Source organism: Colwellia sp. Bg11-28 (genome assembly GCF_002836245.1).
GTDB classification, from domain to species: Bacteria; Pseudomonadota; Gammaproteobacteria; order Enterobacterales; family Alteromonadaceae; genus Colwellia; species Colwellia psychrerythraea_A.
In genome coordinates, this window is sequence record NZ_PJBA01000006.1 from 1 (window position 1) to 230,686 (window position 230,686).

The 230,686-nt window shown below is 37.9% G+C and carries 180 protein-coding genes, 4 tRNA genes, 2 other RNA genes and 2 pseudogenes; 113 read left to right on the forward strand and 75 right to left on the reverse strand.

Annotated features, from left to right (window positions below; translation table 11 throughout):
• Window positions 1–964 precede the first annotated feature (964 nt).
• Both htpG and adk read left to right on the forward strand, forming a co-directional pair.
• Complete coding sequence (gene htpG / locus CXF79_RS07005) at window positions 965–2,926, forward strand: molecular chaperone HtpG (protein ID WP_101154475.1); 1,962 nt, start codon at window positions 965–967, stop codon at window positions 2,924–2,926.
• A gap of 254 nt (window positions 2,927–3,180) precedes the next feature.
• Window positions 3,181–3,825 carry an adenylate kinase gene (gene adk, locus CXF79_RS07010; RefSeq protein WP_011044648.1) on the forward strand — a complete coding sequence of 215 codons (645 nt, stop codon included), beginning with the start codon at window positions 3,181–3,183 and terminating at the stop codon, window positions 3,823–3,825.
• A 68-nt stretch (window positions 3,826–3,893) separates the two neighbouring features.
• On the opposite strand, the gene CXF79_RS07015 is transcribed toward adk, so the two are convergent.
• From CXF79_RS07015 to hisG, 11 genes are all read right to left on the reverse strand, one after another.
• On the reverse strand, window positions 3,894–4,373 hold the full coding sequence (locus tag CXF79_RS07015; RefSeq protein WP_011044647.1) for a GNAT family N-acetyltransferase: 480 nt from the start codon (window positions 4,371–4,373) through the stop codon (window positions 3,894–3,896).
• A gap of 13 nt (window positions 4,374–4,386) precedes the next feature.
• Entirely contained in the window at window positions 4,387–4,683 is a 297-nt protein-coding gene (locus tag CXF79_RS07020) for a DUF6559 family protein (RefSeq protein ID WP_101154476.1), read from the reverse strand.
• 135 nt (window positions 4,684–4,818) lie between these two features.
• Window positions 4,819–5,709 carry a hypothetical protein gene (locus tag CXF79_RS07025; RefSeq protein WP_011044645.1) on the reverse strand — a complete coding sequence of 297 codons (891 nt, stop codon included), beginning with the start codon at window positions 5,707–5,709 and terminating at the stop codon, window positions 4,819–4,821.
• Between the two features lie 127 nt (window positions 5,710–5,836).
• Window positions 5,837–6,457 (reverse strand): bifunctional phosphoribosyl-AMP cyclohydrolase/phosphoribosyl-ATP diphosphatase HisIE, encoded by a 621-nt coding sequence (gene hisIE, locus CXF79_RS07030; protein WP_101154477.1) that lies wholly within the window; start codon window positions 6,455–6,457, stop codon window positions 5,837–5,839.
• Window positions 6,451–7,227 carry an imidazole glycerol phosphate synthase subunit HisF gene (hisF, locus tag CXF79_RS07035; protein WP_101154478.1) on the reverse strand — a complete coding sequence of 259 codons (777 nt, stop codon included), beginning with the start codon at window positions 7,225–7,227 and terminating at the stop codon, window positions 6,451–6,453. Before hisF ends, hisIE begins: the two co-directional genes overlap by 7 nt.
• Entirely contained in the window at window positions 7,227–8,012 is a 786-nt protein-coding gene (gene hisA / locus CXF79_RS07040; RefSeq protein ID WP_011044642.1) for a 1-(5-phosphoribosyl)-5-[(5-phosphoribosylamino)methylideneamino]imidazole-4-carboxamide isomerase, read from the reverse strand. The genes hisF and hisA overlap by 1 nt, the downstream gene beginning before the upstream one ends.
• Window positions 8,009–8,665, reverse strand: coding sequence for an imidazole glycerol phosphate synthase subunit HisH (gene hisH / locus CXF79_RS07045; RefSeq protein ID WP_101156186.1), 657 nt, complete (start codon window positions 8,663–8,665; stop codon window positions 8,009–8,011). The genes hisA and hisH overlap by 4 nt, the downstream gene beginning before the upstream one ends.
• Before the next feature lie 11 nt (window positions 8,666–8,676).
• The gene (gene hisB, locus CXF79_RS07050; protein ID WP_101154479.1) at window positions 8,677–9,762 is read right to left on the reverse strand and encodes a bifunctional histidinol-phosphatase/imidazoleglycerol-phosphate dehydratase HisB; all 1,086 of its coding nucleotides are present in this window, start codon (window positions 9,760–9,762) and stop codon (window positions 8,677–8,679) included.
• A 55-nt stretch (window positions 9,763–9,817) separates the two neighbouring features.
• Window positions 9,818–10,978, reverse strand: coding sequence for a histidinol-phosphate transaminase (gene hisC / locus CXF79_RS07055; RefSeq protein WP_232769105.1), 1,161 nt, complete (start codon window positions 10,976–10,978; stop codon window positions 9,818–9,820).
• Between the two features lie 2 nt (window positions 10,979–10,980).
• Entirely contained in the window at window positions 10,981–12,285 is a 1,305-nt protein-coding gene (gene hisD, locus CXF79_RS07060; RefSeq protein WP_101154480.1) for a histidinol dehydrogenase, read from the reverse strand.
• A gap of 189 nt (window positions 12,286–12,474) precedes the next feature.
• Entirely contained in the window at window positions 12,475–13,377 is a 903-nt protein-coding gene (hisG, locus tag CXF79_RS07065; RefSeq protein ID WP_101154481.1) for an ATP phosphoribosyltransferase, read from the reverse strand.
• Window positions 13,378–13,990: 613 nt separating this feature from the next.
• Here hisG and CXF79_RS07070 point away from each other — a divergent pair.
• Window positions 13,991–14,338, forward strand: a complete 348-nt coding sequence (locus CXF79_RS07070) for a hypothetical protein (RefSeq protein WP_011044635.1) — start codon at window positions 13,991–13,993, stop codon at window positions 14,336–14,338.
• 55 nt (window positions 14,339–14,393) lie between these two features.
• Window positions 14,394–16,337 (forward strand): ATP-dependent DNA helicase, encoded by a 1,944-nt coding sequence (locus tag CXF79_RS07075; protein WP_011044634.1) that lies wholly within the window; start codon window positions 14,394–14,396, stop codon window positions 16,335–16,337.
• 170 nt (window positions 16,338–16,507) lie between these two features.
• Here CXF79_RS07075 and CXF79_RS07080 read toward each other — a convergent pair whose 3' ends face one another.
• From CXF79_RS07080 to ettA, 3 genes are all read right to left on the reverse strand, one after another.
• Window positions 16,508–17,005: a glycine cleavage system protein R gene (locus CXF79_RS07080; protein ID WP_011044633.1), complete on the reverse strand. Its 498-nt coding sequence runs from the start codon at window positions 17,003–17,005 to the stop codon at window positions 16,508–16,510.
• A gap of 90 nt (window positions 17,006–17,095) precedes the next feature.
• Window positions 17,096–17,458 carry a PilZ domain-containing protein gene (locus tag CXF79_RS07085; protein WP_101154482.1) on the reverse strand — a complete coding sequence of 121 codons (363 nt, stop codon included), beginning with the start codon at window positions 17,456–17,458 and terminating at the stop codon, window positions 17,096–17,098.
• Between the two features lie 195 nt (window positions 17,459–17,653).
• Entirely contained in the window at window positions 17,654–19,333 is a 1,680-nt protein-coding gene (gene ettA, locus CXF79_RS07090) for an energy-dependent translational throttle protein EttA (protein ID WP_011044631.1), read from the reverse strand.
• A gap of 286 nt (window positions 19,334–19,619) precedes the next feature.
• Here ettA and CXF79_RS07095 point away from each other — a divergent pair, with 286 nt between their 5' ends.
• Together CXF79_RS07095 and CXF79_RS07100 are read left to right on the forward strand one after the other, a co-directional pair.
• The gene (locus CXF79_RS07095) at window positions 19,620–20,327 is read left to right on the forward strand and encodes a substrate-binding periplasmic protein (RefSeq protein ID WP_101154483.1); all 708 of its coding nucleotides are present in this window, start codon (window positions 19,620–19,622) and stop codon (window positions 20,325–20,327) included.
• Between the two features lie 183 nt (window positions 20,328–20,510).
• Window positions 20,511–21,089, forward strand: coding sequence for a hypothetical protein (locus CXF79_RS07100; protein WP_101154484.1), 579 nt, complete (start codon window positions 20,511–20,513; stop codon window positions 21,087–21,089).
• Between the two features lie 29 nt (window positions 21,090–21,118).
• On the opposite strand, the gene CXF79_RS07105 is transcribed toward CXF79_RS07100, so the two are convergent.
• From CXF79_RS07105 to tkt, 5 genes are all read right to left on the reverse strand, one after another.
• Window positions 21,119–22,003: a DUF481 domain-containing protein gene (locus tag CXF79_RS07105; RefSeq protein WP_101154485.1), complete on the reverse strand. Its 885-nt coding sequence runs from the start codon at window positions 22,001–22,003 to the stop codon at window positions 21,119–21,121.
• 139 nt (window positions 22,004–22,142) lie between these two features.
• On the reverse strand, window positions 22,143–23,207 hold the full coding sequence (gene fba / locus CXF79_RS07110) for a class II fructose-bisphosphate aldolase (protein ID WP_101154486.1): 1,065 nt from the start codon (window positions 23,205–23,207) through the stop codon (window positions 22,143–22,145).
• Between the two features lie 439 nt (window positions 23,208–23,646).
• A complete protein-coding gene (locus tag CXF79_RS07115) occupies window positions 23,647–24,822 on the reverse strand; it encodes a phosphoglycerate kinase (protein WP_011044622.1) in 1,176 nt (391 codons plus the stop codon).
• Window positions 24,823–24,890: 68 nt separating this feature from the next.
• The gene (gene epd, locus CXF79_RS07120; protein WP_011044621.1) at window positions 24,891–25,910 is read right to left on the reverse strand and encodes an erythrose-4-phosphate dehydrogenase; all 1,020 of its coding nucleotides are present in this window, start codon (window positions 25,908–25,910) and stop codon (window positions 24,891–24,893) included.
• A 111-nt stretch (window positions 25,911–26,021) separates the two neighbouring features.
• Complete coding sequence (tkt, locus tag CXF79_RS07125; protein ID WP_101154487.1) at window positions 26,022–28,010, reverse strand: transketolase; 1,989 nt, start codon at window positions 28,008–28,010, stop codon at window positions 26,022–26,024.
• A 201-nt stretch (window positions 28,011–28,211) separates the two neighbouring features.
• On the opposite strand from tkt, the gene CXF79_RS07130 reads away from it, so the two are divergent.
• Entirely contained in the window at window positions 28,212–30,560 is a 2,349-nt protein-coding gene (locus tag CXF79_RS07130; protein WP_101154488.1) for a CHASE domain-containing protein, read from the forward strand.
• 150 nt (window positions 30,561–30,710) lie between these two features.
• Window positions 30,711–30,848, forward strand: a complete 138-nt coding sequence (locus CXF79_RS23355; RefSeq protein WP_157825856.1) for a hypothetical protein — start codon at window positions 30,711–30,713, stop codon at window positions 30,846–30,848.
• A gap of 96 nt (window positions 30,849–30,944) precedes the next feature.
• Here CXF79_RS23355 and CXF79_RS07135 read toward each other — a convergent pair whose 3' ends face one another.
• From CXF79_RS07135 to CXF79_RS07150, 4 genes are all read right to left on the reverse strand, one after another.
• The gene (locus CXF79_RS07135) at window positions 30,945–33,254 is read right to left on the reverse strand and encodes an FdhF/YdeP family oxidoreductase (protein ID WP_101154489.1); all 2,310 of its coding nucleotides are present in this window, start codon (window positions 33,252–33,254) and stop codon (window positions 30,945–30,947) included.
• Between the two features lie 13 nt (window positions 33,255–33,267).
• Window positions 33,268–34,059 carry a formate dehydrogenase accessory sulfurtransferase FdhD gene (gene fdhD / locus CXF79_RS07140; protein ID WP_101154490.1) on the reverse strand — a complete coding sequence of 264 codons (792 nt, stop codon included), beginning with the start codon at window positions 34,057–34,059 and terminating at the stop codon, window positions 33,268–33,270.
• A 338-nt stretch (window positions 34,060–34,397) separates the two neighbouring features.
• Window positions 34,398–35,135 carry a DUF3726 domain-containing protein gene (locus CXF79_RS07145; RefSeq protein WP_041737116.1) on the reverse strand — a complete coding sequence of 246 codons (738 nt, stop codon included), beginning with the start codon at window positions 35,133–35,135 and terminating at the stop codon, window positions 34,398–34,400.
• A gap of 9 nt (window positions 35,136–35,144) precedes the next feature.
• Window positions 35,145–36,854, reverse strand: a complete 1,710-nt coding sequence (locus CXF79_RS07150) for a hypothetical protein (RefSeq protein ID WP_101154491.1) — start codon at window positions 36,852–36,854, stop codon at window positions 35,145–35,147.
• 525 nt (window positions 36,855–37,379) lie between these two features.
• Between CXF79_RS07150 and CXF79_RS07155 the strand changes: the two genes are divergently transcribed.
• Window positions 37,380–37,562, forward strand: coding sequence for a hypothetical protein (locus CXF79_RS07155; RefSeq protein WP_011044614.1), 183 nt, complete (start codon window positions 37,380–37,382; stop codon window positions 37,560–37,562).
• 280 nt (window positions 37,563–37,842) lie between these two features.
• Here the strand turns inward: CXF79_RS07155 and CXF79_RS07160 are convergent, their stop codons facing one another.
• On the reverse strand, window positions 37,843–39,549 hold the full coding sequence (locus CXF79_RS07160; protein ID WP_101154492.1) for a methyl-accepting chemotaxis protein: 1,707 nt from the start codon (window positions 39,547–39,549) through the stop codon (window positions 37,843–37,845).
• Between the two features lie 312 nt (window positions 39,550–39,861).
• Window positions 39,862–40,785 (reverse strand): LysR family transcriptional regulator, encoded by a 924-nt coding sequence (locus tag CXF79_RS07165; protein ID WP_011044611.1) that lies wholly within the window; start codon window positions 40,783–40,785, stop codon window positions 39,862–39,864.
• A 90-nt stretch (window positions 40,786–40,875) separates the two neighbouring features.
• Between CXF79_RS07165 and CXF79_RS07170 the strand changes: the two genes are divergently transcribed.
• The 4 genes from CXF79_RS07170 to CXF79_RS07185 all read left to right on the forward strand — a co-directional run bounded on the left by CXF79_RS07170 (window position 40,876) and on the right by CXF79_RS07185 (window position 45,565).
• Window positions 40,876–42,318, forward strand: a complete 1,443-nt coding sequence (locus CXF79_RS07170) for an aldehyde dehydrogenase family protein (RefSeq protein WP_101154493.1) — start codon at window positions 40,876–40,878, stop codon at window positions 42,316–42,318.
• A 14-nt stretch (window positions 42,319–42,332) separates the two neighbouring features.
• The gene (locus CXF79_RS07175; protein WP_011044609.1) at window positions 42,333–43,331 is read left to right on the forward strand and encodes a dipeptidase; all 999 of its coding nucleotides are present in this window, start codon (window positions 42,333–42,335) and stop codon (window positions 43,329–43,331) included.
• A 142-nt stretch (window positions 43,332–43,473) separates the two neighbouring features.
• Window positions 43,474–45,033, forward strand: coding sequence for a BCCT family transporter (locus CXF79_RS07180; protein WP_101154494.1), 1,560 nt, complete (start codon window positions 43,474–43,476; stop codon window positions 45,031–45,033).
• Window positions 45,034–45,187: 154 nt separating this feature from the next.
• The gene (locus tag CXF79_RS07185) at window positions 45,188–45,565 is read left to right on the forward strand and encodes a RidA family protein (RefSeq protein ID WP_011044606.1); all 378 of its coding nucleotides are present in this window, start codon (window positions 45,188–45,190) and stop codon (window positions 45,563–45,565) included.
• Window positions 45,566–45,898: 333 nt separating this feature from the next.
• On the opposite strand, the gene CXF79_RS07190 is transcribed toward CXF79_RS07185, so the two are convergent.
• The gene (locus tag CXF79_RS07190) at window positions 45,899–46,624 is read right to left on the reverse strand and encodes a sulfite exporter TauE/SafE family protein (protein ID WP_101154495.1); all 726 of its coding nucleotides are present in this window, start codon (window positions 46,622–46,624) and stop codon (window positions 45,899–45,901) included.
• Window positions 46,625–47,253: 629 nt separating this feature from the next.
• Between CXF79_RS07190 and CXF79_RS07195 the strand changes: the two genes are divergently transcribed.
• The 5 genes from CXF79_RS07195 (at window position 47,254) to CXF79_RS07215 (ending at window position 52,673) form a co-directional block, all read left to right on the forward strand.
• Window positions 47,254–48,480 (forward strand): porin, encoded by a 1,227-nt coding sequence (locus CXF79_RS07195; RefSeq protein ID WP_011044602.1) that lies wholly within the window; start codon window positions 47,254–47,256, stop codon window positions 48,478–48,480.
• A 516-nt stretch (window positions 48,481–48,996) separates the two neighbouring features.
• Entirely contained in the window at window positions 48,997–50,007 is a 1,011-nt protein-coding gene (gene adhP / locus CXF79_RS07200) for an alcohol dehydrogenase AdhP (RefSeq protein WP_101154496.1), read from the forward strand.
• Window positions 50,008–50,302: 295 nt separating this feature from the next.
• On the forward strand, window positions 50,303–50,872 hold the full coding sequence (locus CXF79_RS07205; RefSeq protein ID WP_101154497.1) for an RNA polymerase sigma factor: 570 nt from the start codon (window positions 50,303–50,305) through the stop codon (window positions 50,870–50,872).
• The gene (locus CXF79_RS07210) at window positions 50,865–51,575 is read left to right on the forward strand and encodes a hypothetical protein (RefSeq protein ID WP_101154498.1); all 711 of its coding nucleotides are present in this window, start codon (window positions 50,865–50,867) and stop codon (window positions 51,573–51,575) included. The genes CXF79_RS07205 and CXF79_RS07210 overlap by 8 nt, the downstream gene beginning before the upstream one ends.
• A gap of 105 nt (window positions 51,576–51,680) precedes the next feature.
• Window positions 51,681–52,673, forward strand: a complete 993-nt coding sequence (locus CXF79_RS07215) for a hypothetical protein (protein WP_101154499.1) — start codon at window positions 51,681–51,683, stop codon at window positions 52,671–52,673.
• 81 nt (window positions 52,674–52,754) lie between these two features.
• Here CXF79_RS07215 and CXF79_RS07220 read toward each other — a convergent pair whose 3' ends face one another.
• Window positions 52,755–53,102 (reverse strand): hypothetical protein, encoded by a 348-nt coding sequence (locus CXF79_RS07220; protein WP_101154500.1) that lies wholly within the window; start codon window positions 53,100–53,102, stop codon window positions 52,755–52,757.
• A gap of 214 nt (window positions 53,103–53,316) precedes the next feature.
• Here CXF79_RS07220 and CXF79_RS07225 point away from each other — a divergent pair, with 214 nt between their 5' ends.
• The gene (locus CXF79_RS07225; protein WP_011044596.1) at window positions 53,317–53,790 is read left to right on the forward strand and encodes an FKBP-type peptidyl-prolyl cis-trans isomerase; all 474 of its coding nucleotides are present in this window, start codon (window positions 53,317–53,319) and stop codon (window positions 53,788–53,790) included.
• A 207-nt stretch (window positions 53,791–53,997) separates the two neighbouring features.
• Here CXF79_RS07225 and CXF79_RS07230 read toward each other — a convergent pair whose 3' ends face one another.
• The 4 genes from CXF79_RS07230 to CXF79_RS07245 form a co-directional block, all read right to left on the reverse strand.
• Window positions 53,998–55,062, reverse strand: coding sequence for a porin (locus CXF79_RS07230; RefSeq protein WP_101154501.1), 1,065 nt, complete (start codon window positions 55,060–55,062; stop codon window positions 53,998–54,000).
• A gap of 91 nt (window positions 55,063–55,153) precedes the next feature.
• The gene (gene gcvP, locus CXF79_RS07235; RefSeq protein ID WP_101154502.1) at window positions 55,154–58,024 is read right to left on the reverse strand and encodes an aminomethyl-transferring glycine dehydrogenase; all 2,871 of its coding nucleotides are present in this window, start codon (window positions 58,022–58,024) and stop codon (window positions 55,154–55,156) included.
• Window positions 58,025–58,075: 51 nt separating this feature from the next.
• Complete coding sequence (gene gcvH / locus CXF79_RS07240) at window positions 58,076–58,462, reverse strand: glycine cleavage system protein GcvH (protein WP_011044593.1); 387 nt, start codon at window positions 58,460–58,462, stop codon at window positions 58,076–58,078.
• Window positions 58,463–58,513: 51 nt separating this feature from the next.
• Window positions 58,514–59,809 carry a serine hydroxymethyltransferase gene (locus tag CXF79_RS07245; protein WP_011044592.1) on the reverse strand — a complete coding sequence of 432 codons (1,296 nt, stop codon included), beginning with the start codon at window positions 59,807–59,809 and terminating at the stop codon, window positions 58,514–58,516.
• A 452-nt stretch (window positions 59,810–60,261) separates the two neighbouring features.
• Between CXF79_RS07245 and CXF79_RS07250 the strand changes: the two genes are divergently transcribed.
• From CXF79_RS07250 to CXF79_RS07270, 5 genes are all read left to right on the forward strand, one after another.
• Entirely contained in the window at window positions 60,262–60,891 is a 630-nt protein-coding gene (locus CXF79_RS07250; protein ID WP_011044591.1) for a helix-turn-helix domain-containing protein, read from the forward strand.
• A 331-nt stretch (window positions 60,892–61,222) separates the two neighbouring features.
• Window positions 61,223–62,605, forward strand: coding sequence for an alanine/glycine:cation symporter family protein (locus tag CXF79_RS07255; RefSeq protein WP_101154503.1), 1,383 nt, complete (start codon window positions 61,223–61,225; stop codon window positions 62,603–62,605).
• A 60-nt stretch (window positions 62,606–62,665) separates the two neighbouring features.
• Complete coding sequence (gcvT, locus tag CXF79_RS07260; protein WP_011044589.1) at window positions 62,666–63,793, forward strand: glycine cleavage system aminomethyltransferase GcvT; 1,128 nt, start codon at window positions 62,666–62,668, stop codon at window positions 63,791–63,793.
• A 428-nt stretch (window positions 63,794–64,221) separates the two neighbouring features.
• The gene (locus tag CXF79_RS07265) at window positions 64,222–64,989 is read left to right on the forward strand and encodes a substrate-binding periplasmic protein (protein ID WP_101154504.1); all 768 of its coding nucleotides are present in this window, start codon (window positions 64,222–64,224) and stop codon (window positions 64,987–64,989) included.
• Between the two features lie 63 nt (window positions 64,990–65,052).
• Window positions 65,053–66,963, forward strand: coding sequence for a methyl-accepting chemotaxis protein (locus CXF79_RS07270; protein ID WP_101154505.1), 1,911 nt, complete (start codon window positions 65,053–65,055; stop codon window positions 66,961–66,963).
• Window positions 66,964–67,174: 211 nt separating this feature from the next.
• On the opposite strand, the gene cydB is transcribed toward CXF79_RS07270, so the two are convergent.
• The 4 genes from cydB to CXF79_RS07290 form a co-directional block, all read right to left on the reverse strand.
• Window positions 67,175–68,173 carry a cytochrome d ubiquinol oxidase subunit II gene (gene cydB / locus CXF79_RS07275; RefSeq protein WP_011044586.1) on the reverse strand — a complete coding sequence of 333 codons (999 nt, stop codon included), beginning with the start codon at window positions 68,171–68,173 and terminating at the stop codon, window positions 67,175–67,177.
• Window positions 68,166–69,539 (reverse strand): cytochrome ubiquinol oxidase subunit I, encoded by a 1,374-nt coding sequence (locus CXF79_RS07280; RefSeq protein ID WP_011044585.1) that lies wholly within the window; start codon window positions 69,537–69,539, stop codon window positions 68,166–68,168. The genes cydB and CXF79_RS07280 overlap by 8 nt, the downstream gene beginning before the upstream one ends.
• A gap of 96 nt (window positions 69,540–69,635) precedes the next feature.
• Window positions 69,636–70,181 carry a GbsR/MarR family transcriptional regulator gene (locus CXF79_RS07285; protein WP_011044584.1) on the reverse strand — a complete coding sequence of 182 codons (546 nt, stop codon included), beginning with the start codon at window positions 70,179–70,181 and terminating at the stop codon, window positions 69,636–69,638.
• Between the two features lie 315 nt (window positions 70,182–70,496).
• Window positions 70,497–71,054, reverse strand: a complete 558-nt coding sequence (locus CXF79_RS07290; RefSeq protein ID WP_011044582.1) for a phosphoribosyltransferase — start codon at window positions 71,052–71,054, stop codon at window positions 70,497–70,499.
• A gap of 426 nt (window positions 71,055–71,480) precedes the next feature.
• Between CXF79_RS07290 and CXF79_RS07295 the strand changes: the two genes are divergently transcribed.
• Together CXF79_RS07295 and CXF79_RS07305 are read left to right on the forward strand one after the other, a co-directional pair.
• Entirely contained in the window at window positions 71,481–72,161 is a 681-nt protein-coding gene (locus CXF79_RS07295; protein WP_101154506.1) for an NAD(P)H-binding protein, read from the forward strand.
• Between the two features lie 814 nt (window positions 72,162–72,975).
• The gene (locus CXF79_RS07305; RefSeq protein WP_101154508.1) at window positions 72,976–74,100 is read left to right on the forward strand and encodes a DUF3083 family protein; all 1,125 of its coding nucleotides are present in this window, start codon (window positions 72,976–72,978) and stop codon (window positions 74,098–74,100) included.
• 367 nt (window positions 74,101–74,467) lie between these two features.
• On the opposite strand, the gene ssrA is transcribed toward CXF79_RS07305, so the two are convergent.
• Both ssrA and smpB read right to left on the reverse strand, forming a co-directional pair.
• Window positions 74,468–74,817: a transfer-messenger RNA gene (ssrA, locus tag CXF79_RS07310) on the reverse strand.
• A 138-nt stretch (window positions 74,818–74,955) separates the two neighbouring features.
• Window positions 74,956–75,444, reverse strand: a complete 489-nt coding sequence (smpB, locus tag CXF79_RS07315; protein ID WP_011044578.1) for an SsrA-binding protein SmpB — start codon at window positions 75,442–75,444, stop codon at window positions 74,956–74,958.
• A 174-nt stretch (window positions 75,445–75,618) separates the two neighbouring features.
• On the opposite strand from smpB, the gene CXF79_RS07320 reads away from it, so the two are divergent.
• Complete coding sequence (locus CXF79_RS07320) at window positions 75,619–76,059, forward strand: SRPBCC family protein (protein ID WP_011044577.1); 441 nt, start codon at window positions 75,619–75,621, stop codon at window positions 76,057–76,059.
• Between the two features lie 2 nt (window positions 76,060–76,061).
• Window positions 76,062–76,457 (forward strand): RnfH family protein, encoded by a 396-nt coding sequence (locus CXF79_RS07325; protein ID WP_101154509.1) that lies wholly within the window; start codon window positions 76,062–76,064, stop codon window positions 76,455–76,457.
• Between the two features lie 104 nt (window positions 76,458–76,561).
• Here the strand turns inward: CXF79_RS07325 and CXF79_RS07330 are convergent, their stop codons facing one another.
• From CXF79_RS07330 to nadK, 3 genes are all read right to left on the reverse strand, one after another.
• Complete coding sequence (locus tag CXF79_RS07330; protein ID WP_101154510.1) at window positions 76,562–76,996, reverse strand: outer membrane protein assembly factor BamE; 435 nt, start codon at window positions 76,994–76,996, stop codon at window positions 76,562–76,564.
• A gap of 193 nt (window positions 76,997–77,189) precedes the next feature.
• The gene (gene recN, locus CXF79_RS07335) at window positions 77,190–78,875 is read right to left on the reverse strand and encodes a DNA repair protein RecN (protein WP_101154511.1); all 1,686 of its coding nucleotides are present in this window, start codon (window positions 78,873–78,875) and stop codon (window positions 77,190–77,192) included.
• Window positions 78,876–79,023: 148 nt separating this feature from the next.
• Window positions 79,024–79,905 carry an NAD(+) kinase gene (gene nadK, locus CXF79_RS07340; RefSeq protein ID WP_011044573.1) on the reverse strand — a complete coding sequence of 294 codons (882 nt, stop codon included), beginning with the start codon at window positions 79,903–79,905 and terminating at the stop codon, window positions 79,024–79,026.
• A gap of 157 nt (window positions 79,906–80,062) precedes the next feature.
• Between nadK and grpE the strand changes: the two genes are divergently transcribed.
• The 4 genes from grpE (at window position 80,063) to dnaJ (ending at window position 84,847) form a co-directional block, all read left to right on the forward strand.
• Window positions 80,063–80,692: a nucleotide exchange factor GrpE gene (grpE, locus tag CXF79_RS07345; RefSeq protein WP_011044572.1), complete on the forward strand. Its 630-nt coding sequence runs from the start codon at window positions 80,063–80,065 to the stop codon at window positions 80,690–80,692.
• 168 nt (window positions 80,693–80,860) lie between these two features.
• Window positions 80,861–81,355, forward strand: coding sequence for a TlpA disulfide reductase family protein (locus CXF79_RS07350; RefSeq protein ID WP_011044571.1), 495 nt, complete (start codon window positions 80,861–80,863; stop codon window positions 81,353–81,355).
• Between the two features lie 217 nt (window positions 81,356–81,572).
• Window positions 81,573–83,489: a molecular chaperone DnaK gene (gene dnaK / locus CXF79_RS07355; RefSeq protein ID WP_011044570.1), complete on the forward strand. Its 1,917-nt coding sequence runs from the start codon at window positions 81,573–81,575 to the stop codon at window positions 83,487–83,489.
• Window positions 83,490–83,710: 221 nt separating this feature from the next.
• Window positions 83,711–84,847, forward strand: coding sequence for a molecular chaperone DnaJ (gene dnaJ, locus CXF79_RS07360; RefSeq protein ID WP_011044569.1), 1,137 nt, complete (start codon window positions 83,711–83,713; stop codon window positions 84,845–84,847).
• A gap of 100 nt (window positions 84,848–84,947) precedes the next feature.
• Here dnaJ and CXF79_RS07365 read toward each other — a convergent pair whose 3' ends face one another.
• Window positions 84,948–85,415 carry an Lrp/AsnC family transcriptional regulator gene (locus CXF79_RS07365; RefSeq protein WP_011044568.1) on the reverse strand — a complete coding sequence of 156 codons (468 nt, stop codon included), beginning with the start codon at window positions 85,413–85,415 and terminating at the stop codon, window positions 84,948–84,950.
• A gap of 281 nt (window positions 85,416–85,696) precedes the next feature.
• Here CXF79_RS07365 and CXF79_RS07370 point away from each other — a divergent pair, with 281 nt between their 5' ends.
• From CXF79_RS07370 to CXF79_RS07395, 6 genes are read left to right on the forward strand one after another with little or no spacing between them, the layout of a single operon-like run.
• A complete protein-coding gene (locus tag CXF79_RS07370; RefSeq protein WP_101154512.1) occupies window positions 85,697–88,489 on the forward strand; it encodes a monovalent cation/H+ antiporter subunit A in 2,793 nt (930 codons plus the stop codon).
• Window positions 88,489–88,860 (forward strand): Na+/H+ antiporter subunit C, encoded by a 372-nt coding sequence (locus tag CXF79_RS07375; RefSeq protein ID WP_011044566.1) that lies wholly within the window; start codon window positions 88,489–88,491, stop codon window positions 88,858–88,860. The genes CXF79_RS07370 and CXF79_RS07375 overlap by 1 nt, the downstream gene beginning before the upstream one ends.
• Window positions 88,857–90,374, forward strand: coding sequence for a monovalent cation/H+ antiporter subunit D (locus CXF79_RS07380; protein ID WP_101154513.1), 1,518 nt, complete (start codon window positions 88,857–88,859; stop codon window positions 90,372–90,374). The genes CXF79_RS07375 and CXF79_RS07380 overlap by 4 nt, the downstream gene beginning before the upstream one ends.
• Complete coding sequence (locus CXF79_RS07385; RefSeq protein ID WP_101154514.1) at window positions 90,374–90,910, forward strand: Na+/H+ antiporter subunit E; 537 nt, start codon at window positions 90,374–90,376, stop codon at window positions 90,908–90,910. The genes CXF79_RS07380 and CXF79_RS07385 overlap by 1 nt, the downstream gene beginning before the upstream one ends.
• Window positions 90,904–91,173: a K+/H+ antiporter subunit F gene (locus CXF79_RS07390; protein ID WP_011044563.1), complete on the forward strand. Its 270-nt coding sequence runs from the start codon at window positions 90,904–90,906 to the stop codon at window positions 91,171–91,173. Before CXF79_RS07385 ends, CXF79_RS07390 begins: the two co-directional genes overlap by 7 nt.
• Window positions 91,174–91,183: 10 nt before the next feature.
• On the forward strand, window positions 91,184–91,516 hold the full coding sequence (locus CXF79_RS07395; protein WP_101154515.1) for a Na+/H+ antiporter subunit G: 333 nt from the start codon (window positions 91,184–91,186) through the stop codon (window positions 91,514–91,516).
• A 124-nt stretch (window positions 91,517–91,640) separates the two neighbouring features.
• Here CXF79_RS07395 and CXF79_RS07400 read toward each other — a convergent pair whose 3' ends face one another.
• A complete protein-coding gene (locus CXF79_RS07400; protein WP_101154516.1) occupies window positions 91,641–94,136 on the reverse strand; it encodes a S8 family serine peptidase in 2,496 nt (831 codons plus the stop codon).
• Window positions 94,137–94,921: 785 nt separating this feature from the next.
• Here CXF79_RS07400 and CXF79_RS07410 point away from each other — a divergent pair.
• The 4 genes from CXF79_RS07410 (at window position 94,922) to CXF79_RS07425 (ending at window position 98,075) form a co-directional block, all read left to right on the forward strand.
• Window positions 94,922–96,376 carry a curlin repeat-containing protein gene (locus CXF79_RS07410; protein ID WP_101154518.1) on the forward strand — a complete coding sequence of 485 codons (1,455 nt, stop codon included), beginning with the start codon at window positions 94,922–94,924 and terminating at the stop codon, window positions 96,374–96,376.
• Window positions 96,377–96,475: 99 nt separating this feature from the next.
• Window positions 96,476–96,829 (forward strand): CsgE family curli-type amyloid fiber assembly protein, encoded by a 354-nt coding sequence (locus CXF79_RS07415; RefSeq protein ID WP_101154519.1) that lies wholly within the window; start codon window positions 96,476–96,478, stop codon window positions 96,827–96,829.
• Between the two features lie 39 nt (window positions 96,830–96,868).
• Window positions 96,869–97,285 carry a curli assembly protein CsgF gene (locus CXF79_RS07420; RefSeq protein WP_101154520.1) on the forward strand — a complete coding sequence of 139 codons (417 nt, stop codon included), beginning with the start codon at window positions 96,869–96,871 and terminating at the stop codon, window positions 97,283–97,285.
• A 4-nt stretch (window positions 97,286–97,289) separates the two neighbouring features.
• A complete protein-coding gene (locus CXF79_RS07425; RefSeq protein WP_101154521.1) occupies window positions 97,290–98,075 on the forward strand; it encodes a CsgG/HfaB family protein in 786 nt (261 codons plus the stop codon).
• 129 nt (window positions 98,076–98,204) lie between these two features.
• On the opposite strand, the gene CXF79_RS07430 is transcribed toward CXF79_RS07425, so the two are convergent.
• The gene (locus CXF79_RS07430; RefSeq protein ID WP_101154522.1) at window positions 98,205–98,909 is read right to left on the reverse strand and encodes a helix-turn-helix transcriptional regulator; all 705 of its coding nucleotides are present in this window, start codon (window positions 98,907–98,909) and stop codon (window positions 98,205–98,207) included.
• A 353-nt stretch (window positions 98,910–99,262) separates the two neighbouring features.
• Between CXF79_RS07430 and CXF79_RS07435 the strand changes: the two genes are divergently transcribed.
• The 3 genes from CXF79_RS07435 to CXF79_RS07445 are packed head-to-tail and all read left to right on the forward strand — an operon-like array spanning window position 99,263 to window position 101,326.
• The gene (locus CXF79_RS07435; RefSeq protein WP_101154523.1) at window positions 99,263–99,832 is read left to right on the forward strand and encodes an elongation factor P hydroxylase; all 570 of its coding nucleotides are present in this window, start codon (window positions 99,263–99,265) and stop codon (window positions 99,830–99,832) included.
• Window positions 99,819–100,982 (forward strand): ATP-NAD kinase family protein, encoded by a 1,164-nt coding sequence (locus CXF79_RS07440; protein WP_101154524.1) that lies wholly within the window; start codon window positions 99,819–99,821, stop codon window positions 100,980–100,982. Before CXF79_RS07435 ends, CXF79_RS07440 begins: the two co-directional genes overlap by 14 nt.
• A gap of 38 nt (window positions 100,983–101,020) precedes the next feature.
• The gene (locus CXF79_RS07445; protein ID WP_101154525.1) at window positions 101,021–101,326 is read left to right on the forward strand and encodes a YfcL family protein; all 306 of its coding nucleotides are present in this window, start codon (window positions 101,021–101,023) and stop codon (window positions 101,324–101,326) included.
• Window positions 101,327–101,383: 57 nt separating this feature from the next.
• Here CXF79_RS07445 and CXF79_RS07450 read toward each other — a convergent pair whose 3' ends face one another.
• Window positions 101,384–102,211 (reverse strand): type IV pili methyl-accepting chemotaxis transducer N-terminal domain-containing protein, encoded by an 828-nt coding sequence (locus tag CXF79_RS07450; protein ID WP_101154526.1) that lies wholly within the window; start codon window positions 102,209–102,211, stop codon window positions 101,384–101,386.
• Between the two features lie 255 nt (window positions 102,212–102,466).
• Entirely contained in the window at window positions 102,467–104,515 is a 2,049-nt protein-coding gene (gene mnmC, locus CXF79_RS07455; RefSeq protein ID WP_101154527.1) for a bifunctional tRNA (5-methylaminomethyl-2-thiouridine)(34)-methyltransferase MnmD/FAD-dependent 5-carboxymethylaminomethyl-2-thiouridine(34) oxidoreductase MnmC, read from the reverse strand.
• A gap of 257 nt (window positions 104,516–104,772) precedes the next feature.
• On the opposite strand from mnmC, the gene fabB reads away from it, so the two are divergent.
• The 10 genes from fabB (at window position 104,773) to purF (ending at window position 118,768) form a co-directional block, all read left to right on the forward strand.
• Window positions 104,773–105,984 carry a beta-ketoacyl-ACP synthase I gene (gene fabB, locus CXF79_RS07460; protein WP_101154528.1) on the forward strand — a complete coding sequence of 404 codons (1,212 nt, stop codon included), beginning with the start codon at window positions 104,773–104,775 and terminating at the stop codon, window positions 105,982–105,984.
• Window positions 105,985–106,181: 197 nt separating this feature from the next.
• Complete coding sequence (locus CXF79_RS07465) at window positions 106,182–107,363, forward strand: 4-phosphoerythronate dehydrogenase (protein WP_101154529.1); 1,182 nt, start codon at window positions 106,182–106,184, stop codon at window positions 107,361–107,363.
• A 58-nt stretch (window positions 107,364–107,421) separates the two neighbouring features.
• Window positions 107,422–108,441 (forward strand): aspartate-semialdehyde dehydrogenase, encoded by a 1,020-nt coding sequence (locus CXF79_RS07470; protein ID WP_011044554.1) that lies wholly within the window; start codon window positions 107,422–107,424, stop codon window positions 108,439–108,441.
• A 383-nt stretch (window positions 108,442–108,824) separates the two neighbouring features.
• Entirely contained in the window at window positions 108,825–112,334 is a 3,510-nt protein-coding gene (locus tag CXF79_RS07475) for a FimV/HubP family polar landmark protein (protein WP_101154530.1), read from the forward strand.
• A 357-nt stretch (window positions 112,335–112,691) separates the two neighbouring features.
• Entirely contained in the window at window positions 112,692–113,471 is a 780-nt protein-coding gene (gene truA / locus CXF79_RS07480) for a tRNA pseudouridine(38-40) synthase TruA (RefSeq protein WP_101154531.1), read from the forward strand.
• Window positions 113,472–113,634: 163 nt separating this feature from the next.
• Window positions 113,635–114,492 (forward strand): acetyl-CoA carboxylase, carboxyltransferase subunit beta, encoded by an 858-nt coding sequence (gene accD / locus CXF79_RS07485; RefSeq protein ID WP_011044551.1) that lies wholly within the window; start codon window positions 113,635–113,637, stop codon window positions 114,490–114,492.
• Window positions 114,493–114,551: 59 nt separating this feature from the next.
• Window positions 114,552–115,865 (forward strand): bifunctional tetrahydrofolate synthase/dihydrofolate synthase, encoded by a 1,314-nt coding sequence (gene folC / locus CXF79_RS07490; RefSeq protein WP_101154532.1) that lies wholly within the window; start codon window positions 114,552–114,554, stop codon window positions 115,863–115,865.
• Between the two features lie 27 nt (window positions 115,866–115,892).
• Window positions 115,893–116,507, forward strand: a complete 615-nt coding sequence (locus CXF79_RS07495) for an SPOR domain-containing protein (protein ID WP_101154533.1) — start codon at window positions 115,893–115,895, stop codon at window positions 116,505–116,507.
• A gap of 90 nt (window positions 116,508–116,597) precedes the next feature.
• A complete protein-coding gene (locus tag CXF79_RS07500; protein WP_011044548.1) occupies window positions 116,598–117,080 on the forward strand; it encodes a CvpA family protein in 483 nt (160 codons plus the stop codon).
• A gap of 170 nt (window positions 117,081–117,250) precedes the next feature.
• Entirely contained in the window at window positions 117,251–118,768 is a 1,518-nt protein-coding gene (purF, locus tag CXF79_RS07505) for an amidophosphoribosyltransferase (RefSeq protein WP_011044547.1), read from the forward strand.
• A 138-nt stretch (window positions 118,769–118,906) separates the two neighbouring features.
• Here purF and CXF79_RS07510 read toward each other — a convergent pair whose 3' ends face one another.
• Together CXF79_RS07510 and CXF79_RS07515 are read right to left on the reverse strand one after the other, a co-directional pair.
• Window positions 118,907–119,506, reverse strand: coding sequence for a Yip1 family protein (locus tag CXF79_RS07510; protein WP_011044546.1), 600 nt, complete (start codon window positions 119,504–119,506; stop codon window positions 118,907–118,909).
• A 216-nt stretch (window positions 119,507–119,722) separates the two neighbouring features.
• On the reverse strand, window positions 119,723–120,028 hold the full coding sequence (locus tag CXF79_RS07515; RefSeq protein ID WP_101154534.1) for a hypothetical protein: 306 nt from the start codon (window positions 120,026–120,028) through the stop codon (window positions 119,723–119,725).
• A 132-nt stretch (window positions 120,029–120,160) separates the two neighbouring features.
• Here CXF79_RS07515 and miaE point away from each other — a divergent pair, with 132 nt between their 5' ends.
• A complete protein-coding gene (gene miaE / locus CXF79_RS07520) occupies window positions 120,161–120,937 on the forward strand; it encodes a tRNA isopentenyl-2-thiomethyl-A-37 hydroxylase MiaE (protein WP_011044544.1) in 777 nt (258 codons plus the stop codon).
• Window positions 120,938–121,035: 98 nt separating this feature from the next.
• Here miaE and CXF79_RS07525 read toward each other — a convergent pair whose 3' ends face one another.
• Both CXF79_RS07525 and CXF79_RS07530 read right to left on the reverse strand, forming a co-directional pair.
• The gene (locus CXF79_RS07525) at window positions 121,036–121,782 is read right to left on the reverse strand and encodes a UDP-2,3-diacylglucosamine diphosphatase (RefSeq protein ID WP_101154535.1); all 747 of its coding nucleotides are present in this window, start codon (window positions 121,780–121,782) and stop codon (window positions 121,036–121,038) included.
• Window positions 121,783–121,797: 15 nt separating this feature from the next.
• On the reverse strand, window positions 121,798–122,289 hold the full coding sequence (locus CXF79_RS07530; protein ID WP_011044542.1) for a peptidylprolyl isomerase: 492 nt from the start codon (window positions 122,287–122,289) through the stop codon (window positions 121,798–121,800).
• Window positions 122,290–122,454: 165 nt separating this feature from the next.
• On the opposite strand from CXF79_RS07530, the gene cysS reads away from it, so the two are divergent.
• Complete coding sequence (gene cysS / locus CXF79_RS07535; protein ID WP_101154536.1) at window positions 122,455–123,864, forward strand: cysteine--tRNA ligase; 1,410 nt, start codon at window positions 122,455–122,457, stop codon at window positions 123,862–123,864.
• 119 nt (window positions 123,865–123,983) lie between these two features.
• Here the strand turns inward: cysS and folD are convergent, their stop codons facing one another.
• The gene (gene folD / locus CXF79_RS07540) at window positions 123,984–124,838 is read right to left on the reverse strand and encodes a bifunctional methylenetetrahydrofolate dehydrogenase/methenyltetrahydrofolate cyclohydrolase FolD (RefSeq protein WP_101154537.1); all 855 of its coding nucleotides are present in this window, start codon (window positions 124,836–124,838) and stop codon (window positions 123,984–123,986) included.
• A gap of 312 nt (window positions 124,839–125,150) precedes the next feature.
• On the opposite strand from folD, the gene CXF79_RS07545 reads away from it, so the two are divergent.
• The 10 genes from CXF79_RS07545 (at window position 125,151) to CXF79_RS07590 (ending at window position 135,005) form a co-directional block, all read left to right on the forward strand.
• Window positions 125,151–125,227, forward strand: a tRNA-Pro gene (locus CXF79_RS07545).
• Between the two features lie 44 nt (window positions 125,228–125,271).
• A tRNA-Arg gene (locus tag CXF79_RS07550) sits at window positions 125,272–125,348 on the forward strand.
• A gap of 32 nt (window positions 125,349–125,380) precedes the next feature.
• Window positions 125,381–125,456: transfer RNA gene (locus tag CXF79_RS07555), tRNA-His, on the forward strand.
• 49 nt (window positions 125,457–125,505) lie between these two features.
• Window positions 125,506–125,582, forward strand: a tRNA-Pro gene (locus CXF79_RS07560).
• 437 nt (window positions 125,583–126,019) lie between these two features.
• Complete coding sequence (gene tig / locus CXF79_RS07565) at window positions 126,020–127,327, forward strand: trigger factor (protein ID WP_101154538.1); 1,308 nt, start codon at window positions 126,020–126,022, stop codon at window positions 127,325–127,327.
• A 126-nt stretch (window positions 127,328–127,453) separates the two neighbouring features.
• Entirely contained in the window at window positions 127,454–128,101 is a 648-nt protein-coding gene (gene clpP, locus CXF79_RS07570; RefSeq protein ID WP_269801472.1) for an ATP-dependent Clp endopeptidase proteolytic subunit ClpP, read from the forward strand.
• A 75-nt stretch (window positions 128,102–128,176) separates the two neighbouring features.
• The gene (clpX, locus tag CXF79_RS07575; RefSeq protein WP_011044537.1) at window positions 128,177–129,451 is read left to right on the forward strand and encodes an ATP-dependent protease ATP-binding subunit ClpX; all 1,275 of its coding nucleotides are present in this window, start codon (window positions 128,177–128,179) and stop codon (window positions 129,449–129,451) included.
• A 243-nt stretch (window positions 129,452–129,694) separates the two neighbouring features.
• Window positions 129,695–132,043, forward strand: a complete 2,349-nt coding sequence (gene lon, locus CXF79_RS07580; RefSeq protein ID WP_011044536.1) for an endopeptidase La — start codon at window positions 129,695–129,697, stop codon at window positions 132,041–132,043.
• A 294-nt stretch (window positions 132,044–132,337) separates the two neighbouring features.
• Window positions 132,338–132,610, forward strand: a complete 273-nt coding sequence (gene hupB, locus CXF79_RS07585) for a nucleoid-associated protein HU-beta (protein ID WP_011044534.1) — start codon at window positions 132,338–132,340, stop codon at window positions 132,608–132,610.
• A gap of 478 nt (window positions 132,611–133,088) precedes the next feature.
• Entirely contained in the window at window positions 133,089–135,005 is a 1,917-nt protein-coding gene (locus CXF79_RS07590) for a SurA N-terminal domain-containing protein (RefSeq protein ID WP_101154539.1), read from the forward strand.
• Between the two features lie 183 nt (window positions 135,006–135,188).
• On the opposite strand, the gene CXF79_RS07595 is transcribed toward CXF79_RS07590, so the two are convergent.
• The 6 genes from CXF79_RS07595 to pspF all read right to left on the reverse strand — a co-directional run bounded on the left by CXF79_RS07595 (window position 135,189) and on the right by pspF (window position 141,766).
• Complete coding sequence (locus CXF79_RS07595; RefSeq protein WP_101154540.1) at window positions 135,189–135,965, reverse strand: peptide ABC transporter ATP-binding protein; 777 nt, start codon at window positions 135,963–135,965, stop codon at window positions 135,189–135,191.
• Between the two features lies 1 nt (window position 135,966).
• The gene (locus CXF79_RS07600; RefSeq protein WP_101154541.1) at window positions 135,967–136,980 is read right to left on the reverse strand and encodes a peptide ABC transporter ATP-binding protein; all 1,014 of its coding nucleotides are present in this window, start codon (window positions 136,978–136,980) and stop codon (window positions 135,967–135,969) included.
• A gap of 94 nt (window positions 136,981–137,074) precedes the next feature.
• Window positions 137,075–137,968: an ABC transporter permease subunit gene (locus tag CXF79_RS07605; protein WP_041737114.1), complete on the reverse strand. Its 894-nt coding sequence runs from the start codon at window positions 137,966–137,968 to the stop codon at window positions 137,075–137,077.
• Window positions 137,958–138,986 carry an ABC transporter permease gene (locus CXF79_RS07610; protein WP_011044529.1) on the reverse strand — a complete coding sequence of 343 codons (1,029 nt, stop codon included), beginning with the start codon at window positions 138,984–138,986 and terminating at the stop codon, window positions 137,958–137,960. The genes CXF79_RS07605 and CXF79_RS07610 overlap by 11 nt, the downstream gene beginning before the upstream one ends.
• A 1-nt stretch (window position 138,987) precedes the next feature.
• Window positions 138,988–140,658 carry an ABC transporter substrate-binding protein gene (locus tag CXF79_RS07615; protein WP_101154542.1) on the reverse strand — a complete coding sequence of 557 codons (1,671 nt, stop codon included), beginning with the start codon at window positions 140,656–140,658 and terminating at the stop codon, window positions 138,988–138,990.
• Complete coding sequence (gene pspF / locus CXF79_RS07620) at window positions 140,648–141,766, reverse strand: phage shock protein operon transcriptional activator (RefSeq protein WP_101154543.1); 1,119 nt, start codon at window positions 141,764–141,766, stop codon at window positions 140,648–140,650. Before pspF ends, CXF79_RS07615 begins: the two co-directional genes overlap by 11 nt.
• 236 nt (window positions 141,767–142,002) lie before the next feature.
• Between pspF and pspA the strand changes: the two genes are divergently transcribed.
• From pspA to CXF79_RS07690, 13 genes and pseudogenes are all read left to right on the forward strand, one after another.
• Window positions 142,003–142,668 (forward strand): phage shock protein PspA, encoded by a 666-nt coding sequence (gene pspA, locus CXF79_RS07625; protein WP_101154544.1) that lies wholly within the window; start codon window positions 142,003–142,005, stop codon window positions 142,666–142,668.
• A gap of 62 nt (window positions 142,669–142,730) precedes the next feature.
• Entirely contained in the window at window positions 142,731–142,958 is a 228-nt protein-coding gene (pspB, locus tag CXF79_RS07630) for an envelope stress response membrane protein PspB (RefSeq protein WP_011044524.1), read from the forward strand.
• Entirely contained in the window at window positions 142,955–143,407 is a 453-nt protein-coding gene (gene pspC, locus CXF79_RS07635; RefSeq protein WP_011044523.1) for an envelope stress response membrane protein PspC, read from the forward strand. Before pspB ends, pspC begins: the two co-directional genes overlap by 4 nt.
• A 444-nt stretch (window positions 143,408–143,851) precedes the next feature.
• Window positions 143,852–145,327 (forward strand): YcjX family protein, encoded by a 1,476-nt coding sequence (locus tag CXF79_RS07645; protein WP_101154546.1) that lies wholly within the window; start codon window positions 143,852–143,854, stop codon window positions 145,325–145,327.
• A complete protein-coding gene (locus CXF79_RS07650; protein ID WP_101154547.1) occupies window positions 145,324–146,451 on the forward strand; it encodes a YcjF family protein in 1,128 nt (375 codons plus the stop codon). The genes CXF79_RS07645 and CXF79_RS07650 overlap by 4 nt, the downstream gene beginning before the upstream one ends.
• Before the next feature lie 219 nt (window positions 146,452–146,670).
• Window positions 146,671–147,489: pseudogene (gene phhA, locus CXF79_RS07655) on the forward strand (phenylalanine 4-monooxygenase); the annotation flags it as partial.
• A 357-nt stretch (window positions 147,490–147,846) separates the two neighbouring features.
• Window positions 147,847–148,200 carry a 4a-hydroxytetrahydrobiopterin dehydratase gene (locus CXF79_RS07660; protein ID WP_011044518.1) on the forward strand — a complete coding sequence of 118 codons (354 nt, stop codon included), beginning with the start codon at window positions 147,847–147,849 and terminating at the stop codon, window positions 148,198–148,200.
• Window positions 148,201–148,377: 177 nt separating this feature from the next.
• Window positions 148,378–149,928 carry a transcriptional regulator TyrR gene (gene tyrR / locus CXF79_RS07665; RefSeq protein ID WP_011044517.1) on the forward strand — a complete coding sequence of 517 codons (1,551 nt, stop codon included), beginning with the start codon at window positions 148,378–148,380 and terminating at the stop codon, window positions 149,926–149,928.
• Window positions 149,929–150,123: 195 nt separating this feature from the next.
• The gene (locus CXF79_RS07670; protein WP_101154549.1) at window positions 150,124–151,113 is read left to right on the forward strand and encodes a fumarylacetoacetate hydrolase family protein; all 990 of its coding nucleotides are present in this window, start codon (window positions 150,124–150,126) and stop codon (window positions 151,111–151,113) included.
• A 160-nt stretch (window positions 151,114–151,273) separates the two neighbouring features.
• Window positions 151,274–151,912: a maleylacetoacetate isomerase gene (gene maiA / locus CXF79_RS07675; protein WP_101154550.1), complete on the forward strand. Its 639-nt coding sequence runs from the start codon at window positions 151,274–151,276 to the stop codon at window positions 151,910–151,912.
• A gap of 215 nt (window positions 151,913–152,127) precedes the next feature.
• Window positions 152,128–153,039 carry a DUF3014 domain-containing protein gene (locus CXF79_RS07680; RefSeq protein ID WP_232769106.1) on the forward strand — a complete coding sequence of 304 codons (912 nt, stop codon included), beginning with the start codon at window positions 152,128–152,130 and terminating at the stop codon, window positions 153,037–153,039.
• A 131-nt stretch (window positions 153,040–153,170) separates the two neighbouring features.
• An RNA gene (ffs, locus tag CXF79_RS07685) (signal recognition particle sRNA small type) lies at window positions 153,171–153,267 on the forward strand.
• A gap of 1,010 nt (window positions 153,268–154,277) precedes the next feature.
• Entirely contained in the window at window positions 154,278–157,181 is a 2,904-nt protein-coding gene (locus CXF79_RS07690; protein WP_101154552.1) for a TonB-dependent receptor plug domain-containing protein, read from the forward strand.
• A 475-nt stretch (window positions 157,182–157,656) separates the two neighbouring features.
• On the opposite strand, the gene CXF79_RS07695 is transcribed toward CXF79_RS07690, so the two are convergent.
• Together CXF79_RS07695 and priC are read right to left on the reverse strand one after the other, a co-directional pair.
• Window positions 157,657–157,926, reverse strand: a complete 270-nt coding sequence (locus CXF79_RS07695; RefSeq protein ID WP_011044512.1) for a late competence development ComFB family protein — start codon at window positions 157,924–157,926, stop codon at window positions 157,657–157,659.
• A 108-nt stretch (window positions 157,927–158,034) separates the two neighbouring features.
• Complete coding sequence (priC, locus tag CXF79_RS07700) at window positions 158,035–158,718, reverse strand: primosomal replication protein PriC (RefSeq protein WP_101154553.1); 684 nt, start codon at window positions 158,716–158,718, stop codon at window positions 158,035–158,037.
• 663 nt (window positions 158,719–159,381) lie between these two features.
• On the opposite strand from priC, the gene CXF79_RS07705 reads away from it, so the two are divergent.
• The 13 genes from CXF79_RS07705 (at window position 159,382) to CXF79_RS07765 (ending at window position 173,039) form a co-directional block, all read left to right on the forward strand.
• Complete coding sequence (locus CXF79_RS07705) at window positions 159,382–162,126, forward strand: TonB-dependent receptor plug domain-containing protein (protein WP_101154554.1); 2,745 nt, start codon at window positions 159,382–159,384, stop codon at window positions 162,124–162,126.
• A gap of 545 nt (window positions 162,127–162,671) precedes the next feature.
• The gene (locus CXF79_RS07710; RefSeq protein ID WP_011044509.1) at window positions 162,672–163,451 is read left to right on the forward strand and encodes a DUF3450 domain-containing protein; all 780 of its coding nucleotides are present in this window, start codon (window positions 162,672–162,674) and stop codon (window positions 163,449–163,451) included.
• Window positions 163,451–164,800 carry a MotA/TolQ/ExbB proton channel family protein gene (locus CXF79_RS07715; protein WP_101154555.1) on the forward strand — a complete coding sequence of 450 codons (1,350 nt, stop codon included), beginning with the start codon at window positions 163,451–163,453 and terminating at the stop codon, window positions 164,798–164,800. The genes CXF79_RS07710 and CXF79_RS07715 overlap by 1 nt, the downstream gene beginning before the upstream one ends.
• Window positions 164,800–165,324: a MotA/TolQ/ExbB proton channel family protein gene (locus CXF79_RS07720; protein ID WP_011044507.1), complete on the forward strand. Its 525-nt coding sequence runs from the start codon at window positions 164,800–164,802 to the stop codon at window positions 165,322–165,324. Before CXF79_RS07715 ends, CXF79_RS07720 begins: the two co-directional genes overlap by 1 nt.
• A gap of 12 nt (window positions 165,325–165,336) precedes the next feature.
• Window positions 165,337–165,738: an ExbD/TolR family protein gene (locus tag CXF79_RS07725; RefSeq protein WP_011044506.1), complete on the forward strand. Its 402-nt coding sequence runs from the start codon at window positions 165,337–165,339 to the stop codon at window positions 165,736–165,738.
• A gap of 3 nt (window positions 165,739–165,741) precedes the next feature.
• A complete protein-coding gene (locus tag CXF79_RS07730; protein WP_011044505.1) occupies window positions 165,742–166,353 on the forward strand; it encodes an energy transducer TonB in 612 nt (203 codons plus the stop codon).
• A gap of 5 nt (window positions 166,354–166,358) precedes the next feature.
• The gene (locus CXF79_RS07735) at window positions 166,359–167,654 is read left to right on the forward strand and encodes a tetratricopeptide repeat protein (RefSeq protein ID WP_011044504.1); all 1,296 of its coding nucleotides are present in this window, start codon (window positions 166,359–166,361) and stop codon (window positions 167,652–167,654) included.
• A gap of 195 nt (window positions 167,655–167,849) precedes the next feature.
• Window positions 167,850–168,275 carry an HvfA family oxazolone/thioamide-modified RiPP metallophore gene (locus CXF79_RS07740; protein ID WP_041737113.1) on the forward strand — a complete coding sequence of 142 codons (426 nt, stop codon included), beginning with the start codon at window positions 167,850–167,852 and terminating at the stop codon, window positions 168,273–168,275.
• A 211-nt stretch (window positions 168,276–168,486) separates the two neighbouring features.
• Window positions 168,487–169,170 carry a DUF1456 family protein gene (locus CXF79_RS07745; protein ID WP_011044502.1) on the forward strand — a complete coding sequence of 228 codons (684 nt, stop codon included), beginning with the start codon at window positions 168,487–168,489 and terminating at the stop codon, window positions 169,168–169,170.
• 154 nt (window positions 169,171–169,324) lie between these two features.
• Complete coding sequence (locus CXF79_RS07750; protein ID WP_011044500.1) at window positions 169,325–169,720, forward strand: response regulator; 396 nt, start codon at window positions 169,325–169,327, stop codon at window positions 169,718–169,720.
• 116 nt (window positions 169,721–169,836) lie between these two features.
• Window positions 169,837–170,382 carry an adenine phosphoribosyltransferase gene (apt, locus tag CXF79_RS07755; protein ID WP_011044498.1) on the forward strand — a complete coding sequence of 182 codons (546 nt, stop codon included), beginning with the start codon at window positions 169,837–169,839 and terminating at the stop codon, window positions 170,380–170,382.
• 29 nt (window positions 170,383–170,411) lie between these two features.
• Window positions 170,412–172,559 (forward strand): DNA polymerase III subunit gamma/tau, encoded by a 2,148-nt coding sequence (gene dnaX / locus CXF79_RS07760; protein WP_101154556.1) that lies wholly within the window; start codon window positions 170,412–170,414, stop codon window positions 172,557–172,559.
• A gap of 153 nt (window positions 172,560–172,712) precedes the next feature.
• Window positions 172,713–173,039, forward strand: coding sequence for a YbaB/EbfC family nucleoid-associated protein (locus CXF79_RS07765; protein WP_011044496.1), 327 nt, complete (start codon window positions 172,713–172,715; stop codon window positions 173,037–173,039).
• Between the two features lie 301 nt (window positions 173,040–173,340).
• On the opposite strand, the gene CXF79_RS07770 is transcribed toward CXF79_RS07765, so the two are convergent.
• A complete protein-coding gene (locus CXF79_RS07770) occupies window positions 173,341–173,532 on the reverse strand; it encodes a hypothetical protein (RefSeq protein ID WP_101154557.1) in 192 nt (63 codons plus the stop codon).
• A gap of 33 nt (window positions 173,533–173,565) precedes the next feature.
• Between CXF79_RS07770 and CXF79_RS23800 the strand changes: the two genes are divergently transcribed.
• Window positions 173,566–173,688: a hypothetical protein gene (locus tag CXF79_RS23800; protein WP_269801453.1), complete on the forward strand. Its 123-nt coding sequence runs from the start codon at window positions 173,566–173,568 to the stop codon at window positions 173,686–173,688.
• A gap of 105 nt (window positions 173,689–173,793) precedes the next feature.
• Here the strand turns inward: CXF79_RS23800 and CXF79_RS07775 are convergent, their stop codons facing one another.
• Together CXF79_RS07775 and bglX are read right to left on the reverse strand one after the other, a co-directional pair.
• The gene (locus CXF79_RS07775; protein ID WP_232769107.1) at window positions 173,794–175,542 is read right to left on the reverse strand and encodes a glycoside hydrolase family 3 protein; all 1,749 of its coding nucleotides are present in this window, start codon (window positions 175,540–175,542) and stop codon (window positions 173,794–173,796) included.
• A 75-nt stretch (window positions 175,543–175,617) separates the two neighbouring features.
• Window positions 175,618–177,840, reverse strand: coding sequence for a beta-glucosidase BglX (bglX, locus tag CXF79_RS07780; protein WP_101154559.1), 2,223 nt, complete (start codon window positions 177,838–177,840; stop codon window positions 175,618–175,620).
• Between the two features lie 381 nt (window positions 177,841–178,221).
• On the opposite strand from bglX, the gene CXF79_RS07785 reads away from it, so the two are divergent.
• From CXF79_RS07785 to CXF79_RS07810, 6 genes are all read left to right on the forward strand, one after another.
• On the forward strand, window positions 178,222–179,736 hold the full coding sequence (locus tag CXF79_RS07785) for an MFS transporter (protein WP_041737112.1): 1,515 nt from the start codon (window positions 178,222–178,224) through the stop codon (window positions 179,734–179,736).
• Window positions 179,737–180,522: 786 nt separating this feature from the next.
• A complete protein-coding gene (locus CXF79_RS07790) occupies window positions 180,523–183,507 on the forward strand; it encodes a TonB-dependent receptor (protein WP_011044490.1) in 2,985 nt (994 codons plus the stop codon).
• 128 nt (window positions 183,508–183,635) lie between these two features.
• Window positions 183,636–184,367, forward strand: a complete 732-nt coding sequence (locus CXF79_RS07795) for a SapC family protein (RefSeq protein ID WP_011044489.1) — start codon at window positions 183,636–183,638, stop codon at window positions 184,365–184,367.
• A 9-nt stretch (window positions 184,368–184,376) separates the two neighbouring features.
• A complete protein-coding gene (locus tag CXF79_RS07800) occupies window positions 184,377–185,384 on the forward strand; it encodes a cupin-like domain-containing protein (RefSeq protein ID WP_101154560.1) in 1,008 nt (335 codons plus the stop codon).
• 13 nt (window positions 185,385–185,397) lie between these two features.
• Entirely contained in the window at window positions 185,398–186,888 is a 1,491-nt protein-coding gene (locus CXF79_RS07805) for a tryptophan halogenase family protein (protein WP_011044487.1), read from the forward strand.
• Between the two features lie 272 nt (window positions 186,889–187,160).
• Window positions 187,161–188,492: a glycoside-pentoside-hexuronide (GPH):cation symporter gene (locus tag CXF79_RS07810; protein ID WP_101154561.1), complete on the forward strand. Its 1,332-nt coding sequence runs from the start codon at window positions 187,161–187,163 to the stop codon at window positions 188,490–188,492.
• 665 nt (window positions 188,493–189,157) lie between these two features.
• On the opposite strand, the gene CXF79_RS07815 is transcribed toward CXF79_RS07810, so the two are convergent.
• The 5 genes from CXF79_RS07815 to CXF79_RS07835 form a co-directional block, all read right to left on the reverse strand.
• Entirely contained in the window at window positions 189,158–189,937 is a 780-nt protein-coding gene (locus tag CXF79_RS07815; RefSeq protein WP_101154562.1) for a polysaccharide deacetylase family protein, read from the reverse strand.
• Between the two features lie 117 nt (window positions 189,938–190,054).
• Window positions 190,055–190,483, reverse strand: a complete 429-nt coding sequence (locus CXF79_RS07820; RefSeq protein WP_101154563.1) for a VOC family protein — start codon at window positions 190,481–190,483, stop codon at window positions 190,055–190,057.
• Window positions 190,484–190,597: 114 nt separating this feature from the next.
• Window positions 190,598–191,437: an SDR family NAD(P)-dependent oxidoreductase gene (locus tag CXF79_RS07825; protein ID WP_101154564.1), complete on the reverse strand. Its 840-nt coding sequence runs from the start codon at window positions 191,435–191,437 to the stop codon at window positions 190,598–190,600.
• 242 nt (window positions 191,438–191,679) lie between these two features.
• Window positions 191,680–192,498, reverse strand: a complete 819-nt coding sequence (locus tag CXF79_RS07830) for a glycoside hydrolase family 16 protein (protein WP_232769108.1) — start codon at window positions 192,496–192,498, stop codon at window positions 191,680–191,682.
• A gap of 121 nt (window positions 192,499–192,619) precedes the next feature.
• Entirely contained in the window at window positions 192,620–194,437 is a 1,818-nt protein-coding gene (locus CXF79_RS07835) for a glycoside hydrolase family 3 protein (RefSeq protein ID WP_101154565.1), read from the reverse strand.
• Between the two features lie 901 nt (window positions 194,438–195,338).
• Between CXF79_RS07835 and CXF79_RS07840 the strand changes: the two genes are divergently transcribed.
• The 10 genes from CXF79_RS07840 (at window position 195,339) to CXF79_RS07885 (ending at window position 214,184) form a co-directional block, all read left to right on the forward strand.
• The gene (locus CXF79_RS07840; protein ID WP_232769110.1) at window positions 195,339–196,775 is read left to right on the forward strand and encodes a malectin domain-containing carbohydrate-binding protein; all 1,437 of its coding nucleotides are present in this window, start codon (window positions 195,339–195,341) and stop codon (window positions 196,773–196,775) included.
• Between the two features lie 121 nt (window positions 196,776–196,896).
• Window positions 196,897–200,346: a hypothetical protein gene (locus CXF79_RS07845; protein ID WP_101154566.1), complete on the forward strand. Its 3,450-nt coding sequence runs from the start codon at window positions 196,897–196,899 to the stop codon at window positions 200,344–200,346.
• 68 nt (window positions 200,347–200,414) lie between these two features.
• Complete coding sequence (locus tag CXF79_RS07850) at window positions 200,415–201,302, forward strand: glycoside hydrolase family 17 protein (protein ID WP_011044474.1); 888 nt, start codon at window positions 200,415–200,417, stop codon at window positions 201,300–201,302.
• Window positions 201,295–202,305, forward strand: a complete 1,011-nt coding sequence (locus tag CXF79_RS07855) for a glycoside hydrolase family 17 protein (protein ID WP_232769111.1) — start codon at window positions 201,295–201,297, stop codon at window positions 202,303–202,305. Before CXF79_RS07850 ends, CXF79_RS07855 begins: the two co-directional genes overlap by 8 nt.
• A 208-nt stretch (window positions 202,306–202,513) precedes the next feature.
• Window positions 202,514–203,644, forward strand: a complete 1,131-nt coding sequence (locus CXF79_RS07860; RefSeq protein WP_232769112.1) for a sensor histidine kinase — start codon at window positions 202,514–202,516, stop codon at window positions 203,642–203,644.
• Between the two features lie 50 nt (window positions 203,645–203,694).
• Window positions 203,695–204,522: a LytR/AlgR family response regulator transcription factor gene (locus tag CXF79_RS07865; RefSeq protein ID WP_101154567.1), complete on the forward strand. Its 828-nt coding sequence runs from the start codon at window positions 203,695–203,697 to the stop codon at window positions 204,520–204,522.
• Window positions 204,523–205,058: 536 nt separating this feature from the next.
• Window positions 205,059–210,851 carry a carbohydrate binding domain-containing protein gene (locus CXF79_RS07870; protein WP_232769113.1) on the forward strand — a complete coding sequence of 1,931 codons (5,793 nt, stop codon included), beginning with the start codon at window positions 205,059–205,061 and terminating at the stop codon, window positions 210,849–210,851.
• A gap of 224 nt (window positions 210,852–211,075) precedes the next feature.
• Window positions 211,076–211,855, forward strand: a complete 780-nt coding sequence (locus tag CXF79_RS07875) for a sugar-binding protein (protein WP_011044468.1) — start codon at window positions 211,076–211,078, stop codon at window positions 211,853–211,855.
• 134 nt (window positions 211,856–211,989) lie between these two features.
• Window positions 211,990–213,612: a glycoside hydrolase family 30 protein gene (locus tag CXF79_RS07880; protein ID WP_232769114.1), complete on the forward strand. Its 1,623-nt coding sequence runs from the start codon at window positions 211,990–211,992 to the stop codon at window positions 213,610–213,612.
• A 59-nt stretch (window positions 213,613–213,671) separates the two neighbouring features.
• Window positions 213,672–214,184 carry a phosphatase domain-containing protein gene (locus tag CXF79_RS07885; protein ID WP_101154571.1) on the forward strand — a complete coding sequence of 171 codons (513 nt, stop codon included), beginning with the start codon at window positions 213,672–213,674 and terminating at the stop codon, window positions 214,182–214,184.
• A gap of 68 nt (window positions 214,185–214,252) precedes the next feature.
• Here the strand turns inward: CXF79_RS07885 and CXF79_RS07890 are convergent, their stop codons facing one another.
• Entirely contained in the window at window positions 214,253–215,617 is a 1,365-nt protein-coding gene (locus CXF79_RS07890; RefSeq protein ID WP_101154572.1) for an MATE family efflux transporter, read from the reverse strand.
• A gap of 117 nt (window positions 215,618–215,734) precedes the next feature.
• On the opposite strand from CXF79_RS07890, the gene CXF79_RS07895 reads away from it, so the two are divergent.
• The gene (locus CXF79_RS07895; protein WP_101154573.1) at window positions 215,735–216,652 is read left to right on the forward strand and encodes a helix-turn-helix domain-containing protein; all 918 of its coding nucleotides are present in this window, start codon (window positions 215,735–215,737) and stop codon (window positions 216,650–216,652) included.
• A gap of 897 nt (window positions 216,653–217,549) precedes the next feature.
• Here the strand turns inward: CXF79_RS07895 and CXF79_RS07900 are convergent.
• From CXF79_RS07900 to CXF79_RS07920, 5 genes are all read right to left on the reverse strand, one after another.
• Window positions 217,550–218,542: a glucokinase gene (locus CXF79_RS07900; RefSeq protein ID WP_011044463.1), complete on the reverse strand. Its 993-nt coding sequence runs from the start codon at window positions 218,540–218,542 to the stop codon at window positions 217,550–217,552.
• A gap of 57 nt (window positions 218,543–218,599) precedes the next feature.
• A complete protein-coding gene (locus CXF79_RS07905; protein ID WP_011044462.1) occupies window positions 218,600–219,601 on the reverse strand; it encodes a LacI family DNA-binding transcriptional regulator in 1,002 nt (333 codons plus the stop codon).
• Window positions 219,602–219,678: 77 nt separating this feature from the next.
• The gene (locus CXF79_RS07910) at window positions 219,679–221,007 is read right to left on the reverse strand and encodes a glycoside-pentoside-hexuronide (GPH):cation symporter (RefSeq protein WP_101154574.1); all 1,329 of its coding nucleotides are present in this window, start codon (window positions 221,005–221,007) and stop codon (window positions 219,679–219,681) included.
• A gap of 66 nt (window positions 221,008–221,073) precedes the next feature.
• Complete coding sequence (locus tag CXF79_RS07915) at window positions 221,074–222,609, reverse strand: MFS transporter (protein WP_101154575.1); 1,536 nt, start codon at window positions 222,607–222,609, stop codon at window positions 221,074–221,076.
• Between the two features lie 45 nt (window positions 222,610–222,654).
• Window positions 222,655–223,986: a GH1 family beta-glucosidase gene (locus tag CXF79_RS07920; protein WP_101154576.1), complete on the reverse strand. Its 1,332-nt coding sequence runs from the start codon at window positions 223,984–223,986 to the stop codon at window positions 222,655–222,657.
• A 277-nt stretch (window positions 223,987–224,263) separates the two neighbouring features.
• On the opposite strand from CXF79_RS07920, the gene CXF79_RS07925 reads away from it, so the two are divergent.
• A complete protein-coding gene (locus CXF79_RS07925) occupies window positions 224,264–225,532 on the forward strand; it encodes a sugar MFS transporter (RefSeq protein ID WP_101154577.1) in 1,269 nt (422 codons plus the stop codon).
• Window positions 225,533–225,745: 213 nt separating this feature from the next.
• Window positions 225,746–226,611 (forward strand): annotated as a pseudogene (locus CXF79_RS07930) (glycoside hydrolase family 3 N-terminal domain-containing protein); the annotation flags it as partial.
• Window positions 226,612–226,723: 112 nt separating this feature from the next.
• Here CXF79_RS07930 and CXF79_RS07935 read toward each other — a convergent pair.
• The 3 genes from CXF79_RS07935 to CXF79_RS07945 form a co-directional block, all read right to left on the reverse strand.
• On the reverse strand, window positions 226,724–227,503 hold the full coding sequence (locus CXF79_RS07935; protein ID WP_101154578.1) for a sugar phosphate isomerase/epimerase family protein: 780 nt from the start codon (window positions 227,501–227,503) through the stop codon (window positions 226,724–226,726).
• 87 nt (window positions 227,504–227,590) lie between these two features.
• Window positions 227,591–229,075: a tryptophan halogenase family protein gene (locus CXF79_RS07940; RefSeq protein WP_101154579.1), complete on the reverse strand. Its 1,485-nt coding sequence runs from the start codon at window positions 229,073–229,075 to the stop codon at window positions 227,591–227,593.
• A 30-nt stretch (window positions 229,076–229,105) separates the two neighbouring features.
• On the reverse strand, window positions 229,106–230,650 hold the full coding sequence (locus CXF79_RS07945; RefSeq protein ID WP_101154580.1) for a tryptophan halogenase family protein: 1,545 nt from the start codon (window positions 230,648–230,650) through the stop codon (window positions 229,106–229,108).
• Window positions 230,651–230,686 lie beyond the last annotated feature (36 nt).

Consider the following 230,686-nt stretch of genomic DNA (forward strand, 5'->3'; position numbering starts at 1 on the left):
TTACGAAAGTAACGGGCTTTTTGCTGTCTGGGATTTAAAAAACGAAGTCCATATGAGCGTAGTACATTGCTAAGCTTCTCTTTAAAGAAACTTGTAGCTTACGCTACGGATTTTTTGCTTTCTGGCATTTGAACAATCCCACAGATAGTGAAGTGAAACGTAGTTACGCCGAGGGTAGCGTGACTTAGGTTAGTTAAGCCCATGTGAGAGTAGGACATTGTTACATTCTATTTAGAGAAGCCTGATTCGAAAGCGTCGGGCTTTTAGCTGTCTGGGATTTAAAAATGTGGCAATGCGTAGTTTGACTCATACTAAAGAAGACCATGTGAGAGTAGGACATTGCTAAAGATCTATTTAAAGAAGTAGAAAATAATTAAGTTGTTTACTTATTACTACTTAAATAAATATATAATTCATAAAGTTGTTTGTAAATAGTTTTAAGCTTTAAAAGGGTATGTTTTATAATGGGTTAGTGTATAGCTTGATTTTTATTTTAGGAATATATATTCATTTTACTTGCTTAGTTATGCTAAATAGTAATAGTATATGAAAAATAAGCTGTTTGTATTACAGACACTATAAGTTAATGTGAGTCGGTTAATAAATTGTGGTTTACTCCCTAAGCAACAAATTAATAACTGCATACTTATTGGTAAACCTGATCTGTCAATCATTTATCGCGAGTATACATTTCCGGAGTAGGGCAACCTACTCCGGTATTTTCTTTCTATCTTGCGTTTCCCTTCCTATCCCAGATGAATACGATTTTTTACTGCTTAGTGAAATAGAAGAATCAATTAATTAATTTTAGCCATGAAGTTGAATTGTCGTTAGTTTATTGCTTTTCTTATTGTCAATTGATGAGCATTTATAGTTATCCCTTGAATTTTCTTTCCTCAGCCCCACATAGTTTCTAACAACTTTTTAAAAGTACATTAATAATTTTTCACCGGAGATATTTTAGATGTCAGAAACTAATCAAGTACAAAATCATGCGTTTGCATCGGACAATGCCAAAATACTACAATTAATGATCCACTCACTATATTCAAATAAAGAAATATTTTTGCGTGAGTTAGTATCTAATGCCGCTGATGCTGCAGACAAGCTGCGCTTTAAAGCATTATCAGATAATACATTGTACGAAAACGATGGTGACCTTCGTGTTCGTGTTAGCTGTGATAAAGAAAATAATACATTAACAATTTCTGACAATGGCATCGGCATGAACGTTGACGAAGTTATTGAGCATTTAGGTACTATCGCAAAATCGGGTACTGCTGAGTTCTTCTCGCAATTGTCAGGTGATCAAGCATCAGACTCACAACTTATCGGTCAATTTGGTGTTGGTTTTTACTCTGCATTTATTGTTGCTGATAAAGTAACTGTTCGTACCCGCAAAGCTGGTGATAGCGCAACGGATGGTGTCGAGTGGATTAGTGCTGGTGAAGGTGAATTCACTACGGCTAAGATAGAGAAGACTAATCGCGGTACTGATATCATTCTTCATTTAAAAGAAGATGAATCAGAATACGCTGATGACTGGCGTTTAAAGTCTATTGTTACTAAGTACTCAGATCATATTTCTGTGTCAGTTGAAATGTTAACTGCAGAAGTTCCTGCTGTTGAAGCTGTAGCTGAAGTGACAGATGAAAAAGATAATGTAACAAGACCAGCTGCTGATGCAGTTGATGCTATTCCTGCACTTTGGGAACCTGTTAATAAGGCTACTGCTTTATGGACACGTGAAAAAGCTGATATTACAGATGAAGAGTATAAAGAATTCTACAAGCACGTTTCTCATGACTTTGGTGATCCTTTATTGTGGGAACATAATCGAGTAGAAGGTAAAACAGAATATACTTCTCTTTTATATGTACCGACTAAAGCACCATTTGATATGTACAACCGCGAAAAACAACATGGCTTGAAGTTGTTTGTACAGCGTGTATTTATTATGGATGATGCTGAACAATTCATGCCGACTTACTTACGCTTTGTAAAAGGTCTTTTGGATTCTAACGATTTACCTTTGAACGTTTCTCGTGAGATTTTGCAAGATAACAAGGTTACCCAAGCTATTCGTAAAGGCTGTACCAAACGTGTGCTGAAAATGTTAGAAAAACTTGGTAATAAAGATGCTGATAAGTACCAAGGATTTTGGGATGAATTTGGTCAAGTATTAAAAGAAGGTCCTGCTGAGGATCATGCAAATAAAGAACAAGTTGCTGGGTTATTACGTTTTGCCTCTACTCATGAAGATTCTACTACACAAAATGTATCGTTAGCTTCATATATAGAACGTATGAAAGAAGGTCAGGACAAAATTTATTTTGTTGTTGCTGATAGCTTTGAAGCGGCAAAAAATAGCCCTCATTTAGAAGTTTTCCGTAAGAAGGGCATTGAAGTATTATTAATGTCAGATCGAATTGATGAGTGGTTAGTAAGCCATTTAACAGAGTTTGATGGTAAACAACTGCAATCGGTTACTCGCGGTGGACTTGATCTTGGCGATATGGATGATGCAGAAACAAAAGAAGCTCAAGAGAAACTTGAGAAAGAGTATGATTCTGTTGTTAAACGCATTAAAACGAGTTTAGACGGCAAAGTTAAAGAAGTTAAACTTTCTCATCGCTTAACAGATTCTCCTGCATGTATAGTAGCTGATGATGATGATATGAGTAGCCAAATGGCTAAGCTAATGGCATCGGTTGGTCAAGAGGTACCTGATACATTACCTATCTTTGAGATCAATGGTGAGCATGCACTGGTTAAGCATGTAGCTGATGAGCAAGATGATGATATGTTCAACCAATGGGTTGAAGTATTGTTTGAACAAGCGATGTTGGCTGAACGTGGTAGCTTAAAAGATCCAGCGAGCTTTGTTTCACGCTTGAATAAGTTAATGCTAAGTCTTACTAAGTAAAATATGCAATCTAAACGTAATATTTAGCTAGTACTTTAGTCTTAAAAAGGAGGGTTTCATGCATGAAACACCTCCTTTTTTGATCAATCGACCCTTTCACCACTTGTTTGCACATAGCCTAACTTGTATAGTGTCAGCGACTTTATTGTAAAGACAAGAAATATTACCTTTGTTCGATCAAATGAATATTTATGCTATCGAGCAAAGGTAATATTTACTTCCACACTTCAACCATCAATTTAAGGTTACATAATATGCGCATTGTTTTATTGGGTGCTCCAGGCGCTGGTAAAGGCACACAAGCACAGTTCTTAATGGCTAAATTTGGTATTCCACAGATCTCAACAGGCGATATGCTACGTGCTGCTATTAAAGCAGGATCGGAGCTAGGTAACAAAGCCAAAGCCGTAATGGATGCTGGTCAATTAGTTTCTGACGATTTAATCATCGGATTAGTTAAAGAGCGAGTAGCTCAAGAAGATTGTAAAGCTGGTTTTTTACTTGATGGCTTTCCTCGCACAATACCACAAGCAGATGCAATGAAAGAAAGTGGTATTGTTGTTGACCATGTTCTTGAATTTGATGTACCAGATGAAGTCATTGTTGAACGTATGGCTGGCCGTCGTGTACATTCTGGCTCAGGTCGTGTTTATCACCTTGTTTATAACCCACCAAAGGTTGAAGGCAAAGATGATGTAAGTGGTGACGATTTATCCATTCGTCCAGATGATGAAGAAGCGACAGTGCGTAAGCGTTTAGCTATTTACCACGAGCAAACTAAGCCATTGGTAGATTTCTATCAAGCAGAAGCTAAATCAGGTAGCTGTAGTTATTTAACTATTGATGGCACACAAGCCGTTGAAAAAGTTAACCAATTATTATCAGCTCAACTGGCTTAAGTTATAGTCATTTAGTTAATAAAAAAACTCGCGTAAGCGAGTTTTTTTGTTTCTATGATCGCTAGTTATTAGCTAGACAGTCGAATCATAGCAATATGCGGTATGTCGTCTTCTAGGTACATTTCTGATACCTGAGTGAATCCGTGTTGCTGGTAATAGGCTTTTAAATGTTGTTGTGCTGAAATCTTAATATTTTCATTGGGAAAATGTTGCTGACACCGCGTTATAGCTTCTGTCATCAACTGATGACCTAAACCACCCCCCCTTGCTTGAGTTGCCGTTACGACTCGGCCAATACTGACATGATCAGGGTAACTTTGTCCTCTTGGTAAAATACGTAGATATGCCACAAGCTGATCTTCTTGATAACCCAATAGATGTAGTGTTTGAGAATGTCTATCTAGTAAGTCTTTATCACTATCTAAGTCGGGATAAAAACAGGTTTGCTCAACAACAAAAATATCAATACGTAGTTTTAGCACATCATATAATTGGTCAAGAGAGAGCTCTGTGAATTTTTTAGTTTGCCAAGTAGTTTTTATTGTCATAATTATTAAAAGTTTAAATGTTTAGAAGTTTCAGGTAACCATAATACCTACGGTCACTAAGGTAGTCCTTGATTTCTTGTTTGTACTTTCTCATACATAACTCAGGAAATTCAGTAGCAGTAACTTTATTTAATGCACACGAATCAAGAAAGAGTAGGTAACCAAGTGGCAAGTAGTTCGGATTGAAGTTACATTGATAAATAGTCGCTCTGACTTGACTGGCATTATAAAAAGTTTGTTCGCCATAACGTTTTTGCAGCTTAGGTAATAGTTGATTGCCATACTTTTTTATTGCCATCCGCTTTAACATCGCTAGTCCTTAGCTGTTACTTATTATGCTGTAATATGAATACCACTCATTATTCTTGTAAACAATGCTTAGGTTCATTAAATAACTTTATTTGCCAGCATGGTACTACATGTCGAGAATGAATTCGATAAATACTCAGGGGTTAATAATGATGACTTTCTTGGTATCAACAAAAAAGCCTGCTTGTTGATACGCTTTAACAATAGCACCACGTGAGCGGAGTATTTTAAGGCCTTTATTTATAGCAATAAAAGCTTCCTGCCCTTTAGGGTGTATTTTACTAATAACAAAATGACGAGAATCTTTAAGTACAACACCAATATTTTTAACTGGCACTAAATGTACTTTATCCATAATAAAGCTTTGGTCTGGGGTCGAGTTAAATGGCATTAGTATGAAATCGATCCATTCTATATTCACCATACGTACCATAGATAACCAGGAATCATCCCTGGTGAGTTTTTTAAGGGGCAACTGCTCAAGAGTATGCCAGTCAGTGCTCCATTTAGGCGTTGACACAGCGGTAAGATCGTTAAGATCAGTCAGTTTTTTTACCGAGAGTGTTTTTTTATTATGAGGGCTAGTGTATATGCCAGCAACGTACTCACCATTTCTGATAACTTCGTCAGAAATATAAAGCTTGTCGGAGAGAGGGAGTGCATCTTGTTGCCAGTAGGAATCAAAACTAATCAGTAATTGGCCATTTTGTAACATCTTAGTGTTACGAAAGTTAACCTTACCAGGTGCATAAGTGAAACTATGCTTAAAGCCACCAAGCTTGAGGGCTCGCTGAGCAATAATCATGTCGACGACATCACGACGGATGTTTTTGCCGGAGAAGTTATCTATTAAGCTAATATCTCTATCATCTACAAACTTTAGATAGTCAATGTAGACATCGTCTCGAATATAGACAAGAACACTATCTGTTTTAGCATGCACAAATTGTGTGATGAAAAATAGTGCAAAGAGGAGTAGTGCTTTAAGGGGGAACGCTGGATATGAGCGATAAAATGAGTTTTCCATAAGCGAACGCCATCTAATTAAAACCTACTTCACTGGTGTTAGAATAAAAGCATCCCTGTTTTATAAAGATAACAAGGATGCTAGTAATTAGCAAAGTAGCTTAAACGTTCATTAACAGAGTTGGGGACTACTTGTTATGACGTGTTTGCAACACTTCCATAACCTCACTGAGTTCTATTTTTTGATCAGCGAGTAATACCAGGGTGTGATAGAACAAATCTGCACATTCCCCCAGTAAGTCTTCTTTGGTTTCAGCGACAGCAGCAAGTGCTACTTCAACACCTTCTTCACCTACTTTTTGAGCCATTTTAGTAGTACCGCGAGAGAATAAATGAGCAGTGTAACTCTCTTTAGGATCATCATCTTTGCGTTGTTGAATGACTTGCTCAAGTTGGCTAAGAAAGTTTTGTTGAGTAAGCTTTTGCTCAGGGAAACAAGATTCGGTTCCTAGGTGACAACTTGGACCAATGGGTTCACAAGCAATAAGTAAACTATCGTTGTCGCAATCAGTTAACACTTGTTTCACTTCTAGGAAGTTGCCAGAAGTTTCACCTTTAACCCATAGTGCTTGTTTTGAGCGGCTAAAGAACGTTGCCTTTCCCGTTGTTAGGGTTGCTTGTAAAGAGGCTTGGTTCATATAACCTTGCATTAAAATTGCACCTGTAGCGGCATGCTGAATAATTGCAGGAATAAGATTATCCATTTTCTGCCATGCCAAATCATTTATATTATCTTTAGTTACTAACATGGTCTTACCTCAATATTTTGTTCTTTTAAGTAGATTTTTAAATCTTTAATCGGAATGATACCTTTATGGAAAACAGATGCAGCGAGTGCACCATCAACATCGGCTTGTTGATAAACATCACTAAAATGTTCAATAGTTCCAGCACCACCAGAAGCGATTAAAGGCACACTACATTTTGCTCTTGCTTGTTTTAACTGCTCAATATCGTAACCTTGACGAACACCATCTTGGTTCATGCAATTTAGTACAATTTCGCCAGCACCTAAGCTAACCACTTTTTCAATCCAGTCGAATGTGTTCCAACCTGTTTGTTGAGTGCGCTTTTCATCACCAGTAAATTGATAGACCTGATATTCATCAGTCTCTTTGTTATAAAAGCTATCAACGCCGACGATAATGCATTGCTGACCAAACACATCCGCTAAACGTGTGATTAAGTCAGGATCTCGCAATGCAGGGGAGTTGATACTGATTTTATCAGCACCCATCATTAATATTTCTTTGGCGTCGTTTTCGCTTTTTATACCACCAGCAACACAGAAAGGAATATCAATTACTTCTGCGATACGGCTTACCCAGCTTTTATCAACTACACGGCCGTCGCTACTTGCGGTAATATCATAAAAAACTAATTCGTCAGCACCCGCTTCAGCATATTGTTTTGCTAAAGGCACGATATCGCCAATGATTTCATGATTACGAAATTGTACACCTTTCACTACCTTGCCATCACGAACATCAAGACAAGGAATTATTCGTTTGGCTAACATTATTTATCACCTGTATTACTTGAGGTATTACTTTCAGCGTTGTTTGCTGAGGTCTTTGGCCAACAAGCAATTGCTTCTTCAAGCGTGAATTTTCCTTCTAACAATGAACGACCTAAAATAACGCCACTTACGCCAGTTGGTATCAAAGCCTTAATATCAGCTAAGCTACCAATACCGCCTGAAGCTTGCCAATCAATATCAGGATATTTAGCACAAACCTCAGAGTATAAATCAACATTGGTGCCTGTTAACGTACCGTCTTTACTAATGTCAGTACATAGTACGTGCTTGATACCAGCATCTTGGTATTGCGCAAGTAAATCTTCTAGGTTCACACCGCTATCTTCAATCCAGCCATGTGTCGGTAATGTTTTATTGCCCTGTGCGTCAATTTTAATGTCTAGCGCTAATACAATTTTTTCACAGCCGTAGGTTTTTACCCATTGTGTTACGAGTTCAGGTTGCTTGATAGCTAAACTGCCAATAACAACGCGATCTGCACCAAGCGCTAATAATTGTTTTACGTCATCTTCACAACGTACACCACCACCTACTTGAATAATCATAGAAGGGTGGTTAACGACTGTTTTTAAGGTTTTTAGTTGACGTTTAGTGCTGTCTTTAGCACCATCTAAATCAACAAAATGCATAACAGTAGCACCTGATTCAGCATAGGCTTGTTGACGGTCTTGTACCGTATATTGGTAATTCGTTTTTTGAGCGTAATCGCCTTGGTATAAACGAACAACTTCACCACCGATAAGGTCAATTGCTGGGATCATCATAAGTTTACAAGCTCCTGATTAAGTTCTGTAGAGTCTAACTCGAGAAAGTTTTGAATTATTTTACTGCCTAATGCACTAGAGCGTTCAGGGTGAAATTGACAACCGATAAAGTTATCTTTCGCAATAGCAGCAGAAAAAGTACTGCCGTACTCACAACTGGCGATGGTGTATTCACTGATTGGCGCTGCGAAGCTATGCACAAAATAAAAGTAATCGCCTTCAGATATTCCCTTAAAAATAGGATGATTGCTTACTTGAGTGAGCGTATTCCAGCCCATATGTGGCAATCTATTTCCTTGTGCTTTTAATGGTTCAACGTTTGTTGGGATCAAATTTAAGCAAGGGACTATGTGACTAGTATTGTCATCATTATTACCTTCGGTTGAAGACTCAGTCATTAACTGCATGCCTAAACAAAAGCCAAGTACAGGCTGAGTTAACCCTTGCAAAGCAGCCTCTAAATTTTTAGCTTTAATGTTTTTCATGGCATGCTTAGCGCTACCAACACCTGGGAATATAACTTTTTCAGCTTGTTGGATTATCGTTATATCATCAGTGATAGTAACCTCAAAGCCAAGTCTCTCAACGGCAAACTTAACAGATGATAAATTAGCACAGCCGGTATCTACAATGACATTTTTTGCTGAAGTCATTACCTTTGTCATTATAAGGTACCCTTTGAACTTGGCATTGCATCCCCATCAACCTTGATGGCTTGACCTAATGCGCGACCAAAAACTTTAAATAAGCTCTCAACTTGGTGATGACAATTACCTTTACTCGTTGATAAGTGTAATGTTATTAACATTGAATCAGCAAGGGAGCGGAAAAAATGAGGCACCATTTGTGTAGACATGGTACCGACATTGGCACTGGTGAAATCAGCATCAAATTCTAACCATGGACGACCAGAAAGGTCGATAGCACATTCAGCACGACATTCATCCATAGGTATTGTAAAACCAAAACGATTAATACCGCGTTTATTGCCTAATGCTTGTTTAAGAGCTTGCCCTAAAGCTAGTGCAGTATCTTCAACACTGTGGTGTTCATCAATATGATAATCCCCACTAACGTGACACTGTAAGCTAAAGCCGCCGTGAGTAGATATTTGATCTAACATGTGGTCAAAAAAACCTAAACCAGTATCTATACTGCTTTCACCTGCTTTATCTAAGTTAACGGTAACCGTAATATCTGTTTCTTTGGTTGTACGCGTAACAGTGGCTATCCTTGGTTGCTCTAACTGAGTAATTATCTGCTCACTCACTTGCGCCCAATTTAATGTCTCGGGGTCATATTTGATGCCAACGATGCCCATGTTAGCGGCAAGTCCCATATCTGTTTCTCTATCGCCAATAACAAAAGAGTTAGCGAAATCTACACGACCTTGTTGCAGGTACTCACTCACTAAACCAAGTTTAGGTTTACGGCAATTACAATTGTCTTCATCAAAGTGAGGGCAAAGTAATACATCTTGAAAATGTACACCTTGAGAGCTAAAGAAGTCCATCATCTTGTTGTGAGGTAAATCAAAGTCTGCTTGTGGAAAGCTGTTTGTTCCTAGCCCATCTTGATTTGAAACCATCACTAGTTTGAAACCTTTCGCTTGCAACTTTAATAACTCTGCAATGACATTAGGTTCGAATACAAGTTTTTCCAAAGTATCAAGCTGCTTATCGATAGCTGGCTCTTCCACTAAAGTACCGTCACGGTCGATAAATAATATTTTCTCTTGTGTATTACTCATAAAATGCTCTTCATTATGTTTGTTACGCCACACCTATAATGTAGCATTACGTTACTTATAGTGTTTCTAATAGCTGTTTTAGCTGCGCGATTTCGTCTTCACTGCCAATACTTATTCGTAGGCAATTCTCAAGCTGTTGTTGCTTAGACTGATCACGAATTAAGATGTTATGTTCTACTAAGAGGTTAAATACTTTGTTTTTTTCATCGATATTATTACAACGAAACAGTACAAAGTTAGCATTGCTATCAAAAACATCGCTACACCACTTTTGTTGCTTCAGCCATTCACTCAACTGTTCACGTAAACTATTGGCAGAAATTACTCTGGCTTGCATAACGTCTAAATCATTCGTTAATACTTTGCTGGCAATTTCAGCAACAGGTGCTGCGATAGGGTAAGGCGCAATAACCTTACTAAGTAGTGTGATGACTGCTTTACTCGATAAGGTAAAACCACAGCGTAATCCTGCTAAGGCAAAAGCTTTTGATAAGGTTCTTAGTATAATCACGTTATCATATTGGCTAATTAATTTAATATTTACTTGCTCAGCACCCAATTCTTTATTGGTATATTCATAATAGGCTTCATCTACAACAACCATAGCGCTGTCTTTAAAGATCTCAATAGCGGCTTTAATTTGTGCTGATGATAAGGTGTTACCTGTAGGGTTTCCTGGCGAGCATAAAAAGACAACTTTTGCTTTTCCTACTTGTTGCTTCAATCCTTCAAGGTCTAGCTGGCATTTTGCTTCTGGCGTATTCACTAATGGTACGCTAATAATACCAGCACCGTGATTTTCTGCGCTGATAGCATACATACCATAAGTTGGTGGGCAGATAAGGACGCTATCTTGATAAGCACGGCAAAAACTACGAATAATTAATTCAATACCTTCATCTGCGCCGCGAGTTGCCAGTATATTATCAACAGGCAAGTTACAATAATTACTATAAGCTTTTAATAGTGCTTGCGGTTGAAAATCAGGGTAACGATTAATATTCTCGCTGTTTAATTGATACTGACCTTGACCGGGCGCTTCATTAGCATTCAACCAAGTTCTGCTATTGGCTTGCTCATTATCACCGCTGGCAAAAAGACGTCTAGCAGATTGATAAGGAACCATATCGACTAACTCTTCTCTTGCTAACTTATCTATCAAGCTGTCAGTTGTTAAGGTAATACTTTCTGATGCGTCATTTACTGGCGAGGTCATAACTAACTACCTTCTTCTAGACGAATTGTTACCGCGCGCTGGTGTGCATCTAACCCTTCAGCATTCGTTAACTCAATAATGCATTCAGCTAAACTTTGTAAACCCGCTTTTGTTATTTCTTGTACAGTAAAGCGACGAGAGAAGTCCGCTAACGATAAGCTTGAAATAACTTTTGAGTAACCATAGGTTGGTAAAACATGGTTAGTACCACTGGCGTAATCACCCGCAGATTCTGGCGTATAAGCACCGACGAATATCGAACCTGCATTTCGTAATTTACTGAGTAATGTTGGAGCATCTTCTGTTTGAATTATTAAGTGTTCAGGTCCGTATTCATTTGATACTTCAACAGCCTGCGCTAAATCTTTAGTCAGAATTAAGCGAGATTGCTTTAACGCTTGTTCTGCAATTTTACAGCGAGATAATAAGGTAAGTTGCTGCGCTATTTCAGTTGATACTTTTGAGATTAAAGACTCACTATCACTGAGTAGTATTACTTGGCTATCTACACCGTGCTCTGCTTGGGATAATAAGTCAGCCGCGATAAAGGCTGGATTTGCTTGCCCATCAGCGATAACTAATACTTCAGAAGGGCCTGCTGGCATATCAATGGCGAAACCTGCGACTTGCTGTGATAACTGAGTTTTAGCTTCAGTAACATAACGATTTCCAGGTCCAAATACTTTATTTACCGCTGGAATTGTTTCTGTGCCGTAAGCGAGTGCCGCAATGGCTTGTGCACCACCAACGGTATATATTTCTGTAATACCACAAAGATCGGCAGCTACTAATATTTCATCAGCTAATTGGCCATTTTTATCCGGAGGACAAACAAGCACGGTACGTTGACAGCCAGTAAGTTGTGCAGGTACGCCTAACATTAAAACCGTAGAAGGCAATGGAGCAGAGCCAGCAGGAATGTATAAACCAACACTTTCAATAGCTTCCGTTTTTAACGTGCATTTAACGCCAGGCGTTGTTTCAACGGTAATGTCAGAAGCTGTTTGCGCGCTATGAAATGACTTTATCTGCTTGTAAGCGGTGTGAATAGCTTTTAAGCGTTTATCTGTTAATGCTAATTTGGCTTGGGCAACTTGCGCTGAGCTTACGGATAATGTGCTAAGTGCGATACCGTCAAACTGCTCAGTTAACGCAAGAATAGCTTTATCACCTTGATTTTTAACTTGCGATAAGATGTTAGCAACTTGCGTTGATAATAAAGCGCTGTCGGCAATAGCCGGTCGAGCAAGGGCACTATTTTTTTGTTGCGGTGAAAGCTCTTGCCAATTGATAAGTTGATTTATCATAATTATATCTCGGTATTAATATTTTCAATATTCAATGTAATTGTCTGAGAAACTAAGCTAAATAAATGTGACTTCAGCAAAGCTGTCAAGTTGTGAGTTGCCTGAGCTTAGCTTCTTTACTCGGTATTGCTAAGTGATGGCAACGAACAACGCAGACAATGCCGCTGAAGTTTCAAGTATACTGCTTATTTAGCCCATCATCTTCTCAATTGGCATCACTAGGATAGAGTGACAACCTAAAGCTTTTAATTGTTCCATGGTTTCCCAAAAGAATGTCTCTGTTGCGACTACGTGTACAGCGACCATATTGTCACGCTCAGCAAGTGGTAAAATAGTTGGTGTTTCTGTGCCAGGCATTAATTTGCTGACTTCAGCTATCTTATCTTTTGGCGCGTGTAGCATAATGTATTTGCTTTCTTTCGCTTTCATTACGCCATGAACACGTGGCAATAATGTATCTAAAATGGCTTGTTTTTCTTCACACAATGGGTCAGCTCGTTGAATCAGTGATGCTTTTGAACGGAAAACTTCAGCCACTTCTTTTAAGCCATTAGCTTCAAGTGTTGCGCCAGTAGAAACTAAATCACAAATACCGTCAGCTAAGCCAACGCGAGGTGCTACTTCAACTGAGCCTTTTAACAAACAAAACTCTACATTAATGCCGTTAGCTATAGCAAAACGATTTAATAATTGTGGGTAAGTTGTGGCAAAACGTAGGCCGTCTAAACACGCTAAACCTGTGTATTCAAATTCTTCAGGCATTGCAATTGAAAAGCGACATCCGCCAAAATCTAAAGAGGTAGTGCGAATGTACTCAGACTTATTACCTTTCAATTGACGATCTAATTCTTCTTCTTCGAGTGTGTTATCACCAACGATGCCTAAATCACAAACTCCGTCCATAACTAAACCTGGAATATCGCTACTGCGGACACGCATAATATCAATAGGCATATTGCTTACATGAGCTAATAATCTTCTATCACTCAAATTTAGCTTTAATCCACAAAGCTTAAGTAGTTTTTGGGTGTCTTCACTTAGGCGTCCTGATTTTTGCATGGCAATGCGTAAACGTGGCTCTGATGTGCTCATAATGTTAATTCCTATCGTTTTTAATCTTAAAATTCGTCATGTATATACAATTTATTATTCGCCAAAATGCGAAAACCCCCGAGAGAGTCGTGACTCTTTCGGGGGTTTAGCAATTACAATTACTTCTATTAAGAGGATGTATTATGCTTTTTTAAACCACTGAAAGGCCAGTTGCCCTTCAGTAATTTACTTATTAAGTAAACCTGAATGGGCTAGTTGTAGTGATGGTGATGATGTCGGCGATTCAGGTTAATAATCATGGTTAAAAAGTCTCTAATAGTAGGTCATTTGCTGTTAACTTGATGGTAATCTAAAATTAAGTTAGCAGGTAGAAAAATAATTTGTTTTGATGCTGTTTACACTACTGTGTAATTAAGATGCCTGCAAGTAATAAATAAGGGTTTTTTATTATGATTTGTTATATGAATCATACTTAAAGTTATTACTCTAAATTGATTGTGTAGGCCAGTTAAAATATATAGCCTAAAGATTTTAAGCGAATAGTCGATAACATGGTATTGCAATATATACCCAAGCTACCTGAAACACGCATCTTCAAGTAGTTTGGATATAATGATTTATGTGCAACTTTTAAATTGCGGAGGAACTAAGAATGGATATTTTTACTACTCAATTAACGCGTGTAGTCCCTGTACCGATTAAGCCAGCAAACTTGAAGGTTAAGGCATTACTCAAAGAGGCAGCTAACAGTAAGCTTAGCCAAGACCCTGATCATATTGAAAACCATGAGTGTTATTTTACCACGGAAGAAGATCAATACCACTCCAGCCGACAAGGGGGTGAGCAAGAGCAGCATGCTAAGCAAAAGGAAGAACATAAAAATCAAACTGATAGCATCAAGAATGATGTTGCTTCAGAGCAAGACGAAAAAGAGATTAACGTTGAAAAATCTGACAATGGTAATAACGACGATACTAAGCACTTAGATCTTTATGCTTAAGCTGTAGTTAAGTATACTCTCTGCATAAATACTCATTTGTGTCCTCACATTTTACATGACCGAAAACAACGTTAGCCAAGTTAGCCAAGCATTTTCTCCAGAAGGCGCTTTGGCTAAAGCCATCAAAGGCTTCTCGCCACGTCAAGCGCAAACCGATATGGCACTTGATGTTGCCCATGCAATAGACAAACAATCATCGCTTATTGTTGAAGCAGGAACCGGTACCGGAAAAACCTTTGCTTATTTGATCCCTGCCTTTTTATCGTTAAACCCGAAAAATCCTAAAAAAATAGTAGTCTCTACGGGTACTAAGAACTTGCAAGAGCAACTCTTTCATAAAGATATTCCCCTAATTAAAAAGGCGCTAGCGAGTAATGCGCAAGTCGCTTTATTAAAAGGTCGCGCAAACTATTTATGTAACTATCGGTTAGCGCAGTATCAAGATAGTAGAGGTCAACTTGATGCTCAAATGTTGCAAGATCTAGTTAAAGTGAAAACCTGGGCAAATGGCACGCAAAGTGGCGATATTGGCGAATTAGTGAATGTCAGTGAAGACTCCAGTATTTTTCCTTTTGTAACGAGTACCTTGGATAATTGTTTGGCAAGAGATTGCCCAGACTATGAAGCATGCCACTTAGTTCGAGCCCGTCAAAAAGCAAGTGATGCTGATATTATTGTGGTGAATCATCATTTGTTTTTTGCTGATATGGCCTTAAAAGATACTGGTTTTGGTGAGCTTATACCTAAGGCTCAAGTGATGATTTTTGATGAAGCGCATCAAATTGGGGATATCGCGAGTGAATATTTTGGCGAGGCATTTTCTAGCAAGCAACTCGTTGATTTATGTACCGACGTATTACAAGTACACCGTAGTAGTTTAACTGATGTTAAACAGTTAGGTTTAGCAGCCGAAAAACTACAAAAGACTTGCCAAGAGTTTCGCCTGTTATTTAATTATGATCCGGAACGTGGCAATTGGCGGGAAAAGTATAAACAAGTTCAATTTCAGCAAAAATTCGCTAACCTAAAAATTGATTTAGATTTTCTATATCAAGTGATAAAACTGTGTGTTTCAAGAAATGAAGCGATAGATAATTGCTTTGACCGTGCTGTTAATTTACTTGCTCAATACGACGTGATGGCAAATGTTGAGGCATACGGCATGAGCTTTTGGTATGAAACCACTCCGCGGAGCGTGGTATTGCATCAAACCCCTTTAAACGTTAGTGAAAAGTTTAATACCTTTGTGAAAGAGTCGGGTGCCGGTTGGATTTTTACCTCAGCAACATTAGCTGTAGATAATAGCTTTAATCATTTTGCTAAACACTTAGGTTTACAAGATGCTAAACAGTTATTACTTGATAGCCCGTTTGATTACCAAGCGCAATCGCAGCTTGTTGTACCGCGTTATTTACCGCAGGCCAATGATAAAAATCGCGCCTTAAAGTTAGCTGAGTTGGCAGAGCCGTTGATTAAAGCCAGTAAAGGTGCCTGCTTTATGCTTTTTACTAGTTATCGTGTAATGCACCAGGTTGCTGAAGTTCTAGCTGAGAGTATTGATAACCCCTTATTAGTGCAAGGTAAAATGGCTAAGCGAAAACTGCTTGAGCAGTTCGTCGAACAAGATGATGCGGTACTGCTAGCTACGGCAAGTTTTTGGGAAGGTATTGATGTTCGTGGTGATAAGCTCACTTGCGTGATTATTGATAAGTTACCTTTTGCTTCACCGGACGACCCTCTGTTGCAAGCTCGGTGTGAAGATGTAAGACGTCAAGGCGGAGAGCCCTTTAGTCAAATTCAATTACCTCAAGCGGTTATCGCGTTAAAGCAAGGGGTAGGGCGACTTATTCGTGATGTTAGTGATCGTGGTGTGCTAGTGATTTGTGATGATAGGTTAGTGAATAAACCTTATGGTGAAACTTTTTTGAAAAGTTTGCCTGATATGAAACGTAGCCGAGATATTAATAAAGCTGCAAAGTTTTTGGAAACCTTATCCTAGGATAGCGTCTTCAAGGGTGATAATCATAACCCCGTATTTATTAACTATTGGTGAGTGAAATTGATATAAAAAACGAGTGCTCATGGCACTCGTTTTTGATTAGCATACAGTTAAATTAACGTGTTGCTTAATAGTAAAGCAGTCTTACTAAGCACTATTAACTAGATAGACTAGCGGGAAATATCTACCATTAAGTCATCTGCGATTTGCTCTAATGCACTGATAAGGTGATCAACCGATTTATCATCAATAGCAATTTGTACTTTCGCTTTAAAAATATCTTGGCCACTATGGGCCGCGCTATCGTGTGAGCTTACTAGCTTGATTAAGTTACCATTTTGATGATGAATAACAGAGGATACTTCTTGTACAATTCCCGCTCTATCATTAGCAGTAATTTCCAGTACTAAATTACTAATAACGTCGGGCATGTTAGGCTCTGCCACTTCAATTTGGCAACTTAATCCTTTAATAGCTTTTAATGCACTGATTAAGCTTTCACTTTTTTCACTTGCTACGGCAACTTCAATCACGCCGGCGAAAAAGCCTGATAAATGATGCAAACTACTAACTTGCCAGTTGCCTTGATGCTTGGAAATAACTTTAGATAAAGTGTCTACTAGGCCTGTTTGATCTGGGCCAATACAAGAGATGATTAGATGATTCATTAAGACTCCTTAAAGGTTTGGATAGAGATGTTGTAAATTTTTACTAATTTCAATTTAAACTAAAAAACAAGTATAATCAATAGCTTAATCTTAGTTTGTACGTGATAACTGACCCAGTTCTTTATTAAGTTGTTCGTTATTACCTAGATTGAGTTCAACCAAACGACGTAAATGAGTAACACTGTCAATATCAATAGCATTACATTGCAAACCTGTTTCGTTTTTTTCTTCGTGAACAATGGCAATGCTCATGTTCACTTCTGATTCTTTATCTGATAATAAAAAGTGTAAGGTACCGACTTTACCTTTTAACGGTTGTTCACTCTCAATAGCGGTAACTAAAGCACCATTAAGTGATATATCATGAATAGACACATGGTATATATTTTTTTCAATTTTTAGCTCTGCTTTTATTGAAAATAAAATACGAGTAAATTGTCGTCTATCATCCATGTCTATTGTCCAACCTGACTAATGACTTTTGTCATCGATTGGCTTCAGCATAGTCTCATTTTATTGAAAAGTAAAAATTATTGGGCACAAAAAAGCCAGCTAAAATCAAGTTTTAACTGGCTTTTATCGGTAAACTCATTAACAAATCACAGCAAAGTTACTAACGTACTAACAACGGCTGTTTTTATTTAGTGTTTACCCTATTTTTTTGTATTTAATTCTGTGTGGTTCTGTTGCTGCAGGGCCTAAAGTTTTCTTCAACCATGCCTCATAATCAGTAAAATTACCTTCAAAGAAGTTGATTTGACCTTCATCACGGTAATCTAAGATGTGAGTAGCAATGCGATCAAGGAACCAACGGTCATGTGAAATAACCATGGCACAACCAGGGAACTCTAATAATGCTTCTTCAAGCGCACGTAGGGTTTCAACATCTAAATCGTTGGTTGGCTCATCGAGCAGTAATACGTTACCACCCGTTTGTACAAGCTTGGCTAAATGAACTCGGTTACGTTCACCACCGGATAGCTCACCAATGATTTTTTGTTGATCATTACCTTTAAAGTTAAAGCGACTAACATAGGCACGACTCGGAATTTCAAAATTACCAATTTGTAAAATGTCATGACCTTGAGATATTTCTTGATAAACGGTTTTGCTGTTATCCATGTCATCACGGAACTGATCAACACTAGCAAGCTTAACCGTATCACCCAGCACTACATTTCCAGAGTCAGGTTTTTCAGCACCAGACATCATTTTAAAGAGTGTGGATTTACCTGCACCGTTTGGACCAATAATACCGACAATAGCACCTTTAGGAACACTAAAGCTTAAGTCATCAATAAGTACTCTATCGCCAAATGATTTGGTTAAGTTATTAACATCAAGTACCTTATCGCCTAAACGAGGTCCAGGTGGAATGTAAAGCTCGTTAGTCTCGTTACGTTTTTGATGATCTTGGCTATTAAGCTCTTCAAAACGTGCCAAACGGGCTTTGCTTTTTGATTGACGCGCTTTTGGATTTGAACGAACCCATTCAAGTTCTTGCTTAATGGTTTTTTGCAATGCACTTTCGGTTTTACCTTCTCGTTCAAGACGTGCATCTTTTTGCTCTAACCACGATGAGTAATTGCCTTCATAAGGAATACCATGGCCTCTATCAAGCTCTAATATCCAACCAGCAACGTTATCTAAGAAATATCTATCATGGGTGATAGCTACTACAGTACCAGGGTAGTCATGTAGGAAGCGCTCTAACCATGCAACAGATTCAGCATCCAAATGGTTGGTTGGTTCATCGAGTAATAACATGTCTGGTTTTTCAAGTAATAAGCGGCAAAGTGCAACACGACGTCGTTCACCACCACTTAGTACGGCAATTTTTTGATCCCATTCTGGTAAACGTAATGCATCAGCAGCACGTTCTAAAACGTTATCAATATTATGACCATCTTGTGCATTAATGATATCTTCGAGATCGCCTTGTTCTTTTGCTAGGGCGTCAAAGTCAGCATTTTCTTCAGCATATTCGTTATAGACTTGGTCTAAACGTGCCATGGCGTTTTTAACTTCAGAAACGGCTTCTTCAACAGCTTCCCGTACTGTTTGATTTTCATCAAGTTGTGGTTCTTGTGGTAAGTAACCTATTTTAGTTCCCGCTAAAGCAACCGCGTCACCTTCAAATTCAGTATCAACACCCGCCATAATACGAAGCAAGGTAGATTTACCTGAGCCATTTAAACCTAATACACCGATTTTAGCGCCAGGGAAAAATGAAAGAGAAATATCTTTTAAAATAGTGCGCTTGGGTGGAACTACTTTAGAAACTCGATTCATCGACATGATGAACTTATCTGGTAGTGGCTGAGCCATGTAGATACCTTTTTATTTGGAGGAAAATATAATTGCGGTTATTTTAGGGCAAAGCTGGATTGATTAGCAAAGTAAACTTTGTTTTATTGTCCTAAACACTGAAAAAGGAACTCATTAAGTAATAGTTCTTTTAAATAGAGAGATTGAGGTAGTTCTCGTTAGTTATCTAAAATGAAAAAATTAGTTTTTTGTGAACGAAAGTTTAATACTTTTAATGTGGATGACAATTTAAATGATACAATTTATTATATTGATTTAACACATTAAACCTAGATGTAGAGTTGCAATGAAAAATTCTCTGTTAATTATATTTTTACTTCTTTCTTTTACTGCACGGTCCAACGAAGAAGAACTAAAAGTGGTAACAGAAGATTGGCCGCCTTTTATTTTAAAGGGCCAGGAAGTCTCAGGAATAGTTACCAGTAATATAAGGGAAATACTGGCATACACCGATATTAAATATTCGATAGATGTCTATCCATGGGCAAGAAGTTTTCATTTAGCAACAACCAATCCTAATATACTTATTTATTCCATTTATAGAACAAAGCAGCGAGAGTCAAAATTTCATTGGTTTTGTCCCCTCTATAAATCCACCCCAATTCATGTGTATAAACTTGCGTCGAATGAGATCAATATAGATTCTCTAGAGGCATTAAAAACAAGTGTGGTAGGTATCATGCGTGGAGATAACAGCCACAGTTACTTTCTACAACAAGGATTTCAAGAGGGAGTGAATCTAGATATATCTTCTAATGAAGAAACAAACCTGAAAAAATTAATTAAAGGGAGGATAGATGTTGTTATTCAGTCTAAAGAATCACTAAACTATCGCTTAGGTTTACTTGGAGCAGCAGATTTGAATCTTATCTCAGGCTTAGAAATATCAAAAGGTGAAAGTGCTGAGCATTGCATGGCACTGAGCCTTGGAACTAAACCTGAAACAATTAATAAAATAAAAAAAGGATTCGAGCAGTGGCAAAAAACTCAATAATAATGTTTTGATTATTCCACTTTTTTTATTTACTACAGTTCTTTACGCCAAAGTTACGATTTTCAACAGTTACACTATTCTGTGACGCTAAAATGGTAGTCAAAATCAGTACCTAGTTAATGTGAAAAAAAAGTTGTTACATTAACAGTGCTTCAAGACCCAATATCATTTTAAGAAACGACAATGAATTCGTATATTACTATAACTATTACCACTTTATCACTATCGGGTTGCGGCTCTATAGGGGCATACACAGAAAGTCATACGGAAACAAAGGTGAGTTTTTCTGAGTACAGCGCTCACACGAATAATTATCTTAAAAAGCAAACCCGCTTAAAAGTGGCCCAAACTGGTTTGGTTTCTGGCAGTACTTTATTATATTCCGCTCAGGGCAGTAACTCACCAATTAGTACTGATAAAAATAGTTTCAATGTAACTTATCCTCTGTGGATAAATGAGTCAGAAGTTGATGATGTTGAGTATGCTATAGATAAGTACCGCCAATGGCAAAAACAGGAAACTCCTGATAAATACCTATTAACTTTACCAATCAATGAATACGTCTCCCAATGGATGAATGGTGTTACTTTCAAGTTTGGTTTGTATAGCACCAAGCAAGGAAGAGACTTTCTTAGTGTTTGTTATGAATTTAGTGAGTCAGGAACTTGCACTTTTACTTTCATGATTGATGAGCAAAGTGTTGAGCTATTATCTAACGATTTACAGAAATTTAAGTTGCATTCATTTGAGTTAGGCAGCTAATAATATTAGCTGCACAACTCGTTAGGTCATTAAAAACTATAAATAAGTACCGCAGAAGTTTCTGTGTTTAAATTCTCTTTATCATCATCTACTTTGGAGTTGTAATCGATAATAAAACTAAGCTTAAGCTGCAGTGAATCAATTAATTTACTAGTAATTGATGTTTCAGCTTTATAAATACTGTTTTGCCCCTGTTCAATAGCGTGTTTGACCACGAAAAGTTGCTTAAACTCTATATGCTCATTTATTTTTCTTATATACAGGGCTTGTGCTTGTAAAATAAGGGTATCTTGGGTTTTACTCTTCATGCCCGTTTCTATTTCTTCAGGGGTAACTTGGGTAATATCCCTCTTAAAGCCGGGACCTATATCGGCATCAAAACTAGCTTCTTTATTTTCAAACCAACGGCGACCCCAACCGGTTGAGATTGATGCTTGTGAATCAAAACCAGAAAATCTATTTTCTTCATAAAAGACACTGCCATAGATATAGTTTTGTTTTATAGCATCAAGGGTGTAGTTAGTTTGCGAAGTAATACTCCACTTTTGATCGGTCGTTTCAAGGTTTTTTTGAATGACATCGCTACTCACTTCACTCTCAGTTTCAGTTTTTTTCACTAACAAATCAAAAACAAAGAAACTTCGCCAAAGGCCTCTTTCAAAACGTAAGTCTAAGCCTGTTTTAATATCGGCACTGCGGGTATTACCTGTCAAATAAAGTAAACCTAGCTCTGCTGAGGCGGTAAATAAAGTGCCAGATGCAGGTTGTTGGGACTCATCAGCTTTTTCAAGACTAAATAATATGTCTGAAGCATTAGCCGAATTTGTCCCTGCTTTTTGCTCTTGAGCATAAGACAGCGTAGGTAACGCACAATAGATTGAAAAAATGGGTACTAGAATAAAACGAGAAAACATCTTGAAAAAATTACTTAATAGAAATGAAACGTGATTATATTAAGCGATTATACCTAACTACCTTATTTTTTTCGAGCATAAAAAAAGGGCCTAAGCCCTTTTAATTAATAGTTTTTGTAACTACTTTGTATCGATGATGTTACTTGATGAGTGCTTTAAGCTCACCACTTTGGTAACGATCAAACATGTTATCAAGGTTTATCGGCTTGATTTTACTGGCATTACCTACAGTATTAAATGCTTCATAACGCGCTTTACAAATGTCGTACATAGCATTAGTCGATACTTGTAAAAATTTACGTGGATCAAATTCACTTGGATTTTCTGCCAAGAAACGACGAATAGAACCCGTAGCCGCAAGACGTAAATCAGTGTCTATATTGATTTTACGTACGCCATTTTTAATGCCGTGTTGAATTTGCTCAACAGGTACACCGTAAGTTTCAGGGATCTTTCCACCAAACTCATTAATAACAGCCAACCAATCTTGTGGTACAGATGAAGAGCCATGCATTACTAAGTGAGTATGTGGAATACGTTGATGAATTGCTTTAATACGATCAATCGCTAAAATATCGCCTGTAGGTGGACGTGTAAACTTGTAAGCACCATGAGAAGTACCACAAGCAATAGCCAATGCATCTACTTGGGTTTTATTTACAAAGTCAGCAGCTTCTTCAGGGTCTGTTAACATTTGTTCTTTAGTTAATACACCTTCAGCGCCAACGCCGTCTTCTTCACCAGCCATGCCTGTTTCAAGTGAGCCTAAACAACCTAACTCGCCTTCAACAGAAACACCACAAGCGTGTGCCATTTCAACAGTGCGACGTGTTACGTCAACATTGTATTCATAACTACTTGGAGTTTTACCGTCATCCATTAATGAGCCATCCATCATTACTGATGAAAAACCTAATTGGATTGAACGTTGACAAATCGTAGGAGAAGTCCCGTGGTCTTGATGCATAACTACTGGAATATGTGGAAACTCTTCAATAGCAGCTAAAATTAAATGGCGTAAAAAAGGCGCGCCGGCGTATTTTCTGGCACCTGCAGATGCTTGCATGATGACAGGGCTATCAGTATCACTAGCGGCAAGCATGATTGCACGTACTTGCTCTAAGTTATTTACATTAAATGCTGGAATACCGTATTCAAATTCTGCCGCATGATCGAGCATTTGGCGCATTGAAATTAAAGCCATTTACTTACTCCTAGATAAGTTTTTGTTGCTAAGGTTGAAAGTTTTTATTCAGATAACAAAATTATAGCAAATAGCACCTTTATCTGACAGGATAATTTACTTAAAGTTGATTTTAAAACACTAATAGATGGAAAAGCTGAATTTTGTGCGAATATTACAATATACACTTGTTTTACAATCTATATTAGTGGTTTTTCCGAGATTGTGATTGTAAGTTTACTACAATTGCATTGCAAGATGTTTCGATTGTATTTCGATTTTATTTCGTTTTTGTTTCGTTTTGGTCTTACTTGTCAGGTTTGTATTTCGTTTTGCTTTCTTTTTCTTTTAATATAAATATTTTAGCTATTAAAAAACGAGTGCCTTGAAAAGAGACTCGTTTTTTATTTAGTTCCAATAGTCGCTAATTGTTAGCGACCATTAGTCATTAGCAATGTTATTATTTAGCGCGTTGCTCTAATATTTCTACTGCTGGTAATTTCTTTCCTTCTAAGAATTCTAAGAACGCTCCACCACCTGTTGAGATGTAAGAAATTTTATCGGCAATTTCATATTTATCAACAGCGGCTAAAGTATCACCACCACCAGCAATTGAGAAGGCTGAACTATCAGCAATAGCTTGTGCAATCACCTTAGTACCTTCACCGAACTGATCAAATTCAAATACGCCAACAGGGCCATTCCAAACTATGGTACCAGCGTTAGCGATAATTTCAGTTAACGCTTTTGCTGTCTCAGGACCAATGTCAAAAATCATTTCATCAGCAGTGACTTCATTGACCGGTTTTAAGGTTGCAGTTGCAGAAGCTGAAAACTCAGTGGCAACAACAACATCACTAGGTACTGGGATATCACCGTTGTTTGCTTTCGCTTGTTTAGTTAAACGAGTTGCCTCTTCAACTAAATCAGCTTCATATAATGATTTTCCGACGTTATGACCATCTGCTGCAATAAAGGTGTTAGCAATACCACCGCCAACAACAAGTTGATCAACAATGCCTGCTAAAGAATCAAGCACAGTTAATTTAGTTGATACTTTAGAGCCACCAACAATTGCCACAAGTGGTCTTGCAGGATTATCTAAAGCCTTACCTAATGCTTCTAATTCACCAGAAAGCAATGGACCAGCACAAGCAGTCGCGGCAAATTTGGCTACGCCATGAGTACTGGCTTGGGCACGATGAGCAGTACCAAAAGCATCCATAACGAAAACATCACATAATGCAGCTAACTTTTTAGCTAGCGTGTCATCATTTTTCTTTTCACCCAGGTTAAAGCGAATGTTTTCAAATACGACTAATTCACCAGCAGCAACATCTACACCGTCTAGGTAATCAGTGACTAAGCGAACAGGGTAGTTTAATGCTGCACTTAAATAATCAGTTACAGGTTTAAGTGAAAATTTCTCTTCAGGTTGTCCTTCAGTTGGACGACCTAAATGAGACATAACCATAACTTTTGCGCCAGCTTCTAGTGCAAGTTTAAGTGTAGGTAATGCAGCGCGTAAACGAGCATCTGAAGTGATTTTACCATCGGTTACAGGTACATTTAAATCTTCACGAATTAATACGCGTTGGTTGGCTAATGTTAGATCAGCCATTTTGATAATCGACATTGTTGTCTCCTGTTTTCACTGTCGGTGAATTATGTGAAATATTGTCTATAAAATTTAGTAACTTGTTCTTAGTTTTCTGCTTGATGCATTGCCATAGCAGTATCTAACATGCGATTGGCAAAGCCCCATTCATTGTCACACCAAACCAGCATTTTAATTAAACGCTTATGGCTGACTCGTGTTTGATTACCATCGACGATACAAGAATGAGGGTCATGATTAAAATCGACCGAAACCAGTGGCTCTTCGGTATACGATAATACGCCATACAAATCATGGTTACTGGTCGCGGCTTGTATCGCTTGATTGATGTCACAAATGCAAACATCATTATTAACGGTAAGGCTTAAATCCATTGCGGTAACATTGATGGTAGGTACGCGAACGGCAATCGCTTCAAAGCGGCCTTTAAATTTTGGTAATATTCGTTCAATACCCGCAGCGAGTTTAGTATCCACTGGAATGATTGATTGGCTTGCTGCACGAGAGAGACGTAGATCTTTATGATAAGCATCAATGACTTGTTGATCATGCATTGATGAATGTATGGTGGTGATACTACCACTCTCAACGCCGAATGCTTCATCGATGACTTTAATCACGGGCACTATACAATTTGTTGTACAGGAGCCATTTGATACTACCCTATCACTTGACGTTAATGTTTGATGATTTATGCCGTAAATGATGGTTGCATCAATATCTTGGCTGCCCGGGTGAGAGAATAAAACTTTCTTAGCGCCTCGATTAATATGGCTTAAACCATCAGCTTTATTGCCGTACTTACCGGTACAATCAAGGACAATATCAATATTTTGTTGCTGCCAAGGTAGGCTATTTAAGTTACCAATATGCGTTAATGCTATTTCATCACCATTGATAATTAATTGGTTTTCTTTCTCACTAACACTGAAAGGAAATCGACCATGCGTACTATCATACTTTAATAGATGTGCTATGCCAGAAGCAGGTGCTAGTTCATTGATTGAAACTAAGGTGAATAAATCTGTCTTGCCACTTTCATATAGCGCTCTAACTACGCTGCGACCGATACGGCCAAAGCCATTAATGGCAATTCTAATTGTCATGATTTTACTGCATTTATGGATGGTGTTAATCGATAAGCTAGTAATAACTTATGGGATAATGCGAACTAACACTGCTATTTTCAACAGTGGTAGTTCGCTTAACTCATTTGCTTATAGCTTGTTTACAGTATTTACAACATTGTCTACAGTGAAACCAAAGTGCTCAAGTAATACATTACCTGGAGCTGATTCACCAAATGTTGTCATACCAACAACTGCGCCACTAAGACCAACATATTTAGCCCAGAAGTCAACATGTGCTGCTTCAATAGCGACACGTTTAGTTACGCTAAACGGTAATATAGCTTCTTTGTAGTCGCTGCTTTGCTTATCAAAAACATTCGTTGAAGGCATAGAAACCACACGCACTAGTTTACCTTGTTCAGTTAATGCTGTTGCTGCATTAACTGCCAAAGCAACTTCAGAGCCTGTAGCCATTAAGATAACATCAGGTGTGCCAGAACAATCAACTAAAATATAAGCGCCTTTTTCAATATCGCTTACTTGCGTTTGAGTACGACTCATTGCTGGTAAACCTTGACGTGAAAATATTAACGCTGTTGGTGCTTTTTGGCTTTGAACAGCAGCTTTCCATGCAACAGCAGACTCTGTTGCATCACATGGGCGCCAAGTCGTTAAGTTTGGTGTAGTTCTTAAGTTAGTTAACTGCTCAATAGGCTGATGCGTTGGACCATCTTCACCTTGACCAATAGAGTCATGGGTATAAACAAAGATATTTTGAATGCCCATTAATGCCGACATACGAACCGCATTACGTGCATATTCCATAAACATCATGAAAGTCGCACCGTAGTTAACAAAACCACCGTGCAATGAAATACCATTCATTATGCTACTCATACCAAATTCACGTACGCCGTAAAAGATATAGTTACCAGCAGCATCTTCTTGAATACCTTTAGAGCCAGACCATAACGTTAGGTTTGAGCCAGCTAAATCGGCAGAGCCACCTAACATTTCAGGTAAAACGCTACCAAAAGCTTCAATCGCATTTTGTGATGCTTTACGTGAAGCAATGTTTTCACTGCTTTCGTGACACTGTTGAATGAAAGCATTTGCTTTTTCTTCAAATTCAGCAGGTAATTCACCTTTAATCACACGACGTTCATATTCGCTTGCAAGACCAGGGTGTGCTGCTTTATAAGCGGCAAATTTGTCATTCCAGCTCACTTGGCTCGCTTGACCTTTTTCTTTTCTATCCCATTGCTCATATATGTCACTTGGAATATCAAATGGAGCATGTGACCAGTTTAAAAATTCACGTGTTGCGGCAATTTCGTCATCACCTAATGGTGCGCCGTGACAGTCATGAGTACCTGACTTATTTGGTGAGCCAAAACCAATGATAGTTTTACAACAAATCATACTTGGCTTATCAGTGACTGATTTAGCTTCTTCGATAGCGTGAGTAATTGCTTGAGGGTCATGACCATCAACACAAATAACATGCCAGCCGTAAGATTCAAAACGAGCAGGGGTATTGTCAGTAAACCAACCTTCAACTTTACCATCGATTGAAATGCCATTGTCATCCCAAAAAGCGATAAGTTTACCTAGACCTAAAGTTCCGGCTAGTGAACAAGACTCATGAGAGATACCTTCCATTAAACAACCATCGCCCAAGAAGCAATAAGTGAAATGGTCAACAATCGCATGATCTTCACGGTTAAACTGTGCTGCTAACGTTTTTTCAGCAATAGCCATACCCACGGCATTGGCAATACCAGCACCTAATGGACCCGTCGTTGTTTCAACACCTGGTGTGTAACCGTATTCAGGATGACCTGGGGTTTTTGAATGCAATTGACGGAATTCTTTCAAATCTTCAATAGATAAATCATAACCCGATAAATGCAATAGTGAATAGATAAGCATTGAGCCATGGCCGTTTGATAAAATAAAGCGATCACGGTCGGCCCAGTTTGGGTCAGTTGGATTATGCTTTAAAAAATCACGCCATAATACCTCTGCGATATCGGCCATACCCATAGGTGCACCAGGGTGCCCTGATTTTGCTTTTTGTACGGCATCCATACTTAATACACGGATAGCATTTGCTAACTCTTGACGCGATGACATAGTAGCTCCAGATCTTATAGTCTTGAAAGAATAAAAATTGCGCGTATTTTCGCTTACCAGAGCACGTAGCGCAAATTATATTATGGAATTCTTTATATTATTTTGTATAGAGGTTAATTATTCAGATACTATAGTTGAAAGCTAAGATGAATATTTACAATTGATTAACGGACTGACCATGCCGATCTTAAATAATTACTTATGATGCAACTCCACTTACCGCGTATTATTATTTCTGCCATTTTATATCTTGCCGTTTGTTTTGGCGCGATATGGCTAATCAATCCACAATCTCTAGTAAACTTTGTCGGTCCTTCTGCGGCGCTTATTAGTGGTCTACTGCTTATTTGGGGGATCACACCACTTATCGCTGTATTACTGGTGAGCCCTCTATTGGCAGTTGGTCTGGGCTATTACTTTCATCTAGATGCCAATTTATCGGTGATGACTATTGCCGTACTAGCCATCATTTTACAAGGGTGTTGGACTAAACAGCTTGTTTATCGTTTTATTCATTATAAAGAATGGCTAACATCAAGAAAGCAGCTGTTTTTCTTTATATTACGTATAGGCCCAATTGCAAGCTTAGTGTCTGCCAGCTCAGTATTAGTGATTGCTATGCTTGATAATCAAGTAATGACAGGCACTTTCTTCTATACCTTTGTTAATACTTGGTCGACGAGTATGTTAGCTGCGGTATTTTTTATTCCATTATTGTTACTCATTAAAAATGCGGAACGGTTTAAATTGACTAAACGACTCTTTGTCAGTTTTACTTCTATTTTAGGTGGTTTAGCTATTTTATTACTGCTTAAAACCTCCCAGCATGAACAGCAAGACTATAGACAAGCACTTTTTAACCAATCTAAAACAGAGGTAGAACGTTTAGTACTCGCTGAAGTTGATGACGTTGTGAACAACATTAATAGTCTTGCCGCATTATTTAAAGCCAGAGAGAAGGTTTCATTAACAGAATTTAACTTATTTAGTGAAGGTATTCTTGAGCAGGGCTCAAGCGTAAGAGCGTTAGAGTGGGCTCCAATTGTTCCCTTTGCCGATAGAGCCGGCTTTGAACAAGAAAGCAGAAAAGCACTGAAAAAGGACTTTGCTATTATAGAGCTGTTAGCAAATGGCAATACCATACCAGCTCAGTCCCGTACTCAATATGCTCCTTTGTATTACATTTACCCTCAATACAACAACCAGGAAGCTTTAGGTTTAGATGTTTATAGTAATCCTACGCATATTTTGTCTATGCAAGTTGTTGTTAATAGCAAAGCAGTGATTGCTAGTGCACCAATCACTTTAGTACAAGACGAATTAGCTAAGCCCGGTATGTTATTTAGTAAGGCCGTTTTTTTACCGCCTGAGGTTAACGAACTTGCTAGTAACGAAGCTCAGCAGAAGTTATCAATAATTAAGGAAGGTAAATTATTAGGTTTTGTGGTCGCTGTCGCTCAGTTTGATAGTTTTTTTGAGCAACTCGCTCAGCAAAAAGAACAAGAGGTCAGTTTTTTTATTCAAGATGTTTCAGGTAGCCAACCTCTTTCTCTCTTTGGCCAGGCTTTTCCTACGGTAAATCGCCATGTTGATACGATTACGATTGAGGTGTTTTCTCGACTTTGGCAAATTGACATTGCGGAAAAACAACCTTGGTTTAGTCAGGCAAAAAGTTGGCAAGCGTGGGCGGTTCTCATTGGAGGAACATTTGGCGCCGTATTATTTCAAATGCTGGTATTAATGATGGCCGCCTATTCGAGTGAGCTAGGGCAGCAAGTTGATATTAAGACCAGAGCACTTATTTTAGCTAAAGAGAGCTCAGAACAAAAAAGTTTAGCTAAAAGTAATTTCTTACAGAGCCTAAACAAAGAGTTGCGGGTGCCACTATTAGCAGTGAAAGCATTTGTGGAGCAGCTAAAGAAAAAAGGCATCAATAATAAGCAGGTCACAGGAATAAGCCATGCGGGCAGTAATGTTGCACTGTTACTCGATACTATGATGGACTTATCTAATATAGAGTCAGGAAAAATAACAGCTAAAGAAGACTGTTTTGATTTTTATGGTTTTCTACAGCGCACCGAGTCGTTATTAAAAGCAAGCAATGCGTATGAAGGGAAATCCATTTTTTTCTTGATTGATGAGAGTGTGCCTCACTACCTCAATAGTGATGAGTTATATATACAAAAACTGCTCAATGCTCTGATTGAAAGTGCACATCATTTATTGAAAGTCGATTCGCTGCGATTATCGGTTAAGCTTCACAAACATAAATTAGCAGATACTAGCCTGTTTTTTACTTTATCACCGTTAAACCCTGCTTCAACTAATTCAAATGAGCAAACGTTCCATGCTCAAAGTCATGATGATTTGACTGCAGATAGCACCGCATTGGCTATGGCTATTAAATACAGTCAATTACTAGGTGGTGATACCAGTTTAGGCGCTTTAAGTTCTGGCGCAGGAGTTTTAAATGCTTCTATTCGAGTCACCATATCATCAAGTGAACAGCAAGAAATTCAGCAAGGATTAATATTTGATTTAATGAGTTAATTTTATTCTAAAAAATGAGTGAAAAACCTTGTTAACAAAACTTCATGAAAAAACTTGTAAAAAAAAAGTTAATAGTTTAGTGTCATCGTGCCTGTTCATAAATAGTACAACTTAATAATAAATCAAACAGGCAGCGACAAAGGTAAAACAATGAATAATTCGTCTTCGCGAGGTTTCAAATTAACAACCGTGATATTTGCAGTAATTATCATGGCGGTGACCGCAATACTGAGTGGAAACTCAGTCGCTGATGACATGGATGTAGAAATAACACAATCAGAAGAATAGTAATTGAATCGATGTTGATTCCATTGCTATAGAAAATTTAAGCCTCACTACTGATTAAGTAGTGAGGCTTTTTCTTTAAAAACCCTTTGTAAGTTTCTATACTTTCTCGATTGATACCGCAATAGATTTATACGTTGGTGTTCCACAATTCTCAGCAATACTTTCTAATGGCACTAAAGGATTGGTTTCAGGATAATAAGCGGCTACACATCCTGAAGGTATTGAGTACTCGATAATTTTGAAATTAGATAGAGAACGTTCGATACCGTCGTTTGAGATGGTTGTTATTTTTACATAATCACCATTATTTAATGCCTGCTTATTAATATCTTCACTGCTCATAAAGATAATGTTTCGCTCACCATAAACGCCACGGTAACGATCATCCATGCCATAAATGGTGGTGTTGTATTGATCGTGAGAACGCAATGTTTGCAGCGTTAATACTGGTTTATCGGTCAGTGATTGTGCACGTTCATGGGCGAGTTGTTCTGGTAGATTCGCATCAAAAAATGTCGCCTTCTTCGTCGGTGTGCACCATTGACGTTGTGCAGCAGGGTTTTTCAGGTGGAAACCTCTACCTTCTTTTATGCGGGCGTTATAATCTTCAAAGTCAGGAATAACGACACTGATTTCTTGCCGAATGAGTGCATAATCACTCGCTAGTTTATGCCAGTCGACTATTTTATCGCCTACCGATGCCATTGCCATGCCAGCTACAATAGCGGTCTCTGAACGAAGCGTCTCAGAGGCTGGTTCATTTTGCCCCGTTGAGCTATGCACCATACTCATAGAATCTTCTACCGTGATGCATTGCTCACCGCTGACTTGACGATCGACTTCTGTACGGCCAATACACGGAAGGATTAGCGCACGCTTTCCTGTTACCACATGGCTTCTATTTAGCTTAGTACTGATTTGAACGGTTAAATCACATTGCTGTAAGGCTTGATAACTACGTGCTGTATCGGGTGTCGCCGCTGCAAAATTACCACCTAGGGCAATAAATACTTTAGCCTTACCCGCAAGCATTGCATGAATGGAGTCAACGGTATTAAAGCCATGATCACGTGGAACATTAAAAGAGTAGCGTTTTTCTAACGCATCAAGAAAGGGCATAGGCGGTTTTTCATCAATGCCAACGGTACGATTTCCTTGTACATTTGAGTGACCACGAACAGGGCATGCGCCAGCACCAGCCTTACCTATATTGCCTCGTAGCATTAGCACATTAAGCAGTTCTTGTACTGTATCGACAGAATGACGGTGTTGCGTGATCCCCATCGCCCAAGTGAAAATGACTTTATCACTGCTGGCGTATATCGTCGTTATTTGTTCAATTTCTTCTCTACTTAGATTACATTGACCAAGGATTTTATCCCAAGCACTTGATGCTACGCTACGTTGATACGCTTCAAAACCATGGCAATGTTCTTGGATAAAATCAGTATCAAGTACCGATTTGTCCTGCTCAAACCGTTCGAATAAACATTTAGCCACCCCGCGTAATAATGCCATATCGCCGCCTAATCTTGGCGTGAAATAATGTTGACTAATATTTGTACCTGTTAAAAATATCATTTCTTTTGGGCTTTGTGGGTCTGAAAATTTTTGTAATCCACGTTCTTTTAAATTGTTTATTGAAACAATTTTAGCACCTCTTTTACTTGCTTCTCGCAACGTTCCCAGCATGCGGGGGTGGTTGGTACCAGGGTTTTGGCCAAAGACAAAAATGGCGTCAGCTTTAGAAAAATCATCTATGGTTACAGTACCCTTGCCTGTACCTATACTATTTGTCATACCAATACCTGAGGCTTCATGGCACATATTCGAGCAATCAGGGAAGTTGTTAGTTCCCAGCACTCGGCCAAATAACTGATATAAATAAGCGACTTCATTACTTGCTCTACCTGAGGTATATAATAATACCTCATTGGGCGAAGAGAGTTGTTGCAGGCTATTACCAATCACCTTAAAAGCGTCTTCCCAGCTAATGGGTTGGTAGTGATCACTTATCCCGTCGTAAAACATTGGTTCGGTTAAACGACCACTTTTTTCAAGTGAATGACCATCCCATTGTTGCAGTTGAGTTATAGAATATTGTTTAAAAAAATTACTGTCGACTCGCTTACTGGTCGCTTCCCATGCAATAGCTTTAACACCATTCTCACAGAAATCTACTTTGCCGGAGCTTCCTGAATCTCCCCATGCACAGCCAGGGCAGTCAAAACCACCAGGCTGATTTGCTCTAAGTAATGCTTTAACGCTTTTGGCTGCATTTTCACTTTGGATCAAATGTTTAGCTGAGCTTCTTAGTGCGCCCCAACCACCAGCGGGTGAAGAGTAGGCAGGTTTTCTTTTTGAGGAGCAGGCTTTTGATGACTTGTTTTTTGCTGACGTAGACATGTAAGTTCTCTTGTTAAGCGTAGCGTTTTAGTTGCCCGTGTTGGAAGCAAAATAAGGCTAATTGTGTTTTACGGGCCGAACTAACTGCTAAGTCAGTTGGTTGCGCTAGTGTGACTAAGGTTGTTAAAGATAAACGGGCAGCCTTGGCGATTAAATCGTGGCTACAACGACTTGTTATTAAGACAAAGCCCTCATTAGTCGCTTGCTTTTTATTGGATAAACAACCAAGTAATTTATCCAATGCTGAATGTCGACCAACATCTTCTCGAAACGCGACTATATGTGCAGATAAATCAAAAAAGGCTGCGCAGTGATTTCCTCTTGTACCCCCTGAACTTTTCAATAGTCTTGGCAAGGCATCTTTCGCTTGAATGATCACCTGCTCGGACGGTAACTTGAGCGTTTTAGTCGTTTGGTCTTGGGGGAAATTTAATGACATTGCCGCTTCAATGGAGTCAAGTCCACAAAGACCGCAACCACTTGGCCCCGCCATAGTGCGACGTCGCTGTTTAAGTTGGTGCTGAACTCTTGCTAAAACCTGTAGATCAACTTGCCAGCCACATTGATGAGAGTGAACAATGATATCCAACACGTCGTTGCATGAGTTAATCAAGCCTTCACTTAAGCTAAAACCAAGGGCAAAGTCTTTTAAATGCTCTGGAGATGCCATCATTACCGCTTGGCTAATGCCATTGATACTAATCGAAACCGCCACTTCAAACAGTTGTGCTTGGTGTAACTTTTGCTTAGGAGGTTCAGTAATAGGTAAGATACCGCTGAGGGGGGCTATTGCTAGATTATGCAAAATATTGGCACCTTAAAAGGAGGTTTTTATGTCGACAAATACCTTGTATCTGTCGACAGTAGTTAAAGGCCTTTTATACCAAACGATTAATTTATTGGTCACCTTAGAGCTACATTAGCGAGCTTAAAACAAGCAAAATGAGTTAAACATAGTTAGTCTATATTTCATTCATTTTGTGATGTTATCAGTTTGCTAATGAGCTCCCGAAGGGCGAGTTTGAAAGGCTTATAAGTGGCGTTATTGATTTTGACAATAGAATAACTATTCTCTTCAATCAATGCCTTGCCTCTAAGCCTTTTAATTCTCGCTAAGTGATCAATAAATTAGTCCGATTGGTATTAATTACCACCGGCATCTTTTCGTGAACGCTCGGTATTTTCAACTAATACGCCCAAGCCTATTTTATTAATTTCTTCCCAAACACCAGCATCAATTTCAATACCATGTTCAACAGTATGCTCTTTATTGCTTTCAACTTGTTTAGGGCTAATAAAATGACTTTTACTATTTTGCAAAGAAGACGTTAAGTCTACTCGTGAGCTACAAATAATAGTAAGCGCTTGTTTGTCATTTTCACTGCTTGTTAGATTGGTAACCCCCTCACTGTAACTTGGGTAGCGTTGACCTGAGCGGATGGCAGCAGTATGTTCGGTCACGGTATCACTACCGTTTTGCCAATAAGCTGCGGCACTAATACCGCTACGACCACGATCTGTCAGTGCTTTTAGAATAAAAATTCTGTTGTGGCAATTATGCACTGTGACTGTGGCTATACCACTTTCTAATGCTTTAGCGTGTGCTAGGTCTACCGCTGCAGCAATGCAATTAAGGGCGCTACGATGGTGAGCATCAATAATTGCTGAAGTGCTATCTTCATAAATTACATTACTTAATGGTTTGTTTTTATCTTCACCAATATAAGGCAAGGCTAATTTGAATTCACTCAAGCCATTTAAGCCATGCTTTTCTAACCAAAGCACCATGTTGGCTGCATCTTCATAATTACCGACAAAGTAATCACTTGCTTCAAAGCATCTGCGTAGAGCTGCTTTTAATTCATTCATTGAAATATTCACGGAACTCTCCTATTGCTCTGGTGCTAGTGGCATAAACCAGTCGTCATTAAATGATTGGCCAATTTCTTCTAATAGTGGCGCGCCCTGGAACATGGTATTACGTACCCATAAACGAGAACGAGGATCAAACTTACTTACACCAAAAAAAGCTAACTTGGCGCGCAATAAGTGCATCGGTAATACTTCGCGATCTAATAGATTTGCTTGGATATCACCATAAACACAGCGGTTCATGCCCTGAATGCGTCGTACAATCCCACGTAATTTTGGATGTGAAACCATAAATCGAGCTGTGGTGTCATCGGGGTTTTGCGCGATATAATCAATTAATTGGTTATAACATTTACGTACGGCATAACCGACACCCAGTGCCATTTGTTTCTTCTTACCTTCAATATCTGCAACACTGCCTAGACGAGGTTCCATTTTTTCTTCTGAACGGTACCAATAAGTTTCTCTAGCGCCTTCTGCGTCAAAATCTATTGCTAATGCCCAGTCATAACGTTTTTCGATGATATCTCTAAGTTGTCCAGCAGGCATGAGTGGGTCAAGGTCTAAAAACTCCTCTGCACTGTGAAAATCCTCTAATTCGTCGACAAGTTCGGGGTATATTTCTAACATGCAAGACACCAACATTTCTTGGCCCTGCAACGAGCAATGTTGTTCACTATACTCAACTAGCTCGTTCCATGAGTCAAAGCCACCTTCAATACGACTTTTCAGGCAGGCCATATCTTCAATAACCGCTTTATTATTATTGGTTTGCCATTCATCTTCGGTCTGTGTTTCAAGGGTGTGTTGTGCACTGCGGTCAATTAGTTGACTAATGGTTTCACGTACTTGATCATTAACGCTGCCGAGTGCACGAACGCGTGCTAAAGCCAGTTCACGCATTTCTATCCATTGGTTGATAAGAAGCGGATGATTGACCAAATAGGGCGCCATGCCAAGGCCTGTTGAATTACCGATGCCAAAGTAGCGTTTTATCTCAGGCTTCATTGGATTGAATGTGTCGGGTTTTTTATGACGAGCAATATGTTCGACTTGTAATAAACTAAAGTTACGTAGCATCAGACAAACAAACATTTCACCAGCAAATGGTCGGGCAAAATCTTTATGTTTTTCTCTGACTTTTTCCCAATCAGCCATACCGAGTTTACCACTGCCATAAACTGCTGTGGTGCGATACAAATAACCTACTTCAACAATCTTAGCCACATCAGGTTGTTCACCTGCAGCAAGTTGATTGACCACATAATCAAAGTTACGTGCACTGCGGTTGGCTCGAGATAAAACAAAAACACGGGCATCTACGCGTCCGGCTTCTTGTTTAGGGACGTTTTCACGTAATTGTTCAATATAAGCTTGGTCAACCTTACCTTCAACCAGAGCCATAGTAAGGTCCCATTTGGTGGCAATAACACGGTCATTACGTTCATCTGGTGAAAGGTAATCAGAAAATAAAACAAAGCTGAACAAACCATGTGGGGCTTGGACTTCATAGACAACCGTGCCGTAGCCATCATCATCGAGATTAAAAACGGAAGGTTCAATCTTCCAGCGTTCACGAAATATTCGACGTACCAAAGTACGCATAAAACTTAGGCGACTTTGATGGTAAGCGCCAAGGCGTTCCAATTTCATCACCTGACTTGCAGGGCGAAGAGGTAAAGAATTTTCACCCCAAAGCGATGAGTGGATAGCTGCATTAGTTGTCATTTACTGATCCTCATTTGCTATACAAAATATGTTATCTGAATTGACTTCGATTTTCTTGTTGTTCTTGTTCTGGTATAGAAGCAAATTCAAGCATTAACTCGTTGAAGCTTTAATAAATCAACGCGGATATTAATGAAGTCTAAAAAATGACCTCACTGAATGTGATGTTATTTTTCGCCCATTAAGTCACTTTATACAAGGCAATAAGGTCTATCGTCTGATAAGAAAAACTTATATGCCTTGTCTAGTTAATTGAATAGTATAGTTATTATTTTATTTTACTTAAAGGTAGTCATATTGTTTGTTTGAAGAATGTTAAGTTTAATGAAAAGGCAATAGCAGGAGTAGTTGGTGAATTGGTGGGCTAAAACTTCAATGAAGCTTTTTAACTTTAAATAGAGGTAATAAGTTTTTTTTATCATTGTATATTATTTATTAATTTTTATTATCGAAAAAGGCTTACTATAATCATTGCATATCCAACAGCGGTAAATTTTTAACCGCATAAATTGATTGAGGTGCACAATGAATTCACTAACCCATGACGAAAGTAATTATTTAAACGCTACAGGATTAGAGCATAAAGAAGTGGCTGTTAGCGAGAATAAACACCCGGCTAATACCAATACACAACAGCATGTAAGTAAGCATGAGCAAACATTTTGTAATGATGTTAGTACGGAAAGTTATGTGCGTGGTTACAATTGATTTAGTCATTATAAGTCAAGTGAGTATTGTGCAGTTAATCAACTTTTGACAAGTTTTTGAAAGGGCCACTACCTAATAGGAAGTTAAAGCCTTAACTAAGCAACGTTATTGGTCTCTGCATAGGTGCTACAGGAAGGTAGGCTATTAGGGATGCAGGATAAGTTATCCTCACTAATGCTTGCAGTAAACCTGTTAACTGTCGCTGAGTGGCAAATAGTTTAACAGACTTGATATGTACAATGAGTTGGCTGTCAATTAAAAAATCAACAGCCCTTAGGTATTATTCTGTTTTAAAACGTTCAATTAATAGCTGCATTTGACTGGTAAGTTGAGTGGTATAGTCACTTTTATTGGCTGTTTCTTGAGAGCCTTTAGCTGTGCGTTCTACATGTTGATTGATGTTATCCACAGTACGACGTATTTCCTCTATGCTGGCATTTAACTCTTCAGTCGCTGCGGCTATTTGGCTATTAATATCGGTAATTTCTCCTACAGATGAGGTGATTTTAGATAAAGAGTGACCCGCTTGACCGGTATTTTCTACACAATCAGTCGTACGATTTTTACTTTGTACCATCACCTTAACTGCATCCTTAGCACCAACTTGTAGTTTCTCAATCATTTGTTGAATTTCAGACGTTGAGTCTTGTGTACGCTGAGCTAAAGTCCGAACCTCATCAGCTACCACAGCAAAACCTCGTCCCTGTTCTCCGGCCCGCGCTGCTTCAATTGCAGCATTTAAGGCCAATAAATTGGTTTGGTCGGCTATGCCACGGATAACATCTAATACCGAGCCGATATTGTTAGTATCTTGTGCAAGTTTATTGATTACTCCTGAAGCATTATCAATATCTACTTCTAATAAGTTGATATTATTATTTGCTTGGTCCACCACTTGTAAACCTTCTTTTGCTGCTTCATCAGAAAGTTTTGCCTGTTCAAGTCCTTGCGATGCATTAACGGCAACTTCCTGCACTGCGGGAATCATTTGCTCTATAGCAATAAGTACCTGCTCAATGCCAACTTTCTGTTCGATAACTGATTGCTCGGTTAAATTTGCTGTGGTATTCAATTGTGCTGATGAGCTAGAAATTTCACCAATTGCGCTACGTAGTTCAATCACGACTGTTTGAATATAGCTGGCAAATAGATTAAAACCTTTGCCTAAAGAAGATAATTCATCCTTGCCGTGTTCATGTAAACGTTGACTTAAATCACCATCGCCGCCGCCAATATTGTTCATGGCATTAATGACATGTTCTAAGGGTTTAAATAGGGTGACTTTCATAAAAAACATTAGAGAAAGTAATATTATGGCGACGATTACTTGCACGATTAAACTATTGCTTAACCAAAAGTTTGCATCTTGTTGTGAACGAAGTAAATCATCTGCGGTGCGTTTATCTAACGCATTAAAAAACGCGTTTACAGGCGTCATTATTTTCTTAACATCTTGCTGATACGCATCACTGAAGACTAAACGTAAAGCAAAGTCATTGATGCTTTCATTAGGGGGTTTTTGGAATGGACCTTGCGCTACTTCTCCGTTTTTAATAGTTTGCATTGCTTGCTCTTCTGTAGCAATCAAGGTGTTAGAGTAACTGTTGGCTTTTTCTAATAAAGTGAACTCGTTCGCTGAGAAATTTAACTCTTTCATGATCTTACTTTGCTTAATGCGCTGATCTGGATATAAATTATTATCAACATTATTAGGACGCTCAACCTCGCCATTACGCCAATTAACAATGAGCCAATAAGCATCCCAATATTTTTGTTCTCCAGTAGCAACAAATAATCGGCAAAGACGGGTTAAGTCTATCGAGCTTTGTCTAAATTCATCGGCGATCAAGTAAGAAAGATAACGCGTATCACTACTTAGGGTTTGATGTTTGTTTTTGTTGGTGGCTATTTTTTGTGAGGTTATTGCGGTAGCGAGTAAAATAATCATTACAATTAATATGGCAGTTAGTCTAACTTTAATAGTCATTTGATAGTCCTTTAAATAATACTATTACTCTTAACAGAAGTACTGCTAAAACTATAATGTAGCAGTAATTTTGAGAGTTGCACGTTTGTAAATGTAAAGTTTAGTGAATTGCTATCTGTTTTAACTAAGAGTTAACTGATTGTTGAGTAAGGTGACTTATCCCAAGTTGAGACTATCTAACATACCGATGAGAGTCAGTAAGGTCAAAAGCTATCCTTGCTTTTGATAGTAACGGGTATGATTGTTTCAGCAGGAGTTATTGTGAAATTTTTCCTTGTAGTAAGTCGCTGTCAGAGTGATCGTTTCCAGCACTTATTCAGGGTTAAGGTCACTAGTCTTTTTTTGGTTAGTATTTTTTAAAATGAAGTTTGCTAAGGCTTCTGCTGCTGGGGATAACGATTTGTTTTTGAGTTGAACTATGCCGATATGACGGACAATTTTAGGCGTTGTCAGTGGGATAAAACGAAGTTTGCTATTATTTTTAGGAAAAGCAAACCAGGGTAACGTGGTGATGCCAAGACCTTCTTCAAGCATAGCGATTAATGACAACATATTAGAAATAAGAAATTGCGAGTCGCTCAATAACGGCTCTGCTTCAGTATCTTCGAGCAAGCGAGAAGTCCCATTTCTGATCAGTCGTTGTTTACGTAATTCTTTCCAATGCAGTTCAGTCATTTCCGCAAAAGGGTGATCTTCACGACAAACCACACCAAGCTGATCTTCCCAAATAGGCGTAAAAGTAATATCGGCATGTTCATGTCCATGAGGCAAACTAGCGATACCAATATCTACTTGTTGTTTTTCAACCTTTCTTAAGACCGCCTCGGAGTTATCATCATAAAAACTGATATGAAGCTCGGGCACATCAGCGATAAATTTTGACAATAATTCGGGCAACATCCTACACGCAATAGAAGGTACTGAGGCGAGGCGTAAATGACCTGTTTTATGCTCACTCATCAAGGCCATATCCTGAGCAACGTTGTCATGGTGGGCAATAAGCTCTTTCGCTTTAGGTAGAAAATATTGACCAAAAGGCGTTAGTTCAGTATTTGAGGTTTTCGCATTGCGCTTTTCAAATAATATCGTACTGAGTTTATTTTCTAGATCTCGAATTGATAAAGATATTGCCGGTTGAGTTCGACAAGCTTTTTCTGCTGCCGTATGAAACCCCTTTAATTCTGCTACCCAGACGAAGTGACGTAACTGGGCTATTTTAAATTCAGGTAGTGCCATAAGGAATCCTTATCAATAGATATTTTTTATTAATTTTTATTATTAAAACATACTGCCTATAATAAATTCAATTATTTTATGGAGGTATTTATGTCTGAATCAATTTTTTTCAATTACATCAATGGTGCATGGGTAGAAGGCGAAAGCTCACTTGCTAACATCAGTCCAGCGGACATCAGTGATGTTATTGGTCACTATGCACAAGCTAACCAAGAACAAGCCGAAGCTGCTTTAGATGCAGCAATAAAAGGCCAACTTGAATGGCAAGAAAGTGGCTTAGAACAACGCTATTCAGTATTGATGGCCATCGGTGATGAGCTGATTGCACGTAAAGATGAATTAGGTAAGTTGTTAGCCCGAGAAGAAGGTAAAACGTTACCTGAAGGCGCTGGCGAGATTTATCGTTCTGGTCAGTTTTTTCATTATTATGCCGCTGAAGTATTGCGTCAAATGGGTGAAACAGCTGATTCAGTTCGCCCAGGTATTGAGATTGAAACCCGCAGAGAGCCAGTTGGCGTTGTCGGTATTATTACACCGTGGAATTTCCCTGTAGCAACCGCTGCTTGGAAAATAGCACCAGCATTGGCCTTTGGTAATTCGGTTGTTTTAAAACCAGCGAATCAAGTGCCAGCGAGTGCTTGGGCATTAACTGAAATCATCTCACGTCAAGGTTTGCCTGCAGGTACGTTTAACCTGGTAATGGGCCCTGGTGCAGAAGTAGGTGATTTGTTAATTAACTCTAAAAAGATTAACGCACTAACTTTTACTGGTTCTTTAGAAACAGGTCGTAAAGTTGCAATAGCAACGGCAACAAACTTAGTAAAATGCCAATTAGAAATGGGCAGCAAAAATGCACTAATCGTACTAGATGACGCTGATTTTGATAACGCTGTTGAGTGTGCTGTTGGCGGTGCTTTCTTTGGTACAGGTCAAAAATGTACTGCTTCATCACGTTTAATCGTGACTGAAGGTATTCATGATCGTTTTGTTGACGCGGTTGTTGCAAGAATGAAGCAACTTGTTGTCGGTCATCCATTACGTGAAGGCGTTCATATTGGCGCGGTAGCAGATGCTCGTCAAATGAAGCAAAACCTTAACTACCTTGAAATAGCCAAAAAAGAAGGTGGCAAGTTAGTCAGTGGCGGTGATGTTATCACTGAAGAAACTGAGGGTTATTACTTAACGCCAGCTTTATTCACTGAAACTACCAATGCCATGACGATTAACCGCGACGAAGCTTTTGCGCCTATCGCTTGTGTGATTAAAGTGAAAGATTACGACGAAGCGTTAGCCACACTGAACGACACCAATTATGGTTTGGTTGGCGGTATTTGTACGCAATCTCTTAAATATGCAACGCATTTCAAACGCAATGCTCAAACAGGTTGTGCAATGGTTAACTTGCCAACAGCAGGTACTGATTATCACGTACCTTTTGGTGGCCGTAAAGATTCTAGTTTTGGCTCACGTGAAATGGGTAGCTACGCAAAAGAATTTTACACTATCGTAAAAACCACTTATATCCGTTCATAAATCGAGTAGTCATTATGCATAACGATCTTATTGTCATTGACGGCCTGCAGTACTCAAATTGGAACCGGGCTATTTTTCAGCAGCTTAAAGAAGGTGGTGTAACTATGGTGCATGTCACCGTTGTTTACCACGAACAAATTAGAGAAACATTATTGCGAATAGGTGAATGGAATCGCCAGTTTGAGATCCATCATGATTTGATCATGCCGGTGAAAAGCGCGGCGGATATTCGTCTTGCCAAACAATTAGGTAAGGTCGGCATCATGTTTGGTGCGCAGAACTGTTCACCCATTGAAGATGATATTGGCATGGTTGAGATCATGCGTGAACTCAACTTGATGATTATGCAGCTTACTTATAACAATCAAAGCTTATTGGCTTGTGGTTGTTATGAAGCAGAAGATAGTGGCGTTACTCGCTTTGGTAAACAAGTAATCAAGGAAATGAACCGTGTTGGTATGGTGGTAGATATGAGCCACAGTGCAGAGCGCAGTACTTTAGAGGCGATAGATATATCAGAGCGTCCTATTGTGATCTCACATGCCAACCCGAACAGTTTTCATGAAGCCAAGCGCAATAAGTCGGACACAGTGCTAAAAGCATTGGGAGAATCAGGTGGGTTATTAGGTTTTAGCCTTTACCCGTTTCATCTTAAAAATGGCCCTGATTGTAGCTTGGATGATTTTTGCGACATGGTGGCTAATACCGCAGATTTAATGGGCATTGATCATATTGGAATCGGTACAGATTTGTGTCAAGAACAACCCTTATCTGTACTTGAATGGATGCGTAATGGACGTTGGTCAAAGGAAATGGATTATGGAGAAGGCTCAAAAGCAAATGCTGATTGGCCTCGTCCGTTATCCTGGTTTCGTGATAGCCGTGACTTTCCAAATATTACAAAAGGTTTACAAAACCGAGGCTTTAGGACGGAAGATATCGCCAAAGTCATGGGCATGAACTGGTTGAACTTACTCGATGAGGGTTTAAAACCACAAGTGTTAAAGCGCTAGTTTGTATTGAGCAATACCAAATAGATTGAATGATTGATCATGTAAAGTTGATCAAAAAAGTTAGTTTGTTTGGTATGAAATCAATATAGGGATAGTGACATATAAATTATAACGATAAGAGATCTATCAGGAGACTATAATAATGAATACTTCTAAAGCTATTGTGGAAGAGAGCGAGGTAAAAATGCCTAAAATCAAATTTCTAGAAGGGGTAGATATACCCGTATTTTTGATCAGCGGTGGCGCGCTTGTGCTGTTTTGTATCCTCGCATTGTACGATATCAAAATGGTGTCAAACTGGGTTAATTCAACCTTTGCAGCATCAACTAAAATTTTTGGCGCATACTGGCAAGTACTTCTGCTCCTGACTTTTGTTATTGGGATCTTTATGGCAGTAAGTCGTACTGGTGGCGTTGTCTTAGGGGGACTAAAGTCGCCTGAGATGTCTACTTTTAAATGGATTTCTATCATCATGTGTACGCTACTTGCAGGTGGCGGTGTCTTTTGGGCTGCAGCTGAGCCAATGGCGCATTTTACTTCACCATCTCCTTATTTTGGTGGGGAAACAGGCACAACAGAAGCGGCTTATAATGCGTTAGCACAAAGCTTTATGCATTGGGGGTTTTTAGCTTGGGCCATTCTGGGTAGTTTGACTGGCGTAGTGCTTATGTATTTGCATTATGAAAAGGGCTTACCGTTAAAACCGCGTACTTTGCTTTATCCTGTTTTTGGTGACAAGGTGATGAAAGGTGCTTTTGGTACTATTGTTGATTCTTGTTGTGTACTCGCTGTAGTGGCAGGTACGGTTGGACCCATTGGTTTCCTTGGTTTACAGGTAAGCTTTGGCTTAGAAAAACTGTTTGGTATCCCTGATACCTACGTAACTCAAGTGTCCATATTAGTTGGTCTTATTTGTATCTACACTCTTTCAGCTGTGAGTGGTGTTACAAAAGGAATTCAACTGTTAAGTAGTATCAATATTGTTTTAGCCATTTTCTTAATGGTATTTATTTTAATATTTGGCCCAACTGCTTTTATCTTTGATAGTTACTTACACTCTTTTGGTCTTTACCTAAATAACTTTATTCCAATGGCGACTTATCGTGCAAATACTGCATGGCTTGACTGGTGGACTGTGTTCTTTTGGGGATGGTTTCTAGGTTACGGTCCGTTAATGGCGATGTTTGTTGCGCGTATCTCTCGCGGTCGTACTATCCGTCAGATGATATTAACTATTTCAGTGGTTGCGCCGGTTATCACCTGTTTTTGGTTCACTATTGTAGGTGGCAGTGGTTTAGCGTTTGAGTTAGCGACACCAGGTGTTATTTCAGAACCTTTCACTGGTTTTAATTTACCAGCAGCATTACTGGCTATTACAGAGCAGTTGCCATTTGGTTGGATAATATCATTCTTGTTCTTGATATTAACGACTATCTTTGTAGCGACAACGGGCGATTCAATGACATTCTCAGTATCTATGGTAATGACTGGTACTGATTCTCCACAGAGTTCTTTACGTGTGTTCTGGGGCGTTATGATGGGGGTTATGGCAGCTTTGCTTATCTCTATTGGCTCAGGTGGTATATCGGCATTGCAATCCTTTATTGTAGTAACGGCAGTACCTGTATCCCTGGTCTTATTACCGTCCTTATGGAATGCACCGCAAATTGCTCGCAAGATGGCTGACGAGCAAGGGTTATAAGTCAAATTAATTAATCATGGTAGGTACCTTAATTTAAGGGGGCTTATCATGATGGTTAATCCCCGCATTATGAAGACAAACGCTTCCTACGCTAATAAGCTATTTATTGTTAAAGCGTTACGTTATCGATTAAATTTAATTACAGAGTAAAATTATGAAAACACCAGTAAAAACAGAACTATTTGCTTCGAAAGCACCGTTAGAATGGGCAATTATTGCTAATAACACTTTATCAACCGCTCAGATCCCAATTAATGCAGAAGGGCAGGTAGTTGAAGGTGGTATTGAAGCGCAAGCACGTCAAACAATGGAAAACTTTAAGCACACTATTGAAGCTGCCAATTTGACTATGGACGATGTGACGCAAGTACTTATTTATGTCACTGCGCGCGACCAATTACCGGTGTTTAACAAAGTGTATGCTGAGTACTTTCAAGCACCATATCCTAACCGAGCCGCAATGATTGTTGCCGGTTTGGCACGTGAAGAAATGTTGTGTGAAGTTGTTGCTTATGCGGCAGTACCACAATAAGTATCTTTAAAAAGTGTGATTAATATTTTGAATCGCACTTAGATTAAAATAAAAAGCCGGCACTTGCCGGCTTTTTTGTTATTAAAATCACAAGACTCAAGGAAGATTTTTCTTAGTGTCGAACTTTTTATATCGCTGTTCTGTTAGGTACAGTTTGGTGCAGTTTAGTTTTTATCAGCTTAGCTCTCTGTGTTTCTCAATTGTTTTTCTTGCTACTGTATTTATCCCCTTTGTGGAAACAGTCTATTCAATTCGCCTTTAATTACTTACTTAATAAAAATATTCTTTAGTCCTCCCTTTATTGAAACCTTCGTAAAACCTTTAGTAAATGCTTCAATAAAAGAAGGCTTTCAGCAAAATAATGCCACAGGACGTCAGCGATAGCGTAGCAATTAATGGCTTTAAATAACGCTGCCCTAAGTACTTATCCAAATAAAATGAAGATGCAAACCCTACAAATAATGCAGGAATCAAAGGCAAGGTCAGTTGCAGTTGAGCATAATTTATATTGCCTGATGCGAGTAACATAGCCAGGGATACCAGTGTTCCAATAAGAAAAAATAGTCCAAGTTCTGCTCTTAGCGTACTGAGTTTACTCTTTTGGTAAACCAACGCAATAGGGGGGCCACCGACTGACGTTGTGGTGCCCATGAGTCCTGAAAAAAAGCCTGCTAACACTAAGTTTCTCGGACAATGGTGGATATCTACACGCCGATAAGTCAGTAGCACTGAGAGTATTATAAGGAGGGAGAAACCGACAGAAAAGAATATTGACGGTAATAAAGCTAATAATACAATTCCCAGTAGTGAACCAGGAATTCGCGCCAAAAGCGCTAGTTTTATATTGCTAAAATGTAATTGCTGCCGATAACGAATGCAATTTAACAGTGATAAAATACAACCTAATGCCAGTATAGGCGCAGGTAAGAATTCAGGATTAATGATGACTAAAATAGGTGAGGCGATAACCGCTAATCCAAAGCCTGACATACTTTGAAGAGCAGAACCTGCTATAACGGCAATTAAAGCTACTACTAATAAGGATGGTTCAATGAGCATGGTGGTATTTTAGAGGGTAAGTATTACTGTTAGGCATGATGCAAGTATAAATCCGATAATAAAGGAAGGTATCAAAGGGACCTTCCAATCAAGAACCCTATGGAAAATCTAGTTAGTATTAATTATTGGATCATCGCAGTCTAATGAAAATATATTACTGGTTGATAAGTATTTTAAATTGTCTAATTAATCCACTAGTAGCTTGCCCAATAATCTGAACTGTGAGTATTTTAAAATTAGTGCTAATAGATCATCTTAAGATCCTGCTACAAATAATTCACGGACGAAGTAGGGGTGCTTTAGCGGATGTTTTTGTTTGAATATAATTTATTTTTCTCATTTTTTAATTACTTATGATGTAATGATTTTGTAACTATATTGTTTAATAACAATGTGTTGATCGGTAGTTGAACGTTTGTTTTTTTTCTTGATATAAGATTCTCTTATTAAGTGATTAAGTTAATTGACTACAATGTTAGTTGATATCTCCTTAGTATTATTTTGGAAGTTAACAAGAACATATTGAAGCAGCTTTAACGCTGTTAAGTATTCTGAATATGTTCTAAGAAATAAAAATATAAAAATAATAATATAAAAACAAATGCAAATTATCTTTTGGAGAATAACAAATGAAAACATCCATCCCATTACTTGGTTTATTGTTAGCAAGCTCAACAACGGCTTGGGCGGCAACAGAAAACACTAAAATTGAGCGACTAGAACAACTTGAGAAACAAGTTGCTGAGCTTAAAAAAGAAGTTAATACCAATACAAAAACTACTACAGATTTAACTCCTAAAATCAAAATTGGCGGTGCTGTGCGTTTTCAGTATAGCTATGAAGACTATGATGATGATAATAAAGATCGTGGTGGAGATTTTGATTTTGACGTCTTTCGTCTAGATGTAAACGGCAGTATTGGTGATGTTAAATTGTCAGCTCAATATCGCTGGTATCAATACATGAATGTAATTCACCACGCCGATGTAGGCTACCAATTCAGTGACAACTGGGAAGGAAAAGTAGGTATTACTCAAGTTCCTTTTGGTAACTTAAACTATAACTCTAACAACTTCTTCTTTAGCTCTGGTTATTATGCCGGTTTAGAAGATGACTATGACGCAGGTTTATCATTTACAGGTAAGTATGACAAACATGATATCCGTGTTGCCTATTTTTTAAATGACGAAAAAGGTGGTGTTGACGGTTATTCAGGTGACAAAACTCACCGCTATTCTTATGATGTAGTTGGTATCCGCGACTTTGCTGCTGGTGAAGGTATTTACAGTGCTCCTGCTCAACAAATGGGTGAGAGTAATACGATAAACTTAAGATATACTTATAATTTCTTCTCTAATACTGAAGTGGGTGTCTCATTATTATCAGGTGATCTTGAAGGTGGCTCAGGTGTTGGCTCTGTGGGCGATCACACTGCATACGCTTTTCATGTAAAAAGCAAAATTGAAAACATCGGTATTATGTTCCAAGCTTCAGAGTATGAATATGACCTAGACAACGGCTCTGATGCTGTTGCTGTAGGCGCTTGGGCATTCTATGACACAATTCCAACGGAAGCTACGGCATATAACCTTAACCTATCTTATAGCCAGTCAGTGTCTCTTGGGCCTATCACTAACCTGACTTACTATAACGATTACAACTTAATAACTGATAAATCAGCCGGATTAGACGATACAACAATGAATGCAACGGGCGTTGCAATTAGTGCTGGTGGCGTCTACGCTTATGTTGACTTTGTTATTGCTAAAAACCAGCCATTTCTCGGTGGTACTTTAGTTGGCAATGCTGATGATTGGAATAAGCGATTGAACATTAATATCGGCTATTACTTCTAAGCCGTTTCTAAGCCTAAACTTGGCACCTTCTATATTAAATAAAGTGCTTGAGGCGATGAAGGAGAAGCAGTATATGCAGCATCTGATAAAGTCGCATTAGGTTACAAACTTAATTTCTAAGACAATGTAATGTCAGTACTTTGCTATAAAAGAACTGACGTTACTATGATGACGACATAAAATACTCTGTTATATATTTAAGCCATGGATGGCGATTCTAAATATACTCTTTATGCTTTCCCCCCTCATTATCTTCTTTATTCAATAACCGATAACTGTCATATAAAAGTAATACTCTCCAGCTAACCTGAACGCTATTAAACAGTTAATTAAGGGACGACGTTATTTCATATATCACTATTCCTTAAACGCCTAAACTAAACCCGTTAGATTTCATTGATAATAGACAGTGCTTTTTCAAGCGCTTTTATTGATCTATATCGTGGTCTTATTAAGCAGAGGTTTTACAATGAATTATACGGTAAACCCCCTCATTACTGAAAAAGGAGTTCAACTATGAAAGCAGCAGTTAATCATCAATTTAAGGGTAAACTTGAAATTGAGCAACTCGATAAGCCAACGATTTCAAGCCATGAAGTATTAGTTAAGATCCATGCCTGTGGCGTTTGCCATACCGACTTGCATGCGTGTCACGGAGACTGGCCGGTAAAACCTAAAATGCCATTAGTGCCGGGCCATGAAGGCGTTGGCGAAATAGTTGAAGTAGGAGATCAGGTCAGTCATTGTAAAGTAGGCGATCGTGTAGGCATTCCTTGGCTTTATAGTGCGTGTGGTCATTGTGATTACTGTTTAACGGGTGATGAAAACTTATGTTTATCGCAACAAAATGCTGGTTATTCAGTGGACGGCAGTTATGCCGAATACTGTAAAGCAGATGGCAATTATGTGGTGAAAATTCCAGATGGTATTAGTTATGTTGATGCCGCCCCCTTATTTTGCGCAGGTGTTACTACGTATAAAGCACTTAAAGTTTCTACCGCAAAACCGGGTGAATGGGTCGCTATTTTTGGTATCGGTGGTTTAGGACATTTAGCGGTACAATATGCCGTTGCCATGGGGTTAAATGTTATTGCGGTTGATACAGGTGAGGCCAAGTTAGACCTTGCTAAAAAATTGGGTGCTTCACTTTGTTTAGACTTTAAACGAGATGATGTTGTTGCTAAGGTCCTCGCTGAAACCGGAGGCGTTCATGCCAGTATTTGCACTGCGGTAAGTAAAAGCGGTTTTGAACAAAGCTATAAAGTTATTCGTCGCGGTGGTAAATGTGTGTTAGTTGGCTTACCCCCTGAAGATATGCCATTACCTATTTTTGATACTGTGCTTAATGGCGTTAGTGTTGTTGGCTCTATTGTTGGCACACGTAAAGATTTGATTGAATGTTTAGACTTTGCTGCCCGCGGAAAAGTAAAAGCTATTACTATTGAAAAGTCCCTTGAAGATATTAATGATATTTTTGAAGAGATGATAAATGGTGAAATTACTGGTCGTGTGGTAATGAAGTTCTAATTTCCAAATGTTATGACTGTCAGTGTTAACAGTGAGTTATAAAGCCCTTTATCGATAATGTCGGTAAAGGGCTTTTTTATGTGCAGATTTTCATGCCACAGTCTTTATAGAGAGGTGTTTGATATCTGCAATAAAATGAACAATATAAAAAGCATGATTAAAAAAACATTAAATTTTTTCAAACTATTTTGCTAACCAACACTACTTTATAGTTGAACCCAAGTAGCAATGAAGCTTATGTTGTTAACAATGGCATAATCAAAATATTACTAATAATTATAAAAAAGGAGCCTTTGTGTTTGAAAGAAGCGATGAAACGCTCATAGCGCAAGCGCTAAAAGGTAAAAAATCTGCATGGTTAACGCTGGTAAAGCGTTATGAGAAAAATCTCTATAACTACGCTTTACGCATGGTGAATAATCCAGCAGATGCCATGGATTTGATGCAAGATATTTTCATCGCATTATTTCGAAATTTATCTAAATTTCGCGGTGAATGTCCTTTTAAGAATTGGCTATTTAAAATTGCTCATTATCGTTGTCTCGAATATTACCGACGAAAACGGCCGATGCAATCACTTGATGATGTGCCAGAGCAAGAGGATGAAGAGTCAGTCTGTCTAGAGAAAAACTTACAAATTCAGCAACAAAGTAGTGCTTTGTTAGAGGCTATGCAGCATTTACCCGTTAAACAGAAATTAGTCGTTGAGTTAAAGTTTTTTCAACAATGCACTTTCGAAGATATTAGCCAGCAGTTAGGTATTTCAACCAATACAGCAAAGTCACAACTGTATAGCGCACTCGACAAATTAAAGCTGCACTTAGTCGATAATCAAATTATCAAGGTAGAGGTGGAGTATGTCTAAGCCAAAATCAACGAATGCTCAAATGAGTGAAGATGAACGAGCATTATTTAGTGAAAGTCTTGCCCATCAAGCAAGTGTTGAAGCTGAGCAAGAAGTGCCTGATTGGCATAGAGCACAAGCATTTGAACAGCATTTTGAGACGGAAAATAACAAGACTAAAGGTCACTCCATTAATTGGGGACTGTGGTTAGGTGTTCCCTCGTTATCAATGGGGTGCTCAGCAGTTGCTATCACCATTGTAATGACCTTTATGCAGGATAAAGGCTTTGATCAACAAGCATTTGATCAGCAAGTAACAGCGATGATTGATCAACAAGTTCAGCAAAAAGTAGCTGCCCAGTTAACCAGCACTTTAGCAAACAAAGACAACAGTGACATCGAAAGATTAGTAAATTTAAAATTACGTGAATTTGCGGCGGAGCAACAAGTTATTTTAGCTAATTACCGTACTGATATTAGCGAGCAGCAACAAAGTAATAACCTTGCTTTGGTCGGTTACGTGATTGGCGCGTCTAGAAAAGAACGTAAAGAAGATATGAGTGACTTCATCAGCTTTTTTAATGCACAGCGACAAGATGAACAATTAGCACAGAAAATTAAATTTAAACAACTTGAACGAGAAATTAGTTTTCAAAATATCAGCCTAGAGCAAAACGGAAAAATAGATAGCAGCACAACTCAACCCGTTAACACTAAAGGTTAGGTATAAAGTCTTGGTTTAGAAAATCATCACCAATTAGAACTAAGTTAGCTTTGGCTAACTCAGGCATATAAACAGATATCAGTACTATCTATAAAGAGGAAATTTATGAAAACATCAGCAACATTTTTACCAACGCCAAATTTTCGAAGCAACGTAGCTAACCTAAAAGCAAAAGTTGCCGTGGTAAGCGCCACATTACTACTCGCGTTTAGCGCTCAAAGCGCAGATAAAAACTATGACCATTTGCACAAGCAACTATCGATTATGAATGACATTATATTGTCATCGGCCAAAGCGACACAAAACTCGCATCAATCATTGATTCGTTCAATTGATAGCGTTTATTTACAAGGGCAAGGGGCTATTTTTACAATCAATTCTGCTCATAGAGGGTCTTCGCATCGTCAGTTTTTTCAAACGGTGGCGCCATTAGAGTCACTAGCACCTTTAGCGGCATTAGAAGCATTAGCACCAGTGAGTGGTGCAGATAGAATTATAATTTCAAATGATGAAGAAATGGTTATTGATTTTGGCGATGTTGATTTTGAAGAGCATGAAGATGAAATCGAACGAGTCATTGAAGTTTTTGAGCAACAACGAGAAGGGGCTAGAGAGATACGTAGTGAGCAACGAGAAATTGCTTACGAAATGCGTGATATTGACCGACAACGTAAAGATATTGAGTATCAATTACAACGTGCTGAGAAAAAGACTCAAAATGAGTTAAAGACTGAACTTAAAAAGCTTGAAGTAAACCGCGTTGCTTTAAATAAAAATAAAATCAAGCTTGAGCAAAAAGTCACTAAATTAAACAAGCAGCGAGAAGCGCAACAAATTTCTCAAACCAAAGCTAGAAAAGAACATTTTTCGGCATTGAATAATGCGCTAGTTGAAACTTTATGTTTATACGGTAATGGCTTACGAGAAGTACCGAGTAAAGAGTACGTTAGTTTCATCATTAAAGGTGCAGGTAAGCAGCAGGACCGAGGTTTCAAAGATCAAATATTGGTGTTTAATAAAAAAGATATTAATGCATGTGCTAACAGTAAGTTGACCGCTAAAAAATTATTAGCCGCAGCAGAGCAATATCAATTTTAATTAAGTTAGCTAACCACTAGTTAACTTTAACGCCATAAATAGCCTAGATAACATCTGCTATTTATGGCTTTTTCTTTACTACTATTTCACCTTCCAGTGGGCAAGTTTTTGATTGATAAAATAAAAGCGTAATGTTTGAGTATAGGTTTTTGTTTCATCATTATTACTATTCGCGGCTAAAAGATATTGCTGCTGGTAAGTAAATTCATAAATCGTATTTTTCATATTGTCTGAAGCGACGACCATCTCGGGAAATTGTTTAGCAACATAATCGATATAGTCACCAATGTGTATATTAGCTAATTCATCTGCGTACTGTTTTTGGATACTGGTTAACTCAACATTAGGGTCATCTATCGTGGGGAAATCAGAGGTGCTGGTACAGCTAACCAGTAGCATTACGGTCAGCGCTATAACTATATACTTCATGTTTTTTAATCCATTAAAATCTTACCTTTAAGCTCATTAATTTAGGCTATCTTGATGTATTAAGCAATCTACTAAGGTTGACCTTAATCAATAGAAAGGCAAACAAGTTAATAAGCTAATTTGAAGCTTTTGAACTAGTAAATTAGTGAAGAATTAAGTAGCATGCATTTTTACATAAGCGACTCTACAAAGGAGTTAATAAAGGTGTTATTAAATGAGTAAATTTATATTATTAGCGATTGTTATTGCTATTGTTGTGTTCAGCTTGATGCGATCAAATAACAACAAAAAAGCGGCCCAATTAAATGCAACTTTAGGCAGTGATTTTCTTGTGTCTAATAAGAGTGAAGAAGGGGTATTAGAAACAGCTTCTGGCTTGCAATACAAAGTGCTAACTGAAGGCAGTGGCACTGAGCACCCAAGTGCTTCTTCAAAAGTTACAGTGCATTATCACGGGACTTTACTCAATGGAAAAGTATTTGATAGCTCGGTAGATAGAGGTGAGCCAATTGGCTTTGGTTTACAGCAAGTCATCAAAGGTTGGACTGAAGGTGTTCAGTTGATGGTTGTTGGTGAAAAAACACGTTTTTATATTCCATCAAATTTAGCTTATGGCGATAGTGCGGCAGGAAAAATAGCGCCAGGTTCATTATTAATTTTTGATGTTGAATTGTTAGCGATAAACTAAGAACTATTGTTTCCGTTCTGTTTTATCACTATTTCAGCGCTCGCGTGATATCAGTGATAAAGATCAAAAAAGTCATTGTTAAATATAGCTTAACAATGACTTTTTTATTACAAAACTTATTTATTCGATATGTTACCTAGACCACATTGGTAACATATCTAACTTTCTTTAAGTTTAAACAATCCTGATAGGACTGCTTAAACTAACTTAAAAGCTATAATCGAAGTTGTAACGCATACCTACGATAAATTGATTGCTGTCTTCTTTACTACCTGCAACTTCATCATCATAGCTATTGTTTTGAACTTCAGCAAATAAGTAGAAATCTGGGCTACCGTGCCATTCTACCGTGGCATTGATGCGAGTGATTTCTTTACTAGCTACAGGTACTAAATCGTCTGAAAATATAGAATAGCCCATTTTAACTTTGTAGATTTCATTAATTTTGTATGCACCAACTAAATCAATAGTCGTTCTATCTTGACCATTACCACCACGGTCAATGTCTTGATAAGCTGCGGCAACATATAAGTCACCAAATGATTTTGAACCAGATACACCTACTGTGTTTTCATCAGTACCAGGCATGTCTCTAGTTAGGTAAGCAGCAGCTAAAGTAAAGCTATCACCAGAATATTTAAAACCACCGTTAACTAAATCACTACCTTCAATATCTGTTTCGCCTTTGAATTGACCTTCAATGCGAAATTCTAAGTTACCAAAGTTCTTTCTGTAGCTAACCATTTCTTGTTGACGGAATGGGCTAGCGTCATCATAGGCAAGTGGTGTTGATGCACGGTTGAAAATATCAACTGGGTCACCAATGATTGCGTATTGAGTTGTATCCTGTTTACCAATGGCAACACGACCAAAATCACCCTTTATACCAACATATGCTTTACGTGCATCGCCAAAACTCGCATCACCTTGAATTTGAACTTTAAACTCACCTTTTGCAAAACCAGTCATACCATTGCTTAATTTATGCTCTGCTGCGATACCGATACGTGATAATGCATCACCAACATCCCAGCTATCAGCAGAATCAGTGCTTGTTAGACCAAAAGTAGGACGTAAAGAACCGTAAAAATTAATAGAGGTATTGTCTGAAGTAGCCGCTGGCTCTTTAGACTCTTCTAATTGTGCTAAACGCGTTTGAATTTCAGTAAGCTGTTTTTTCAAGTTTTCTTCAGACGTTTCTGCATAAGAAGCAAAGGCTGGTAAAACAAGTGCTAAAGCGATTAATGATTTTTTGATTTTAAAGTTATTCATGGTTTTCCCCGTATTCATGTTGTAGTTGTAGTTATTTATTCAAGCGAATAACTTATATTAGCTAAGTTACGCGCTAGTTTATTATAGATACTTATGTATCAGTTGATTGGTAGCTCTCAATCGGAGGACAGCTACAAATTAGGTTTCGATCCCCGTAGACATTGTCAATACGGTTAGTTGTTGGCCAAAATTTTGGTTGGCTCGGACAACTACTCGGATAACAAGCGGTTAAGCGTGAATAAGCACGAGGCCAGTCACTCCCGGTCAGATCGTTTAATGTGTGAGGTGCATTGACTAGTGGGTTATCGGCAAGTGTCCAAGTTCCCTCTTCAACTTTCGCTATTTCATGGCGAATCGTAATCAGTGCATCAATAAATTTATCTAGTTCTTCTAAAGACTCACTCTCAGTTGGTTCAATCATCAAGGTGCCAGCGACAGGAAATGACATGGTTGGTGCATGAAAGCCAAAATCCATTAAACGTTTCGCAACATCTTCTTCACTGATACCGGAAGACTCTTTCAATGGTCTGAGGTCAATAATACATTCATGAGCAACACGTCCTTGCTTACCTCTAAATAATATAGGGTAGTGCGGGCTGAGTTTTTCCATAATGTAGTTAGCATTTAAAATAGCGAGCTCAGTGGCTGATTTTAGTCCTTCAGCGCCCATTAAAGCAATGTAGGCCCAAGAAATAGGTAAAATAGAAGCACTACCTAGTGCGGTTGCTGATACTGCGCCTTCTGTATTAGTAACACTGTGCCCTGGCAAAAAGTCGGCTAAGTGTGATTTAACACCTATAGGTCCCATACCTGGGCCACCGCCGCCGTGCGGAATGCAAAATGTTTTATGTAGGTTGAGATGAGAGACATCAGCTCCAATGAAACCAGGCGAAGTTAACCCTACTTGAGCATTCATATTGGCACCATCAAGATAAACTTGACCACCAGCTTCGTGAATAAGCTCGCAAATTTCTTTGATGCTTTCTTCATAAACGCCATGTGTTGAAGGATAAGTGATCATCATTGCAGAGAGTTGATCACGATGAAGGTTTATTTTTTCCTTCAAATCATCTAGGTCAACATTGCCTTCTTTATCACAATTAACCAGCACAATACGCATTGATACCATGGAAGCACTGGCAGGGTTAGTACCGTGTGCAGAGCTAGGAATTAAGCAGATATTTCGATAATCTTCACCGCGAGAGGCATGATAACGTTGAATGGCGATAAGTCCGGCATATTCACCTTGCGCACCAGAGTTTGGCTGTAATGAAAAAGCGTCATATCCAGTGATTTCTATTAGCATGTCGCTAAAGCTTTCAGCTAAGGCTTCATACCCTGTACATTGCTCGCTTGGTGTAAAAGGGTGCATGCGTGAAAATTCAGGCCAGGTAACAGGGATCATCTGTGCAGTAGCATTGAGCTTCATTGTACAAGAGCCCAGCGGTATCATGCCGTGAGTTAATGAAAAGTCTTTATTTTCAAGACTTTTTAAATAACGCAACATACGCGTTTCACTGTGATAACTATTGAATACTGGGTGACTTAAATACTCACTAGTACGCTGACAATCTGCAGGTATGTTACAAAACTCTGCACTTAGCGTTTGTTCAATATCATCAACGCTAAAAGATTGCTCAGTGATAGCTAACCATAATGCTTCAACGTCAGCAGACGTTGTGGTTTCATCTAAACTGATACCAAGTTGATCAGGTAATAAGCGCAAATTAAGGTCTGCAGCTAATGCGCGTTGATAAATCGCATCAGTTTGTTCATTTGTTTGTAGGGTAATAGTGTCAAAGAAATCATTATGTGCCAGTTCAATACCTGCTTTTTGCAAACCTGCAGCGAGCACTGATGTTAAACGATTCACGCGTCGACCCATTTTTTTCAACCCTTGCGGGCCATGATATACGGCATAAAATGATGCCATATTGGCAAGTAATGCTTGCGCGGTACAAATATTCGAATTGGCTTTTTCTCGCCTAATATGTTGTTCTCGAGTTTGCATCGCCATACGTAAAGCAGGTTTACCCTTTGAGTCAATTGAAACACCAATAACTCGACCAGGGATAGTACGTTTATACTTTTCTTTAGTGGCCATGAATGCAGCATGTGGACCACCGTAACCCATTGGAACGCCAAAACGTTGAGCACTACCTATAACAACATCCGCGCCCATTTCGCCAGGGGCTTTAAGTACGGTTAACGCCAGTAAGTCAGCGGCAACTGCAACTAAGGTTTTTTTGCTATGGGCTTGTTCTATGATTTTTTCTAAATTATGTACTTGTCCTGTTGTGCCGGGATATTGCAACAAAGCGCCAAACACATCATGATTTTCTAGTTCTGAGTAGGGTGCTACCACAACCTCAAAAGAGAAGTATTTTGCTCGGGTATTGATGACGTCTAATGTTTGCGGGTGAACATCGTCACTAACAAAAAAGACATTACTTTTATTTTTACTGGCACGCTTACATAAGCTCATGGCTTCTGCAGCTGCAGTGGCTTCATCTAGCAAAGACGCATTGGATAATTCCATTGCGGTAAGATCTGTGATCATTTGTTGAAAATTAAGCAGTGCTTCTAAACGACCTTGTGAAATTTCTGGCTGATAAGGCGTATAAGCGGTATACCAGCCAGGGTTTTCGAAGACATTACGTAAAATAACGTGAGGGACATGGGTATCATAATACCCTTGTCCAATATAACTTCTGTTTACTTTGTTTTTTGACGCTATAGCTTTGAGTGTAGCTAACATTTCAATTTCGCTTTGCGGTTTTGCTAATGCCATTGGCTGCAAAAGGCGAATATTATCGGGCACTGTTTTATCGATCATTTGTTCGATAGAGTCTACTTTCAGCGTGTCTAACATATGCTGTTGTTGGGCTCGGTCAGGGCCATTATGTCGACTGATAAAATCTAAGTTATCATTCAGTTGTGCTAATAAATTATTGTTAGTCATGAAAGCTCCAGTATAACGTCTAGTAAATGTTAAGCATGTGCAGATATCTAATTATTCTTCGATACCGGCATTATATGCCTCATAACTGAGTAAGTTTTCTAACTGCTCAGGCTCTGAAAGCTTAACTTTTACAATCCAGCCTTCAACAAATGCCGATTGGTTAATTGACTCTGGTGAGTCTTCTAGTGCTTCATTAATTTCAATGATTTCACCCGAAACAGGCGCATATACGTCTGAAGCGGCTTTTACTGATTCTACGAGGGTAAATTGTTCGCCTGCCGTTATTTCATCGCCTTGTTCTGGTAATTCAATGAAAACAACATCACCTAACAATTCTTGCGCGTGGTTTGAAATACCGATAGTAACAGTACCGTCGTTGTTATTTTTAACCCACTCGTGACTTGGGGCAAATTGATAATCTTTTTCTACTGTGCTCATGGTAATAATCCTATTTTTATAGTTGAACTTATTGTGGAATTAATTAGTTGCTTAGCTATATAAAGGGAATCTCAAGCACAGTTGTTGAACTTGCTGTAAAACTTTTTGTTCTGCTACGCTATTGTCCTCGGGATTTGCAACTAAACCATCAAGAACATCACCAATCCACTGTCCAATTAATTCAAACTCATCATTACCAAAACCACGGCTAGTACCTGCTGGTGTACCTAAGCGAATACCAGAAGTTACCATAGGTTTTTCTGAATCGAATGGGATACCATTTTTGTTACAGGTAATACCTGCTCGTTCTAAACTTTCTTCTGTGGTATTTCCTTTCAATCCTTTAGGACGTAAGTCAACCAGCATTAAATGGGTGTCAGTACCATCGGTAACTATGTCACAACCTCGTTGTTGCAATGTGCTAGCTAGGACTCTAGCGTTACTTAATACTTGTTTAATATAGGCACCAAAAGAAGGCTCTAGTACTTCGCCTAAAGCGACTGCTTTTGCCGCAATAACGTGCATTAATGGGCCACCTTGCAAACCAGGGAATACGGCCGAATTAATTTTCTTCGCGACATCTGGGTTGTTGGTTAAAATTAAGCCGCCACGAGGGCCTCTTAATGTTTTATGCGTTGTTGTAGTAACTACATCTGCGAAAGGGAGTGGATTTTGATGTGCACCCGCAGCGACTAAACCAGCAATATGGGCCATATCAACCATTAAGATGGCACCAACTTGATCGGCAATTTCACGGAACTTAGCAAAATCTATTTGACGAGGAATTGCTGAGCCACCAGCAATGATCATTTTTGGCTGATGTTCTATAGCCAGGGCTAATACTTGGTCATAATCGATACGCATATCATCTTTGCGCACGCCGTAATGAATAGCATTGAACCACTTGCCTGATTGGGCAGGTTTAGCGCCATGGGTTAAATGGCCGCCAGCATCAAGTGACATGCCTAAAATTGTATCGCCCGGCTTAACTAAAGCGAGCATTACTGCGCCATTAGCTTGTGCGCCTGAATGAGGTTGTACGTTAACGAAATCAGCTTTAAAAATAAGTTTGGCTCTATCAATCGCCAATGTTTCAACTAGATCAACATGCTCACAACCACCATAGTAACGACGGCCAGGGTAACCTTCAGCGTATTTATTTGTTAATACCGTGCCTTGAGCTTCCATAACTGCTTTTGAAACAATGTTCTCTGAAGCGATTAATTCTATTTGTTGATTTTGACGTGCTTCTTCAAGGTCTATAGCCACTTGAACTGCGCCATCAGTAGAAGATAGATCGCTTGAAAAAAATTGTTCTAGTTCACCAGATGTGTAAGTGTTTTTCATTGTTGTATTCCTCAATAGTTAAGCGTTATGAATATGCATTCAGTAACCTAATGATTATGTTTGATAGTCTTTATTTACAGGTTACTGCGTTTATTGCTAAACCACCCTGAGACTTTTCGTTATATTTATTTATCATATCTATGCCTGTTTGATACATCGTAAGACTGCTTTATCAAAGGCGGAGATATTGTCGGTGCTATACCTTTTATCTATTAGTGTTCACGAATCAACTACCTTTCTAGTACTGATTTTCTATTGATTGAATTTCGAACACGTATAAAACATAACAGGCAATATTTATAAATGCAAATAAAAGTTTCCTATAGGAAACTTTTTTTCAATAAAGTCTAGTTAATGTCGCACTATCCCCTTGATAGTTTCCTAAAAGAGTTCTGTATAGGTTGTTAATGTGCCACTATTGTTGAAACAAAATATTATAGCTAGGTGGTACGATGAGCGAGCAAGATAAGGTTGATAAGTATCCTTCAATGACTATTGGAGACCATGAGAACAATAAGCGAGTAGTAGAGAAAGCTACTATAGGCGTGCAGCTTAAAGCTATTCGTACTGAAAACAAATTGACGCTTGAAGAAGCAAGCAAGCGTACGGGATTGGCGCGCTCTACCTTGTCTAAGATTGAAAATGAGCAAATTTCACCAACCTTTAGTGTCATGCAAAAGTTGGCTTCAGGGCTTAATATTGAATTACCTCAGCTATTTACCAAACCCAAAGAAACGAAAGTTACTGGTAGACGAGACGTAACTTTAGGCGGACAAGGCAGACCTCATGCCACGTTAACTTATGAGCACGAGCTGTTGTCTACACAGCTTAGAAACAAGAAGATGATGCCCTACAAGAGTAGGGTGCATGCGAGAAACTTTGAACACTTCGGAGAGTGGGTTCGTCATGAAGGTGAAGAATTCCTGCTGGTTTTAGAAGGTGAAGTTCAGCTATTGACCGAGTTTTATGAGCCTGCAGCCTTAGTGGTGGGAGATAGCGCCTATTACGATGCGACCATGGGACATCTAGTCATATCTACTAGCAAAGAGGATGCACTGATATTGTGGATTACTGCAGAATAACTCTTGCCCGCCAGATTAAGTCAATTGTCTTTAGTCTCTGCTAAAGTCAATTGAACCCCACAAAGACACATCTCGTAATACCTTGTATTCAAAGTTATTAATGCTTTTTTTAGAACAAGTGTTTTATTTTGTAATCACTATAATTACAAAAAATAAAGCTCAACTATTCCAATTTAAAACTTGCAATTCCTCATGTTTTTAGCTAGCTTGTTTCCTATTGGAAACTTTTGTTCATCTTCTTTGAAAGTCTTCGATTATTTACTAAATAATAAAATCAACACTAGGTTGATACATAAATATAAACAAAATATTACAACAGAGAGAAATTATTATGGAATTTTTAACGGGTTTAATTTCCAGTCTCAATAGCTTGGTTTGGGGCGTCCCAATGCTAGTTATGATACTTGGTGTTGGTTTATTCTTAATGGTCGGTTTACGATTTATGCCAATCCTTAAGTTAGGTACAGGCTTTAGATTACTTTGGACTGGCCGTATCCCAGATGAAGATAAAAGTGCAAAAGGTGAAATAAGCCCTTTTAATGCATTAATGACCTCACTATCTGCAACTATCGGTACTGGTAATATCGCAGGTGTTGCAACTGCAATATTCCTAGGTGGCCCAGGTGCTCTATTTTGGATGTGGTGTACTGCCTTAGTAGGTATGGCAACTAAATTCGCTGAAGCGGTACTTGCTGTACGCTATCGTGAAGTAGATGCTAACGGAAACCACATTGGTGGTCCGATGTACTACATCAAAAATGGTTTATCAAGCAGATGGGGTTGGTTAGGTGGTGCATTCGCACTCTTCGGTTCTATCGCCGCTTTTGGTATTGGTAACACAGTACAATCAAACTCAGTTGCCAATGCACTTGAAAGTAGCTTTGGTGTTCCGCCTGTTGCTACCGGTATTATCTTAATGGTACTTGTAGGTTTAGTGCTTATGGGTGGTATTAAACGTATTGGTGATGTTGCTGGTAAACTTGTTCCTCTAATGGCAATCTTCTACATCAGTTGTGGTATTGTTGTGTTGATGGTACATGCCGCTGAACTTCCTGCTGCTATCGCTCTAATTTTTGAAAGTGCATTTACAGAAACTGCTGCTGAAGGTGGATTCGCCGGTGCTGCTGTTTGGGCTGCTATTCGTTTCGGTGTGGCTCGTGGTGTATTCTCAAATGAAGCTGGTCTAGGTAGTGCTCCTATCGCTCATGCCGCGGCTAAAACTAATAACCCTGTAGCTCAAGGCCTTGTTGGCATGTTAGGTACGTTCATTGATACATTAGTTGTTTGTTCAATTACTGGTTTAGCTATTGTAGTTTCTGGTGAGTGGACATCTGGTTCAACGGGTGCTGAATTAACATCCAATGCTTTCGCCACAGCGATCCCATATGGTAACTACATTGTAGCTATTGCTCTTACTGTTTTTGCATTTACAACTATCCTAGGTTGGAGTGTATACGGTGAGAAATGTGTACAGTACTTCTTTGGTGTTAAAGCGATTATGCCTTTCCGTATTCTTTGGATTTTAGTAGTACCTGTTGGCGCTATTGGTTCATTAGAATTCATCTGGTTACTTGCTGATACAATGAACGCGTTAATGGCAATTCCTAACTTAATCGCACTAGTATTACTAAGTCCGATAGTGATTAAATTAACCCGCGAATATTTTGTTAGCGGCGGCAAAGCTCCTGCTGAAATGACAAAACAAGTAGACTAATTACCTGCTATTTCAAACTATACTTTGGACCGCCCTTTATGGGCGGTTTACGGAGATCTTATGACTGAATCAAATCAAGAACTGCTCAAAACTCCATGTTATGACCTTCATATTGAAGCTGGTGGTAAAATGGTACCATTTGCTGGTTATGATATGCCGGTACAGTACGAAATGGGCGTTAAGAAAGAGCATTTACATACACGTGCTCAAGCAGGGTTGTTCGATGTCTCTCATATGGGGCAATTAAAACTAGTTGGAAAAAATGCTGCCGCCGCATTAGAAACATTAGTGCCGGTTGATATTATCGATTTACCTCAGGGTAAACAGCGTTATGCACTATTTACCAATGATCAAGGTGGTTTGCTTGATGATTTAATGGTGAGCAACTTTGGTGACCATTTATTTGTTGTCGTCAATGCCGCCTGTAAAGCGCAAGATATTGCGCACATGCAAAAACACCTACCTGCAGATGTAGAAATAGAAATACTAGAAGGCCGCGCTTTATTGGCTTTACAGGGACCAAAAGCGGGTGAAGTATTAAAACGCTTATTACCTGAGTCTGCTGATATGGTATTCATGGATTCTCGTGTGGTAGATTTCGCTGGCGCTCAATGTATTATCGGCCGAGCTGGTTATACCGGTGAAGATGGTTTTGAAATCTCAATTCCTGGTGAACATGCAGAGCGTATTACTCGCTTAATGTTAGCTGAGGAAGAAATTGAGTGGATTGGTTTAGGTGCACGTGATTCTCTTCGTTTAGAGTCAGGTTTATGTTTATATGGCCATGATATTGACCAAACAACAACGCCAGTAGAAGCAAGTTTGTTATGGGCAATTAGCAAGATAAGACGCACTGATGGTGCACGTGCTGGTGGTTTCCCAGGCGCAGATATCATTCTTGATCAAATCGCAACAAAAGACGTTGCGCGTAAACGCATCGGTATGGTTGGTTTAGGAAAAGCCCCTGTACGAGAAGGCATCAAGTTATTCAATGCCCAAGGCGACGAAATTGGCGTAGTAACTAGTGGTACAGCAGGGCCAACTAAAGGCTCTCCTATTGCCATGGGTTATGTTCAAACTCAATATGCAGTATTAGATACGGAAATTTTTGCCGAAGTTCGTGGTAAAAAACTACCAATGCTAATTCAAAAAATGCCATTTGTTGAGCAGCGCTATTTTAGAGGCTGAAGTTAGTGATATAAGATAACGTCCACAGTTAGCCTATCTTAATTCAAGTTCTAAACAGGATTGAACGATATTCATCGTTTAATCCTGTCAATTTTTCTCATCATACCTGTTAAACCAATCAAGTTTTAAGCACCTATAATATTCGTTAACTTCTCAAGCTTCATAGCAAATAATACAGCACTGATGGCCAGTAAGAGAATAGAGATGAAATTATACTTAACTATAGGTAATCTTTGACTATACTTAATTTTTGAAATATCAATTCAATTGTTTTTACCTCGTATACTAGGATGTTTTTATAAAGCAAAGGAAGCAAATTAAAAATGACAATTGATTGTTTGGTTAGGGCACTTAATGAGCCTACAAATAACTTATACCGAATGGATCAATAAAGACGTCCGACTGGTATTACACTCAGGCAATTTTAAATGATAAAATTTTTAACTGGTTTAATACTATTATTATTCGCTTCATCAACCTTTGCGTGTACAGAAAGTAAAAGTAAGTTATTTTTATCTAAACTTCATTGGGTAACAGAAGATTATCCTCCCTATAACTATCTTGATGAATCAGGTCGTTTAGTGGGAGCTGTACCTGAAATTTTAGCTATGATCTACAATGAACTTAGCATAAAAAAAAGAGGTAATAATATCATTGTTTTACCCTGGGCTAGGTTGATAATGTATATGGAACGTTATTCTGATTATGGTGCTTTTTCTATGGTGACAACACCAGAGCGAGCAAATAAGTTTCAACTTGTGCCTCTACCTATCACTACAAAAATATCTGTTTTGGCTTTAACGTCAAATATTGACACCTTGAAAAACAAAACTTTTGATGAATTAACTATTGCTGTTGTAAGAGGAGATATCGGTCAAAAACTACTAAATATTCAAAATAACCCTGCGAAGCAGGTTGAAACAATATCTGCTATCAGTATGTTGGAAATGTTACTACGTAAGCGTGTAGATGCCATTGCCTATTCAGAAGATGTCACATATTACCAACTAAAAAAATTAGGCGTTGAAAAAAGCACTATTACGTCTCTTCATTTACTAAAAGATGATTCAGATGTTAACTTCGTCTTTCACAAAGATACATCAAACTGTGTCATTGAACTATTTACAAAAGAGCTTGCAACACTGAACAAAAATGGAAAATTGCAACCCGTATGGAAAAAGTACATTCAGGACTAAATTATTTTGCGTTGTCCTAAACCTGAATGTCGTTTATAAAAAAAATTAATCGAGAGTTATAATATGAAAAAAATGCTTGGATTTAGAAGTGCTCTGATTGTCTCAATGAGTGGCTTAATCGTCTTTTGTTTATTAGTCTCCAATTGGATGTCTTATAATGAAATTCGAAATAATACGGTTGAAAACGTGAATGAAACATCCCAAGGCATGATTCGTTATGAAGCCGATAAAGTTGAAACATGGTTTCAGTCTAAAGCTAAATTAATTGATGAATTGGCTAATAATTATGTTAATGGCTCTTATCAAGATAATTTTGTTGGTATTGCTAAATTAGCGCAAACTGCAGGTGATGTTACTGCAATATATATTGGTTTTGATGATGGTAGAGCATATTCAACATCGGTTGGTGATGCGTGGGTTGATGGTGTTGCAAAACCCGAATTATATGACCCAACAAAGCGTCCTTGGTACAGTCAAGCTAAAGTCAGTAATGTATTGGATATAACAGCAGTTTACCCTGATGCAACTACAGGGAATGATGTTGTTTCAATTATTAAAGTGATGAATGATGGTGTCGCTTTAGCAGATATTGAACTTACTATTTTAGGTGATACTGTCAAAGGCATTAACCAGCCGGGTGCGATATCAGTTATTACTGATGAAGAAGGAAATGTACTGGCTTCGACTTCTAAGATTGTGGTCGTGGGAACACCTTTTCGTAATGCCGGCATGGCAGAGCTTGAAAGAGAAATGCTGTCACAAGATGAAATGATGAAAGACTACACCTTGAATGGTGTTGATAAAATTGCCTTTACTAAATCAATAGAGCTGGTTAATGGTAAAAAATGGTACTTGTTCGTTGGTATTGATAAATCGGTTGCTTATGCTTCTTTAGACACCGCGCTTAATCAAGCCGTGATCTCTTCTATTGTAATGATTATTATTGGAATTGCAGTACTGCTACTGGTTTTACAAGCGCTGTACCGACCTATTTTATTGCTTAAAGAAATGGTTCATGACTTGTCTAAAGGTAATGGTGACTTAACGTCTCGCTTACCTGTGAAGAATAATGATGACCTAGGTCTTATTTCTGAAAATATAAATTTATTTATTGAAAAACTACAACGACTAATGCTTGATGTTTCGCAATCGAGTACAGAAATTGACGTTAGTATAAAAAAACTTAGAGATGAAGTTGATTCAAATGGCACCATTCTCAATGCACACATGATTGAAACAGATCAAATCGTTTCCGCAATCGAAGAGATGAGTGTTACCGCAAAAGATGTTGCTCAAAATAGTAATGATACAGCAGCGTTTACGCAAACAACCAATACTCAGGCATTGAAATCTAAAGAATCGGTTGGAGAAGCCACAGCAATAGTCGCAAGGTTAGTTAACGAAGTTGAAAATACGGCCAATAGCATTTCAGAAATTGAACGAAATACCTCTGATATCAATAATGTATTGAAAGTCATAGGAGATATTGCTGATCAAACAAATTTATTAGCGTTAAATGCAGCCATTGAAGCCGCTCGAGCGGGTGAATATGGCAGAGGGTTTGCTGTGGTGGCTGATGAAGTTAGGGCTCTTGCTGCTAAGACTCAAGACAGTACAACAGAAATTGAGCATACTCTTTTACAATTGCGAGAAGGCTCTAGTTCTGCCATTTCGACCATGGGTTCAACTAAGTCCACATGTTTAGAGGTTGCTAAATCAACAGAAGTGGTTGCGGGTGATTTAGGCTCAATTAATGAATCAGTAAGCCAAATAAACGATTTAAATCTACAAATTGCTACGGCGGCGGAAGAGCAAAGTTGTGTCTCTGATGAAATAGCCCGAAATATGACGGCGATTAGTGATATGGCAAATGAACTCGTGGTAAATGGTAATAATAGTCTTGATCAAACGATAGAATTAGCCAATGCCAATGTTAACTTGAAAGCGTTAGTTGCTCAGTTTAAATTAAGCTAACGTGACGTAAGCATTAATAGTCGTTGAGCGTACAACCAAGTAATTTTATTTGCTTGGTTGTACCTATTGTTCAAAAGTATTTTTGCTCTCAATTACTTAGCTATTTAGGTAATCTTACCCCTCTCTTGCTAGCCATTCTCTTATACTACAGTCACTACCAGAGATACGCTGTCAGAACAGCTGCTCAATGAACGTCATTTTTAATCGTGACTTAATGATATCTCAACTCCTGCACCTTTCCCCAAAATACACGATATGAAAATACGGTATAACTGATGATCACAGGGACTACTATGATTGCTCCCCAAAGAATAAAGCTTAGTGACTCGGGCGCTGCTGCAGATTGCCAAATGGTTAACTTACCCGGCACAATGTAAGGGAAGAAGCTAAAAGCTAAGCCAAAAAAGCATAAGGCAAAAATAATGACAGCGGCAACAAACGGTCGCCAGCAACCTTTATCATTTTGAGCTGGTAAGAGTTTTAGCTGCTGTTGACTATAAACAAATAAGGCAAAGCACAGTATTGGCAAAGGTAAAATATATAAGGTTGTGGGCCAAGCAAACCATTTCGCGTAGACATCAGGGTTAATTAATGGGTTTACTGCAGAAACCGCTACTACGCCAATAAAACATAGAATCCCAGTCCTTTTGGCCCAGTTAACTGCTTGAACTTGTAACGCGCCCTCTGTTTTCATGATTAACCAACAGGCACCAATATAAGCATATGCTGCAGCGACACCAAAAGCACTCAGTAAACTAAAAACATAAGCAGCTAGTGTGTCTTCAAAGCCCATCACATACATACCAAGCATATAACCTTGGCTCATGGCAGCAAGTAATGAGCCCACCTTAAATACTTTGTTCCAGGTAGGTTTGTGGCTAAATGCCGCCTTAGCTCTAAAATCAAATGCCACGCCGCGCAATACTAAGCTAATTAATAAAACCGCGGTTGGTAAATAGAGTTCTTTAAATATATGACTATGGGCTGCAGGAAAAGCAATTAATAACAAACCAATTGCTAGTACTAGCCAAGTTTCGTTAGCATCCCAAAAAGGCCCTATTGAGGCGATCATAGTATCGCTATCATCTTTTTGTGTTAGTGGCAGCAGTATACCAACCCCTAAGTCATAACCATCTAAAATGGCGTATAACAAGATAGAAAATCCCATCAGTGAAACAAAAATTACCGCCAGTGAATTAGCTTCAAACATAATTATTCTCCTTTGCTGTCATTGAGATAATCACAGGTTTAACTTTTTCGTCATCTGTTATTTCTTCAATTTCAACCGCACGATTTGCCATGGTAAATAGTGTGTGTAAATAAGCGGTCATTAACACCACATATAAAATGAGATATAGGGAGAGTGATAAAGCAACATTACCTGGTGCTATATCGGTGGCGGCATCTTTCACTGTTAAAATTCCCGTCACTAGCCAAGGCTGTCTTCCTATTTCGGTTACATACCAGCCAGCTAACGTCGCTAACCATCCCGAGAAACTCATGGCCACTAAAACTTTTAATAACCACCGTGGCAAAGGTTTATTCCGCCAAAGTTGTATGCGACCCGCCCACGAAATTATTAGCATTAACATGCCAACACCAACCATAACTCGAAAGGCATAAAATAGTGGTGCCACCGGTGGGTGATTACCTTCAAACTCATTTAAGCCTTTAATTTCTCCTTGAAGATCATGGGTTAAAATGAAACTTGCCATGTTGGGTATTGCTAGCTCGAAATGATTAGTTTTTTCCTGTTCATCTGGAATAGCGAAAAGTAATAGCGGAGCCCCTTTTTCGGTATGCCACACGCCTTCCATCGCTGCAATTTTTTGTGGCTGATGCTCAAGTGTATTTAACCCGTGCATATCACCAATAAAAATTTGTAGGGGCGTTAAAAACATTGCCACTGTTAAAGCTATTTTTAGTGTCAGTTTTGGCGCTTGTTTATCGTCACCTTTAAGTAATCTATAAGCACTGATGCCGGCGACTAGAAAGGCTGCAGTTAAGCCTGATGCAACAACCATATGCGATAATCGATAAGGAAATGATGGGTTAAAAATAATAGCCAACCAATCGACAGGAAAAGCAACACCATCGCGCATTTCATGACCTTGAGGGGTTTGCATCCAAGAGTTAAGGGCCAAAATCCAAAAGGCAGACAAGGTTGTCCCTATGGCAACAATAAGGGTCGCTAAAGTGTGTACTCTTGCTGAAACCCTATTCATACCAAATAACATAATACCGAGAAAACCAGCTTCGAGGAAAAATGCGGTTAATACTTCATAACCTAATAACGGGCCAGCAATATTCCCAACCGTTTCCATGAATTTAGGCCAGTTAGTACCAAACTGGAACGACATAGTAATGCCAGTAACGACACCAATGGCAAAAGTGATGGCGAATATTTTTACCCAAAATCGATAGGCGCGCATCCAAACCGGCTCACCAGTTTGAACAAAACGTAATTTGAAAAAAAATAGAAACCAACTTAACGCTATGGTGATTGTTGGAAAGAGAATATGAAAACTTATATTGGCGGCAAACTGAATGCGTGACAGCATTAGCGTTTCAAGCATAACGGACTCCATTAGCCCACCACTTATATGTTTATAAGTATTGGGCTGTAAATTGAAAATGTTCTTTGAATGGTGACAATAAAGTTAAGCGGACACTTAACTTTTATTAATTAATTTGTCTTTAAGGTTGATGACTTTACTTACCCCAGCACCTAATTTCATCAGGGTATTAAGCTTCTCTGGACTCATGCTTTGTAACTCACCAGCCCAATGGGTGACGGTCTCTAGTAAGTCATGAATTTCATGCATCTTCTCTTGTGCGTACACTTCTTTTTGATTGGCGGGCTCATCCAATAAATTATCGCGTAAGAGTGAAAGGGTAGGGTCAATTTCGCGTTTACGACGTTCTTCAAATACTCGGGTAGCCATCTCCCAAATTGTACCTGCTGGAGAGTAATACTCTTTTCTATCTTTAGGCTTATGCTGAACTTGCACTAAACGCCATGATTGCAGTTCTTTGATTCCCATGCTGACATTGCCGCGAGATATATTAAGTGCTTCAGAAATATCTACAGCGGTTAATGGCTCTTGATGAATAATAAGCAAGCCATACATTTGACCGACAGTACGGTTAAAGCCCCAACGGCTGCCCATTTCGCCACAATGCATTACAAAGGATTCAATTTTTGAAGTAAGTATCATAATAGTGTTCTGAAGTTTCAGTAATTTCTGAAAGTTTAAACTTATATTGATATAGATCAAGTTTTAATTGTATTTATTTTTGTTCATCATCAATTGACTGAGTGATAATGAGGGAAGTCTGAAAAAGGTTCTCTTGCGATTTTTTATCATTTTCGATGATAAAGAGCGAATAAAGCAACACGATTGCAGAAAATAAAGTGATAAGAATGTATTGAAAGAAAGTGGTTGTTGAAGGGGGGAACTTTTATAGGTCAAAAAAAAGCATGCCATCAAGACATGCTTTTAATCATTTATTTGGAGCTAGATAAGTCGCCGTTAAACTAATAAATCCTGAATATTGGCTAAATCTTTTTTACCATTGATGATTTCATCAGGTGTTAACCCTGATAATTCATGCGGGAAAACTAACCATTCATCAGAAGTATGAATGTAGTAGTCAGGAGCAAAATCAACTCTTGAGTTTTGAGGCTTATACCAAGGGCAAGCAACACGAACATCGAGTGGCATATTGTTACGCATGTTTTGCTTTAACTGTTTAATTAAGGCATCAATACTGCGACCAGAATCAAAAACATCATCAACGATTAATAAACCATCGCCTGAATTAGCATTTTCAATAATGTAATGTAGGCCGTGAACTTTGATCTCTTTACTTTGCTGGTTAATGCCGTAATAAGATGAAGTACGAACAGCAATGTGATCCGTTTCTATTTTTTTGAAATCGAAATACTCTTGAACAGCGATACCAATTGGTGCACCGCCACGCCAAATACCTACAATAAACTGAGGGCGAAAGCCATCTTCAAATACTTTAGCGGCTACACGAAAAGAATCTTCTAATAATTCTTGCGCAGTAATAAAACGTTTTTCCATTGCCGAGGAAACCTTGTTAACAAATTATAAATTAAGGACTGATTATAACCCGACAATTAAAAATAGTGTACTGCTTGAGTGCTTATAAATAACAAGGGTATCGATTATATCAAACTGAAGCGCTTTAAAAGGGAAGTACTGAGCTAGTTTTTTAAGCTGTAGGCGAAGAGGAGGATGCTCTGAACATAATTTTATTCGTTCTTAATCGTTTGTGAAAAAGGAATAAAAACTCCCGCTTATTCTTCGGGATTAAATGATATCCCAACCCTCATAAAGTTCATTAATCAATGATTAGCTAATGCATTCAAGATCCTTCAGGGTTACAAATGATCACAATGCATAACTAGACTGACTGATTTATTTTGGATGTAGTGTTATTGTTCTTTTAGGGAATTTAAGCAAATAACTATTTATTTAAGGGATATTATGCCTAACCGTTTATCAATCGTACTAGCTGGCGCGACTGGGCTTATTGGTAAATCAGCTGTAGAGATAGCACTAGCCAATGATAGTGTTGAGCATATCTACTGTCTTTCACGTCGCCCTATAACAATAGCCCATAGCAAGCTGACTCAATGGTTGAGTCCTGATTTATCAATACTCTCTGAAGGTGATGTAACTAACTCGCCAATTATCGGTGTGATCACATTAGGAACAACTTTGAAAAAAGCAGGAAGCAAAGAAAAACTTAGAGTGATTGATGTCGATTTAGTGGTTAAAGTCGCCAAAGACATGTACTCGTTCGGGGTGAAACATATCATTGTTGTCTCTTGTTTAGGTGCCTCTGTTAGCTCTCGTTCGCACTACCTTCGTTGCAAAGGTGAAATGGAGGCAGAGTTACAACAACTTGAGTTTGAAAAAATCACATTTATGCACCCTGGCTCATTAGTCGGCTCTCGTGAAGAAACAAGAAAAGATGAGAAAGTACTTCAAGGTGTTTTGAATATGGTAAATCCTTTAATGATTGGTGTGTTGGCTGATTTTAAACCGGTAAAAGCACATGATGTCGCAGAGGCTATTATTCAGTTAGCGACTCAACGAAGTAATAATATTAGCAAACGGATAGAACACATAAGAACACCTCAAATACTTAATTTATGCATGTAATTAGATCCCACTTCATACTTTCAACAAGAAGTTGAAAGAATAACAAGCGTTAACCAAAATTGGGCTCTTTATAAAAGAAGGAGCTTTTAGTTATTGCGGCCTCCCTAATTGCTACCATGATATTTCCAGATAAGTCTGCTCTTTTGGGGTTGGCTTTGACGCCAATTTTGATCGGTCTTCCTCTCGGAATTTTAATTGCTGTACGCCTAGGCACTACCAAGCATAAGCGCGCAGTGACCGTCTTGTTTATGTCACTTTGTTGGTCAAGTTTAGCCTACATTGTGACGTTAAATGGAGTGAAGCAACTAGGCATATAAACGACCGATGTATGACGATGTGGCTTATCACTTTCAACGTTGGCTATTACTTCGTTTTGTTTTTTAACGTGTCAGCTTTTGTTTTTATAGTTGAAGAAGGAAATATTACTCACGTTTAGTAATACGGGGGTAAATTTTTTCGGAGTGCTTCTGTAGGCTTTAAGTGCCAAGACTTACAGCGATTTGTCAGTTTTAGGTTTGTTCTTTTTTAGCGAAGCGTTAAGAAAAAAACAAACTGCACTTAACGAGCGCAGCGAGTGCACTTCTTCTTGTATTACTTTATCTCTTGTCTTTTTTATACATGTGATCAAATTACTTTTATTAAAGGTTATGTCACTGTGGCTTTTTTGGAGGCTTTGTGTCTAGAATTTCTGATTATGAAAATATGATATATCTAAAATTACTTGTAGATAGTACGAAATCTTTCGTTTTGTATGCTATAAAAGGTAACAATATTAATTTAGATACTTAATTTACTATAAGGTTAAAAAGGGAATATGAGACGAACTTCATCAATTTTAAAAAAACATAGATCAGGTGAGCGAGTATATGTATCAAGTAACTCTCGTGATAATCAGTATATTTTAGCTGAGATCCCACTAACGGATAATTTAATAGACTTAGTCTGCGGTGGTATTGATAAAACGTCAGAAAAACCCTATCAAAAATTTTATCAATCCTTGTCTTATAAAGTTTTTGATATCGTCGAGGAACATGGACTTTCACACGTAAACTTTGTTGCCAATAACCGTTTAGTTAGGGTTCGTTATAGTGGTGAACAACAAGTTTTACATACAGAACAACAGTCATTTTTCTTTTACTGCCCTGAGCATAATAGTACTTTTAAGGGGTATTTTGATGGCGCTGTACGCGCTAGAAAAATTAAAATACTTTTCTTAGCCACAGGACAAGAGTTAAGAGTAAATTCAGGTAAATTCCATTCTAAAGTTTATCAAGCAATAAAAGATATCTCGAAAAAAATTGGTTTAGCTGAAAATGAAATTAAGCTGCGAGATCACCAACATTTAACCTTTGATGTTTTTGCCAAAGAAAAAGGCGAGACTAACTCTATTAGTCATACCTTTAGAGAAATAGCTGACAGGTATGAAAGTCAAAACCAGAGTATTTCCAAAGATCATACTTCTATAACTTATGTAGTTGCGAGTATACCTATGGCACGTCGTCTATTAAAAGGCGCAGACATTGATTATTTGTCGGATGAACCATTTAGCAAGCTTTATCAAAAAATTGAAAGTGCTTTTAATAACTCCTGTAATGCCAATCAAATTAACCAAGCTGCGATGATAGCTAACGGTGTATCACCCTTTGTTCGTTATGATGAAGATGAGACAACAAACGTTGCCGGTGAGCTAATATCGATAGGAGTTAATCCAAACAATGCTGAAAGACGTTTTTGTGTGCATTGGGAAGCTGATCGGTTAGTTGATACCTTACGCTTTGTATTTTTTGCTGATAAAAGTGATGAAACTCACCATAATTATGGCAAGTTCGTCAATCAAGCTATTACGGCAGTAAGAGCATTTTCTGATGAAGTAAATTGGAAAAAAGAAAGTGATGATATTATTGTTCGAGTACACCAACATATTATGTTGAATGTTTAATTCATCTCAGCTCGGAATAAGCAAGGTTACTCAATAAGTTAACATAGTGCCTGCTTAAGTTAGCTCTGTTAATGAATAAATAGCTAACAAACAAAAATCCAACACAAGTGTTGGATTTTTTATTTTTAGAGCTCGAATAGTCTTAAATCAGGGGTGTTTTATGGGTATTCTTTGCTTTACCCTTTAGATAACTCCAATCAAAACCTTTTAAAATAAAGGCCTGTACGGCATATTTCAGACAATAAAAAAGAATGCCGAAGCATCCTTTTATTTTTCTTTTTTTTATCTGTACTCATTACGCTAGGGTACTAAATGGGTACTTGATAAAACGAACCATTATAACTAGTTGATTTATAAGGGTTTTCTTTGGTGGAGCGGGGGGGAATCGAACCCCCGTCCAAAAAGCCTACGTTCTCGGTACTACATGCTTAGTCGCTCATTTATTTAACCAATTAGACGCCAAGCGACAGGCTTCGTCATGGTGAGCTTGATACTATTTCGCGGTTCAGCCTCAAGCGTGCTTCCCTCGCTATCCTATTTGGGGTGACCATCGATCCTCTAACCAATAGGAGAGATTTCAAGGCGATGGCTAGCCTAAGCGGCTAGTGCGAACGTATCGTCGTTAGCAATTATAGTTTTGCGGCTTTTTACCAGGCAAACCGCCCCTGGGCATGCACCTTGAGTTTCATGAATCTTGTCGAATCCTAGATCCGCCCCAAAGTTTAACATTTCTACATTTTCTATTATTTTTACAGTTATAGGTTCGATATACCTATGGATCGCATTATACAACGCTTAAGTTAAATAGACAACGTGGTATTTTTTAACCACTTACCTAACAAACAGCCTAACAAATTATCGATCTAAGTTTTTATTCTTCATTAAACGTCCTTTATCAACAGCCCATTCTCTGTCTTTAATATCGGAACGTTTATCGTGATCTTTCTTACCTTTACCCAAGTAAAACTCGAGTTTCACCCAACAGGCTTTCCAGTACATAGCCGTTGCAATCAAAGAGTAACCGTCACGTTCAACAGCAGCAATGATTTTATCTAGCTCTCTACGGTTAAGTAATAATTTTCTATCACGGTTTGGATCACATACAACATGACTAGAAGCAGCATTCAGAGGAGATATTTCAGCTCCTAATAAGTAAGCTTCACGGTCTTTAATATGTACGTAACAGTCAGAAATATTTACTTTGCCACTTCTAATACTCTTAATTTCCCAACCTTGTAAGCTCATTCCGCCTTCAAACTTGTCCGTTAAGCTATAGTTGTGCCTCGCTTTTTTATTTAAAGCGATAGTATTACTGTTAGAGCTTTTTGATTTTTTCTTAGCCATCTTTATCATCCATTCCTTTGCCGCAATAAGCAGCAAACGCGGTGATTATACTGAGAATAAATTTCTTTTGCATGAGAAAATCCTATTTAGGATGAAAATTTATGGAATGGTGCGCTTTTTGTGAGGTTTTGCTATCATGTCGGGCATTGAATGGGGGCAACATGCGGAGTAGTAATGCCAACCATAAGTCGTAGTGCTTTAGTTATGTACAGTGTTGATCAGATGTACCAGTTAATAAACGATATCCCAGCCTATCCTAAGTTCTTACCAGATTGTAATGACAGTAAGGTTATAGACCAAGATGAGCAGTCAGTAACAGCAGCGTTACTTGTCTCTAAAGGTGGGTTAAGTAAGTGGTTTACAACTAAAAACACTTTGATATCTAATGAAAAAATTCATTTGTCACTTGTTGATGGCCCTTTTAAAAAACTTGAAGGTTATTGGTTACTCACGCCTTTATCAGACGAGGCTTGCAAGGTTAGTTTAGAGTTAGAGTATGAGTTTTCTAATAAACTCGTTTCTTTGGCTTTTGGTAAAGTATTTGGCCATTTTAGTAATAGCTTAGTGCAAGTTTTTACCCAGCGAGCAAAAGAAATTTACGGAGTTAATGTGTAATTATGACTTTCGAAAACAGCGAGTTAAGTAGTCTTGATGATTCAGTGAACAATGACAGGGTAACCATAGAAGTTGTTTATGGTGTTCCACACAAACAAAAAATATTAACCTTATTGGTTGCAGAAGGTTCTACTGTAGAGCAAGCCATTCTGGATTCGGGCGTTATCGCTTTATTTCCTGAAATTGACCTTAAAGTTAACAAAGTAGGTGTTTGGAATAGAGCAGTAAAACTATCTGAAGTCGTTAACGATCTCGATAGAATTGAAGTCTATCGTCCATTGATAGCTGATCCTAAGGATGTTAGAAAGCGTCGAGCGGAAAAAGCGAAATTAGAAGGGCGAGCTGATAAAACAACAGGTGGTCGTGTAAACCCTTTGAGAGTTGACGCCAATAAATAGCTCTACAAATATTTAGTGTGTTATAGATATAAAAAAACGGCATTTATGCCGTTTTTTTATATCTAAGTTTTACCAAGGTAAAGAGCTCATTAACTGTTTTTTATCTATTTACCGTTAATAGTCTTACTTTTAACAACAGTATTTGCTTCTTCATTGAGCTCAGTGTTGTTAGCAGGTTCGGTTTCCACTAAAGGAGTATTGAAAGGGGTATTAAATATATCAGATAACTCAAAGTCTCCTGAAGCTGAGACTAACTTGTCATTAGAAAAGTTAATAATAAATTGCTTTTTCATGTCGAAATCTTTGCTTCGGCCAGACTTCAACTTGTAGACATAATTCCAAGTATCATTATTGAAAGCATCTACAACAACAGGGCTACCCAAAATAAATTTAACCTGTTCCTTGGTCATACCTACTTGTAATTTATCAATGCTCTTTTGTTCAAGGTAATTACCTTGGGGAACATCGTAACGAAAAACCCAACTAGAACAGGCTGATAAGGTTAGGGCAGTAATAACAATGGCAACGCGAAAATACATAAAATCTATTTACCTTTAAGTAGCTCAAAAAAACAGGCTAAAAGTGTGAGCAGGGATAATACCCAAGCCCAGCACGGATTCAAAGCTATTTATTACATCAGTTAAAAAAACTCTATTTGCATCACGACAATGAAAGTAGGTAGTTCACCTGTTATCGGATCCCTTTTTACTAAAACGGTGTGTGTAAATGAGCTTAGCTGGCTAATAGCTCTTGCGCATTTGCTAAACTGTGTTGAGATATTTTATCTCCTGCAAGCAAACGAGCAATTTCTTTGACCCGATTTGATTCACTTAGTTCACTTACTTTAGTTTCAGTGAGTTCGCCATCAGTCAATTTGCTCACAAAGAGTTGTTGATGTCCCTTACATGCCACTTGGGGTAAATGGGTAACACAAATTACTTGAGTATTTTTAGATAGCTGCTTTAACTTTTTACCTACCATAGCCGCTGTGGGGCCACTTATACCGACATCAACTTCATCAAATATTAGTGTTGGCGTGATCACTTTATCGGCCAAAATAACCTGCATAGCTAAACTGATACGAGATAGTTCACCACCGGAGGCAACCTTATGCATAGCTTCAAGCGCTTGCCCTGGGTTAATGCTAACTTGAAAGCTAATAGTATCACTACCATTGGTATTGATAGTTTCTTTGCCATTTTCTTGTTTTTTATTATTATCAACGGCAATAAAAAATTGTCCGTGGGGCATGTTCAGTTCTTGCATACTTTTACTGATCAGTTTACTCAGGCTTTTACCTGATTTTTCTCTTGATGCTGATAACAGTTCAGCGCTTTCATTATAATGAATTCTAGTCTGCTCTAATTCTTCAATAATAGTATCAATGCGGGTTTCATCATTAGATATTGAAGCGAGCTGTTGTTTTAATTCACTATGGAAGTTAACTAGATTTTCTGGTGACAGTTGGTGTTTTTTGGCCAACTGCACTGCGGTAGAGTAACGCTCTTCAATGATCGCATAATTTTGAGGGTCTAGTTCTAATTGCTGATAATAGTGCGTTAAATCGTTATTTGCTTCATCTAATTGAATTAAGGTATCTGATAATATAGTGGCTACATCAGTTAATTGATTATCAACGCGTGCGATTGAATTGATATTTTCGCTACATTCTCTAAGTGCATCTAAGATATTAAAATTATCATTTTCTGATAAGCTTTGTAATGTGCTTAGCGTTGAGTCCAATAAATCTTGCGCATTACTATGGCGTTTATAATCTTTTTCTAGTGTTGAAAACTCATCAGGCTGTAATGAAAACTCATCGAGTTCAGTGACTTGATATTGAATGAGTTGCTGTTCAGCTTCACGCTGTTGTTTGCTTTGCTGCAGCATCTCTAATTCTTTATTAAGCTTATTCCACTGCTGGGCATAATGTTTTACTGCACTTAACAAAGGTGAGTGGTTGGCATAATTATCCAGTAAACGACATTGTTGATTCGCTTTAACGATAAGCTGGTGATCATGTTGACCATGGATATTAATTAACAGCTGTCCAATTTCTTTTAATTGCACTAAAGGCACTTGGCTGCCATTGATATATGATTTTGAGCGGCCTTCAGCGGAGATAACACGGCGAAGAATACATTCGCTATCATGCTCAGAAACGAGTTCATGTTGTTTTAGCCAAGCGCGCGCCATTTTATTTTTCTTTATTTCAAATGTGGCGGCTAAATCAGCCTTTTTGCAGTTTGGTCTAACCACATTAGTGGTTGCTCTATCACCTAAACATAAGCCCAGTGCATCAATAGCAATTGATTTTCCCGCGCCAGTCTCACCGGTAATTGTCGTCATACCTGATTGCCAATCAATATCTAATGAACGGACAATGGCAAAATTTTGAATGTTAAGTTGCAGCAGCATAGTTAACCTTTGGCAATAAGCATGAATAAAAAACCAGTAACTGTTAATTTATACAGTAAATGGGTTTTATTCAAGTTTATTTGAAACTATTTGCTTATTTTTTGATAGTAATGCTGGCTACTACTCATAGTTAAGTAGCAACAGGAGGTTAATAAAGTTTGTTACCCCAGCTTAATTTATTTCGTAATACGTTAAAGTATTCATGATCTAATGGGTGGATTAAACGAATGCTGCACTCACTCTTTTTGATGATAACTTCGTCACCAGGCATTACCGTTAAAATAACATGACCATCACAACTCACTTGCAAGTTTTCATGGTTATCGTTGGCTAGTATCAATTTGATTTCACTATTTCCATCAACAACAATTGGTCTACTTGTTAAGGTATGAGGAAACATAGGTACGAGCGATAGTGCATTTAAGTTGGGCGTTAAAATAGGTCCACCAGCAGACATCGAATAGGCCGTTGAGCCAGTAGGTGTGGAAATAATTAACCCGTCTGAGCGCTGGCTAAACATAAAGGTGCCATCAATATAAACTTCAAACTCAATCATGCTGGCAACTTTACCGGCATGGAGTACCGCTTCATTAACCGCGCTATTTGAACTTTTTAGTTTTCCGTGACGATAAACTTCAGCCTCTATAATAAAGCGTTGTTCACTACGTGACTTGCCTGATAATATTTGCTCTAAAGGTTTTATGATTTCAGAAGGAGAAAGATCGGTTAAAAAACCTAGGTTACCGCGGTTTACACCAATGACGCCAATATCGAAACAGGCGAGTACGCGCGCTGCGCCAAGCATGTAACCATCACCACCAATAACAATGGCGAGATCTGCTTGTTCGCCAATATCAGTTAATGTGCCGGTTTTCATCTTTTTGATATCGAGAGATTGCGCTACTGAAACTTCGACAATAACTTTATACTCATTCGCTAATAAGTATTTGTGCAATGTTTGTATGGTGGCACTGGCGCCATCATGATTAGGTTTGCCAATAAGGCCAATAGTTTTATAGTGTTGAGCCATAACGGTAATTTACTTATTTTGCTAGGGTTAATAGCAGTTTCGCTGGATTTTGCTCACTTGTAAAGTTCACTTTTTACAAAATGTTTTTAAATCAAGCTTGAATCATTTTAGAGAGTCCCCATAATGTCACCAAGAGTTATAAAATTGAGGTTTTTCCATGACAACAGAATCAACAAGTAATAAAGAAGAGTTAAGTGCTGAGCAATTAGCAGATGACATAGTACAACAAGCTGAAGAGCAGGTAGAAGATCAACATGATCATGCCCATGAAGTGATTAGTGCTGAACAAGAAAAAATTAACGAGTTAGAGCTAGCATTAGCTACAGCTCAATCTACCGTTGCGGATCAAAAAGATTCAGTTATTCGCGCTAAAGCAGAAGTAGACAACATTCGTCGTCGGGCTGCTCAAGATGTAGAAAAAGCACGTAAGTTTGCTTTAGAAAAATTTGCTGGTGAAATGCTAACAAGCGTTGATAACTTGGAGCGAGCGCTTCAAAATATTGATAAAGAAGATGAAAGTAATAAAGGTGTTATTGAAGGCGTTGAATTAACGTTACAAGGCTTAATTACTTCTTTAGATAAATTTGGTGTAAAGGCTGTTGATCCACAAGATCAACCTTTTAACCCTGAACTTCATCAAGCAATGTCAATGCAAGAAGTACCTGGAGTAGCGCCAAATACTGTTATTGCAGTAATGCAAAAAGGTTATGAGTTAAATGGTCGTTTAATTCGACCTGCAATGGTTATGGTATCTAAAGCTGCACCAACTGTTGATGCTACCGCGTAGTAAATAAATCAAACTGACAATGATTGAATAAAAAAGTAAAGAGCTTAGCTCTTTACTTTTTTTTTGCCTGAATTTTGGTCTTTTTGAAAAAAAGTTTCTATTTTTGAAATAACTTCGGGGAAACAAGGTCTTTTACAATACCATTCTTTTATTTATCCCCTGTTTATTATGAATCATATTTTTAGAACGATGTTTTTTGTTTTTGTTAGCCTTATTATTGGGGCAAGTTTTACGGTAAACGCAAATGAAACAGCTAAACCTTGGCAATTAAAAACTCAAAATGGCGAAGTGATTAGTTTAGAGCAGTATAAAAACAAGCCAGTCATTTTACATTTTTGGGCAACTTGGTGTCCTTATTGTAAAAAACTACAACCGACGTTAGTTGCCTTGCAGAAAAAATATCAAGCACAAGGTGTAGAACTCATATCAATTAGCTTTAATGAAGACGAGGGTGCAAAGCCTCAAGATGAAATTAATCGCAGAGGTTACTCTTTTTTAACAGGAGTAATGGGGGAAGAGGTTGCTAAACTTTATGGCGTTAGAGGAACACCAACAACATTTTTCATTAATCGTAAAAATGAAATAATTTGGAAAACATCAAGTTCAGACAAAGCTGATCCTCGTTTTGATCTAGCGCTACAAGAAATAATTAAAAATAATTGATAATGTAAATTTCGAGTCAAAACTCCACTAAAGGTAATGTTCTCTAGTAACATTGCCTGTTTCCCTTCATTTTTTGCTTAAATCTTAACAAAAAGCCATTTTTTTTAAATTTATCTATTGAAAAGCATTTTGCTGACCCCACTTATTATTCAACAAACAATTTAATCAAAATTACTTTATCTATGTAGATAAAGTTAAATGAATAGGAGCTCCCAAGATGGGCAAAATTATTGGTATTGACCTAGGAACAACTAACTCATGTGTTGCTGTTTTAGATGGCGACAGTGTACGTGTTATTGAAAATGCAGAAGGCGATCGTACAACTCCTTCTATTATTGGTTATACAGCCGAAGGCGAAACATTAGTAGGTCAACCTGCTAAGCGTCAATCTGTAACTAACCCAGAAAACACTTTATATGCAATTAAACGCTTAATCGGTCGTCGTTTCGAAGATAAAGAAACACAACGTGACATCGATATTATGCCATTTGGTATTGTTAAAGCGGATAACGGTGATGCTTGGGTTCAAGTAAAAGGCGAGAAAATTGCTCCGCCACAAGTTTCAGCTGAAGTTCTTAAGAAAATGAAAAAGACTGCTGAAGACTTCTTAGGTGAAACCGTAACTGAAGCTGTTATTACTGTACCTGCTTACTTTAACGATTCACAACGCCAAGCAACGAAAGATGCTGGTCGTATTGCTGGTCTTGAAGTTAAACGTATTATCAACGAACCTACTGCTGCTGCCCTTGCTTACGGCATGGACAAACAAGAAGGTGACAAAGTTGTTGCAGTTTACGATTTAGGTGGTGGTACATTCGATATTTCAATCATTGAAATTGATGAAATGGATGGCGAACACACTTTTGAAGTATTAGCGACTAACGGTGATACTCACTTAGGTGGTGAAGATTTTGATAACCGTTTAATCAACTACCTTGTAGCTGAATTCAAAAAAGACCAAGGCATGGACTTAACGTCTGATCCTTTAGCAATGCAGCGTTTAAAAGAAGCAGCAGAAAAAGCTAAATGTGAACTTTCTTCAGCACAACAAACAGATGTAAACTTACCTTACATCACTGCTGATGGTTCAGGTCCTAAGCACATGAACATCAAAGTGACTCGTGCTAAGTTAGAATCACTAGTCGAAGATATGGTTAAAGCAACATTAGAGCCGCTTAAACAAGCGCTTAAAGATGCAGACTTATCAGTAAGCAAGATTGATGATGTTATTTTAGTTGGTGGTCAATCTCGTATGCCACTAGTTCAAAAAACTGTTACTGATTTCTTCGGTAAAGAGCCACGTAAAGATGTTAACCCTGATGAAGCAGTAGCTTCTGGTGCGGCGATTCAAGCGGGTGTTCTTTCTGGTGATGTGACTGACGTTCTTTTATTAGACGTTACACCACTATCATTAGGTATCGAAACTATGGGCGGTGTGATGACTAAGGTTATCGACAAAAACACTACTATCCCAACTAAGCAATCACAAACATTCTCAACAGCTGATGATAACCAAGCTGCGGTAACTGTTCATGTTTGTCAGGGTGAGCGTAAGCAAGCTTCAGCAAACAAATCTTTAGGTCAATTTAACCTTGAAGGTATTGAACCAGCACAACGTGGTACACCACAAATCGAAGTAACTTTTGATATTGATGCTGATGGTATCTTGCACGTTACGGCTAAAGATAAGAATACTGGTAAAGAGCAAAAGATCACTATCAAAGCCTCTTCTGGTTTATCTGATGAAGAAGTAGAGCAGATGGTACGTGATGCAGAAGCTAACGCTGATGCTGATGCTAAATTTGAAGAGCTAGTAACTGCACGTAATCAAGCTGATGGCATGATTCACGCGACTCGCAAGCAAGTTGAAGAAGCAGGCGAAGAGTTACCAAGCGAAGATAAAGAAAAAATTGAAGCAGCATTAACTGAGCTTGAAGAAGCAGTTAAAGGTGATGATAAAGAAGTAATTGAAGCTAAAACTCAAGCACTTATGGAAGCATCAGCTAAGTTAATGGAAATTGCTCAAGCTAAAGAACAAGCTCAAAGCGCTCCTGAAGGTGCTCAAGAAGCTGACGCAGCTCCTGCAGACGATGTTGTTGATGCTGAGTTTGAAGAAGTTAAAGACGACAAGTAATTTTTGATTCGCTAAGGTTAGGTTTTATTACTTAATCTTAGCAAGCAAAAGAGTTAGACTATGTCATCAAAATAAAGCGTCGATATTTCTCGACGCTTTTTGTATGTAAAGTATTCGAACATAATTTTAACTTGGTGCTAATTTTCTTGATTTTTATTGTGTAGCTCACCAAAAAATGAAGAAAATTAGTCTCAATCAACTTGAAGTAAAGAAACCGATTTATGTCAAAACGTGATTATTATGAAACATTAGGGGTTAGCCAAGACGCCTCTGAGAAAGAAGTTAAAAAAGCCTATAAAAAATTAGCAATGAAATATCACCCAGACCGTACTCAAGGTGATAAGTCTAAAGAAGAAACGTTTAAAGAAGTTAAAGAGGCCTATGAAATCCTCAATGACGACCAAAAGCGTGCTGCTTACGACCAGTATGGTCATGCTGCTTTTGAACAAGGTGGTAACGGTGGCGGCGGCGGTGGTCATGGTGGTGGATTTGGTCAAGACTTCGGCGATATTTTTGGTGATATTTTTGGAGGCGGCGGCGGTGGTCGTGGACGTCAGCGTCAGCAACGTGGTTCAGATTTACGTTATAACGTAGATTTATCACTTGAAGATGCGGTTAAGGGTAAAAGCTTAGAAATTAAAGTACCGACGTATGTTAGCTGTGAACCTTGTGATGGCTCTGGAGCTAAGAAAGGCACTTCAGCTAAAACATGTAGCACTTGTCATGGCCACGGCCAAGTACAAATGCGTCAAGGGTTGTTTGCTGTTCAGCAAACGTGTCCTACTTGTAGTGGCAAGGGTAAAGTTATTGCTGATAAGTGTACTTCATGTCGTGGTCAAGGGCGTGTTGAGAAAACGAAAACGTTATCAGTTAAAATTCCAGCGGGCGTTGATACTGGCGATAGAATTCGTTTATCAGGTGAAGGTGAAGCCGGAGAACATGGCGCACCAGCAGGCGATTTATATGTACAAGTAAATGTACGAGACCACGAAATATTTGTTCGTGATGAAAATCACTTATATTGTGAAGTGCCTATTAGCTTTGTTACTGCTGCCTTAGGTGGTGATATTGAAGTACCGACGCTTGGTGGTAAAGTTAAGCTGAAAGTGCCTAAAGAAACACAAACAGGTAAGATGTTCCGTTTGCGTGGTAAAGGCGTTAAGTCTGTACGTAGTTCTACTACCGGTGATTTGATGTGTAAAGTCGTTATTGAAACGCCTGTTAACTTATCAGGTGATCAGGCTGACTTATTACGTCAATTAGAAGAAAAAATGGCGAGTAGCAGCAAGAAACACAGTCCAAAAGAAACCGGTTTTTTTGACGGTGTTAAGAAATTTTTTGATGATCTTAAAAGCTAGTACTTATAGCTAATTAGAGCGTCAAAATAAAAATCCCGCAGTTATTGTTAAATAACGCGGGATTTTTTATGAGGCACTTTTAACAATTATGGGTTAATAGTTACTCGTCAAAATTGGGTAAAATACCACTGCGACTGTGTTCAAAGACTAATGATGTTTCTACGGTCGTCACTTCATCACGAGAAGTAATATTTTTAAAAACAAACTGACGTAAATGCTCACTATCTTTTACTGACATATGAATGTAGTAATCATAACTACCACCCATGTGGTATAAATTGAGTATCTCAGGGTGCATTAATAAATCGTCACGCAGTCCATTAACAATCTGCTCAGAATAGGGTTGTAAACGAATTGCTGCAATTGCTTCTATATTACCGCCGATAGTTTTTAAATTAACATCGATAAACGCACCTTTAATTACACCACTTAGTTTTAAGCGCTTAACTCGCTCTAAACATGTAGATGGGGCAATACCTATTTTGGCTGCAAGTTCTTTATTCGTAATATCTGCATCATCATATAGTATGGTCAATACTTGTAAATCGATGCTATCGAGCTTCTTCATTTATCACCTATAAGTTTATTACTGCTTCATTAAAGTAAATACTACACTTAATGCAGGTAGTGCGACTAGTGAAATAAGTGTATTATTTGAATTATTGACGTAAATAATTAAATTATCCGAATTATTTTTAGACTTAAGTCTAAAATCTTGTGTTATGTCGTGATAAAGTCGTTACAAAATTTCACATTTATAATGTTTGCCACTGCTATGTAATTTGACATATTATGGCTACATCTCTCGATACGATTACTTCTCATTATAAAAACTATAAGGTTTACTCTATGACTTTGCTTTGGATACCCTTGCTATCCTTACTTGGCAGTATTATTTCTTCAATGACGGGTAAATTAACGCGTAATCAATCGACTGGTTTGACCATGTTAATGCCGATCATCGCATTATTAATGACGATTAGCTTAGCGCCAGCAGTTTTTTCTGGTGAAGTTATTCGTCAAACTATTTCGTGGATCCCTTTACTGGGTATAGACATCGCCTTTCGTTTAGATGGCTTAGCGCTGTTGTTTGTTTTTATGATATTAGGCATAGGCATATTAGTTATCTTTTATGCTCGTTATTACCTAAGCAGTAAAGACTCTATGCCCAAGCTTTATGCTTATCTGATGCTGTTTATGACCGCGATGCTTGGTATTGTCATGTCAAACAATATCATACAGCTGTGGTTTTTTTGGGAACTTACCAGTATTAGCTCGTTTTTGTTAATTAGTTATTGGTGGCATAAAGCTGAAGCACGTAAAGGTGCAATAATGGCCTTAGCCATAACTGGTGGTGGCGGTTTGGCATTACTCGCTGGTTTGCTTTTATTGGGTAATATCGTTGGTAGTTATAATTTAGATATTATTTTAGAGAGTAAAGACATTATTCAAGCACATGCTTGGTATGAAGTAACCTTGATATTAGTACTGCTAGGTGCTTTTACAAAGTCAGCACAATTTCCTTTTCATTTTTGGTTGCCACATGCGATGGCCGCGCCAACTCCGGTAAGTGCTTACCTGCATTCGGCCACCATGGTTAAAGCGGGTATCTTCTTATTAGCACGTTTTTATCCTGCTTTAGCTGGTACAGACCTATGGTTTATTCTTGTCAGTTTAACCGGACTAACCACCTTATTATTTGGCGCTTATGTAGCGTTATTTAAACATGATTTAAAAGGTTTATTAGCCTATTCGACCATCAGTCATTTAGGTTTAATCACATTATTATTAGGATTGGATACTCAGCTTGCAGCAGTAGCCGCTATATTCCATATAATTAATCATGCAACATTTAAAGCCTCTTTGTTTATGGCGACCGGTATTATTGACCATGAAACAGGTACGCGTGACATGCGAAAACTCAACGGTATGTGGCGATTTATGCCTTATACTGCAACGTTGGCAATGGTGGCAGCGGCGGCGATGGCTGGTGTGCCATTATTAAACGGCTTTTTATCTAAAGAAATGTTTTTTGCTGAAACGCTACATCAACAATTACTTGGGTCTATGTCTTGGCTTATTCCAGTTCTTGCTACTGTTGCAGGTGCTTTAGCGGTGGCTTATTCGGCACGCTTTATTCACGATGTTTTCTTCAATGGTGACCCGATTGATCTACCAAGACAACCCAGTGAACCGCCTCGTTATATGAGAGTGCCAATTGAGATACTGGTTGCTTTATGTTTAGTCGTGGGGATATTTCCAAATTTTATTGTTGACGATATTTTAAAAGCAGCGTCCTTTGCTGTAATTGGTGGATATGTACCTGAGTTTAAAGTTGCTCTATGGCACGGTTTTAACTTACCACTCTTGATGAGCGCCATCGCAGTAACCGGTGGTGTATTACTGTATACACAGCGACGTTATTTATATCAATATCATGCTTCCTTGCCTAATTTGGACGCTAAAAAAGCCTTCGATAGCAGCATTTATGTCGTGACAAAGTGGTGCCAACGTAAAATATGCGCTATTGAAAACGGTTCTTTACAACGCTATTTAATCTTAATGTTTGTTGTTGTCTTGTTTTTCGCTGGTTGGCCATTATTTGAAATGAGCCAGTTAGGCGGACAAAAACAACTTACTCCAATTGATGTTCATAACGCAATTGGTGCTTCATTGTTAATGATTGGTGCTATTAGTACTGTGATTTGGTATCGCACTCGTATGATATCGCTGTTGATGATTTCGGTTGTTGGTTTAATGGTGTCTGTCGCGTTTACTCGTTTCTCAGCACCTGATTTAGCATTGACCCAATTAACAGTTGAAGTAGTCACCATTGTTTTACTGATGCTGGCATTATTTTTCTTACCGCAACGCTCGCCAAAAGAGTCTAGCTCGATTCGTGTATTACGCGATTTAGGCATCTCAGCCGGTTTGGGTATCGTGGTTAGTAGTATTTGTTATGCCTTAATTACCCGTCCTCTCGAATCTATCTCTGATTTCTTTTTAGCGAATGCTAAAACAGGTGGCGGTGGGACTAACGTTGTTAATGTTATTTTGGTCGATTTTCGTGGCTTTGATACTTTAGGTGAGATCTGTGTACTAGGTATTGCAGCATTAGGTATTTCAAAACTGTTAGTCAACTTACCATTAATTATGCCAAGTCATGATAGTGAAGGGCGGCCTTGGGCGAAAGAACGCTACCCTATTTTATTAGCGAGTATTTCTCAGTCATTACTGCCGTTGGCATTAATGGTGTCGTTTTATATTTTCCTACGCGGACATAATCTGCCCGGTGGTGGATTTATCGCAGGTTTAGTGACCGCAATCGCTTTTATCTTGCAGTATATAGCGCATGGTTCAAACTGGATTGCAGAGCGCTTAACCATTAATTACCGCAAGATTATTGCATCAGGGATTATTATTGCGTTATTTACCGGGGTTGGCAGTTGGTTCTTTGGAAGACCTTTCATGACAACGTGGTTTGATTACTTTGATATTCCTTTCATTGGGGAAATAGAACTCGCTAGTGCTTTGATATTTGATGTAGGTGTTTATTTTACGGTCGTTGGTGCGACATTAATGATTTTAGCAAGTCTAGGTCAATTAACGACTAATGCGCCTAAAGAAGGGGTGAAGATTTAATGGAGTTACTTTACGCATCTTGCGTTGGGATTTTAGTGTCTTGTGGCGTATTTTTAATATTACGTTCTAGAACTTTCCCTGTTGTATTAGGGCTAACTATGCTCTCTTACGCGGTTAATTTATTCTTGTTTTCTTCAGGGCGACTTAGCCTTAATAAAGCGGCTGTACTAGGAACTAGTCCTCAATATGCTGATCCACTGCCACAAGCTTTAGTGTTAACTGCGATTGTTATTGGTTTTGCTATGACGGCCTTTGTGGTTATTTTAGCCATCAGAGGGCGAGCAGATTTAGGAAGTGATCATGTAGATGGTCTGGTACTCGATAAGAATAGTGATAAAAATAACGATAAAAATAAAAAGGGTAAAGTATGACCCAGCATTTGACATCTTTCCCCGTATTATTACCGATGTTTGCAGCGGTTATTTTATTAATGCCGCCCTGCGGTAAAAGTATAGCTATCAGAAGAGTTGCCTCGGTCGTATTAAGTATAATTACCTTTTTAGCATCGTTGGCTTTGTTATTAAAAGTTCAAGTTGACGGTACGCAAGTTTATGCAATCGGTGATTGGAGTGCCCCTTTTGGTATTGTTTTAGTAGCCGACCCTTTATCTACTTTGTTAGCTTGCTTAACCGCACTATTAGGTATTGTATGTGTTTTATATGCATGTGCAGGAGATGATGATAAAGGCAGTTTCTTCCATCCACTGGTACATTTTCTAGTTTTAGGGGTAAATGGCGCATTTTTAACGGGTGATGCTTTTAATCTATTTGTATTTTTTGAAGTATTGCTCATTGCCTCGTATTCATTACTAATGCACGGTGGAGATAAAAAGAATACCCGTGCGGCTTTACAATATGTGATTATGAACCTTGTTGGCTCGGCGGTTTTCTTGATTGCGTTGGGTATTCTATATGGGGTCTTAGGGACTCTGAACATGGCTGATATGGCTCAGAAAGTTGCACTTTTACAAGGTGATGATGTTTACCTAGCTAAAATAGGTGGCTTGTTGCTGTTGGTGGTTTTTGCTTTAAAAGGCGCCTTGTTACCGCTACATTTATGGTTACCGAATACTTACGCTACAGCGATGCCTATTGTCGCTGCATTATTTGCAATAATGACAAAAGTTGGCGTGTACTCAATGATGCGTGTTTATACGTTAATCTTTGGCGATGAAGCCGGTGAATTGAGTCATATGGCGCAAAGTTGGTTGTGGTGGTTAGCACTCGCTACTATTGCTATGGGTACCATAGGGGTTATAGCAAGTAAGGATTTAAGGAAATTAGCCGCCAATTTAGTGATTGTGTCGGTGGGAACCTTAGTCGCTTTAGTTGCTGTTCAAACCGTTGAGGCCAGCTCTGCAGCTATTTATTACTTAGTCCACTCAACGTTGGTCACTGCAGCACTATTCATCTTAGCTGACTTAATTGGTCGTCAAAGGGGTAACGTTGCTGATCGCATTACTGCTGGTCCTCCTCTCTCTCAACCAAGGCTTCTTGGTGTTTGCTTTTTGATTGCCGGTATTGCTGTGATAGGCATGCCACCATTGTCTGGTTTCATTGGTAAAGTATGGCTGCTTAAAGCTACATTAAATGCTGAATATACCTTTGTATTTTGGCCACTTTATTTACTGGCAAGTCTTGCGATTCTGATTGGTGTGTCTAAAGCCGGCAGCACTGTGTTTTGGCATCATCAAGTTCAAGCGACAGAGAATATAGGGCAAGAGCGCGTTCATCCAGCGCAGCTAGTAGCATTGATTATTCTTATTTCGGGAGCACCATTGATGAGCTTTTTTGCTGGACCTTTAAGTGAGTATGCAATTGATGCAGCTACCCAGTTACATGATTTTAATCACAACATTAAAGTTATCCTTTCAGGAGGTCAGTGATGCGGTTAGATACACGGTTTAAATGGCTACCCGCTCCAATATTGAGCATTTTACTATTTCTTGTCTGGTTATTATTAAATAACAGTGTATCGGCTGGGCATATTGTATTAGCTGTTATCTTAGCCATATTGATTCCATTGGCGACTAGCCCATTTAGAACTAAGCAGCCATTAATTATCAAGCCAGGTTTAGCGATACGTCATCTACTGTTGGTTTTATATGACATTGTTACTGCGAATGTACAGGTTGCTATTTTGATCTTAGGTCCGACCAAAAAACTGACTCCTGGCTTCATCAAGGTGCCGTTAGACTTAACACACAGTATGCCAATTACCATTTTAGCTAGTACTGTGTCATTAACACCAGGCACAGTCAGCGCAGAGGTGCTGCCTTGGACAGAGACTTTCATCGAAGGGCAGGATTCGGAACAACGATTTTTACTGATACACGTTTTAGATCTTAAAGACGAACAAGCCTTAATAAACACAATTAAGCAACGTTATGAAGCCCCTCTTATGGAGATATTTCAATGCTAGAAACTGTGATTTTAATTGTGTTCGCTATGATAGGTTTGTCATTATTACTAAATATATGGCGTTTATTGGTAGGGCCTTCTGTACCTGATAGGATACTTGCGCTCGATACTATGTATATAAATAGTATCGCATTGATTATTTTGTATGGCATGAGTATGGGCACAGCATTGTATTATGAAGCTGCACTGCTAATCGCTATGTTGGGCTTTGTTAGTACAGTGGCAGTATGTAAATACCTGCTACGCGGCGATATTATAGAATAAGGGTTAAGTTATGACTGAATGGATTATTTCAATATTATTATTAGTTGGCGGTTCTTTTGTACTCGTTGGCTCTATTGGTTTAGTGAAAATGCCTGATTTTTTTATGCGTCTTCATGGGCCAACTAAAGCGACAACACTCGGCATGGCAGCCTTGTTAACTGCGGCAATGATCTTTTTTAGCACTACAGAAGCAGGATTAAGTGTAAAAGAAATACTCATTTCTCTGTTTCTATTACTAACGGCACCGATTAGTGCCTATATGATGATTAAATCTGCGATTCACCATAAGCTTGAAAGTATAGAGCGAACCACGGGTAAAGATAACATTGAAGATGATGTTTAATGTTTTGCTAATATTTATTAGAATATAAAAAATCCCTAACGGTTTTAATCGTTAGGGATTTTTTTAAAGCTAGTGTTAGCCAAAGTATGAATTTATACCCGGCTAACCTTCTATTAAATAACGCTTAGAAGTTAACAGTTACTTCATTTGAACAAGCTGATGTTGCATCACAGACTTGGTAAATGAATTGGCTAGCTTCAGTGCGACGTTCACGGTCACGGTAAATACCGGCATTTTCAACGGTATCTATTTTTACACCATTTCGGAAGATATCTACCATATCTGCAGATGTCCCATCCCAAGTAATATCGACACGTAAGCGACCTAAACGAGACTTATAGGCACGTTTAACTGTTGCCTCAATGCTGGTTGATGAAACACTTACCATCATAGTTTCGCTACTGTTTAAACCTTCACTATCAGTCACTGTAAGGGTAACTTCATAGTTACCAGTTTCTGCAAAAGTATGAACAGGGTTCTGCTCACTCGATATTGCTTCGTCACCAAAGTTCCAGGCCCAGTTAACAATATCGTCATTTCTATCTGAACTACTATCAGTAAAATTAACGTTTAGTTGGTCTGCTTCATAAGTGAAACTAGCGTCTGGTGCACTAGGTAGTTCTTCACCAATACCAGTAATGGTAATTGCCCAGTTGTTTAATGAACCAGTATCATCTGCTGCATTATCGGTAACGCTCAATACCCAATCACCAGTGGCTACTTCGCCATTGAATGCAGATGAACTAAAGGTACTATCAATGTTATCGGCGCCGCCTCCTGAGGCATTGTGTAATGTTGCTGAAGTACCAGTCGGGGAGGTTAACATTACTGTTAAGTCACCAATCCAAGTATGGGTGATATTTACATAAACATCAGAGGCAAAGACCGTAATATCATCTGCAATGTTAATGACTGAAGTAATGCCAGCATCATCGTTATCTGGAATATTAACTACGGTATCATTACTGTAAGTAAATTCGTTCAAGCCTTGTGGATTAACCATTAAACGAACGGTCGCTGTTTTAACTAAGTCATCACTGGTTGCAGTTACATCAAAAGTATACTCGCCCCACTGTGTTTCGTCTGTGGTTGGTACGGTAAGTTCAAACGTTGCACCCGGCGTTGCCGTATTAGTTGACAGTGTTGCTCCACCTATTGAGTCAACTAAAGTTAAACTAACTTCACCATCCCATTCGGCAACTGAACCGACATCAAAACTGTAAGTTGCGGTTTCACCTGCTACAACCGTGCTTGAACTTGGTGTTGCTTTTAGTGTAAATCCTGGTGTTGGATCGGCATTGTCTAGCGCATTCTTAACGTTTAAGCGCTTACCTGATGCCGTTTTCCCCGCTAGCGCGGCGTTATCATCACCAGAGTTCATTAATAGCGCTTTCATTTCAATGGCGCTAAGGTCAGGGTTCACAGACCATGCTAATGCTGCAGCACCAGTAACATGCGGTGTGGCCATTGAAGTACCTGAATATGATGAATAGCCACCACCAGGTACTGTCGATAAAATGTCAGAACCTGGTGCGCCTAAATCAACTGTGGTTAACCCCCACTGTGAGAAGCCGGACATGCTATCAGTATGCGTTGTACTTGCTACTGCTAAGACTGATTCATGTGGGTAACCAGAAGGATAGCTACTTTGTGCGTCGTTATCATAGGCATCGTTGCCGGCGGCAGCGACAAATAGAATGTTAGCTTCTTCAGAAGAGGTGATTGCGTCAGAAAGCGCTTGGCTAAATCCTCCTCCGCCCCAACTGTTGTTTGTGGCACGTACATTTACGCCATTATTCTTTAAATCAACAAAGTAATCTATACAGGTTAAGGCATCAGAAAGACTACCTGAGCCAGATGAATCAAGGAACTTACAACCGATAATTGAAACATTGTGGTTAACCCCAACAACACCTATGGCATTGTTGCCCGTTGCCCCGATAGTACCTGAAACGTGGCTACCGTGACCTGCATCATCCATCGGGTCACCGACACCAGTAATAGCATTGATACCATGAATATCATCGATAAAGCCATTGCCGTCATTATCAATACCGTCACCAGCAATTTCTGCTGAGTTAGTCCAGATATTTGTCATTAAATCCGGGTGACTATGATCAACACCGGTATCAATAACACCAACAATCACATCATGACTACCCGTTGAAATATCCCATGCTTCAGGTGCATCGATATCAGCATCTGCAACACCACCGGTTTGACCTGTATTGTTCATGCCCCAAAGATCAGCGAAGCTGCTATCGTCTGGCATAACGCTCGCACTGACAATATAGTCAGGCTCTGCATATAAAACTGCTGGATTTTTCCGCAGTTTTTCAAGCGCACTTTTTACAGAAACACCATTAAGGCTAAATTTCGCAATTCGGCCTTTTTTCAAGTTACGGTATTTATCATCGACTTCATCGTTGTTTAAATCAGAAATTCTCGCTTGAACAATGTTACGAGCATTGCGGCGGTCGAGTTTAGATGCCCCGTCTTTATAGACAACAATAACAGAGTCTGATTTATAACTAGGGCTTTTGATTGAGCTCAGTTCTATTGATGCATTCGCCAATACGGGTATTAACGCTAATGTTAAGGCTGATAATTTTGCATTCATTTTTTGCTCCACGTTTTAATTAATATCATATTTAAAGTATTTTTAGCCTAGCGGTAATTACTAGACTGCATTCTTTTATTTTAACTTTTCTATTTACTATGGATTTTTGCAACCTTATTACTTTAATCATAAAAATATGTTGTTGACTATAGAAAGGCGATAAACACGACTTTTTCATGACTTAAATTATGATTATTAATGGTTTTTACGACTTTTTTACTACTTTTTTCTGGGGTGGCTTAACTAGTCCTTTTGTATTGCTTTTGACTTATTTATCTGTTTATTTATCTGTTTATTTATTTAAAAAATCACCTTTTTATTTTTATCTTGTTGTTTTTAAGTGTTTAATTTTAAATGCTAAAATAGGGTGATTTTTATTGTAGAGAAAGTGTTGTAGAGTTTTTAACGCAACGTATTAAAGTTCATCAAGCTTATTTATGGAATGTTTAGGTTTGTGGGAACAATCTAAGCGAAGTGCTTGTTTATCATTGTTTACTGATGGTAATAAGGCGACGTAATACGAGTTAAATTAGTATTACATCCATTGATAAGGACTGTTGAACGTAGAAACCTTTACCGTTAAGTCTTTAAATAGCGCTACAACATTATTTAAATAATACTACTGGTTTTTTTAATCATACTATTCGTTATTGTTTCTAAAACTACTATGGAAAGACGAAAACACCACAAGCAGTTAAGACAATACAATGAACTGCTTATCTATTAATAATAATCTTTGTGAGTTGAATTTTTGCTTACATAAAACAAAAAAATAGGGATATATTGTGAAATTTAATAAATCAATAATCACTTGTGCTGTTGTTATGGCACTCGGTTTAAGTCAAACAGCTTTCGCAGCTGAAGAAACTAAAGAAGAAAAATCAGCAGTAGTTATTCAATCAGATCTAATGGTTAATGCATTAGGTAATGTGATTATGTTGTCACAAACTTCTATCGAAGGTACTAATGTTGGTAATGACACAACTATCTTCCAAGAGGGGGATGTAAACGGTGCTGGTTTTACTGTCATTGGTGAAGGCAATGTAGCTGAAATAATCCAAGTAGGCTCTGAAAACTTAGCTGTTGGCACGTATATTGGTAATAATAATGCGCTGTATGTTGAACAAGACGGTGAAATTAATGAAACAGAAAATAACGTAACCGGTGATGAAAATAGTATTGAAGTGACTCAAATTGGTGCGGGCTATTTAGGTATCGGTAGTCGTGCAATCAATGAAGTTGTTGGTGATGGTAACGAAATTATTATCGACCAAGGTGAAGGCGGTCATTGGGCCATTAACGCCGAAGTAGCAGGATCTGATAATACTATTGAGGTTGTCCAAGATGGTCTTTGGAATGAAAGCTACTTAAATAGTATTACCGGTGATAGCAATGCGATTGAAGTTACCCAAGATGGCTATTGGAATGTAGCGACTATCTCCGCGATTGAAGGTGATGCTAACGAATTTGCTATTGAGCAAGACGGCGATCGAAATAAAGTGACTATCGATTCAGTTACGGGTGATGCTAACGAAATCTCTATAGATCAAGAAGGTAATACCAATATCGTAGAATCAGCTATTTATACGGGTATGGCTAACTCAGTAGATGTTATACAAAACGGTAATGACAATAGTGCCAGCTTTGATGTTATCGGTGACGATAACGAGTTTAATTTTACTCAAGTAGGAGACAACAACAGTAGTTATATTGCCACTATCGGCATGAACAATGAATACAGCTCTGTGCAAGTGGGTGACTTAAATGAAAGCCACGTGATCAACTTTAATGGTAATGACAACGACATTGATGTAATGCAATCAGGCTCTGAAAACGTTGTTGTTTTACAAGCTTCAGCTGATAACAATGAGCTGATTACCAGCGAAAATGACATTGATATTGCTCAAACTGGTTTTGCTAACGACGCTGTTATTATGTTGAGTACAATTATTGATAGCAATGCAAATACTATTGATATTGCTCAAAACGGTGAGTTGAACTCATTAGATATCTTAGTTGAAGGTAGTAACCATCAAATTGGTATTGAGCAAATAGGTGATGAAAACTTAATCACTGGCGAAGGTGGTGACACTATGCTCATCGGTGGTGAAAATATTGCATTCAATATAAGCCAAATTGGTAATGGCAATATTGTTGAGGGTTCATTTATCAGTGATTCTGGTGTGGTTTCTATCACACAAGTGGGTGATTGGAATAGTGCAGTAATTGTGCAGCAATAATTACTTATTAATAGACGTTTGAATAAGGGGGGCTTAACGCCCCTTTTTATGTATCACACTATGCCTAAATATATATGTTTATGGGTGGTAACACTCACAATGCTTTTAACCTCTTTGTGTCAAGCGACTAGCGAAGTCGAAATTGGTGGTTTGCTACTTGATAATACCAAAAGTCGATTAGGCCATGATTTTTATTATGAATTTAGTCAGTTATGGCGGGACATTCCAAATAAAGAAGGAATTAATGCGCAAATAATTGAGCAAATTGTACCCAGGGCTGGCACTAGACTTAGCCTGAGACTAAACGGGCAAGTCATTTATGTGACACATTTTGGTCGCCGACAATCATCCGTTAAAGAAAAAGTAGAACAAGCGATTTTTATATTGATTGATGCCATGAAACGCTCTCAATACCGCCAAGATAATCTTGATATGGTAGGTGATGGTTGGTGATGGTTGCTAGGAATATAAACAGTAATAAAGGAAGTAATAATGAAAAAATTAATTTTAGTTTTAGTTATTCATCTTAGCGTCAGTAGTTATGCAATGAGCTCTGAATTGGTTTATAAACCAATTAACCCAAGCTTTGGTGGTAGTCCGTTAAACGGCAATTTTTTATTAGGTAAAGCGCAAGGGCAGAATAAACATAAAGCCCCTCAAAGTACCAAAAGCTTTGGTGAAAAAGTAGCTAATGCCATTGAACGAGCCACCATCAGCGATATTGTCCGTAAGTATAAAGATACTGTGTTAGGCGAAAGTGCGACAGTAAATTCCCCTGAAGACAGCACTTTTATTAGTGGCGACTATCAAATTGATATTTTATCGTCTAATAGTGACACCATCACTATAGAAATAATTGATTTGTTGACAGATAAAGTGACCATAATCGAAATACCGAAGTTTGGATAACCCAATGAAAATAATTATGGCCATGGGCCTTATCGGCCTTTTGTCGGCCTGCAGTGCGCTTAATTCACCTAGCAATCTATTTCCTCCTGATAAGTCGTTAGCAACGAAAATGATGCCATTAGAAAGCTTTAAAGAACTCAAGGCATTACCCAAACCTAAAGGCGCAATACCTGTTTCTGTTTATGCTTATCGAGACCAAACTGGGCAATACAAACCACAAGCGAATGTAAGTTCATTCTCCACCGCGGTAACACAAGGGGCAACGTCTATTCTGATGCAAGCGTTAAGTGATTCAGACTGGTTTTTACCGGTTGAACGCGAGGGTTTGCAAAATGTATTAACTGAGCGAAAAATTACCCGTGCAGCTAATCAAGCAAATAAAGCCACAGAAAATATTGAATTACCCCCATTAACAACCGCCAAAATACTACTTGAAGGTGGCATTATTAGTTATGATTCTAATACTAAAACTGGTGGTTTTGGTGCTGAATATTTTGGCATTGGTGCATCTGAGCTTTATCGTGAAGATCAAATCACAGTTTATATGCGGGCGGTTGACGTACGTACAGGACAAGTGCTGGTATCAGTATCAACCAATAAAAAAGTATTGAGCCAAGAATTACGAGCTGGGTTTTTCCGTTATGTCAGCTTTAAACGTTTAGCTGAGGTCGAAGGCGGTTTTAGTGACAATGAGCCTATGCATGTTTGTGTGCAACAAGCGATTGAAAAAGCTATTACGGAATTAGTGATAAAGGGCATAAAGAGAAACGTTTGGCGCGCTGATACTTAATCTGTTTGGTATTATTTTAGTTGAGACTCTCCCTAATGTTCATCGTTTTAGTTAAGTCATATAAATTAGGAGCTAACACTAAAAAAGCCAGTGACTAGTCACTGGCTTTTTTAGTGGTTTGCTTTTGTATTAATTGATACAAACGGCATAATTTTGTGTCCAACTGATCAGTTCTATACGGTTTCGGGAACTGGTTTTTCTAAAAATACTGTACAGATGGGTTTTTACCGTATTGGGGCTGATGTGAAGTTGATCGGCTATTTCTTGATTTTTTGCGCCACAGGATACTAAGCCAATTATGGTGTTTTCCCGTCGAGTGAGACTAGGTAAGTTTATTGAACGTTGAAGGGGGCGAGCAGTGAGTGGGTTTGAGCGGTTATCTTTAATAAGTAACTCACTCAATGCACTATTCATCGTTTCTCGTTTAAACCATCGTTCATTTTTTTGTAATTTTGTGATACCACGTAAGATAATATCAAGACCTTCATTCAGATAGAAAATGCCAGCAAGGCCAGATAATAATAACTGCTTTTCATCGTATTTACTCTTTTGAGCATTAAAAAAAACAGTGCGTGCGTTACAAACTATTTTTTGAATTGCTAAAGGAATTTCATCACCCCAAGTGCAGTTATATAAATCAATAAAAATTAAATTATAACTCTTGATTTGGGCGACATCAGGCATTTTTTCTTCAACGGTGGTATCAATGTTACAGCTTTTAACTAAGCCAGTAAAATGATCAATGGAATGATGAATATCTCCTGTGGTGATATTATTTTCTCCACCACTGATTAAAAAAAATGCTTTGAGTTTAGCCTTATTAATTAAGCCCATATATTATATCTTCCTTGATGATGATTTTTATTTTTTAGAAACTGAGACTACTGTTAATTAATAGCATGATACATTCCTAATAAGCTATCTATATTTACATTAAATTAACAATTAATGAGTGATGCTTTCAAATAAATTGTTTTACCTTTTATGCAGTGTTGTTGAGCGGCTAAAGTATTTTAATCTCAGGCAGAACCGGAGTCAGGCTGTAACCCCCAATATCTAAACTTGCTGATCTCTTATGGTCGTTATCAATTAATAGGTTTTAGCTTCAAGTGGCTTTATAAAAATAGCCAGTGCAAGCATCGAGGCTTTTAGTTAGAATACGTTTTTAATTTTTACTTGCACCGCGCATGTCACATCAATATCAAGATTTAATCCGTATTTTTAATCACACTTTTAGTGCCAGCATGAATACTCAGTTGGTAAAGGGAGGTGATGAACCGTTATACGCACCTGCCGATGATAACTGTACTTTCCATCAAATAATTTTTGCTCATGGTTATTACGCCAGTGCCTTTCATGAAATAGCGCATTGGTGTCAAGCGGGTGAGAAAAGACGTCTGTTAGAAGATTTTGGTTATTGGTATATTCCAGATGGTCGCAATGAGAAACAACAAAAGAAATTTGAGCAGGTTGAAGTTATTCCCCAAGCGATTGAATGGGCCTTTAATGTTGCAGCACAGAGAAAATTCCATACCTCAGCTGATAATCTCAATGGATATCAAGGTGACCTGAGTGGATTCAAAGCTAAGGTTCATCAACAAGTATTAATTTTTATCGAGAATGGCTTTCCATCTCGAGCACAGCAGTTTATTGAAGCACTAACTAACTTTTATCAAACACCTTACCCGTTAACGGCATTGCAGTTTGGTGAGAATGTAGGAAATAGTGAAAAGGAACATGAATATGAAACATTTTAAACTGGGGTTTATCATCAATCCTATTGCAGGCATCGGTGGTAGTGTTGCACTTAAGGGAAGTGACGGCATGGCAATGCACGCATTAGCCCTAGGAGCGAAACCTCAAGCAAACGCGAGGGCTACATTAGCGCTTGAGGTATTATTACCTTACAAAGATGACATCGTTATTTATACCGCCAATGATCTTATGGGTGAGCAATGCGCCCGTGATTTGGGTTTTAAAGTAGAAGTACTTTATCAAGCAAAGCAAAAGCATACCGAGAGTAACGATAGCCAATTAACGGTAGAAGCGTTATTAGAACATGGCGTGGACATTATTTTATTCGCCGGTGGTGATGGTACTGCTCGAGATATTGCCAATGTAGTGGCTAGTGATGATGATTACCAGCAAGTACCCGTTTTAGGTATACCAGCAGGTTGTAAAATTCACTCTGGTGTTTATGCTATTACGCCAAAAGCTGCAGGCCGTATTATTGAATTGATGGTTACCAAGGAATTAGTCACCTTAACTACTGGTGATGTGATGGATATAGACGAAAGTTTATTTAGACAAGGCATCGTCAAAGCAAAGCGATATAGTGAGATGAAAATTCCAAGTGAGCTGCGATACGTGCAAGCAGTTAAATCAGGCGGAAAAGAAAGTGACGAACTGGTGCTACAAGATATTGCTGCCAATGTTATTGAAGAAATGAATGAGTATGATGATCGACAGTTTATCATTGGATCTGGCTCTACCACTGCTTTTTTAATGAGCGAACTAGCCTTAGAAAATACTTTGCTAGGTGTTGATATTGTGAGTGAACAATCACTTGCTGCCTCTGATGTAACAGAAGCTGAACTCTATAAAGCTATTACAGATTATGACGGTTTAAGCAAACTTGTCATAACCCTCATTGGTGGACAGGGACATGTTTTTGGTCGCGGTAATCAGCAACTAAGTCCTCGTATTATTCGTACTATTTTAGCTCAAACCGGTGGTAGTGATAATATTACTATTCTGGCGACTAAGGCTAAATTAGAAGCTTTGAATAATAAGCCATTAATTAGTGATACTGGTGATATTGAACTCGATCAAGAGCTTTCTGGGTTTATGCCCATAACGACCGGTTATAAAGACCAAGTGCTTTATCCCCTTGCTAGTCCTCAATAGTAATTAAATAATAACTCAACATTTTTAAAGTGATTTACATGACAACAAATTCAAACACTTCAACTAAGCAGCTTACAATAGTTGCTGATATATACTTATATTTTGATGGCTTATTTGAGCTAGATGATACCGACAGTGATACTTTATTTGCCAGCAGCTATTTACGTGGATTGATTTCCCTAGTTGCTACTGAATTTGGCGATGAGAGCCAAGCTATTTCTGTCATGTTAATTGAAGGGGTAACGCAAAAAATTATCCAGGCTAAATCTGAATTAGCACCCCAAGATTACGCCATAGTGAATAACTTCTGGTTGGGCATGCAAAAGAACGTTTCATTAATGTAAAAGATCACAAAGCAAACGCTCACTATTGTGTGAGCGTTTTTTTAGTTTATTTATGCATTAATTAGCGGATGTGATCCAGGTTGAATATTTAGCTTGCGCCATACTTTCTACTTCATATAACTTAGTGATACTGTTCATTTCTTTTAACAGAGATTCACTAACAACCTTAATAGTTTTCGGTGAAAAACGCCCCTTATTTGAACCATCAAACTTAGTCTTATAAAAGCTCCATTGATCATTCACATCTTGTAACGCCTCATTTATTTCAGCGTTGTTCTCTTTAGCAACGATAAGCTCTGCTAATGCTTGGCCAAACTGTCTAGCGGTTTTGTGCATTTCTTGTTGGAATAATTTTTCCTGTGTGCCTGAATGACTTGCGTAATAAAGCATAGCTAAACGTTGTGATAGCATGCGTTGTCTACCTGAAACATTAATAAGATGATCGCTTTGGGAGCGAGAATTTTTTTCTAGGCTTAATACCAAAGCATGAGCCGACTTTAACAACAAGGTGCTTCTATCAACAACTTGCGCAGTTTGCGTTTTATTTGCATCACTTAAAACAAAGTGGCGAAAACCATACCAGCTTTGTTTTAGTTTTTTCAGGGCAAGCTTAGATTCAGCATCACGAATTGAAGCTTTCAGCTTAAACAGGTTTTCTTCAAACAATGCAGAACTTTCATCGAGTTCGTCAGCAGCGGCTTGGCTATCAATATTTTGGCTGAGTAAAATATAATTTTTTGCCATGCGTTGAGATAACATACGTTGTAAACCAGCTTGGTTTATTGATTGCGATAGGTTTAACTGTTGTGCATGCGCAGTGTTTGAAACGCCGGTTAACAATAGGGATGATGCCAATGATATGCAGAGTAAAAAAATGACTTTCATGTCAATGATTCCTTTTGATTAATGTAGTCGTACCATAGAGAATTAATGAGCAAGGAGAGTTGATTTAGCTCAAACTTGTATGCTTATTTTTGTATTAGTCCCAAATAATTACTTATTGATAACTGAGTGTTTTGATATTCTTTTGAAATATTTCAAATAGCTTTATCGAGCATAGATTTTATTGAGCGTTATGTGTTTTAACAGTCATAGTTTAGGCAAAGAAACTGTTGAACTTTACCTTCACATAGATGATATTTATTGAGGAACTTTTCTTTTGATAATATCCCTGATGATAAAACGGTTAGGACTTAAGTTGAATAACATTTGGCTATCTACAGGGTAAGGGGTATTACATAACTCTGCTGTTAAAATATCAGCAGCCAAAGGTGCTGAACACAAACCTCGAGCACCAAGCCCAAGTAAGACGTAAAGGTTATCAATACACGGTGCTGCTTGGCTATATTTCCAATTTTTATCTTTGGCTAAATGAGAGTAAGTAGCTACATGTTCTTTAATATCAGGCACTGCACCTACAAGAGGTAAATGATCTTGTGACATACAACGTAGTCTTGCTTTACTGGATGAAATATCTTGTTCTTGCCAATCAATAGTTGACGATAACTCTGGTAAGCACTTAGTTAACATCGTTAAATTATAGTCATCATCAGCTTTGTTCGTGGTGATATTAGTATCATTTTTCTGGAACGTTGCCCCAATGCAATGGATGCCGTTATTCTCAGGGGTTAAATAACCCTTATGGCAAATAATGGTAGAAAGTTTATTTATCTTCTTATTACTCTTCATACTTGTTACTTGGCCACGAGTAGCCGTAAGCGGCAACGATTTTAGCTGTTCGATTTCAATCGCATCAGCACCTCCGCATATTACCAATACACTGGCGTTAAATTCACCTTGGTTACTCGTTAAAGACCAAGACGTGCCATTTTCATTTGAGCTGGGGTTAGCAACTTGTTGTATTTTAGTGATATGAGTGTCGGTCATTATTTTTAAACGGGTAGTTGATTTGGCCGCATTAAAAATTTGTTTGACTAAGTCTTGAGGTGACATCCAACCAGCGTTAGGCATAAAAAGACCACCATAAGGTAAATCTATATTTGCAAGTTCGCTGGCTTGCTTTGCATTGACTCCATGGATGAGCTCATTAGGCCAAGTATTCAAGCTTTCAAATGCCTGTTGTCTCTTAATCAATGCTTCCTTGTAGGATACTTCTAATAATCCACACCATTGGTGTGCGAATGAAAAACCTTGCTCGGCAATCTCTGTATATAACGCTTTAGCACGCCAGAAAGCTTGCTGGTAAAAAGAGCTTATATCATCTTCCTGTTGGTGTAATAAAGGATATAAAGCGCCAATCGCATTGCTAGACCCACCTTGCGCAAGAGAAGTATCTTTACAGTATAAAGTTACTTTTACTCCTTGCTTAGTTAATGCATAAGCAGCACAAGCAGAAGCGATACCACCCCCAATAATACTTACGTGTTGGGGTTTTGTAATAAGAGGTCTTAAATAGTAGCCTTTATTCGTTATCGGGTTACTTTGCATGACAGCAGACAGCATTTCTTTCTTTTTACCTTTCGCTAATAGTTTTTCAAGTCGAAAGCCGATATCACGCAATTGTCTTTTTACAAAGCCAGCAACAGTAAATGTGGTCAGTGTGGCTTGATCTTTAGAAAGTCTGCCAATTTGAGAGAATAAATCCTTACTCCACATGTCAGGGTTTTTTGCTGGAGTAAATCCATCTAAATACCAAGCATCGACTAAACCTTCTTTTGAACAGTTTAATGAAGAGAAACCTTGGGCGGCATCATCAAAGATAAGAGTTAACCGTACTTGGCCATTGAAAAAGGTTGTTTTAAATTCTTGACCAAACTCTTCGACAGGGCAATCAGGGTAACTATTAATGAATGTTAAGGCTAACGATTGTAGTTGCGGTAAAATAGACAAAGACTGGACTAGTTGCTCTTTTGTTAGTGGGTACTTTTCTACGCTGATGAAATGCAAAGGTGCTAGCTGGAACGATGAAACTTGTTGTGCTTTTTGGTACGCCTGTAAGGTTAATAAAAAATTTAACCCAGTGCCAAAACCTGTTTCTGCCACGGTAAATGTTTGTTTAGCAATTTGTAAACGTAATCCTATTTTATTTTTTTGAATAAAAACAAAATCACTTTGCTGATAACCTGACTCACTTTCAAAATAAATATCATCAAAGCGCTGGCAATAAGGGGTTCCATCTTTTTGGTAGGATAATTTATTGCTATTATTTGTTTTATCGAGTTTTTTCATGAAAAATTCTTTAGGTGAAGTGACAGTGTTAGAGGATAGTTCTATTCGCTTACCTTGCCTATTTTACGCGAAATATAGGTTTTGATCAGAAATAAAGGTAGATAAATTAAAATGTCATAGATATATTAGAATGGATATCATATTATAGTGTACAAGTGTACGCTGGTTTTTTGTTGTGATAAGCAACTAGTAATACCAGTTCAATCGCTATTACTTGTATAATAGCGCAAAATTTCATAATTATAGATGGTAGTTAAATGAAACGTGTCGTAATAACAGGCTTAGGTATAGTCTCAAGTATTGGTAACAATGCGGATGAAGTATTAGCCTCATTAAAAGCTGGTAAGTCAGGTATCTCTCATTCTGAAAGTTTTGCAGAGCAAGGTCTACGTAGTCAAGTTTGGGGTAAACCTGATATTGAAACTAAAGATCACATTGATCGTAAAGCCATCCGTTTCATGGGTGATGCTGCAGGTTATGCTTATATTGCTATGGATCAAGCTGTTAAAGATGCAAAATTAACTGAAGATCAAGTCTCAAATTTCCGTACTGGTATTGTTGCTGGATCTGGTGGAGCTTCATCTGAAAACATCGTTGCTTCAACTGATACGCTTCGTAACCGTGGTATTCGTCGTGTTGGTCCTTATGCCGTACCAAAAACTATGGGCAGCACAGTATCAGCTTGTTTAGCAACGCCTTTTAAAATTAAAGGTGTTAACTACTCAATTAGTTCAGCTTGTGCAACAAGTGCTCATTGTATTGGTAATGCGATGGAGCTTATTCAATTAGGCAAACAAGATATCGTTTTTGCTGGTGGTGGTGAAGAAGTTCATTGGTCACTTGCTATGATGTTTGATGGTATGGGGGCTTTATCAGCGGGTCGTAATGATACACCTGAATTAGCTTCTCGTACCTATGATGCAGACCGTGATGGTTTTGTTATTTCTGGCGGCGGCGGTATGGTTGTTGTTGAAGAATTAGAACATGCCCTTGCACGTGGCGCACATATTTACGCTGAACTTGTTGGCTATGGCGCAACCTCTGATGGTTATGACATGGTAGCTCCAAGTGGTGAAGGCGCAGTTCGTTGTATGCAACAAGCCATGCAAGGTGTTGAAGGTAAAGTTGATTACTTAAATACTCATGGAACTTCTACACCGGTTGGCGATGTTAAAGAATTAGGCGCAATTCAAGAATTATTTGGTGAAGATTCACCAGCTATTAGTGCTACTAAAGCAATGACAGGTCATGCACTTGGTGCTGCTGGCGTTCACGAAGCTATTTACTCAATTTTAATGATGGAAAACAGTTTTGTTGCACCATCTATCAATGTTGATAATTTAGATGAGAAAGCACAAGGCTTAGATATTGTTACTGAAAAACGTGATGTTGAATTAGACCTTATAATGTCTAACAGCTTCGGTTTTGGTGGAACTAATGCCACTTTGGTAATGAAAAAATATAAATAAGCTTATGTTCTGGAGTTAAGCTCCGACTTAATGCGCATTTTCTAAGTAATAATAAACCACGCTAAATAATATTTAGCGTGGTTTTTTTATAAATAGTGACAAGTTTTTTAGCACTGTTGGGTTAATTTTAGTACTTATGCTCTAAAATGAGCGTATAATTGAGTGCTTCAATGTCTTTAGTTACATAGTTAGAATTTATGAAAATATATTTTGATGAAAACATGCCATTTGCCAAAGAGTTTTTTAGTGAACTCTGCCACCTTAATAACGGCATCGCTGGCGAAGAGCAGGGAGAGTTAGTTCCTTTTTCAGGTCGGACGTTAACCGCAGCACAAGTTGCTGATGCAGATGTGCTCTTAGTACGTTCAATTACTCAGGTTAATGAACAACTACTCCATTTGAATGATAAAATTTCTTTTGTTGGTAGTGCCACTATAGGTACTGATCATATCGACTTAAGTTATCTCGCTAAACGAAATATTACCTTCCATTCAGCGCCAGGTTGTAATGCCATTTCAGTGGCTGAGTATGTGCTCAGTGCATTAGTCGTTTTAGCAGAGCGGTATTTGCTCACTTTATCTTCATTGACCGTCGGTATTGTTGGCGGCGGTAATACGGGTACTCGTTTAAGTGAAAAACTCACTGCATTAGGTATTGAACATAAAATCTGTGATCCCTTGTTAGCAGAAAAGCAAAAACAAGATAATAGTCAGAACCCTACTGACCAACGACATTATGTACCCTTGGTGGATGTTTTAGCGTGTGATGTTATATCTTTGCATGTGCCTAAAGTTGTAGGCGGTGAACACCCGACAAACAAATTGATAAATGCAGAGAACCTCGCTTTACTGCGTGAAGACCAAATATTAATCAGCGCTTGCCGTGGTGATGTTATTGATAATCACGCCTTATTAGCCCTTAAAGTGGCTGGTCATGGCGTAAAAGTTGTACTCGATGTTTGGCAAGGAGAACCTGACGTTCTTGAAGCCTTAATTCCTTATACTGAAATAGCCACAGCACATATAGCAGGTTATAGCTTAGAAGGAAAAGCTCGTGGTAGTGAAATGCTCTATCAGGCATTATGTCAACAGTTAACAATATCGCCTAAATATCAGTTAGCAAACTTTTTACCGTCGGCTAGTATCCCTGCAATTGAAATTAATCAAGATTTTAATCAAATATTACTAAACCAGTTAGTTAAAATGGTTTACGATGTTAGGCGAGACGATGCAATATTTCGTCAACAATTATTTGTACAAGGTTTTGACAGCTTAAGGAAAAATTATCCCGTTCGAAGGGAGTTTTCTGCTGTTACGGTCAACTTATCATCTACTGCTTATAGCGATGTACCGCATCGTTTAGGTTTTAATAAAAATTAATTTAAACTATCGAGACGACTCATTTTTTTGAGAAAGTCTAATGAAGAGAGAGAGGAACATGGCACAAAAATTTGATGTATGCATACTTGGCGCAACAGGGTTAGTTGGCAAAACTATTATGGAGATTCTTGAAGAACGAAAGTTTCCAATTAATAAATTATATCCCTTAGCCAGTGCTCGCTCTGCAGGTGAAATTATTGAATTTAATGGTCAGAGCATTGAAGTATTAAATGCAGATGATTTTGATTTTAGCCAGGTACAAATTGGTTTCTTTTCTGCCGGTGGTTCTACTTCAGCTAAATTTGCTCCAATAGCTGCTGAAGCTGGCTGTATTGTTATTGATAATACCTCTGAATTTCGCTATGACGCTGATATTCCTCTTGTTGTGCCTGAAGTTAATCCTGAAGCGCTGGCTGATTACCGTAATCGCAATATAATAGCTAACCCTAATTGCTCTACCATTCAAATGTTGGTAGCGTTAAAACCAATTTATGATGCTGTTGGTATTAGTCGTGTAAATGTTAGTACTTACCAATCGGTTTCTGGCGGTGGTAAAGAAGCGATGGATGAATTAGCGAAACAAACTGCTAATCTATTAAGTGGTAAGCCAGTAGAGAGCAAAAAGTTTTCACGTCAAATAGCATTTAATGTTATCCCACAAATTGATGATTTCTTAGAAAATGGTTACACCAAAGAAGAAATGAAAATGGTTTGGGAAACTAAAAAGATTTTAGGCGATGAAAACGTACTTGTTAACCCAACAGCTGTTCGTGTTCCTGTGTTTTTTGGACATGGCGAAGCCTTGCATATTGAAACGAATTCACCTATTTCAGCTGATGAAGTTAAAGATTTATTAGAGCAAGCTCCTGGTATTGTTGTTTGTCGTAATGATGAAGACTTCCCAACTCAAATTGGAGATGCGAGCGGAAAAGATGATACTTATGTTGGTCGTATTCGTGAAGATATTAGCCATAGTTGCGGCATTAATATGTGGATCGTTGCGGATAATGTTCGCAAGGGTGCGGCAACGAATAGCGTACAAATTGCTGAACTATTGGTAAAAGATCATTTAAGCTAACTTTTACTACAATAGTTAGTATATAAAAACTCGTCAATGATGGTAAATATACCGTTGTTGACGAGTTTTTTAGTTTTTAACTTTTAATTTTACTGTATCAGTCCTTTAAAAGCCCAATTGACTTTATAACAGGAATAAAGTTAATTAGTAGTATATTCCCCCTCAAAACAAAGTATAGATTTACACAAGAGTTACAATAAGAGGAGACTTATTGATTGAATTTGCTATTATCTTGTTAGTTAATGGTTTTTTGGAATAATTATTGCATTTTATCTTCCTGATAAGCTTTATCTCTTAGTCAGGTAAAGTAATGCGGTATTTTTTTGGCGCTATAAATATAATGAACAGTGCCATAACTTAAATTAGTTTATTAGGACATCCTTATGCAACATTTATTGCGCCTGTGCCTATGGCAGGCGGTTATTATTGGCATACTTACGGCTCACTTCCCCGTTAATGCAGAGGAAGAACGCGGCATTCGCATGCGAGGACCTAAAAGTAGTGATGTTTTTCCTTATGATAAATACGGCCCAATCACCTCTAAAGATACTTTATGGAACATCGCTACTCGAGTTCGCCCTGATAATCGCTTGAGCGTTTATCAAGTCATGCAGGCGTTATATCAAGAGAATCCACAAGCGTTTGTCGATAGCAACATCAATTATTTGGTTGAAGGGCAATATTTAAAAATACCATCGTTTAATAACATGATGGCAATAAATACTAACAGTGCGAAGAAAAAGTCTGAAAGTGATAGTAAAGCTTGGAAGAAAGCACAGCCAAAAACACCTAAGATACCAGTATTTATAGAGCCTAGCGTTAAGAAAAAAGACTTAGAGACGGTAAAAACTGAGATTAATGACCAATTGCAAAAAATTGATGGTCAGCAGCAGGAACGATTAGAACATATTCAAAATGATATCTCAGACTCAATTGATGGTTTACAAGCTATTTTAAAAGAAAATGATGATTTACGTCAGCAACTTACTTCCTTTAATGACAAGCTTGGCATCATGCAGGATGAGGTAGCGAAAGGTAAAGAAATCAAGCTGCAAATGGACGATATGATCAAGTTGCAGCAAGCCCTATTAGCAAAAGCTGAAGCCAGAGAAAAAGAACTTTTATTAGAGAGACAGCAGGCTGCACTTGCGGAACAAGATATCATGTCAAGCTTGTGGTTCAAAATTGCCATGGGCACTCTGCCAGCAATCCTGATACTACTTTTACTGGCTCTTTTGTTTAAACGCCGAAAACAGGCCTCGGATGAAGTTTTCTTCAACGAATTAGACAGTAAAAAACAAGAACCTGTCGCCAAAAAAGAGAGCACATCTGAAGAGTTATCACTTGATGATGAGTTAAACTTGGACGATGAGCTTGATTTATCACTTGATGGTGAGTTGAACTTGGACGATGAGCTTGATTTATCCCTTGATGATGAATTGAATTTAGACGATGAGCTTGATTTATCACTTGATGATGAATTGAATTTGGATGATGACCTGTCTATAGATTTAATAGAAAGTGATGATGACGTTATCCATTTGGATGAAGACGATAGCTTAGATGATCTTGAAGACATCCTACTAGATGATGAAAGTGACGTTGATATTCTTGATGGTGGTGAGTTGGATCAAGATGACTTAGATTCATTATTATCAGGTTTAGATGATGAAGCAGAAAATACAGAAAGTGAAGAACTTGAAGGGGGAGAGTTAAGCCAAGATGATCTAAATGATTTACTTGGTGGCTTAGACGATTTCGATGATGAAGACCTAGTACTTGAAGAATCTTCCGAAGAAAAGAACGAACCAGCAGAGATAACGGACCCAGATGATATTGATGCGCTGCTTGATTCGGTAAGTGATTCAGACAATGAGCCAGCAGAGGTAACGGACCCAGATGATATTGATGCGCTGCTTGATTCGGTAAGTGATTCAGACAATGAGCCAGCAGAGGTAACGGACCCAGATGATATTGATGCGCTGCTTGATTCGGTAAGTGATCCAGACAATGAGACTGCAGAGGTAACAGACCCAGATGATATCGATGCGCTGCTTGATTCGGTAAGTGAATCAGTGAATGAGCCAGTCGATGTAACAGATCCAGATGATATCGATGCGCTGCTTGATTCGGTAAGTGAATCAGTGAATGAGCCAGTCGATGTAACAGATCCAGATGATATCGATGCATTACTTGATTCGGTAAGTGAGTCCGTGAATGAGCCAGTTGATGTAACAGACCCAGATGATATTGATGCATTACTTGATTCTATAAATGATACCGCAGAGGTAACAGATCCAGATGATATCGATGCGCTGCTTGATTCGGTAAGTGAATCAGTGAATGAGCCAGTCGATGTAACAGACCCAGATGATATCGATGCATTACTTGATTCTATAAATGATACCGCAGAGGTAACAGATCCAGATGATATTGATGCGCTTCTTGATTCGGTAAGTGAACCAGTGAATGAGCCAGTTGATGTAACAGACCCAGATGATATTGATGCATTACTTGATTCTATAAATGATACCGCAGAGGTAACAGATCCAGATGATATTGATGCGCTTCTTGATTCGGTAAGTGAATCAGTGAATGAGCCAGTTGATGTAACAGACCCAGATGATATCGATGCATTACTTGATTCTATAAATGATACCGCAGAGGTAACAGATCCAGATGATATTGATGCATTACTTGATTCTATCAATGATACTGCAGAGGTAACTGACCCAGATGATATTGATGCACTACTTGAATCAATGTCGGGTAATGCTACAACACCTCAACACGTTGTAAAACAAGATTCATCAGAAGCAATAAATCCGTTGGAACTTGATGTGGGAAAGGATGAAAATAGTACTATTGATAAGGTTACTGATAGTACATTAAGTCCAGAAGACCATAAAATTCAAAATGAAAAAGCAGAGAATGAAGCTAAAATATCCGCATTTACCGCTGAATATGTAACACCATTTCTTACCGCTGACTTTACCGATATTATTGCTAAAGAAAGTGACGATGAGCTAGCTTCAGAAACACTAATAAGTAATGAAAGTAATGAAAGTAATGAGTTAGATGATGAACTAGATATTGATGCACTTATTGCTGATACCATCAGTAAAGATGAAGCAACAAGAGACTTTCAAGAAGATAAAAGAGACGACGTTGGTGATGAGTTAACTGATTCATCAATTGATGAAACGTTCAATACTCAAATCGATGGTGGTTTTACTGAGGCTGAATTAAGTCAATTATTAGCAGATGATTCAATGGAAGATGATACTGAACAAGCGGAAGGTATTTCACCTGAGTCGATAGTTCTATCACCTGACTTTACCGATGAAGATGTGCTAGCTGGTTTGTTATCTGAAATGGCTGACGAAGAACCACTTGAAGAAGCTGATGAATTAGACGTTATAGATGAGTTAGCTAATGTTGATTTTGATGAGCTATTAGCCAATATTGAAGAGGAATCAGCGACTACGCCAACGAAACACGATGAGATTGAACTGATCTTTGAAGGTGATGACATAGGTGATGATTTAATTGATGATAGCCTTAGCGAAGAAAGTGTTCAAAACTCCCGGGAAACAGAGCCAACAGAAGATTATGTCTCTGTCGATGAGCTCATCTCTGATAGTTTAGATGAGGGTGATGCGTCAGAGCCTTATGAGAAAACCAATATTGACGTTGGTTTAGGTAAATTTTCTCAAAATGATAGTGGTGTGGATGTTGATGAAGATGGCTCAATGTCGAGTAAATTAGATTTAGCGAAAATGTATATAGAAATGAATGATGAAGAAAATGCCCAAGTAATCTTGCAAGAGGTAATCTCCAAGGGAGATAAAACTCAGCGAGCAGAGGCACAAGCATTATTAGATTCATTGTAAGGCGTTGATATATACCCGTGACCATTCAAAATGCATATTTCAGTGGGAGAAAAAACGATTTAGGCAAGGCATTGATTGTAGGGAATGGTTGTTCCATTCTCAAAATCAATAACGATGTATAAATCGTTTTTAGCCCCATGGTAGAAGCGCTTGATCAATCCCATTTTATTGTTGCGTCAAAGAAATAGGGAATAAGCCTAATTTAATTGACGCGCCTCAAACTGAAATTGCTCAAGCACTCTGAATCGAACATTTTGAATGATTACGGGTATAAACTAACAAGCAATAGCCTAACGCTATAAAATAAAGGATAATGCGCAGCGAAAATAATCTCCTCATTAGAAAAGGTAGACTTGTATGCGTTATGCGTTAGGCATTGAGTATGATGGTAAAAACTATTGTGGCTGGCAACGCCAAAATAATGTTATCACTGTACAAGAAAAGTTAGAAAAAGCATTATCTAAAATTGCGGATGAAAAAATTGAAGTGGTTTGTGCCGGGAGAACCGATACAGGGGTTAATGCAACCAATCAAGTGATCCACTTTGACACCGAAAAAAAACGCAAAGATACCGCTTGGACTTTAGGCGTAAACACTCACTTACCTTCTGATATAGCTGTTGCTTGGGTAAAGAAAGTTGATGATGAATTTCATGCTCGCTTTAGTGCCACAGCTAGAAATTATCGTTATATTATTTACAATAAACCCCTTCGTTCAGCAATATTGAGTCATGGTATTAGTCATTGTCATTTCGCTTTAGATGAAAATCTTATGCAACAAGGCGCTGATTATCTTCTCGGTAAACATGACTTTACCTCGTTTAGAACGGTGCATTGTCAATCTCATTCTGCGGTTCGGACTATAAAACATTGTCGGGTGACACGACAGGGTGATTATCTTGTAGTTGATATCAAAGCCAATGCTTTTTTACACCATATGGTGCGAAACGTTGTTGGTAGCTTAATGCGAGTTGGTCAATCACAAGAAACACCACACTGGATGAAAGAAGTTTTATTGGCTAAGAATCGTTGTGTTGCAGGTGTTACGGCACCACCAGAGGGGCTATATTTTGTCGATGTAGATTACCCTGAGAACTTTGAGTTACCTAAAAGCCGTTTAGGGCCATTGTTTTTATAGATAGAAAGTTTAATCAAATCACAATTATTTACTGAGCAGACCAGTTTTTTCTATATTCTATAGGTTATACTATGGTCTAATGTGCGGTTTAGAATAGAGTTTGATGGAGTGTCTCCATCAATAAACCGACAGATATTTCGTTGCAACAGGCCAAAATAAAATTATGAGCTGGATAGAAAAAATTCTCCCGAAAGCAAAAACGACTCAAAAAAGTAGCATTCCTGAAGGTGTATGGAGCAAATGTTCTTCATGTAATGCCGTGCTTTATAAAGCTGAATTAGAGCGTCAAATTTCAGTATGTCCTAAGTGTGATCACCATATGCGTATCAGTGCTCGTAAACGTATTGATAGCTTTCTTGACCATGATAATCGCATGGAATTAGGTGAAGAGTTTGAAGCACAAGATATCTTGAAATTTAAAGATTCTAAACGATATAAAGATCGTCTTAGTGCTGCGCAAAAAAATACCGGTGAGAAAGATGCTCTCGTTGTAATGAAAGGTGAATTACACGGCATGCCAGTTGTTGTTGCTGCGTTTGAATTTGCATTCCTTGGCGGTTCAATGGCTTCTGTAGTCGGTGCTCGTTTTGTTAAGGGTGTAGAGTATTGTTTAGAGCATAATCTACCCTTTATATGTTTCTCTGCTAGTGGCGGTGCCCGTATGCAAGAAGCACTTTTCTCTTTAATGCAAATGGCAAAAACTAGTGCTGCGCTTGCTAAAATGAGTGAAAAAGGTCTTCCTTACGTTTCTGTATTAACCGATCCAACGATGGGCGGTGTATCAGCAAGTTTAGCTATGTTAGGTGACATCAATGTTGCTGAGCCAAAAGCGCTAATTGGTTTTGCTGGACCACGTGTTATTGAGCAAACCGTTAGAGAAAAATTACCTGAAGGTTTCCAACGCAGTGAATTTTTATTAGAAAAAGGCGCAATTGATATGATTATTGATCGCCGAGAAATGAAAATTACTTTAGCGCGTATGTTAGGTAAGTTTATGGGCCAAACTAGCGTTGTTTCGTAATTAGTATCAACGAATAATCGCTATTGTCTATTTAACTCAAATCACTTGTTGATGAATAAATGTCAAAATACAATTCAAGCCACTATCAAGATTTAACTAATCTCGATCAGTGGCTTTATTATTTAGAAAACTTACATAGTACTGAGATAGATCTTGGTTTATCTCGTGTTGGCAAAGTTGCGGAACGTTTAGCTATAAACTTGAATTTTGCTAAGGTTATTACTGTTGCGGGCACTAATGGTAAAGGTACCACCTGTGCTTTTATTGAAAACGCCTTACTCAATAGTAAAGAACTTGCTTCACAGCGAGGTGTTGCCGTTTACTCATCTCCTCATATTGAGCGCTTTAATGAACGTCTGCGGATAAATAAGCAAGATGTAGAAGATCAGGCCCTAATCAATGCTTTTAAACGTATTGAAGTTGCTCGAGAAGATATTTCGCTTAGTTACTATGAGTATACAACTTTAGCTGCATTACTCGTGTTAATGGAAACTATGCCAAGCTTTATTATTCTTGAAGTTGGCCTAGGTGGTCGGTTAGATGCAACTAATATTATCGATGCTGATATAGCTGTCATCACAACAATAGATCTCGATCATCAAAGCTTTCTAGGCAATGATAGAGAAAGTATTGGTTTTGAAAAAGCAGGAATCATGCGACAAGAGCAAGACATTATTATTGGTGATACTAATGCTCCCAAGTCAGTGATAAATCATGCTAACGAGTTACATAAAAACCAAGTTAATAGGATATTTTTACGAGACCAAGATTTTATCGTTCAAAATACTCAACCTCATTGGAACTGGAAAACTAAACAAACGCAGTTAACAGAACTAAAAGCTCCCCATATTCCACGCGACAATGTCGCAACAGCACTCATGGTATTAGAAAAGCTTAATTTGACGCTGACACCTGATTTTGTCAATGAAGTTATTGCTAAGACTAAGGTTGCAGGGCGGACTGAGTTAATCAAGCAGAAGGGTCTATGTGATGTTATTCTTGATGTCGGTCATAATCCACAAGCTACTCGTTATCTCGCTGGATATCTTAAGCAGATAAAAGAGCAAGCTAACTATCAAAATATTTATGCTGTGGTTGCTATGCTGGGCGATAAAGATATTAGTGCAAGTTTAGAATCACTAAAAGATGATATCGATTTTTGGTATACCGGTGCGTTAAGTGTACCAAGAGCTGCTACAAAAGAAACAATGGCAAGTAAGTTAGCGTTATTTACAAATTCAGTTAATTGTTTTGACAATGTGGATGAGGCCTTTAGAATGGCGAATAAGCAGGCTAATTCGTCTGACTTAATTCTAGTCTTTGGTTCATTTTTTACTGTTTCGAAAATCAGAGCACAGTTAACTATTAGTTAGCTGAGTAGTATTAATTAGGAGTGTCTCTTGTCTACACCTTTTCAAAATCGCCTTGTCGGGACTATTATTGTTGCAGCCGTGGTTATTATTTTCTTACCAGATCTACTTGATGGAGAGAAAAAATCACACCAAGATGATTTTGAAGCTATCCCAAAGGCAGAGGTGTTTTCGGGTAAATTGACCAATAAACCATTCCCTGAAGATAAGCTCATACGACAAAAAGTGACACCCATCTCTAATGAACAAGCAATTGATGAACATGGTATTGATAACCCTGCTTCAAAGCCAACTAAACAAGTTGATCAAGTAACAAAGAAAGTATCAAAGCCAGCAGTAAAGCCCCCAGTAAAAGTAGTTAGCAAACCGAAGAAGACGTTGCCTGAAAAAGCAGTTGCTAAAGAAGCCTGGGTTATCCATTTAGGTAGCTTTAAAAATAAAGACAATGTTGCCCAGTTATTAAAAAAATTAAAAGCTAAAGGCTATATCGCCTTCACCAAACCAATCAAAACTAAGCAAGGCACATTAACTAAGGTCATCATAGGACCGGAATTAATAAAGACCAGTATGGTTAAAAAGTTACCCGCTTTAAAAACGCTTACTGGCATCCAAGGTAAAGTTGCGTATTTTGAACCAAATAAGTAGCTGGCTTTTATAAAGTGCTAGGCATTATTTGGCTAATTCTGATAGAATGCGCGCCTCTAATTTAGATAAACTCAACGAGACATTCAAGTTATGGTTTGGATAGATTACGCCATTTTGGCCGTTATAGGCGTTTCAACACTAGTCAGTTTAATACGAGGTTTTGTAAAAGAAGCAGTATCTCTAGTTATTTGGATCAGTGCCTTCTTTATTGCCAGCACTTTTTACGCAAACCTTGCCAATCTTTTAACAAATATTTCTGATCCATTTTTGCGTAATGCCGCAGCCGTCGCCATTCTTTTCATATCAACCTTAGTGCTTGGTGCTTTGGTTAATTATCTTATTGGGCAATTGGTTAGCAAAACAGGACTATCTGGAACCGATCGTGTTTTAGGGCTTGTTTTTGGAGCACTTCGAGGTGTACTCATTATCAGTGCAGTGATATTTTTTGTTGATGCTTTTACCGGAGCAGAAAATACACAGTGGTGGAAAAGTTCAGAATTGATCCCTGAGTTTAAATTGGTAGTTGAATGGTTTTTTGAATACCTTAAAGGGTCATCAAGTTATATAACTTAGTTGTTACTAATAACGACTAAGTCCATGCGGAGTCAATCCGTATACGATAATTTATTAGATATTATTTCGATATCTTATAATTCAATATTTATTAGATGGCTCACACCATCCTAAGTTAATAATTTAGTGAAAATAAGTATTGTAAATATTTTTTTTGTGGAGAGAATTTCATGTGTGGTATTGTTGGTATTGTCGGTAAAACTCCTGTTAGTCAGCATATATATGATGGACTAACTGTACTTCAGCATCGTGGTCAAGATGCTGCTGGTATTGTAACAATTCATAATAATACTTTCAGGCTAAGAAAAGGCAATGGGTTAGTGAAAGATGTTTTTCATACCCGCCATATGCTTCGCCTACAAGGTAATATTGGTATTGGTCACATTCGCTATCCAACAGCGGGCACTTCTAGCTCTTCAGAAGCACAACCTTTTTATGCCAACTCACCTTTTGGTTTGTCATTGGCACATAATGGTAACTTAACCAACGCTGAAGAATTAAGAACATGGTTATTTGATGAAGCTCGTCGCCATGTGAACACAACTTCAGATTCTGAGGTTCTGTTAAATATCCTAGCGCATGAATTACAGCAAAGTGAAAACATTGCGCTAACACCGGAAGATATTTTCACTGCAGTTGCTAAGGTCCATAAACGTGTTCGTGGCGCATATGCTACTGTAGCGCTTATTGTTGGTCACGGTATGATTGCTTTTCGTGACCCTAACGGAATTCGTCCTTTAGTCTTTGGTAAAAGAGAAACTGAATTGGGCGTTGAGTATATGGTTGCGTCTGAATCAGTTGCGCTAGATGCATGTTCTTTTGAATTTGTACGTGATGTTGCTCCAGGTGAAACTATATTTTTCTCTGAAGATGGCCTAATTCACAGTCTGCAATGTGCTGAAAATCCTGTTTATAGCCCATGTATATTTGAATTTGTATACTTTGCTCGCCCTGATTCAACCATGGATAAAATGTCTGTTTATGCCTCTCGTGTAGAAATGGGAACTAAGTTAGGCGAGAAAATTGCCGAGGAATGGCAAGATATTGATATTGATGTTGTTATTCCTATCCCTGAAACATCTTGCGATATTGCCTTACAAATAGCAAAGCAGCTTAACTTACCTTACCGACAAGGTTTTGTTAAAAACCGATACATCGGTCGTACTTTTATTATGCCGGGTCAAGAGCAACGTAAAAAATCAGTTCGTCAAAAGCTTAACGCTATTGCAACGGAATTTAAGGGTAAAAATGTTTTACTAGTTGACGACTCTGTTGTTCGAGGCACTACCTCAGAACAAATAATTGATATGGCGCGTGCCTCAGGTGCAAAAAATGTCTATTTTGCTTCAGCAGCACCTGAAGTAAGATTCCCTAATGTCTATGGTATAGATATGCCAAGTGCTAATGAACTCATTGCACATGGTCGTGAATTGGATGATATTTGTAGTTTAATTGGTGCAGATAAATTAATATTTCAATCTCTTGAGGACTTAATATCTGCAGTTAGCGTTGGCAATCCAGACATCAAAACTTTTGATACTTCTGTATTTGATGGTAACTATGTCACCAATGATATCGACCAAGCATATTTAGAAAGATTAGATGCATTGCGTAATAATACGAGTAAAGAAGAATCAGACAAAAATGCTGATTCTATTATTGATATGCATAATGAAGGTGCAGAGTAGTACTTATACTTATTAGGTAACTACTGAGTTACTTATACCTGTTTCAAAATATAAAACACAAAAAAGCCTTATTTCTATTTTAGAAATAAGGCTTTTTATTTAACTATAAATTAATTCAGTTGTTATATTTTAGGTAAGTTATGCAACAAACTCAGGACCAAATCCCATAGTCCACATTACGGCGGTAAATGCCATTAAGCCAACTAACAAGACTAATCCGCAGGTCACTACTGAGCTTGAGTAGATAAAGCCTTTTTCCTCAGGGATATTCATCATAATAGGAACACCTGAATATAACAGATAGATAGAGTAAGCTACCGCAGCAATTCCCGCTAAAGCAACAAACCATAACACTGGAAATAATGCGGTAATGCCTACCATAAGTAGTGGTGTCGCAGTATATGCAGCAAGCTCAAGTGCTTGAACAAAGTCAGGTTTTGAGTCAAATGTTTTTGCCATCCACTGAATCAAGTAAGCTAAGGCGAATACGCCAAAAATTAGAGCGAAATACATGCTAACAGCCATGATTTGAGCACTTTCTACACTTATTTTAATTGGGTTACCTACACCAATAGTCCAGCCAATATGGGCAGCTGCATAGTAAGAGCATATTGTCGGAATGAGCGCTATGGTCAAAATGTGCATCAAACTATAACTTAAACTTTCATGGCGTTTTTCAATAACATGCCATTCTTCTTTAGGGTGAGCGTACAGCCCCCATATGTGATTTAGTATCATAATCAATCCTCTCGCACGTTAGTATTCGGAAAGTACTTTTTAGTCTAAAACAACAACAATAAATGATTAAGTCATTAGTACTCTTATTATTACACCCTTATTTATGCGAGATATAAGATGATTCGTCAAGTGTTGGTGGAAAAATAAACAATAAAGCTCTATAGAAAGTGTTTTTAATATTTTTATGCGATAAGGAGCTTGTTTATCTTTGGAATTCTAGCTGACTTTGACTCGTACCACTGACATAACTTCAATACTAAAGCCGGCAATAGTTTCAACGTCAGGATAATAAGTAAGGTTAATTCTTTGTCCTTGTAAACTTTGGTAAAGCTTCTTACGTTTGTATTTAAAGGGAACGTCGAGGTTATCAAGTATAAGTGTATTAATTATCCAGTCATCACATTCTCGTTGTACATGAGAAACCACTTTCATGTTTTCGCTATGCACCAGCTTATCGTGTTTTTTAACAAGTTTTTGGGCTGCATTTTTACTTGTAAGGTTTTTTTTTATTATAGAAGGCATAAATTTGATCTATGTATGGTAAAAAACAGATTATGCTAGTATCTCAAGAAATAGACTTTTAAAATAGCGCAATAATTTAAATTACAATTCACTTAAAAGAATTTACTCGTTATTTAGCACTGAGATAAACAGATGACAGAAGCAGAGACGTTACTCATACCTATATTAAAATTTTTATCCTGTGAAACGCCTGATGCGTGGGTAAATAAAGCAAAGAAAAAAGAAAACTTACCGATAATTTTACGAGACCATTTAGCCTGCGAGCTTAAAGCAGGGCAAACCGCTATGTATCTCATTCGAAAATATGCCGTTGATAAAGACAGTACTAACGTATTACTTGAATGGTTTGAACCCTATGAAGATTTTTTATATCGAAAGAAGGGCGATTTAGCGTCACTTGCTAATAAAAACAATCTATCTAAAGCAATTTTACCTAAAAGCAGTAAGTCTCAGGGAACGTCGCCATTTAGCCAAAATCTTATTGATAAAATGGTGCTTTTAATAAAAGAAGAGTTACATCATTTTTATCAAGTATTAGAGATTATGGTTAAGCGAGATATTCCTTTTGATGGGATCACCGCGGGTCGTTATGCCAAAGGTATGCTAAAACATGTTAAAACTTTTGAACCTGATGCCTTGGTAGATAAGTTAATTATTGGTGCTTACATTGAGGCACGATCGTGTGAGCGATTTGCTAAGTTGGCACCGCATTTAGATGATGATTTGAATAAATTTTATGTGTCTCTACTTCGCTCAGAGGCTCGTCATTATCAAGATTATTTGACACTAGCTGGGCAAGTTGCGGGGAAGGACATTAGTGAACGGGTCGCTTACTTTGCTAACGTTGAAGCGGAGTTAATTTTATCACCCGATGAAGATTTCAAATTTCACTCTGGAACGCCAGTTTAATCTATTGGAATAGCTATAATTTTTTTAATAGTAACGGGCAACTTATGTTGTCCGTTATATTTTAGATAGGAAATAATAGTAAGGCATACAAACGTATATTAGGTTAACGATTGGTTGAGTAATTCAATAGAGTTAGCAGTTACTTTTAACCAAGCACCTTGCTCATACCAATCGCCTAAGACGATACGTTGAGCATTATCACCATTTACAGAAATTTCATGGATAGCTGGTCTGTGTGTATGACCATGGATTAACAGTTGGCTTCGATATTTTTGTAGACACTCAATTACCTCGCTTTCGGTAACATCCATGATCGCTTGTGATTTCACTGCCGTTGCAGTAGCACTTTTCTTTCTATAGTCAGCAGCTATCTTTTTGCGTATAAATAACGGTAGACTTTTAATGGCTGCTTGCCACCACCAAGAACGAGACTTTTTTCTAAACACTTGGTAGTCGACATCGCGAGTACATAAGGTATCACCATGCATAATGACTACATGTCGACCATAAAGGTCAATAGTCTCCACTTCAGGGAGAAGCTGCATACTTGCTTGTTTCGCATAACGCTTACCAATTAGAAAATCTCTATTACCATGAATGTAATAAATCATTGTCCCTGATTTGCTTAGCTTAGTGAGTGCATCAGCGATAGTTTTAAGGAAGGGACTATCATCATCATCACCAACCCAAGCTTCAAATAAGTCACCTAGGATATAAAGCTTTTCAGCTTGTACGGCATCACTTTCTAAAAATCGTAAAAAACAGGCACTGATATCAGGCCTGTTTTCGCTAAGGTGTAAATCAGCAATAAAATAAGTTATTGCTGTTTTATTATCTTCAATCATTACTGGCTGCTAAGGTTATTCAACAATCGCAGATTCAATTAAAATGTCGTCTTTTGGAACGTCACCATGACCATACATGTTACCTGTTTCAACTAAAGCCATTTTATCGACTATATCCATACCTTCAACTACGTTACCAAAAACACAATAACCCCAACCTTGCATAGACTCACTAGTGAAATCTAAGAAGTTATTATCAGTTAGATTAATGAAGAACTGCGCAGAAGCTGAATGAGGCTCTTGAGTTCGTGCCATGGCTAAAGAGCCTAGTTTATTACTTAAGCCATTGTTTGCTTCATTCTTAATGCTTGCGCGAGTTTCTTTTTCTTCTAAGCCTGGAGCAAAGCCGCCGCCTTGTGCCATAAAACCTTTAATCACGCGATGAAAAATAGTGCCATTGTAATGTCCATCTTCAACATATTGTTGGAAATTTTTTGCTGTAACAGGAGCATTTTCAAAGTCTAATTCAATTTTAATATCGCCAAGGCTGGTTTTTAGTATGATCATAATTGTCTCTATTTAAGTTCTGATAAATTAATTGGCATAATTGTACGCTAACTTGCTATAAAGTGCATCAGTATTGATGATCCTTTAGATTTGTTCAGGTACAATCTACTCTTATTCAATCGAAACTATTCAATAAAAACTACTCAGTAGGAGTCATAAAATATCATGTTGCAGATTTACAACACGTTAAGTCGTCAAAAAGAAACCTTTACACCAATTAATGCAGGTAAAGTAGGCTTATATGTTTGTGGTTGCACGGTTTATGACTTATGCCATATAGGCCACGGTCGCACTTATATTAGCTTCGATAATATTGCTCGTTATCTTCGATTTTCTGGCTACGATGTTAACTACGTCCGTAACATCACTGATGTTGAAGATAAGATAATCAATAGAGCCAATGAAAATAATGAAACGACTGAAGCGTTAACTGAACGAACAATTGCCGCAATGCATCAAGACTTCGATTCACTTAATATGGCTAGGCCTGATTTAGAGCCGAGAGTCACCACACATATGAATGAAATCATCGCGATGATTGAAACCTTAGTGACCAAGGAACATGCTTATGTAGCGGGTGCTAACGCAGCATCTACAGGGCAGGGTGATGTACTGTTTGATGTTTCTAGCTACAATGACTACGGTAAGCTTAGTGGGCAAAATCTGGAGCAATTACAATCGGGTTCGCGCGTTGAAGTTGACCAGAATAAAAATAACCCGCTTGATTTTGTACTGTGGAAGTCAGCAAAACCGGGTGAACCAAGTTGGTCATCTCCTTGGGGAGAAGGCCGTCCGGGTTGGCATATTGAATGTTCAGCCATGAACGCTAAAGAGCTAGGTCATCATTTTGACATCCACGGTGGTGGTTCTGACTTAACTTTTCCTCATCATGAAAATGAAATAGCACAAAGCTGCTGTGCCCTTAATACTCCTTATGTTAACTACTGGATGCACACAGGTATGGTGCAAGTCGATCAAGAAAAAATGTCTAAATCATTAGGTAATTTTTTTACGATACGTGATGTATTAGCGCAGTATGATGCCGAAACAGTAAGATTCTTCTTAACAACAGGTCACTATCGTAGTCAGTTAAATTATTCTACTGATAACTTAACGCAAGCAAGAGCGTCTGTAGAGCGTATTTATACTTCACTACGTGATGTGAACATCGAAAGTGATTATGTCATCAATAAAGACTCAAGCTTTGTTAAACAATTTTGCCAAGCAATGGATGATGACTTTAATACGCCACAAGCATTGGCGGTATTATTTGAAATATCGAAAGAGTTAAATGTGGCTAAGGCTGCAGCTAACAATGCCTTAGCGATTGATTTAGCTTCAACATTAGTTACTCTGGGGGAGATTGTTGGTTTATTACAACTTGACCCCGCCGCTTTCTTACAAGGTGATAATGATAATGATGAAGTTGCAATAATTGAAGCACTTATTGTACAACGAAATCAAGCTCGTATTGATAAAGATTGGGCGATGGCTGACGATGCACGTGACAAACTAAATGCCATGAATATCGTTTTAGAAGATAGTGCGGGTAAAACTACGTGGCGTAAAGCTTAAAATATGGTTTAAGTACTTTTAACAAGTCATGATAATAAAAAAGGGTGAGCACTAAGTGCTCACCCTTTTTATTGTTTAGCTCTAAATTTGATTAAGCTCTAAATTCTTTAATAGTGCTATTATTGAGATGATTGCTGACATGCAATTAGCGTATTCTCAATTAGGCTTGCTACTGTCATTGGACCAACACCTCCGGGAACAGGAGTGATGAATGAAGCTCTTTCTTTAGCCGCTCCGAAGTCAACGTCACCAACTAACTTGCCATTGTCTAAACGGTTAATGCCTACATCAATTACTATAGCGCCTTCTTTAATCCATTCTCCTGGTATAAAACCAGGCTTACCAACGGCTACTACAAGAAGGTCTGCATTTCGCACTTTACCTTCTAAATCTTTAGTAAAGCGATGTGTTGTCGTTACAGTACACTTAGCTAATAACAGCTCTAAACCCATAGGTCGACCGACAATGTTTGATGCACCGATAACAAGTGCATCTAAGCCTTTAGGGTCTATACCGGTTGATTCAATTAGTGTAACAATGCCTTTTGGTGTGCAAGGTCTCAAACCTGGCTGTCTTAACACTAATTTGCCAACATTTGATGGATGAAAGCCGTCAACATCTTTAAGTGGGTTAATGTGTTCAATAATTAGATCAGAATTTAAATTTTTTGGTAAAGGTAGCTGTACTAGGATACCGTCTATAGAGTCATCATTATTTAATTCACTTACCAAAGCTAATAGTTCTTGCTCAGACGTAGTGTGGGGTAAATCATAAGAGCGAGAAATAAACCCAACTTCTTCACATGCTTTACGTTTACTTCCAACATAGACTTGAGAAGCAGGATCGCAACCCACTAAAATAACAGCTAAGCCAGGTACTCTTTGGCCATTACTAATACGTAAATTAACTTCTTCTTTAACTGAATCTCTAAGCTTTTTGGCAATTGCTTTGCCATCGATCAATGATGCTCTCATAACTCTACTGCTGACCTTGGTTTTAAGTGATAAAAAAAACACCGCTATTTTGCCATAAACGACACTCGTATTGTAGGTTTACTTTATTTAAAGGCTAAATGCTTTTTTATATAGATAAAATAGTAATAAAACTTGGTTTGCTTAAATAAACTACAGACATTACTGTGACTAGAAGAAGAATGCAGCTACTTGTGTTAAAAATGACCGAACAGTTATTTATTTAAAAAAAAGGTTTGACTGAAGTTAAGCAACTCGGTAATATCCGCATCCGTTGAAACGAGGCAGTTTACTGTTAGTTGAAACAGCATAAATCGGTGATTAGCGCAGCTTGGTAGCGCACTTGGTTTGGGTCCAAGGGGTCGCAAGTTCGAATCTTGCATCACCGACCACTTTTATTTTTTAGTTTAAGTGGATATGCTTTGTAGGAAAATGCGCGCCCTTAGCTCAGCTGGATAGAGCAACGCCCTTCTAAGGCGTGGGTCGTAGGTTCGAATCCTACAGGGCGCACCATACTTAGGTATGGAAAAAAGAAAAGTGTTATGGTGGCTATAGCTCAGTTGGTAGAGCCCCGGATTGTGATTCCGGTTGTCGAGGGTTCAAGTCCCTTTAGCCACCCCATCTTTACTTTATTAATATCTCTTATTAATAAAATATTGAGAGAATATGTCGGTGATTAGCGCAGCTTGGTAGCGCACTTGGTTTGGGTCCAAGGGGTCGCAAGTTCGAATCTTGCATCACCGACCACTTTCTCTTCAATTAGTTATAACTTCAAAAATCTTCAGTTATTATTACAACTATCTTCATCTGCAATAAATTATCCATCTAAATCTATATTTATTTTTGCGATCTATTCTTTATTGTAAAATTTTATTTATAGCATCTTGTTTATTATGTGAAATTTTCCGTGCATAAATTCATTATCTATGTAAAACAATCCTAATAACCACTACCAAATCAAAGCTAAATTTACTCAAATGTTGTCAATGCAACTGAATAACGAAATAAATTATTCACAGGTTAAACTTACACCTTGCAACTTTTTTTTTGTCTCGCTATAATTCGTCGTCATAATTTTTGTAACAGGGCATCATATTGTCACCAATTTGGTAAGTTTTATCAAAAGTGTTGACTGTTAATTGATGCGTAAAAAGCGTAATACGCTAAGTTTTTGAGGTATTTAAATGCAAGTTTCAGTTGAGACTACACAAGGTTTGGAACGTCGTCTGACTATTTCTGTTCCGGCCGAAAAAGTAGATGTAGAAGTAAAGAATCGTCTTCGTCAAATCAGTAAAACACAGCGTATTAACGGTTTCCGTCCAGGTAAAGTACCACCGTCAGTAGTTCAAAAACGCTTCGGCAAATCAGTACGTCAAGAAGTTGCTGGTGAAATCATGCAGCGTAATTTCGTTGATGCTATTGTTGCAGAAAAAATCAATCCAGCTGGTCGTCCTTCATTTGTTGCTAAAAGCAATGAAGATGGTAAAGCATTAGAGTTTGAAGCAACTTTTGAAATTTACCCTGTAGTTGAATTAAAAGATTTAGAAAAGATCGCTATCGAACGTCCAGAAGTTGACGTGACTGATGCCGATTTAGATGAAATGTTTGTTACGCTACAAAAGCAACATCAAACATGGAAAGAAAACAAACGTAAAACTAAATCAGGCGATAAATTAACACTTGATTTCACTGGTCGTGTAAACGGTGAAGAGTTTGAAGGTGGTAAAGCCGAAGGTTTTGAATTAGAACTAGGCGCTGGTCGTATGATCCCTGGTTTTGAGAAAGAAGTTACTGGCATGAAAGCTGGTGATGAGGCAACTATCAAAGTTACTTTCCCTGAAGATTATCATGCTGAAAATCTTAAAGGTAAAGATGCTGAGTTTGATATCGTTATTCATAAAACTGAAGGTCCAATTTTACCTGAAATTGATGAAGAGTTTGCAAAACTTTTTGGCATTGAAGAAGGTGGTGTTGAAGCTTTACGTGTTGAAGTAAGTAAAAATATGGCACGTGAATTAACTCAAGCCGTTAAAGCTAAAGTTAAAACACAAGTTATTGATGGCTTATTAGCTGGACATGAAGTTGATTTACCTTCGGCACTTGTTACGCAAGAAGTTGATGTTTTACGTCAACAAGCTATGCAACGTTTCCAAGGCCAAATGGATCCTAAAAACTTACCACAATTACCTGCTGAAATGTTTACAGAGCAAGCAGAACGTCGTGTTAAAATCGGTTTGCTTTTAGGTGAAGTAATTAAAGTAAATGAGCTTAAAGTTGATGAAACTAAAGTGAATGAACTAATTGCTTCTGCGGCTTCAGCTTATGAAGATCCTAAAGAAGTTATTGAATACTATGCTAACAACAACGAGCTTATGCAGCAGATGCAAAATGTTGCTTTAGAAGAGCAAGCTGTTGAGCTTTTAGTTGAAAAAGCTAAAGTTTCTGATAAAAAAGCTAGTTTCAATGAAATAATGAACCCAGAAGCTAAGTAAAGCTTACTTTTCATTAGTTTTACATTGACAACTAACTAAGCAATCGCTTAAATTTAATGGCTTGTATGGCAACATACAGGCCATTATTATTTATTAAGGGAAGGTATACTCTTGTTTAATTCTCAAATTACATCACAAAGATCATCTCAAGTTTCATCACAAAGCAGTGCGACAGGTATTGAAAGCGCGTTAGTGCCTATGGTTGTTGAACAAACAGCTAAAGGTGAACGTTCGTATGATATATACTCAAGGCTGTTAAAAGAGCGTGTAATCTTCCTTTGTGGTCAAGTTGAAGATCATATGGCTAATCTTATCATAGCGCAGTTATTATTCTTAGAATCTGAAAGCCCTGATAAAGACATATATTTATACATAAACTCACCAGGCGGTTCAGTAACTGCGGGTATGGCAATATACGATACCATGAAGTTTATCAAACCTAACATTAGCACTGTGTGTATTGGCCAAGCGGCAAGTATGGGCGCATTCCTACTGTCAGGTGGTGAAAAAGGCAAACGTTATTGTTTACCAAATGCTCGAGTCATGATTCATCAACCTTTAGGCGGTTTCCAAGGGCAAGCGTCAGATTTTGAAATTCATGCGAAAGAAATATTATTCATAAAAGACAAACTTAATAAATTAATGGCTGAACACACAGGTCAAACATTGGATAAAGTTTCTCAAGATACAGACAGAGATAATTTTTTAAGTGCAGAAGCAGCAGTTGAATATGGATTAGTTGACTCCATATTAGAACAACGTAACGATAAATAGGATTTCGGTGTATACTTAACGGTGTAGATTGAGTAATAAATGGATTTACTGGTATTAAAAGTTTAGAGGTAGGGCATGACCGATATTAAAAGTGGTGGCGATAATGGTAAATTACTTTACTGCTCATTTTGTGGCAAAAGCCAACATGAAGTACGTAAATTAATTGCTGGCCCATCAGTCTTTGTTTGTGATGAATGTGTAGAGTTATGTAATGACATTATTCGCGAAGAAATTTCTGAAATTTCGCCAAAAGAAAGTAAAGAAGCATTGCCTTCTCCTATCGAGATCCGTGAGAGCCTCGATGAATACGTTATTGGTCAAGACCATGCGAAAAAAGTTTTAGCAGTTGCTGTTTATAATCATTATAAGCGATTACGTAATGGTGATAATCATAATGGTATTGAACTTGGTAAAAGTAATATCTTGCTTATTGGGCCTACAGGTAGTGGTAAAACATTATTAGCGCAGACCCTTGCACGATTATTAGATGTTCCATTTACAATGGCAGATGCAACCACGTTAACTGAAGCTGGCTATGTTGGTGAAGACGTAGAGAACATCATTCAAAAATTATTACAGAAATGTGATTACGATGTTGAGAAAGCTCAACGTGGTATCGTTTACATTGATGAAATCGATAAGATCTCACGTAAGTCAGACAATCCATCTATAACCCGTGATGTTTCAGGTGAAGGTGTTCAACAAGCTTTGTTAAAGCTTATTGAAGGTACCGTCGCTTCTGTGCCACCTCAAGGTGGACGCAAGCATCCGCAGCAAGAGTTTTTACAAGTAGATACGTCCAAAATACTCTTTATTTGTGGTGGAGCGTTTGCAGGTTTAGACAAAGTTGTTGAGCAGAGAAATCATACTGGTACTGGTATCGGTTTTGGCGCTGAAGTTCGTGGTAAAGATCAAGAGATATCATTGACGGATCGTTTAGCTGATGTTGAGCCACAAGATTTAGTTAAATATGGTTTGATTCCAGAATTTATTGGACGCTTACCTGTTTTAGCAACATTACGTGAACTAGATGAAGCTGCCCTTATTCAAATATTACAAGAGCCTAAAAATGCGCTAACTAAGCAATTTACGGCATTATTTGATATGGAAAATGTCGAATTGGAATTCAGAAGTGATGCGTTACATGCTATAGCCCGTAAAGCGATGGACCGAAAAACAGGTGCTCGTGGTTTACGCTCTATTGTTGAAGCTGTATTGCTTGACACCATGTATGAATTACCATCGATGGAAAATGTTAGCAAAATCGTTGTTGATGAAAATACAATCAAAGGTGAGAGCAAGCCGATTGTTATTTATGATAGTAAACAAGAACAAGCTGCTTCCGAGTAATTTCATCATACTGATGTAAAGCTTAGTTTTAATTATATTAGCCTCAAACAGTCAGTAATTATTAAGAACAATAATTACTGACTGTTTGAGGCTTTTTTGATCCTTAGATACAATTAATTACTTAATAATTAGTGAGTTTAGCGCTTTATTTATTATCTAATGTTGAAAGTTAACAGCCTAGCCCCATATAGATTCTATAGCTTTATTTTTTTCAATTAACACAATTCCCAAGAAGAGAAGCCAATGAGTAAAGAATTATCTGGTGTCGTTGAGATCCCCGTTTTAGCCTTAAGAGATGTTGTTGTTTACCCGCAAATGGTTATTCCACTTTTTGTTGGTCGTGAAAAATCAATTCGCTGTCTAGATTTAGCCATGGAAAACGATAAGCAAGTATTTCTTGTTGCACAAAAAGATGCTGCTATCGATGATCCTACTGCTGAAGACGTATACAGTACAGGTACCGTCGCCACTATTTTACAGATGCTAAAACTTCCCGATGGGACCGTAAAAGTATTGGTGGAAGGTGCCCAGCGTGCAACGATAAACAAGTTTGTTGAAACAGAAGAATACTTCAGCGCAGAAATTGAATATGTTGGTCCAACTGCTGAAGTTAATGACGATATTGAAGTATTAATTCGTTCGGCTATTTCTCAGTTTGAAGGATACGTAAAACTTAATAAAAAAATCCCACCTGAAGTACTGACTTCTGTTTCGGGCATTGATGACGCTGAGCAACTTGCTGATACGATGGCTGCTCATATGCCTTTAAAACTAGCAGACAAGCAAAAAATATTAGAAATTATTGATGTTAATGTGCGTTTAGAGCATTTGATGGCTCTAATGGAAGGTGAGATAGACTTACTGCAAATTGAAAAGAAAATTCGTACACGTGTTAAAAAGCAAATGGAAAAAAGTCAACGCGATTATTATTTGAATGAGCAAATGAAAGCCATTCAAAAAGAGCTGAATGAAGGTGAAGACACCCCCGATGAGCTTGAACAAATGGCTAAGCGTATTGAAGAAGCGCAAATGCCTGAAGAAGCTAAAGATAAAACTTTAGCTGAGTTTCAAAAGCTTAAAATGATGTCACCTATGTCTGCTGAAGCAACAGTAGTTCGTAGCTATATTGATTGCATGATAAATGTGCCTTGGAAGAAGCGTAGTAAATTAAAACGTAATCTTGCGCTTGCTCAGGAAGTACTAGATAAAGATCATTATGGTTTAGATAAAGTTAAAGAGCGTATTTTAGAGTATTTAGCCGTACAGCAACGAGTAAGCCAGTTAAAAGGTCCTATTCTCTGTTTAGTTGGACCTCCAGGAGTTGGTAAAACCTCACTTGGCCAGTCAATTGCTAAATCTACCGGACGTAAATATGTTCGCATGGCCTTAGGTGGTGTTCGTGATGAAGCTGAAATTCGTGGGCATAGACGTACTTATATTGGCTCACTCCCAGGTAAACTCATTCAAAAAATATCGAAAGTAGGCGTTAAAAACCCACTTTTCTTATTGGATGAAATCGATAAAATGGCGTCTGATATGCGCGGCGATCCTGCATCAGCTTTGCTTGAGGTATTGGATCCAGAGCAAAATACGACGTTTAATGATCATTACCTTGAAGTTGATTATGATTTATCGGATGTGATGTTTGTTGCCACCTCTAATAGTATGGATATTCCAGGTCCCTTGTTAGATCGGATGGAAGTCATTCGTTTGTCAGGTTATACCGAAGATGAAAAGTTAAATATTGCGAAAAGCCACCTTCTTGACAAACAAATCGAACGTAATGGCTTAAAAGCCAAAGAAATTCAAATAGAAGATAGTGCTATTGTTGGTATTATTCGTTATTACACACGTGAAGCGGGTGTACGTAGTTTAGAGCGAGAAATATCTAAATTATGTCGTAAAGCGGTGAAGTCTATTTTACTTGATAAAAAACTAAGTAAAGTGACAATTAACCAAGAGAATCTTAATGAGTTTTTAGGTGTACAACGTTTTGATTACGGTAAAGCAGATGATAAGAACCGAGTTGGCTTAGTAACTGGTTTGGCTTGGACGCAAGTGGGTGGAGAATTACTTACTATAGAAACAGCTTCTGTACCAGGTAAAGGAAAATTGACTTATACCGGTTCTCTAGGCGATGTCATGCAAGAGTCAATTCAAGCTGCGATGACCGTGGTGAGAAGTCGTACTGAGAAACTTCGTATTAATGAAGATTTCTATGAGAAGCGTGATATTCATGTTCATGTACCTGAAGGTGCAACACCAAAAGATGGTCCTAGCGCAGGGGTTGGTATGTGTACCGCGTTAGTGTCAAGTTTAACTGGTAATCCGGTCAAAGCAGATGTTGCCATGACGGGTGAAATAACGCTTCGAGGTGAAGTATTAGCTATAGGTGGTTTGAAAGAGAAGTTACTTGCAGCACATCGCGGCGGTATAAAAACAGTCATAATACCGCATGAAAATGAACGTGATTTACAAGAAATTCCTGAAAATGTGAAAGCTGAATTGTCTATCCACCCAGTGAAATGGATAGATGAGGTATTGGCTCTAGCGCTTGAACAGCCTGTAGAACAATGGAAAGTAGAAAAATAATTTGCTTAAAGCTTGGCCTATTTTGATGATTTATATCAAAAAAGGTCAAAAAAGCTAAAAATATTGCAAAAAAAAGCAATTTTCGCTTTTCAAACGCTGAAACTATGGTAAGTTAACTACGCTTATATCGCTAGACCCCTTACTCTCTATGTTATATAGATGAATTGGTGGGAACTAGGGAGCATAATATTTTCTAAACTCAACGCTTCAAGTATTCAATCAAAATTTAATTTAGATTGAATACATTATTAAAAAGGATAGCGTTGCATAATAACAATTGAAGGGGTATACACTGTGAATAAATCTCAACTAATCGAGAAAATTGCTGCTGGTGCAGACATTTCAAAAGCTGCTGCGGGTCGTGCATTAGATTCATTTATTGGCGCTGTAACTGATGAATTAAAAGATGGCGAGCAAGTTGCTCTTGTTGGTTTTGGTACTTTCTCTGTACGTGACCGTGCTGCTCGTACTGGTCGTAACCCACAAACGGGTGCTACTATCCAAATCGCTGCTGCAAAAATTCCATCTTTCAAAGCTGGTAAAGCATTAAAAGACGCATGTAACTAGGCTCCAATTTGGGCTAAGTTATACCGCGTATTAGAAACCACCTTTTAGGTGGTTTTTTACTTTTATCTCCCAAGTAAAAATAAAAACATCATAATAAATTTGCATTTAGCTCATGTTGAGCTTCAAGCAATGCTATACCAATTGCACTAATGAATTGGCAACTTAGAGTTATATAAGCGAGCTTAGAACAAACAAAATTACTTAAACATAGTTATTCTATATTTTATTTATTTTGTGCTTTTATCAGTTTGCTAATAAACTCCTAAGGGCGATATTAATAGGCTTACATGCGGCGTTATTGACTTCGACAATGGAATAACCATTCTCCTCAATCAATGCCTTGCCTCTAAGCCTTTTAATTCTCGCTAAGTGGTCAATAAATTAATGCACTTGGTATTATCATCTGCTAAAATCGCGAGCAACTTTACTTTAAAGACACTTAAGTCTAGAACTTTTAGGCATAAAAAAAGAGAAATAAATGTTAGAAGATATTCGTGAAAAATCGCAGGGATTAACTGCCAAAATTATTCTTGGTTTGATTATCCTAACCTTCGCTGTTGCAGGTGTTGGAAGTTATACCAACTCAGTTGATACTTCAGTAGCAACGGTAAATGGTGAACCAATTAGCCAACAAGCATTTAATAAAGCTTATCAAGCACAGCGTGGTCGTATGGCGCAACAGTTTGGTGAAATGTTTGATACCTTATCAAATGATGCTAATTATATGGCTAACTTTCGTCAGGGCGTTTTAGATAACCTAATTAATGAAAAATTAATTGATCAAAACAGTGAAGCGCTTGCGATTCGTGTTTCTGATCTTCGTTTGAAAGAAACTATCCGCAAGATGCCTGAATTTCAAGTTGACGGTACTTTTGATAACAATCGCTATTTAGCCATTATTAATCAAGCTGGTTTCTTCCAATCATCAGACTTTCGTGATTATTTACGCGTTGAAATGACTCGTCGTCAGTTAAGCCAGGCATTAATTGCTACTGAGTTTAACTTGCCTTATCAAGAGAAATTACAACTTGCGTTGCAAAACCAAACGCGTGATATCCGATTCGCTACAATTTCTGCAAAGCAGTTTAAAGCAACTGTTGAATTAACGGATGAAGAAGTGAACAGCTACTACCTAGCTAATCAAGCTCGCTTTCAAAACAAAGAACAAGTTAAAGTTGACTATATCAGTTTAAATGTTGCCGACATTGCCAAAGGTATTAATGTTGCTGATGAAGAAGTCGCTAAGTATTATCAAGAAAATTCAGCGAGTTTTACTGAATCTGCTCAGCGTCGAATCTCTCACATCCTTATTGAATTTAATGACGGCAATGCTGATGATGAAGCAGCGAAAATACAAGCACAAGCAGTACTAGCTCGTCTTGAACAAGGTGAAGATTTTGCCGTACTTGCCAAAGAAGTATCTAATGATACCTTTAGCGGTGAAAATGGTGGTGATCTAGAGTGGTTAGAACCAGGTGTAATGGAAGAAACTTTTGATGAAGCAGCGTTAGCCTTGGTTAATATTGGTGATACTAGCCAATTAGTTAAAACTAGCTTTGGTTATCACGTACTGAAATTAACTGATTATAAAGAAGAAGTGGTAAAAGCTTTAGTTGATGTACAGACTGAATTACGTAGTAAATTAAGTAATGATCAAGCACAAGAAAAATTCTTTACTTTACAGCAAGAAATGGCCCGTATTAGCTTTGAATTTCCTGACAGCCTAGAAGATGCCGCAGCAGAGGTAAATGTTACTATACAAACGTCTCCTTGGTTATTACGTGGTGGTAACAGTGCTCCTTTTGATCAAGCTAAAGCTGTTGAAGCCGCTTTTTCAGATATAGTTTTACAAGACAACATGAACTCTGACCTAATTGAAGTTAATGATGATGTTGCCCTTGTTCTACGCCTTAATACTTTCCAAGAAGCTAACGTTAAGCCTTTATCTGAAGTTGAAGCACAAATTAAAGATATTTTAGTTAACCAAAAAGCGACTGAAAAGGCTCAACAGACAGTTGATTCATTACTCGCTGATTTTAATGCAGGCACCGATATTTCTACGCAACTAACGGCACTAAACACAAGTTTTGTTAGCAAAGAGAAAGTTGCCCGTTATAGTCCTGAAATTGACCAAAGTATCAGTCGTGCAGCCTTTGTTTTACCACACCCAGTTAGTGGTGTTATATCGGCGTCAACAGTTGCGTTGAGTAATGGTGATCTTGCTCTTATTGAAGTTACAGCAGTGGATGTGAACGACGTTGCGGCTACTCCTAACTTAGCTCAGCAACAAACTTCCCAGCTAGCGCAGTCAGCTTATCAAAGCTTTGTAAACTCATTAAAAGTGGGTGCTAAAATTACACGTAAGCAAGTTGCTGAGCCAGTAGCTGCTTATTAGTAATTCGTTATAGAAATTGAAGTAATGAATTGACTAATTTATAACTTCAATAGAATTTTCGACTAAAAAAGCCAATCGTAGTAACCTGCGATTGGCTTTTTTGTGTTTTATATCTTATGGAAACTTAAGTTGATTAAATTAGTATGCGGGAAAAATATAGCGACTTAAAAGAAAAGTTGCAGTTTATTTTAACTGGAAGTTCTGGCTCATCATTAATTTCTGAGTCACTTTATGCTGAGGGTTACGCATTACCTCAATGGTTTTTCCTGATTCAACTACCTCACCTTGAGACATTATCATTACATCATCACTAAAGTGACGAACAATGCCTAAGTTGTGAGAAATCAATATATACGCTAATCCCATCTGCTGTTGCAAGTCGAGTAACAAGTTAATCATTTGCGAGCGTAATGAAGGGTCTAACGCTGCTAAGGCTTCATCTAGGATGATAACCTGAGGTTGCAATATAATTGCTCTAGCTAGTGATATTCTTTGCTTCTGGCCTCCAGAGAACATATGAGGATAAAAATTCATGTGATCGCCAAGCAGGCCTACTTTTTGTAGGGTAGTACGGATAAGCTGTTTACGCTGTTTTTCATTTAATACCGTATTAAGTACTAATGGTTCATCGAGTAACTCTTGAATGGTTAAGCTAGGATTCAAGGTCGTGCCAGAATCTTGGAATATCATCCTAATATGCTGGCATCTTTGTTTAAAATGTTGGTTTTGTAACAACTGGCCATTTAAATATATTTTCCCTGTGCTGGGCGTTTCTGCACCGACTAATATTTTTGCCAAAGTTGACTTACCTGAGCCTGTTTCGCCAACAATTGCTAGGGTCTTCTTTGCTTCAATGGCAAAAGATAACGGTGACAGGGCATTAAACTTACGTTTATGGTACCAGTGTCCTTTGAGTTTGTATGATTTTGCTATGTCCTTAACGTCTAATAAAACACTCATCTTAATTAGAACCCTTTATTTTTTTTCCTGTATCCCTAAGTAAAGGGAAATGACAACTTACTTTATGACCATGGTAATTACTCACTGTAGGCGCAGCTACACAAGTTTGTTGTGCTCTAGGGCACCGAGGGCCGAGTCTACAACCTATAGGTAAATGTTGAAGAACGGGAATACTACCAGGTAAAGTCATCAGTCGAGATTTGGTCGGAAGCTGTAAATTGGCCTTGGTACTACTATCGACTAAAGCGCGAGTATAAGGGTGCATAGGTTTGTTAAATATTTGCTCAGTGCTACCAGCCTCGACAAACTGACCGCTATACATAACGGTAATGGTGTTGGTCCAATGGGTAAGGTTTTCTAAGTCATGGCTAATTAATAGGATAGACATGTTCTTTAATTGGTTTAAATTAGCAAGTAACCTAAATATTTGCCCTTGGGTTGTACTTTCCATTGCTGCAGTAGGTTCATCGGCAATTAATAGAATAGGTCTACCCGCAAGCGCAATTGCTATCATAACACGTTGACAAATTGCTTCAGTCAGTTGATGAGGGTAGCTATTAATACATTGAACATGCTTCTTAATACCTACTTTGTGCAGTAACTTTATTACCGCTTCTTTACGTTGTTTCTTGCGTTGCCAAAAGAAGCCAGACAATTGCGAGGTATCAATGGCTTCACTTAACTGCTCACCTATCAACGTTGTGGGATCAAGGCAGCTCATCGGTTCTTGGAAAATCATCGCGATATCACGACATAATAAGGCCCTACGCTCATCTATGGATAGGCGCAATAAATCGATTCCTCGCCAATGGAATCGATCAGCATGAACATGCCACTTATCTTCTAAAACACCTATAATAGCTTGCGCTAACAGTGACTTTCCTGAGCCAGATTCTCCGACTAATCCGCGTACTTCACCTTCTTTTATCGATAAACTGACCCTATCTACTGCTAATACACGTCCGCTGGGTGTATCAAGCTCAATGGATAAATTTCGAATGTCGAGTAAATTCATAAGCTCTACTTACGCGCTCTTTTTAGGGGGATAGTTAATGTTAAAAAAGATAAATCAACATTCTCTGTTACTACCGAAATGGTTAATAATACCATTAATTTTCCTTGCGCACCTTGAGTGCATGGCGAATACCTTCACCCACTAAATTTGTCGCAACAACGGCAAATAAAATGGCTAAGCCAGGTAAGTAAACTGTCCAGGGAGCTATGTAAAAACGCTCAAGACCATTGGCTAAAATAGCGCCCCATTCAGGTAAGGGGATTTGTGCCCCTAAGCCTAAAAAGCCTAATGTCGCTATATCTAATATTGCAGCAGACTGTGCAAGAGTAGCTTGGCTCATTAAACGTTCAACAATATTAGGAAATACTGAGTAGTACAAAATACGGAAATTACTGGCCCCATCGAGACGTGATGCTAGCACATAGTCTTTTCTAAACTCTTCTTTTACCGCATACCGGGTAATGTGAATAAATTGCGGGATAAATACAATCGCTATTGCCCAGACGGTATTACTAATACCAGGCCCTAGAATAGCAACAATAATAATCGCGAGTAATAGTGAAGGAATAGATAACACTACATCGAGAAAGTGATTCAAAAAGCTCGATTTAATACCCCTAGTTAACGCAGATAATGAACCGATAACCACGCCAATTACTAGAGAGAAAATGACGACTATAAAGCTTAAGCCAAAGGTTAGCGATGTACCGTACATTAGCCTAGATAACATATCACGGCCAAGTTCGTCAGTACCTAATAGATAACTAACATTGCCATCTGAATGCCACGCTGGTGGTAATAAAATCATGTCCAAATTACCATCTACTGGGGTGTAGGGGGCTAATATTGGCGCGAACATAGCTAATAAAATTAAAAATATGAAACAACAAAAACCAATCATGGCGACAGGCGTTTTACGAAAAATGCCCCATAATTGCATGAAAGGGGAGGGAAATACCTCCTCAAGGTATATTTTTTCACGAGCCATGATTATTACCTCGCGCTAATGGATTGAGAGCGGCATAAATAAAATCTGTTAAAATATGAACAATAAATATAAAACAAGAAAGCACTAACAAGCCACTTTGAATAGCAGTGTAATCACGCTGGTAAATACTATCTATAAGCCAACGACCAATGCCGGGCCAGCTAAAAATAACCTCAGTTACCATAGCAATAGTGACCAAATTGGCAAACTGTAAACCTACGTGGCGTATTATTTGTATTAGTGCATTTCGTATAGCGTGTCGAAATATGATCTGTTGAAAGCTTAAACCTTTAGCGCGAGCTGCTCTGATATAACTGGCGGCTAATACTTCAATCATAGATGCCCGTGATAAGCGGATGAAAATAGTTGCAGGTGCTAAGGCGATAACACAAGCGGGTAAAATCATATGGGCGCTAGCATCCCTAAATGCTTGCCATTTATAAGGACTATCGCTAAGTAAAATATCAAAAAACTGAATACCCGTGACAAACTCTATTTCAAACAGAAGACTGATTTGACCTGCTGATGGCAACCAACCAAGACCTATTGAAAATACCAGAATTGCTAGTAGACCCAGCCAAAAAACAGGAATGGAATACCCAAGCATGGCGAGTGATAAAATGACATTGTCGCTGGTTTTATTATGCTTAATTGCTGCAATAAATCCTAAAGGAATACCCACTAACATGGCGATAAGCAAAGCGACTAGGCTTAGCTCTATGGTCGCAGGCAATAATTTTATTATTTCATTACTAATCGGTGATTGACTCGCCATAGATTGACCAAAATCACCATTAAGAATATGTGTTAAATATGCACCGTATTGATTAAATATACTTTTATCCATCTGGTAAACTTGATTCAGATGAGCTAGTTCTGTTGCTGATGCATTGATCTGGCCTGAGTGATTAATGACAGTATCACCGGGGAATAAAAAGCTTAAACTAAATGATAAAAGGGTTAATACCAACATGGTAAAAATGAATAAACTTAAGCGGCGTAAGGTAAAGGTAAGCATATTAGTTACTCGCCTTATCAGCTATCTCTGGCTGAACTTCGCTTTTAGCTTCATTATTTATCGCCTTTTTAGCCGCACTATAAAAACTGATACCGCCAAAGTTTGACAATATATCTCCTTCGACATCTATTCCGCGAGCTTGAAATCGTTTTGAATGGGCAATAGGCAATAAAGGCATTTCTTCATTAATGATTGCCATAGCTTTAGCATAATAGCTTTTTCTTTTACTCATATTTGTCGTTTTAAGCGCTTTTTGCAGTAGTTGATCATATTCTTTATTACACCAAAATGTCCGATTATTGCCGAGATCACTCGCAGAGCAACTGAGTATCGGAGTAAAAAAATTATCAGGATCGGGATGATCTGCAGTCCAGCCGAGTAAAAAGCTTTGATGCTCACCCTGTGACAAACGACGTAAAAAAGTGCTCCATTCATAGCTAATTATCTTCACTGTTACGCCAATTTTCTTTAGGTCAGCTTGGATTAGTTTTGCCATCGTTACGGCATTTGGATTGTATGGTCTCTGCACAGGCATTGCCCATATATCCATCGTGAATCCTTGGGGATAACCAGCCACTTCTAATAAAGACTTTGCACGAACAGGATCATAACCTAATTCAGGTGTGTTTTTGTCATAAGCCCATGATGTTTCTGGTAATATAGATTTTGCCCATGCGGCTTGCCCTTGGTAGACTGTTTCAATTAATGCCTGCTTGTTAATCGCTAAACTGATGGCTTGGCGAACGATTTTATTATTGAATGGTTCTTTTTGAGTATTAAAACCAAAGTATCCGACATTTAATGAGGTAATCGACTCTAATTGTAAATCAGTTCTTTCTGCTATTTTTGCATGTGCTATAGGATAACTACTGACGTCACACTCTTTTGCTAAGAGCTTAGTCAAACGGCTGGTTTCTCTGGGCGATATATCATAAACAAGCTGTTCTATTTTTGCTTTTTCTTGCCAATATGAATCATGGCGATAGAAACGGATTAATGAACCAACACGATAATCTTTAAGCTTAAAAGGGCCGGTACCAATAGGAAATATATCAATTTCATGCTCTGAATTTTTCTCTTGGAGTATTTGTCCGTATTCTTCAGATAAAACTACCGCAAAATCAGTAGCTAAATTAGCTAAGAATGAACTATCGTTACGTTTTAGAATAAAACGCACAGTAAAGTCATTAATTTTTTCTATTTTATCAACAAGCTCTGAAAACTTTACACTTTGAAAAAAAGGATATTGATCACCAGAAACATGATGAAAAGCGTGATCTTTGTCTAAAATACGGTTAAAGCTAAATAAGACATCATCGGCATTAAGTAATCTGGTTGGGGTAAAGTAGCTTGTTTGATGAAAGCTAACATCTTGGCGTAAGTAGAAGGTTATTTTCTTACCATCACGGGTTACATGCCAAGACTTTGCTAAAGCAGGTCCTAACGTATTGCTTTTACCCTTATAAACAATCAGGCTGTTATATAGCTGCTTCGCGGTGGCATCAGACGTTGTGCCTGATGTGCTGAGTTGAGGGTTGAATGTTTCAGGAGAACCCTCAGAGCAATAGATAATACTACGCTCACTTAACGATAATTTATTACCCTCATTACAACCTGTTAAAAGGCTTACGAATGCTGCTACGGTTAACGAGAGTATCGATTTAAAGTTCATCGGTAATACTACCATCAAGCAAGTTATATTTTTTTAGATAGCCCCTTAATTGATGATATGTTAATTCGAGTGCTTCTGCGGTTTTCTTTTGATTAAATTGGCAATGAGCTAATGCTGTTTGTATTAATTCTATTTCATATTCTTGTGATAGTGTTTTTAATGACTGAGGGAATTGTTGAGTCACAACTTTCGGTGCTACTTTAGCAGTGTCGACTGCTGAAGGTAATTCTGTAGCGCTATCATCAACTACATTATCACTCGCTGAAATATTATTTTTATTGAGTTCATTGACTCTATCATGAGTTTTAATTCGTTGGTTCGGTCTAAAAGGTGACTCGAACGGGTCAATGATTAGTTCATGTACGGGTAAATGTGGATTGTTACAACGATATACACTTCGCTCAACGACATTCTTTAACTCACGAATATTACCTGGCCAGTGATATTCAAGCAGGCTACGTTTAGCTTTTTCGGTAAAGCCACTAAATAATTCAAACTCAAGTTCGCGGGCCATGTTCATAGCAAAATGTTCTGCGAGCATTATTATGTCGTCTAAACGTTCTCTAAGTGGGGGGAGGGTTATAACATCAAAGGCTAAGCGGTCTAATAAATCCGCTCTAAATTGGCCTGATGCTGCTAACGTAGGTAAGTCTTCATTAGTTGCAGCGACCAAACGAACATCGCTATTAATTGTTCTTGAGCCCCCAACACGTTCAAATTCACCGTATTCAACTACGCGCAGTAACTTTTCTTGAATAAGGCCTGAAGTATTGGCAATTTCATCTAAAAAGAGTGTGCCTTTATCCGCACGTTCAAATCGTCCTTCATGACGTTTACTGGCACCAGTAAACGCGCCACTATCGTAACCAAACAATTCTGTTTCGAGTAAGTTTTCATTTAATGCGGCACAATTAAGCTTTAAATAGCTCTGTTCCCAGCGTTTCGATAGAAAGTGTAAACGTGCGGCAACAAGCTCTTTACCTGTACCTCGTTCACCAATAATAAGTACTGGTTTACTCAACGTTGCAACTTGGGATATTTGCTCGAGTACTTCTAAAAAGCTATTTGATTGGCCAAGAAGATTATCTTGTTGGTTAAAACGCGCCATAGTAAATTCAAATGTTGGTTTATTTCACTAACAAATAGTGTATTTTATTACTTGGAAGGTTGAAAGTCTTTTTTTAATAAAAAATAAATCATTTAAAAACAGTTGGTTAGGTTTGTTTTGAAAGTTGGCGTGAAACATGAATGTCTTAAAGAAGTAATTCAACGCTAAGTTAATGCTTAGTTTAAGCAAAGTAAATACAGTTTGGCATGATTTAGCCATTAGTTGAGGAAGTTGTTATGGGTATTTTTTCAAGATTCACCGACATTATTAATTCTAATATTAATAATTTATTAGATAAAGCTGAAGATCCAGCAAAAATGGTACGCTTGATCATTCAAGAGATGGAAGATACCTTAGTTGAAGTGCGTTCTAGCTCAGCAAAGACATTGGCAGATAAAAAGGAATTAGCTCGCCAAGTGAGCCGTCTTGAGCAAGATGCTGAACAATGGCAAGCAAAAGCTGAACTGGCTTTGAGTAAAGATCGAGAAGACCTAGCTCGTGCTGCTTTAATGGAAAAGAAAAAGAGCAGTGAGAGTGCACAAGCGTTAGTCGATGAGTTAGCACATACCAATGAACATCTCAGTAAATTACAAAGTGAAATCTCGCAATTACAAGATAAGCTGAGCGATGCCAAGGTACGTCAAAAAGCTATTGTTATTCGTGAGAAATCTGCGAGCTCTCGGTTAAAAGTAAAAGAGAATATTCACAGTACTCGTGTTAATGATGCCCTAAGTCGTTTTGATCATTATGAGCGTAAAGTTGATGATATTGAAGCGGAAATTGAATCATATGATCTAGGTAGCAAGTCATTGGCAGACGAAATAGCAGGACTTGAATCAGATGAAATGGTTGATGATGAATTAGCGCAGTTAAAAGCTAAGATGAAAACCAAGCAAAAATAACATCACAACATCAAGAAAACACAAATAAAACTATCGGTAGAATAGAATAAAGGAGAAGTATTGTGGAAGAGATCATTGTCGCACCCGTCATTATTTTTATGATTATTGTTGCTCCAATATGGCTGGTTTTGCATTACCGCAGTAAAAAGCAAGTTAGCCAAGGTTTAAGCCAGGAAGAGTATATTCAATTATCAGAATTATCCGAAGTTGCAGATACCATGGCTGATAGGATTCAAACCCTCGAAGCGATTTTAGATGTGGAGACCCCAAACTGGAGAACCAAATTATGAATCGAAAAAGAGGTGAATTATATCGTAACGCCGAGCAAGGAAAGATAGCAGGGGTTTGTGCTGGCATAGCAGATTACTTCGGTTGGGAAACTTGGTTAGTTAGAATATTAGTGGTATCAGGTGTGTTGTTTGGCATGCCGTTTCTTATCTTAGGATATGTAGCGGCTTGGTTTATTCTGGATAAAGCGCCAGAGAAAGCAACGAATGCTAATCACGAACCAGGTGAAAGCCAGTATGCAAAGCGCCATCAACAAGGAAAGAAAAACGTTGATGTAAGCAATGAGTCAATCAAAGTGAAAGCTCGAATTTGGCAAGCAGGTGAACCACCTAAGCAAGCTCTCTATGATATTCGTCGTAAGTTTCGTTTGCTAGAAGGAAAAGTACAAGCGATGGAGCAATATGTTACATCAGCTGAGTATACGGTTTCTAGGGAAATTAATAAGCTGTAGATGTTAAGAAAGCTGTCAGTAGACAGCTTTTCTATTTATGAATAGTATACCCATGTTACCTCAAGATGCAGGATTCAGCTGGAATTAGAAACGCCTTTAGGCAAGGCATTGATTGAAAATAATGGTTGTTCTCTTATCGAAATCAATAACGTAGCATAAAGCGTTTCTAAACCAGCCCTACGGGGATGTCTGAGCAAATCATGCGCTTCGTTGCATCTACTTTTAAGGGAACAACCCTTAATAAAAAGAGGCGCCTCGATCATGAATCGCTCAGGCGTCCTGAAACACGCATCTTGAAGTATCATGGGTATAAGGCAGTTCATTCCTTTAGCTAAGCGCTATATTTCTAATAAAAATCAATCAATCAGGTGTAATTTTAATTAAAAGACCTTATTATAAAATTACGTTCAAAGCAGATCTAAATTTATAAGTTATCAATTCGTTATGGCATTAATAAGTAAATCAACACTGAAAAAGCGTGGCTTAGATAAGCTAAAGCATAAAGCAAATGAGTTACTCAATCGCACTCTCGATCAGCATGTAACTTTGGCAGTTACTGGGTTAAGCCGTAGTGGTAAAACAGCCTTTATTACTTCGCTGGTGAACCAATTAATCAATGAAGGTAATGGCACTAAACTTAGCTTTTTTGACCCTGTACATAATGGTAACTTTATTGCGGCTAAGCGTGTGCCACAAAAACACTACCATGTGCCAAGGTTTGATTATGACTCAGCAATTTCCGCTTTAACGTCAGAGCCTGCAACTTGGCCTGAACCGACTCATGGTATCAGTGAATTGCGCCTAGCTATTCGGTATCAGCCTAAAAATTCAATACTAAAATATGCCACGGACATGGCCACACTGACATTAGATATTACGGACTACCCAGGTGAGTGGTTACTTGATTTACCCATGCTCAAACAAACGTATCAAGAATGGTCACAGCAAACCTATTCGTTAATGATAAGTTCGCCACGGGCAGATCATAGTAATAGTTTCTTAGCTAAGCTAAATGAAATAGACCCTTTTGCTTGCGCTAGTGAAGAGCTTTTATCGGAATTAGCGCAAGAATATACCGCGTTATTGCACACTTTTCGTCATCAACTTGGTTTGTCAGTTATCCAGCCTGGACGATTTATATTGCCCGGCGACTTAGCAGGAGCACCTATTTTAGAGTTTTTCCCTTTCCCTGGTTTAGATAAACTTGATGCTAATGACTATCAAAATGCCCCTGATGATAGTTTTATTGGCATGCTGCGGTCACGGTACTTGGAATACAAAGAACAGGTTGTACGTAAATTCTATCGTGAGCACTTTCTTCGTTTCGATCGACAAATAGTACTTGCTGATTGTTTAAAGTCATTGAATAAAGGGAAAGAAAGTTTTGCCGATCTAGAGTTAGCGATGTCGATGATTTTAGAAAGTTATAATTATGGTAAGTCTGGCTTTTTTTCTCGTTTATTTTCACCAAAAATCGATAAACTACTTTTTGGTGCCACCAAAGCTGACCACGTTACTCCTGAGCAACATGGTCCATTGGTGGCATTACTAAATCAATTGATTCACCAGAATAAGCAGCATTTAAACTACGAGTCAGTACAAGTTAAAACGTTAGCTATTGCTTCTGTTAAAGCAACCCAGTCAGGTATGAGTAAACATAAAGGAATCGATGTTCCTGTCATTCAAGGTCAAAGTATAGGTCACGCTAATTTGGAAGAATCGGCAGGAATATTTGGTCAAAAAATCACTGTGTTTCCAGGCGCGGTTCCTAGTCAGTTACCTAACGATGATTATTGGCAATCGAATAGCTTTAATTTTATAGAGTTCGCACCATTAAGTGGACTTAATAAACAACAATGTTTACCACATGTACGAATGGACCAAGTCTTACAGTTTTTACTAGCAGATAAAATGATATGACCACTAAAGATAATGAAAACTTACAACAGCAGCAAATTCTTTTTAGCGAAAGTGATTCTGTCACAGAGCAAAGTAAAGGCCAGTTCAAAGACGGGGAGGCTGGTGCTACTTTCACCGAACAAGTTGTTTTTGATAACGATACCTACCTGCCTATGTCGCTTGATGAAAATGGACTCGATGAAGTAAGAAAAACTGAGCTTGACGATGAGCAACTTCATCAAGATATTGATGTTGTACAGGGCGGTAAACGTTCATGGTTGTGGCGAACAATAGGGACTTTATTTGTCATTTTACTCGCGATTGAAGCGGTTGATTTTTTTATCGTAGGATTCGAACAATCGCCAATAATTACTAGTCTTTATGCGTTGTTATTAGCTTCGTTAACCTTAGTAAGCACAAATTATCTATGGCGTGAGTTCATAGGGCTGAAACAATTTAAAAATCGTCAAAAAATGAAACAGCAAGCAACAGAGCTGCTGTTAATAGATTCAGAACAATTAACGGAGCATTCAAATAAACGAGGGAAAGATTTTTGTGAAAACATTAGCAATAACTTACCCTGCGATTTGGTTTTTGACTGCCCCAAAGAACAGCAAGTTTGGCATGATGCGTTAGCAGCTGATTATAGCTCTAGTGAATTAGTTCAACTGTATTCACGAGTGGTATTAAGTAAAGTTGATGAAAAAGCATTAAACGAAGTTGCAAAATTCTCTACCGAAGCGGTTGTTTTAATTGCGCTAAGCCCCGTCGCTTTAATAGATATGTTGATTATGTTATCGCGTAATTTACGTATGATAAATAAAATTGCAGGACTTTACGGCTTAAAATTAGGGTATTGGAGTCGTATTAAGTTAATAAAACAAGTCTTTGTTAATATGGCTTATGCTGGCGCTAGCGAGTTAGTTGCTGATTTTGGCAGTGATATGTTGGGTGCTGAGTTGTTAGGTAAGTTATCTGCCCGGTTTGCCCAAGGATTGGGTGCTGGAATGCTCACTGCAAGATTAGGCGCTAAAACAATGGAGCTATGCAGACCTATACCTTTTAAAGAAAAACCAAAGTTAACACAAGTCCGTAAAAAAATTGCTCAGCAAATTAAAGCTTTAGTCAGCCCATCAAAAAAATAACAGCACAATAATATTGTGCTGTAATTAATCATGTAACCTTTCATGTACAACAAATGCCTTTGTTTGTTTTTTGACCGTTTCGTGTTGCTTTATTTTATCTCCCTAGATGTTTTAAGATGAATACAGTAACAAAACAAAAATTTAATTCGTTAACACCTCAGCGTAAAGGCGTTAATGATAAAAATTATTATATAAAAACGATCACAACGTCGCTTAAGAAGAAAGGTAAATAACATGGCAAAAGGAACAAAGTATGTTTCGAAGGTACCTGATGAACATGGTTTCATAGAGTGGTCAACCGAAGAAAACTTAATTTGGCAAGAGCTATTCACTCGTCAAATTGCATGCATTAAAGATAAAGCGTGTGATGAATATCATGAAGGTTTAGCAAAATTAAACTTACCAACTGACCGCATACCTCAACTTGATGAGGTAAGTAAGGTCTTAAAAGTATCTACTGGTTGGGAATGTTACCCTGTGCCTGCATTAATAGGTTTTGGCGAATTCTTTAGATTACTTTCTGAAAAGAAATTTCCTGTAGCTACTTTTATACGTAGCAGGGAAGAAATGGATTACTTACAGGAACCCGATATTTTTCATGAAATATTTGGTCATTGTCCATTACTGACTAACTCTTCATTTGCAAATTACACTGAAGCTTATGGAAAAATGGGCTTGAATGCGACTAAAGAGCAACGCGTATTTTTAGCACGCTTGTATTGGTTTACTATTGAATTTGGTTTACTTGATACACCAAAAGGCCTACGTATATACGGCGGTGGGGTGCTATCTTCTCCTGGGGAAACCGATTACGCCATGAATAATACTGACGTTGACCGTAAGCCTTTTGATATATTAGATGTATTAAGAACACCTTATCGAATAGATATTATGCAGCCAATTTATTATATGTTAACCAAAGTTTCTGATTTAGATGAGATTCGAAAATTTGAAGTTGATGACATCATGGAACTGGTTACCCAAGCAGAGGCACTCGGCTTGCACGATGCTAAATTTCCGGTGAAACAAGCCAGTTAATATTTCTATAAAAAAATGTAAAAAATGCCAACTCAGTGATGATTAAATAATAATTATTACTATAACCAAACTACATGAAGATGCAGGTTTTAGCTGGAATTAGAAACGTCTTTAGGCAAGGCATTGATTGAAGATAATAGTTATTCTATTGTCGAAATTAATAACGCAGCATAAAGTGTTTCAAAACCAGCCCTGTGAGGGATGTCTGAGCAAAACATGCTCTTCGTTGCCTCCTTTTTTAAGGGAATAACCCTTAATTAAATGAGGCGGCTTGATCAGGAATCGCTCAGGTGTTCTGAAACACGTACCTTTAAGTAGCTTGGGTATATAACCTAAAGAATTTATTAAGGATAAATAATGACTGTACAATCAAACAACAAATTAGCGAGCCAAGTTTGTGAAGCTTGTCATGTTGATGCGCCAAAAGTTAGTGACGAAGAACTCAAAGAGCTTATCGGATTAATTCCTGATTGGGTGCCACAAGTGCGCGATAATGTCATGATGCTTGAACGTGAATACAAGTTTAAAAATTATAAGTTAGCATGGGCGTTTGCTAATAAAGTTTCTGAGTTAGCAGAAAGTGAATTTCATCATCCGTCAATATTACTTGAATGGGGTAAAGTTACCGTCACTTGGTGGACACACTCAATTGGTGGTTTGCACAAGAATGATTTTATTTGTGCAGCAAAAACAGATCAGTTGGGTGATTAAATCATTCTAGTAGAATAACTAGCCAAATAATACCACAACATATTATACAAAATGTAACTTGGTTAATGTTGTGCTTTATTATCGTAAAAATTAGTTTACAATAGCCCTTTCTTTAAACTCTAGATTTAAATTCTTGAGTTGAATTCTTGAGTTAAATTCTTGATTAAGGGCTATTGAATGCGTTTGGAAATTACTTGTCATGACCGTGTTGGCATGGGACAAAAAGTATTAGGTATATTTGTCGAACACGGCATTAATGTACGTGGCATTGAGTTAATGCAGCCTGGGCGTATTTTTATTAATATTCCCAGTTTAGACTTCTCTGATTTGCAAACATTTATGCCGCAATTACGCTTGCTTGAAGGAGTAGGTGATGTAAAAACGGCCCCTTACATGCCATCTGAGCGTGAAAGAAATGAACTTGCTACCTTAATTAAAACCTTTCCAGACCCCTTTATCTCAATTGACAGAAAGGGCAATATCCGAATTGTTAACACCATCGCCTCGAGTATTATTGGTGAGAGCGAAACGTCTCTAGTTGGTCAACACATTAGCTTGTGGTTGAAAGGTTTCAACTTTAATCGTTGGTTAGATGCCAATGATGTACTTGCTCAAACTCGACGTTTGAAATTCCAAGGCGATGACTTTGTCGCTGATATTATGCCAATTCACGTTGCTGATGAAGAACACAAGCAAGTACTTGCTGGCGCTGTGCTAATTTTAAAGTCTGAAGCACGACTTGGCCAGCAAATGAATGTTTTTAAACAGCCTAATGAGAATACTTTTTCAGGTATTCAAGCAAGTTCAAGCGCAATGCGAAAAGTCATTCGCGAAGCTAAACGTATGTCGTCACTCGACTCTTCAATTTTAATTATGGGTGAAACGGGTACCGGTAAAGAGTTATTAGCAAGAGCGTGTCATGGTGCTAGTGAACGCGCAGAAAATCCTTTTATGACGTTAAATTGTGCCGCATTGCCTGATGATGTTGCAGAGTCTGAATTATTTGGTGTCGGTGAAAAAGAGCAAGAGTCAAGTAAGCGTGGAATCTTTGAACTTGCCGATGGCGGTACTGTATTCCTTGATGAAATTGGCGAAATGTCAGCCAAATTACAAAGTAAATTATTACGAGTAATTCAACACGGCAGTTTTAGACGTGTGGATTCTGAGCAAGAAGTTACGGTGAATGTACGTATCATTAGCTCTACCAACAAAGATCTACTTAATCTTGTTTCAATAGGGGATTTTAGAGAAGATCTCTATTATAGATTAAACGTATTTGGCCTCACATTACCCGCTCTTAGAGAGCGTCGTAGCGACATTTTACCACTTGCTGAGTTTTTTATTATCAAAGCCGCACAGCAAATTGGCCGTACCCATCTGAAGGTAAGCGATGACTGTCGTGATTTTATTGAACATTATCCATGGCCAGGTAATATCCGTCAGTTAGAAAATGTACTGACACGTGCTGCTTCGTTGCTGGAAGGGGATGAAATTGAAACTACACACCTACAGCTACCAGCTTATACCCGTGAACACGGTTATTTAGAACAAGAGTTCGAAGGAACACTAGATGCTGCAGTTAAAAGCTTTGAAGCCGATTTATTGCGTAAATTGTATCCAGCTTACCCAAGTACTAGACAACTCGCTAAAAAGCTTGGCCTTAGTCATACTGCAATTGCAAACAAGTTACGTGAATATGATATTAATAAAAAGACTGTGAAAATTTAATTTTAATTAATTGAGTTGGTATAACTTGGCATAAATGCGTGTGTTTTCGGCAGTTTGCTAGTGTAATAAAAGCCGTAAAGAAAATTTTCCGTATTGTTTTTACTAAGCTGCCACTATTGCTTGGTTGTCAGTGAAAAAATTCGTACCATACTTTTATGCTTTAAATGTATCGATAACTATTAGAAAGGTTTAAGAATGAAACTAGCAACACTTAAGAATAATACACGCGACGGTCAACTGGTAGTTGTTAACCGTGCTCTGGATAAAGCGGTAGTAGTTAGTCATATTGCTGCAACATTACAAGCTGCTCTTGACAATTGGAGTGAGATTTCACCAAAATTGGCTGAAGTTTATCAATCGCTAAATAATAATGAAATTACTGATACTTTAGTTTTTGAACAAGAAGCATGTGAATCACCGTTACCTAGAGCTTATCAATGGGCTGATGGTAGTGCTTATGTAAACCATGTTGAATTAGTACGTAAAGCAAGAAATGCTGAAATGCCTGCAACATTCTGGACAGATCCTCTAATGTACCAGGGCGGCTCAGACGCATTTATTGGTCCACGTGATGATATCTCAATTGCTAGCGAAGAGTATGGCATTGATTTTGAATCTGAAGTGGCTGTGATCACTGATGATGTGCCTATGGGGATATCGGTAGAGCAAGCAGCGAATCATATTAAGTTACTAATGTTGGTAAATGATGTTTCTTTGCGTAATCTTATTCCAGGTGAATTAGCGAAAGGTTTTGGCTTTTTCGCATCAAAACCTTCAAGTGCTTTTTCTCCAGTAGCAGTAACGCCTGATGAACTTGGCGATGCGTGGGATGGCAAAAAATTACACCTACCATTGACTACACATCTAAATGAAACGCTATTTGGCCAACCGAATTGCGGAGTAGACATGACATTTGATTTTCCAACGATTGTTGCCCATGCTGCAAAAACACGTCCACTTTCAACTGGTTGTGTTATTGGATCAGGTACGATTTCAAACTATGACCGTTCAGTAGGGTCAAGCTGTTTAGCTGAAATACGTATGTTAGAGATAATCGCGGATGGTAAGCCAACTACCCCGTTTATGAGTTTTGGCGATACTGTTCGCATTGAAATGTTTGATAATGAAGGCGCAAGTATTTTTGGCTCAATTGATCAAAAAGTGGTTGAGTATAAAGCGCAGTAATTTTTAAGTTGCCGTAAGCTTATACATAGACTTAAAGTCAGCTTTTTAAAAATAATAAAAAAATGCTAATTATCAACACAGGGTTAACTATAGTAGTTAACTAGGTCAGGTAATTAGCATTTTTGTTTGTAAAGAATAATAATCATATGAAGGAAACACTATGAAACTTTATGGCTATTGGCGCTCAACAGCAGCGTATCGTGTCCGAATTGCACTGCACTTGAAAGGTATTGCCTTTGAGTCAATCTCAGTACATCTTGTTAAAAATGGCGGAGAACAGCACCATAATACCTACAGTGAGCTCAACCCAAATCACTTAGTGCCAACCTTAGTTGATGGTGATTTTTCATTAAACCAATCTTTGGCTATTATTGATTATTTAGATCAAACCAACAGCGAAAACTATTTATATCCCAAAGAGGCAAAAAGTAGAGCGAAAGTACATGCTTTAGCGTTAGATATAGCTTGCGAGATTCACCCTCTCAATAACTTACGGGTGCAGCAATATTTAACTAACTCATTAAATATAACAGAAGAAGCGAAGCAGTTATGGGTTGAATACTGGATGAATGTTGGCTTTATCGCAATAGAAAAGCAATTAGCGAGCAGTGCAGGGCAGTTTTGTTTTGCCAATACCGTGAGTGTTGCTGATATTTGTTTAGTGGCGCAAGTTTATAATGCGCATCGATTTAACGTTGATATGAGCGCTTACCCGATAATTAATAAAATAGTCAAAAACTGTAATGAATTGCCTGCTTTTATTAATGCTTTACCAGAGAACCAGTCAGACGCACAGTGATAGGGCTCAAGTCTCGTAGATACTTTAAAAATATTGATATTAAATGGCCTTCCGTAAAGAAGTCGGCTATTTTTAAGTAATACATATTCTGAAATAATAAATAATACAAAAAACCACATAAAAAACAATAAAAAAACGTTTTGATGGTTGCATCACAAGACAAAAAGCGTTGCAATAATACCTACTCAGCATTAACAAAAATAATTCGGATGGCAATGGACAATTCAGAACCTACACAACAACTAGAGCAGGGCAAGAGAGAGAGAAACTCGGGTCCACTTATTATTTTTATTGTTACTTTAATCTTAGTAGCTGTCGCTTTATGGCAATTTTCAGGCGGAAAAATTGAAAAGCGTCCTATAGATTCAAGTGAATTATTAAAACAAGAGCCAGTGATACCTGCTTCTCAGTCAACACAAAAGCAGGAAGATGATGAAGCGCTTATAGAGTCACCGGTTACAGTCGTTGTCGAAGATGTGGAGCCGATAGAACAAGAAGTGACTATCACTTTACCAAAATTAGATGAAAGTGATGATTGGTTGCAAACGAAATTACCTGATTTAACTTGGCGAAATGAATTGTTACCACTGCTGATTACGGAAGATATTATTCGCCGTTTTGTCGTTTTTACTGATAACTTTGCCCAAGGACAGCTGGCCTATGAACATAGCCTTTTTATTCAGCCTAAAGAGAAGTTCTCTGTTGATGAGCAATCAATCAATGTTGATAGCGAACAAAATGTATGGCAATGGGATAGTAAGACAAGCAAGCGTTTTGATCTATACGTTGATCTGCTCCGCTCTGTGGACAGCACAACGCTAGTTAATTGGTATATTGATATGAAGCCATTGATTGATGAGGCATACAATGAATTGGGGTATGAAGAAGATTTTACCTACACACTGCAAGATGCAATAACCAGAGTACTTGATATGGATTTGCCTAAATCAACCATGGATGTAACTCGAACCAGTGTAATGTATAAATATAAGGATCCTCAATTAGAAGCATTAGAGGATAGTGATAAACTTCTGTTGCGTATTGGCAAAGAAAATCTATTGATTATTAAGTCAGTATTATTAGAAATTAATGAAAAACTAGCTAAGCGAGTAGAAAAGAAAGATTAATTTCGATAATAAGAGTGAAAAACAATCAAGTAGTCGCTTTTTTCTAACTTCTACTTGCATCTGTTCGAATGATTAGCGATAATTTGCGCCGCTTTAAGGACAAGATGTTTTTAAAGCCTCTATGGTGACCCTTTCGGTCCCCTCGCAATGATACTCTGTGAACTCGGCCAGGTCCGGAAGGAAGCAACCGCAGCAGACGACTCATGTGCCGAGGTGTGGCTGTTTGGGTTGCCACCCAATTTCTATATATCCCTCTATTCTGTTTACATCAAAAATACTTAAAAAATACAGTAATAATTTTACTCTTCATATCAGAAAAATTCTGAGTATGGTGAAAAATTCTATGTCGACTTTAATGTCAGATATGACGTTTTGGCATCGAGTTAAACCACAGATGTTACATCAACAATAAAATTAAATCGTAGTTTTGTTCAAAATTAGCCAAGATATCATTTTGTTTAATTTGTTTAATTTGTTTAATTTGTTTTACATAGTGGTTATGAACATCATCTGAAGATTAGACAAAACTTCTTTAAAAAACCATTGAGCTAATAATGCCCAATCGAGATAATAGCTTTTCTAAACTATTTAGCTCGTTTTTCGTTTTCAAAGCCCATCTATTAAATCCCCCCCCCCTTTTCAACATATAGAAAACCCCATCATTTTCAGTAGTAAATAAACTTTGTAATGCATTAAAATGTTACCTTTGTAATTAAAAGTTTACGTGGAATTCTTTTTGTTAGGTTAAGCTTTTGTTTTTATTATGTATTTTTTTATTTTTTATTTGTCCGTTAATTAGAGTTTTAGATCTCACTGGTATTTTTCATAAGACCTAAGCTCATGTTTTTACTGTTTATTATTTTAAAAGTTGATACTTGTTACTTAATTGTAAATGCATTAATGTTTTTTTTACAGTTGTTTCAGGCGCTTTATTATAATATCAATAAAAAGAACTTTTTGTTATTTAACTTGTTGTAAGTAAAGTTTATTTTTATTTTTGTTCGTTGTGTTTAATTGTTTCTGATATGAGTGTTAATGTATCTAAATGTTAAAATTATTACTATTTTGTTACAAATAGTGTTGACGATTCCGCTAATCCCCGTTTACTATCTTAACTGACTGGTCAGGTCTTACGACTTGATAAGAGATAAACGAGGCAGTATAGCCTTGAGTCTTTTCGTAATAAAAACAAACAAACAAATAAACAACCAATCACTTATGTGATCCAGGGAGTAAACATGTATAACAATAGTAAAGTAGCTAAAGCAATACGACTAGCTATGATAGTGAGTGCTAGTGCAGCTGCAACAATATCAGTACCAACTTTTGCAGCCGAGGCGGAAGAACTTGAATCAGTAGAGCGAATCTCTGTTACTGGTTCACGAATTAAAAGAGCAGAACTATCAACACCATCTCCTATATTAACAATTGATGCGCAAGAGTTAGTGCGCTTCGGTAACCCAGATCTTGGTAGTATGTTAGCCGAATTACCAGCACTTGGCGCAACAAGTACTATTATTGGTAATAACAATGATGGCGCTGAAGCTGGTGTTAGCTCTGTTGATTTACGTCGTTTAGGAACTAAACGTACTTTAGTATTAATTAATGGTAAACGTCATGTTGCGGGCTCTCCTGGCTCTGCTCAGGTTGATTTATCAACAATTCCTGCAGCACTAATAGAGCGTGTTGAAGTTATTACCGGTGGTGCTTCTGCTGTCTATGGTTCAGATGCTGTTTCAGGTGTTGTAAACGTTATCTTGAAAAAAGACTTTGATGGTTTAGAGTTTAATTTGACCGGTGGTAACTCAACTGAAAGTGTTGGTAATGAAAACTATACTTTTAATGTGTTAGGCGGTACCGATATAGCTGATGGTAGAGGTAATATTACTTTCTTCGCTGGTATTGAAGATACCACTGAAGTGATGTCTTCAGCTGTTCGCCAATGGGATAATTGGGGAACTGTAAATAACCCTGATAATACGGGCGAAGAAGATGGTATTTTTGATAAGTTCCGTCGACCTAACGTTGGCTCTGAAATGATCAATGATTTCGGTGTCATGAATCCATTCAGTGGCGATCGTTTTACGTTTGATAAAGACGGTAACAGACAAGATGCTTGTTCACGTGGATTAGATAATAGTTTTGCTTTTGGTGAAATGGAAGCAGGTTGTGGTGACCGAGGTTTCTTCACTGAGCAATACGAGAACTATATTCCTGGCGTGCAACGTACTACAATCGGTTCAACCATAAACTATGAAATCACAGAGAATATCAATTTCTTTGGTGATGTTAAATATACCAGAGCTGACATTCAGCAGCAGTTTCAACCTAGCTTCCGTTTCGGTAGTATAGATATTAATGTTGCAGATAACGCTTTCTTAAGTGATGAAGCAAGAGCTGAACTTGGTGGAACTGGTACTGCTTCTATGGCTAAGTTCTTTGGTGAACTTGGTAATCGCTCTTCTAATCATACTCGTGATCTTTTCCGTTTTGTAGGTGGCTTCGATGGTTTCTTCTCATTAGGTGATACTGATGTAGATTATGAATTATTTTATGTCTATGGTGAAACAAGTAACAACCGTGTAAGTGAAAATGATCTGATTCCGGGGAACTTAGCTGCAGGTATTGATTCAGTTATCGACCCTGATACTGGAAAGGCTGTTTGTCGTAGTCAGCTAGAAAGCGCTCAAGATGCTGATTACAGTGATCCTGCTACGGTTGATGCTGGTAGTTGTGTTGCTTATAACCCATTTGGTTTTGCGCAATCTTCTCCTGAAGCATTAGATTGGGTTTCTGCCGATGTAACGCGTAAAGATGTTATTAAGCAAGAGGTGATTGGTGGTAGTTTAGCTGGTGATACTGGTGCGTTCTTCGAACTACCTGGTGGTGCTGTTGGTATAGCCGCTGGTTTTGAGTACCGTACTGAATCTTCATCAACGATTACAGATGAATTAACTAAAAGTGGTGCAACTACTAACTCTGCAACACCAGATGAATTTGGTGAGTATGACGTAACTGAAATGTTCGTTGAAGTTAGCTTACCGCTTTTATCAGGAAAGTTTTTAGCTGAAGAGTTAACACTTGATGGTGCATACCGTTATTCTGATTATTCTCATGCGGGCTCTGTTGATGCATGGAAAGTAGGCATGGTATACGCTCCTATTGCAGACTTACGTTTCCGTGGTACTTACGGAGCAGCGGTTCGTGCGCCAAACATTTCTGAAGCCTTTAGCCCAACATCACCAGGGTTTGCACGTGTAAGCGATCCGTGTGATGCTGATAACATTTTTGACGATCCAGATCGCGTAAGTAACTGTGCTGCACTAGGTATTCCTGTAGGATTTGAGGCAAATGATAATGTGAGCATCGATACTTTATCTGGTGGTAATGATGCGTTAACACCTGAAGAGTCAACTTCACTTACTATCGGTACAGTATGGACGCCTAGTTACTTAGAAAACTTCTCGGTTACATTAGATTTCTACGATATTGAAATTGAAGATGCAATTATTGAAGTAAAAGCACAAGATATTGCTGATAACTGTGTCGATGCAACTGGCGGTCCTGATGCGGTTTATTGTGGTGCTGTTGATCGTGACCCAACATCGGGTGATATTGACTTAGTTCGTTCTGGTTTCTTAAATGCATCTGCCTATAATACTTCTGGTATTGATGTAGAGATGCGTTATAACTTTGCACTTGATAGTTTGGGTGCTCCAGGTGAGTTATATTTAAAATTATTCGTAAATAAACTGCTTGAGTTAGAACAATTTGAGTTCCAAGACCGTCCTGATGAAATCAATGTTGAAGTTGGTGAAACAGGTGATCCTGAATGGCAAGCAAGTATTTCAGCGACTTATAACTTAGATGATTTATCAGTTACTTGGCAATCACGTTATATTGATCGCGTAGTAACTTATGATGTATCTCCTGGTGGTGATATTGCTGAAGACCAAGAGTTTGGTTATATTCCTTCAGTTACCACCCATGATTTATCATTTAACTACATTGTTAGCGAAAATGTAAAAGTGAATGCGGGCCTTCGTAATATTTTTGATAAATTACCGAAAGGTTGGACTAATAATCCGATGTATGACCTAGTTGGTCGTCGTGCTTATGCAGGTGTAACTGTTAATTTTTAACAGTACTTTTCAATTTATTTAGCTATTTTTAAAGTCTAAATTTATTGTTAAAGCGAAGTTCGTGTCTGAACTATGGACCGTACTTCTATCTAGATAATAATCCCTAACCTCCATAAGGTTAGGGATTTTTTTATGTTTACAAATAAGCGGGTATAACAATTGAATACTTTGAAATCGAAGCACTACTTAACTGTTCATTTTTGGCTCTCGATACACAATGGATTGGATGGGTATTATGTTATGCGTGAGGAGATAAACTACATCAAGAAAATAAAAGAGGAATTAACTTAATAAAGTATGTCATAGAAAAGGTGAGTCAGGATTATGAAACAATACTAGGACTAAGTCATTGCTCGCTTAACAGCTACCACTCACCAATAATTTCAAACTGTAGAATAAGTCAGTATATCTAACTTTGGGGGTATTCATATGTGTCGAAGTGTGGCTGATTGGGTTGCCACCTAATTTCAGTATTCTACGTATTAATTCTATTTACATCCATAAATTCAAGGGCTTTAGCTATAGCTTTTTTTACTTTATTTTCCATCTCGAAACGTTCTGAAGGTGGTAAATAAAATGCCATGTCGACTTCATGTCGAATGTAACGAGTTGGCAGTTGATTTAAAACCACACAAGTTAAATCTGCAATAAAATCGATATCATACTTTTCATCAAACTTTGCCGAGACAAAATGTTGCATAACTAGTTTTTCATAATAGTTATGAATATCATCTGAAATTTTCATAAAACCTCTTTTTAAAAATGATTGAGCAAGTAATAGCCTATTTGAGCTTATACAAAGAGTAACCTTAGTTAAAACAAAATGCGAGTCTATAAGGTGATGATGTTGTTGCTATCTGAGTTTAGATTTCTCTGCTTGCTCAATACTTCGTTCAATTGAAGAGATAGCTTTACGACAGCGACCTAAACGCTGGTGTAGAGCAAGTACTTCCTGTGAAAGTTTTTCAGTATTTGCACTTTTAGAGCGAATTCGTTGTTGCTCGCGCTCGGTGATCATATCCCTTAATCTTCTTTCGAATTCATGATGTTCACTTAACTGTTGATATAGCTGATGGCTTGTGAGTAAAACTGATTTAGCCATTTTATTATAGGCATCGTTTTGCTTTAATTGAGCAGCTTTAGCCGCTTTTACTCGAATATTTTTTCTAGCGTCAAAGCTTGCTTGTGCTGCTTGATGCATAGTTTGGTTAGATTGAATGGCATTCATTAATGCTGAAATCTGTTGTTCTATTCGTTGTAGGGACGACTTTGCAAACTCAGCTTTGTTGCTATTGTCTCCACTTAACGCATATAACCGGGAAAATTCATTCAATCGCTTTTTTACTTCCTCAACATATATAAAAATTTTATCACTTTCAGTAGTAAATAAATGCTGGGAAAAAAGATTATTATTTTCGATCAATCGATGAGACTTTTGTTTACTGTTTAATTGATCCGTTTGTTTTGCTTGAACAGATATATGTTCTAGCAATATTGATAAACGACTAATAGCAATTTCATGTCTATTTTGAGGCATATGTGGGGCAATAAAGTTATGTTAACCGTGATTATACCGTAGTTCTAAGCAAAGAAAAAACAGTAATAAGCGGATACATCAGTAGCCTAAAGTAACAATAAATGAAATTTGTCAGATAGCAAAAACTATAACTTTGTAATCATAAATGTACATAGCTATTGTATATTTATTTTATGTCATTGTTTATTAAGAGTAAAATAAATTGGTTATATGTGCATTTTTATTTAGCATAGTGACAGGGGGAGATCTTGATACTTAATTAAGTAATTGTAATTAATGATCTTTTATGTTTGTTATGAATTTGTAAATATTTATAAGGTGTATTTTTTACATTTTTTAATAAAATAAATATTATCATTTTACTGAAATACTGAGTTTTAATTTAAATCATTTTAATTCAGTGGCTTATTGTTGTTTTGTCATGGGATTAAATGACGTTAATGTATGTCAGAATGTATGTCAGAATGTGTCCAGATGTTAAAAATATTACTATTAGGTTGCAATTGGTGTTGACGATTCCTGCAATTCCCGTTTACTATCTTAGCCGACAGATCAGGTATACAACTTGATAAAAGATTAACGAGGCAGCATAGCCTTGAGTCTTTACAAAATAAAAAACAAACAAATAAACAACCAATCACTTATGTGATCCAGGGAGTAAACATGTATAACAATAGTAAAGTAGCTAAAGCAATCCGCGTAGCGATGATGTTCGGAGCTGGTGCTGCTGCAGCCATTTCAGCACCAACTTTTGCAGCTGAAGAAGGCGTAGAAGAAGTTGAGAAAATTGAAGTAACTGGTTCTCGTATCAAACGTACTGATATGGAAGCAGCTAGCCCAGTAAGTATTTTTTCTGCAGCGGATATCGCAGCATCTGGTGTTACTTCATTAGAAGGTTTCATTAAACAAATCCCAGCAATCAACGGCGCGCAACTAGGTTCTAACGTAAACAACGCGAGTGCAGGTTTTGCTACAGCATCACTTCGTGGTTTAGGTTCAGGCCGTACATTGATTCTAATCAATGGTCGTCGCTTCAACTCTGGCGATTTGAACTCTATCCCTACCTCGTTTATCGAGCGTGTTGAAGTTGTACGTGATGGTGCTTCTACTGTATATGGTTCTGATGCTATCGCTGGTGTTATTAACTTTATCACTAAAAAAGATTTTGAAGGCCTTGAAGTTACAGCACAATATGATGTAACGGGTGAAGGCGACGGTGATACAGCTAAGTTTTCAATCGTAACTGGTGCCTCAAATGATAAAGGTAATGTTGTATTCTCAGTAGATTACACAGACCGTGAAGAAGTTACTCAAGCAGATAGAAAATACTCAGAATGTCCACTTTGGGATGATGGCGTAGGCTCTACAACATATTGTGGTGGTTCATCACATTCTGATTTTGGTCGTGTTAACGTTCCTGAAGTAAACCCTTTAGGTCTTGACGCTGGTCGTTATGTAACACTTGATGGTAAAGCTGTACCATTTAGCACTGCTGATCATGGTTATAACTATGCTGCAACGAGTTACTTAGTTACTCCAGTTAAAATATTCTCTGTAAATGCTGCATCTACTTATGAAATATCTGACTCAATCACAGCATTTGCTGAAGGTGGTTATTCAAACCGTCAATCAAGTCAGAAAATGGCACCTGCAGCTACATTCTGGAGTGCTCCAGTACCAGAAGCTCATCCTGACAACATTTACGGTGTAGATGTTTCAATTAACCGTCGTATCACTGAAGGTGGTGGTCGTGGTTTTGAACAAGATACAAATGATTACCGCGTTGTTGGTGGTTTAGAAGGTGAATTTGACAATGGTTGGGGTTGGGATGTTTCATACAACTACTCTCGCTTTGTTGATACACGAGTTAACACCGGTGAGTTAAACCGTCCAAATACTGAGCTGTTGTTAGACCCAACAGCATGTGCGGCTGATGATGGTTGTGCAGCAGTTGGTTATTGGAACCCGTTTGCTAAAGAGACTATGACAGCAGAGCAAAGTGAATTTTCTTCAGTAACCTTCTCTCCTGTACGTAAAGGTACAACAACACAGTTTATGGCTAACTTATCTGGTGACTTTGGTGAACTTGAATTACCAGGTGGTGCTATTCAGTGGGCAGCTGGTTATGAGCGTCGTACTGAGTATTACTTAAATGAACCAGATGGTGCTGAAGCATTAGGTCAAGTATATGGCCAAGCTGGCGTGAGAACAGAAGGTGATTATTCAGTTGAGGAAGTATATGCAGAATTTAACTTCCCAATTTTATCAGGCGTACCTTTTGCTGAACGTTTAACGTTTACAGCAGCGGTAAGAGCTTCTGATTATAGTAACCTAGATGATACAGCTACTAACACTAAGTTTGGTTTTGAGTGGGAACCAGTTGATGGTTTATTAACTCGTGCAACATTTGCAGAAGGCTTTAGAGCACCAAGCATTACTGAGTTATTTGATCCTCAAGAACAGTCAGCTCTTAGCTATACTGATCCTTGTTGGAGTTATGGTTCAAGTACAAACGCAACATTAAAAGCTAACTGTGCAGCGGATGGCCTACCAGCAGACTTTACCTCTGATACGCAATCAAACGCTATCGTTGGTGGTAACCCTGATTTAGAAGCAGAAGAATCAGAAAGTATTACTGTGGGTATTGTATACTCAGGTATTGAAAACTTCTCGGTTGCTTTTGATTACTTTGACATCAAAATTGAGCAAGGTATCGGTACTGCTGGTGTAGATAATATTGCTAATGAATGTTACAACAGTGTTGCTTTCTCAAGCCCATTATGTGCGTTAATTAAAGGTAGTAAATTCGGTCCTTTAGATACTCCTCCTCATCCAACATCACCTCGTCGTAATGTAAGTGAAGTGCTTTCGGGTGTATTAGTAGCTAACGCTAACCTTTCAACGTTTGAAACATCGGGTGTTGATTTTGACTTCAGCTACAATATGGACCTTGCTGGTGGTACATTTACTACTACCTTAAATGGTACATACTTAATGGCTTATGACTACACGCTTACTGCTGGTAGTGATACTATTGAAGCCGCAGGCATGGTTGCAGCTGACCAATGGGAAGGTAACCCAGCAGTATTCGCTGAATGGAGAACTAACTTAGGTTTTAACTTCGCAACAGATGACTACTCAGCTAACGTGACTTTCCGTTACCAATCTGAAGGTGATGATATTAGTGCAACAGATACTACGTTAGATACAGTAGCTGATTCTGTAGTTTATACTGATATCCAAGGTACTTATTACATCAATGATACTTACACCATCTCTGCTGGTGCACGTAACTTGTTCGATGTTAAACCTCCTTACCTGTCTAACTACGATGATTCGAATACTGTAAACTATTCTTATGATTTAGCGGGTCAATATTTATATGTTAAAGCTACTGCTAGATTTTAATCTCTAGTTCGTATGATTTAACCAATAAATAGTGAAAAAATTACTAAGCCCTACTAAATAGTAGGGCTTTTTTTTGTGATTTATTCGGTTTTTGTAAAGATATCTTTATAATAATAAGTTCATAAGAACGGATGTTTTGGTCGTTTATCGAGCGTTTAACGCAAATAAATTTGACTTACTACGAAGATGTTAGTAAAACATACTTCTGCAAAATTTTTGTCCCTTAAATTATGGTTTCGACTAATCTATATTTAAGTAATTTTGCTAGTATTTAAGATATATTTTTTTATTAGTCTATTACTTGCAGTAATTTGATAATGCTAAGTTATCGGCTTTCTTCTAAAGATAGTTTAATAAAAAACACATAATATCGTCTTTTGAAGTCTCACCTTGACAGCACTGCTGTCATTTGGGATTATTGATTTGTTGTATTCATAAAAATTTACATATAAAAACGACAGACTTTTATATTTGAGGTAATCAACGGATTTACAAAATTTGTTTAATTCGGGTTATCAAAATTAAAATAGCAATGGTTGGGAACTATGTCCAAAGTAAGTAAGAAAAGCCTTATCGCAACAGCGATGGTTGGCGCACTAGCACTAGCTGGCAGCAATATAGCTGCTGCTGATGCACTAACAGACCTTCAAAAAGCTGAAGCGAAAATCTTCAAGCAATCTGCAAAGTCACAAGCTAAAATAAATAGCATTTACGAACAAACGCAAGACCTTCTTGCTGAATACCGTAATACTGTTGATGAAGCTGATGTATTACGTGGTTATAACGACCATGTTCAACGTATGGTTGATGATCAAAAAGCTAATGTTGTTTCATTACAAAGACAAATTGATAGCATCGATGAGTTCAAACAAGGTGTTGTACCATTAATGTACAAGATGATTGATACGCTAGAAACATTCATTAAATTAGATGTTCCAATGAACATTGACCGTCGTAATGCTCGTGTTGCTAATCTTCGCGCTGTAATGGATGATTCAAACGTTACAACGTCTGAGCAATTCCGTTTAGTACTTGAAGCCTATGAAATTGAAGCCGGTTACGGAACTATCTTTGACGCTTATCAAGGCGAGATTGATTTAGGCGGTCGCACACTTACTGCTGATTTCGTTCATATGGGCCGTATTGCATTTGTTGCACAATCACTAGATGCTAAGCATTCTTGGTTATGGAACAATGATACACGTGCATGGGAAGAGTTAGGCGATGAATACTTAAAGCCTGTTACAGATGCTATTCGTATGGCACGTAAACAACTTCCAATGGATTTAACTAAATTACCAGTATTTGCAGCAGGGGCAAAATAATGAAAAAAGTTATTAATTTTGTATTGTTAGCAGCGTCTTTGACGACTGGTTTTGTAGCAACAACTCAAGCAAATGAATTAGATGATTTACTAAAACAAGTTAAAGCTGACCGTGTATCAGAAGCTAAACTTGATAAAAAACGTGAAGCTGAATTTTTGTCTGCACGCGCTGATAAAACTGCTTTATTAAATAAAGCGAAAAAAGAATTATCAGATCAAAACGTACGTAACAAACGTTTAACTAAAGAATATGCTGCTAATGAAATTACGTTAGCACAAAAAGAAGTTGAATTAGATAATGCGACTGGTACTTTAGGTGAAATGTTTGGTGTTTCACGTGCTGCTGCTGCAAATGCATTTGGTCAAATCAGTACTTCAATTGTAAGTGCTGAATTTCCTAATCGTGGTGAAGCGCTTAATCGCATCGCTAACGCTAAAGAAATCCCAAGCATTGCTGATTTAGAAGAACTATGGTTTTCTTTACAAACTGAAATGACAGAATCAGGTAAAATCTCACAGTTTAGTGTTGATGTTACTAATCTAGACGGTACTAAATCAACTGAAACGATCACTCGTATCGGTACGTTTAACTTAGTATCAGCTAACGGTTACTTAACTTATAACGATGAAGTTTCTCAAGTTCAACCATTACCTAAGCAACCTGCAGGTTATATAACTGAAACAGCATCAAACTTCTCTGGTGTAACTTCTGGTTATGCAGCTGTTTACGTGGATCCTTCTCGTGGCGGCATCTTATCTCTAGAAACACGTAAGAAAACGTTAGAAGAGTTTTTCCACGAAGGTAAAGAAGTTGGTTATGCCATTACGGTATTATTAATCTTTGGTGTTATCATTGCACTTGAACGTTTAATCGTTTTAGGTGGCATGAGCTCTAAAATTAAATCTCAAGAGAAAAATCTTGATAAGCCAAATGAAAACAACCCTCTTGGTCGTTTACTTAAAGTTTTCTATGATAACCAATCAGTAGATGCTGAAACGTTAGAGCTTAAACTTGATGAAGCTATTCTTCGTGAAACCCCTAAGGTTGACCGTGGTATTAACTTAATCAAAATGTTTGCCGCAATAGCTCCTCTAATGGGTCTATTAGGTACTGTTATTGGTATGATCATGACTTTCCAAACAATAACTTTGTTTGGTACTGGTGACCCGAAAATTATGGCTGGTAACATCTCTCTTGCTCTTGTAACTACAGCATTAGGTCTAATTTGTGCACTTCCACTTATCTTAATCCACTCAGTTGTTGCTGGTAAGAGTAAGTCAGTGTTACAAAAATTAGACGAGCAGAGCGCTGGTTTAATCGCTGCTATTGCAGAGAAGGGGTCTAAATAATGTTATTCCTGATAGAGCTTTGGGAATCTGTCAGGGGTTTTATTGCGACGGGTGGTAATGTACTTTATGTTGTTGCCTTCGCACTCTTATTGATGTGGATTTTGATGATAGAACGCTATTGGTTCTTAGCATCAGTCTACCCAACTATGAGAGATGATATCATCGCTCGTTGGGATGCACGCCGAGATACAACTTCTTGGTATGCACATCGAATTAGAGAGACTTGGATCTCCGAAGCAGACGAGTTACTTGAACAGCGAATGATTACCATTAGAACCTTAGTGGCAATGTGTCCTCTTATCGGCTTACTGGGAACAGTAACAGGTATGATTGGCGTATTTGAAGTTATGGCTGAACAAGGTACTGGTAATCCGCGTCTAATGGCCGCTGGTATATCGCAAGCAACTATCCCGACTATGGCCGGTATGGTAGCTGCATTATCAGGTGTGTTCTTTAGTTCAAGATTAGACGCTAAAGTTAAACTAGCAAAGGCTAAACTGGTTGACAGTTTACCTCACCACTAGAGAGATATATTCATGGCACGTAAACGTATTCGTGAAGACGAAGAAGCAGTAATTGATATGACACCGATGCTCGACATCGTGTTCATCATGCTGATCTTCTTCATCGTAACCACTTCTTTTGTAAAAGAAGCTGGTATTGAAGTAAATAAACCTAAAGCGGCTAATCAAACTAAGCAAAAAAATGCCAATATCTTTGTTGCAATCAAAGATAACGGTGAAATTTGGTTAGATAAAGGTCGAGTAGATATTGAGCGTGTTGGGGCAAGAATTGAGAAATTACTTGCTGAACAACCTACCGATGTTGTAATCATTCAAGCTGACAAAGATGCCAAACATGGTGTTGTTGTTAAAGTAATGGATGCAATTAAAGAGGCTGGTATAGATCGAATTTCTATCGCGGCTGCGAAGGGGTAAGATATGGTTCGCTTTTTAGTATCAATACTACTAGGCGTTGTAGTTACCTTTGGCTTATTTGCTTTTATGGCCTTTCTTGTTTCTAGCGGTGATAGAAACAAGGAAGAGCAACAAGAAAATATTATTGTAGAGGTAAATACTACTCCGCCAAAGTCTGCAGCAGAACAACGTCGACGTGTACCGCCGCCACCACCTCCGCCGCCAAAAGCTCCACCGAAGCAGCAAACACCGGAACCTGAAGCCAACAATAATACTGGTGGTTTAAACTTCAATATGCCGGGTGTTCAAATGGCAGGTGCTTCAACTGGCTTGTCAGCTCCTGGAGCTGGTATGGGACGTGATGGCGATGCTACACCGATAGTTCGTATCGAGCCTAAGTACCCGATTCAGGCTGCTCGAGATGGTAAAGAAGGTTATGTTATTCTTTCTTTTACGATCAACAAAATTGGTGGTGTTGAAGACGTTAAAGTACTTGAAGCTCAGCCTAAGCGTGTGTTTGATAAAGAAGCCAAACGTGCACTTAGAAAGTGGAAGTACAAACCTAAAGTTGTTGAGGGTAAACCTCTGAGACAACCAGGTTTAACGGTTCAACTTGACTTCAAAATGGGAGGTTAATAGTTATGTTTAATAAATTAGTGTTTAAAAATTTAAAACTTAAAAAATTATCAACTTCTCTTGTTGTTGTTGCCTCACTACTTGTTGCGCAAGCACCTTTTGCAAATTATGCAGAAGCTGCTGGTGCCGAGAAGGTTGAGAAGAAGAAGAAACGTCCTACACAATTAGTTGGCCCTCGTGTTGGTAAAAAAGTACAAAAGGCTTTTGAAGCTTATAGTGCTGATGATATCAAGGGTGCTCTAGTTATTTTGTTGGATATTGAGGCTTCAAAACCATACGACAAAGCTTATGTTTCGCGTATGGTTGCTGTTATGTATGCAACGTTAGGTGACAATGATCAAAAAACTATTGAATATCTTAAGAAAGCCTTAGAACCAGATATTCTTAATGAAGTTGATCAAAGTGAATCTTTAAAGTTATTGGGTGATATGCAGATGCAAACCAAAGACTATAAAGGCGCGCTTAAAAGTTTTTATGCCTGGATGGATTTCTCTGGTAAAGACGATGGTCCAACCTACGTCAAAATTGCAAATGCGTACTACTCATTAAAGCAATTAGATAAGGTTATTGAGCCTGCGGATAAAGCGATTGCTGCTTTTGGTGATAAACCAAATCAAAACCCATACATCTTAAAAATTACTTCTTACTATGAACGTAAAATGTATAAAGAAGCTGTAAAGGTTTTAGAAACAGTAATACAAGTTTTTCCAGAAAATAAGCAGTGGTGGACACAATTACCAATGTTTTATTTGCTGATTGAAGATTATGATAAGGCAGTTCAAACGCTGGATTTAGCTTATAAACTTGGTCACTTGGATAAAGAAAGTCAAATTAAAACATTAGCGAGTTTATACTCTCAAACTGAAGCGCCTTATAAGGCTGCCCAGTTGTTAGAAAAATACATCGCTTCTGGTTTAGTTAAACGTGATGATAAAAATATCTCTACGTTGGCTAATGCTTGGCATTCTGCACAACATATCGATAAAGCGGCAAGTTATTATGGTGAATTAGCCAAAATGACTAGTGATGCAAAGCATTATCGCAAACAAGGTATGTTGTTAAAGCAAGATGAGCAATTTTCTAAGGCAATTGTTGCTTTGAATAAAGCTATTGAACTTGGTGTTTCTAACCAAGGTCGTATTCATATGAGTATTGCAGAATCATATTTCTATTTAGAGAAGTATAAGAAGGCATACGCAGCAATTCAAAAAGCAATGAAAGATCCTAGTGCACGTAAGTCTGCAAAGGGTTGGAAAAGCTTTATTGTTGATACAGCAAGACGCAAAAACGTCACTATTTAGTTATTATCAACGAAAATAGAAGTGATTAAAAAAGCCAGTTATCTTTTTAAAATGATAACTGGCTTTTTATTGCATAATATACAAGATAGTTGAAATTTTTATTAACACTTGCAGGTCTATGTTAAAAGTCATATAACTAAATCTCAATAATAATGAGATCAATTCAAAATAAGCACAGATAAAAGGAAATAAATTATGAATATAGTTAAGAAATCATCAATTGCAGTGGTAATGAGTTTACTTGCCTTTGGCCTTTTCACTAGTAATATTGCTAAAGCAGAGTCAAATCCATTTGCTTCAGGTGAGTTAGTCACTATAGTTACTGACCATAAAGATGGAAAATGTGGCGAAGGAAAGTGTGGTGAAGGTAAAATGAAAGACGCCAAAAAAGCTAAATGTGGCGAAGGAAAATGTGGCGAAGGTAAAATGAAAGACGCCAAAAAAGCTAAATGTGGTGAAGGAAAATGTGGCGAAGGCAAAATGAAAGACGCCAAAAAAGCTAAATGTGGTGAAGGAAAATGTGGCGAAGGTAAAATGAAAGACGCCAAAAAAGGTAAATGTGGTGAAGGTAAATGTGGCGAAGGTAAATCAAAAGATAAAAGTAAAAAATGTGGTGGTTAATCAACCTCTCATAAATGACTAAGATTCAAAAAACGGGCCATTGCCCGTTTTTTATTGCCTGCTAATGTCTTAATGTTTATTTATCTAACTTGAGCTAACTATTTATATTTTGACGTAGGCCTGTCCTAGGTAAGTATTTTAATAACATATAGGTTAGCCATTGCCTTAGCGTGTATAATGGCTTCATTGTGCTTATGTATTGGAAATTACCGTGAATAATAATGATGTTTTACGCAAGTTGCGTTATACCTTTAACTTTAATGATAAACAAATGGTAGCGATCTTTGCCTCTGCTGGTGAAGAAGTAAGTCGTGAGCAAGTCAGTCAGTGGCTGAAAAAAGACACCGATAGTGATTTTGTCGCCTTATTTGATACAAAATTAGCTGTATTTTTAAATGGTTTTATCAATGAAAAGCGCGGTAAAAAACCTGGACCTTTGGCGATACCTGAAAAACGTTTATCAAATAATATCATTTTGACTAAACTAAAAATTGCACTAAACCTACAAGCTGAACAAATAATTTCATTATTAGAAAGTGTTGACTTTAGAATCAGTAAGCCCGAATTGAGTGCATTTTCACGTAAAGTTGACCATCAGCACTATCGAGAGTGTAAAGATCAAGTGTTACGAAATCTTTTACATGCTATAGATAAAACTTATCATGTTGAAAGAACGGGTAAAATAGCGAACCCTACTACATCATCAGCTCCTAAAGTAACGGCAAGTAACTCAAAACCGAGTAATAACAAAAAAGACTTCGTTAAAAAGAAAGCCAATAAAGCTGCACCGGCATCACCTTGGGTTGAAGGTGCAAGACCTAATGCAAGTAATATTTATGTTAACCCAAAGAGTACTACCGATTCCAAACGTCAAAAGCTTAAGCTGTCCAAATAAATATCGTATTGGCATCTAAACAATACGTTTGTGCTAATTTGACGTTACATTAGGATCATTTTGTTACGTAATATATCTACGTTAGCCCTATATAATCAAATAATTATAGGGTAATATTCGCGCCAAATTAGCTTCGAAAATTTAAAAGTTGTATATGAATATATTAGTTGTAGATGATAATAAAACTGTTCAAGAAAAGCTTGCAGCGCTTATCATTTCACAAGGACACAATGTTGATTTAGCCATTAATGGTTTAGACGCATTAGGGAAAGCACAACAAGGAAACTATCAACTCTTTGTCATTGATCATTTAATGCCGTTGATGAATGGTGTACAACTTACTAAAAACCTAAAGGCTAATCAGTTATCCTCGTCGGTTCCTGTTTTTTTTATGACCACACAAGGTTCTCACACACTTAAGGATTTAGTTGAATTTAGCCTTTTCGATAAGATAATTGATAAACCAATTAATGAAGAACAGTTCCTTACCATTTTATCTGAATTTTCTGGTACTCATTTTGAGAGTGATACACGGCAAGCTAATTCATAATTTTGCCTGACTAACCGTTTTATCGCTATAAAAAGTAGGGAAATTGTTTTATGCTCAGCATATCTATCTATTAACTTACTTTTAGAAACCAGCACCACTGGTTTTACCTCGGTATTATGAATAAAACACAGCAACAACTACTTATCAATGCAATCCACACTATTCCAGATTACCCTGTTGAAGGCATCATGTTTCGTGATGTTACTAGTCTATTAGAAGACGCCGAAGCTTTTAAGCTTGTAATGGAGCTTTTAGAAAACAAATATAAAGGTAGAGGCTTTACTAAAATCGTTGGCACAGAAGCTCGTGGTTTCCTTTTTGGTGCGCCGTTAGCGTTAGCCTTGAATATTGGTTTTATTCCGGTCAGAAAGCCAGGGAAGCTCCCCCGTCCTACCTACTCTCAAGCTTATCAGTTAGAGTATGGTGAAGATATTCTAGAAATTCATCAAGATGCATTAACCCCTGAAGATAATGTTTTGATTATTGATGATTTATTGGCGACGGGTGGTACCATTGAGGCGACAACTAAACTAATTCGCCGTCTAGGTGCACAAGTGCAAGAAGCAGGTTTTGTTATCTCTTTACCTGATTTAGGTGGAGAGGAACGTCTTGCAGAGCTAAATATTACTCCTTATTCTTTGATACAATATCAAGGTGAATAGTTTATCCAAGCATCTAAAAGTAATTTAATATGAGTTATCAAGTCCTAGCAAGAAAATGGCGCCCAAAGAACTTTCAGCAATTGATGGGGCAAGAACATGTCGTCAATGTACTTGCAAATGCTTTATCTCAAAAGCGTTTACATCATGCTTACCTTTTTACGGGTACGCGAGGTGTTGGTAAAACGACTATTGCACGGATTTTTGCTAAGAGTCTAAATTGTGAACTTGGAATAACAGATAAACCCTGTGGAAAATGTGATGCCTGTATTGATATCGACCAAGGGCGTTTCGTTGATCTTTTGGAAATAGATGCGGCTTCTAAAACGAAAGTTGATGATACCCGTGAAATTCTAGATAACGTCCAATATGCACCTAGTAGGGGCCGATTTAAGGTTTACCTGATTGATGAGGTACATATGTTATCTCGTCATAGCTTTAATGCGTTACTAAAAACGTTAGAAGAGCCACCTGAGCATGTTAAATTTATTTTAGCGACTACAGATCCTCAAAAATTACCTATTACAGTGTTGTCACGGTGTCTACAATTTCATTTAAAAGCGTTAACTGTCAAACAAATTGAAGATAAGCTTGCTGAAATACTATCTCATGAACAAGTGAGTCACGAGCAAGGTTGTCTGACGTTATTAGCTAAAGCTGCTCGTGGCAGTATGCGAGATTCATTAAGTTTAACCGACCAGGCTATTGCTCAAGGGCAAGGTCATATTAACTTAACTAATATTCAACAGATGCTCGGTGGTATAGATCAAAACTGGGTTTACCAGTTGGTGATTACTTTACTAAAACAAGACAGCCAAGCGTTGATGACTTTATCTCAAGAGATAGCCTCTTATGCGCCAAGTTATAGCCGTTTATTTGCTGAATTAATTCAACTATTTCATCAAATAGCTCTAATGCAAATAGTTGAGCAACCTTTTGATTTACCGGCAGACTTATTGGCTTTATTGAAAAAGTTTAGTCAAGCCATGTCAGCTGAAGACGTTCAACTTTATTACCAAATAAGCCTTAATGGCCGAAAAGATTTACCGTACGCTTTTGACGAACAAGCTGCTTTTGATATGACGTTGTTGCGACTATTTGCTTTTAAACCAATGCAAAAGTCACAGCTTATCAATGAGTCTACTATAGATAATATTGAGCAAAACACAGCGATTAGCTTCGATGATGATAACTTGTCAAAAACCACTGAAACCCTTTCAAATAATGCTGACATAGCTAAAGCAGCTGTTACAGAGGCCGTTGTTGAGAGCTTAGCTGAAGTGGATATTAGTGACTCCGCTGCTGCTACGGACAATACTCAACAAACTGAGTTAAATGAGCAAATGCTTGCCATTGAGCAACAAGCTGATGAACTCAAACAGAGTGAGAATAATTCATTAAATCAAGCCCCAGCGCAGCATGTGGCTTCTCAAGAAGTTAAAGCTCCACAACAAATGCCTGTGGTAGAAAGTTATAAAGAAAAACAAAATACAGCGCCCATTGTGCCCAATGAGCAAGTAGGGCAACTTAGTATCCATAGTCCGGTAGGCTCTGTGCTCGCGACTCGGAATATGCTACGTAGTCGAAAGAAAGAGTTGGAGAAGCAAACAAAAAAGTCCAGTGACGCAACTCTGCGTCAACCTAATAGGGCAGACAATAGTAAAAATAAAACTCAGGACAGTGTTAACGCTACAGCTAAGCCTCAAGTTGTATCAACTGAAAGCTTGGTCATTGCGCCAGAACCTGACTTACCGTTTCATCAAGATAGTATAGATCCCGCAAAAGTAACAAAAGCGAATCAAGTTGATAAATGGGCGCATATGATAGATTCAATGCAGCTTACCGCGCGTATTCGTCAATTAGCAATACATGCAACAATCAGTGAAAAATCTACTGATGATCATTTGATTCTTAAACTAGATCAGGCAACTAGACATTTAAGTACTGAAATCGCTCATCAACATTTACAGAGCGCTATTTGTGAATTCTTAGCAAGACAAATCACGGTTACACTTGATATTGTGGAAGAAACGGTTGCCGACCCATATCAAATTCAAGGTCAAATTAATGATAAGCGTCTAGAGTACGCTAAGACTTTATTAAAAGAAGATGCCGTGGTTATTGCCTTGCAAGAAACTTTTCAAGCAAGTTTGAATGAAGAGAGTATTTCACCTCGCTAATGTTGAATGATAACTTTGAACGTTTCTTTTGGAACTGCCATTATTCTTTTAGAATAAATTCATTTCAAAACTTACAGTGTTTCAGGTAAAATACTTACATTGAGCATTTAAATATAATTTATAAACAGTCTACTTAGAAATATTGGAGAATAAATGATGAAAGGCGGAATGGGTAACTTAATGAAGCAAGCCCAACAAATGCAGGCTAAAATGGCTAAAGCGCAAGAAGAACTAGCGCAAATGGAAGTTGTTGGTGAAGCAGGCGCAGGTATGGTGAAAGTAACAATGACGGGTAGTCATAGTGTTCGTAAAGTTGAACTTGATGACAGCTTAATGGAAGATGATAAAGACATGATTGAAGATTTACTAGCGGCTGCTGTAAATGATGCTGTACGTCGTGTTGAAGAGCAAAATAAAGATAAAATGGGCGCACTTACTGGCGGTATGCAATTACCACCAGGGATGAAAATGCCGTTTTAAATATAAATCCATTATATAACAGTGGTTTAATAGTTATTTAAAGCTAAAAAGTGGAAGAGGGGACAATATTAAGTTCATTTCAAAAGTTCTTTCTAACCCAATATAAAAGCTCGAGAGGTTCTTGAGTTTTTTTGATGGAAAATCTGTAGTAACAATCTAATTATTTTAGTTGGGCGAGTTTATTAGTTATCTGATTAATATAATCTGGTTCGTCATCGTCAATCGATTCCCCCGTATATTTTTTTATTAATCCTCTGCCTTTATACCCCATTTACTGTGCCAAAATTGTTTCCTGCCATTTTCATTGAACTTGGCTCAAAATAATAATTTCATATTGTTCAGCATCATTGAACAGTAGCTCTTTGCTTGATTTCAAGTTGATATGAATAAATTTTGCATTAATAATAAAAATAAATGCCGATTTCTTTGGTACATTTATTTTTTGAAATATTCTACTTGAGAGTACGCTGTGATAATAAGGTGAAATAGGCATGCAGAGCTATTCCTTACGTAATTATAAGAAATAATGTTACCTATCTCTTTAGAGATAAGCTCTCTCCCCATTCGTTTAGCAAAAAGATCTACCATAGATCTTACTGCCAGTGTCCAGTTTTCCTTAGGCATTAAGCAGGTTGGTGGTACTTTGTGACATGCTCCACAATATTGATTTACAATATCGGGATTATTGGCTTATTTTATTAGTGCTTTAGAGGTTGGCATTAAGTTGTCTCTGACAACGATCTTTTACTTGATTTTAATAATGTAATCCAAAACCTTGAGGGAATAGTGGCAAAGAGCTTGTTACGGTGTTTTTAGGCCAATCAAAGGATAGTTTACCTTGAAAATTAACATCTCCAAATATAACATCACTAATTCCTTGTCCTTCAGTACCAGGCAACCAAGCGACAACAAATGCTGCTGACTCTTCAAGTTCTGAATTAATAATTAGTGTTCTACCCGATATTAAAATGACAACGACAGGTAATCCTTTATCAGTAAGTTCTTTAATTGTTGCATAATCTTCCGAGTGTAAGCTTTGTAATTCTATCGTGCTTCCATAAGGCTCTGAAACATTAATTTGACCATTTATTTGTGATCCTGCTTCTATAATAAGATTATCGTCATTTCTAATATCACCAAATCCTTCAGCGTAGGGGGTTTCGCCAATGACTACAATAGCAACATCGTGATCATTTGCATTTACATGTTCAACTTGTTCTTTTAAAAACGCATTAGGTGCAATTTTTTTAATACCGTGCCATATCGATGTTGCTTGCTCAAACTCATCATTTCCTGAAACACCTTGCCAAGCTATTGTAAATCCACCACATTGATGACCAATGTTATTAGCATTTTTTCCTGTTACTAAAATACGTGCCGCTTTATCTAAAGGTAGTGTGTTTTGATGGTTTTTAAGTAAAACGAGTGATTTTCTAACGGCTTTACGTGCAACTTCTCTGTGCTCCATAGAGCCAAAGCTATTATCATTTGCCCATTTTCGTTTACTTGGTTTAGGGGCTTCAAGTAAGCCCATTGCGACTTTTACTGTAAGAATTCTACGTACAGCGTCATTAACTCTTGAAATTGATACTGTCCCTAATTCTACGTGGTTACTTAAGTATCGAATAAATTGTTTCCAGTTTTCTGAAACCAAAAACATATCAATGCCCGAATTTACGCCTTGTGCAATTGATAAGTAGAAATCGTCTGAAAGATAGTCAATGCCGTTCATGTCGGAGACGACAAAACCAGAGAACTTAAGCTGTTTTTTTAAAATATCAGTAAGTAGAAACTTATGGCCATGGCATTTGTCACCATTCCAGCTATTGAACGATGCCATGACCGTCATCACTCCCGAGTTAATCGCTGTGATGTATGGACTTATATGAGTTTTATTTAACACTTGCCACGAAATTTTGGCATCACCTTGATCAATACCGTAAGACGTTGCTCCGTCGCCAACCCAATGTTTTGCACAAGCGAGAATACCTTCGGTGTGTAGTTGATTTTGCAGTCCCGTAATAATGTTATTGACATATTTATTAGTTATATCGGGTGATTGTGAAAAACTTTCGTAAAACCGACCCCAATGCTGGTTTTTTGCAACCGCAAGATTTGGTGCAAAGGTCCAGTCAAGGCCACTGGCCAATACTTCTTTACGGGTAATGATGGCTATTTCTTTAATCAGTGCGGGATCGTTAGCAGCGCCTAAGCCGATATTATGAGGAAAAATAGTGGCTTGACAAAGGTTATTATGACCATGAATAGCATCTACCCCGAAAAGTAAGGGTATGCCATGATGACATGCATCTTTTACTGATGAGCTTTGCCAATAGCTGTCAGCCATTGTTAACCAATCTTTAAGTTTGTTTTCCCCAGGGGTAGAGCCCGCACCACACATAACTGAACCTAAATGAAACTTTTTTGCTTCTGCGGGCGTACAGCTTTGCCGTTCAGCTTGTGTCATTTGTCCAATTTTTTGCGCTAATGTCATATTTGACATTAGTTCATCCACTTTAGTTTTTACCACTAAGTTATTAAGTAATGAGTGCATATTATTTTTATATCCAGTAATTTCTCAATCTGTCACTTCAAATTCTGTTTTTAGCGTCGTGCTTGAATCCCCGCCGATCCAAACATGGAATAGTCCGGCTTCGGGTTTATATTCCATTTGTTGGTTATAAAACGCAAGTTCATCAGTGTGTAGTTTAAATGTGACTACCATGCTTTCACCTTTTCCTAAAGTGATTCGTTGAAAACCCTTAAGCTCTTTTATAGGGCGAGTTACATTACCAACAATATCTCTAATATAGAGTTGAACTACCTCTTCTGCATTATAATTACCAACATTGTTAATCGTTGCACTTACTTCAACAGCACCCCCCATAGGAATCACTTTATTATTTAATTTGATCTTTGTATAACAAAATTGACTATAGGATAGGCCAAAGCCAAAAGGAAATAATGGAGAGAAATGAGTATCTAAATAGGTTGCAGTCATACCAAAGGAAGTTTGTGGCGCTCTCATTTTAATATTATCTATATTAATATATTTTTCATCAATGGGGGGTCTGCCAGAATTTTTTTGTGCATAATAAAGTGGAATTTGACCAACCGTTCGAGGAAAGGTAACCGGTAATTTTCCTGACGGACTTTCTACCCCAAACAATAAATCAGTGATAGCAGGACCTGCCATTGTTCCTGGGTGCCATGCAAACAAAATGGCATCTACTTTTGAAATGATTTTTTCCAAAGTAATGGGCCTTCCAGCCATTATCACCAAAATAATAGGTGTCCCCGTTGCGTGGATTACATTAATCAGTTGTTCCTGAGCACCGGGTAAATCGATGCTCGACCGACAATGAGCTTCTCCCGATAAAATAGCTTCTTCACCTAAAAACATCAACGCTATATCTGCATTTATTGCTGTATCAATCGCTTCAGCGAAACCGTCGTGATGGTTGCAACGCGTGGTTTCCATCCCTACAGCATAGTTTATATTAAATGCGTTTTTGGCTACTTCTTTTAATGCATTCAAACACGTATGGCTTTGGTTTTCTTTACCATCAAAAGCCCACGTGCCCATTTGTTCATAACCATCATCTGCAAGAGGCCCTATTACCGCAAGGGTATTAATTGCCGATTTAGCTATGGGTAATATTTGATTATCATTTTTTAACAAGACACAACTTTTTATTACTGCTTCTTTAGCAATGCTTAGATGGTCTGTATTTAAACTATTTGATGGTTGATTTGGGGATGTAATGGCAGATTCAAAAAGCCCTAAGTTAAATTTCAGTGTGAGTATTCGTTTTACAACACTGTCAATTTTATCTAGGGAGATAACGTTATTATTCATTAAATGCTTCATGTGTTTCAAGTAACAATCACTGGCCATTTCCATGTCGATCCCCGCAGTACATGCTTTACCTGCAGCGTCATAATCATCGAAGGCAAATCCATGTGTGACTAACTGTGGAACGGCTTCCCAATCACTGACTACAGGGCCAGAATAGTTCCATTCGTCGCGGAGTACAGTCGTTAAAAGCCAGTTGTTTCCTGTGACTGGTACACCATTTAAATCGCTGAAAGATGCCATAAATGTGGCAACTCCGGACTCGGCTATCGCTTTAAATGGGGGGAGATAAACGTTGCGTAGCTCGTTTTCTGGAATATTAGTTGTGTTGTAATCTTTTCCACCTTCACTTGCTCCGTAGCCTGCAAAATGTTTAGCACAAGCAGCAATTGAATTTGTGTCTGATAAACTGTCACCCTGAAACCCTTTTACCATTGAGTTTGCAAGGGTCTTACATAAATATGGGTCTTCTCCTAGACTTTCAGCAATTCTCCCCCAACGAGGATCTCGAGCAATATCGATCATGGGTGCAAAGGTCCAGTTTATACCACTACTTGAAGACTCTATTGCAGCAATCTTAGCGCACCGTTCAACAATTTTTGGTGACCATGTTGCGGCTTGAGCAAGTGGTATGGGAAAAATGGTGTTAAAGCCATGAATCACATCTCGACCAATTAATAATGGTATGCCTAGTCGTGATTCTTGTATAGCAATCCGTTGTAACTCGTTAATTGTGTCAAGGTCAACTTCATTAAGAATAGAACCTACATGTCCAGCTATGATCGCCTTGCGCAAGTTTTTTGACACAATACATCCATCTCCAGAAAGTTGACTCATTTGGCCAATTTTCTCTTCGATAGTCATTCTCGATAGCAGTGTAAGTACTTCAGATTCTACATCCGAAAAATTTAACTCATGAACTTGTTGACACGATTTTGATAGCATTTACTTCCCTTAAATTTATTTGTTGGATTGCGTTGTTACGGATGAAAATATTATTCCGTATGTAAGTATGTTAGGAGAAGCTATATACCTACATTATTACTAATAATTCAGGATACAAGTTAAATACGACAAGGTGGACTTATCAGTAGATTATCTGGACTTTAAAAAGATTTTTTAGGGATAGTGGCGTTACGTTTCTAGGTGTTCATATTTGTATTAAATAGCATTATTGACCATTTCACCGTTTTTTGAAGGTCATCTCATCGTTTTAGTATTGAGTATTTTTCTTATCTATATAATGTGTTTTTTGTTCAATTATGCTCGGAGAACAAGGTGTAATTTTAGCATAGCACTCATAAAAATTAATATTGGAATAAAAATATGGCCCATACTGTAGAAACAAGTGATAGAGATAAGATTCCGTTTGTTCAAAAATTCATATATGGCTTAGGGGCATTTGTTAATAATTTATTGGGTGCTGCGATTGGCGGTATGCTTATTGTCTTGAATCTTGGTTTAGGGATGAACCCTGTTTTGGTAGGTCTGATTGGTGCCTTGCCTAGATTAACTGATGCGATAACAGATCCTTTAATGGGCTATATTTCTGACCACACTAAATCAAAATGGGGTCGTCGCAGGCCTTACATTTTCTTTGGCGCTATAGCAGCTGCAGTCATTTTTGCTTTACTGTGGCAACTTCCCCGAGATCAAAGTGAAAATTTTTATTTTTGGTTCTTTTTGATTGGTTCAATCATTTTTTATTTAGCTTATACCGTATTTGCAACACCTTGGGTAGCTTTGGGGTATGAGTTAACGCCTGATTATCATGAACGAACTAGGCTCATGGCGGTACAAAATTTCATGGGACAAATGGCTTGGTTAGTGGCTCCTTGGTTCCTATGGTTTATGCAAAATGATATGTTATTTGAAGATATGATTGAAGGAGCAGGGTGGTTAGCTATTATTATTGGCGTTTTTACTGTCTGTGTTGGGATTTTACCCGCTATATTTTTGAAAGAACGTTCAAAACATCAAGAAGAAAAAACAAACAAAGAAAGTTTGAATGTCAGCTCAAGTGATAAAAATGAAGCTAACGAAGAATTCCCAGCTGGCTTCAAGGACTTTATCAAGGGCTTTTTAACAACCATTAAATTTAAGCCATTTCTTTATTTATGCGCTGCAACCTTTCTAGTATTTAACGGTTTTATGTTGGTCTCTTCGTTTCAAACTTACGTCATTATTTATTATGTTTTTGGTGGTGATCAATCATTAGGTGCTGAATTTGCTGGCTGGGCTGGAACGGTGTCAGCCATATCAACATTTTGTGTTATTTTTCTTGTCACTAAACTATCTACCATAATGGGAAAACGTAATGCCTTCTTTTTCTCGACAGGTGTTTCTATTATTGGTTATGCACTTAAATGGGTTTGCTATACACCAGAAAGTCCGATGTTGTTGTTAATCCCTTCAATTTTTATTGCTTTTGGTCTAGGTGGATTGTTCACCTTAATGGGATCTATGGTTGCAGATGTATGTGATCTTGATGAATTGAATACCAAACAAAGACGAGAGGGAATGTTTGGCTCAATTTATTGGTGGGTTGTAAAACTCGGAATGGCTGTAGCACTCGCTGCAGGTGGTTTTCTTCTCAATGCGACAGGATTTGATGTTGCATTAGCAGGCCAACAGTCAGCAGACACTATTTTCTTCATGCGTTTATGCGACGTGATTATCCCGATAATAACCTCGTTAATCGCTATTTGGATGATAATGGCTTATCCATTAACTGAAGATAAAGCGCGTGAAGTGCGAGAAGCTCTAGAAGCTCGACGTGGAAAAATGACCGTCGATGATGACGAACCTATACAGAACGTTGAATTAAATCCTTCATCGTAAAGCTTCTTATATAATGCATACTCAAAGTCACTTGGGTATGCAGTGATAACTATCACACTAACTATACCCGTTACCAATCAAAGTGCAGGATTTCAGTGGGAATTAAAATGACTTTAGGCAAGGAAGATAATTTAAGCATAGTCATTCTATGCTTTGATTATTTAACGACGTATAAAGTTATTTTAAGCCCATCATAGAAGCGCTTGAGCAACATCACTCCATCGTTGCTGTGACTTATAATGGAAATTGCTCAAGCACTCTGAAACATGCATCTTGAATGGTAACGGGTATATGTATTCATTCCTACTTGTTCAATAGAACAATCACTGTGTTATCTCTACTGAAACACTCATAAACTCTGTCCCCATAATACATTCAAAATGTATTGAAAAGCTTAAGCGTAAACTTAATACCCCCTAAGTTTACAGCGAAAACATTCCATCTAACCTCAATATTATTCACCATAGTACTAACATTGGCACGATCCTAAAAAGTATTACCAAAGATAATCAATGACTTTTTAAATTTAACTACAGGGATAAATATGGGGCTTAATAGATGTAAATGCCCTTTTTTTAACTAGTCCACTTTACCTTGTAAAAGGGGGCGTTTGAGCGTAAAGGCATAGGTTTTCTATTTTGAAAGAGTAGTATCATATTTGGGCAATATGTACGATTTATTGTATTAATGACTATTATTTGATTAAAAATAGTGTCAGCTCAGAGAACACATTCGTTTACGCATAAATTATAAGGTGTTGAATAAATAGCATCAAGGGGAACTAATATGATCCAGAAAACATTTACTAAAACAAGAATTGCAACGAGCTTGTCACTGATACTTGGAGCAACTGCTTTACCTGCACTATCAGCAGAAGAAGTAAGTTTAAAAGATAAAGAAAATGTTGAAGTAATAGCTGTCACAGGTATCCGCAGTAGCTTAGTCAAAGCGATGGATATCAAACGTAGCGCACAAGGTGTTGTGGATGCTATATCATCAGAGGATATGGGTAAATTTCCTGATTCTAACTTAGCTGAATCATTACAGCGCATCTCTGGTGTATCGATTGACAGATCTAACGGTGAAGGCTCTAAAGTTACTGTTCGTGGTTTAGGTCCAGACTTCAACTTAGTCACTTTAAATGGCCGTCAAATGCCTTCGTCTAACCTTGAATCTACCGTCATTAGTAACTCTCGTTCATTTGATTTTGCTAATCTTGCTTCTGAAGCTGTCAGCGGTGTAGAAGTTTATAAAACTGCTAAAGCAGAAGTGTCAAGTGGCGGTATCGGTGCAACTATCAACATTTTGACAGCAAGACCACTTAATACACCAGGACAAAAAGCGTCTCTTGGGGTCAAAGCTGTGATGGACCAGTCAACTGACGAAGGTGATAGCGTCACCCCTGAAATTTCAGGTCTTTATAGTAATACTTTTGCCGATGATACCATTGGTTTTGGTATTTCATTTAGTCACCAAGAAAGAAATGGTGCAACTAAAGAGGCTGTTGTTCCGCAATGGCATACTCAAGCCATTGCCCCAGTTGACGGCTGGAATGGCGGTATCAATAATACGGACTGGGAAGATGGTGATACATTCAACCGTCCACAACAATTTCGTTACAACTTTACCGAATTTGATCGCACCAGAGATAATGGACAACTTGTTTTTCAATATGCTCCAAGTGACCGCATCACTATTACTGCTGATTATACTTTTTCAGAACAAACGGTTGAGTCTACATCAAACGGCATCGGTGCTTGGTTTTGGGAAGGTGAAACTATTGATGGCAGCTTAAATGAATTTACAACAGGCACAAACCACTCTCCTGTTGTTTGGCATTCAGGCGCAGGTCCTGATTTATCATTCTCTACGTCATCAGATGCTTCAATAAATAAAAATGAATCAATTGGTTTAAATCTAGAATGGCAAGCTACTGATAACCTAAGATTTGAACTTGATTATCACGACTCTTCAGCAAAATCGAAAGCAGATAGCCCTTACGGTAATAGCTCAACTATGGAGTATGCCGTTAACTCTCGTCAGAGTACCACGATTGATTTTAGGCCTGACTTCCCTGTAATGTCTATTTCACAATTGGACGGTTTAACAGGCAGTCCCGCTGAATTAATTACAACAGGTAGTTCTTTAAGAAACAGCCAATTTGAAAATGATTTGTCTCAAATTCAGTTAAGAGGGCAATACGTTTTTGATGAGGGTGTTATCACGAGTGTAGATTTTGGTATCTCAAAAACTGAGAATGATATTAGAGCTTCGATTATGACGGCTCAGCGAGATACTTGGGGCGGTGAAGGCAGTGTAGATGATGTTACCGATAGTTTGTTTACGCCGGGTAGCAGCTCCTCTCAATTAGATAACTTACCAAGTACAGGGACTAACGCAGCAGGAGAAACAATTGACCTTTTTGACTTGTTTTACAATTTTAGTTTTGTCGATGCATCGAATGAAGTAGCTTCTTATGCTGCGCCAGCTAATAGTAATAACGAAGTTTCACCAGGTATTTGGCCATGCGCAGATCGTTTTTGTGTGAATGATCAATGGACAACTGACGAACTTATATCAGAAGAATATACTGCTATTTATGCTCAAATAAATATGGAATTTGAAATTGCAGATATGCCCTTAGATATATCTGCGGGTTTCCGTTATGAAGAAACTGATGTTAAAGCAAGTGCAATGGTACCTGCATACACAGGTGTGGATTGGGTTTCTAACAATGAATTTGCAACAGTTGATACTGGAGAAAGCGCCTTTACTAACTTTGATGGCGATTATAATAACTTTTTACCTAACCTTGATATCAGTTTAGAGATTGATGATGATTGGGTAGCAAGAGCCTCATTCGGTAAAACACTTTCAAGACCTACCTACAATAATATTCGAGGTGGTGTTGGTATTGGTGAAATCAGACAAGGTTTTGCGACAGCTAGCAGTGGTGATCCGGGCTTAATTCCTTTTGAGTCTGTCAATGTTGATTTATCATTAGAATGGTACTTTGATGAAGGAAGTTATGCGTCTGTAGGTTATTTTAGAAAAGATATAGAAAACTTCATTGGCACAACGAAAAATAAAAGTGAATTATTCGGCCTTAGAAGTCCTACAAGTGGACCTCGCTTTGATGAAGCTATGGCTGCCGTAGGTAGTAGTGACAATACTGCCATTAGACAATATATTTTTGATAACTATCCAGAGTCAAGCACCATAACCGGCGTAGACGCAAGCGGAACCACAACAGGGCAAATACACTCTGTTGCCGAAGATGAACTAATTCAGTTTGATGTCACGGTGCCATTTAATGAGCGTGATGCTACTATCGACGGTTTTGAAATAGCTTTCCAACATGCACTTGAAAGTGGCTTTGGTATACAAGCCAACTTAACTTTCGTAGATAGTGATGCTGAATATGACCCAACCGTTTTTGACAGTCAATTTGCCCTTCCTGGCTTAAGTGATACTGCCAACTTAGTCGCATTTTACGATAAAAATGGCATACAAGTTCGTATCGCTTATAACTGGCGTGATGAATTCTTAGTGAAAACAGACAACAACCTTAATAACCCGCGCATCAATGAGTCATACTCACAAATTGATATCAATGCGAGTTATAACATCAATGAAGACTTAGTTGTGTTTTTTGAAGGAATTAACATAACGGATGAAACTCAACGTATGTATAGCCGTAGCAGAAACGAACTGTTAAATGCTATTCAATCAGGTCCTCGTTACAATATCGGCGCTCGCTATACTTTCTAACGACGTCTTTATAATTTAAAAAACCGCCATTGGGCGGTTTTTTATCAATTAAAACTAAATATGTCTATGCTTTAATGTATATAGATAATTGTTTATGCGTAATATTTCAAATAAAAAAGAGATAAATTATGTCAAATCATCAAATGTTGAATAATGAACAACATAGAAACTTAAAGGTTGATACACAAAGAAGCTCTGAGTTAGGCGATAATATAATGCTTACACTTACCTTTCCTAATGAGTTTTATGATATTCAAGCTTATTATCCTATTGTTTTTCATAAAGATGAAGCAACAGAAAAATTTCAATCATACGCACTACTTGGCTTGGAAAAGAAAGAAAATTTATTTTTAACTAATGGCGATTGGGATTGTGGTTACCTTCCTCATACAATTAAGGCACAACCTTTCTTAATTGGTTTTCAGAACCAAGAAATAAATGGCAATGTACAAAAACAAAGAGTTATCCACCTTGATGTCGATAGTCCTAGAATTAATAAAGAACGAGGTGAGAGCATATTCACAGAGTTTGGTCAAAACACTCCTTTTATAGAGCATATAGGCGACGTTTTGGGAGAGATAGATAAAGGTTTTGCAGAGAGTCAAGATTTTCTAAACTTCTTAAATGAGTATAACTTACTAGAAAAATTTGTTTTTGATATAGAACTTAACGATAAAAGTCATAATAGATTATCTGGATTCTATACTATCAATGAAGAATCATTAAATAACTTAACATCTCAACAGCTGGCTGAATTAAGTCAGAAAGGCTTTTTAAAACCACTCTATATGGCAATAGCATCACTTCTAAATATGGGTGATTTAATCAAAAGAAAAAACAAGTTATTACAAACAACGTAGAGAAATAAAATGTTAGGAACTCTTAAAAAAATTGCCAGTGTAGAGGGTATATCTGCTTGTGATGTTCCTTCTTTTATAATCGAATCAAAACAGCCACTTATTTTAAAGGGCTTTATTAAAGATTGGCCCATGGTTAAAAAAGGGCAAGAATCTGAAACCGCATTACAACGTTATCTTTTGAAATATGCTAGTGGCCAAGATTTAGTCGTTGGTTGCGGAGCACCTGATATTGACGGGCGCATATTCTATAACAAAGCACTCACAGCGCTTAACTGCAAAGCCTATAAAATGTCATTAGCAGACTTGTTTGGACAAATAAAGAAGTCCCAAGGTGATACACCTCCTTCTCTTTATTATATGGGTACAACACCTGTAGATGCATACTTCCCCAACTTAAGAAAAGAAAACAATATTCATATAACAGGTAAATCACCCGCTATGAATATGTGGATGGGCAATGAAAGTACAATACCTGCCCATTACGATGTACCTAATAATATAGCCTGTAATATCTATGGCAAAAGACGTTTTACGTTATTCCCACCAGAACAAATTGAAAACCTTTATATTGGCCCACTTGATTTCACCCCTGCGGGACAATCAATAAGCCTAGTTGACTTTAAAAAACCCGATTTTATTAAATACCCTAAGTTCAAACAAGCATTAGCACATGCCCAAGTTGGGGAATTAGAAGCGGGTGACGCACTATTTTTACCCAGTATGTGGTGGCACCATGTTGAAGGTTTAGCACATTTTAATTTGTTAACCACATTTTGGTGGTCATCCACCGACCATCTTACTGATGAGTCTGGTAACGCTTTGCTTTATGCCGTTATGGCGCTTAGGAACTTGCCAAAAGATAAAAAAGATATTTGGTTCAATTTATTCAAACATTATATTTTTGAAGCGACGCCATTAGATCACATTCCAGAACATGCAAAAGGGATGCTCAATCCTCAAAGTGAAAAAGCATTACGAAAGTTTAAAGATTACCTAATTAAACGTTTACGCTATTAGTAAGGAATTACAAATGAATAATCTATCAGAAGTAAAAAATGTTGTTATTGCTGGCGGAGGAACCGCTGGCTGGATGGCTGCAACAGCATTAGCAAAACTTATTGGTAATAACTTAAATATTACCTTAGTTGAGTCCGATGAAATATCAACGGTTGGTGTTGGCGAAGCAACAATTCCCCCTCTGTTAACATTTCATAAAATGTTAAAGATTAATGAAGCTGAATTTATGAGTAGTGTAAACGCAACATTTAAACTAGGCATCAATTTTGAAAATTGGAAAGATAACGATAGCGAATATTTTCACTCTTTTGGCACTACTGGTAGGGATTGTTGGGCAACAACATTTTTACAATTCTACAATCGAAGTAAAAAAGAAGGCTATCAGGCAAAGTATGAAGAATATTGCTTAGAACTCCAAGCTGGACTAAATGAAAAATTCGCTCACCTGCCAAATAGTGGCTTGAAATACGCTTACCATATGGATGCAACATTATACGCAAAATTTTTACGTAAACTATCTGAAAAAAATGGCGTAAAAAGAATAGAAGGTAAAATAGAGCAAGTAAATATCGATGAGAAATCAGGTTTTATAAAATCTCTTACCTTGCTTTCAGGCGTAACTATAGAAGGTGATTTATTCATTGACTGTACGGGCTTTAGAGGTGTACTGATTGAGCAAGCTTTACATACTGGCTACGATGATTGGTCACACTGGCTGCCATGTGATCGCGCTGTTGCAGTGCAAACAGAAAGTACTGAAGAGCCTAAACCTTATACGCGTTCTATTGCCCATGAATCTGGATGGCAATGGAAGATTCCATTACAAAATAGAACAGGAAACGGCCTCGTCTATTGTAGTAAATATTTGAATGATGAAAACGCTGAGAAACTGTTGCTTGAAAATGTTGAAGGTAAAACATTAAAGAAACCTTTATTTATTAAATTTACCCCCGGCCAGCGCCGAAAACATTGGAATAAAAACTGTGTAGCCTTAGGTTTATCAAGCGGTTTCATTGAGCCTTTAGAGTCTACCAGTATACATTTAATTCAACGAGGTATTATTAGACTGATGCAAATGTTCCCTAAGATGGGGATAACTGACTCAGTAATAAATGAATATAATTATCAATCTGAAGAAGAAATTCGATACATTAGAGATTTTATCATTTTGCATTACCATGTTACCAATAGAAACGATTCAACTTTTTGGCGTTATTGTAGCAAAATGGATGTTCCAAGTTCATTGAGTCATCGTATTGAGTTATTTAAAGAACATGGTTATGTCTTTAAAGCACCATGGGATTTATTTGCTGAGAATTCTTGGGTTCAAGTCATGTTAGGGCAAGGTTTGTCCCCACAAAATCACCATCCAATAGCTGATATGATGTCAACGAATGAACAAGACATGTTTTTAAATGGTATTAAAAATTCGATAGAGCAAACGGTCAAATCACTACCTACGCATAAACAATACTTAGATCAATATTGTAATTCTAAAGCCTAATTGATGTGTTGATGAACACTGAGACCTGCGCTACTTCAAGATGCAGGTTTCAGTATTTAAGCAGTATTGCTGAAAAATAGAGCAACAACAGCTTGATGCTTAATCTCTTCCAGTGTCAGGGCGAACAGTGACAATAATGATAAAAAGACAACAGTATTTTCAGCTTTACCTTTCATGGTAAATAACCGAAAAAAGTATGATGGTAATATCACCCAAGTATTGAATTCATTAATTCAACTATCATCATACCAAAGAATTAGAAGTGAGATTTTATGTTAACAATACGAGAAAAAATTGCCTATGGCTTAGGTGATACTGCCAGTAATATCATTTTTCAAACAGTGATGATGTTTTTGCTGATATTTTATACCGATGTCGTTGGTCTTTCTCCCGCGCTGGTGGGTACTTTATTTTTAGTGGTTCGACTTTTTGATGCGATTACTGACCCCTTAATGGGGGCTATGGCAGATAGAACTAAAACCCGATGGGGACAGTTTAGGCCTTATATTTTATGGTTAGCGGTGCCTTTTGGCATCATCTCAGTCATGGCATTTACTACACCGGATTTTTCCTATAATGGAAAAGTTGTTTATGCCTTTGCCACCTACACTTTACTTATGATTGCGTATACGGCGATTAATATCCCGTATTCTGCATTAGGCGGTGTATTAACAGCAGAGCCTTCTGAGCGTGTTTCTGTGCAATCTTATCGCTTTGTTTTAGGCATGTTAGGCGGGCTTATTGTCGCAGCCAGTACACTTCCGTTAGTTGAGTGGTTTGGTGAAGGTGATAAAGCTAAAGGTTATCAATTAACCATGATGGCGATGAGTCTTTTAGGTGTGGTGTTATTTTTATTATGCTTTAGTGGCACTAATGAAAGGGTCTCCACGCCCGCAGAGCAAAAAACGTCATTTTTTGATGACTTAAGATCACTTTGGAAAAATGACCAGTGGCGAATCTTATGCTTAGCGGGTCTCTTTTTATTAACGGGACAAGTATTAAGAGCGACTTTAGCTATTTATTATGTGAAATATGTTCTTAATCTCGAACAGTATATAACTTTGTTTATTACACTCGGAATGATTGGTAGTATTTTAGGGTGTGCTTTGGCTCAACCCCTGGCCAAAAAAGTTTGTAAGATCAAAGCGTATATAACGCTTCAATTAATCGCAGCATTCATATGTGTCATCAGTTATTTTGTCCCTAAAGAATATGACATCATGGCCTTTGCATTGTTTTTCCTTTGGAGTTTCTTTTTACAAATGGCGACACCATTGTTATGGGCCAAAATGGCCGATACCATTGACTATGGCCACTGGAAAACTGGTGTTCGTATTACGGGAATGGTTTATTCTGCCGTGGTGTTTTTTATTAAGCTGGGTGTCGCTTTTGGTGGCGCTTTTGCCGGTTGGTTGCTTGCTTATTATGGCTACCAAGCCGATGTTGAACAGACGGAGGCGACTCAGCAAGGGATCTTATTGTCCTTTACTCTTTATCCTGCAATTGGCTCAATTCTAGTAGCTTTAGTGATGCGTTGGTATGTTCTTGATAATAAAAGGGTAGAGCAGATTCATGGTGAGCTCAATGAAGCACAACAAGCGTAATATATACCCGTTACCAATCAAAATGCAGGATTTCAGTGGGAATTAAAAGGACTTTAGGCAAGGAAGATAATTTAAGCATAGTCATTCTATGGTTTGATTATTTAACGACGTATAAAGTGATTTTAAGTCCATCATAGAAGCGCTTGAGCAACATCACTTCATCGTTGCTGTGACTTATAATGGCGCTACATGGATGGTGTTATTAGAGAATGCAGACGGTACAGGAAGTACCTTATTAGATAATGCAGGAGCAATTATCCTGAGCATATTCTCCTGAATAACCATTATTTCATCACAGCGCCTTGAATTGAAATTGCTTAAGCACTCTGAAACATGCATCTTGAATGGTAATGGGTATATAGCTACTATTTATAAGGTTTAAACTTGCAGACGTATCAATAGCTATATTTTCATGAGTGTTAGTAATCAAGTTAATTATACCGAGGAAATGGCTACAAACTGGGTGTTATAAAATGTTAGCAAGAGTGGCGGGAAGATATTGACTATATACTTAAGCCTCAATTAATTAATTGAGGCTTGGTCTCGGCCTGTTAATTGAATTCATTATGTTGATTGGTTTTTGTATCGATAATGACTTTTGTTGCACTTAAAACTTGATATTAAGGGGGGTAAATTTCCCGAGTCTGCATACATTCATGAAATAATTATTCCATGTTACCTACATATTTCATCAAATTTATATATGAATCTACATAATAGGCATCCTGATTATTCGCTAAGAAAGTTAATAACGCGGCATGAGCCTCGGATGAAACAGATAAATAATCTCCCCCCACACCATGAAAAATAATATTCACTAATAATATTTCAGCAGGGATATTTTTAATATAATCAATTAGTTCCTTTCCTGTTGAATTTGTTGGATCCCAGATAAGTGTAAATCTTTTATCAACCCCGTGACCTTTAATCGCAGTAAAAAGATGATTTACTTTACTGAGGTACTCTTCACCACCGATGAGTAAATCACCACAGGGAACGGTATAAGTACGTTCGGTTTTACCATCAATAGCTTTAAGAAAGGTATTAGCAATTGTCAGTTCCTCAACCATCTGTGAGGCGCTGTAATTATCAAGGTCATGATGTTCTTGAACCCACTCCCTATTTGGTAGTGAGGCACTGCATGGATGATAGATACTATGATTGCCTAGTTCATGGCCATTTTTTGCTGCTGCTCTCCATTCCCCCATTCGTGCATTCATCACAGGGGAGTTTGGAATGACATAAAAGGATGCTTTTAGATTATATTTATCCAGCTCAGGAATCACATTGTCCAATTGGCTGTTTAGGGCATCATCATAGGAAAGACTCACAGCTAATTTATTCCCTTTAGGCCAAGTGAAATCATTATTTTTAGCTTGAGAGTTACTAGATACTGAAAATAATAATGCTAAAAGTAGAAAGGCAGTTTTTATCTTAAAAATCATTTGAATTTCGCTCCAAAACGTAAAATATTATAGTGCAGGTTTTTAGTCGTTGTAGTCTCTACTCAGTGCTCTAAAGTTGATTAGTTTTTGTATTGATGACGTCCAGTTTTTAGAGCATTATTTTATGATTAGACTTCCATCTTCATTGAACTCCCAACAATCACCAAATGCTATCTCCCATAAATATCCATCTGGATCTGAAAAGTAACCACTATAGCCACCCCAAAAAACATTTTGAGCTGGTTTTTCGATATTACCACCAGCAGTCTTGGCTAATTCCAATATAGAATCGACCTCTACTTTAGATCGAGTATTGTGAGCAAATGTAACACCTGAAAATCCTGAAGGATTTGAATTAAGACTAGGAAATACATCTTCTGCTAGTTCATCTAAAGGGTATAAAGCTAAACACACACCACTAGTTTTAAAAAAAATAATACCATCTTCAGGCTTTCTCGATGATGGAAACCCAAGAGTTGTATAAAAATCAAAAGACTTTTTTAGGTTTTTTACACCTAACGTGATGATGCTGATACGTGGTTCCATGACTCTATTCTCTTTTAATAACTTAAACTATATAAGCTTTAACATTTCATTAAAGTACGCATTTTTCACTCGTTTTCAGTGATTTACTAATCCGGTTGAGTCCAAATCTAAACACTAAACATCTTGTGCCGTTAAAGGACGTGGTTGCTCTCCATTGATGTCAGTGAAACCATATTCTTGGGCAAGCTTTGCGGCAACCAATACCCGTCCCGATTTTTTCATGATATCAGTATCGCTAGCAAGTGCTACAACTGCCCGTCCAATAAATTGTGGTGATTCAGAATTGGATAAATCTAAATGCTTTGCAGCTTTCATTACCGACTCAGTACGTACAAGGCCAGGATACAGAGAAACAGCAGCAATATTATGTTCTCGTAACTCTTCTGCCATACACGCTACCATATGATCGGAGGCGGCTTTAGCAGTACCGTATGCTACTCCTTTGTCATTACGTTGAGCGACGAAAAATGAAAGAGTAATTATAAGGGAATCGTCTTGCTGCATTAATAGCGGTACAGCAAGTACGCTGGATATATAATTGGCTCGAACTCCAGATTGAAACATAGCGTCCCAACGTGAAATTGGTACAGTCCAAAATCCTTTTTCATGCCAGAATTCGGTACCATCAGTATAATGTTCGTAACCACCCCAAACATTATTAACCAGAATATTCAGTCGCTTATTCTCTGCATTAATACGATTAAACGCGGCTTCCACTTCAGAATCAATGCTATGGTCACATTGAATAGCCACACATTCTCCCCCTAATTTAATGACCTCTTCAACTGTCTGGTGGATTGTTCCGGACAGGCATGAAGCAGATTTCCCTTCCTCGACAGTTCTTCCCGTAATATAGACTTTCGCGCCTGCTTCGCCCAAGCTAAGCGCAATACCTTTTCCAATACCACGGCTTGCTCCAGTAACAAGTGCAACCTTACCGAATAGAGGTTTCATTCAAATTCCTGAAAATTAATCCTTTTGAATAGTCGGATATTACTAAAACAGAGGTCTCAAAAAGACAGTGCCAATAGCCGAGCTAAAAGGAGGGGTGATATGGATACAAGCAGACATCAACACATGTTCAGTGCCATTAGAATATAGGTAATAGCAACCGGCCATAAACAAGGCGATTCACCTGTAAATGATCAAGGGATGCGATAAAGGTATCCCTGTACATGGTTAATGAAAAGCTACTATTAATACCAGGCTTCGTGCTTCACCCAATCGACTTCCATAACCCAGTTAGCTGTCATGGCTGAATCATTGATCTTGGCAAAATTCAAGATGGCGAAGAAGGGCTCAGCAAGTTTATCTGCTTCACCAGGGAGTCGATATACTTCAACTTCATCTAGGCGGAAAATAACATCATCGCCAACCCATTCCACTGAATAATCATGGTATTCGTCTAGCTTGGCTTCTTGTACCAACATCAGGGCTTGCCAATCACCGTCTCCACACTTGCCATTACTTTTAATGGCTCGTGCTGCATAATGATCTGGGCCGCCATCACTGTGATGCTCAAAAATATCAATTTCACCCGAGCCGACCATAGGCCAACACACGTTTTCATCAGGCTGTTGTACGGGGGGCTCATTATTTTGAGCACCGAGGAGCCACCAAGCAGGGAACATGCCGGATTGACCACTGTTTTCGACTTTTAAGCGAGCGGTCCATTTGCCTTTAACAAATTCCTTAAGATTTTTAGAAGCTATACGACCTGCAACATATTGGGTCTCCGGATGTTGCTTGCCATGTTTGTCAAAATTATCACAACTGCGTTTCTCGCCAGTATCGATAACTTTCAGCTTGATGCTGCCATTGCTCACTTCACGCGTGCCAAACTGGTTGTCTGGAACATAACATTGGGTCTCATTATTAACCCAGATGCGCTGATCTTGCCAGTTGTCGGGGTTGAACGTATCGAAACCATCGAAAAAATCAACGTGCCAATTGCTCACTGTGCTTTGTTGTTTTGTTGACTCGTTAGTTGTTACTTCGCCAGAGCATGCAATCAATAGTAATGCTGATGCAAGTGGGATCAGGGGTAAAGTAGACTTCATATATTCTCCAAGAGTTTAAATTGTTATATTCTGTTAAATTGGTTATTTCTGGTTAAGTAAAGGCGTTTTACCGACGTTAATAATCTTGTAAACCATAGCCAAATTTAAATAAAGCATGTTCTGCGTTCGGTGCCAGTGGTATATCGGTCACGGCAACCGGCCATGAATAAGGTGACTTACCTGTTGGTTTGAAGCCATTGGTGGCAAACAAGAAATCGGCAACACCAGCACCTTCAGAGCCGGGTAACCAAGCTGCTATAAACGCATCACTCTTGTCTAAATCTTCGCTAATCGCCAAGACCCGACCTGAAATAAGTATCACAATGACTTTTTTACCGAGATTTTTGCAGCCAGTAATGAGTTTTTTGTGGGCATCACTTAGCCATAACTCATCACTATCGCCAAGAGCCTCGGCATAAGGGGCTTCTCCGACAACCACAATGGCTTTGCTTGCAGGCATATCCGGATAGCAGCCATGTTCAGCATATTCAACCTGTGTTCCTTGCGCTTTGATACCGTCAAAAATGGTCGTTGCCCCGCGATAACTTTCTGCTTGTCCCTGCCAGTGAATAGACCAACCACCACTTTGCAGACCACTGTTGTTACCATGGCTACCAATCACGGCAATCGAATCAGATGAGCTTAGTGGCAATGCATCATTGTCGCTTTTCAACAGCACCAATGATTCTCGCACCGCTTGTCGGGCAACCGCTCGATGGGCAGGGGAACCAACACTTTCGGCGAATTCTTTTTTGGCAAAGGGATCTGAAAACAGGCCAAGGTTAAATTTCATGGTTAAAATTCTGCGCACGGCATCATCAATGCGGCTCATTGGGACAGTTTGATCAAGCACCGATGCTTTAAGTTTTGCCATGAACTCATTGTGATTGCCCGGTTGCATGGCTATATCAATACCAGCGTTGATAACGGTATGGGGATCTCCAAAGCGCAATCCGCCATTCCAGTCGCTAACAACAACGCCTTCAAAGCCCAGTTCACCTTTTAATACATCGGTGACTAAGTGAGTATGTTGATGCATATTATGGCCATTATAAGAGTTAAACCCAACCATGATAGACGCAACGCCCTCGTTAACGGCCGCGGTGTATGGGGGTAAATAGTGTTCGCGCATAACTTGGTCAGTTATTATCGCATTTCCGCCTTCAACCCCGCCGTCAGTGGCGCCGTCACCGATAAAATGTTTTGCGGTGGCTGCTACCGTATCACGGTGGGCAAGGCTCGTTCCTTGATGTCCCTGAACAGACGCGATAACGGCCGCTGTGGTTAAATCTCTGTCTTCAGTATATCCCTCATAGACCCGGCCCCAATGCTCATGTTGCGGCATGGCAATGCAGGGAGAGAATGTCCAGTTAAATCCCGTTCCGGCTACTTCTAGTGCTGTGATTTGAGCGGCCTGCTTGATCAGGTTCAGGTTTCTGGTGGCAGCCATACCAATGTTATGAGGAAAAATTACCGCACCCTCAAAGGTATTTTGACCATGAACGGCATCGACTGCAATCAGTAGCGGAATACCCAGACGGGTTTGCAATGCACTCGCTTGAAATTCATTAAATTTATTGACCCAGTCCATGGCATTGGGCCCTGGTGTGGGGCCTTCAGTATGAATGATAGAGCCGATAGCTTTATCACGGATGGTTTCAGGAGACACATTATTGTGCCAAACCGACTGAGTCATTTGGCCAATTTTTTCGTCCAGAACCATCGCCAGTAACAGCGCATCAATCATCTGTTCCTGATTTTTGTATTGGCACAAATCAAACTGCTGTGTTCCCCATTTACAGATCACATTTACGTCGACTTTAGTATTGTTTGTCCCAAAGGTTGTGCATCCAAAGATCACTAAAGATAAAACTAATAACCACAATGTTTTCATCTCTGTCCTTTTTTATACTTTTCTTTACAGAACTTTGTTCTGGTTTCATTTTGTAAGATCAATGTAGACTAATCCAACTGACTTAATACTTTTTGTCGTGTTCTATCTACATTAAATAATCCCCAATGCTTTTCTGCACCCTTTAAATTATCCGGCTTTCCCTTCCATGGTTCATCAAATGCCTCGAAAAAGAAGAAAGTGGTGTTGCTTGATTTAGCTCATTGTTTAATTTCATCAAAGTACTGTTTTTAATTTGCTTCGCTGGCGTGTTCACCAAATTCATTTGCACTAAGTGCCCAACCTCTTTCAGTAATGCTAAGCAGCTTGGCTAAAGCGTTTTACGGCGAGAGCTGTAGAATTATCATCAACCCTATAATTAATAGCGATATTAAATTTTTTATTTAGTAAAAATGTTAGCTGTTTTTTTGTTATAAAACGGATTAAGTTTCATCAGTTTTTTTCATATAAATTAAATTTTAGACCTAGCTAAGGGAATATCGACAATAGGTAACATATTGTTTAAATATTTAGCGCTGTTGGGCCTGCTATATATCAGCATTAATAAATAACACTAATAATTATAATTTCAGGGTTGGTGAAATAATAATAGTTAAAAGCGGTCAAGCGGACTATCTGGAGGATGAAACGAACTACTGGCCCTGTTCTTATCTTATATTTCAATTGTATGGGTCAAAGGACTATTTTACTGGCTTCATAGTAGTAATTTCTTAGATATATATTCTCGCTGAAAATAACTATTTGTCGTATTTACCGCACCCTCAGTCCGTTTTAACTCGTTTTGATTGTCATTATTTCAGGCTACTTTATTGTTGAATGTAATTATTTAATACCAAATAACAAATGTATTGTTTATTTACACTTGTTTAAGGTTTGAGAACAAATGAAAAAAAATTTAAACATTAATCGCTTGAAAAGCACTTTGCTTTCAATGTCAGCCATCCTAGTTTTATGTGCATGCACTTCGGAGGAAAGTATAAAAACCATCCCAGCAACTAAACAGTCTTCTCAGCTATCCACTGAAAATGCAGTTAAAGAAAAATCGAACTCTCATGCTTTTAATCGCAATATTGTCTGGGCCGTTAATATCGGTGGAGAGCAGTATCAAGGTTCTGATGGGATCACATATCAAACTGACAGCTTAGTGTTAGGAGACAATAAAGGCACTATATATGAGGCAATTAAAGGATCGCAAGATAGTGCTCTGTTTCAAAGCTATCGCTTTGGCGATTTAACCATACAACAGCCAGTAGAAAATGGCAGCTATGAAGTTACTTTTAAATTTGCAGAGCCAGAAAACCCTGCTATTGGAGAGCGCGTTTTTGATGTGTACGCTCAGGGGCAGTTAGTTATTGATGAGCTTGATATAAAACTGGCACGCGATGGTAAAAATAAATCTGAGCTGGTACGTGCTGTTCATGATGTCACCGTCACTGATGGATTGCTTAATATTGAACTAAAGGCATCTAAAGGGCAGGCTATTCTAAATGCGCTCGTAGTACGTAAAACCACCACCACCTCAGTTGACATACAAACCTCAAATGATTGGGAGTTAGTTTGGAACGATGAGTTCGACTATGAAGGTAAACCGGATCCAAACAAATGGAGCTATGACATCTGGCCTGCTGGTAAGGTAAATGATGAAGACCAAACGTACACTGACCTTCTTGAAAACGTTCAGGTTAAAGATGGAAACCTTATTATTACCGCTCACAAAGAAGACTATGGTAATGCTAAATACACGTCGGGCAGAATTCATTCCCAAGGAAAAGGTGATTTATTATATGGGCGTGTTGAAGTAAGAGCCAAACTGCCTAAAGGGCAAGGCACATGGTCTGCTATTTGGATGTTACCTAGTGATCCCTTCAAGTACGAAACAACTTGCTCACAAGATGAAGACTGGCAAGGAAATTCAACTTGTGATGCTTGGCCTAATTCTGGTGAAATTGACATCATGGAACATGTTGGTTACGACATGCAAACAATTCATGGCACTGTACATAATAAGGCATATTATTGGGTTAATTCGGAACAAAGAAAAGCAAGTTTTGAAGGTGAAACTGTTGACCAAGCTTTTCATGTTTACTCCATAGAATGGACACCAGAACATATTATTGTGTTCTTTGATGAAACCCCATATTTCTTTTATTCAAACGAGTCAACTGGTTGGGAGGCTTGGCCCTTTGATCACCCTTACCACGTTATTCTCAATCTAGCGATTGGTGGTTCGTGGGGTACGGCTGGGGGACCAATTGATGACAGTATTTTTCCTGTATCAATGGAAGTCGACTACGTGAGAGTTTTTAAACCATTACCTTGAAAGAATTAACTTTGAATCCATTAACAAAATAACGAGTAGATACAGACGTAAGAATAAAACTGTACTGACTAATTTAAATATTTAAGTAGCACATAGGCCGCTAGTTAAGGTAGGAATTAACATGAAAAATTGTAAAACAGATAACAATCAAACAACCGGTGAATTCATTATGTTAGATGATGAGCGATATTACGCCATCAATAATGTTAACAACATGGCACCCTTTTTTATCAGTGTCATTTCAAATAGTGATCATTGGTTATTTGTATCATCAACGGGTGGATTAACTGCCGGAAGAGTTTCTCCAGAAACAGCATTATTTCCGTATATCACAGTAGATAGAATACATGAAAGTGATCTTCATACGGGTTGTAAAACGCTATTACGTGTTGATCACAAAGGCGAGATTGTAAATTGGGAACCCTTTAACCGAGAACATGACAATCGTTATAAAATCACGCGTAATTTATATAAAAACTTATTGGGCAATAAGCTTTGTTTTGAAGAAATAAATAATGATCTTCAGCTTAAATATAAATACACATGGGCGACAAGTGAAGAGTATGGTTTTGTTCGTCAATGTGAATTGGTGAACTTATCAGACAAACCTGCAAATGTTGAACTTATTGATGGTTTTCAAAATATCCTACCTGCAGGCACGCCACGTTTTACGCAAACTAATTCAAGTAATTTAGTTGATGCATATAAGTGGACTGAATTGGATGAAAGTTCAGGATTGGCATTTTTTACTGTTTACTCAGGTATTACTGATAGAGCAGAGCCTTGTGAGTCATTAAAAACAAACACGGTATTTTGTTCAGGTTTAGAGCAGTCAAAAATATTACTGTCGTCAGAACAGCTAGCTAATTTTCGCACAGGAATGCCAATAAAACAGGAAACACATAAACGTGGTATTCGTGGAGCATTCTTAGTGAATTCAACTATAACACTAGAGCCGCTTAAGAATAAAACTTGGCAATTTGTTGCTAATGTTGAACAAAGCCAAAGTCAAGCGACAGAACTGCGTAGTCAATTATCTAGTACCTCAACATTGGAAAATAACATACTTTCGTCTATTGCGCAGGGCTCTGATGGCTTAGCCCGCATTATGGCAACAGCAGATGGCTTTCAAGTAACTGCAGAAGAAAATGTTTCTGTACACCATTACGCTAACGTGCAGTTTAATGTGTTGCGTGGTGGTGCTTTTGATGAACATTATCAAATATCGTCAAAAGATTTCTCAAGTACAGTTAACTTGTTTAATAGTGATGTTTATTTACGTCACCAAGAGTTTTTTAGATGTTTGCCTGAAAGCATCAATATTGAGCAATTACTTACACTGGTTAAGCAACAAGAAGATCAACAGCTTGAACGTCTTTGTTATGAATATCTGCCGATATTTTTTGGTCGAAGGCATGGAGACCCAAGTCGTCCATGGAACCAATTTGCCATTAAACTAAAAGATGACAACAACAATAGTTTGTTGACCTATCAAGGTAATTGGCGAGACATTTTTCAAAATTGGGAAGCGTTAACATTCAGCTACCCTAAGTTTATTGAAAATGTGATAGCCAAATTCGTTAACGCTTCCACCATTGATGGCTATAACCCTTACCGTATTACTAAAGAGGGAATTGACTGGGAAGTTGAAGAGCCAGATGATCCGTGGAGTTATATCGGTTATTGGGGTGATCATCAGATCATTTATTTACAAAAAATGTTGGAACTTTCAAAAGCGTTTCATTCAGAAAAACTGAGCGAATTGTTACGTCAACCACTGTTTAGTTACGCTAATGTGCCCTATAGAATAAAACCATTTGATGCCTTAGTTAAAAATGCTAAAAGCACCGTTACTTATGATGAAGAGTTAGCTGAACGAATTGAAAAACGTGTTAGCAAAATAGGTGCTGATGGTAAATTGATGCTCGACTCAAGTGGTGAAGTTTATCAAGTTAACTTGCTTGAAAAGTTAATGGTACCACTACTTTGTAAGTTGGGTAATTTAGTGATAGACGGAGGCATTTGGTTAAATACCCAAAGACCTGAATGGAATGATGCCAATAATGCCTTAGTGGGTCAGGGGGTATCTGTCGTGACTTTATATTATTTACGCAGATATGTTTGTTTCTTGCAAAAGCTATTAGCGAAAGAGTCAGAATCGACCATTATTTCTAAAGAAGTAAACGATTGGATCGTTGAAACGGCCAATGCATTTAAGAAAGTGCGTCCGTTATTAAATAATGCACCAATAAGTGCTGATGAACGTTATCAATGTGCATCTGAACTAGGGCAGGCATCAAGTCGATACCGCGAAACAATTTATAGTCAAGAAGCATTCTCTGGAAAAATGTTGCAACCAATTGAGCAAATTAAGTCAATGCTTGAAGATGCGTTGGTTGCAATTGAGCATACTATTCACACCAATGAGCGTGAAGATGGCCTTTATAATGCCTATAACTTACTTGCCTTTGAACAGGAAAGTTTAACTATTGATGATCTTTATCCTATGTTAGAAGGGCAAGTGGCAGCGTTAAGTTCCGGAGCATTTAGCTCAGAGAAAGTTATCTCTGTAGTAGAGGCATTGTTTAAAAGCGATGTTTATCGTAAAGACCAAGATACCTTTATGCTATATCCAGACAGAAAGTTACCTAGCTTTTTGCAAAAAAACTGTGTTGATACTAATAAAGTTCAAACAAATCCATTGTTAAAGCAAATGCTTAGAGAGCAGGATGAACGCATCATTTTGCAAGATAGTGATGGCGTATATCGCTTTAATGCAGACTTAACCAATGGTGATGATTTAATGACACAGTTAGATGCGCTGTCTGGTGTTTATGGCGATCTAGTTGAAATGTCGAGATCTCCCTTAGTCGCTATTTATGAAGAAGTTTTTAATCATCAGGAGTTTACTGGGCGTTCTGGTGGCATGTTTGGTTTTGAAGGTTTAGGTTGTATTTATTGGCATATGGTCGCTAAGTTATTACTAGCGGTAGAAGAAAACTTTTTCACTGCGGTAGATAATGGTGAAGATGAAGGTACTTGCAGCCATTTAGGTAAGTTGTATTACCGAGTGCGTGAAGGATTAGGCTTTAATAAAACACCGAGTGAATATGGTGCATTCCCTGCGGACCCTTATTCTCATACCCCAAAACATGCAGGCGCTCAACAACCAGGGATGACTGGACAAGTTAAAGAAGAAATCCTTGCCCGTTTTGGCGAGTTGGGGATTAGGGTCAAAGCAGGCACAGTTCAATTTCAAACTAATTTACTACGCCCATGTGAGTTTGTTAAAGAAGTAACCCCATTTACTTATTTGGATGTTGATGATAATTGGCAAGAAATTACAGTACCTGAATCGGGGTTAGCCTTTACTTGGTGTCAGGTTCCCATTGTTTATCAAGTCAGTGATCGTGAAGAGTCAACATTGACGATTACATGGGAAGATGGGAGACAGCAAATCTTAAATCAATTGACGTTACCAGAGAAAGAAAGCTCAAACTTGTTCTTACGCAATGGTCATATTCGTCAAATTTCACTTAACCTAAATTCAACTCAGCTCTTCTCTGAATGAGATTGCTGAGTAAATAATACTAATAAAACGTTATTTGAATAATAAAACGAAATTTTTTGGAGTACAAAATGTCGAGTAAATACAATAAGTATATGTCATTGGCAGGTGTGAATTTTTCAAACTTGTCAGTTGATGAATTGCGAGCTTTAGCAAGCAATATTTTAACTGAGAAAATTCATGGCATATCTTTTAGTCCCTATGTTGAAGGACAAGGACCGGGTACACAAATTGAAGCGGAACAAATATCTGAGCGTTTAAACATAATTAAGCCCAATATAAATTGGGTACGCTCTTTTTCTTGTACAGAAGGTAATGAAAAAATCCCCGCTATTTCAAAAGCCAATGGCCTTAATACTATGGTAGGTGTTTGGTTAGATAGCGATCTAGAAAACAATGAAAAAGAGCTCGCTAATGCCATTTGTGCTGCAACAGAAGGACATGTAGATATTTTGGCGGTAGGCAATGAAGTACTACTGCGTGGTGATTTATCGGAAGAGCAATTGTTGGACTATATCAATCGCGCCAAACAAGCCTTGCCGAATGTTGAAGTGGGTTATGTTGATGCTTACTTTGAATTTGAAGATTACCCACGGATAGCCGATGCCTGTGATGTTATTTTAGCCAATTGTTACCCATTCTGGGAAGGCTGCTCAGCGGATTATGCGTTACTTTATATGAAAGATATGTATCGACGTGCCGTGAAAGCAGGTAAGGGCAAAAGAGTCATTATCACCGAAACCGGTTGGCCTAATGTTGGTACTGCTGAAAGAGGTGCAGAGCCATCGTATGAAAATGCCTTGAAGTATTTTATAAATACTTACTTATGGGCGGAAGAAGATGGTATCGAAATTTTCTATTTTTCATCATTTGATGAAACATGGAAAGTCGCTGATGAAGGCGATGTAGGTGCTTATTGGGGACTTTGGGATAAAGACGGGAAAATGAAATATGTTTAAGAAACACAGTGATAAAGTAGCAACAATTAGTTCAATGAATTTAAGCCATGCCAATGCTATTTGTTATTCTGGCTATCGTGATGGACAAAATCCAAGAGAGGGCATTTATCCAACGTATGACGAAGTTAAGGAAGACTTACTTATACTAGCAAGCAATTGGAATTACCTTCGTATTTACGATTGTGGACCACATGCTGAAATTGTTTTAGATGTTATTCGTATAGAAGCATTACATTTCAAAGTAATGCTCGGTGTTGATATGGCTGCTGAAATGAGTAACCCTCATTGTCCATGGGGTGCTGAATTTAGCGAAGAAACTCTTAGTGCTAACCGACAGAATAACTGTAATGAAATACATAAAATGATCGAGTTATCATTAAAGTATGATGACATTGTTTTCTCAGTATCTGTCGGTAATGAAGCTAGTGTTGAATGGACCGATCATATGGTGCCAGTAGATAGACTAGTGAATTATGTTCGTCAAATCAAAAAAGAAATTAAACAACCTGTTACTTTTTGCGAAAACTACGTTCCATGGACGTACAAATTGGAGCCTTTGGTTGCTGAATTAGATTTTATTTCCATTCATACTTATCCTGCATGGGAATTTAGAACGATGGAAGATGCGCTCGAATATACCAAACAAAATTATTATAGTGTGGCAAATCATTACCCTGATAAGCCAGTGATTATTACTGAAGCGGGTTGGACAACGGCATCAAATGGCAGGGGTATAGAACCGTGGAATGCTAACGAAGACTTACAGGCTCATTATTATGAACAATTGCTTGCATGGACAACACAAGAGAAAATATTAACGTTTGTCTTTGAAGCTTTTGATGAACCATGGAAGGGCTCGTCAGATCCACTAGAGCCAGAAAAACATTGGGGATTGTTTTATGTTGATCGCACACCTAAGTTAGTCATGAAAGACATATTCCCCAGAAAAACAACTCATGCAGATACAATCGTTAATATTAATACAAAGGATGAAGTGGCCTAATTTCATTTAGCGGTGTAGCTTATTTAATAACCCTCGTTTTTTTAAACGGGGGTTATTGCTTTTATAGACTAAGATAATGACTTAATGGTATTTATTATTATTTACTGTTTGCGTTAAGGTGGGTCATACATGCGACGGATAGGAATTTTACGATCGATCCGGTTGATAATAAGTTGTAACATAATAAGTTGAAACGCCAGGAGACACTATGTCCGAACATTTTTTACAACAAAAATACAACTCTATATCAGAAAATCCTATCTACCTATTTTGGTTTTTACAGTTCTGTTTTTGGTCTTTTGTTTCTTTAATCAGTCTAGTTTCCTTAACACTTTGGTATGTTCAAATAGATGTTGCACACCTAAATCACACCTTTTTACAATCTTTTGTTGGTGTAGTATTCTCACTGCCCTTGTATTGGGTTTTTATGAGGTGTTGGAATACCTCCATTTTTATACGTGTATTCGTTAGTATTACTTCGGTATTATTGATTTCTTTTATCTGGACAGTTATTAGGGTAGAACTCTACATAAGACTGACGGGCACTGATGAAATTTGGACTCAATTTGGCGGTTGGTATTTTAGTAGTATCTTTATTTATTTTTGCTGGGCCGGTTTTTATCATGGTATTCGCTATTATCAATTGTTGCAATTTGAACATGAAATTATGCTTAAAAAGGAAGCTGAAGCAAAAACAGAACAATTAAAAAGGTTAAGTGCACAGACCGTTGCAAGAGATGCCAAAATCAAAATGCTTAGGTATCAGTTAAATCCACATTTTCTTTGTAATACATTGAATGCGATAAACTCTCTGATTGAATCTGAGTTAGCAGAAAAAGCACAGCAGATGACGGTTCAGTTGAGTAAATTCTTACGTTATTCACTAGATAATGACCCTGATACTAAAATAGCGTTAGAATTTGAATTAAAAGCATTAAAACTTTATTTAGAAATAGAAAAAACTCGCTTTGGAGAGCGACTTCAACTAGATTTTAAAATATCAGAAGCAGCAAAATCCGCGTTAATTCCTAGTTTATTACTGCAGCCTCTTATTGAAAATTCGATGAAGCATGTTATTGCACAAAATGAAGAAGGTGGAGTCATAAGTTTATCGGCTGATGTAATTGATAATATGTTGGTACTAGAATTAAGTGATACAGGGGCAGCTAAATGTGTTGATATAAATAAAATTAAGAGTAAAACAGGCCGAGGTGTTGGACTGCGTAATATCGATGAACGCCTTAAAGCGTTATATAACGATAATTATGTATATAATCTTAATGTTAGACCTTCTGGTGGTTTAAAAAATACCATTAAATTACCACTGGATATCGGCTGAACCTGATATAGTTAATCAAGCATATAATTCAATGAAGGTTAGTTAGCTTTATGCCTAAATTAAGAACAATAATAGTTGATGATGAGCCATTGGCACTTAATTTATTACGTGCCAAATTAAGTAAAGTTCCTGAAATCGAAATAATTGCTGAGTGTAAGAACGGTAGAGAAGCAATTGAGAAGACAATGGACTTGGCACCCGATCTGATCTTTTTGGATATTCAAATGCCGGGTGTTGACGGTTTTGGTGTTATTAAAAAACTCCAATCTGATATTGTACCCTTGGTCATTTTTACAACGGCCTTTGAGCAATACGCATTAGATGCTTTTGATGTGCATGCTGTTGACTATATTCTTAAGCCAATAGATGAAGAACGAATTACTCGGGCAGTTAGTCGAGCGATTGTCCGCTTTGAAACCGAAGAAGAAACTGAGCATAAATCAAGAATTATTGGTGCAATAGATACCATTAATGAAAGAGAAAATAGTGCTAGTTCAAGCCAAAGCTCACAAGGGCAAAGTTCATTAGGCCAAAACAAGGGTAACCTTGAGCATAAAATAATCATTAAAGATAGAGATGATATTACTTTGCTAAAACAGGCTGATATTGAGTGGGTTGACGCCGCAGGTGATTATTGCTGTGTTCACGCTCAAGGTGTTACTCATATTAAGCGAAGTACGCTAAAAAACTTGTTAGATGATTTAGATCCATCAATATTTAAACGAGTTCACCGCTCAACAATAGTAAATCTTAACTATATTCAAAAAGTTATACCTCATACCAAAGGCGAATATTTTCTAAAGCTTGGAGAGTATGATCAAGTCAAAGTTAGTCGAAACTACCGAGACGTGATCAAGGACTTTTTATCTGACTGGTAGCGGAATATCCCTATATTTCGCAATCGATGACAGTTATTAAATTGAATTATGACCCGGTAATTCAACTTATGCATCTAGCTTTTACCGCTTGTCCTTAAACTGTCATACCCATATTCACCTTACTCCTTATAAAAAGTAATCATTACTGCGGTTAATTATTTCATAAATTGTGAATATTTGAAATTTGAGCCTCACTGTATCCTTTAATTGATGTCATCAATTTCCCATTCATCGCTGATAAAGTCCATGTTGGCGCATTGTCATTTTAACTTATCCGATTCGTCTTTGACAAAGTCCATGTTAGCGCATTGTCGTTGTTTAATTAATCACCTAATAAGATGATTAATTGTCGTCTATATTTCAGGATTTATTGTCTTTACTTGATTGATTTTAATAGGCGAACAGAAAACCAGTACTGTGAAAAAATACGATTAGTACGGTCATGCTCAAAAACATTCAAATTATTCCGATAACGTTGAATGTCTATTTATCAATTATAAAGCTGGAATGCACTAACAAAAATATTGAGGTAAATGATGAATAAAATAATAAAAAGTTTAGCGTTAGTGGGGATGTTTGCGGTAGCACCACAATCGCTTGCAATGCCCAATACCGTTGGTTCTGTTCAAAGTAATATCGGTACGGATAATACTCAAAAAATAAGCAGCGTTGATAAAAAAAATGAAAAAATAATCAAGAAAGCTAATAAACAGATTCGAAGATCAGAAAAAGAAATAAATAAACTAGAAAAGATGATCGTTAAAGAAGAAGGGAAAATTGCTAAGTATGAAGAAAAGATCGAGAAACAAGAAGAAAAAATAGCCAAGGCAAAAGGTAAAAATAAAGAAAATAAAATAGCGAAAGCTATGAATGAAATTGAAAAATCAAATAGAAAAATTGAAAGGTCTATTGAGAAAATTACTCAAGCATTGAGTAAAATAGAAAGTGAAAAAGAAACAATTTCTGTTGCTAAAGCTATAATTGAAGACTTAAATACTCCCATTCTACAAGACAGCGACAATGATGGTGTCGTAGATGATTTTGATTCTTGTCCAAATACTTTTGTTGAAATGTTAGTCGATGCTAATGGTTGCTCACTTGGACAATTAGATAGTGATAATGACGGCGTAAATGATGACATTGATCAGTGTCCAGATACTGCTGTAGATGCTGTAGTTGATACCAATGGCTGTCTTTCAATTCCACCTACAAGCGATAATGGTCTTCCAATTATCAATTTTGAGGTAGGTGGTACCGGCGAAAGCTTTTCTTGGAACGTATTTGAAAATGTTGATAACCCCGCAGTACAATTTGTTACTAATCCAGAATCTTCAGGTGTAAATTCTTCTACAACAGTCGCTATGTTTACCGCGAGAGTCGATGGTGCTCCATGGGCAGGTGCTGAAACGGCACACGGTAATATTGGACCAATTACGCTAGATACCACTAACAGCATCATAAAAATAATGGTGTATAAAACCGTTATCAGTGATGTTGGACTTAAACTGGCCATTGCCAATGGCGGTGCTCAACCAGAAATTAAAGTGGCTAATACTTTAATCAATGAATGGGAAGAATTAACCTTTGATTTTTCAGGTAACATCGGTTTATTTGAGTCTATTAATGTAGATCAAATCATCGTCTTCCCAGATTTTAATTTGGCGGGTAGAGCACAAGAGAATGTGGTTTATTTTGACAATATTACTTTTAACGGTAATGGTGCTGATACAGGTGGCGGTGATACCGGTACGGGTGGTGATGGCGACACTAGCGGTACTATTGAAACTATCACTTTTGAAGCTAGTGGCACAGGCACGGCTTATAGCTGGAATGTTTTTGAAAACCTCGACAACCCAGCAGTAGAAATTGTCACTAACCCTGATGCAACGGGTACAAACACATCAACCAGCGTAGCTAAATTTATCGCTAGACAAGGAAGTGCTCCTTGGGCAGGTGCTGAATCAGCACATGGCGATTTCGGACCATTAACGTTAGATGCTTCAAACAGCATTGTAAAAATTATGGTTTATAAAACAGTCATCAGTGATGTCGGACTTAAATTTTCTATCGCTAGTGGCGGTGCACAAGGTGAAATTAAAGTAGCGAATACCTTAGTTAACCAATGGGAAGAATTAACCTTTGATTTCTCAGGTAACATAGGTGCAGTCGAAAGCATTAATATTGACCAAATCATCGTATTCCCTGATTTTGACTTTGCTCGTAGTCAAGAGAATGTGGTTTATTTTGATAATATTAGCTTTTCAGACGGCACAGGCGGTGGTAACACTGGTACTGGCGGTGGCGATAATGGCACAGGCGGTGGTGACACGGGTACTGATGGCGGCGATACTGGCACTGAAGGTGAGTTATTAACGAACAGCTCTTTTGACAACGGTACTGAAGGTTGGAGTGGAGGAACTGTTATTGTTGAAGGTGATAATAATATCTTTACTGCAGATGTTGCTGCACCAGGTAACCCTTGGGATGTTAACTTAAGCCAAGTAATGACACTCGTTCCAGATGCAACTTATGTTTTAAGTTTTAAGGCAAAAGCATCAGTGGCACGTACTATTATTGCAGGTCTTGGTCTAGCGCACGACCCATGGACTAATACCACTGAAACAGCAACATTATCTACACAATGGCAGAGTTTCACTTACACTTTGACCACATCAGGTTTTGGTGATGATAACAGTCGCGCACTGTTTGATATGGGTAGCGAAGCTGGTACGGTTTATCTAGATGATATCAGTGTAATCCTACAAAATTCTGATGGTGGCGACACTGGCACTGATGGAACCGCGCCAAGTGAAGATTGGTCGATGGTATGGAACGATGAATTTGATGGTAGCGACATTGACTTAAGCAAATGGGAACATGAAGTTAACTGTAGTGGTGGTGGTAATAACGAGAAACAATGTTATACCAGCAACCCTGAAAATTCATTTGTAGAAAATGGTGCTTTAAAAATTGTTGCTAAACCAGAATCTGGTCAAGCATTACCTTATAGTTCAGCACGTTTACGTACTAAATATAAAGGTGACTGGAAATATGGCCGAGTTGAAGTAAGAGCTAAACCTCCACGTGGTCAAGGTTCGTTCCCAGCAATATGGATGTTACCAACTGAAGACGTTTATGGTGGTTGGCCACATTCAGGTGAAATTGATATTTTTGAATCTGTTAATTTGAAAACAGTTAACAGCCAAGGTATTGAAGAGGCAGGAGTACATGGTAATCTTTGGTATGGTCGTAGCTGGCCAAATCAATCAAACAGTGGTGCTCACTTTAGTTTACCTGGAGAAGCAAACCCTGCTGACGGCTTCCATACTTATGCAATAGAATGGGAAGAAGGCGAAATTCGCTGGTATGTCGATGGTTACTTATATCAAACACAATTAAGGTCACAGGTGAATATTGACAGTGACGGCGATGCTAATGGTTTATTACACCGTGGTTGGTTTGCTGACTATGCGAATGAATTCCATTGGGATAATTCGCCATTTAACCAAGACTTCCACTTGATATTAAACTTTGCCGTGGGGGGAAGTTGGTCTGAAAATGTTAATAATGGTGGTATCGATGCCTCAGCCTTTAATGCTGACAATGCTTTTGAGTTTGATTACGTTCGCGTTTATGAGTGTTCAGTTGACCCTATAACTGGTCAAGGTTGTGCAAGTGTTCGTGATGGTTATTTAGATCCTATTAGCGAGGGTGGTTCATTAGTTGATGGTGATGCACCAACACCAATAAAACCTTCAACAGGTGAAGCAATTGATCTCGTTGTATTTGATAATGCTAATAATGAAAGTTGGCCTGCATGGAGCAGTAATGAAGAAACAACTTTTGCTATTGTTACCGATGATGTCGACCATGACCAAGTGGTTGAATTTTCAATGGGAGCAGCGCCGGCTGTCGTCGGTTTTAATACCTCTCAAGCGGATATTCCAGTAGCGTATGACGGTTCACCGATGTTAAATAACGGTTGGTTGGAATTTGACATGAAATTGGTGACGCCACCAAATAATGCCAATGCCAACTGGAATTTGAAAGTTGAACAAGGTGGTACAACGACTGAAGCGCTTATTCAAATATCTACACCCACCGCAGAATGGCAGCATTATGCAATATCACTAAACGATTTAAGTAATGCTGGTTTAGAGCTAAACGGTATTGACGTTATCATGATTTTTCCAGATTGGGCACAAGGTGAAGGTGCTGTCTTTAGAGTAGATAATATCACTATTTTGCAAGGTGAAAACACTGGCGGCGATAGCGGCTCTGGTGGAGACACAGGTGACGGAGATTCTGGTCCAGTTGCAGGTGAAGAAATTCTAAGCAATGGTTCTTTTGATAATGGCACTGAAGGTTGGATAGGCGCTGTTGCTGTTAATACCGAAGGTGATAATACTTTCTATCAAGCGGATATTGCAGTAGCAGGTAACCCATGGGATGTTAACTTAAGTCAAATAATGACTTTAATTCCCGGTGAAACTTATGTTTTATCGTTTAAAGCAAAAGCATCTATAGCGCGGAGTATGATTGCCGGTCTTAGTCTTAATTCAGATCCATGGACAAATGTTACGGAAACCGTAGCATTAACGACGGAGTGGCAAACCTATAACTATGTGTTCACTATTGCAGGTTTTGGTGATGATAACAGCCGGGTGTTGTTTGATTTAGGCGCTGAAGCAGGTTCAGTTTATATTGATGATGTTAGTGTTTCTATTCAAGCTAATACCGACGGAAATACTGGTGGTGGAGATACTGGAGGTCCAGTAGTTGACGATGAGTTTGTTATTATTTCTTCTACGGATGACACTGATGTTAGCCTTACCCCAGATACTATTGGTGAATGGAGCACTGGCACGGTAATTCAAGCTGACGTTACTTTTGATGGCTTAATGGGGTGGGAGCTTACTTCTAGTGCTAACTCACCAGAACAAGGTAACTGGGGCACTGTATTAGCTTTCCAAAACGGTATTTTGGGTGACTTTAGTTTATTCAACCGTGTTGAATTAACACTAGCGACTAGTGGCGGTTATGATGGTGGCTTTAAAGTGGCGATATCAGCTAACGGAGTTAGTAAAGAAATTAGCCTTCCTCTAGATCAAAGTATTGCAACTTGGCAAACAATTTCAATTGATGCTGCTGATATCCCATTGAACTTATCATCAATTGATTGGATTGCCGTCTATGGTATTGGTGGCCAAACAGGCGTTTCAACTATTAATGTGACTGACTTCTCGCTTATTAAAAATGAAGCCATTGCCTTTGATAGTGAAACGAATGATGACTTTGTCTTTATTTCATCCGATGCAGATATCACCAGCGACTTAATTGTTGATGATGACAACAATAGTGCTGCTGGCAACATTATCTTTGGTGAGTGGAGCACAGGTACGGCAATAAGCGAAATTAACTATTCAGGTTTAGATGCTATTCAACTTACCGCTGGTGGTGGTTGGGGTGCAGTACTTGCCCTACAAGGTGATATTTCTGATGGCGTAAATGTTGATAACTATGATGTTGATATGGCTAATTATACTAACATTAAGTTTAAAGTCGCTTCACAAGGGACTTTCGAGCGTTATGCGTTATCTATTGTTTCTAAAGTCGGTGCAAATGAAACTGCTCAAGAAGTTAGCTTTAGCTTAGCAAATCCCGCTGATTGGAATAGCATTGATATAGATTTAGCACAGTACGGTGTTAATTTATCAACTGTAAATCAAATGGCAGTGTTTGGGGTTTATGCAGGCGGCTCTGCTAGTCAAAAAATCTATATCACCGATATGGTGCTTTATGACACTGGTAAAGTTACGCCAGCAAAAGAAAGCTCAGATGATAAATTTGTATTCTTCTCATCTAGCGGCGAGAGTTCAGATATGATCTTTGATGGAGATGACTCAGCGCATAATGGCAATACCACTATTAGCGAATGGTCAACTGGCACCACGCTAACATCTGATGTTGTTTACAATGGCTTAAATGCTTTTGAATTAACAAAAGGTGCAGGTTGGGGCGCGGTACTTGCGTTAATGGGAGATACTTATGGAGGTGTGCAAGAGTACAAATTAGATGTGGCTAAATATAGCACCATTAATTTCAAAATTGCTGCTCAAGGTGCCTTCTCTGCTTATTTTATCGATTTTATTGTTGATGGTGCAGAATTCAAAGTACCGGTTACGGTTAATAGTAACTGGACAGAGGTAAGCATCAATGTGGCTGATATACCACTTAACTTATCTAAACTTACACAAATAGCGATATTTGGTGAAGGTGGTGGTGTAGGTAATAAAATTTACATTACTGATTTAAATATTTCAAAATAAATAGCTAATTTATTAACTTCCTAGCCCTACTTACCTTTTGGTCAGTAGGGCTTTTTTATGTCTATACACATAACTACCTGCATACTTTCCAACTTACCGCAGCATTAATCCGCTTTAGCGTAATACAGTTGTCTTGTTGAAATCATCATTAGATGATGAATCATCAGGTTGTTAATTTCAGGGATTGTCTTGGGGATGAACTTCCACTAAAAGAGAGAATAATAATGACAAAAATAAAAGTTCTAAATGTTAGTTTAACAACACTTTTTATGTTGTTTGTTTTTCAGGCTCACAGTGCATATTCCAAAGAGTCTCATGCTCCTGAACGAACAGAATATTTTGCTCCTTACGCAGGAAAAGCGATTAAAGTTGATGGGATCGCTGACGAAAGTATATGGCAATCAGCTAAATGGCAAAACTTAGACCAACGTTGGTTAGGTCCAGAGTTTTCAAAAGAAGACTTTCAAGGCCGCTACAAAGTTGTTTGGAGCAAATCCAAGTTATATATTTTGACTGAAATTGTGGATGATATTTTAATTGATACCCATCGTGACCCATTAACTCAGTATTGGGATGATGACACGTTAGAGATATTTTTAGACGAAGATTTCTCTGGCGGTGATCATCAGTATAACCATAATGCTTTTGCCTACCATATGTCTTTGGACAATCAAGCGATAGATATAGGGACAAATAAACTTGCTCAAAGTTATTCACACCATGTTGAAAGCCGTTGGTTACAGCAGGGTAACAAGCTGTTCTGGGAGCTAGGCATTGAGATCTATCAAGATAATTACCAGGACGTTCTACAAGGAAAGGACGATAACAATAAAGCTATTGAGTTATTTGCAGGTAAAGTCATGGGCTTAATGGTTGCTTATTGCGATAACGATGGCAGCGAACTAAGAGAAAATTTTATTGGATCTGAATCAGCCGCAGGTAAATCGCCTGACCGTGGTTGGAAAGATGCGGGCATGTTTGGCAAGTTAATTCTATCCAAGTAGATAGGTTAACTAAATTACCCATTAATAAATCTTTAAATAGTGGAAAGTGAGTCATGAAAAACAAAGCGATACTCATCGGGCTCATATCTTCTATAACGTTGACTGGCTGTATGTTTCAAGATCAAGGATCTCAAGTGAATAACAAGACGAAAGAAATTAGTTATCATTTATCAACAACAAGTGAAATTCTGTTAACGAGTGAGGCGGGTGCTAAAGTTTCACCACAGCCAAACTTGACCTTTCAACAAGGTAAAGCTCAAGGCAAAGTGATTACCATTAGACCTGATATTATTAAACAGAACATATTGGGTATTGGTACTTCTTTTACCGAATCTTCTGCTTTTGTTCTTGCGCATTTAAGCAAAGAAAAAAGAGCAGAAGTCATGGAAAATATTTATGGTGAAAAAGGGGCTAATTTTTCCATTGCTCGAACTCATATTGGCGCGACAGACTTTGCTGTGGATGGTAAGTATTCTTATGCACCAGTTAAAGATGATGTAGCACTCTCGTCTTTTAGTATCGCTGTTGATCAAGATGGTTTTAAACAGCAAGACCATGCAGGTATTAAAGATGAGCAATTCGATTTATTGCCAATGATCAAACAAGCCTATGAAATTAAAAGTAAACAAAGTGATAAAGATTTAAGAATAGTAGCATCAGCATGGACAGCACCACCATGGATGAAAGACATTGAAGACTATTATATTAAACCTACAGCGAAAAATAACCATCAGGGAACAGGTGGGGAGTTAAAGCCGCAATATAGAGCAACGTATGCTGATTACCTTATTAAATACCTTGATGCCTATAAAAAAGAAGGCATTGATATTTGGGGACTAACTCCGGTAAATGAACCTCATGGTAATAGTGGTCAGTGGGAAAGTATGCATTTCACGCCTAAAACACAAAGTGCTTTTATTAAAGATCATTTGGGACCAAAATTAAAAGTAAGTGCTCATGAGCAGGTAAAATTACTCATTTATGATCAAAATCGTGATGAAATGGAGCATTGGACAGATGAAATATTAGCGGATAAAGAAACGGCTCAGTATGTTTATGGTACGGCGGTTCATTGGTATGAAAGTACAAATAAGGTTAACGAAGAAGTCTTTGACCGCGTTCATAATAAATTCCCCGAGTTTTCGATTATTCACACAGAAGGCACCATTGATGATTTAGGTAAAGATGCACCAGAAGGTATTTTAGATCCCATCCGATTTAAAGAGTCTAACTGGTTTAATAATGATAACTTTTGGTGGAATGAAAATGCGACCGATTGGGCATATACCGCGACATGGGCACCAAAGCCAGAAGAACACCCAATTTATACACCAGTGCATCGTTATGCCCGAAACATTATTGTGAGTTTAGATCACTGGCTTGAAGGCTGGATTGATTGGAACATTGTACTCGATAGTAATGGTGGACCTAATCATGTTGGAAACTTCTGTGGTGCACCGATTATGATAGATACTGAAACGGGAGAGGTGTATTACACGCCAATTTATCATGTACTGGCTCAGTTTAGCCGAACGATCCGCCCTGGCGATAAAGCATTGCAAGTAGAAACTCAATTAGCTGGGCTAGATAGTGATGCATTGCATGCAAGTGCGGCCATGAGTAAAAGCAATTTAGTTAGTACACAATTGTTAAACACAACCAAAGCAGCTATTAACTTTTCACTACAAATTGGTGATCAATTTGTAGAAGTGTCAATTCCTGCTAATTCTGTTCAAACAATTCAAGCTCAATTATAAGTGCTTATATACAAGAGCATACTAAATGCTCTTGTATATATTAAATGTGAGAAAATTTAATGAATATACATCCCTTCGAAACCTTAGCACTGTCAAATGGGGCAAAGCTATTATTTACACCTTGCCCCGGAACTAAAGCTGTTAACCTTGAGCAGTCAATACTGCAACTCAAGCAACAGGGCGTATCTATGTTGCTTACCCTAATGTTTGATAAAGAAATGCTAGAAAATAATGCCATTAAGCTGCCACTGCTTTGCCATAAATATAAGATCCAGTGGCTACAACTCCCCATTATTGATGATGAAGCCCCGCAAGAGGCGTTTCATCAAGAGTGGCAAAAGAAGAAAGATCGAATCCTGAATGAGATTAAGAATAAAGGGGTGGTAGCTGTACATTGCAAGGGGGGGACAGGACGAACAGGCACTGTTATTTCTTTATTACTATTACAACTTGGCTGGTCAGCAGATGAAATTAAACAAGAAGTACAATTAATAAAACCCAAAGCATTAAGAATTCAAAAGCAAATTAACTATTTAAATAGTCAGTTGAAAAACTCGGCAGATAAGTTTTGATTACTATTAAAAAGGTTTTTAATAGTAAAGGACAGTAACCGCGTTAAGTTAATTAAGCGTAGTGCCAACTACGCCATACTTTCAGCGGTTAGGTTTTTTAACCAGTGCCTAGTTTTCATTCTGAAAATAAACATAACTGCTTTAATTATTTCCTCAGAGTAAGCGATGAGAGCGACCCAATATAGGGGTAACATAAAGTAGAATGCTGCCATAAATGTTAATGGTATGCTTATTATCCACATCCCCGATATATCTATGAACATACAATACTTATTATCACCTCCAGCACGCAATATCCCCATAGCAATAGTCATGTTGAATACTTTTAAACAGGTTCCAAAGCAAATCAATACCAAAATTTCTTGGGATAATGTGATTGTTTCTGATGATAAATTACTGAATGGCATAAAGACCAAATATTGATATTGGAGTAATATTAACGCAAGTAAAAAGGTAATGATTGGCGCACTAATAGCGTAGTTCTTGGCTAAAGACCATGCATTTGAAAACTCATTTTTACCTAAACGCTGACCAACTAAAATTGCGCACGCGGAAGCGAAGCCGAAAAAGAACGAAACGAGTAAACCTTCGATAGGGGCTAATAGACTCATGACAGCAAGCTCTTGTGTACCAATTCGTCCATATATCAGTTGATATACAAAAGTGCCTAAAGACCAAACGCCAAAGCTCAACATCATTGGCCAAACTAAGGTAAGTAATTTAGTCCACGCTTGTTTGTTATAAAAATCAGCACAAAAGAACGTTGTTGGAAAAATACTGTGCTTAACTTTTGCTAAGTAAGTAAGTATTAATAAAGCATGAAGTGCTCGAGCAAGCAGTGTGGCTAAAGCAGCCCCAATGACACCCATTGGCTCTATACCTAAGCCACCTTTGATTAACCAATAGTTTAAAATAATATTAGTAATAATGGCGATGATACTAATAAACATAGGGAAAATTACTTGCCCAAGTCCCCTTAAGGCATTTTCAAATATCATCACAACGACAACAAAAATCAAACTAGGCATTGTTAACCACAAATAGCTGGTCCCTGTGCTTATAACGCTGGGATCTGTTGTGGCAATACCCATTATATTGCCAGCGAATAAGAAGGTAATCAGTAATATTGGCAGTAATATTCCGGCAGCAATGACAAGCGTTTTAACAATTATTTGTCTAATCACACCTATTTGCCCTGCACCAAAGTGCTGCGCAGATAAAGTGCCAACACCAGAGGCAAGTCCCGCTAAGATTATTAAAAAAACAAATTGAATTCGGTTACCAAGCCCAACAGAAGCGACGGCAGTATCACCTAAGTGGCCCACCATCATAATGTCGCTCATACCTAGCATGGTGACCAATATGCTCTGTAAAGAGATAGGCCAAGCTAATTTAATACTTTGCTTTAATGATGAAGGTTCATTATTACTCATTGGTTTTAGTCATTATAGTTTACTAGAATATTGCATAGAATTATAAAATATAGTGATAAAATAAACATAAGTGAAATTGTCATGTATCATGTTTAAAACTATCCTTTTGGTGATTTTATGTGGCAAGATATTTTAAATATTCATCCTGATTGTATAGAGGATTTCATTAATTTTGATAAATTACCAGGCCAAGCAGCTAGTCTTATAGCCTTTGCAGGAATGTCGTATTTACAAACAGAGTATAAAATTGGAAAAACAGGTAAAGGAAATATTTGTTTAAATAATGAAAATAACAGCGGACATGTTCATTACTTAATTTCTACTCATGCAGGAGAGGGAAATATCAAGCTTGGTAATAACGAATATTTAGTTAAACCCGGTAGTATTGTTTTACTGCCAGCAGGAACTCCTTTTTTGTATGAACTTTCGGGTGAATATTGGGAAATGTGTTGGTTGTTATTGCATGATTGCTCTGAATATAAGTTTGTTCATCAACTACATCCTTCAGTTTATTCCAGTATAAATGCGGAACGACTGTATCAAACAATGTCACTTATTAGAGAATTCCAACACGGTGAAAGTATTTATCAGTCAGATATTATATTGCGCTTAGTAGAAGTCTTAGTTTATCAAATTGCGCAAACACTGAATATGGGGCAACAACTAACAAAGCAACAACAAAAGTTTCACTCCCTAATACGACGTGTAAATAAGCAATTACAACTGTCTTGGACTGTTAAGCAATTAGCTGCAGAAATGCATATGTCTGAGCCGCATTTTTTTCGTTTATGTAAGAAAGAAATGGGAATGACACCAATCAAATTATTAACTCACACTCGCTTAGAATATGCTTGCTACTTACTTCGTTATACCCAATATAATTTAGACCAAATAGCTGACACAGTAGGCTATGGCGATAGTGCAAGCTTTGCTCACCGTTTTAAGAAAGACTATGGTTTAAGCCCTGGTCGCTGGCGTAAGGAACAGATTAATAATTTTCAATCTAATGACATTGAAAATGGTGAGAAAAGATAATTTTTATGTATAACAATCATTACTATAAGAGCTCTTAAGTTCTATCTCGTAAAGGGAAATGTCATTAACTTAAGGTAAAAAATGCCCTTATAAGTGGGTAGAAAGTTAGGTGATTGTTAAATCAAACTCTGCTGCGGTACCTGTTAGTTCATCGCAATAATCCTGACTACTAGTTTAGCTGTCTTGGCGAGATCCATACATAGAGGGTCCCAACTTGGAAATTGAATTTGTTTCATATTATATACTCCACTTAGTTGTTTATTGTGAGCCACTTTTCATCAGACTGATGGTTTTCAATCAGCCCTTCAATTATTGCCATACCGTGTACGCCGTCGTTTATACCCGGATAATCGAATGTATGAGGGCTCGCATCTTTACCTTGTTGATAGGCTCTTACCGCTTGTGAAGAGTTATGTTATATATCAGCGAAGCGTCTAAATATCCTTCAGGGTGTCCCATAGGCGTGCGAATATTAGCTAGTGATAATGAGGTATGATTACCACCCGTTCTTAGTATTTGTATTGGCTCCTTTAACCATTTTAGTATCACGCTTTTAGGTTCTTGTTGTTGCCATTATACGCGGTATTTTTCACCATAAATACGAATCGTTAAGTTATTCTCTTTGCCAGTAGCAACTTGATTTAAATAGTTTGAGCCGTTTTTTTAGGGGACAAATAGGGGGGCATTTGCAGATTAATAATGATGAAATTTGAATACCAATAATACTTTTTACATCAATGAAAACGAGATCTAATGATAGTTAATAACAAATAATCAAGGTACCTTCATTTGGGATGAAAATGCCGTTTTAAGTCGCTTTGACAATCGAGTCTTTGTAAGAAAAAAGCTCAAGTAATCTTGAGCTTTTTATTTTTATAATTCAACTGCTTACTTGAACTATGGGAAAACTTGATTAAGGTAAGCAGCCGCACCGAGTAATCCTGGTTGGCTTTCGGTAATGATGTAAGTAGGTATCTGCTCGTTTAAATGAGACATACGTCCTTTAGTTTCAAACCTTGCTCTAAACTCACTGTTTTTCAGATAATCGATAAACCTAGGCACTATGCCACCCGCTATGTACACGCCACCAAAAGAGCCCGTGGTTAATGCTAAGTTACCCGAAAAGCTTCCTAAAATTTTGCAAAATTGTGACAACGCTTGTTGGCATATAGGACAAGTTCCAGCTATTGCTTGAGTACTAATTTCTTTAGCGGATAACTTACTTTGCTCAGCGTTTGTCGCTTCTTGATTATTGATTATTACTAATGCTTGGTATATTTGTTCTAATCCATAGCCAGAAAGTAACTGTTCATAAGAGAGTCGTTTTTTAGTTGTTTTTAATTGTTGAAATATTTTTACATCAAGTTCATCTACCGGTGCAAAATCGGTATGTCCCCCTTCGCCACCTAAACAGTACCAGTGATTGTTAATGTTTACTAAATTAGCAACACCGAGACCAGTTCCTGGGCCACATACCGCAATAGGCTGTTTATTTTCGGCTTCGCCGTGACCAATTTTTACTTTTTGCTTATCACTCAATAACGGAATAGCCATTGCAATAGCAGTATAATCATTTATTAGCGTTAAACTATGTAATTTAAGCTCTTCCTTAAGCTGTTTTTGTGAAAACTTCCAGGGCAAGTTTGTCATTGAGATTGAGTCTGTATCAACAGGACAAGCTATAGCTAAACAAGCATTAACTTGGGAGTTAAGTAAGCCATTTTCCTTTAAATAATGATAAATCACATTACTTAAATGTGGAAAGTCCTTGCATTGATAAGTCTTAATTTCGTTGATATTATTGTCTTTATCAGTGATTGCTAGTCTGATATTGGTACCACCAATATCAGCCACTAAATTAATTACTTGAGTATCTTGTGAATTTTTCATTTTTTGTGTTACTTCTCTTTCAAATGTATTTATTTTTTAACTGTAATGACCGTAGCGCTAAGTTTTGGAAATAATGGAATCTCTAGTGATAAGTGTCGGCTCAAAGAAGTGAGTAATAGAGATATTCTTTTGTTGATAAATATTTTTTAACACCAATTTCGCAGTCATATGCCCCATCGAATTTACCGGATTGTCTATCGTCGTTAGTTTGGGATAGGTATGGCGTGCAAAAATGATATTATCAAAGCCTATTATTGATAGATCTCTAGGTAGAGAAAGTCCTTGCTCTCGGGCATAAGTTATCGCGCCTGAAGCCATTTCATCATTGGCACAAATTAATGCACTAAATCCTTTGTTACTCTCATTGAAGTATTTTAAACCGTCACTACCACCTTTTTCTTTGAAGTCACCTTCAAAATATAAGGTGTCATTAAAAGAAATATTATTTTCTGCTAATGCTCGTTTATGACCTACTAATCTGTCTTTTGAATCGGCTTTAAATTGTGGTCCACCGATATAAGCAATAGCAGAGTGACCTAATTCTATTACTGATTGGGTGGCAAGATATCCACCTAATTCATTATTTAAGCTAATACAATTTTCACTGATCTCATCGACGTACCGACTCATTAAATAAACCGGTGTGTGGCCTTTACACAAATCAATGAGGTATTCATCGCTAACCGCTTCTACATGCAAAATAATAGCATCGCAATTTCGGCTAATTAAAAACTCGATACCGTCTTTCTCTTTATCTTCTTCACTGTGCCCAGTGGTAATAATGACATGTTTGCCCGCCGCTCTTAACTCGGACTCTATGCCAGCCATCATTTGGCCAAAGAATGGACCATGTAATTCTGACACTAAAATTCCCACACTATTGGTTCTGTTTGATGCTAATGATTGCGCAATAGAATTAGGACGGTAACCAAGCTCTGCCATCGCATCCATAACTTTTTGGCGTGTTTTATCGCTAACTTGTGGGCTTTTATTTATCACACGAGAAACGGTTGCTAAAGAGACTCTAGCAAGTTTTGAAACTTCGTATATTGTCGCCATGTTATTCCTAGGTTGTGCAATTAAATTGTAAATAATTTGAGTAGTAACGGCAAAATTCTAGCATATTCGTCAATAAGTTACTTAGTCTCCGTGCTTAATTCTACCTGTATTTGAACGACTCTTTGTTCGGTTAAGGTATATTTTCGCATTACCCAAGCTACAGCAAATGAACCTAATGCAGGTAAAACGGTAAATGATAATAATAAACCTTGCTTGGTAGCCTCACTCTGTTCTAAATCAGCTTGGTAACCGTAAAAAGTTAATAACCATCCAGCAAGTGCACCACCAATAGCAATACCCATTTTGATAAAAAATATTACGCCAGAATAAACAAGGCCTGTTACCCTAATACCTGTTTTTTTATGACCATAGTCAATGGTATCTGCCATTTTTGCCCACAGTAGTGGTGAAGCCATATCAAGAAAAAACGTCCAAGCAATAAAGGCGACAAACGCAAGAATAATTTGGTCGGGGGAAATAAGAAAACTCGCTAGGCATATAACTGCGGATAAACTTTGCAGTGCTATATAGGCTTTTATTTTACATACACGTTTAGCGAGCGGCTGTGCTACCGCGCAACCTATCATACTTGCCACTACGCCTAGTGTTAAAAATGACGTGATTAAATCTTCGCGCCCGAGAAAGTACTTAACATAATAAACAGCAAGGGTAAGGCGTAAAACTTGCCCCGTGAGTAAATAAAAAGAAGCAATACATAATATACGCCATTGGTCATTCTTCCATAATGATTGCAGATTTTCTTTCATCGATGAGTCTTGGTTTTCTGGTGGTTTTACTCGTTCTTTTGTTCCTAAGAAACATAACAAAAACAAGACGACGCCTAAGCTGCTCATTGCGACCATTGTATATTGGTAGCCTTTTGCAGTATCGCCTTGGCCAAACCATTCCACCATTGGCATAGTTGCGCCTGCAACAATGACGCCGCCTAACATACCAAATACAAAACGATATGATTGTACCGTGACTCGCTCTTTTGCATCAGCAGTAATAACACCGCCTAAACCACAATAAGGAATATTGATTGCCGTATAAGCAATCATAAGAAGGGTATAAGTGACAAAAGCATAGATAACTTTATTATTACCGGTTAAGTCGGGTGTGGTGAAAGCTAATATACTGATCAAAGCAAAAGGTAGCGCTAACCACAGCAGATAAGGACGGAACTGTCCCCTCTTAGTGCGGGTTTTATCGGCTAAGTGGCCCATGATTGGATCGGTAACCGCATCGATTAGTCGTACGAATAAAAACATAGTACCAACCACAGCAGGAGATAAACCAACAACGTCAGTGTAAAACAGTAATAAGAACATCATTACCGTTTGAAAGATTATATTACTGGCAGTATCACCTAAACCATAAGCAATTTTTTCTCTTACACTAATCATTAATATCCCACTTTTTTATCATCTAAATTTGTTCATGTAAGCTTAAAATAAAACTATTGAAAATTATTAAGCTGCAGCTAAAGGTGTTCTACGTAGGATTAATTCATTACCAATTTGTTGATTTTGCTTACAAGTTAGCGGGTAAAAAATCATTAAGGCAGCGCCAGCAAAGGCAAAGGAAGCTGGAATCCAGCTCATTAGTAATTGCATGCCAGGCAGTGACGCTGCGATAGTTGATTTGTCCATGCCATCATAGCCATAGCCAGCAAGCACAACCAATACTAATGCACCAGCAAAACCACCACCGGTTTTTTGCACAAAAGTCCCAGCAGAATAAATGAGGCCGGTTGCACGGCGACCATTTTTCCATTCAGAGTAATCCGCTGAATCACCTAGCATGGTAAAGAATAATGTTGGCATTATGGCCGCAAAAAATTCAGCACTACAACCTAAAGCAAAAATAGCACTAACATTGCCCTTAGGTACCCAATAAAAAGCAGTAGTAAGCAAACCACTTAGCAGAAGTGAGACAATAAATAATTGTCGTTTACCTAACTTTTTTGATAAATAACTTGTTGATAATGCGCCTAATATAGAAACGAGTAATAAGGCAATAAAGTATTTCCCTGCCATGAGTTCATCACCCACTTGGTATTTGAAATAGTAGGCAATAGTGCCGTATTTAATGCCATTAAACATCATAGTTAGAAAACCAATGCCGAGTAATATTAACCAAGGTTTATTGGTAAGTAAGTCAACCATATCTCTTTGAGTACCACCTAAGTTTTTAGGTGTTTTTTTGATTAACCTCTTAATGAGAATTAACATGGAGCCCATGATAATAACAAAAAATATGCCGCTATAAATATCACGGTAATAGAAGAATAATGTCATCGCTAATAGTGGAAGAACAATAAAAGGTAGGTTTTTACTTAAATCGAGCAAGTCAGATTTTAAATTACTTGATTCATCAATGTTTGGCGTAACACGTTCTTTGGTACTCGCAAAAGTAATTAACATTAAGGCTATCAAAATTGCGGCAAATAAGTACATGCTATATTGATAACCTATGGCATCATTACCCTCACCAAAATAGGCAACTAAGTCAGGTAGAAAACCCATTACAAGCAAACCACCTGCAAAGGCACCAGCAAAACGAAAGCCAGATAAACTAGTACGCTCTGTATCACTTGGCGTCATCACGCCCATTAACGCCGAATAAGGTACGTTGTTTACTGTGTATGCAAGCGTCAAACCGATATAGGTTACATAAGCATAAATAAGTTTGTTGCTATAACTTAAGTCAGGAGTAGTGAAACTTAGTACCATAAACAAGGCTAAAAAAGGTGTTGACCATAATATCCAAGGGCGAAACTTTCCCCAACGAGTATTCGTTCTATCGCCAATCATACCCATTATTATGTCGGTTACACCATCTGATAAACGTACCACCAAAAATAGCATGGCGGCAGCGGCAGCGGTTAAACCAAAAGTATCAGTATAAAATACGGCTAAGTAAGCTAAAGCACCGCGCCAAACTAAATTAGCTGCAGCATCGCCCATGGCGTAACCTACTTTTTCATAAAAGGGGAGTTTAGTCATTTGGTTTCCTGTCATTTAACTGCAATTCTTAGCTAATACATTCAGTTATCTATTCGTTATTAACGCTTTATAAGCAAGTCCGCTAGCTTTAATTGTTCTTACTTGTGTTTCATAATCGACATAAACAATGCCAAAGCGTTTCAAATAACCTTCAGCCCATTCAAAGTTGTCCATTAAACTCCAGGCAAAATAACCATCAACTTTTACACCCTGTTCAATAGCGTCATTAACGGCATTTAAGTGTTGTTGATAATAATCTACTCTATCTTGATCATTTACTACACCATCGATAATCTTGTCAGCCATTGCCGCACCGTTCTCAGTGATATAGACAGGGGGGAGTCTGTATTTTTCATTAAGAGAAACTAAGAGTTCGGTAAAGGCTTTGGGATATATTTCCCAACCAATATCTGTACGAGGTTCTGGGGGATCTATTTGTAAGAAGTGCTCATCAACATCGGCGCGATAAATCGCTCGTGTATAGAAATTGACACCTAAATAATCCATAGAATGAGCAATGATTGCCATATCCCCCTCATGAATATCAGGTTGATGGGCAGCTGGCAGTGTCGATAAGATTTCTGGATACTTGCCATCAAACAATGGCTTTATATACCATTGATTAAAATAATCATCTGCAAAGGCTGCAGCATTTATGTCAGCTAAAGATTCCGATTCAGGATAACAAGGCGTAAAGTTAAGTACGATACCATTTAACGTATTAGGACTATTTTTAGCTAATACTTCCATTGCTAAGCCATGAGCAAGTAATAAATGGTGCGCTGCTTTTTTGCCAAATTCTTTTCCGATTATACCCGGTGCATGAGTACCTACTTCATATCCTAAAAAGGCACTACAAAAAGGTTCATTTAGTGTTGCGTAAGCATGAACACGATGACCAAAAACCTTTGAAATTAAATTAGCGTAATTTCTGAATTCATATGCGGTTTCTCGATTTAACCAGCCACCTTTATCTTCAAGATGCTGTGGCAAATCCCAATGATATAGTGTAACAAATGCTTTAATACGCTTGGACTTTAGCGTATCTAAAATGTTCATATAGTAAGCGACACCTTCTTGGTTTAGCTCACCTGACTCTGTTATTACGCGTGGCCATGAAATAGATAACCGATAGGCATCAACACCTATTGAATCAATTAATTCAATATCGTCTTGCCAACGATTGAAATGATCACAAGCCATTTCACCATTTGACCCATCAGCAATTGTATTTGGTGTGTCACAAAAAGTGTCCCAAATACAGGGAAGTCTTGATGCTTTTCCACCTTCAATTTGAAATGAAGCGGTTGCTACACCGTATACAAAATCTTTTGAAAGCATTTTAGATTGAGTGGGTAGAGTCAGTTTGACAGTCATTAACTAAATACCTATTTCTTAAGCCAATTAATTTTGGCAATTATCTTTTTTTTATGTGAGCGCTTACAAAAAAGGTTGATAAATGTATCTGGATGCTCTTTAATATGGATGTAAGCGCTTACATTTAGGTTAGAGCTTTATAAGACTTAGGTCAACCATTTTCATAGTGTTTCAATTTAAATTTATTTAATACACTGAAATATAACGTTTTATTTATATTTTATTAGTCGGTGACAAGTTAAGTAATAACAACAAAGTAATTTAAGAAGAGGGAATTATGGCAACGCATTCAAATTCAGGTACTTTTAATCAGGTGAACGATATGCCAGACAATAAAAATTTTGCATTCGCTCTAACGTCATTAACATCGTTATTTTTTATGTGGGGGTTTATAACCTGTCTAAATGATATTTTAATTCCGCATTTGAAAGGCGTTTTTGATTTATCTTATAGTCAGGCTATGTTGGTACAATTTTGCTTTTTTGGTGCATATTTCCTTTTTTCATTACCCGCAGGCGCAATCGTGAAAAAGCTGGGTTATCAAAAAGGTATTGTTTTAGGGCTGCTCATCGCTGCTATTGGTTGCTTATTTTTCTATCCTGCTGCATCTATGCATAGTTATCCCGTTTTCTTGATGGCTTTATTTATATTGGCTAGTGGTATTACCTTACTTCAAGTATCAGCTAACCCATATGTAAGTATGTTAGGTGATGCTAAAACTGCATCATCTCGTTTGACCATGACACAAGCGTTTAACGCTTTAGGCACAACAGTAGCACCATTTTTTGGCGCCTTTCTAATTTTAAATGAAGCAGCTGATGCCCTGTCGCCACAAACGTCAGCAGAATCAGTTCAAATGCCTTATGTTTTTCTAGCAGCTATGTTATTAGTTCTGGCTGCCGTTTTTGCTTGGTTAAAATTACCCAATTTATCCTTGGTCGAAGAAGACGCTCAAAAAGATGAACAAGAGGATAGTGGCAGTGCATGGCAATATCGTCACTTGGTACTCGGTGCTGTTGGTATCTTCGTCTATGTTGGTGCTGAAGTTGCTATTGGTAGCTTTTTAGTCAGCTTTTTTGCCGAGCCTTCGATTGCTGGTTTAGAAGAATACCAAGCAGCAAAGTATATTGCTTATTATTGGGGAGGAGCTATGGTAGGACGTTTTATTGGTGCTGCTGTTATGCAAAAAGTTGCTGCGGGTAAAGCACTATTTTTTAACGCAACGCTCGCCGTTATATTGATTTTAGTTGCTGTATTCTCTTCAGGTACACTTGCCATGGTGGCAATTTTGCTTGTTGGTTTATGTAATTCAATTATGTTTCCGACAATTTTTAGTTTAGCCATTCAAGGCTTAGGTAAGCATACCAGTCAAGGTTCGGGTATCTTATGTTTAGCAATTGTTGGCGGTGCAATTATTCCTCTTTTTCAAGGTGTTTTAGCAGATAATATTGGTGTACAACCTGCCTTTTTATTACCTATATTCTGCTATTTTTTTATTGCTTATTACGGTCTATCAGGCAGTAAAGTAAAAGCGATTGCCAACTAATAAATTGTTATCTATTTAACCTTTTGATTAAAAATTCAAAATTCAAAATTCAAAATTAGAAATTAAAATAAACAAGAAACAACATAATGAAAAAAAGATAAAAATAGTCCAGGTGCCAGCATACTTTGCATGGCTATGGCATCGTTATTTGTTGGTTGGTTGGTTGGTTAGTTGGCTGGCTGTAATGGAAATAAACAAAAACAAGTAACGGACATAAAGCAGGATAAAACAGCTGGGTCATCACAAGTCTCAATAGCTTCATCTAACATTGATATCTGGCCGACACTTGATATAGCCGTTAAAACTGACGCTGATAATGAAGGAAAATAGTCTCGCTATTAAGCACAATGACGCTTGAGCAAAAAGTAGCATAAATGATCCAACCCGAAATACGAGATATCACGGTTGAAGATATGCGTAAATATGGCTTTGGGTCTTATTTAAATGGCGGTGGCGCTTTTCCTAAAAATGATAAATATGCCACGCCTGATGATTGGGTCAACCTAGCTGAGACCATGTATCAAACATCAATCGATGATTCTTTAGATGGTAATCGAATTTCTACTGTGTGGGGCAGAGATGCTGTGCACGGACATAAGAATGTTATTGGTGCTACTTTGTTCCTTCATAATATTGCTTTAGGGGCGATCAAGGTAATACTCTCTCATCGGAGCAAGAATTACTTGATGTACATGGCCAAGGTTATGTAGGTGGTTTAACCGCTGGCGCTCAATCTGTGATGGCTTCATTCAACAGTTGGCATGGTAAAAAATCATGGCTATAAATATTTATTAACGGATTTTTTAAAAGATAAATGGTTTTTGACGGTTTTGTTGTTGGTGACTGGAATGGTCATGGACAAATGAAAGGCTGTTCAAATGAAAGCTGTCCACAAGCGATAAATGCAGCTTTAAATATTTTTATGGTACCTATGGATACTTGGAAAATACTTTATGAAAGTACTCTTGCACAAGTTAACAGTGGTGAAATTGCACAAACGCGTATTGATGATGCCGTTAGCAGAATTTTGCATGTTAAATTCAGAACCGGCCTTTTTTGAAAAGCCAGGTCCGTTAAATATAGACTTTACTGATGTTTATATTCGACCTAATAGCCTTGAACAAGCTAATATTTCTTGTCAATAACGCAATAAATTGTAGCTAACAAAATAAAAATTAACCGGTAGGTTTATTAAAGTTTATCGATATATTGCTCTAATCCATTTTTAGACAAGGCAACTGCTGCTAAAGAACTCATGCCATTGGGGTATACATCTTGCTCAACAACTATCCATTTTGTCCCGCCAACATTTATATTAGCCTTTAACAGCCTCAGCCAATCAATTGTATCTCGACCAATAATAGGTTGTTTACCTTTAACTCCTTCGGGAATACATACTCTATAATGCGTGGTAAAGCTTCTATTAGGGTACTTATAAACATACTCTACGGCATCTTTACCTGCATATGTTGTCCAACCTACGTCCTGTTGTAATACGACGGAATCCTTAGTATTCATGGCTAGATAGTCCCAGTAAGTAGTGCCTTTAAAGTTATCAAATTCGTGTTCATGATTATGAAAACCGGTTTTTATATTATAAGGTTCTAGCTTTGTATCAAGTTGATTGAGTAATTTTACCACCTCTTCTATACCTTGCGGATGCCAAGATCTGTCATCCAAACCAATGATCAAGGTATCAACTTGCAATTGATGATAAAAATCTACAGTTTTTTGAAAGTTGTCTTGATCCAATTGTTCAAAAGATACGTGAGCGCCGCTGGCTTTTAGGTCAATTGAATCTAAAAAGAGTTTTAATGCTTTAGCATCATTCGCATATGAGCCTAATTCACCGGCGAACTCAACACCGTCAAAACCCATGTTAGATAACGTCTTAAGTGTGCCATTAAAGTCTTGGTTAATGGCATCTTTGACAGACCAAAGTTGCACACTGAGTTTAGGTGTTTTTTTCATAGACTTCTCAACTGTGTGAGTGTTGATATTAACTAGCAAAAACTATTAACAATACAATGCTAGTCGCTTGTACATAAGCAGTATTTTTTAATAGTCTGATTTACAATAACTTTGTATAAATTCTGTGTGACTAGGTAATTGTTCAACAGCATTAGTTATCGATGCTTTCAGGTTACTCATGAAGTTCTCCAGCTCTTTATCATTCATTATTTCAGCTATTTTGTGGTACTGCGTTGGCATAATGCCTTGGCCGAGCATTACTTGGGTCCAAGAGTCTACGCGGAAAATATCGCCATCATCTAAAAAGACACGACCTGTATCTTTAAATAATTGCATTTTATGCACTAGGGAAGGGGGGATTTCCATATTCTTACAATGTAACCAAAAATTACTATCTTCACGCTGAGTTGCTTTGTAATGTAGTATGATAAAGTCACGAACGGCGTTTAATTCTGAATCGAGTTTGTTATTGTATTCATTAATAGCTGATTGATGGATGCCATCAAAAGGAAATAAACGTAATAAGCGGATAATTCCAGACATAATTAAATGAATACTTGTTGACTCAAGAGGTTCGATAAAACCACTTGATAAACCTAAAGCTACACAGTTTTTATTCCAACCCTTTCGACGGCGGCCGGTGTTAAATTTTATGATTCGTGGCTCTGTAAGTAACTCCCCTTCGATGTTTGCTGTTAACGTACTTATCGCTTCTTCATCTGAGCAATATTTACTACAAAAAACCAGGCCATTACCAACACGATTTTGTAATGGTATTCTCCATTGCCAGCCACTTTTCCGGGCTATTGAACGTGTGTAAGGTAAAGGTGCTGCAACCGCTTTGGTTTGCACTGCTACCGCTCTATCACAGGGTAACCAGTGTGACCAATCATCAAATCCAGTGTGAAGAGCTTGTTCAATTAAAAGCCCCTGAAAACCAGTACAATCTATAAAAAAGTCACCTTCAATGACTTGTCCTGAAGCTAGTGTAAGTGAGTTTATTTCGCCTGTTTTATTACCTTTATTTACCTGTTGAATTTTTCCTTCGACACGAATTACGCCCAGTTTTTTACTAAATTCTTGTAAATATTTTGCGTAGCGTGTGGCATCAAGGTGATACGCATAATTAATCGGCGTGTTCTTTGATAAAGCAAACTTATTTGCTTTCGCTGCTTGCAACTCATAACAATAATCACCAAAGTCGGCTTTAATGCCCTTGCGAAGACCATGTAACCAAAAATGATGGAATTCACCTGCCCAACATTCTTTACCTGTGACGCCAAAGGAGTGAATGTAATGGTCACCTTGTTGTCCCCAGTTTTCAAATCCTATACCGAGTTTAAAAGTGGCATGCGTGGCTCGCATAACTTCTTGCTCATTAATACCGAGTAATTTATGGAATGTTTTTATCGGAGGTATGGTGGCTTCACCTACGCCTACTGAGGCAATGTCATCTGACTCAACTAAGGTGATATTTAAGTTCTTCCCTAGTAGTTTTGAAAAAGCTGCTGCCGCCATCCAACCAGCGGTACCGCCACCAGCAATAACAATATTTTCAATTTTATCTTTCATAATAACTACCTTTCACTGATGTTTATCTTATTACTTCTCTTTTAACTTATTGAGTAATTCTCTATTAGTGGGCAAACCCGTAAGATATTTATCTATTTTTTTTTGTGTCTCTGCAATCGTTTTTTCCGCTAGGGGATTAGCCTCAAATTTTCTTGGGTTAGCGCGTTGCTCTGTTTCAAACCCCATACCATAGAGTACATATTGATAACTTGCTGAAGGAAATACTTCTTCATTTTGAACAAAATCATAACGGCTTGGAGGTTGATATTGCCATAATTTTATCAGCTCCTGAAGTTCTTCACTAATGCTGTTAGGTTGTTGGTTATCTCTCCAGTAGTGGGAATCAGTGCGTTTACTTAAAATGTAATGTAATTTTAAAAAATCGATAATACGCTGCCAGCGATAGTTAAACCTCTCATTGAATCGCTTAGCAATAATATCCATATGGGCACGCGTCACGGGTAACTCTTCACTGACCATAGTTGATGATAATTCAACCATGGCTAAGGCAGAAGCTTCAAGAGGCTCAAGAAACCCTGCAGACATACCTATGGCAACACAGTTTTTATGCCAAAACTTTTCTCTATGACCGGGTTCAAAAATTAATTTTTTGGGCTTGAGTAAATTAGCTTGCTCTTCGCCAACGGAATTGACTAGATATTGTCTTAATGATTTTTCAGCCTCAGCATCGCTGATATACTGACTCGAGTAGGTGTAACCAACACCTCGTCGTGTCTGTAAACCAATATCCCAAATCCAGCCAGCACTCTGTGCTGTTGATAACGTGGCTGAATTTATTGGGTTTACTTGATCAGGGTAGGGAACTTGTACAGCAAGGGCGGAATCATTAAATAAAATGTGCTGTTTATTGATAAAGCCAATATTAAAATGCTTTCCCAGCAGCAATGATGCGCTACCGGTACAATCAATAAATAAATCACCGGCTATATGACCATGTTCTTTGGTACTTATGGCGTTAATATCACCATTGTCTGCAGAAATAATACCGTCCATATGATCAACAATATGTTGAACATTTAATTTCTGAGTACAGTGTTTATGTAGAAGTGAGGCAAATTTCTTTGCATCAAGGTGATAGCCATAATTGGTAACGGCAGCGTAACTTGGTGTTGCCAGTTGTTTAGGTGCGAGACCTGCTTGGCAAACATGGCTTTGAATATTAACCGCATCAGCAAAAGCTTGCTCTGAATGGTTAGCTTGCCATGCGGCATGTAAATCTATGTGGCCATAACCATCAGGTGTCATAAAGGGATGATAGTAAGAGTCGGTGTCATCACCGGTTGTCCAACCTATAAACTTTGACCCCTGTTTAAATGAGGCATCACATTGTTGCAAAAACTCTTTTTCATCTATGCCAATTTTTTCTAAAGTATTACGCATTGAAGGCCAAGTGCCTTCTCCAACACCGATACTATTAACCTCAGGTGATTCAATCAAAATAACTTCTATACTACTCGCTGCATTGACGCAATGTTCTGCTGCGAGGCTTCCGGCGGTAATCCAACCCGCTGATCCTCCACCAACAATAACAATTTTTTTAATAGCTTTGCCCATGTTAGCTCCTGCCGAATAGTAATAATACTATAAAGT

Bases quoted from the DNA above. Each gene is read 5' to 3' on its own strand.
- CXF79_RS07445 (WP_101154525.1), top strand. From the start codon at position 101,021: ATGACAACAAATTCAAACACTTCAACTAAGCAGCTTACAATAGTTGCT.
- CXF79_RS07925 (WP_101154577.1), top strand. From the start codon at position 224,264: ATGGCAACGCATTCAAATTCAGGTACTTTTAATCAGGTGAACGATATG.
- CXF79_RS07215 (WP_101154499.1), top strand. From the start codon at position 51,681: ATGAAAACATCAGCAACATTTTTACCAACGCCAAATTTTCGAAGCAAC.
- folC (WP_101154532.1), top strand. From the start codon at position 114,552: ATGTCAAAATACAATTCAAGCCACTATCAAGATTTAACTAATCTCGAT.
- CXF79_RS07670 (WP_101154549.1), top strand. From the start codon at position 150,124: ATGAAACTAGCAACACTTAAGAATAATACACGCGACGGTCAACTGGTA.
- CXF79_RS07270 (WP_101154505.1), top strand. From the start codon at position 65,053: ATGAAAAAAATGCTTGGATTTAGAAGTGCTCTGATTGTCTCAATGAGT.
- hisB (WP_101154479.1), bottom strand. From the start codon at position 9,762: ATGAGTAATACACAAGAGAAAATATTATTTATCGACCGTGACGGTACT.
- miaE (WP_011044544.1), top strand. From the start codon at position 120,161: ATGACAGAAGCAGAGACGTTACTCATACCTATATTAAAATTTTTATCC.
- adk (WP_011044648.1), top strand. From the start codon at position 3,181: ATGCGCATTGTTTTATTGGGTGCTCCAGGCGCTGGTAAAGGCACACAA.
- CXF79_RS07100 (WP_101154484.1), top strand. From the start codon at position 20,511: ATGAATTCGTATATTACTATAACTATTACCACTTTATCACTATCGGGT.
- folD (WP_101154537.1), bottom strand. From the start codon at position 124,838: ATGAGAGCATCATTGATCGATGGCAAAGCAATTGCCAAAAAGCTTAGA.
- CXF79_RS07650 (WP_101154547.1), top strand. From the start codon at position 145,324: ATGACCACTAAAGATAATGAAAACTTACAACAGCAGCAAATTCTTTTT.
- CXF79_RS07190 (WP_101154495.1), bottom strand. From the start codon at position 46,624: ATGCTCATTGAACCATCCTTATTAGTAGTAGCTTTAATTGCCGTTATA.
- CXF79_RS07820 (WP_101154563.1), bottom strand. From the start codon at position 190,483: ATGGAACCACGTATCAGCATCATCACGTTAGGTGTAAAAAACCTAAAA.
- CXF79_RS07380 (WP_101154513.1), top strand. From the start codon at position 88,857: ATGACCCAGCATTTGACATCTTTCCCCGTATTATTACCGATGTTTGCA.
- dnaX (WP_101154556.1), top strand. From the start codon at position 170,412: ATGAGTTATCAAGTCCTAGCAAGAAAATGGCGCCCAAAGAACTTTCAG.
- CXF79_RS07895 (WP_101154573.1), top strand. From the start codon at position 215,735: ATGTGGCAAGATATTTTAAATATTCATCCTGATTGTATAGAGGATTTC.
- CXF79_RS07185 (WP_011044606.1), top strand. From the start codon at position 45,188: ATGAAAACACCAGTAAAAACAGAACTATTTGCTTCGAAAGCACCGTTA.
- CXF79_RS07660 (WP_011044518.1), top strand. From the start codon at position 147,847: ATGACTGTACAATCAAACAACAAATTAGCGAGCCAAGTTTGTGAAGCT.
- CXF79_RS07750 (WP_011044500.1), top strand. From the start codon at position 169,325: ATGAATATATTAGTTGTAGATGATAATAAAACTGTTCAAGAAAAGCTT.
- CXF79_RS07245 (WP_011044592.1), bottom strand. From the start codon at position 59,809: ATGAAAAACACTTACACATCTGGTGAACTAGAACAATTTTTTTCAAGC.
- gcvH (WP_011044593.1), bottom strand. From the start codon at position 58,462: ATGAGCACAGTAGAAAAAGATTATCAATTTGCCCCAAGTCACGAGTGG.
- CXF79_RS07785 (WP_041737112.1), top strand. From the start codon at position 178,222: ATGGCCCATACTGTAGAAACAAGTGATAGAGATAAGATTCCGTTTGTT.
- CXF79_RS07615 (WP_101154542.1), bottom strand. From the start codon at position 140,658: ATGAACTTTAAATCGATACTCTCGTTAACCGTAGCAGCATTCGTAAGC.
- hisC (WP_232769105.1), bottom strand. From the start codon at position 10,978: ATGACCTCGCCAGTAAATGACGCATCAGAAAGTATTACCTTAACAACT.
- CXF79_RS07425 (WP_101154521.1), top strand. From the start codon at position 97,290: ATGAAAATAATTATGGCCATGGGCCTTATCGGCCTTTTGTCGGCCTGC.
- CXF79_RS07095 (WP_101154483.1), top strand. From the start codon at position 19,620: ATGAAAAATTCTCTGTTAATTATATTTTTACTTCTTTCTTTTACTGCA.
- CXF79_RS07870 (WP_232769113.1), top strand. From the start codon at position 205,059: ATGAATAAAATAATAAAAAGTTTAGCGTTAGTGGGGATGTTTGCGGTA.
- CXF79_RS07320 (WP_011044577.1), top strand. From the start codon at position 75,619: ATGCCAACCATAAGTCGTAGTGCTTTAGTTATGTACAGTGTTGATCAG.
- CXF79_RS07280 (WP_011044585.1), bottom strand. From the start codon at position 69,539: ATGCTTGAAACGCTAATGCTGTCACGCATTCAGTTTGCCGCCAATATA.
- hisH (WP_101156186.1), bottom strand. From the start codon at position 8,665: ATGACTTCAGCAAAAAATGTCATTGTAGATACCGGCTGTGCTAATTTA.
- CXF79_RS07720 (WP_011044507.1), top strand. From the start codon at position 164,800: ATGTTATTCCTGATAGAGCTTTGGGAATCTGTCAGGGGTTTTATTGCG.
- clpX (WP_011044537.1), top strand. From the start codon at position 128,177: ATGACCGATATTAAAAGTGGTGGCGATAATGGTAAATTACTTTACTGC.
- CXF79_RS07875 (WP_011044468.1), top strand. From the start codon at position 211,076: ATGACAAAAATAAAAGTTCTAAATGTTAGTTTAACAACACTTTTTATG.
- CXF79_RS07290 (WP_011044582.1), bottom strand. From the start codon at position 71,054: ATGGAAAAACGTTTTATTACTGCGCAAGAATTATTAGAAGATTCTTTT.
- CXF79_RS07020 (WP_101154476.1), bottom strand. From the start codon at position 4,683: ATGTTAAAGCGGATGGCAATAAAAAAGTATGGCAATCAACTATTACCT.
- CXF79_RS07735 (WP_011044504.1), top strand. From the start codon at position 166,359: ATGTTTAATAAATTAGTGTTTAAAAATTTAAAACTTAAAAAATTATCA.
- CXF79_RS07805 (WP_011044487.1), top strand. From the start codon at position 185,398: ATGAATAATCTATCAGAAGTAAAAAATGTTGTTATTGCTGGCGGAGGA.
- CXF79_RS07210 (WP_101154498.1), top strand. From the start codon at position 50,865: ATGTCTAAGCCAAAATCAACGAATGCTCAAATGAGTGAAGATGAACGA.
- CXF79_RS07515 (WP_101154534.1), bottom strand. From the start codon at position 120,028: ATGCCTTCTATAATAAAAAAAAACCTTACAAGTAAAAATGCAGCCCAA.
- CXF79_RS07905 (WP_011044462.1), bottom strand. From the start codon at position 219,601: ATGGCGACAATATACGAAGTTTCAAAACTTGCTAGAGTCTCTTTAGCA.
- CXF79_RS07430 (WP_101154522.1), bottom strand. From the start codon at position 98,909: ATGGGCTTAATTAATAAGGCTAAACTCAAAGCATTTTTTTTAATCAGT.
- CXF79_RS23800 (WP_269801453.1), top strand. From the start codon at position 173,566: ATGTTACCTATCTCTTTAGAGATAAGCTCTCTCCCCATTCGTTTAGCA.
- CXF79_RS07885 (WP_101154571.1), top strand. From the start codon at position 213,672: ATGAATATACATCCCTTCGAAACCTTAGCACTGTCAAATGGGGCAAAG.
- CXF79_RS07940 (WP_101154579.1), bottom strand. From the start codon at position 229,075: ATGAAAGATAAAATTGAAAATATTGTTATTGCTGGTGGCGGTACCGCT.
- lon (WP_011044536.1), top strand. From the start codon at position 129,695: ATGAGTAAAGAATTATCTGGTGTCGTTGAGATCCCCGTTTTAGCCTTA.
- CXF79_RS07255 (WP_101154503.1), top strand. From the start codon at position 61,223: ATGGAATTTTTAACGGGTTTAATTTCCAGTCTCAATAGCTTGGTTTGG.
- CXF79_RS07725 (WP_011044506.1), top strand. From the start codon at position 165,337: ATGGCACGTAAACGTATTCGTGAAGACGAAGAAGCAGTAATTGATATG.
- smpB (WP_011044578.1), bottom strand. From the start codon at position 75,444: ATGGCTAAGAAAAAATCAAAAAGCTCTAACAGTAATACTATCGCTTTA.
- CXF79_RS07715 (WP_101154555.1), top strand. From the start codon at position 163,451: ATGAAAAAAGTTATTAATTTTGTATTGTTAGCAGCGTCTTTGACGACT.
- CXF79_RS07475 (WP_101154530.1), top strand. From the start codon at position 108,825: ATGCAACATTTATTGCGCCTGTGCCTATGGCAGGCGGTTATTATTGGC.
- CXF79_RS07605 (WP_041737114.1), bottom strand. From the start codon at position 137,968: ATGGCTCGTGAAAAAATATACCTTGAGGAGGTATTTCCCTCCCCTTTC.
- CXF79_RS07740 (WP_041737113.1), top strand. From the start codon at position 167,850: ATGAATATAGTTAAGAAATCATCAATTGCAGTGGTAATGAGTTTACTT.
- CXF79_RS07530 (WP_011044542.1), bottom strand. From the start codon at position 122,289: ATGATCATACTAAAAACCAGCCTTGGCGATATTAAAATTGAATTAGAC.
- hisF (WP_101154478.1), bottom strand. From the start codon at position 7,227: ATGTTAGCCAAACGAATAATTCCTTGTCTTGATGTTCGTGATGGCAAG.
- CXF79_RS07150 (WP_101154491.1), bottom strand. From the start codon at position 36,854: ATGACAACTAATGCAGCTATCCACTCATCGCTTTGGGGTGAAAATTCT.
- CXF79_RS07845 (WP_101154566.1), top strand. From the start codon at position 196,897: ATGAAAAATTGTAAAACAGATAACAATCAAACAACCGGTGAATTCATT.
- CXF79_RS07810 (WP_101154561.1), top strand. From the start codon at position 187,161: ATGTTAACAATACGAGAAAAAATTGCCTATGGCTTAGGTGATACTGCC.
- CXF79_RS07350 (WP_011044571.1), top strand. From the start codon at position 80,861: ATGAATCATATTTTTAGAACGATGTTTTTTGTTTTTGTTAGCCTTATT.
- CXF79_RS07015 (WP_011044647.1), bottom strand. From the start codon at position 4,373: ATGACAATAAAAACTACTTGGCAAACTAAAAAATTCACAGAGCTCTCT.
- epd (WP_011044621.1), bottom strand. From the start codon at position 25,910: ATGACAATTAGAATTGCCATTAATGGCTTTGGCCGTATCGGTCGCAGC.
- CXF79_RS07025 (WP_011044645.1), bottom strand. From the start codon at position 5,709: ATGGAAAACTCATTTTATCGCTCATATCCAGCGTTCCCCCTTAAAGCA.
- CXF79_RS07105 (WP_101154485.1), bottom strand. From the start codon at position 22,003: ATGTTTTCTCGTTTTATTCTAGTACCCATTTTTTCAATCTATTGTGCG.
- tig (WP_101154538.1), top strand. From the start codon at position 126,020: ATGCAAGTTTCAGTTGAGACTACACAAGGTTTGGAACGTCGTCTGACT.
- CXF79_RS07815 (WP_101154562.1), bottom strand. From the start codon at position 189,937: ATGATTTTTAAGATAAAAACTGCCTTTCTACTTTTAGCATTATTATTT.
- hisG (WP_101154481.1), bottom strand. From the start codon at position 13,377: ATGAGCACATCAGAGCCACGTTTACGCATTGCCATGCAAAAATCAGGA.
- CXF79_RS07180 (WP_101154494.1), top strand. From the start codon at position 43,474: ATGAATACTTCTAAAGCTATTGTGGAAGAGAGCGAGGTAAAAATGCCT.
- bglX (WP_101154559.1), bottom strand. From the start codon at position 177,840: ATGCTATCAAAATCGTGTCAACAAGTTCATGAGTTAAATTTTTCGGAT.
- CXF79_RS07085 (WP_101154482.1), bottom strand. From the start codon at position 17,458: ATGGATGATAGACGACAATTTACTCGTATTTTATTTTCAATAAAAGCA.
- CXF79_RS07450 (WP_101154526.1), bottom strand. From the start codon at position 102,211: ATGAAAGTCATTTTTTTACTCTGCATATCATTGGCATCATCCCTATTG.
- CXF79_RS07440 (WP_101154524.1), top strand. From the start codon at position 99,819: ATGAAACATTTTAAACTGGGGTTTATCATCAATCCTATTGCAGGCATC.
- CXF79_RS07800 (WP_101154560.1), top strand. From the start codon at position 184,377: ATGTTAGGAACTCTTAAAAAAATTGCCAGTGTAGAGGGTATATCTGCT.
- CXF79_RS07325 (WP_101154509.1), top strand. From the start codon at position 76,062: ATGACTTTCGAAAACAGCGAGTTAAGTAGTCTTGATGATTCAGTGAAC.
- CXF79_RS07265 (WP_101154504.1), top strand. From the start codon at position 64,222: ATGATAAAATTTTTAACTGGTTTAATACTATTATTATTCGCTTCATCA.
- CXF79_RS07400 (WP_101154516.1), bottom strand. From the start codon at position 94,136: ATGAATGCAAAATTATCAGCCTTAACATTAGCGTTAATACCCGTATTG.
- gcvP (WP_101154502.1), bottom strand. From the start codon at position 58,024: ATGACTAACAATAATTTATTAGCACAACTGAATGATAACTTAGATTTT.
- CXF79_RS07135 (WP_101154489.1), bottom strand. From the start codon at position 33,254: ATGTCTACGTCAGCAAAAAACAAGTCATCAAAAGCCTGCTCCTCAAAA.
- fabB (WP_101154528.1), top strand. From the start codon at position 104,773: ATGAAACGTGTCGTAATAACAGGCTTAGGTATAGTCTCAAGTATTGGT.
- CXF79_RS07385 (WP_101154514.1), top strand. From the start codon at position 90,374: ATGCGGTTAGATACACGGTTTAAATGGCTACCCGCTCCAATATTGAGC.
- pspA (WP_101154544.1), top strand. From the start codon at position 142,003: ATGGGTATTTTTTCAAGATTCACCGACATTATTAATTCTAATATTAAT.
- CXF79_RS07075 (WP_011044634.1), top strand. From the start codon at position 14,394: ATGACCGAAAACAACGTTAGCCAAGTTAGCCAAGCATTTTCTCCAGAA.
- CXF79_RS07900 (WP_011044463.1), bottom strand. From the start codon at position 218,542: ATGAAAAATTCACAAGATACTCAAGTAATTAATTTAGTGGCTGATATT.
- CXF79_RS07595 (WP_101154540.1), bottom strand. From the start codon at position 135,965: ATGAGTGTTTTATTAGACGTTAAGGACATAGCAAAATCATACAAACTC.
- CXF79_RS07645 (WP_101154546.1), top strand. From the start codon at position 143,852: ATGGCATTAATAAGTAAATCAACACTGAAAAAGCGTGGCTTAGATAAG.
- CXF79_RS07465 (WP_101154529.1), top strand. From the start codon at position 106,182: ATGAAAATATATTTTGATGAAAACATGCCATTTGCCAAAGAGTTTTTT.
- CXF79_RS07370 (WP_101154512.1), top strand. From the start codon at position 85,697: ATGACTTTGCTTTGGATACCCTTGCTATCCTTACTTGGCAGTATTATT.
- CXF79_RS23355 (WP_157825856.1), top strand. From the start codon at position 30,711: ATGAATAATTCGTCTTCGCGAGGTTTCAAATTAACAACCGTGATATTT.
- CXF79_RS07365 (WP_011044568.1), bottom strand. From the start codon at position 85,415: ATGAAGAAGCTCGATAGCATCGATTTACAAGTATTGACCATACTATAT.
- CXF79_RS07070 (WP_011044635.1), top strand. From the start codon at position 13,991: ATGGATATTTTTACTACTCAATTAACGCGTGTAGTCCCTGTACCGATT.
- CXF79_RS07790 (WP_011044490.1), top strand. From the start codon at position 180,523: ATGATCCAGAAAACATTTACTAAAACAAGAATTGCAACGAGCTTGTCA.
- hisIE (WP_101154477.1), bottom strand. From the start codon at position 6,457: ATGTTAGTAACTAAAGATAATATAAATGATTTGGCATGGCAGAAAATG.
- adhP (WP_101154496.1), top strand. From the start codon at position 48,997: ATGAAAGCAGCAGTTAATCATCAATTTAAGGGTAAACTTGAAATTGAG.
- CXF79_RS07295 (WP_101154506.1), top strand. From the start codon at position 71,481: ATGCCTAACCGTTTATCAATCGTACTAGCTGGCGCGACTGGGCTTATT.
- mnmC (WP_101154527.1), bottom strand. From the start codon at position 104,515: ATGAAAAAACTCGATAAAACAAATAATAGCAATAAATTATCCTACCAA.
- CXF79_RS07915 (WP_101154575.1), bottom strand. From the start codon at position 222,609: ATGACTAAACTCCCCTTTTATGAAAAAGTAGGTTACGCCATGGGCGAT.
- htpG (WP_101154475.1), top strand. From the start codon at position 965: ATGTCAGAAACTAATCAAGTACAAAATCATGCGTTTGCATCGGACAAT.
- CXF79_RS07610 (WP_011044529.1), bottom strand. From the start codon at position 138,986: ATGCTTACCTTTACCTTACGCCGCTTAAGTTTATTCATTTTTACCATG.
- nadK (WP_011044573.1), bottom strand. From the start codon at position 79,905: ATGGCTCAACACTATAAAACTATTGGCCTTATTGGCAAACCTAATCAT.
- CXF79_RS07590 (WP_101154539.1), top strand. From the start codon at position 133,089: ATGTTAGAAGATATTCGTGAAAAATCGCAGGGATTAACTGCCAAAATT.
- gcvT (WP_011044589.1), top strand. From the start codon at position 62,666: ATGACTGAATCAAATCAAGAACTGCTCAAAACTCCATGTTATGACCTT.
- CXF79_RS07415 (WP_101154519.1), top strand. From the start codon at position 96,476: ATGCTTTTAACCTCTTTGTGTCAAGCGACTAGCGAAGTCGAAATTGGT.
- CXF79_RS07690 (WP_101154552.1), top strand. From the start codon at position 154,278: ATGTATAACAATAGTAAAGTAGCTAAAGCAATACGACTAGCTATGATA.
- CXF79_RS07795 (WP_011044489.1), top strand. From the start codon at position 183,636: ATGTCAAATCATCAAATGTTGAATAATGAACAACATAGAAACTTAAAG.
- CXF79_RS07225 (WP_011044596.1), top strand. From the start codon at position 53,317: ATGAGTAAATTTATATTATTAGCGATTGTTATTGCTATTGTTGTGTTC.
- CXF79_RS07730 (WP_011044505.1), top strand. From the start codon at position 165,742: ATGGTTCGCTTTTTAGTATCAATACTACTAGGCGTTGTAGTTACCTTT.
- CXF79_RS07170 (WP_101154493.1), top strand. From the start codon at position 40,876: ATGTCTGAATCAATTTTTTTCAATTACATCAATGGTGCATGGGTAGAA.
- CXF79_RS07945 (WP_101154580.1), bottom strand. From the start codon at position 230,650: ATGGGCAAAGCTATTAAAAAAATTGTTATTGTTGGTGGAGGATCAGCG.
- ettA (WP_011044631.1), bottom strand. From the start codon at position 19,333: ATGGCTCAGCCACTACCAGATAAGTTCATCATGTCGATGAATCGAGTT.
- recN (WP_101154511.1), bottom strand. From the start codon at position 78,875: ATGCTGCTGCAACTTAACATTCAAAATTTTGCCATTGTCCGTTCATTA.
- accD (WP_011044551.1), top strand. From the start codon at position 113,635: ATGAGCTGGATAGAAAAAATTCTCCCGAAAGCAAAAACGACTCAAAAA.
- CXF79_RS07910 (WP_101154574.1), bottom strand. From the start codon at position 221,007: ATGATTAGTGTAAGAGAAAAAATTGCTTATGGTTTAGGTGATACTGCC.
- grpE (WP_011044572.1), top strand. From the start codon at position 80,063: ATGACAACAGAATCAACAAGTAATAAAGAAGAGTTAAGTGCTGAGCAA.
- dnaJ (WP_011044569.1), top strand. From the start codon at position 83,711: ATGTCAAAACGTGATTATTATGAAACATTAGGGGTTAGCCAAGACGCC.
- CXF79_RS07160 (WP_101154492.1), bottom strand. From the start codon at position 39,549: ATGACTATTAAAGTTAGACTAACTGCCATATTAATTGTAATGATTATT.
- CXF79_RS07850 (WP_011044474.1), top strand. From the start codon at position 200,415: ATGTCGAGTAAATACAATAAGTATATGTCATTGGCAGGTGTGAATTTT.
- CXF79_RS07765 (WP_011044496.1), top strand. From the start codon at position 172,713: ATGATGAAAGGCGGAATGGGTAACTTAATGAAGCAAGCCCAACAAATG.
- pspF (WP_101154543.1), bottom strand. From the start codon at position 141,766: ATGGCGCGTTTTAACCAACAAGATAATCTTCTTGGCCAATCAAATAGC.
- cysS (WP_101154536.1), top strand. From the start codon at position 122,455: ATGTTGCAGATTTACAACACGTTAAGTCGTCAAAAAGAAACCTTTACA.
- CXF79_RS07935 (WP_101154578.1), bottom strand. From the start codon at position 227,503: ATGAAAAAAACACCTAAACTCAGTGTGCAACTTTGGTCTGTCAAAGAT.
- CXF79_RS07695 (WP_011044512.1), bottom strand. From the start codon at position 157,926: ATGAAAATTTCAGATGATATTCATAACTATTATGAAAAACTAGTTATG.
- purF (WP_011044547.1), top strand. From the start codon at position 117,251: ATGTGTGGTATTGTTGGTATTGTCGGTAAAACTCCTGTTAGTCAGCAT.
- CXF79_RS07195 (WP_011044602.1), top strand. From the start codon at position 47,254: ATGAAAACATCCATCCCATTACTTGGTTTATTGTTAGCAAGCTCAACA.
- CXF79_RS07395 (WP_101154515.1), top strand. From the start codon at position 91,184: ATGACTGAATGGATTATTTCAATATTATTATTAGTTGGCGGTTCTTTT.
- CXF79_RS07390 (WP_011044563.1), top strand. From the start codon at position 90,904: ATGCTAGAAACTGTGATTTTAATTGTGTTCGCTATGATAGGTTTGTCA.
- CXF79_RS07285 (WP_011044584.1), bottom strand. From the start codon at position 70,181: ATGATACTTACTTCAAAAATTGAATCCTTTGTAATGCATTGTGGCGAA.
- hisD (WP_101154480.1), bottom strand. From the start codon at position 12,285: ATGATAAATCAACTTATCAATTGGCAAGAGCTTTCACCGCAACAAAAA.
- CXF79_RS07500 (WP_011044548.1), top strand. From the start codon at position 116,598: ATGGTTTGGATAGATTACGCCATTTTGGCCGTTATAGGCGTTTCAACA.
- CXF79_RS07305 (WP_101154508.1), top strand. From the start codon at position 72,976: ATGAGACGAACTTCATCAATTTTAAAAAAACATAGATCAGGTGAGCGA.
- CXF79_RS07420 (WP_101154520.1), top strand. From the start codon at position 96,869: ATGAAAAAATTAATTTTAGTTTTAGTTATTCATCTTAGCGTCAGTAGT.
- CXF79_RS07680 (WP_232769106.1), top strand. From the start codon at position 152,128: ATGGACAATTCAGAACCTACACAACAACTAGAGCAGGGCAAGAGAGAG.
- CXF79_RS07825 (WP_101154564.1), bottom strand. From the start codon at position 191,437: ATGAAACCTCTATTCGGTAAGGTTGCACTTGTTACTGGAGCAAGCCGT.
- hisA (WP_011044642.1), bottom strand. From the start codon at position 8,012: ATGATGATCCCAGCAATTGACCTTATCGGTGGTGAAGTTGTTCGTTTA.
- CXF79_RS07130 (WP_101154488.1), top strand. From the start codon at position 28,212: ATGATGCAACTCCACTTACCGCGTATTATTATTTCTGCCATTTTATAT.
- CXF79_RS07510 (WP_011044546.1), bottom strand. From the start codon at position 119,506: ATGATACTAAATCACATATGGGGGCTGTACGCTCACCCTAAAGAAGAA.
- tyrR (WP_011044517.1), top strand. From the start codon at position 148,378: ATGCGTTTGGAAATTACTTGTCATGACCGTGTTGGCATGGGACAAAAA.
- CXF79_RS07250 (WP_011044591.1), top strand. From the start codon at position 60,262: ATGAGCGAGCAAGATAAGGTTGATAAGTATCCTTCAATGACTATTGGA.
- CXF79_RS07865 (WP_101154567.1), top strand. From the start codon at position 203,695: ATGCCTAAATTAAGAACAATAATAGTTGATGATGAGCCATTGGCACTT.
- CXF79_RS07375 (WP_011044566.1), top strand. From the start codon at position 88,489: ATGGAGTTACTTTACGCATCTTGCGTTGGGATTTTAGTGTCTTGTGGC.
- truA (WP_101154531.1), top strand. From the start codon at position 112,692: ATGCGTTATGCGTTAGGCATTGAGTATGATGGTAAAAACTATTGTGGC.
- CXF79_RS07835 (WP_101154565.1), bottom strand. From the start codon at position 194,437: ATGAAAACATTGTGGTTATTAGTTTTATCTTTAGTGATCTTTGGATGC.
- maiA (WP_101154550.1), top strand. From the start codon at position 151,274: ATGAAACTTTATGGCTATTGGCGCTCAACAGCAGCGTATCGTGTCCGA.
- CXF79_RS07890 (WP_101154572.1), bottom strand. From the start codon at position 215,617: ATGAGTAATAATGAACCTTCATCATTAAAGCAAAGTATTAAATTAGCT.
- CXF79_RS07705 (WP_101154554.1), top strand. From the start codon at position 159,382: ATGTATAACAATAGTAAAGTAGCTAAAGCAATCCGCGTAGCGATGATG.
- CXF79_RS07770 (WP_101154557.1), bottom strand. From the start codon at position 173,532: ATGCCTATTTCACCTTATTATCACAGCGTACTCTCAAGTAGAATATTT.
- CXF79_RS07165 (WP_011044611.1), bottom strand. From the start codon at position 40,785: ATGGCACTACCTGAATTTAAAATAGCCCAGTTACGTCACTTCGTCTGG.
- CXF79_RS07220 (WP_101154500.1), bottom strand. From the start codon at position 53,102: ATGAAGTATATAGTTATAGCGCTGACCGTAATGCTACTGGTTAGCTGT.
- CXF79_RS07080 (WP_011044633.1), bottom strand. From the start codon at position 17,005: ATGAATCATCTAATCATCTCTTGTATTGGCCCAGATCAAACAGGCCTA.
- CXF79_RS07115 (WP_011044622.1), bottom strand. From the start codon at position 24,822: ATGTCGATTATCAAAATGGCTGATCTAACATTAGCCAACCAACGCGTA.
- CXF79_RS07435 (WP_101154523.1), top strand. From the start codon at position 99,263: ATGTCACATCAATATCAAGATTTAATCCGTATTTTTAATCACACTTTT.
- CXF79_RS07710 (WP_011044509.1), top strand. From the start codon at position 162,672: ATGTCCAAAGTAAGTAAGAAAAGCCTTATCGCAACAGCGATGGTTGGC.
- pspC (WP_011044523.1), top strand. From the start codon at position 142,955: ATGAATCGAAAAAGAGGTGAATTATATCGTAACGCCGAGCAAGGAAAG.
- CXF79_RS07840 (WP_232769110.1), top strand. From the start codon at position 195,339: ATGAAAAAAAATTTAAACATTAATCGCTTGAAAAGCACTTTGCTTTCA.
- CXF79_RS07855 (WP_232769111.1), top strand. From the start codon at position 201,295: ATGTTTAAGAAACACAGTGATAAAGTAGCAACAATTAGTTCAATGAAT.
- CXF79_RS07600 (WP_101154541.1), bottom strand. From the start codon at position 136,980: ATGAATTTACTCGACATTCGAAATTTATCCATTGAGCTTGATACACCC.
- CXF79_RS07330 (WP_101154510.1), bottom strand. From the start codon at position 76,996: ATGTATTTTCGCGTTGCCATTGTTATTACTGCCCTAACCTTATCAGCC.
- apt (WP_011044498.1), top strand. From the start codon at position 169,837: ATGAATAAAACACAGCAACAACTACTTATCAATGCAATCCACACTATT.
- tkt (WP_101154487.1), bottom strand. From the start codon at position 28,010: ATGTCATCGCGTCAAGAGTTAGCAAATGCTATCCGTGTATTAAGTATG.
- CXF79_RS07860 (WP_232769112.1), top strand. From the start codon at position 202,514: ATGTCCGAACATTTTTTACAACAAAAATACAACTCTATATCAGAAAAT.
- CXF79_RS07470 (WP_011044554.1), top strand. From the start codon at position 107,422: ATGGCACAAAAATTTGATGTATGCATACTTGGCGCAACAGGGTTAGTT.
- dnaK (WP_011044570.1), top strand. From the start codon at position 81,573: ATGGGCAAAATTATTGGTATTGACCTAGGAACAACTAACTCATGTGTT.
- CXF79_RS07775 (WP_232769107.1), bottom strand. From the start codon at position 175,542: ATGTCAAATATGACATTAGCGCAAAAAATTGGACAAATGACACAAGCT.
- CXF79_RS07525 (WP_101154535.1), bottom strand. From the start codon at position 121,782: ATGATTGAAGATAATAAAACAGCAATAACTTATTTTATTGCTGATTTA.
- CXF79_RS07230 (WP_101154501.1), bottom strand. From the start codon at position 55,062: ATGAATAACTTTAAAATCAAAAAATCATTAATCGCTTTAGCACTTGTT.
- priC (WP_101154553.1), bottom strand. From the start codon at position 158,718: ATGCCTCAAAATAGACATGAAATTGCTATTAGTCGTTTATCAATATTG.
- CXF79_RS07920 (WP_101154576.1), bottom strand. From the start codon at position 223,986: ATGACTGTCAAACTGACTCTACCCACTCAATCTAAAATGCTTTCAAAA.
- cydB (WP_011044586.1), bottom strand. From the start codon at position 68,173: ATGTTTGAAGCTAATTCACTGGCGGTAATTTTTGTTTCACTGATGGGA.
- CXF79_RS07155 (WP_011044614.1), top strand. From the start codon at position 37,380: ATGAATTCACTAACCCATGACGAAAGTAATTATTTAAACGCTACAGGA.
- fba (WP_101154486.1), bottom strand. From the start codon at position 23,207: ATGGCTTTAATTTCAATGCGCCAAATGCTCGATCATGCGGCAGAATTT.
- CXF79_RS07175 (WP_011044609.1), top strand. From the start codon at position 42,333: ATGCATAACGATCTTATTGTCATTGACGGCCTGCAGTACTCAAATTGG.